The organism is Thalassotalea fonticola, assembly GCF_032911225.1.
Classification (GTDB): Bacteria; Pseudomonadota; Gammaproteobacteria; order Enterobacterales; family Alteromonadaceae; genus Thalassotalea_A; species Thalassotalea_A fonticola.
On record NZ_CP136600.1, the window covers coordinates 1,384,115 to 1,614,800 of the forward strand.

Sequence of the window (230,686 nt, forward strand, 5' to 3'; positions counted from 1 at the left end):
AGTTTGTGGACCATCAAGAGCTGGCTTGATTTCCGGAGTGCATCAGCAAAAATTTGGATTTTACGGCAATGGTGAAAACACCCATATACCAACTTCACAACCGACTATTTTCGAAAGAGTTAAAGCTCATGGCTATACCACAGGAGCTGTAGGAAAGTGGCATATTGGCGATGATGAAGGACACCCTTTGAAACGAGGCACAGATTTTTATTATGGTTTTTTAAACGGTGCTCACGATTACTATAAATCAAGTAATGAGCCACAAGCCAAAAAAAGTCTGGCTCCCATTTATCGCAACTATGAAAAAGAGCCGCCGATCCAAGAATCGAATGGCTACTTAACTGAAATGTTTACCAATGAAGCAGTTAGCTTTATTGACCGCTCTGCCGATAAACCGTTTTTGCTTTATTTAGCCTATAACGCAGTCCACCATCCATGGGATGTTCCACAAAAATACTTAGAACGTTTAAAGCATCTAAAAACAGATAAAGAACGAAAATTATTTGCCGGCATGCTACTAGCGATGGATGATGGTGTAGGCGCTGTTTTGCAATCATTAAAACGCAATGGTGTAGATGAAAATACCTTGGTATTTTTTATGAGTGACAACGGTAGCCCTAGAGGACAAGGTTTAGTACCTCCAAAGAAGAAAAAACGTGGCCAAACAGTGATGTCTAGCCCAGGTCCATTTAATGGCTTCAAAGGTGATACCTATGAAGGTGGCATAAGAGTACCATTTGTCATGAGATGGCCAAACAAAATACCTGAAAACCAAACGTATGCACAACCTGTGTTGAATTTAGATATCGTCAAAACAACATTGGCAGCTATTGGCATGAAGGAATCTAAAAAAGGATTACCCCTTGATGGCATCGATTTACTGCCGTATATCACAAATAAAAACAAAGCGGATCTGACTCGTGTAATGTATTGGCGAAGAGATGAAGATTATGCAATCCGTGACGGAAAATGGAAATTAACATTCAATGACGAAAGCGGCCCGAAAACGATACAATTATTTGATTTGGAAAACGATATAGAAGAGTTTCATGATCTAAGTCGTCAATTCCCAAAAATCGCCCAACAACTACAAAACAAGTTTGATCAATGGGACAGCAGCTTACCCGATAATGCTTTTGGTAAAACCGCCAATAACCGAAATAGCGGGTACCCAGAAGGAAACATTAAAAACGTTATAAAATTTAATGACATTCAAAGTAAACAGCCTGCTGTAGAGCCAAAAAATAAGAAAAAGAAAAAGAAAAGGAAAAAGAAAAAGAAAAAGAAAAAGAAAAATACCAGCTAGTGAATTAGGCTCAATATGTATGCAGCCTCTTATGAGACTCTCATTTATGATACGAGAGTCTCATGATATCCTCTAGCCTTACATCTAGCCTGTGATAACTGTAAACGCCTGTCTAGCAGCTTATTCAGCATTTAAGTCGCATAGCTATTACCATTTATTTATTGATAAAATTCTCGTTTATTTGTTAGATCAGAACGACCTATTTGGCAGTTGCAATTGGGTCAGGCCAAAGGTATTTCTTTCCTAAATCATCGTAAAGTCATGAACATTATCAGTACGGATTATTTTTAGTCCGTATGGAAGTTTGTCGACTACATCATCAATAAAGTCTAAAGCACATGCCTAGTTAAGCTTTTCAAAGCGCTTTACCAACTTAACTTTGTGAGTACATGATTCGTAAAAGCCGATAAGCTCTATCTCTGCAGTGCTTGTCATAAACGTCAGAGTTTAAGTATGTTAGGCCGAGCTATAACTTAAAATTGTGACTGTATATGGTCTAGTCGAAATGATGAATTTTGAGGGAGAGAAAGGATTTATTTTCTAAGGACTTGTTATTTTTCAATTCATAAAAACCTTAACTAACATTCTGTAATATATACAAAGTGTCAGCTAAGGCTTAACGATATACTTATTTATTGTTGCGCATTCCACTCACTAACGGAACGTCTATAACCATTTGAATATTCATAATTTCGATTGCTTGGGTTCGTATTGGCGCCATTTAGATTGTCAGGCAGAGCACTATCCCAGGCATCAAACATATTCTGCATAGTCTGGGCTTGTTCTGGGTGGGCATCGCTGAGGTCTTGCCACTCTCCAGGATCGTCAGCTAAATTAAATAGCATGATTCGTTGTGAGCCACTTTGATCATTATAAGTCAGCTTCCAATCATCCTGACGTAAGGCATAATCTTCCCCTCTTCGCCAGTGCATAACTTCATGAGGTCGTCCAGATTCCTCCCCGGTAATAAAAGGGAATAAATCTACACCATCAAAGTTTAACCCTGCATATGGTTCAGTCACTCCCATTCTTGCCATGATTGTCGGTACTATGTCGAGATTAATCACAGGGTCACTGTATTCAGCAACAGGTACTTTTCCAGGCCAAGACACTAAGAAAGGAATGCGAATTCCGCCTTCGTAAGAGTCGCCTTTGAAACCATTCAATGGCCCAGGGCTCGACATGGTAGTTGTACCTCGAGATTTCTCTTTCGGTTTTTCGAACCCGTGTTTTCTCGGAGTTCCGTTATCAGATAAGAAAAATACTAGCGTATTGTCGGTAGCATCTTTTCTTTCTACGGCATCCATTACCTCGCCAATACCATCATCAAGGGCCAATATCATGCCTGCAAAAAACTTACGCTCATCTTCTACTTGTAGATCCGCTAAGCGATCAAGATATTCTTGGGGCACTTGCCAAGGGGCGTGCACAGCATTATAAGCAACATAGACGAAAAATGGCTCTGTCGTATTCGCATTATCAATAAAGTTAGCCGCTTCATGACTAAACATTTCGGTAAGATAACCTTTACTATCCTGAATAGGAGGCTCAACATTACCATTTCGATAAATAGGAGCTTGACTTGTTTTTCCTCCCTCAACGAGATCTGAAACGTGATAATCGTGTGAACCATTATGGAAGCCATAGAAAAAATCAACACCACGACTATTCGGTAAACCCGCTTCTTCACCTAAATGCCACTTACCAACAACGGCAGTTTGATAGTCATGCTTTTTTAATTGTTCGAAAATCATAGGTTGAGACGGCGGCACGTGAGAAACGCCGCCATTGCCATAATAACCAAAGCGCTGTTGATGAACACCAGTTACTAATCCGGCACGTGAAGGGCCACAAACAGATGCCGCCACATAACCTTGGTTAAAAGTGGTGCCACTTGCCGCTAACTCATCAATATTTGGGGTGCGAATATCATCATAACCATGATAACCGACATCCCCCCAGCCCATATCATCAGCATAAAAAACAATTACATTGGGCCGTTCATCAGTGATCACTGCCACTACGGTAATAGATATACTTGCCTGGGTGGTGTCTTTACCATCGCTGACTTCAATCACTACGCTACTGAGACCAACATCATCTGCAGTAGGCGTTCCCAGTAAATTACCGCCGTCAACAGATAACCAGTTAGGGCCACTTATTTTTGTGAAAGATAAACTGTCATTATCGGCGTCTGTTGCCGATAAAGAAGCTCTGAATAGCTCACCCTGTGTCGCTCTATTCATTGCAATGTTAGGAGCCGAAGGGACATTGTTCGGTGTTAATTTGGGCTCTGCTTCCCCAGAAGAACCACCATTACAGGCAGATAACAGGAAAATTAAAAGATAAATAGCAAAGTGCTTTGTTCGATTTAATAAATTATTGTTTAACATTGTAGCTAGGATGCCTCTTTACGGTTCGACAGGAGTACAGAAAAGCGATAGTTTAAGAATCATCTTCGCTTTACCCCCTTGATTACTAATCTCTTTGATAAGAAAATATTCCCTTATCATATATAAAGAGTGCCTAGGCACCAAAATCCGTATTTTTTTTGCTTTTTATTTACCTAAAGAATAACACATCGACACTTCCTAGATGATTTATAGCTCTTGATTATTTTTTGCGGATTTCATCTAAGCAAAACTCTTTATCTAAGAAAGCACCAGTGTTTCAATAATGATCAACACCTTATCGCAGGTTTCAGACTAGCTGTAAACCCGTGTATTAAGTAATTTAACCGATGTAAATGATTGAATAAGGAGGGAATTCATGCGGATATTCTCACAATCGAAATTTAGACAGCCATATATCAAGTTGCGCCTAGTACCTGTTGCGTTAATTTTACTTGCTTGTAATGTAGGTGTCGCAAAAGATACAGATCATGCCACTTTTTTAAATCACGCACCGAGCCTCCCCTGTGTAATGACAACCAAAGGCGTAGAAGGAGATCAATTTATCACGGCCTTAACCGCAACAGATGTAGATGGTGATAGTTTAAAATTTATGAAAACAGATGGTGTCGATTGGCTAACAATTTCAGAAAACGTTCTCAAAGGTCAACCTGGCGCTGAACATATTGGTAGCAATGAAATAACGATTAGTGTCAGTGACGGGGTAGATACTGTGGCAGCTACCTTTAACATCAGTATTGTTGCCGCGTTGAATAGCACGCTTTAAGCTCAATAATATTTTTCTAGATCAGTGCCCACTTTTTATTGGGCACTGTTTAGAGTCTCACCAGCAAAAACACAGCAGTTTTTTAATGCGCATTAATGTTAACTGGCTTTGACACTACACGGTTATCAGGAAAGTTAGCGGCCTTATCGCCATCACGCTTTTGGTAACGCAAGTTACGAAATTCTCCGCCCGGCTTATTCATTGGAATGTCCATACCGCCAGCATCATTTAACATTTCATAGAGCTTGTTTTCCATCGTTGTTATAACTTGCGCATATTTTTCATCGGCAATTAAATTGATCGTTTCATTTGGATCATTTTGCAAATCATATAATTCATCGGTATCCCATAAACCATAGTAAGTAATGAATTTAAAGCGCTCACCACGCAAGGCAAATACAGTAGGTGACTGGGGGAAATTTTTCTCCCAGTAGTACACATATAAGAAATAGTCTCGCCATGGAATCTCTTGTTTTTGCGCTAAGGCAATAAAGCTTTTGCCATCCATATGCTCAGGAGTTTTAATGCCTGCCGCTTCTAAAATAGTTGGACCAATATCAATATTGGCGACTACTTGCTCTAGCGTTTGTCCGCCCTCAAAGAGTTCCGGACATTGCATTACCATTGGCACTCGAATTGACGTTTCGTAAGCCACACGCTTGTCAATTAAGCCATGCTCGCCAAACATAAAACCGTTATCGCCCATGTAAATGATTAAGGTTTCCTCATATATACCCATTTTCTTTAATTGCGCTTTCACCCGACCAATACTGTCGTCAACGCCAGCAAAGGCTTCGGTATAATTTTGGTAATATTTTTTGATATCGACTTCGCTGTGATATGGAAAGTCTACTCCGTGCCAACTGTTGCGCTGATCACGCAGCCAACGCGGGGTATTCTCATTGTAATCTGCAATTTTATGGGTAACCGGTAAATTCACCTGGCCATCGTACATGCCTTTGTGACGCTCTGCTGGGGTAAAGTCAGCATGTACCGCCTTATGGGAAAGGTACATCATAAAAGGTTTATCGCTGTTACTTTGCAGCTCCATCCAGTCTATGGCATAGTCCGTAAGCTCATCGGTAATATACCCCTGTTGCTTAACCCGTTTACCATTCACATTAAGGGTATAGTATGGGTTTGGTGGCAGGTAATGTCCTTGGCCAGGAAAACTCACCCAGTGATCAAAGCCCTGACGTTTTTCATCACTGTGTTTGCCCATATGCCATTTGCCGAAAAAACTGGTGTTGTAACCTTGCTGTTGTAAATATTGCGGGAAGTAAACGGTATCCGGTTGTTCCAACCTATTATTATCAATCACCCGATGTTTATGGGTATAAAGTCCGGTAAGGATAGATGCCCGACTCGGTGAACAAAGCGAGGTGGTCACAAAAGCATTCTTTAAATGAATGCCTTCCTTGGCGATCGAATCAAGATGTGGGGTTTTCATAAATGGGTGACCAGTAAAGCCCATGGCATCATACCTATGGTCATCGGTTAAGATAAACACAATGTTTCTTTTTTTTGCGCCTGCTATTGCTTCCGCTTCAATATCTTTGGGAAAAACAGAAGCACTTACCTTAGTTAACATTAAGATATTAATCACACAGAGTAGTGCTATTTTTGAAATTGACATAATGAGTCCTGATACTGTTGATAATAAAAAGCAGCTAGAAGCTTAAATAACATTTAAGGTTTTCACTGCTTTAAAGGTCTAATTAACTGGTTTCAATTTATTAGTTTTAGCTGTTTTTATTGTTTTTTTCTTTTTCTTACCACCCTTTTTCCAACGATTACCTCGTTTGAGCACAGCATCTTTCCATTCCGAGTAATCCGGTTCATCGTATTGAACCATAAGCTTGCTTAACTCAGTTTTCATCCGAGCGATCTCGGCTTTATATTCCACCTTGTCGATGGCATTATTCATTTCACTGGGATCTTTTTCTAAATCATAGAATTCCCATTGATCGACATCATTGTAGAAATGGATCAATTTATAACGCTGATCTCTGACGCCAAAATGGCGTTTCACCGAATGAAATCCTGGGTATTCGTAATAATGGTAATACAGTGACTGGCGCCAATTCTCTACTGGTTCGCCAGAAGTGATTGCTGTTAATGATTCGCCCTGAATATCTGCTGGAATGTCCACACCAGCGTAGTCTAAAAAGGTTGGCGCAAAATCGATATTTTGCACTAACTCGTTCGACACCGAACCGGCGGGTATTTTGCCAGGAAATTGCATCAACAGTGGTGCACGCATTGACTCTTCATACATAAAGCGTTTATCAAACCAGCCATGTTCACCTAAGTAAAACCCTTGATCGGAAGTGTAAACCACTAAGGTGTTTTCCGATAAACCGTTCGCTTCTAAATAATCCAGTACTTCACCAATGCTTTCATCCACGGCGGAAATGGTCGCAAGGTAATCTTGCATATAACGTTGATACTTCCATAACGCCATATCTTTATCATCGAAATTGGCATTGTTCATATCATCATTACGTTTTTTATAGGCCGCATTCCAAGTGGCACGTTGCTCTTTGGTTAAACGGGCAAAATGATCAGGCCAGCGGTCGTAACGTAATTCATTGCTGCCTGCTGCTTTGGTCATTTTTAAATCGTGACCTTCGTACATATCACGGTAGATGTTTAACTTTTGCTCTGCCGCGGCGGTGCGGCCTTGGTAATCATCGAAGTAAGTTTCCGGTACCGGAAACTTAGTATTTTCATATTGCTGTAAATGACGCAAGGCTGGCATCCAGTTACGATGCGGCGCTTTATGATGCATTAACAGCGCAAACGGTTTACTTTTATCTCGTTGTTTATCTAACCACTGCAGGCTGAAATCAGTGACTAAATCGGTGGCGTAGCCTTCCACCCGTTCAACGCCATCTTTGGTGATAATATCGGGATTATAATATTCCCCCTGATCGTTCAATATTTTCCAGAAATCAAATTCCAGGCCTTCCGGTTTTTTGCCAATGTGCCATTTGCCAATCACCGCAGTTTGATAACCTGCGTGTTTCAACATCTTCGGCCAGGTCGGCTGGCTGCCGTCAAATTTTTGACCGTTATAGGAAAAGCCATTTTTATGGCCAAATTTGCCGGTTAACATTGCTGCCCGGCTTGGGCCACATAATGAGTTGGTGACAAAACCTTTATCAAAACGCATCCCATTTTTAGCAATACGATCAAGGTTCGGCGTAGGTGCCAGTTTTGACACCGGATGACCATAAGCACTCAATGCTTGCACCGCATGATCATCTGACATGATAAACAGTATATTCGGCCGTTGCTCTGCTGCATTTTCTTTAGCATTGCTTACAGCTGCTGCTGTAGCATGGTGAGCTGTACTGACCACACACAAAGCAAGCAAAGTTTTTAAGATATTTTTTTTCATTAGATTAACCTTTATTGATAATTTTCTTGGCTTTGTTGACGTTATAATTTCCACCGAATCGAGCTTGCCAACTCCATTGTGGTTGCATCATACGGGCTGACCAAGTGTTAAACTGCTGCTCTAAGCGTTTAACAATTTGCGGAAATTGTTTGGCAACGTTATGTTGCTCGGAAATATCTTTAGATAAATGGTAAAGCTCTGGCTGTTTAACGCCCTTTAACTTCACCAGCTTCCAGTCGTTATCACGAACGGCCCACTGATATAAAAAACGCCAATATAAATTTCGTCCAGCTGGTGCTTTGAGTTCCTCGGTTAAATAAGGCAGCAAGTTGATGCCATCAAGCTTATTGCCAGGCTTAACATCATCACCCGTAGCAGCAAGTACGGTAGGAAAAACATCGATGGCCGCAACAGGGAAATCAACCCGGTTATTGGCGGCAATACGTTTTGGCCAATGCATTAAAAACGGCACACGAATGCCGCCCTCAAGTAAGCTACCTTTCTGTCCTTTTAATGGTGTATTCAACGAAGCATTACCTGAATGTCCTTTAATCGGTTTACCGCCATTGTCGCTGTAAAAAACGATCAGAGTATTATCAACTAAGTTCAGCTGCTCTAAAGTGTTATAAACCAAGCCGATACTTCTATCCATGGCATGATGCATCGCTAACATAGTGCGACGGGCTTTATTTTGAACATGCGAAAATTTTGCTAAATCTTCCGGCTTTGCCTCTAATGGGCCATGAACCGCATTAAAAGGTAAATAGAGAAAGAACGGATTTTTTGCATTTTCTTTGATAAAGGAAACCGCTTCTCGGCCAAAGGCATCAGTGAGATATTCGCCTTCTACCAATGGCTGTTTATCACGTTGTAATTTCTGTTTCTTACTCGTGCTGGTGTAATAAGTACTGGCACCATCAATAAAACCAAAAAAACGTTCGAAACCTCGGTTATTCGGATGAAAGTCTTCATCTTTACCTTGATGATCCTTACCGATCCAGGCAGTGGCATAACCGAGACTTTGTAGTTGCTCACCTAGGTTTACTTCAGATTTAGGTATGCCGGGTTTGACCTTAGAGTTTTGTCGAAATGGCCCACCAGGATTATCTTCAAAACCAAAACGGTTTTGATAGCGACCGGTTAATAAACCGGCTCTCGATGGACCACAAACGGGTGCCATGGCATAACCGGCACTAAAATAGCTACCGTTTTTTGCTAACCTGTCGATATTTGGGCTACTGACATCATTTGACTGATGGTAGCCAACATCAGCATAGCCAAGATCATCGGCTAAAATGACAATAATATTGGGTTTAGCGGCTGCAACTGCACTTGCCGGAATCACGGCAAATACAGTTACGGCGATGATAAAAATAATTTTTACCATGGATTATTTCTCGACCAAAGAAAACGATTTAGATTGAGTATTATCCGATGCAGTACCAATAAATAACTTGAATTCACCCGCCTCTGCACCAAAGCTCATATCTTGGCGATAAAAAGCTAGGTCTTGTTCAGTAATGGTGAAGGTAATGACTTTACTTTCGCCTTTTTTAAACATCGACTTGTCAAAACCTTTTAGCTCTTTCACCGGACGGGTTGCTGAGCCGACTAAATCTTGAATATAGAGTTGCACCACCTCTTCACCATCGTATTGACCGGTATTAGTGACCTTAACCGAGGCTTCAATGCTGCCGCCCATGGTCATGGTATCGCTTGAAAGTTTAATTTCGCCATAGTCAAAACTGCTATAACTCAAGCCATGACCAAACGCGTACAACGGAGTATTCTCCAAGTTTTCATAACGCGAGGTATAATTTTGCTTTTTCAACGGGATGCTAGGGTTAAAAGGTCGACCAGTACTTTTCATGCTGTGATAGACCGGGATCTGGCCAACATTACGCGGAAAAGAAACCGGCAGTTTGCCTGACGGGTTATAATCTCCTAACAACACATCGGCAATGGCATGGCCGCCCATGGTGCCACTAAACCAGGTTTCTAAGATGGCATCAACATTATCATTAGCCCAATTAAGACTTAATGGCCGGCCATTCATTAACACCAAGACGATAGGCTTGTTAAGTTTTTTCAGCTCTTTAAGTAGTGCTAATTGATTACCTGGCAAGGTCAATGATGTGCGGCTTGAGGCTTCGCCAGTCATTTTTTGACTCTCCCCCATAACAACAACAATGACCTCAGATTTTTTCGCCGCTACCATGGCAGCACCAAAGCCTTTATTGCTATTACTTTGATAGTTATAGCTTGCACCCTTGGCGAAATTGATTTTTACGTCCTTGCCAAGTTTCGCCTTTAACCCTTCCAATACGGTAACCGGTTGCGTCTTTCTATCTCCGGCGCCAGCCCATGAACCAATGATGTCAGCTTTACTGTTGGCCAAAGGACCAATTAATGCAATAGAGTTTAGCGTGTGCGACAGCGGTAAAGTTTGTTTGTCATTTTTCAATAACACCATAGATTTTCGCGCGACATCTTGTGCGGCAAGTAAGTTTTCTTGACTCAGCACTACTTTTTTCTCACGCGAAAGATCAGAGTAACGATATGGGTCTTCGAATAACCCTAAACGGTATTTCATTTCTAAAATACGGCGAACAGATTTATCTATGGTAGCAATATTAACCTTGTTTTCTGTAACTGAGGCTTCAAGGTGCTTAAAATAATTTTGTCCAACCATATCCATATCTGCGCCGGCATTGAATGCCAATTCAGCAGCGTGCTTACTGTCCTTGGCAAAACCATGCTTTACCAGCTCTTCAACCGCGGTATAGTCGGTAACAACAAAGCCTTCAAAGCCCCATTCCTTGCGTAAGATTTCATCCAGTAAATATTTATTGGCGGTAGCTGGTACACCATTTAAGTCATTAAAAGCGGTCATGAACGTTGCCACGCCGGCATCAACTAGGGCTTTAAACGGCGGTAAATGTATACTGCGTAAAGTACGCTCAGAAACATCAGTCGAGTTATAATCACGTCCACCTTCAGCAGCGCCGTAAACGGCATAATGCTTCGCTGTTGCCATAATGGTATCCGTCTTCGACAAGTCATCCCCCTGGAAGCCTTTTACTCGGGCAAGGGCCACTTGCGTGCCTAAATAAACATCTTCGCCGGCACCTTCAGAAATACGTCCCCAACGTGGATCACGCGAAACATCGACCATAGGGGCAAAGGTCCAATGCAAGCCTTCGGCAGAAGCTTCTTCGGCTGATACTCGTGCACTTTTCTGGATCGCCTGTAAATCCCAAGATGCAGCTTCACCGAGGGAAATTGGAAAAATAGTGCGATGACCATGAATAACGTCGTAGCCAAATATTAATGGAATACCTAAGCGAGTTTCTTCAACAGCAATTTTTTGTAATGCGCGAGTCCTATTCGCTCCTAAAGTATTAAAAACAGCGCCAACATGACCAGCTTTAATCTGCTTAACGTAATCTTTATTGCGATAAGAACCTGTAAGAACACCATTACCGGCCTGTAAATCTAACTGACCAATTTTTTCCTTCAAGGTCATTTTAGCCATTAAATCACTGATGAAGGCATCCATGACTTTACTGTCATCTTGCCAAATTGTTTCTGCTACCGATATTGGTGCGCTGCTTTGATTTGGAAGAGATTGTGCGTGGGCTGATGAGCCAACCAATGCACAAGAGATAATAAGGGGGAGTAGTTTTGTTTTCATTTTCACCGATTCTTTTTTAATACATATTAATAAAGAGCGGTTAACAGCAAAAATCCGTAATCAAACTGTAAAATTTAATTAATTTAAAAAAACGACTAGTCATGAATATGACTAGCCGTTTTATAGTAGGCAATTGAGTTAAGTAAATAAACCTAGCTAACTTCCTTGCCCAAAAAAGACTCGCTAAAAATATTTATAAACGGGCGGTTATCGATAATGAAATAGTACGCCCTGAATCAGAAACATTTTTTATTGATCCACTTTCATTATAATCGATGATCGCTTCATCGGTAATATTAGAAATACCTAAACCAATATTGACGTACCTAACTGGTTTATAATTAACGCTGGCATTAAAGGTACTCGATGGACGTCGGTAATGGTCAGGGGTATCGGCAATGCCAAGTTTACGAGATCTTTCACTGCGATAGACATGACTTAAACGCGCATCAAATTTAGTACCATCGTAGTATAAGGTAGTAGCAGCATTATCTTTAGATACATTCTTCAACAAATCCGGACGAGAATTGTCAATATAGGTATAGTTAACTTTGATGCCGGTATTGGATAAAAATGAAGGCAAATAACTAAACGGCTGTTCAAAACCGATGGTAGTCCCTTGAATGATTGCCCCGGTATCGTTTATTTTCTCATCGTAGTTTATATCTGTGTTGTACACTTGCTCGGTTTCAAGGTGATACACAGGTGTGCTTTTAACGCTGGTAAGCTGACCAGTTAAAGTGTCAATATCTTTATAGAACCAAGCAAAGGTTAGCGCCGAGGATTCATCGAAGTACCACTCTACACTTAAATCAACATTTTCTGAAACAAAGGCATCTAATTCAGGATCAGGCGAAGTCAGTGTGTTACTGCCCTTATTGTATTTATCTAGCAACTTCAAATCTTCGCGTAGTGGTCTCGTCATAGTGCTGCTCCACGCGGTACGAATGACCCAATCATCGCCTGGCAGGTAACGCAAATTCAAACTTGGTAAATAATTATCATAACTACGTTCACTGGTAAGGTTTTCGTCTAACACTGCAGAAATTTCTGATTGATAGGTAGGATCTAACAACGGATCACCACTGGCTTCATCAATAAAGCCCGAAGTACCTCTGCCGGTGACAAACTGATCAGTATGTACGTATCTTAAGCCTAGATTACCAGTAAAATCTCCTGCTGCATTTTCAAAGTTTAAACGTACATATGCAGCTGTAATATCTTCTTTTAGATCATCATCAATACCGGGGTTATAAATTACATTGTCTGCTTCGATAGCAGCAGCTCGTAACATTTCAGAAGTCCAGTTATTGTGCTGTATAATCTTTTCCATGTCAGTAACTGGCCAGAAAAAGTCCTCCATCGGAGTATCTAATGCACCGTCGAACCAGTCTCCTCGTGAAGGTTCAACAATACGTGTTTCAATGCTTTCTGGGCTAATAGGCAAGCCGGCGAGCTTATTACCAAAATTAGCCGATGGTTTTAGTGCTAAAGATTCATCCTCAGTGTAATGTAGGCCAAACTGAATAAACGTTGGCATAATAAAGTCATTATCAAAATCAAATTCATATTCACCGTCAAAATCAAGCCCCCACGAGTTGCTTTCAAATTCTGCATCAAGTCGTTGCCCGTTTACCGTTAAGGGTTTGAATTCGAGCTCATTAGGGTAATTGACAAACTCTGTTTGCCAAACACTGTCGATGTCAGCACCATACATCTTCACATCTAACGAATTGGTTGCTAACGCACTTTTCCCTTCTACCTGGAATTGGGTGGTTTTTGATTTGGATAAGTTAGCGCCAAAGTTAAACGTCCAAGCGTCATACAAGTATTCAACATCAACAAATGCAACCGCGGTATCACTCTCACGTTCATTAAGTTGGTTAGTGACTTCCAAACCGGCATTGGTATTATGAAAAGCATTTAAATATATTCTTTCGTCTTCGCTAAAATTGTCCGACTCATAGACACTCGATTCAACAAAATCGTTATTAAGGTTGCTGGCAAATTTACCCGTTTTGGTCTTAATACGCGCTTGCGAGCGATTTTTAACTTCATCATAACCACTATAGAACACTTCGCCAAAAACCTTTAATTCAGGCGTTGGTCGCCACTCAAGGTTAACAAAGGCAGCACTTCGTTCACGGAAATTCTGATCTAATGCGTAGTTGACTGATGCTGGTAGATAAAAAGTATCATTTAGATCATTATCACCATTAAAATCTGCCCCTTGCTGCTCTTCGGTGTGTTTTTGTTTCGGATCCGCACTCAAGCTTTTTTGCGTTTCAGTATCATACTGTAAGTTATTAACACCAATGGTAAAGCCTAAACTATCGTCAAGATATAAGTCTGAAAAAACGGCTAAAACATCTGAGTTGGTATCATCAGAATTTGATGGTTTAGTCGCCGTTGCTTTAAAACGAATTGCTCTTTTGCCTATGTCAAAAGCACGGATACTTTTTAAATTGACAACACCTGCCAAACCACCTTCAACCACATCAGCGGACGAAGTTTTGTGCACTTCTACTCGGCTCATAAAAGCCGCGGGCATCACTTGGGAGTCGAAAAAACGCTCCTCAGAAAGTGATGTACTAATTACCCGGCCATTATAAAGTGTGCGGTTAAAGTAACCCGGTAAACCACGAATACTGGTACCACTAACCACGCCATCGTCACCCCGGTCTACTTGTACCCCAGCAATACGCTCTAATACATCACCGATTTCTACATCTGGTAATTTACCAATGTCTTCCGCTGAAATGACATCCATACCAATGTCTGCATGCCGCTTGTGAGAAAGCGCTTTACTTAAACTATCTTTAAAACCGGTTACCACAATAACTTCGGTTTCTTCATTGTCTTTAATGCGTTTGGCTTTTTTTTCTGCTGCAGTTGCTGCCTTAGCAACCTCAACGTCAGCATCATCTTGCGCGGCGTAAACACTACCAACATTTATACCAATAATAATAGCCAAGGCACTTAGTTTAAATTTGTTTTTTTTCATTTTAATCCCCTTTAGTATTTCCGTTTTTAATCAATAATTTTCTATCGCTATCACCAAATATTGTTCATCTTGGTTAGCTTTATATTTGAGGTTTGATTACAGTTTTTCTTGTCAGTAACTTTCGCCATTCCATTTATAAAGAGCGATAAAATTTAAATATCCACAATAAAAAGTTACAAATTATTTACATTAGGGAAAGGCACTTTATTGACTTGAAGCGAGAATAATTTCAGCGACCTTGAATCTTCATATTTGATTAAAAATGCCGTAATTTGTGCTTTTAACACAAATTACATTACGGATTTATCTTTGTAGATGCTCTTTATTAGAGAGCTGGTTACAACTTGAACTGTGTAATACAGCACAAGCTAAAAACCCAAAGCCGTTTTAATTACTATTAAAAGGCTTGTTTCACCAAACTTGCTCTGGGCATTTGTTGATATTTATGTCGGCACATGTCGCTGCAGAGTTGCATTTAACAAATTTATAAGGATAAAAAATGCCGACATTTCAAATGGGGAAAATTACACAGCATATGCTAAAAATTGGGCTAATCAGCTCTAGTTTATTACTCTCGGCTTGTGAACTTGATGACGAATCAAATAGTGCGCCGGTATTCGGTGCCGAACCGGTAACAAATAATGTTGCCACAGTGGGACAAGATTACAATGCCGCCTTATCTGCAACAGATCCAGATGGTGATGTGCTTCTGTATACTATGATCTCGGGGCCAAGTTGGTTAACAGTTAATCAAAACGGAACATTATCGGGCACTCATTCTGCTGCAGATGTTGGCATGAATGAAGTAATTGTTAGCGCCTCTGACGGTAATAAAACGGTGGAAACAACATTTACTCTTGTAGTTGAAGCGGCGCCTAACAACCTACCTACTCCCGCATCAATTGCCAATACTCTTGCCTATGAAAGCTTAGTATTTAATCAGCCGTTAACAGCAACGGATGCCGATGCCGATCCACTGACGTTTAGCATTATCAATGGTCCTGATTGGTTAACAATAATTGATGGCGTATTGCAAGGTACACCCGCAGCCGGTGATCTTGGGACAAACGATGTCGTTGTTGCCGTTACCGATGGTATTGATATTGTCAAAGTTACCTTGAGCATTACCGTAGAAAAACTACCGGTAAGTGAAGCTCCAGGCATACCAACAATAAATATTAACACAGCAACTGAAGGGCTAAACTTTAGTGCGACGTTAAGTGCTACTGATGCCGAGAATGATACATTAACTTTTACTCTGGATGAAGGCAGTGCCGACTGGTTAACCCTTAATGGTTCGATACTGTCAGGAACTCCTGGAACAACCGATGTAGGTCCAAATGAGGTTTTTGTTATTGTTAGTGACGGCATTAATACTAATCCAGCAGAAACGGTAACTATCACTGTCTCAAGCACTGCACCAACAAATTTAGATATCGCTGAGAATAATGGCGCGACGGAAGATGTACCATTTAATGCGACTTTATCTGCAACTACAGACACCAGTGATGATGTATTAACCTTCTCTATTGAGTCGGGTCCTTCATGGTTGTCAGTTGATGGAGCCTCAGGTGTGCTTTCTGGTACACCTGCATTTGCAGACATTGGCATAAATGAATATACAACTAGAGTAACAGACTTCAACGGCGCTTTTGTTGAGCTAACTTTTGATGTGCAAGTAGCAGCCAAGCCACTTTTTAATGTAGCTCCAGAGTTTAAAAGTGCAACAATTTTTAAACCAGGCGATATTGAAGGCTCAAATTATGCTGACGCTGGTCAGTCTATTGCATTAAATGCCTTTGATAACAACAATGATATATTAACATTCAGTAAGACTGCCGGCCCGGATTGGTTAGTCGTTGCCAGCGATGGTACACTTTCTGGTACATTAACCAATTTTGAAGCGGACGGTACCACACCGGCTAGCAATACTTTTACCGTTGAAGTGTCAGATGGAAGTTTGTCTGCTACAGCAACGTTAAATATTACAAAACTTTTATTCCCGCCAGAAGAATTAACAACTGCTACCCAAGCTGTTGGACGTCAATTCAGCGCTTCGATAATTGCAGATAACGGCTTTGGTACGGACGAAGGTTTAACTTTTAGTAGAGCGGAGACGGATACAAATACTTTGTTTAATGTCAGCGCAGAAGGTAATGTAACCAGTACAGGTATATTGACCGCAAGCGATACTGGTGTATATTCACTTATTATAACCGGTACGAATGGCATCATAAGCAGTGATGAAACTTCAATCATAACAATTACAGATGTATATGGACTAGGCACAAAAGATACCTTTGATAATGTTGGAGGCACTAAGGCCACTAATGACCTAACTTACACTAATGGCTGGGGAAATGAAAAATCTCGTGGAGGTATAGCTGTTGATGATATTGTCGCTCTACAATCTACTGTTGAAGCAACAGAAAAATCGGCAGGTTTAAGAGCGACAAATGGCGCCGCTGCTGTCAAACACTTCACAACGGTAGGTTACTCCGATATCGTTGTTACCTATGATAGAGCTGGGCGAGGGTTAGAGGATTCTGAAGATGTAAACCTTATTATTGACTGGTCTATTGATGGGATCACTTGGCAAACGGCTTTAGAAACTGTTCTATTGGATGTTAAAGACAATCCAATTTGGTTAAATAAATCATTTATATTACCTCCAGAAGCAGAAGGGCAAGAAATACTCAGCCTGCGCTTTAATACAACAGGTACTAAATTCGGTCACCAAGGTAGAATAGACAACATTATCGTTTCAGGGACAGCTGTACCTTAATCAGTAAATAAAACAATTAAACCACTAGTAAATAACAAAAAGCTCATCATTTGATGAGCTTTTTATTTTTAAATGACTGTGTCGTCTGTCAAGAGATAGGGTGCATGCACGTTAGTTTAAGAATCAAAAAATATTGAACACATTGTCTCAATATTGCCTGAGCAGTACTCCTCAAACTAGTAAGAATAATGTTTGTTGATAACATAAACAAATAAGAACGCTTAGATCTAAACTAGGTAGTGTCAAAGTCCTAAAGATTCGCACCTAGTTTATAATTTAGCTGTAAAGGTTAATGAGTAAACTCGACCATAATCACTAAAATTATTATTTACACCACTAGCATAATAATCACTATTAACTTCTTCGGTAATGTTATGGATGCCAAAACTGATATTTAAGTACTTGCTTGGTAAGAAGCTAACACTAGCATTGACTGTTGTAGAGGGATTGAAGTATTGCGCGGGCACCGTTGGCGTAGATATGCTTTTGACACTTTCACTGCGATAAGTATAATTTAATCTGGCATCAAAATAGTCGGTATCATAATATAGAACCACAGAGACATTTTCTTTTGAAACATTTGCTAAAAGATCTGGGCGGGAATTATCTAAGTAAGTATAATGAGCTTTAATCCCCGTATCTGCTAGAAATGAAGGTAATGACGTAAATGGCTGTTGGTACATCAAAGTTCCCCCCTGGAAAATAGCACCATCACCATTCTTTTTCTCATTCATGTTTACAACCACATCATCAAGTGTAAGACCTGTTTCTAAATGCTTTACTGGTAATGTTTTTTGGTATGCATGAACGTAAGTTAAGTTTTTAATATCTTTATAGAATAACGAAAGCATAAATGCCGATTCATCGGCAAAATACCACTCAAGGCTTAGATCAACATTTTCTGAGAAAAACGGTTTTATTTCTTGATTAGAAAAATTGATAGTATTGGTATTTCTATTATATCTATCTAGTACCTTCAAATCTCCTCGCAGCGGTCGAGTCATAGTCTCACTCCACCCCAAGCGCAAAATAGTATCATCAAATAATAGGTATTTAAGATTCATACTAGGTAAAAAAGTATGGTAACTTCTTTTTCTTGTCATGTAATTGTCTACAGGTAAAACTAACAATGAAATATAGTCTGGGTCATAGGGATTTCCACTTCCTTGATCTACGAGACCTTCTTCAATATTAGCCCCTTGACCGCTAGCAAACTGCTGAGTTTTGGCGTACCTGAGGCCGAAGTTACCGGAGAACTTTCCCTCTTCACTCTCAAAATTTAACCGAGTAAACGCAGCTGTTATATCTTCTTTAAGGTCGTCCCTGATCCCCGGTTGATATCTATTGATTGCAATTGCAGCGGATCTGACACTTTCATCTGTCCAGTTATAGATATTTATCATTGAGTCAATATCAGGTACAACCCAAGGTAAAGGAGCACCTCTCTGGCTATCCTTTCCATCAAACCATTGCCCTTTTTCTGGCTCCACCTGGCGGTAAGTTATCTCTCCCCCATTAAAGAGCTCATCGGTTCTACCAGCAAAATTAGCAGATGGTTTATTAGCCAACGATTCATCTTCACGGTAATGTAACCCCATCTGTATAGTGCTTAAAACTAATGGACTATTAGTCTGAGGAAAAACATATTCCGATTCGAAATCTACTCCCCATGAGTTACTTTCATATTCAGCACCTAATTGCAGACCATTCACCGTTAAAGCTCGATATGGAGCTTGTGAGTCGTTTAATAAGCCCCTTTGACTGTAATCAGGATCACTTGGCGGATTATGAAAATAGACCTCCCAAGGGCTATCTAAATCAGTGCCGTCTAAAATAACATCAAAATAATTATTTGCCGATAAGTTTTTAGCCTCAACAGTAAATTGCTTTGTTTTAGATTTGCTCGCGTTTATAGCTAAGTTTAACGACCAACTTTCAAAAAACCACTGTGTTTCAATAAATGCCATAATGGTATCACTGTCACGTTTATTATGTCTGTTAGATACTTCGGCAAAGATATTACTGGGGTGATAAATAGTTAAATATTGACGTTCTTCGTTGTAAAAGGGCCCTTCATAACTTGTTGTTTGTGCGCCACTCCCCTCTGAATTATCGGTCTGTGAAGGTTTAAACCTCAAGTTGTCACGGATATTGATTGTATTGTACTGACTATAAAATACTTCAGCAAACATTGTGAACCTCCCTTCAGGACGCCACTCAAAATTTGCGAACAAAGCATTACGTTCTCTTATGTTTTGACTGAGACTGTAAGCAATAGTGCTTGGCAGATAAAAGGTATCGTTATTACTAATATCACCGTCACCATTATAGTCTTTATTAACTCCCTCTTCCATTTTAAAAACAGGATTAAAAACAAGCCCTTTTTGATTTTCAGTATCCGTTTTAAGAAAACTAACACCAGAGGAAAAGCCTAGCGTTTCTTCTAAATACAGGTCAGAAAAAATAGCAGTAACGTCAGAATTATTTTCATTCGAATTTGAGGTTGTACTACCTGTGAACTTAAACCGTAACGCTTGTTCACCAACATCAAAAGCTCTTATACTTTTTAAGTTAATTTCTCCCGCTAAACCACCTTCAATTACATCAGCAACAGGCGTTTTATGCACCTCAACGCGCCTAACAAATGCTGCGGGCATTATTTGCGAATCAAAAAACCTCTCTGTAGACAAAGAGGTGCTAAGAATGTGCCCATTGTATAGTGTGCGATTAAAATAACCGGGTAAGCCACGAATACTAGTGCCATTGACCACACCATCATCACCACGGCTTACCTGCACACCGGCAATGCGCTCTAACACGTCCCCTATTTCAACATCAGGCAATTTGCCGATATCTTCAGCAGAAATCACATCGATCTGATTATTCGCCGTTCTTTTGTAAGACAATGCTTTGTTTAAACTTTGTCGAAAACCGGTTACAACAATTGATTCAATATCGCCTTTAGTATGTTTATTATTTACGTTTTCATCATCTGGCTGAAAAATTTTATTTTGATCAACATTTAATTTTGAAGTCTCATCATTAGACTTATCGTGAATAATAATCACCCCTTTAGGGGTGATCAATGCCTCAATGCTAGTTCCATCGAGAAGAACTTTTAAAGCTTCAGGTAATGTAAATGAACCACGTAAAGAATTGGTCTGTAGATTTGATAATTTTTCAGGCGGATAAAGCAGATTCGAACCGGTCTGCTTTGCGATAATTTCTAAAGCATGCTTTGCTTCTGCTGACGGAATATTAAAGTCAAACTTTCTTTCCGATGCAGCAGCTGAGTCTCTCATTGCAATTAGAGATAAGATGGTGAAAAAATGTAGAATTAACTTCAGGCTAACAGACCTTTTTGTCATATTCATTTAAATAGATTAGTTAACTGTAAAAGCAAGAAGTAACCTACCAAAAGGTTTACCATAAATCACCTCAAATTCTCTTTAAGTTTAACAGCTCTCAATTAAAAGATAAATTAACCCTGTCATTATTGACTAATGATCTTTGCTTTTTCGCTGGTTTTTGTTTTTGTTGGCTTTTTCCTGTTTCTTTTTTTGCTTCGCTAATCGCTGTTGCTCAGGGGTTAACTGCGCTTTACTGGGAAAGTCTTTCTTAAGCATAATTATCATTTTCTGCGGCTGTTCTTTCAGCTGATATAACGCCAACACGGGGTCTGAATTCTCCTTCATCCATTTTACCAGACGTTGTCGATAAGCATTTATTCTAGCCTGATACTCTGGATTATTGATCAAGTTATTGACGCTGTGCGGATCCGCTTGCAGGTCGTAAAACTCTTCAACTTCCCGTTCACGAAACATTCTCAGTCGTTCTAACTGCCCTTTGTCGCCAGAAGTTTTCCACTTTTTAGTGATCTCTCCTTCATTAGAGTTCCGGTAATTTGCACCAACGGTGCTCCATGGGTTAAAAATATAGCCAAATTCACTATCTTGTATTGAACGCATAGGTGTTGCCGGGCCACCAATTTTATAATCGATTTGAGTATACACTTCATTTCGATTTGACTGTTTTTCACCTTTCAATAGCGGCAAAATTGAACGACCATCGACTGACTCAGGAATTTTTAAATTTAGGACATCGAGTACGGTCGGGAAAAAATCAATAGAAGCAATAAAGTCGATTTCATTTACATACGATGATTTTATCTTTCCTTGTGGCCATTGTACTATCCAAGGCGTTTTAGTACTTGCTAGGTAAGCATTGGCTTTGGCAAATGGAAAGGCTGAGCCATTATCGGATAAAAATACCACCAGAGTATTATCTGCCATGCCTGATTCATTTAATGCTTGCAGCACTCGGGCAAACGTATCGTCTAAGCGACGAACAGAATTATAATAATGGCTTAGTTCTTTTCTTACCTGCGGTGTATCCGATAAATACTTAGGCACAATAACTTGTTCGGAGCTAAATAATTTTGACGGTATTGCAGCATTTTTCATTGGTTTTTCAGGATCATGAAAGCCACGATGAGGATCGTGTGAATTGATCATCATATAAAACGCTTTATTCTGTTTTTTACTGCGTTGAAAAAATTCTTTACTAAATTGGTAATACTTTTCCGGGGAACGGCCTGCGCCTAAATCGCTATAATCATGCACGTAATCCCATTGATAGGCCATGTCAGGGGTAGAATGTGAAACCTTACCGAGCACGCCGGTAATATAACCATTATCAGACAGTGTTTGCATCACCGTGGCTGAGCGCTTTTTCATGTGGAAAAAGCCCATCATGCCACTATTGATACCATATTGCCCGGTCGCGATTATCGAACGACTTGGCTGACATATTGGCGTATTCACGTGCGCATTTTTAAACTGGTAACCTTTTTTAGCAAAGGCATCAATGTTAGGGGTTAAACTCGGCAGCCCTGTATCTAAAGTTAAAGAACCCACGGCCTCGTAGCCTAAGTCATCGGCGGTAATTAATAGTACATTGGTTTTTGCATCGTTTGCCAAACTTATTTGACTAACTAAGATTAAAATACAGGTGATAAATAGCTTAAATTGCTCCACAGAGAAACCCTTTTAATTTTTATAATAATATTTTGAAGTTTGATTTTATCCTGAATCATCAAGAGTCAATTCTTGGGACCAGGAAAAAGTGACAAAACAATTATTTGTTTTGCCGCTTTCCTTTATTCATTGGAATATTTTGATAAATAAATTTGGTTATTACTCATATCAACATCGATGTCGAAAGTAATTTCAATCGCTTCTAATAGTGCTTCGGTTTCGCCAATTTGAAAGCGCCCGCTAATGGGGATATCTTTTAACTTAGGACTAAGTATCAAAATATCTGTATCCAAATAACGATTAATTTCTTTAATCACGTTTTCCAGCCTTTCCTCTTTAAAAACCAGTTGTCCATCAAGCCAAGACAATTGTTCATTAATTTGAGTTTCATTAATTTGTTTCGCTACAAATGTTGCATTTTCTACAACATATTCAGCTTGTTCACCCTGATGAAGTAACATAGGTTCTGGTTTAACAGCCACAGAGGATGATTTTTCTTCATTCGACTTGGCCATATTTTCCCGTTGTGACAATTCAACCGTACCTTCGGTTACTGTCACTAATATGTTTTCGGAAGCCAGTCGAACAACAAATTCAGTTCCTACCGCTCTTACCGCGCTTCCCGCAGCATAAACAATAAAAGGACGGTCTTTATCATGGGCGACATCAAACATGGCTTCGCCTTGCTGCAAGCGAACGATACGCTGGCCGTCTGAAAATTCAATCTCTATTCGACTATCGGTATTTAAAAGTGCTGTTGAACCATCACTTAATTGATAGCTTTGTTGCACGCCCACATTAGTCAAATAAAACGCGGTTTCTACATTACGAGCAGACCATGGCGATACGATTAATACACCAGAAAGAATCAGCAAAAACATACAGCTCATGGCAAGCATTACCGGTTTCGGGCTAAACACATTGCGCAACCAAGAGAAATATTCTGGGTTTGTAGCTTCCGCCATAAAAGATTCACCCGAATCATTCAAGACTTCGGTCATGTCATCCCACATGCTCATATGGTTTTTCAAAGCAATGGCGTGTTCTGGAGATTCATTAAGCCAGTTTTTAAGGGCAAGCTTTTCTGCTTGATCCATATTATCGCCATCCATTTTTGCCAACCAATCGGCCGACTCCCTATTAATGATTTCGGGGCTACGAAGGGTGACTATTTGAGATTGTTTATTCACTTGCTTCTCTCCTTAACGGTGGCACTGTTTTTGCCCTTACTTTCACCACCAATGTTTTGTGCTTCATATCCTTGACCAGCGAGTATATCTCCACATTGTTTGATACCTTTGGAAATATATTTTTCTACAGAACTCACTGATACACCTAACTTTTGACTAATTTCTTTATGCGATAAACCATAATATTTTCGTAATAGGATCGCCCGACGATTCTTCTCAGGCAGAGTCATTAACGCATCGTTAAACGCTTTAAATTTTCTTTGCTTATGTAATTCAATTTCGGTTTGTTTATCATCATGACCAAGCAAATAATCGTCAACGTCGGTGGCAATTTCTTTCGACTGATGTTTTAAGCCTTTATAGATCAGGTTTCGAGAAACAATAAATAAATAATCTTTTGGCGATCGTATCTGTTTCTTTTTATCTTCATTATAAACTCGTAAAAACGCTTCTTGTAAAATGTCATCAACATCTTCTTGTTTGACACTCATTTTAAGAATATATCGTGCCAAGCTGTCTCGACAGGACAAAAATGTATTGAGTATAGTATGTTGTTTTGCTTTTTCTGACACTATTAATCACCAAAGTTTGATAACATGAACGCTAAAATTTGTCTGCCATAACAATTGAAAAATTCACCTACATACTAATAAAGAGTCGACACATTCAAAAATCCACAATAAATTTTAAAATTATTTTGTAAAAAATTTAAAATAAATTCGACCCTTTACATAACTTATTGTTTATTATTAATTTATATTTAAATAAAGGAATATATTTTGGCTAATAATCTGTCATTTGTTCTAATTCAAGTCCTTTAGTTTCATGGATAAAATAAACCACGAAGAGTAAGGAAACGACTGAAAAACCCGCATATACACTATAACTAAATGCTAAACCAAAACTGGCTAACATCACCGGGAAGCTCATCGTAATAATAAAGTTGGCCACCCACTGAGCTACTCCACTAACCGCTAAACCTGAACCACGCAGTTGATTAGGAAACATTTCTCCTAACATCACCCACATCACGGGTCCCCATGACATATTAAAGAAAAACACGTATGCGTTAGCCGCAATTAATGCCAGTATACCATAGTCACCAAGTTGCAATTGACCGTTAACTCCTTGTGATGCATTAGCAAAAGCGTACACCATAATAGACAATGTAATGGCCATCCCTAAAGAACCGATAATTAAAAATGGTTTGCGGCCCAACTTATCAATATAAACAATTGTTATTAAGCAGGCAAAAATGCTGACAAAGCCACTTATGATATTGATCAATAAGGCATCACTTTCAGAAAATCCTGCAGCCTGCCAAAGTACCGAGCCGTAGTAAAATACGACATTAATACCTACTAACTGTTGTAACGTTGCTAAGCCTATGCCTAACCAAACCACCTTTTTGATCTTACCCGTTTGTTTATGTTTTAAATCGGAAAAACTTGGTTTATGGCGATCAACGGCCAGCGACTGCGCAATTTCAACTAACTTCCTCGGACTGGCTTTTTTACCATATAATCTACAAAGCACCGTTGCGGCTTGTTCCATTTTTTGACTAGCAACAAGAAAGCGTGGACTTTCAGGGATCATAAATAAACCAATAAAAAATATCGTCGCCGGCAATATTTCAATCCAGAACATCCAGCGCCAAGCATCAATTCCAAACCAAAAAGTTGCAGTTGAACCACCAGCATACTCTGCCAAAAGATAGTTACTGATAAATGCTGAAAACAACCCCAAAATTATCGCAATTTGTTGTATCGATGTTAATGTGCCGCGATAGCGAGCTGGCGCAATTTCACTGATATATGCCGGTGTCATTACCGATGCAGCACCAACGGCTAAACCGCCAATAATTCGATAAAAGACAAATTCTAACGATGACTCACTGATACCTGAGCCCCAGGCACTGACTAAAAAGAATACCGCGGAAACTAACAGAATTGTTTTTCGACCATAAATATCAGCCATCCGGCCTGCGAAAAATGCACCTACGGCACAACCTAACAGCATACTGGCCACGTTAAACCCGGTGCCAACATCATCCGCTGAAAATGCAGCTTTGAGGCCTTCAACAGTGCCGTTGATCACGCCACTATCAAAACCAAATAAAAATCCACCTATTGCTGCAATACAACTGATTAATACTATAAAAAGTTTATTTTCTTCTTGTTGGCTTTTTTCTAACACAAACGTGTCAACTTCTACTTGCTGTACGTCCAAAATATCACCCTCTTTAAAATTATTTTATCGTTAATGTCGAACCCGATAGTATGTATTTACTAAAGCAACATAAACTGTCGTCCCATAGAAGATAAAGAGCACTGAAATAATGAAATCCGTAATATCCAGTAGCACTTTTTTTCGCGTATGCGAGATAATGCGCCGCATTCGCCTTTGTATTAACACATTGGTTGCGTTAGTTGAGCCTCAGAACCATGGCTTTACGGCATTTATTCAAGGGTGTTATAACGGTTGAAAAAATCTGCTCCCAAAAAATCAGGAAGAGCTGCCAAACCAAACAACATAGTCGAAAAATCCACTCCCTGCACGGCCTTAGCTCGCCAATGCTTTTGCTTTAAACTGTAACGCCATAATACCGACACCTCTGGCGACAATTGATATATTGCTTTGTCAGGGCCAGCACGATACATGGCAACAAGATCCGCTTTAACAGATGGTTTGACGGGTGAGAATCCGCTCAAAATGTGTGGGGAAACAATTTGATAAGGATTTTCATCACGACTGCCACGATTAAAAATGCGATCGGCGTTATAGCCGGTAATGGTTGCCCCGGCTCCTGTGCCCCACTCATAAGGCTGCCATTGCTTAATATCTTGCTCTTGCCACCAGCTAAAATCGGCTTTCGCCGCATTTTTCATCGCCTGAACATATTCAGGGCTGTTAGAGAAATGATGAACCAAGTAGTAGTTAAACAAAAAGGTAAACATAGTCACATAACGCTTATTACTCACCGATAATACCGGCGTTTGTGCTTTACCAAACAAGGCCTTTTTTAGGTTTTTGGGTGTTTGGTAATGTCTGCTCCACAATTGATTGGCGGCTGAATTGTCATCTTTACTTTGTTGCTTAGCAAGCCAGGCGACAATCATGTATTCATTGAACGGAATGGTCCAGGCACCGCTTGGCTCGCCGTTGGCATTCATTGATAACGCTATTTGGCCCTTGATCGGGTCGCCAATGAATTTAGCCTGATCGACCGACGCCAAGAGCTGATCAACCAACTGGCCGATTTGTTGGTTTTTGGAGAAATAATTTTTAATGAATGTCGCGCCAAGGAGCATGATGTCGGTATCTATTGGACTAAAATCTTTGCTCATCGCCTGGCCAGTATGAACATTAAAGAAGTGCATATAACAACCTGCGGCGTTTCTTGCGGGGGTAAAGCCTGGCGTGTTCCCGGATAACGTAGTTAGCGTTTGCAGGGCCAAATTTTCCGCATTGGGTTGCCAGCCTTGAGCATGTCCAATTGCTAATGCCACTAACCCCATACCCGCGTTCGCAATAGAGCCGCGTACTGATTGCTTGTTAGATAATTGAAAACCATCGCGATAAACGCCATTAGGCTCTCTTATTTGCTGCCAAAACTGATAGCTATCACGATATAGCTTGTTAATGATCTCATCATCTGATTGCGCTTGGGTATGAAAGACAGCGGCGAATAGTAAAATAGGCAGGTATCTAATAAAGCGAACAACTGGATTCACACCAGTATTAATATTCGCCCTTGTCGTTGTGGAAGACGATGTCAATTGCAGTTTTTCCATAATAAGGTCCCAATGATAAAAGTTGCGAAGTTAGACAAACTTGCTTGTTGATGGCTTTATTAAATTGATGCCAGATAATAACTAAGAGTATGCAGTCGCTAAAATTCGTAGGTTCGACTTAACGATTGCAAACCGCGGGTAGAGTTCGATATTAGGTTTAGAATTTTATGAGTGTTAAATAAGTTTCCCCAGATAACACTCAAAAATAGACATCAAAATTTAATAAATTGGATAAGGTCGCCTTTAGAACAGCTGTTCTTTATCTAATCTAAAGTTATCAATAATTATCTCATCGGTACCAAGGGAGCCAGTGCTATTACGTTTCATGCGAAAGGTAATAACATAATGATCATCATTTGGGCGCTTACGGAAGGTAAAGGCTATTTCCCCATCTGTCGTTGGTATAATGTCGCCAACGTCGCGACGGCTAATAATTTTATTGCCTAATGCATCATAAGTGTCAATCAAAATTTCAAAATCAGAGTCTGTCATCGTGATAACTTTGGTATCAAGGCGGAATATATAACGAGTGCCTAATGGGTCATTTGCGACATCAAGTTCTTTGCTAAGTTTTTTCCAGCTTGTAACGCCTGGACCAACTGAAAATTTTAACGAAGTTGCACCTTGTAACACTTCACTTGATTCAGTCGTTAAATTAATTTGCGCAGCGGATTCATTCCAGGCTGTCATCCCATCTTCAAAATCTCCATTGGCGATAGGGGTATCAGCGCCTATACGCACTACAGATAAATCATCAAAAATATAGCGGTGATAAATCGCAGCAACTTTTTCCACCACAAATGATAAATGCATGTAGTTAGCTCCCATAGGTTTTTGAGTATTAATCAAAAACTCGACTCGTTGATTGTTGTCGTCCAACAAGTTACTGGTTTGCATAGAAATAATACCATTGCTTACATCAGCATCATTATCCCATTGCACACGTAAGAAACCGCGACCTGGTGCTCCTGTTGTGGCAAGAAAGCCGTTGGCCCGAACAATGTAACGAGTATTATCAAGATCATTAGCAACACCTAAGGTTTGACTCAGGCTAGATTCAGTATCCGTAACCGTAGGGTTTGTGCGAATTTCAGCACTAGTACCTACGATGCTTACACCGCCAATGTTTGGCTTAAAGAATTTGTAATCTCCCGTTTTGGTCCATCCTGTTAGACCGTTTTCAAAATTAGGATTTTCAAAACGTGCAACACTCGAAACAACATCATTAAGTTCAAGCAACTCACCTTCGGGATCAACTACTTTAAAGCTTGCAAAACTTTCAGCTGGAGAAAATTCAAATGGCGACAATTGAAATCCATAGGAAGTTTCATTGCCTAAGGCATCCACTCCAATAACGCGACGAGGGGTAATTTTTGAGTAATGTAGTTCTACATTTCCCGCGGAGGAAGTAGTTTCATGCACTTCGGGCCTATAAAATTCATCACGTAAAGTATTCATTACCCCCGGCTGAATGGTTTCCATTAACCCCATTGCGCCATACCAGAAGTCAGCAAGCCCTACGGAAGGCATAACGTAACTGGGATCTTGCATAGCCCAACGCGTTATCATGGCAAAATTATCACCACCAGAACCATTGAAGATCTCTTGACGCAAGCCATCACGATAAGCCTGATAACCCCCAACAACAGGAGCTGTCCAGCCCAATTGGCCTAATCCCAATACCGCAGGAAAATGAATAATATCACCGGGATGATCACTTGGGCCATCGTTATAATAGCTGCCAGTTGTTAAAAACGGGTTATTGCCTGCAGAAAAAGCCGCATAATACGGTGCGCCTAAATCATCACCAGCAGCCATAGTCACGGCATAATAGTTTTTATTCTGTTGACGCCAGTTTGGATCTTCAAAATGGTGGCGCAATATCATCGATCCACCCATAATAATAAAGGCGGAGTGTGATGGCAAAATGACCGGTTCATTAATTAACCATTCGTTATAATTCATATTGGTACGTGAATAAACGTAATGGTGATAATCTTGAGTCGCTAATGGATCTTGCGCCGCGGCCAAATCACCATATATCCAGGTTTCATTGGTCATTTTGTTATTGAGCAATATTGGGCCATGATCGTCATTTTCCCAAGTAATGCGCTGTTCTGCACGAATAGTATCGCTACCACGCTTCATCGTTTGGCGCAGGTATTCTTTATAAGCTTTGAAATTAGCATTATTCGGATATAACTCAACCGCTTTATAAACGGCGGGAATAAATTTCATGCTGATATAAACCTGTGGTTGCGGATTACTCGGATCAGGAGTGCCTGCCGCTACATAGTTACGCATAAAATGGCCATCAACGGTTTTAACACCACCTAAGCCGTCAGGGTGTAAACCGGCATGGCGTTGAATTAATAAATCTATCACTGACTCGATATCCGCATCAGGGCTTACTTGATCGGCGGCCATGAGTAAAAATAGTGCCCAACCAACATTATCTGCAATTGGCGTATCATTGACCGTTTCACCAACTCCAACAATTTTACGAGTTAAAAAGCCCTCAGGTACCAAAGAGTTAGTACCTGTGATGGTACTTGAACCCACTAAACTTTTGATCGCCCCCACATACTGATTAAGCTCATCAGCTAACCAGACATCAAAATCCATACGAATGTCACTTGTATCTGACATCATTTTTGGCGTGATCCCAGCGAGTAACATTCTGCCCTCAGCCGTTGCTGCAATATCAACAATATCTGTAGTGAAATCGGTGTAATGGTTTAATGTCACACTACCACCAGCACGTAATGCAGTAGTTTGTGCATTTAGCAGAGAGTTAAAATTAGCATCATTGGTTAACACATAAAGTCCGCCAGTAGCATCACCGCCGTAGCTGCGGGCAAAAGAAATTGCACTAATGTTCGCCGCTGTTGCAACACTTTCTAATGTAAGAGTCTGATTTAAATCGGCACGGTAGAGGGTGTTGGGCGTACTCAGGTATAAATTTTGATCTATCATATCAACAGTAAGACCGGTAATAACAGAGCTATCTGCTGGCACAAGGGCTGCGGCTATCGGTTGATCGGCGACGCCATCAGCCACCGCATTTTTACTCGCATCAAAACGATAAAGGCCGTTATCAGTACCAACCAACAATTCCCCCCTAAAGTACACCATATCGTAGTTAGTAGTTGCACTTGGCGTTTCAGTAATAGTAAGTTGATCAAAAACAGTCAAAGCTTCAGTATTGGTATTAAAGGCAAGGATCGCATCTTTATCGGTAGCACTGCCGCCAGCACATATTCCAACAAAAAGCTGACGACCACTGGGGGAAAGTGCTAGTGAACAAACGCCGTTGTCACCTGTTAAATCCGCATTCGGTAATGCAGCTTGAATATCGTCACTACTAATGCTGTGCTGTAATGTTTGGCGAATATCACGCAGCTCGATATTATTACTCTGATCAGCTACTGCATAACTACCACTAACCTGGGCTGCGGCAACAAGACTAGTTTGACCCGCGCCATTATAACCCCAGTCAGCAGTAACAACATCAGGGTTAACAACTGCAACAATGTCTTCATCACCAATAATTTCTACATCATCAACAAAAGCACGTTCGCTACGTTTGTTTGAATTCAGGTTAAAGCGTAAATGAAATTGATCTCCAGCATCGGTTGGAACAGAGAAAGATTCTGCTTCCCAATCGCTTGCCTGAGTGTTTTCTAATACCGTCCAGTTAGTCCCGTCGTAAGACCACTCTACCTGCAAATTTTCAGCGCCGGTCAAATTTTCTGTTTTTCGAACATAACGAATATCAAGCTCTGAGTATCCTGCAGTATTGATGACTTTTTCAAAATCAGCGCCGCGTTGTGATTTCACTCCGAAGGCACTGTCGTTGTATGCAGCGCTGGAAGTCACACTAACTTTGTCACCAATAACACTCCAACCACCGCTGACGAAATCACCAGACTCAAAGTCATCGTTGAATAAAATAACCTGCCCAGCTGTTGCAGTAGTAGACGCTGAAATCAGAAAAAGAGAGCAGAATATTGTCTTTAGTAGCGCTATTTTATTATTATTGGGTTGCTTTATAAAAATCTTCATCGTGCAATTAACCTCTTGTATTTATAGTTATAATTTTATTTAAAATAATTTTTTATTGTTATTTTTGTCACCATGTCATGCACTATTTTGTTGTTTTTGCAGGGAGAAAAATCAGCGCACCTTTATAAAGAGCGTTTTCCTGATCAAAATCCGTAACAAATTTCGAAAGTACGAATATTATTGAGGTTTTATTATTTTATTGACTCTTTATTTTTAGAGCTCATTTTTTGAACTCTAAATAAAACCCCATAAATATAAGAGGAAAGTATGAAAACTAAGAAAATAATCCCTAAATTAATAGGTTTAGCCTGCCTGATGGCAGGTATACCCAATACAGCACAAAGTGCCGAACCAGCAAAACCTAATGTCATCGTATTTTATGCCGATGATATGGGGTGGGGTGATGTTGGCTACCACGGCTATGATGATATTCGAACACCAAACATTGATGCATTAGCTGCTAGCGGAACTTCTTTTGAGCAAGGTTATGTAGCAGCGTCAGTATGTGGTCCTTCGCGTGCCGCGTTAGTTACAGGTGTTCATCAACAGCGCTTTGGTTATTATGGCAATGGTGGTATTTCGCATGTACCACAATCACAACCGATAATGTTTGAGCAACTTCAGCAGCAAGGTTATCAAACAGCAGCCATTGGCAAGTGGCATTTAGGCGATGAATCCGGCCAACCCAATAGTCGTGGCGTAGATTTTTTCTACGGCTTTCATAACGGTTCGCACGATTACCATTTTTCAGATATTGTTGAAGGAGGTAAGAAAAGCCAGGCACCTATCTATCGAAATGATCAAATAGAACCGGCAATTCAAGACAGCAATGGTTATCTTACCGAAATGTTTAGTCATGAAGCCGCTAACTTTATTGATAATGCGAACACGACTGAGCCATTTTTTGTCTATGTGGCATACAATGCTGTACACGCACCTTGGCAAGTGCCACAAGAATATCTTGACCGCTTAGTAGATCTGCAAGCAGAAGATGAACGTAAATTCTTTGCCGGTATGGTGTTGGCACTAGATGATGGTATTGGTGAGGTAATGGATGCCGTTGAACGTAAGAATGCTACTGATAATACTCTAGTATTCTTCCTATCTGATAACGGAACACCGCGTACTCATGGTTTTGAACAGCCCAAAGAAAAATTTCGAGGCACCACTACCATGTCAAATCCTGGCGAACTCAATGGCTTCAAAGGTGATAGCTATGAGGGGGGTATTAGAGTGCCATTTCTAGTTTCCTGGCCAGGAACTATACCTACTGGAGTCTATAAAAAACCGGTATCAAATTTAGACGTTGTACCAACCATTATGGCACGCTTAGGGGTTACGGAACCAGGTGCAGGATTAGATTTTGATGGTGTTGATATTTTCCCGTATATCACTGGCGAAAAAGGAAGTCGACCACATCGTAATATGTATTGGCGTCGAGGTGAAGATTACGCTGTTCGTAAAAACGATTGGAAATTATCGTTTAACGACCAAAGTGGTTCCCAACGGATTATGTTATTTGATTTAGCCACAGACCCTGGAGAATGGAATGATTTGAGTGACACCTATCCAACACGAGCACAGAACATGCAAGATATGTTTGATGCTTGGGACAGCGCTTTACCTGATAATCAAAATGGTGCTAATGCTAACCCAAACAACCGAAACTATGATTACCCTACAGGTGGTAGAGTATCTGTAAGTGAATGGAATAGTTCACATTAATTGATATTTAATCAAGTAAAAATGACTTTATATACAATACAATTTAAGTAAATTTTATTTCCATATTGTCCCTAAATGGCTCTGAATTATCATAAATTGATTCAGAGCTATTTTTAATTGCACCTAATATCACTGATTAAACCACTTTCCTTGCAAAATAATCAGCCTAAAATAACATATGCTATTAATGCCTAGCATAATAAATAGGATTGTTCGCTGACTCACTACTTCATATTGACGAATGAATATCCGATATTTCCGGAACAGCCAGTTTATGCCTGTTCAGTGTCAATTGTGTTCATAAACTTTCGATACTATGGTTGTCAGCTGTCTCATCAATAGCTGACAACTAAAGTTATGGTGACTCGACTTCTGCTTTGCGAAGGAACCCGTCAAATCAAACAGTGGTAAATTGCTCTAAATGGCTTGCTATGATGAAACTGGTTTATTGATCAAACTGGTCACTTTTGTCGGTAGTTAATACCAGTTTAGATGTTAACTAAGATATGGAGTAGTTAAGTTGTAGTTTATATATTCTTAAACTAATCAGCCCCTAAAATGCTATTGATTTCTTCAATATGCATTTTTATCTTGCTCAGGCAGGTGATGGTATTTTCGTCAGACATATCATTGCCTTCTAACAATACATAGCGGCCTTGATCCAAATCTGTCATGTGAGAGAAGTAGAAAGCATCCTTCCAGAACTTACATGGTGTAGGCTCGGTAATTAAGTGAGCTTTGCAAAGCTGTTGATCTTTTACATAGGGTAGGACTGCCAGTGCCTTGTGCTTGTAGACTTTGACTGAAATACCTTCAGGCCAGTGCATCAAACTAATGTCGAGATCGCATTTAATGTCAGCGTTTTCTTTTTTTAGATAAACTTTTTTAATTGAAAATGATCCTCTCCATTGAGAGAACATATCTCCAGTAAATATTTGGCTTTCTATATCATTAAATTTAATTTCAATTTGTTGAGTAATAAAGTTGATGTTATCTGACATGATGATTGTGCCCTTTACTCTGTAGGAGTTGACTATTAACTGCTTTCAATGCCGGTATGCTACTGGGACTACACGGCCATGTAAAGCCGACGCGGCGGGCTTTTTAATGAGTATTTTTTATGGCTTGATAAATATATTTGTTGTAGATGGTTGCTTTTCAACATCGCTGCCGTGTTCAGAGCATACCCGGCCTTTAGGCCGGTATTAATTTGATATTGCCCTGTTTAATTTTAATGTATGATTATCGATTTTGATGTGGGTGGTAACAAGCAGTGCAGCGCTCTATTTATACTGAAAGTAATTATCTGACCTATTTGTGTGGCAGTATATTTTCTACTCAGGGTCTTTGGATTCAACGCATGACATTGGGCTGGATGATGTGGGATCAAACTCATTCAGAAACCTGGTTAGGTATGTTGGTTTTTTTAATGTTCTTTCCAACTATATTTGTAGGTCCGTTGTTTGGCGTGATGGTAGATCGCATCAACCGTCGCCAGGCTGCTGTCGTGACCAGTGTTATACTTGCGCTGTTATCACTACTATTATCCTTATTGGTATGGCAAGAGTTAGTGAATGAGCTAATGCTGCTTATTTTTGCCTCGGGAATAGGCGTGGCCAATAGTGCCTATCAGTCGATTCGACTGTCTTTAGTGCCTGAATTGGTCAGCGTTTCGAACATGCCAAAAGCCATTGCCATCAATGCAATTTTATATAATACCTCACGTTTTATTGGGCCGGTTATAGCCGGCTTGTTGATCAAATATGAAAGTAATGCTGTTGCTTTGGCGGTGGTTTCTGCCTGCTATTTACCGTTAATTATCGTTTTATTGCTGTTAAAACTTGATAACTGCCAAAAGGCAGCTAAAACACAACAATTTACTTTTTTTATGGACATAAAGGCTGGACTGAATTACGCGCTGAATTCTGATCTGATCGTGCGTTTATTAATACTTATTACTGTATCTGCCATTTTAGGACGAGGCTTGTTAGAGATATTACCTGCAGCGGCTGATGTGCTCTACGAGCGAGGGGTGGAAGGCTTGGCCTGGTTGAACTCTGCAGCGGGGATCGGAGCTATTATTGCAGGGTTAATGTTGTCATCTTCTAGCTCAGAGCGACTGTTGATGGCCACACGTTTAGGAGTGATTACTTCCGGTTTATTGCTAATAATGTTTAGTTATACCCGTAGTTTTGAACTAGGTTTACTGATAGTGGGAGGATTAAGTTTTTGTGCCACCGTGTGCGGCGTAGGAACTCAGTCACTTATTCAATTATCAGTGGTAAGTGCTTTTAGGGGCCGGGTTATGAGTTTATGGGGTTCCATTAATATTGGTGGAGGTGCATTGGGTGGCTTGTTATTCGGCGTGCTTACCGAGTTTATGGGTTATCCCTTTACGCTCATTACTATGGGGTTAGTCAGTATTCTAATCGCCTATGTCGCTACGCGCTGTATTTTCTTGCCCGGTACACTTTCCCCAGACATATAATACCATTATGCATAAGCACTGAGTTGACTATATACTTATGCGAATTGGCATAATGATTAGCGATATTTCGAGTTGCAAATGTACGTGCTATATCCTTAAGTTAATGACACTGTAGCGGAAAAAACAGAAGTAATATTATTAATTATATTACCGCTTTATATTCAAATAAAGCAGCAACATAAATTATACAGTTACAACTTTAAAACATAGAGCTCAATATAATCAGCGATGGAAAAATGAAAAAGTAAGTACGCATCATTAGCCTTAAAAACTTGTTTGCTTCTTTTAACTCCATAAAGTGGTCAATAACCACTAACCCTTTATACATGACCGTTAATGCCACAAATGTGGTGATAAAAGCGGTTGAATCAAATCCCTCACCTAAGAGAGTATTACTGAACGTTATCGTGATTAACGCGATAAAGTAATATTCAAGTTTACCCAAACGTTTCATAAATAACTCCCTATCGCAACACGTATAACAGTGGAAAGATTAAAATCCACATTAAATCAATCATGTGCCAATAAACGGCCAATGCTTCTAATCCTGAATGCTCTTTTGCAGAATAAGCGCCACTGCGCAATCTAAAGATCACCCACAAAATGGCACAAGCGGCCCAACCTACGTGTAAAAAGTGATTGAACGTCATGTAATAATAAACGGTAAAAAATTCACTGGTTTTAGTACTGAAACCTTGCAAATCGTTCCAATAAAACTCATAGCTTTTAAATGATAGATACATACAGGCGCAGATAAAGGTATACCAAAGGTAGCGTTCACATTTTTTATAGTCGTTGCGGCGAATATTACTCATCGCTTTCGCCATAAAATAACTACTGGCCAACAAAATAACGGTGTTAATAACCCCTATTGTCGTGTTTAAGCTTAATGGTCCTGAAGCGAAGACTTCAGGGTAGTTAAATTTTGCAATAAAATAGGCGGTAAAGAAAATACCAAACTCGGTTAATTCTGAGAGTATGCCAACCCAAATAGGAATATTGCCTGGTACTCTGCCCGCTTCTTTTTCACTCCATGAACGAGGAAATATAGCCAGAGAGTTGTTTGATTCTATTGAACTCATTGTTCGTATTAACCTTTTCTAAAGATAAAATAATTCGAAGATAAACTAGTTAGTTACGTGCATTGGGCTTTGTTAAAATTGGAAAATAAAGCACCACAAAACTGCCATATGCAATCGTCCAAAGTACAACAGCGAAGTTAATAACCAAATTGTAGTTACTAAACCAATAGCTACCGAAGACCCTGATAATAACGGCTGAAATAATCGCGATAAAGGCCACAGTCATTACTTTGCTAGCAATTATTGCTCGGCCGGTATGGCCTAAGGATACTCGAGAAATCATCGATAAGATCATTGTACCCATAGCGCCAACGGTTAGGGTATGTACTGCTTGTGAATGGGTAACCGTAGCCGTTAATTCGGCCAAACCAAATAATAATAACCCTAAAGCAATGCACCAATAACTTAAATGTAGTGACCATACTAAGGGGGTTTTTAATGTTACCCATATTTTCCAACGATAAGCCCTTACAACATGCGCAGCAGCTGCGATAAAAAATATTATTGCGTTAATTAAAGCCGGTACTTTGATCAAGTTCAGGCTAATAATAAGTGCCAGCAAAGTACTAATAATGGCTATTTTTTCTAATAGTGGAATAGCGTTAACACGTGCAGTTTGAGTACCGTTTGCGGTAAACATAGGAAATACTCGCCCGCCCATAATGCACATTACTAACGTGACTAGTAATACCATGGTAGTACTGGCAGTAGTCATTAATTCTACAGAGGGCTCAATTACAGAATAATGCATAGTAATATTGGCTAATGTCATTACCAACAGGATTGGAATAAACATTAAATTACGCCAAAGCTTTACTTTAATAATGGGTCTTGCAAGTGCTACAGCTGATATTGGTAAAAACATAATATCAACAAAAGCAATAAGCCAAACAGGAACTACAGCAGGAAATAAAAATAACGCCCTACCAACCAGCCATAAACAAACTAACAAAGCCAAACTCTTGCCATGAATGCTTTGTACTCCGGTCCAATTTTGTACCGCGGTTAGTAAAAAGCCAACAATAATAGCCGCCACAAAACCAAATAACATTTCATGCGTATGCCACCAAAAAGAGCCACCATAGACGTTCAGGTTAAGATTGCCATTCAAAATAGCACTCCAAGCAAGTAAAGCTATAATGCTAAACAGTGAAGCTAATAAAAAGAATGGACGAAACGCAAGTTCGAAAAATGCCAAAGCTTGCTTTTTTGCTTTACCAGGTGAGTTATCTATATTTAATAATGTTGTCATTTTTACAGTTCCAAGAAGGATAAACTATTATAAGTTCTGTGCTTGCACTCTGTTAAGCGGCATCTATTGCTAGTATGCTTGCTAATTCAGGCTGTTTTTCAGCGCCAACTAAGTCTGCTAAAGTAAACTTGTCCAAGGTTTGATAAAAGCTTTCTTGTGCTTGTGCAAATATTTGTTTCAATTGGCAAGTTGAGGTGATCACGCACTGGTTATTTTCTCCAAAACACTCGACTAACTTGTTAGAGTGTTCAAATTCACGAACCAAAGCGCCAATATTTATTTGTTTGGCTGCAAGGTTAAGCTTAATGCCGCCATTTTTTCCTCGAGTAGCCAGCAAATATCCCCTTAGGTTTAGTTGCTGCACAATTTTCATTAAGTGATTTTTGGAAATATTATAACTTTTGGCAATGTCATTAATTGTGGCGAGTTGCTTAGAGTTAATTGCTAAATAAATTAACACTCGCAACGAATAATCTGTATATCGAGTAATATGCATTTTTAACGACCGTGAGCAAAAAATTAAAGATGCATATAGGATACACCTTTTAAGATTCATTACAAACTTAAGTTGAAATAGATAGAAGAAAGTTAATTTAGATCAAATAATTTACATCATTTAAAATGGAGGTTGGTACTTAACCCAACAAAGAAGACTTTACAGGTGTTTTTTACCACGTACAAAATCGAGCAGCATTACCCAGTCGCCAACAAAGCTATACCAGGGATATTGGAAAGTAGCAGGTTTATTTTTTTCATAAAAGAAATGCCCTACCCAAGCAAAACCGTAACCAGTAATAGGTAAAGTCCATAGAAGTAGGTATTGTTGATTGAAGATTGCATAAGCCAACATAATCAGCACCAAAACACTGCCAATGTAATGCAAATTACGACAGACAGGATTTTGATGTTGACTTAAATAAAACGGATAAAATTCCTTAAACGAATTAAATTGTTTTTGTTGCATAAGTTCTTATTTAGGTTTGTTAAGAATCTTTATAATGAACCATTAATGGGCCGGTAACATTACCCACGGTAATTTCTTTAATGGTATCGTAGTCACACTCCTTAAAGAATGCTTTGTATTTATCTGAAGTAACATAAATTGCAACACCTTCACTTTCGGTCTCATCTTCAAATACAGCATTAACCGCAGCCATTAGATAATGACCGAAACCATGGTGCTGATGTAAAGGGTGTATGGCGATAAAAGACAGTATATGAAAGCATTCCATTGGTACGGCCGCAATTATTTGCTCTTCTTTTTGGATCATTTGCTTGGTACTTACATAGCCAGCACTTAGCATCATTTTTAAGCGCCAATGCCAGAACCGGTCAGATCCAAAACCATTTGCAGGGCTGTGTAAACAAGCAACACCAACCAATGCTTCCCCAAGGTAAATACCTAATATTGGTTGTTTTGCTTGCCAGAATGCGGCTAACTCTTCACGAATAGATGCTCTGAGTTTTTGCTCATAATCACCCACACCGGAGAAAATATCGATAAACACCGGGTCATCATGATAAGCCTGATAAATAAGTGAGGCTGCAAGCTTCAGCTCTGGTGCAGTTAAATAAGCTGCTCTGATATCAACATCAGCAGCAATTTTTACATCATTCATAACTCGCCCTTTTTAACTTTTGTGTTTCAATTTTGCCAACGTATTTGTTGTTATTATTAACGCACCTTTACCACTATTTTGAGGTTTATTTTAGGTACTTTTTTTCGTTGGGAAACCACCATATCAATTAATTTGAATTTAAGTCAATTAAAGTTGTTGGTTTTTTATTCTGTTTTGTTTTACAAACAAATAATAAAGCTATACTCAAAAGACTATATAATTTAAAGAGGCTTACATATGGACTTGTCATTACATAACTTAGAGGGGCTGTTTGCCCAACTTGGCTTAGATTCAACAGAACAAGGTATTAATAATTTTATTAGTACGAATAAAGGGCTAGATGCTAATACTAGGTTAGCTGATGCAAATTTTTGGAATCAATCACAGGCGAGCTTTTTAGCTGATTCGATTCGACTAGATTCTGACTGGAGCGAGATTGTTGATGTGTTAAATGCTTTACTGCGCTAAATAAAGAATTGGCGAATATTGAAGGGAGAAATCAATAATCGCCAATAAGTACTCATTTAATTGCTATTAAATGATTTATTAAAGCTCTTTATAGGCGCTTTCACCCCAGCTAGTTAACTTTCCAGCTTTAAAGATAAGTGGTGTACATTCATCCTTGGTAGTCATACTGTCAGAGTGAACTCTATTAGTACGATAAAATAACACTTGAATTGTTTCACCACCTTTATCATAACTTTCATTAAAATCAGGAACCCCTAAATAATCTTGCGCGGCTAAATAAGCCATGCCACTTTCTAAGCGAGCAATTTTTTTACGGTTTTCATACTCTCTATCTTGATGATCAGTGACAAAGCTACCATGTTCACCATTGCCATCAGCAACAATGATACAACCGGTTAAACCTAAAGTGAGTGGAGCAATAAGCAATAATGTAGCTAAAGATTTTTTCATGACATTTTCTTCCTAAGTGTTGAAATTTATTAGTATATTAAAAGTGTTCGTTAATTTGGTTACTTGTTAAAGTTAGTAAAGCAAATACATTGCCAACTTTATAAGCCATTGTTTTATAGGAAGTTTTATTTATTACTCATATTTAGGTGATGACTTGATTAGCTAATTTCGCTACTATTTATGTAATTTAACAATATATGTACAAAAAATGAGCTCAGATCACGAAATTTACCAAATAGCCGCACAACTTGCCGCTGAAGATAAAACCCCAACCGTTGCTTTAATAAAAGCAAGACTAACTCAAAGCCTACCTCTAGCCAGAGTAATTAAAGGACTACAGGCTTGGCAGAACAACCCCAAAATTGCCGAAACGAGTAAACCTGAAGTAAAAAGGCAAAAAACAGACAATAAACGCTCTCTTACCGAGGCAGAAGTGGTGGGATTAATTAAACAGGCAATAGCTCCTCTACAAGTTGAAATAGAAGAGCTTAAAGCTAAATTAACTAAGCTCAGTTAGGGAGCAAATATAATTGGCGATTATAGCTTAGCTGTGAAATTTCAGACTATTGATGAACTCAGTTAAGCTTGGAGCAATAAACTTACTTGGCTCACAGCCCACTGGCTCTACCCAAACTTCGCCATTATTGTTTTTAATCACTAAATTGATGTCATCTTCATCAGTTACCGCAAAAAATATAGTAACTTCTTGCTTTAACTTTTGTTTCATCAAAACATGACCAATAATATTTTGCTGTAAACGCTCATAGTCATCTTTATTCCAGGCAAATAATAATTCTAAATTGCCTTCACTACAGCTTGCTGGGATTGCCTCAGAATACATTTGACTAAAGTAAGTATGAACATCTTGGTGAATACTAAAGCCAAGAGCTTGTTCAACATTTTTAAAATCTAAAGATTCATCTATTTTTACCGGCTGCCAATCAATAAAACCATTCGCATCAATAGCTCCGGTTTCACAAGGAGATGGCCAACTATCATCATGCTCAACTCTCGGTAATTTACCGGTTTGATTAATGCAATGTTGCTTGTATTGTTCAGTTAACTGACTAATAGCTAAGTCAATGCTTTGCGCTGTGGTATTCATCAGGTAAAATATGCCTTAAATTTAATTAATACTTACACATAAAATAATGCTGTTACAGCACAGTATATTATGTTGTACCTTTGAAAGTAAGCAAAAAGAGATTATGACTCACTACGACAACGCAACCGAATTAAAGTCTTTATTACTTGGAAAAAGTACTGAATACAAAAGTAATTATGCGCCAGAACTATTACAAGGCGTGCCGAGATCGTTAAATAGGGATGATTTAAACCTGCAATGCTCTTTACCCTTTTATGGGGAGGATGTTTGGTATGGTTATGAGCTTTCCTGGTTACAGCCAAATGGTAAGCCAGTAGTTGCAGTGGCCGAATTTCGCATACCTTGCACCAGTGAAAATCTAGTAGAATCAAAATCGTTCAAGTTGTATTTGAACAGTTTTAACCAAACTCACTTTGGTTCATGGCAAGATGTTGAAAATACGCTTATAAATGATTTAACTACAACGGCTAAAGCCCCAGTAAAAGTTGCATTGTTTGCTGTTGATAATTGCCCTGCTCTAGCCATTAGTAATATAGATGCGTTAAAAATAGATGACATCGACATTAGCATTGATAGCTATGACTTTGATCGTAATATTTTAGCTCAAGCTGCAGCAATGACTTCAGATAATAACGTTAGCGAATACCTTGTCAGTCACTTATTAAAATCTAATTGCTTAATAACCAATCAACCTGACTGGGGTAGCGTTTATATTACTTATACCGGTAAACAAATTAATCATTCACTTTTATTGAAATATTTAATTTCATTTCGCCAACATAATGAATTTCATGAACAGTGTGTGGAGCGTATCTACACAGATATTATGGAGTTTTGTCAACCTGAATCGCTCACGGTATTTGCTCGTTATACGCGCCGAGGTGGGCTCGACATAAACCCATTTAGAAGCAGCGAAGATATATCTGCACCGGCAAATAGAACATTAAGACAATAATATTAGAAACGAGAACAGTTATATAAGCTCATTTTTCGTTTATATAACTTCGAAAAACAAACCCGCTGTTCGTTTCTCGTTTATTGTCTCTGGTTCTTCGTTTCTCCTTATTCACCTTTTTATCTGCTTATTTATAGACTACAATCAAACTATAGACATCAAACTCCTGGGCTAAGTTATTATTTTCCTTAATAAAAATTTTAATTATCTGATGTAATTTTGAGGTAGCTTATGCAAATTGAATTAAATCCTGTAGGCAATATGTGCCTACTTTCCCCTCTTGAGGTCGATCAACTCCAGCACTCCGCTAATAGCGAACTTTATCAACTTTACCGTAATTGCTCCCTTGCGGTATTAAACGTTGGAAGTACGACTGATGATGCCGAAGCAATTTATGAAACATACAAAGACTTTAATATACAGGTATTAAAACGCGAACGAGGGGTGAAATTACGATTAATTAATCCCCCTGATCACGCCTTTGTCGATGGTAAAATAATCAAAGGTATTCAAGAACAGTTATCGGCTGTTTTACGTGATATTTTATTTATTTCAACACGATATTTAGCTACCCCACCACCCCGGTCTTCAGATCTGATAACGCACATTGTTTTTGACATTTTTCGGAATGCCGGGGCGATCAAACTTGATAGCGAGCCAGGTGTTATAACCTGCTGGGGCGGGCACTCGATAAAGCATGAAGAATATAAATACACCAAAAATACTGGCTATCAACTTGGCTTGCGTAATATAAATATATGCACAGGTTGTGGTCCTGGAGCAATGAAAGGCCCGATGAAAGGAGCAACCTTTGGTCATGCTAAACAGCGTAGCGGCATTGGCCGTTATATAGGGTTAACTGAGCCAAGTATTATTGCTGCAGAGCCGCCAAATACCATAGTAAATGAATTGGTGATCATGCCAGATATTGAAAAACGCCTAGAAGCTTTCGTACGCTTAAGCCATGGCTTAATTATTTTTCCTGGAGGGGCAGGAACCGCAGAAGAGTTGCTGTTTGTATTGGGAATTTTACTACACCCAGAAAATAAACTGCAAAAATTGCCTATAGTCCTCACCGGTCCAAAAGACGCAGAACAATACTTTAATGCGTTAGATACTTTCATTGGTGAAATTTTAGGCGCTGATGCACAGCAACTTTATACCATTATTATTGATGATAGCGAAGAAGTGGCTAAGTATTTAAAAGAGCAAATAAGTTCAGTAATAAGCTATCGTAAAGCGGTTGGCGACGCCTATCACTATAATTGGACTTTAGAAATAGAGGCTCAATTTCAACAACCGTTCGAGCCCAATCATGAAAATATGGCTCAAATAAGCCTACATAATGATTTACCTGTAAATGAACTTGCAGCCAATTTACGAAAAATATTTTCCGGAATTGTCGCTGGCAATGTAAAACCTGAATGGGTTAAAAACATCCGTAAAAATGGCCCATATGAAATATCTGGTGACAAAGAAATTATGACTCACATGGATAACCTGTTATCATCTTTTGTTAAGCAGGGACGGATGAAATTACAGGGCGAATATACGCCTTGTTATAAAATCGTTTCAGAGTGATTCATATAAACGATGCAAGTAAAATAATAAATATAAACGATGCAAGCTCACTTAGTTCTTATTGATGCCATGAACTTGATCCGCAGAATATATGCGGCTCAAGAACGGTTGTACCCGTTAAATGGCGATTTATCTGATAAAACCAAACAACAAATTATTCATAATACCAAGACGGCGGCGACTAAAGCCCTGCAAAAAATCATTCAAGAGCACGAGCCTAGCCATGCTCTAGCGGTATTTGACTGCCAAGGCTTATGTTGGCGTTATAAGGTATTTCCCGAATATAAAAAAGGTCGCAAGAAAATGCCTGAGCACTTAAAAGATAGTTTGTCTGCAATGCAAGACAGTTTTCTAGCATTAGGCGTTGATTCATTAGAATCAGAGCAAGATGAAGCCGATGACTTAATTGCAACTTTAGCGGTAAAAATGGCGCTTAAAGGCCAAAATACCACCATCATATCTACTGACAAAGGTTTTTTACCCCTACTTGGCCATCACGTACAAGTGTATGATTATTTCAAAAAACGTTATTTTGATGATGAATATGTGCAACAAAAGTTCAATGTAAAAACAACGCAGCTTATCGATTTCTGGACATTAACGGGTGATACCACCAATAAGATCCCTGGTGTTGCCGGCATTGGGCAAGTTATCGCGTCTCAGTTATTAAATACTTACGGCTCTTTAAAAGCAATACTTGCGGCTACAGACTTGAAAAAATCAATTGCCAAAAAGTTTGCTGATACGGAGTTACAATTTGAACTAAGTCAACAACTGCTTAATTTGAAAAAAGATATTCCTTTAGGATTTAACCTTAAAGATATTCGCTTACATAATGATTCAGTAAATTAAAAAATTTGTTACAATTTTTTAACCATGTATCTTATAGATACTTTATAATAAATTTTTATCATTTTTAAAATAGAACCTCGACGTTTCAAGGACTGTTATGAACACCAAAGTTGCTTCTCGTATTGCTATCGCAGTTATTATTTACGCTATTTTTGCTGCGGCGGTAATGTATTTTTATAAAGATACTCCGGTAAAAATGGAATGGGATGAGCGCGAGGGCTTCAACCGCCAGTACATAGCTAAATTAAAACTGGATAGTGCCAACCTAGATAAAATCATTCTTGATATAGGTAGCCCAGATTTAACTGAAGCTAAAAAAGTTTCCACCGGTAATTATCAAGTTATGTTTTTTCGAACTCAACATAAGCATTCTGATGGCATAACAACTCAAGATGAATGCACGCCGTTATTATTTAAAGATGATGTATTAGTTGGCATCGGTGCAAGCGCATATTCAGATTATAAAGAGCTAAAAGCGATTGAGTAACCTCCTTGCAGCGTTTGAATAAAGTAGCATAAACTTAAAACTTCGTCGAAAACACCCTATACTTTAGTCTAATTATAGCTATTATCGGTCAAAACATCGACACATGTAAGTAAAGTAACTGGCTATGAAAGCATAGCCATGATATAAAAACGCCACACCTCACTGGCGTTTTTTTATGCTCGCAGTTTATTACAAACGTTATTTTTAGCACATTTTTTAATAGGTAAACTCTATGACTCAGCAAACTATTACCGTTATTCCTGGCGATGGCATTGGCCCAAGTATTATCGATGCTTGTATTAAAGTATTAGATAAAGCTGGTTGTAACTTTAATTACGAGTATGCGGATGCAGGTTTAGCCGCTTATGAAAAGCACGGCGAACTGGTTCCACAAAAAACGTTAAACCTTATTGAAAAAAATAAGATCAGCCTTAAAGGCCCTCTTACCACACCTGTAGGTGAAGGTTTTACTTCAATCAACGTTACCCTTCGTAAAAAATTCAAATTATACGCTAATTTGCGTCCGGTGATTTCTTTCAAAGGTACTCGTGCACGTTATGAGAATATTGACATTTTAACTATTCGAGAAAACACTGAAGGTATGTATTCTGGCCTTGGCCAAACAGTATCTGCCGATGGTGAAACAGCTGAAGCATTGAGTTTGGTTACTCGTGAAGGTGCTGAACGAATCGTTGAATTTGCTTACCAAACGGCAATAAAAGAAGGCCGTAAAAAAGTTACTGCGGTGCATAAAGCCAACATATTGAAATCTACGTCAGGTTTATTTTTAAAAGTCGCTCGTGAAGTAGCTAGCCGATACCCTGAAATTGAGTCAACAGAAATGATTGTTGATAACTGCTGTATGCAATTAGTAATGAATCCCGAGCAATTTGACGTAATAGTAACAACTAACCTGTTCGGTGATATTTTGTCTGATTTGTGTGCGGGTTTAGTTGGCGGTTTAGGCATGGCCCCTGGTGCTAACATTGGCCAAGACTGTGCTATTTTTGAAGCTGTTCATGGCAGTGCACCTGATATTGCAGGTAAAAATTTAGCCAACCCAACATCTGTGATTTTAGCGGCTATTCAAATGCTTGAATACATGGGGAAGAACGATAAAGCGGCATTAATCCGCAATGCAATTACTGATGTGATAGAGTCTGGGGATAGAACAACTCGTGATTTAGGTGGCGAGCATGGAACCACAGACTTTACCGAAGCGTTGTTAGAGCGGTTATAAAACAAAGGAGCCGAAGGCTCCTTTGTTTTATCGAGAAACGAGAGCGTTTAATTCACTTCTAGAAACGAAAAGCTAATATTGTTTTAAATCATGTCTAATGACAATACTAGACCAACGTTCTTCGTTTCTCGTTTCTTGTAATCTCGTTTCTTGAACTACTTATTACCTAACACACGTAAATGCACGGTTACTTCTTCACGATCGTAATATAAATGCTTGGCATACATTTCATACCAAATGCTATTTTCAGATAACGTGTCCTTTATGATCTGCAAGTTTTTCATTACTAGCTGATAACGCCCGGCTGTTGGCGGCAGCTTTAAATTAAACATAGCTTCTTTACAATCCCCCTCTACTACCCAATCAGCCATTAATTTGGCAACTTTGGTTGGGTTTTCAATCATGTCGCACACTAACCAGTAATTATTCTTTTTGCGCGGGCGCCATTTAAAGCCATCTTGCTGATAATGCTTAACTTGCCCAGTTTGCATCAAGGCATCATCCATAGGCCCGTTATCAACAGCTTTAACCATCATGCCGCGACGAACCAATTGATAAGTCCAGCCCCCCGGAGCCGAGCCTAAATCAACAGCATTTAAACCACCCGCCAGACGTTCTTCATGTTCTTCTTTTGGAATAAAGTATAAAAATGCTTCATCAAGTTTTAATGTAGAGCGACTTGGCGATGCACCGGGAAATTTTAGTCTATGTATACCCATCACATGCTCTGAAGAGTTTGATACATAAGAATACCCTAACTGCACTTGTTGACCAGACATGAATAATGCATGTAAAATTGTTGCGCCGCGTGAGTCATTACCCTGCTCTTTAGCAGCCAGTACACCGGATTTGCGTAAACTTTGTCTAAGCGGTACCGATAATTTTCGAATGAATTTAGACAACTCTTTACCATCATTGGTATCAGGTGTTTCCATACGAATTTCTTCATAATGAAAATCTTTACCTAACACTTCACTTATTGCCTCAACCCGATTAAATGCGGGCAGTTCAACTTCGTCACCTAAGGTTACAAACCACTGGCGGGCAAAAATTAATCGAGCTAATGGCAGCTTTTGAATTAACTTGTCAGCATCTGCACTTTCATGAACATGAAAATAAACCAAGCCTTGGTTCTTACATACTTTGATGTAACCATAAACTTCATTCCATGCAGCTTTTTCTTGAATTTCAGCGCCACATTCTTTTTCAAAACCTGGTCGACAATAAAGGACTATCGCGGTCATTAATCTTTATTTCCTATTATGTTAGTTCTTGCCTTTGCTCCAGCTAAACCAAGAACTATCCAACCTAAAGCAAATGCTATCCCGCCCATTGGGGTCAGTTTGGAGAGCATTCCTATAGGTAAAAATGTTTTAAATATAATTAAGCCACAAAAGCTTAATAAACCAAAGCCAAACAAACTTGCTGCATATTGGCAGAATTTATGCTGAGTTTGATTAAATAAAAGCACAGCAATAAAAATTGCAATGCTGTGAATAAATGCAAAAAGTAATGCGGTTTCTAAATTACTTACCTGCTGTAAGGATAGCTTATCTCCGGCATGAGACAACCATGCAGACAGCAAAACGCAAGCGGCGGCTATTATGCCAGAAAATGTAGATAAAATACGCATTAACATTTAACTTTGTTCCTTTATAAAGGTTTTTATTAAATTAGCTGCGCTAATTTTATGCTGTAAGTGGGTAAAACCAGACTTTACCCTAGGTTTTAAATCATGATCGCCGTCTGCAACATAATGAACATGTATATTAGTTGGCAATGCATAATCACTTATTTCATCTTGGTTGCCTAATGCATCTCTGTCACCTTGTACAATAAGTACTTGTTTATTAGCTTGCTGGAGTGGTTCTAACCTTAACTTTTCAGGTTTTTTCTGTGGATGAAATGGATAACCAATACATACTATGCCTTTTACTTTATCTTCATTAGCCACCATGGCGGCAACTCTTGACCCCATAGATTTACCGCCAATAAATAACGGTAATTGTACAGCGTATTGTTTAATACGGTTAATGTAACTTTCTTTTAAAATATCCATTTTTCCTGGCGGACGGCGTTTACCATCAACTAGCCGTTGTTGCATATATGGAAAATTAAAACGGATCACATTTATATGTCGCTCATTTAACAACTGAGTAAATTCAGTCATAAAATCACTATCCATATTAGCTCCGGCGCCGTGAGCAAAAATTAACGTTGCTATAGCATCGTCTGCTGTATTCATTTGAATTGACAAGTCATCTACTACTGCCATTAGTTTAATTCTCCGTTGTCTATAGCATCTTCTTCATCAGCAATGGTGTTTAGTACCCATTGGCGAAATTGACTTATTCTGCCAGTATCAAGTTGCTCATCTCTACAGACGATATAAAAGGCATCTTGGTTCACTAATACCTGTGCAAATGGGGCAACTAAACGGCCTGCTTCAATATCCGGTTTTGCCAATATATTATTTACCAAAGCCACACCTTGGCCATGAATTGCCGCTTGCATCACTAATGCAGAGTGACTAAATATTGGTCCTTGATTAAGATTACTGGTTTGAGTATTAATACTTTTAAACCAGCGCTTCCAATCTTTTCTCGATGAATCGTGCAATAAAGTATGATCATTTAAATCCGATGCCTTAATGATCGGCTTTGCACTAGTCAACAAACCTGGTGAACACACTGGCGTTAAATATTCAGTTAATATTTTATCCGCAACCACATTCGGCCATGGTCCACGGCCATAATAAAATGCAATATCAACATTACTGGTAAGCGTATCATCATCGTTATCAACCGCTTTGATTCGAACATCAATATCAGGATGATGTTTATTAAAGTCAGTTAAACGGGGCACTAACCATTGAATTGCCAAGCTTGGTTGGATAGATACGGTTATCGCACCCTTCTCACTTTTAGCTAATAATTTTTGTGTGGCTTCGTGTAAGGAGACAAAAATATCTTTTATATCTAAAAAGTAAGATTGACCCTCCTCGGTGAGCAACAAGGCTCTGTTTTTACGCATAAACAGTTTTAAACCAAGATGAGACTCTAGCGATTTTATTTGATGCGAAATTGCCGCTTGAGTTACAAATAATTCAGCAGACGCTTTAGTAAAGCTTAACAGCCGAGCAGATGCTTCAAATGCTTTAAGTGCGTTTAGTGGCGGAAGTCGAGTCGACATAAATTAAATAATCTTTTTATTCATTATATTTTCTAATGCGATTATATACCCTTTATCATTCAAAGTGCAGGCTTTCAAAGGGAGCTACGTAAACCTAAAGCTATATTAGTCTTTGCATTACAAACTATTACATTAGTAAACAATCCATTACTTGTTAAATTAATGTTGCACTGGTCTAATAACACCATATTAATTACGAGGCTTAAGTCATGAAAAAGAACACAAATACTATTATCGCTATTGCAACTGCTGCTTTATTACCATTTTTTGCTTTTAATGCTGCTGCTAATGAAGACCGTGCTGTTACTCACACACAAGCACAACAAATTAGAATCGCCGCAATTAGTGTTGAAAATGATTTAGAAGCAATGCGTTTAGAAATGAACGAAGAGCAAAATTTAGAAGTTGTCGCAATGACGCAACTTAACGAAGAGCAAATTGATCTTGAAGTTGAAGAAGATCTTGAAAGCAACGAAGAATATCAAGAGTTAATTGCAGACTAATTAATCTCTGTCTGATAAATATAAGCGCCAATGTAAATTGGCGCTTTTTTTTGCCTTAATGTTTTCTCTATTAAGTATTAGCAACCCAAGCTAAAAAACATTTTTTATCGTTCAAGTTATTAAATTTCAATAACTGTGAACTATTTTTATCTGTCACCACAATATTGTGTTTATTGACAGAGATTGATTGTATCGGTGATTTAATTGAATAAACCGTACCATTATATGTATATGACATAATAAAACTCTTTTAATTTGCGCAATACCTGAAGGTATATCTGCGCATGAATAGAAAAGCTTTTTGTCGTTTGAACTTGGTAGTAATTGTTATAGCAATAATTTGCTATAAAAAACGACGGTTATAACTTTAAAAATGTATAACCAACAGTTTGTATCGATTTATATTTTCGATCGATAACTCAGACAACGATTAAGCTTTATGTTTTGCGTGATGACTGACTGTGAAAGGGAAAGGCATAACAATAATTATCGCAATAGATAATTGGTTAAATAAACAAGATGGGAATAGTTAACGGCGCTACTTTATCGGCATATGTATAAAAAGTAAACATTTATTTTTCAACCGCTATTTCCAGTACTAATTTACTGGTATATAAACTGAAATTTACCAGCTTTCAATTACTGTTTTTCCAAGGTAAAGTGAGCAATGCATTAACCACTAGAGACAATACGCATGGACGCCAGCAATAATCGCCAACCAAATTGCTTAATGAATAGCTCAGGATCGCCTTTGTTTGGTCAGTTTGATGCGCCAGTTGAACATTTAGCCGTTGAGCAATTCTGTTATTTCAACAGTATGGATAAACCGGCAAGCAAACTCAGTAAGTATTTAAGCTATAAACAATTTCAATTTGTCAGTATTAATACCGGAAAATTTATTATTGGTGCCGCCATTGCCGATATCCGTTATCTGGGTAGCGGCTTTGTCTATGTTTTTGATCGCGCAAATAACACTATGGTTGAACAAAGCTGGTTAAGGCCACCAGGCATAGGTTATAAAACCAGCGAATCACCTAGCAACGGGCAAGCATCAATAGGCTCTGCAGCAAATCATATAGCAATTACCATTGCACAAGGCCGTTGGCAGTTACGGATTAATACCGATACTATTTCAGCCAATCTATTCTTTACGTCTGCTGCTAACAGTCTGCCATTAGCTATGTGCAGTCCAACAAGTTACAGCGGCTGGACTTACACCCAAAAACACAATACTTTAACCGTAGATGGTCAGCTTAGCATTAATCAACAAGCACAAGACTTAAGCCAAGCGTTGGCCGGTTATGACTTTTCAGCAGGCTTTATGCGCAGGGAAACCAGTTGGCGTTGGGCAAGTATTAATAGCCATATTGGCAACAGCGTTTTCGGTCTTAATTTGGCGGCTGGCGTTAATGAAACTGGCAGTAGTGAAAATGTATTTTGGCTTGATGGACAACGTCATTACTTACCCATTGTTCAGTTTAAATTTACGCGCCAACGTAATAGCAAACTAAACACTCAACCTTGGCACATTACGAGTACTCCTATAAATGGTCAGCCTGCTCAGGTAGATTTAACATTTACCCCGATAAACAGCCGTGAAGAACGACTTAATCTTTGGTTATTGAAAAGTAACTTTCGTCAGTACATTGGCCACTATAACGGTTTAGTTCGTGACAGCGCAGGCAATGAAACCATTATTAACAATATATTAGGATTAAGCGAAGATCATTTCGCCCGCTGGTAGAATATAGCACTCTTTATTTTTTAAACATTAACATACTTGTTTGATATGATGTTTATACTCTTAAAATGAATGTGGCCGTTGTTGATGATATGAAAAATGATAAACAGTTTATCACGGTATTTTATGATGCCGACTGCCCTGAATGTGTAACAGATAGGCGATTTTATGAACGTCTTGCTGGTCAAGGTGGCAAACAAGTAAAATGGCTAGACATTACCGGGCAAGATGACTACCTAAAAAGCTTGGGGATAGATCCTCTCAAAGCTCTTACAGAGCTTCATGTGCAACTTGCCAATGGCAAAATCTTATCTGAACTTGATGCCTATATTATATTAATGAATCGGGTTTGGTTACTTAAATCCGTCGCTTGGTTAATATCATTAACATTTATCCGCCCTTATTTGGCTAGATGGTATCATGCAAGAGTTGAAAAACGCTTGAAAGCAACGGGTCGGCTTTAACTTTGTTTAAAGTTAAGTATATTAAGTAATGATGATTTCAGGTTTCTCTAGTATTTTCCAGAAAATTGAAACCAAAGGCGCTTTCGCGCCTTTTATACCAAGCGGATTAAACTTAAACTAGATCTAAAACTTTCTTTTATCTACCTTTACATTTGTAATAATTTATTAAACCAGTTGTTGAGCTGTCTCTGTTGTCTAGCTCAGTATTAGTTTTTAAGGCATCAAGAATGTTAATTGCTAAGCCTTTCCCTAGTTCAACGCCCCATTGATCGAAAGAACATATTTGCAATAAAATACCCTGGCTAAATATTTTATGCTCATAAAGTGCTATTAAGCTACCTAATGATTTGGCAGAAATTTGATCTAATAAAATAGCATTAGTTGGTCGATTACCTTTATGTACCTTATGCGGTGCAACTTTATCTATGTATTCTTGTGTCCTGCCCTTGGCTTTTAAATCTTCACGAACCTGTTGTTCATTTACACCACTCATTAACGCTTCCATTTGAGCAAAAAAATTAGCCATTAAAGTGTCATGATGGCCTTGCACTGATGTTATGGATTTAACCGAACCGATAAAATCTGCTGGAACCACGTTATTGCTTTGATGTAAATATTGATAGAAAGCATGTTGACCATTTATACCTATTTCACCCCAAATAGATGGGACCGTAGAATACCCAACTTCTTCACCATACCAATTTACTGATTTACCATTACTTTCCATTTCTGCTTGTTGTAAATATGCGGTTAATTTATGCAACGGTTGATCGTAAGGTAAAATAGCTTGCGATTGCGAACCTAAAAATGTGCAATTCCATAAGCTAAGCAGTGCCATTATAACCGGTGCATTTTCTTCTAAAGGTGCATTTTTAAAGTGTAGATCAATTTCGTGAGCACCTTCGAGTAGCTCAATAAATTTATCAAACCCTAAATCTAATGCAATCGGTAATCCAATCGCCGACCATAAAGAAAAGCGTCCTCCAACCCAATCCCAGATGTCGAAGATGTTTTCATTATCAATACCAAAATTACCGGCATTCTCTTTATTAGCAGAAACAGCAACAAAATGTTTGCTTACCGCCGTTTGATCAAATGCAGCAGAAACTAGCCAATTCATAGCAGTATTGGCATTAGTCATAGTTTCTGTAGTGGTAAAGGTTTTACTCGAAATAATAAACAATGTTCGTTCAGGATCTAAAGGACGTAATACATCGGCAATTTGGTTACCGTCAACATTAGATACATAATGAACGTTAACACTATTATCACTGTATTGTTTTAATGCTTCGGTAACCATCTGCGGCCCTAGATTTGAGCCTCCAACGCCGATATTTACAACATCTTTAATACGCTTACCAGAATAGCCTAACCATTGCCCCATACGCACTTTTTCAGTAAATGCTTTAATTTGGATAAGAGCTTGATTAACTTTATCAGTCAAATTTTCACCGTCCAATATAAACGGTTTGGTCGAGCGGTCACGAAGGGCAACATGCAGTACACTTCGATCTTCGGTGGTATTAATGCGCTCGCCATTGAACATTTTTTCACGCCATTGTTCCAACTGGCAATCACGAGCAAGCGTAAAAAGACCTTTCATCGTCCTTTCGGTGATTAGATTTTTTGAATAATCGAATAAAAATGCCGGTACTTTTAATGAAAAATCATTGAACCGCTCAGTATTTTCTGAAAATAAATCTTTAATATTCTGTTTTTTCATATCTTTGGCATGAATCAATAATTCTTGCCAACTTTTAAGGTTTTGTCGAAATTGCATGGTTTTCCTGGAGTTATAAGTACAAAAATTTTAAACAGTTAACATCGTATGAACTAGACCTCATCTAATCTAGGCAATGCTGAAAATGCGCCTTTTTGTTGACATGTATGTGCCCCACATTTCGCGGCGAATAACGTGGCGCTGATTATTTTATCAAGATCAAATAAGGTAGCTTGTAAAGAGTTGAATTCGCTTTGTTGGGTCAACGAATAAATAAAACCGGCAAGAAAGCTATCGCCAGCCGCAGTGGTATCAACCGCCTTGATCACGGGCACCTCGACATAACTTGAAAATGTTTGAGAGACCAGATGAACTTTATCTGCGCCGTTGGTGACAATAATAAGCTTTACCTTTAACGATAACAGGCGTTCTATATATTGCTGATAAGTTAACTTATATTGCTCAGCTAAATAGACAGCCTCTTCTTTACTCAATTTAATTAAGTCACTGTGGTTAATTAAATGCTCTACTCTCGATGGTAATTGTTCAAGGTCTGCCCACAACTGCGGCCTTAAATTTACATCAAAACTGATGATGCTGTTTTGCTCTCGGGCATTTTCAACAGCAAAAATAGTATTTTCATGCATTTCATCACTGGTTAATGTATTTGAACAAAAATGAAATATGTCAATATCTTGCCAGTTGATGCTGTCAATTTGTGTTGTTGCATACTTGGTATCAGCCGTATCATTTCGGTAAAAAGTAAAAGAACGCTCACCTTCGCTATCCAATGAAACTAACACCAATGCGGTGTTCGCTGATTCAATATTCTGCACATAATCAAGTTTAACCCCTTCCTCTTCTAATGAATGTCGAAGAAATTTGCCGAAGTTGTCTGTACTTATGCCACCTGAAAAATAACTTTCGCCCCCCAGCCTGGCATAGGCAACGGCAACATTGGCTGGAGCCCCTCCTGCCATGGGACTGTAGCTAGACAAGTCAGTATTATTTGGCAAGAAATCAACAACGACTTCGCCATAGCTCATTAATGAAAACATAAGGCCCCTTATAAAAAAAGCCCATGACCATGGGCTTGTTATTGATAAAAATGTTATTTAAAACTCATATTTAAGAGTCACACTGCTGGTTCTACCATTAATGGTTCTTGCTCTGATAATGTCATTGGCTGGAATACTGCCTTCTTCAGCCTCAGTAATACCAACTTCATCAAATACATTATTGATATTTAAAGCAACGCTGAATGTATCGGATAAGTAATATTGGGCAAAAGCATTTACTTGAGTATAGCCTTCAAATTCAAGAGCATCAGTGGCACCTTGATCACCGCCATCTTGTGCATAAGCCTCGGTTGTACCAATAAAGCTTAAGCCTATCGAACCTTGCTCAAAGTTATAACGAGTAATTAATGAATAAACTAAATCGGCTTGTCTTCTTGGGGTATTGCCCACTGAACCTGGGTTAACACCATCTTTGGTGATTTCAGCATCAGTCCAGGTAAGGTTTCCGCGAATATCAAAATCGCCGTAGTAAAACGAACTCTCTAGCTCTATTCCTTTAGCTTCATAGACACGGTCAAAAAATTTCTGACTTGTTGCTTCAAAGTTTTGCTCTTCAGTTTCAGCAAAGAAACCGGTAGCAAATACTGATAAGTTTTCCCTGCGGTATTTAACGCCTACTTCATATTGATCAACTTCATCTACAGCATCTTCATCAGCAACAGAACCATCGCTAGCAATTTTACCAAAGGCTAATCTATCAGCATTTGCTGTGCCACCATGGCTGACGCGACCGAAAAGGGCTAAATCGTTATTCAACATGTAGTTCGCACCAACAGAATACGAGGTGTAGTCCCAATCGTAATCGACTATCGAAGGATTCGCATTGTTAACCGAAGATACACTCATCTCTGCGGGTGAAATATTGCCATCTCGATTCATATCAATTTGAGATTGAACTGCGCCGGCATAAGTACCCGTTGCCTCGCCACTATCGTATCGAACACTGGCATCAAACACTAAGTCGCCAAAGTTTGATGTAATTGCGATATATGGCGCTGTAACATCATATTCCAAATCATAGTTTCGGGTACAACAATTACCCCAATATGGCACACCGTAGGCATACAATCCGTTTTCAGAAAAACTACTACCATCGGCGGCAGCAACGTTAACGAGCGCAGCATTGTCACCTTGAACCTCTAATAGGTATGAATTCCACAACCATGATTGTTCAATATTTTGGTATGATTTGTAGTACCCGAAGGTGATATTGGTATTATCAAATGATTTAGTGATTTTCAGATCATTAACGCTGAAATCTAAATTACTCATTTCTACATCAAAAGTATGAACACGCATTAAATTTTCAGCCGTATACGCAGCCCCGCTTTGTGCCCCATTTGCGTAAGTTAGAGTTGCATCTGTTCCGGCGATGCTGTCAGCAATACTTTGGCTATCGCCAACTTCAGCTGGGAAAGGAGAAGTAAAACTTCCTTTGGTGCTTGATGTTCTGAAGCGGTTTTCAATAGACCAATTATTACCTAAATCAAAAACGGCTTCAAAACCAATAGAATCAACTGTTGGGTGCATGCCATCACGCATATCTGAACGACGTAAATTGCCATCACCATCAGTAGTTAATAGCGAAGTAAAATTTGCTGAATGGGTGGTATCGGCTATCGCATCAAAGCCTGATAACGAATCACCGTTTGATTTCATCGGCATAGGTAAATAGCCTATAGTTTTATCGTCTAGGTGCTTGTAATAAACTCGAACATAACCATCATCAAACTCTTTGGTTAAATTGGCTTTTATTTGGCCACCTTTATTACCTGTATAGCCAGATTCTCTAGGGCCTTCACCCTGACGAATAAATCCTCCGAGATGAAAGTACATACTGTCACTTATTTCACCGCCAAATTCAAAGTCTGTGCGGGTAGTGTCATAATCGAGGCCGATAGTTGTTGAGATACTGCCAGAATCAGATTCGCCTGTTTTACTGATAATATTAATTATCCCACCTGGCGCATTAGTGGCTAATGTAGATGCTGACCCACCTCGAATAGATTCAATGGATGCCATAGTGCTGTCTAATCGAAGAAAGATATCCGCATTGCCAAAAGCGATATCTCCGAATTGTAAAATTGGTAAGCCATCTTCTTGAAGCTGTAAGAATTTAGCGCCACCAGCCGCAACAGGCAAGCCACGTACAGCAATATTTGCATTCCCTTCTCCCCCTGAAGACTCTGAACGTATGCCAGGGATTGATCTAAAAGCCTCTGCCGTACTTCTAGGGGTAGTCACTTCAACTTGATCCGCAGTTAAACTGCTTACCGATACACTCGACGCCATAACCGTAGTTCCTTTGGCTACACCGGTAACAATAATCCGTTCAAAGTCGATACCTTTGTCATTCTCGGCATCGGTTTGATTTTGATCGGCTTCTGCTGCGTACAAATTTGTACACACCGCCAAAGATAATGCGCTTAGTAAAAACTTTTTAAAGTTAACATCTTTCATTTTTCGCCCCATTGTTATTTATAGTATATTTCAAATCATCATTTTTTAATAATGACAAACAATCAACTTAATCGATTAAGTTAATAATTAACAAAAAATTAACAAAAAGCAAGTTTTTTATTTTTATTGATCTTAAAAATTGCTCTATTTTGTTGTAAACAAGATGATTTAATTGATGATTTTTAGTTAAAGGTTTTTATTTGAGTTGGGTCTTTTAGTAGATTATAAGCTGCGACCAAAGTTAATACCGCAGCAAAAACAGTTGCCAGGTAAAATCCAAAGGCTACATGACCAAATAAATCACTTACTAGCCCCATGAGTAATGGTGAGATTGCCGCTGAGCAGGCAGTAAAAAACAGGATCACGCCCGCGATAGCTCCATGCTTTTCTTTCGGAAAACAACTGATCCCTTTCGAATTTAAGGTTGGATAAATCATCGACATAAATAAACCTGAAAGTGGCAACAGCACTACCGCCGCATTTACCCCATATAATGCGGTTCCTAGATAACAGAGGAATACCGCAGCAGAAAAATAAAACATCACCTGTTGCCATTTAAAGCGCTCTAACATCCACACACCTAAAAAGCGCCCGCCTGCACGTAAGGCAAAGAAAACCGATAATGCATAGGTGGCAAGCCATACTAAGGAGCCTTCATAATCCATTAATAACGTTGGCATCCATACATAAATAGCAACCTCGGTTGCCACGTATAATGCGATTGCAACAGAAAACCCCATGGCGTACGGGTCAGCCATTATTTTTAATGAACTTCTTAAATTTATATGTTCCGCATGCTGGCTTTTATGAGTTACCGGGTATTTGGTTTTCGCCGCAGCAATGCACAAAAGCATGCATAATAGTCCGGCACAAAAATATAAATACTTCCACGATACCCCGGTTATCAGCAAATAACTCACTATCGCAGGCCCAACCATCGCCCCTACCCCAAAGAATCCTTCTACCATATTCATGGTGCCAGTATGCTCTTTGTTAGACTGGGAGATGTCGCCTATAAGTGCTAATGCACCCGTTTTGAACAAGCCAACAGCGGCGCCGATAAATGCTAATAAAAGCAAAAAATAGGCAAATGAACTGCCAATTAAAAATAAAAAACACGCGAATGAAAAAATAAATAAACCAATTATGATGGTGGTTTTTCTGCCCCATTTATCTGCCAGGTACCCTAAAAACAAGCCACTAAGTGCAATAAATATCATCGGTACATAATGAAAGGCACTCGCTTGGGTTAAATTTAAGTCATAGGTGGTTATTAACTCAGGAATAATGACGCCAACAGCATCGGATGTCATTGCAAACACGAAAAACATCATATAAGTCAAATACTTAATATTTGATTTAGATGATTCATCATTAATAGCTTTTACTTGCTTCATATCGCCCCCTTTGGGTAATTATATAATTCATTGATAATGAAAGAAAATTCAATTTGTATACCTGCAAAATTGTAAATAAATTAAAATAACCTTGAAAATATTTACATTCTGTATGAATATATATCTTAATCGATTAAGTTTCAACTAAGATAAATTAAAGAGAATTTTATGAAAAACAATGTTCAGCTGATAACCTACGTTGACAGATTAGCGGGTTCAAATATTACCAACCTTAATAATTTACTATCCGATAAGTTATCCGGACTATTCTCAGGGCTCCATTTATTACCGTTTTATTATCCAATAGACGGCAGTGACGCAGGCTTTGATCCCATCGATCATTCGATGGTTGATAATCGATTAGGCCACTGGCAAGACGTTAAAGAACTCGGCGAAAACTATGAAATAATGGCCGATTTAATCGTCAATCATATGTCAGCAGATTCGTCAGAATTTAAAGATGTACTAAAAAATGGTAAGCAATCCAAGTACTGGGATTTATTTTTAACAAAAGATAAGGTTTTTACAAAAGAGTTAAACAGCGAAGCGATGGCGAAAATATATCGTCCCCGACCTGGTAGTTGCTTTACCCAGTACCAAACGATTGATGCTGAGACGATTGAATTCTGGACCACGTTTACTGACAGTCAAATTGATATTGATGTTGAGTCTGATGCGGGGCAAAATTATTTGTCCAATATTTTAACAACATTTTCTCAAAACAACATTAAGGTGATCAGACTTGATGCCGCCGGCTATGCGATTAAAAGAGCGGGTAGCAGCTGTTTTATGCTTGACGATACGTTTGCTTTTATCAAAGACCTCAGCGAAAAAGCAAACAATTTGGGAATAGAAACTTTAGTGGAAATACATTCTTACTATCAGACTCAAATAGAAATCGCTAAGCGCGTTGACCTGGTGTACGACTTTGCCCTGCCACCATTGATTTTGCATAGTATCTTTAACAAAGACTTTCAGGCATTGACTAATTGGCTATCAATATCTCCGAAAAATTGTATTACCGTGCTAGATACCCATGACGGTATTGGCATTATTGACGTGGGCCCGATGCAAGAAAAACCAGGGCTATTAACTAATGCAGAAATTGACTTATTGGTTGAAAAGATCCATTTAAATAGTCGTGAAGAAAGTAAATTAGCAACAGGCGCAGCTGCGAGTAATGTTGATCTTTATCAGGTAAATTGCAGCTACTATGATGCGCTGGCGCAAAACGATCACGACTACCTAATAGCACGTGCCATACAATTTTTCGCTCCAGGTACACCACAAGTTTATTATGCTGGCCTGCTTAGTGAAACCAATGATATGGAATTATTAGCAAAAACCAATATCGGCAGAGACATTAATCGTCCTTACATCAATAATAAAAGTCTGGAAGAATCGTTAAGCAAACCGATAACAAAAGCGCTATTGCAGTTAATTAAACTACGAAATGAATGTGCTGCATTTAATGGCGAATTTAGCGTCAGTTATGAACAACAAACACTAACAATGGGCTGGCATAATGCGGATAAATCGACTGCGATCCTCAATGTTAATCTATCAAAAAGCCAGGCATGGATTAGTTTAGAAAGTGAACAAAGCAGTCACAGAGTAGATTTAATCGCATTGTTAGAAACTACTATTTAATCACTGCTGATTAATATTAGGCTATTTTAATATTAGCAAAGCTGAGCCTGCTCTCAGCTTTGTTACTTTAACTACTGTTACCTAAATCGATTTGATAAGGAATTAATACCGAATGATTGGCATTGCTAATAAATAATTCGGCCGCTTTTATGCCTTTTTCCTCACTGTTTTGGTGAACTGTGGTTAACGACGGGGAGAACCTTGAGGCTTCATCTATACCATCAAAACCGACCACACGAATTTCTTCAGGTATTTTCAACCCCATACGATTGATTTCTTGCATAGTAGCCAGTGCAATTAAATCACTCATACACAGAATGACGTTGGGCCTGGGAGTTGAAGTTAATGCCTCTTTAGCCGCTATGCTGGCAAAATATTGAGTACTTTCCGGGATGTTCCAAATTCGATCGGTTTTTAACAGCACGCCTGCCTGGTCAATGGCCCGTTTATACCCCTTTAAGCGTTGGTGAGCTATAGAGCAATGCACTTCAAAATCAGCCGAATCATATACTCGACAAGTCAAATTAGCATCCAGTAAACGCAGACCTAAAATGGCGACCTGATCACTGCTAGAATTGATTGCCAGATTTGCTATTTCATAGGCAGCTTGTTCATTATCAACATTAACAGAAGCATTGCGGTCTATATCAAAATCAATGGTAACAACTTTTTTTTCGGTATGTTTTAGTTGTTCTATCAAGCCATTATTTCTAGGACTGCCATAACAGATAAAGCCATCGACAAAATCGGATACTTCGTTGATATTTTCAGACGTGCCAGAAAATAATAAGATGCTGATCTTATTTTTTTCTAACACCGATGAAACACCTTTCATAAACTTACTGGCGACAGGATCAGACACCATGTACTCGACACTATCAGGAAGTACTAATGCAACAATATTAGATCGCCCTTTCCTTAATGACTGGGCAGCCTTGTTAGGTCCCGAATATCCGAGCTTTTTACAGGAAGCGAGTATTTCATTGCGGCGCTTTTCCGACAATTGATCGGGTCGATTAAATGCATTGGATACAGTCGCATTTGAAACGCCAAGCTCTTTGGCAATACTTTTAAGAGTCCAAGCTTTTCTACCAACCATTAAGTTATCCACGCGTTATTTATATTACTTTATTAAATTTAGTATATTCCATTGTACATCTGAATTGAATATAGATTTTGGTTAATTTTAAATAACTTAGCAGCTCATTAGAGAATCTAAAACTTCTATTATGGGCTCTGCATTTCTAAACATTACTCGGTTCTGATCTGTATGAATCAACACATCAACAAAGACGGCAATGGTGAATAAATTACAACGAATATATATTTTGTCCAACAATCTAAAAACAAAAAAGCGCCAACGGCGCTTTTATACAGTTAAAACAGAATTTAAAATTATCAGTTAAAAAGACTGCTTAACATTTAAATACAACATACGACCTCTAGGATCATGCACGGTAGCATCATACCCTATTGAATTACGCACCGTTGGCGCAGCTTCATCGAGCAAGTTTAAAGCACCAAGCGTGATACGAGGCCCAGAATCTATGCCAAATATGGGCTGCATTTGGTAGCTGTATTGCACATCAACCTTAGTCCAGCTGTCTACTTTGGCATTATCTTCATTATCATTTTCATAATCGCCTATGTAACGAAGATAAGCATTCGCAGAATGGGCTTCATTTAACCACTGCAGACCTAAGTTAGCTCGTAATTGCACAGTTGAAACACCAAAGTTTTCATCATTTACATTACCTAAACCATCAATTTTACCCAGGTTCGGATCGTCTAAGTCATAGTTAAGTATGTAGGTACCATCGATAACAGGCTTTAACTGGCCAAAATCGCCTAAGGCAAAATCACTGCTGAAGCTAAAATCTATACCATCAGTTTGTACTGAACCGGCATTGCGATAGTAGGTGGTTATTTTCACCGCTTCGCCAGCGACGTTACGTTCTATCTGTTCACTGTCAGGATCAGTATTTAATAATGCAGCAGGCGTTTCCGGGGTAATAAAATCAGTGTAATCAAAACTCCAATAATCAATACTTGCGGTAACTCCTATTGGTGAGAACCAAGTAAAACCTAAATTGAGTGCTTCCGACTCTTGTGGCTTTAATGGCTTGTCTGGATCACCGGTTAACAATGAAATAAAGGTAACCTCTTCGCCCCCCGCTAATGGATCATTTGCGGTTTGTGGGGTAATAAACTGCGAATCATTTTGAAACACCGTGGCAACTCTGAACGACGTGCCCCAACTCGCCCTTACACTCAAATCTTCACTAGGAGCCCATAGCAAGGCAATTTTAGGGTCTGTAGTACTCGCAGTATCAAAATCTTCATAGCGAACAGCAAGTTGCATATTCAAAGTATCGGTTACCGGCACCGAGAATTCAGCAAATACCGCCCAAACTTTTTGGCTGCTGTTAAAGTCGTCACCGCCACCAAAAAAGTTGAATGCCAACTCATTTGACAATTCATTAAAGTCATATTTTAATCGGTCTTCACGGTGTTGAAAACCAAAGGCTGCGCCAACAGTATCCCCTGAAGGCAGATCAAATAAATCACCGGTAATGTGGCCATCAAAAACCGTTTGCCCAGACACCGCTTCATAACCAAATTCACCAAAAATAAATTCATAAATTTCCGGGGTATTTTTGTCTTGGCTAGAAGATAACCAATGATAAAATTGGTCTTGATTTTCACCCGCTTGACCGTTTAACGCAGTTTGTAAATTAGCGGTAATAACGTCGAGGCGTGAATTGGTTGCTTCATTAACACTATTGGTAAATGCAGCTTCCCAAGACCAACTTTCAAACAGGTCACCGCGTAAACCTAACTGATACCGCCAAGATTGATACTTTTTCTCATCTTCATTTGCTGGCGAGCCTGCACCACGCGGACGAGCAAATAACACTCCGGTATTTGATGCGCTGCCGGCAAATGGATCTGCGCCGCCAACTTCAATCGCATCAGGGTGATACGCTGGTACTCTAACTTCATCAAGTTGTGGCTGACTTGGGGTTGAGTGTATGGTGGTTTTGTTACGAGCTACGGCTACCTCTGAAAATAACGTTAAGCTTGGGGAAAAGTCATAATTGGCTTGTACCATAGCTTGCGTTTGTTCTGCTTCGGCAATAATATCGCCGTAATATCCATAATTTAACTGGCAACTGCCGTCGCTAGGATGCTCACCATCAGGTTTGCGACGTACCAACCCAGGATACATTTCAAATGCTTCGCCACTGGTACAAGCCGGGTCGATTAATTTGATTGGCGGTCCAGGTGGGCCATCAAAAGCTATAACTTTACCAGGAAAGCTATAACCACTCCAAGAATCCTGATTGTCAGCATAGTCATCACGACGCTCTGAATTCGGTACCGATGAGCGAGTTAAATGATTGAAAGAAAACACCAAATTAGAGCGTTCTGTTTCTTCACCAATAATGATACCTGCAGAGACTTCATCTGAGCCATATTCATTATTTTGGTAGTTTAAGTTGTACTCTAAACCATCAAACTCATCACGAGTAATAAAGTTAACCACACCAGCGACTGCGTCAGAGCCATAAAGTGATGAAGCACCATCTTTTAACACATCGACCCGTTGCACTGCGATTGCCGGTACCAGTGAGCTTAAATCAACAAATTGATCGCCATTTTCAGTGACCGCTGGTGATAAGGTTTGCCTTCTACCGTTTAGCAAGACTAACGTTGAAGTAACCCCTAAACCACGTAAGTTAATGTTGGTCGTTCCAACTGAACGAGCCTGCTCAAAACTGTCAGAGTAAATTTGTGCGCCGGTGTTTACCGTTAAGGTGTTCACTAAGTCGGCAACACTGGTCGCACCAATATTGGCAATGTCATCTTCACTTACCGTAGTGATCGGAGACGCACTGGCACTTTGAACTTTGCCTTTAATAAATGATCCCGTGACTAAGATCCTTTCCACTTCTTCATTACCGGTATCACTCGCTTGTTCTTCTGCTAACGCTTGACCGCCGTAAAACATGGCGACAGTTAAGCATGAGAGAGAAAACTTTCTAGTAAAACCCTTGTTATTTCCTTCCATTACGCGTTCCTCTTATTATTTTTTATAAGTTAATTGAATCGTATTACTGAAGATGGCGTACCTTTTTATTATTTATTGTATACAAAGCACACAAAAACAATACACAAAGTTTATTTTGTGTGCAAATAGGTTTTATTTTAGAGTTATAAATTTCAAGTAAATTTGTCAAGAAATACAACTAACAGAGCGCTAGTTTTAAGAGAAAGAAGTGAGGAAATAATAGTAACCCTATAAACGGTGCGGGTTTCAAAAATATATGATAATGACTATAGCAATAGTGAAAGACGGTATAGCAAAATATATTAAAGGCTAGGTATTGCTATTTTATTTTCCAAAAAAAAGACCCCGATAATTGTTTAATACCATTCCTTATGCAGATTGGTATAACTATTGGGGTCTTTTTAAATTTCGTTTTTCTAAAAAATATTGTTGAACAATTTTAATCAGTAATAAGGGGCTCAAACGATTTCACTAAATCGTCCACCGCTTTCATTTGTATTAAATAATTTTCTAAGGCATGTAATGGTAATGCGCAAGGGCCATCACATAAGGCTTTATCAGGGTCTTCATGTGCTTCAATGAATAATCCAGCAATGCCTAAGGCCATGCCACTACGGGCCAATTGTGCCGCTTGTGCACGGCGTCCATCGGCAGAATCACTTCTACCACCAGGTTTTTGTAATGCATGAGTAGCATCAAAAATAACCGGTGCCATTTTGGTCATTTCATCCATAGCAAGCATATCGACAACTAAGTTGTTATAACCATAACAACTTCCACGCTCACACAAGATAATTTTTTCGTTACCTGCTTCACTGAACTTGTTAATAATATGACGCATTTCATGAGCAGCTAAAAATTGCGGCTTTTTAACATTTATCACGGCATTGGTTTTTGCCATTGCAACTACCAAGTCAGTTTGACGAGCCAAAAATGCAGGTAACTGAATAACATCTACAACTTCTGCTACCGGCTGTGCTTGGTAAGTTTCGTGCACATCAGTGATAATTGGCACATTAAAAGTAGATTTGATCTCTTCAAAAATCTTTAAACCGGCGTCCATTCCAGGGCCGCGAAAAGAGTTCACTGACGAGCGGTTTGCTTTATCAAATGAAGCTTTAAATACATAAGGAATGCCAAGCTTAGTTGTGACTTCAACATAATGCTCGGTTATCTTCATTGCCATGTCACGAGACTCAAGTACATTCATACCGCCAAACAGTACAAATGGTTTGTCGTTAGCAACACTTACATTAGCAAAATCGATTGTTTGTAAACCCATGAGAAATCCTTATTAAGAAACAACTTGTAAAATTTGACCACATAGCCAAGCCATGTATGTACCTACGGTATAGCCTAAAACTGCTAATAAAACACCTACCGGAGCTAAAGAAGGATGGAAAGCCGATGCTACAATAGGTGCAGATGCTGCGCCACCAACGTTTGCCTGACTACCTACAGCCATATAAAATAGCGGTGCTTTTATCATTTTAGCAACAATCAACATTAAGCTTGCATGGATGATCATCCAGATAGCACCAATTACGAAATAAATTGGCGCTTCAACAATCATGGTAACATCCATTTTCATCCCAATTGAAGCTATCAGAATATACAACATTACTGAGCCAACTTTACTGGCGCCTACTCCTTCAAGCTTTCGTAAGCGAGTAAACGATAAAATAATACCTACTGTGGTGGCAAATACTATCATCCAGAAAAATTTACTATGAAATGATAATTTGTCTAATTCAGGAAAGTTAGTCACCATGTAAGGTGTGATAGCATCGGCAAACATGTGGGCAAAGCCTGTTACGCCAAAACCTATCGCTAAGATAACCATTAAGTCATGAAGAGCTGGGTTGCGCGAATGTTCAGCATGGAAATTTTCTACACGCTCTTTTAAACGAGTGATAGCTGTCGTGTCAGCACCGGCTTTTTCATCAATTTGTTTGGCGTTTGAGGCCATCACTAATAAAATTGCCATCCAGATATTAGCAACAATAACATCTACGGTGATCATCGCTGAGAAAATTTTATCACCCGCACCATAAATTTCTTTCATTGCCGCTTGGTTGGCACCACCGCCAATCCAGCTACCAGCAACAGTAGTTAAACCGCGCCATACAGCTTCAGGCCCTTGTACACCTAAAACGTCAGGAGCAAAGCTTGCAACAATCATTAATGCTATAGGCCCACCTAATACGATACCAATAGTACCGGTAAAGAACATAATGACGGCTTTTTTTCCTAAGCCGGCAATTGCCTTTAAATCTACACTTAAAGTAAGTAAGACTAAACAGGTAGGTAATAGGTAACGAGATGCAACAAAATAAAGGTTCGACTCTTCACCGCTGATAACACCAAAGGTGTTTAGTAAAGATGGTAGGAAATAGCATAATAAAACTGCAGGCACGATTGTATAAAATCGTTGCCATTTAGGGTTGCTGCTATTAGCCGTATAAAAAACTAAACCAAGTAAAATGGCCAATAAACCAAGGACTGAGGCATCGTTAGTGATTAACGCTTGATTATGCATGTGTTCTCCGAAAATGAAAATTATAATTACACCCTTCTTCTGAGGGTTTGTTTTTGTTAGCAATCAAAACAACGGCTAGATCCTGAAATTAATTCAGGACAACCTCTGATCGTTTTTTAATGAATAACAGTGTCTACACTGCTGATCATATCTAATTGCATTTGTAATATTTTAGCTTGTGGATCTTTAGGACAACGTTCAACAAAATATTGATAGTCATCGAATGCAACTTTAAAGCAATCAAGTTGCTGTAATAAAAAACCTCGATCACGTCGATGATACGGGTCATTTGGATTCAAAGCCAATATTAACTCAACAGATTGTAATGCTTCAGAAAATTTTTGTTCTCTGATTAATGAATTTTTCAATGAAAGTAAATATTGGACAATTAAATTTTTATCGCTAATTGGTTCTAAAGTGACATGTTCATTTGGATTTTCATCATTGTTCAACCGTTGGTCAAGCTCATACCAATTAATTGGTGTGCCATCTAAACAATTAAATATAATTGCATAGTCTTCATCACAAACAATACGCAACATAACATCATTAGGTACATAAACCGCATCAACTTGAAAACCACAACAACGAATAACATGCAGCAGTAGTAAGTTTTTTAATGCTGGTGCCATCGAACGAAAAGCCATTCCGTGATTAAGCTGATGGGTATTAATTGGCCAATGAGGCCGAGGACGATCGACAAATAGCTGTTCAACAAAAAGCAAGTTAAGTAAACGTTCTGCACGGTCTAAGGCATCATCAATACTTTCGATCTCTACTTGAAAAAATTGTACAAATTCATTTATATCAGCTAAGTTTGTTGTAATAGCAGCGTCGTCTAAAGCAAGTAAACTTTTCTCAATTAAGTTAACAGCCTGCATTGTGTCTATGTGTTCTGAGTTTAACTCAGACAATAATAAATCTTTCATCAACTTTAAATATTACTCATATTCAGCAAGATATATGCTGTATTGTTAAGCTACGTGTTTTAAAACTCATAGCTATTAGTTTTGTCTTTTACGCCACCCAGTGGCATATATAAAAATGCACCGCAGATTTATTAAAATAAAAAGTTTTGCTTGGTCATTGCTATTCGAGCAACCAAGATCACCCACCCCATAGCACCAAGATAGCCAATGATTCGCATGGTGTTATTTCGCGCCAGTTTTAAGGTGTAATAGCCAGTAAATATATAAGCCGCTACAGCAACTAGTTTTTCAGTCATCCATTCTACCTGCCCAGGATATAGTGAATACTGAATCATCATAGTTATCCCTAATACAAATAGAAATGTATCGATAATATGTGGGCTTATTTTCAACCATTTACTCTTTAGCTTTTCAGGGTTGGTGAGCAATAGAGCAAAACGAAAAGTGAAAAGCGCTACACTAATGGCAGCAAGAAGCATATGTAGATGTTTCATTGTGTAGGTAAAACCTTTAGGGGCTAACGAGTCAAAAAAATTGGCGCTAGAATAACATATTTAGCAAACTTTGTAAGCTAATCAAAATAGACATTTTCACAGTCAGTTTGAGCGAAAAACAATCCACTATTATTTGTTTTTTATCCAATTATATTTGATGTTCATTTATCGAACAGCAATAGCTAGATCACGGTTTAATTGGGGTGAGATATTTTGTATAACGGTAATGCACAATGTTATCCACAAGCACAGTGGATAACTAGAAACGAGAAACGAGAAACGAGAAACGAGAAACGAGAAACGAGAAACGAGAAACGAAAAGTATATGCGCTTTTCGTTTCTATAGTAGTTATATTATAAATTTTTGGTAATATGATGCGAAGCAGCGGCGGTAAAAACAACATCGGTTGAACTATTCAGGGCTGTTTCAGCTGAATCTTGAATGACACCAATAATAAAACCTATAGCGACTACCTGCATTGCCACATCATTATTGATACCAAATAAACCACAAGCAAGTGGAATAAGTAACAAAGAGCCACCGGCAACACCTGATGCACCACACGCTGAAACAGAGGCAACAACACTAAGTAATAATGCGCTAGCCAAGTCTATCTCAATACCTAACGTATGAGCCGCAGCTAAGCTTAATACTGTAATTGTTATTGCAGCCCCAGCCATGTTTATTGTTGCTCCCAGAGGAATTGATACTGAGTAAGTATCTTCATGTAAATCCAGTTGCTTACACAAGCGCATGTTTACCGGGATATTAGCCGCCGAGCTACGAGTGAAAAATGCGGTAATACCTGAACCACGTAAACAAGTGAATACTAATGGATAGGGGTTTTTACGGGTAATAGCAAAAACAATTATTGGATTGACTACTAATGCCATAATTAGCATCGAGCCAATTAGTACCAAGAGTAATTGTGAATATTCGGCAAGTGCAGTAAAACCTGTAGTGGCAATAGTATTTGCCACTAAGCCAAAGATCCCTAAAGGTGCTAGTCTGATCACTACACGAACAATGGCAGAGACACCGTCAGCAACGTCATGGACCATTAACTTAGTTGAATCATTCACACCTTTCAATGCAAAACCTAAGCCTAAGCCCCAAGCTAAAATACCAATAAAGTTACCTGTTGCAATGGCATTAATAGGGTTATCTACAATTTTAAATGCCAGCGTTGTTAAAACTTCATTTAACCCTTGTGGTGGGGTAGCTGTAGCCCCAGCTAGATTTAATGTTAACGAGGTAGGAAAAATAAAGCTCATAGTAACCGCAACAAAAGCAGCACTTAACGTACCAACAAGATAAAGACCAATAATAGGTTTTAACTCAGCATCACTATCCACTTTTTGATTAGCAATTGAAGACACCACTAAAACGAACACTAGAATAGGTGCTACGGCTTTTAAACCATTAACAAACAAGCTACCTAACAAGGAAAATGATTTTGCCGTTTCAGGCGCTAAAACCGCTAATAGACAACCGAGTATTATCGCCACAATAATTTGATTGACTAAACTTACTTTTTGGATCTTTTGAAATAATGATGTGCTCACTATCAACCTTCTTTAATTTTTTTTATGCCAAGTAATACTTAAGCATTTTTGATTAGTGTTAGCGGTAAAATCTTTATCGATAAATAAAGGTAATACTGCTGCGAGTTGTTCGTTAATAAAAACTAATGGTAGTCGTTTTCTTTGCCACCTTGGTATCTGCAATTCTTGCAGCACTTTCTTTAATTCTCGACGTTGTTGCCTAAAATCAGGTAAGCACTTAGGGTTGTCATGTTTAAACACTATTTTCAGATCAGCTTGCTCATCAACGTAAGTCAGTAAAAATTGGTTTTCTTTACTATTTTCAGTCTGTTGACTTGCACTAAAGTATAGACTACCTAAATTATCAGGTAATTCGACTACTTTACCTTGTCTTAAATCAGCGATGCAAAATTGCTTTTGCCAAGCTGAAATATCAGCATAAACATCGCTAATAAACAATTTATTCTTAAAGCGACGTAAATAAAAGTCCCCTACTTTAACTTCAGGGTTTTTATCTTCCTTTGCGCTAAAGCAAGTTTTTACAACTTCCTGAAGTTGTTTTTCAGAAGGTGCTAATTTATTATTTATTTTGATAAAAAACCGTAAAACATTGAATAACCGTTGTTCACTTAATTCCTTTAATAAATCTATACTCAATGAATCTGTTGCAGTTTGGCATTGTTTTAGATCTGTCACCGCCACTTGTTCAACTAAAACTTGCGCCTGTTGGCAATGTTTAGCACTGCGGCTTGCAGTTTTTTTAATTTGTGGCCAACGTTGTTCAAGCAAAGGAATAATACTTTGTCTTAAAAAGTTACGGTCAAAGTCCTGATTATTATTCGACTCATCTTCAATCCAAGTTAACTTGAATAATTTTGCATAGTCTTCAATTTGCTTTCGGCTTATTGATAAAAATGGACGGGCGATAACTCTGTTGTCACTAAAGGAGCGAACATCTTGCATAGCAGATAACCCCTGAATGCCTGAGCCGCGCTTTAATGCAAGTAACAATGTTTCTAATTGGTCGTCCTGGTGATGCGCAGTTAATACTACGCTATTAATAGCGCTGTTTTCGGTAAGGGCCTGATAACGAGCATCACGAGCTAAAGCCTCCAGGCTTTGCCCGCTATGCTTTTGTATAACAACTTCAACTCCAACATAGCTAATGCTTAACTGCTCAGCTTGCTGCTTGGTAAATTTCTGCCAACTAGACGCATTTGTACTTAAGCCATGATTCACATGCACGGCATGTACTGATGTAATTAAAAAATCTTTTATTTGCGCTAAGCAATGCAACAGCACCTGTGAATCTACGCCGCCACTGTAGGCAATAACCACTGGCTTATTAGCAAATTCATCTTTAGATAAGAAGCTAAGTACTTGTTGGCAAAGTGGATTTAATGATGTGTCAGTCATGTAGTAACGATATCATAAATTTAGAAGACGAGAAACGCAGTTATAAAAAAAGGAAAGCATAGGCTTTCCTTTTTAGATAAATCAATTCAGTTTAACAGTAACCGAAAGTCATTAGGCGCTGATAACGATTTTCAATCAACTCGTCACCTTTTTGGCCTTCAAGGGTAACTAAATCAGCTTTGATTTTCTGTTTTAAGTTATTTGCCATCATGTCAAAGTCGCGATGTGCTCCACCTAGTGGTTCATCAATGATATCATCAATTAAGCCTAACTCTTTAATGCGTGGTGCTGTTACGCCCATAGCTTCTGCAGCAGTTGATGCTTTTTCAGCTGTTTTCCACAAAATTGATGCACAACCTTCTGGTGAAATTACTGAATATGTTGAGTATTCAAGCATGTTAACTTTATCGCCAACACCAATAGCTAATGCACCACCAGATCCACCTTCGCCAATTACAGTACAAACAATAGGAACAGTTAAACGTGCCATTACTTTAAGGTTGCGAGCAATTGCTTCTGATTGACCACGCTCTTCAGCGCCAATACCAGGGTATGCGCCTGGCGTGTCAATGAAAGTAATGATTGGCATGTTAAAGCGCTCAGCCATTTCCATAATACGCAATGCTTTACGGTAGCCTTCAGGGCGAGGCATAGCAAAGTTACGACGAACCTTTTCAGTTGTACCCCGGCCTTTTTGATGACCAATAACCACAACCGGCTTACCATCTAAGCGAGCCGTACCACAAATAAGGGCTTCATCATTTGCATAAGCTCTGTCACCGGCAAGTTCGTTAAAATCAGTAAACATAAGATCAATATAATCTTGTGTATACGGACGACCTGGATGACGGGCAATACGACAAACTTGCCATGGATCTAAGTCTGAAAAAACCTTTTTGGTTTTTTCTTCACTTTTTGTGCGAAGTTGAGCAATTTCAGCTTCTAAGTCTAAGTTTAAATCTTGACCTTGGTTAACCAATTGAAGTTCTTCAATTTTTGCTTCTAATTCTGCAATTGGTTGCTCAAAATCTAAAAAATTGAGTGACATATATAATCTACCTAATAATTGTGTTGCTGATCTTTTAGCAAGTAACAAGGCTCGAAAAACGGCAATGTTACTATATATCTTAGTTCTTATAAAGTTTTTCGGCTATTTTGCTCACCTAAACAAGCAAATAATTAAAACTCTAACGAAATATTGTCTTCGCCTAATAATACTTTTAATTCATGTATTAATGTATCGTCTGGTGATACTCGCCATTGTGTTCCTAGCTCGATTGTTGCTCTTGCTTCATCGCGCTGATAAAACATTTTAACCGGGCAGATACCTTCCTTATACGGGGTAAGTATCTTAGTAAAGTCAGCCATAAACTGTGGTGTTAACTGGCTTCTTAACACATTTAAATCTAAAGATTTAATGTTATTTTCACGAGCTTCACTAATCGTCATGATTTCCCGGGCGGTCATTGTAAGCCCTCCGGAGTAATCATCAAAGCTGACCTGTCCCTTACAGACTAAAATTTCATCTTTTTGTAGTATTTCTTCAAATCGATCATAGTCATCTGGGAATAACCTCGCATCAATACGAGCACTTTTATCATCTAAGGTTACAAGTGCCCAGCGGCGGTTCCTTTTATTTACCAAAACGCGCACACCAAGTACTAAACCTGTAGCTGTCGATATTTTATCTTTCGCTCCGGGCTGTAAATTAACTAATCGAGTAGAGCCATACTTTTTAATTTCATCCAAATACCTGTCAATAGGATGACCGGTTAAGTATAAGCCTAGAGTTTCACGCTCACCGTCAAGCCAAACCTCTTCTCTCCAAGGAGCTATATCCTTAAACGTTTGTCTGGTTTCTTCTTCTTCAACGTTTATTAAGCCAAATAAATCATCTTGCCCAATCGCTTGAGCTTTCGCATGTTGATCTGCCGCTTTAATCGCTTCTGGTAATGTTGCAAACATCGCTGCGCGATGAGGACCTAAGTTATCCATAGCTCCAGATTTGATTAATCGTTCAAGCACGCGCTTGTTGGTTTTCTTTAAATCTAAGCGCGCACAAAAATCAAACAAATCAATGAAAGGACCGCCCTCTTCTCTGGCTGCAATAATTGCTTCGACAGGGCCTTCACCAACCCCTTTTACCGCACCGATACCATAAACAATTTCATTGTTTTCATTAACGGTAAATTTATATAAACCAGAGTTAACATCAGGAGGGAGTAGCGTTAACTCCATATTGCTACACTCATCTACAAGGGTAACTATTTTATCTGTGTTATCCATATCAGCCGACATTACAGCCGCCATAAACGGTGCCGGAAAATGCGCTTTCATCCATAACGTTTGATACGAAACGAGCGCGTAGGCTGCGGAGTGAGATTTATTAAAACCATAACCGGCGAATTTCTCTACCAAATCGAAGATTTTCATCGCCAACTCACCATCAACACCGTTCTCAATTGCTCCTTTTTCAAAGGTTGAACGCTGTTTTGCCATTTCTTCAGGCTTTTTCTTACCCATGGCACGACGTAACATATCAGCGCCACCTAATGAATACCCCGCAAGTACCTGGGCAATTTGCATTACCTGCTCTTGGTATAAAATAATCCCGTAGGTAGGTTCAAGAATTTCTTTTAATGATTCATGCTGCCATTTTGCATCTGGGTATGAAACTTCTTCACGGCCATGCTTACGCTCGATAAAGTTATCAACCATGCCTGAATCAAGTGGCCCTGGTCTGAATAAGGCCACCAATGCAATTATATCTTCAAAACAATCTGGCTTTAGCTTTTCAATTAGCGATTTCATGCCCGATGATTCTAGCTGGAATACCGCAGTGGTTTTCGAAGCAAGCAACATCTTAAATGATGCTTTATCATCTAATGGGATCGCGGCAATATCAATTGCTTCTTTACCTGACTTAAGCAATTTCTCATCGGCCATTTCAATAGCCCATTGCAAAATAGTTAAGGTACGTAAACCTAAGAAGTCAAACTTAACTAAGCCTGCGTCTTCAACATCATTCTTATCGAATTGTGTAACCGGGTTATTGCCTTCATCATCACAATAAAGCGGAGCAAAATCGGTTATTGTTGTCGGCGAGATAACAACACCACCGGCATGCTTACCGGCATTTCGTGTTGTACCTTCAAGAATACGGCACATATCGATGAGATCTTTAACCTCATTATCTTGCGCGTAGACTTCGGGTAATTTAGGCTCTTCTTCGAATGCTTTAGCTAAGGTCATGCCAGGTGTTGGCGGGATCAGTTTTGAAATTCTGTCAACAAAACCATAAGGGTGTCCAAGCACACGACCAACATCACGTATAACCGCTTTCGCCGCCATCGTACCAAAGGTGATAATTTGTGAAACCGCATCTCGACCATACAACTCTGCAGTATGATCAATTACTTCATCTCGTCTATCCATACAGAAATCGACGTCAAAATCAGGCATTGAAACACGCTCTGGATTAAGAAATCGCTCAAAAAGTAAGTCATATTCCAGTGGGTCAAGATCTGTGATTTTTTGTGCATAAGCCACTAATGAGCCAGCACCTGAACCCCGTCCAGGACCAACAGGGATATTGTTATCTTTACTCCATTGAATAAATTCCATAACAATTAGGAAGTAACCTGGGAAACCCATGTTATTAATTACTTCAAGCTCAATTTTTAAACGCTCGTCATATGGCTTACGTAATTCTTCAAATTCAGGCGAATCTTTATCAAAGAGAAACTCTAAGCGCTCTTGCAAGCCTTCTTCAGACACTTTAACCAAGAAGTCTTCAATTGATAGCCCTTCAGTGGGAAAGTCAGGTAAAACATACTCACCTAATGTAACGGTAACATTGCAGCGCTTTGCTATTTCAACTGAGTTAGCCAACGCCTCTGGAATATCGCTAAACAGCTCAAGCATCTCTTGCTCACTTCGCAAGTATTGCTCAGGGCTATATTTCTTTGGACGTCTTTTATCATCTAGGGTAAATCCATCATGAATCGCAACACGGATTTCATGTGCGTCAAACAATTCTGGAGATAAGAAAACAACTTCATTAGTAGCTACAACAGGAAGTTGTTTTTGCTGTGCAAGTTCAACTGCTAAATGCAGGTATGCTTCTTCATCTTCTCGACCAGTTCGAATAAGTTCGAGATAGAATCGATCTGCAAAGTGTTGCTGATAAAAGCTCACCATTTGCTCAACAAGTTCAGCATGACCTTTTAATAGTGACTTACCTATGTCACCTTCCCGACCACCAGAGAGTAAAATAAGCCCTTCGCTATATTCTAAAAGCCACTGTTTATCCAGAACAGCGCGACCTTGAATATGGCCACGTAAATAAGCCTTAGAGATAAGTTCAGTAAGGTTTTTATAACCTTTGTTATCAGACGCTATAACAACTAAACGAAAAAGCTCATCTTCAAGTTCGTCACTTTTCACCCAAAAATCTGTACCTATAATAGGCTTCATACCGGCGCCATGAGCTGCATGGTAATATTTAACTAAACCACAGAGGTTAGTTTGGTCGGTTAGTGCAAGTGCCGGCATTTTCAGTTCTGCCGCTTTGGCAATGATAGGCTTTACTTTATTTAAACCATCACACATTGAAAAGTCACTGTGCACTCTTAAATGGATAAATTTGGGATCACTCATTATTTATCTAATTCCACGCTCAGTAATTATCTTAGCGACGGGTTTAAAACTTTTACGATAACAACTAAGCACCCCATGTTCTGTTATTTTTTCAAAATGGGCTTTCGTTGGGTAACCTTTATGACTGGCAAAACCATATTCTGGATATTGTTTATCTAATGCTAGCATTTCATCATCACGGGCAACTTTAGCAATAATTGAAGCAGCACTGATCTCTGCTACCTTTAAATCACCTTTCACCACGGCTTGACACGGCAAACCAAAATCAGGACAGCGGTTACCATCAACTAATACATAATCGGCAGAAACTTTAAGGCCAGACACTGCACGCTGCATTGCAACCATTGTTGCCTGCAAGATATTAATTTGATCAATTTCTTCGGGTTCACTGCGGCCTAAACACCAGGCAAGCGCTTTTTCTTTAATTTCGATAGCTAACGCTTGACGTTTTTTGTCTGAAAGTTTTTTTGAGTCGGTCAAGCCTGCAATTGGATTATTAGGATCTAATATAACAGCGGCAGTAACAACTGCACCTACAAGTGGCCCTCTGCCTACTTCATCGACACCGGCAATAAAATTTGCCTGAGGCCTTATAAAATCATCACTCATTCTGTTATTACTCCGGCTTTTAGCCTTTTATCATTTTTATTTTACTTTAATAATTGCATCACAGCGCTAGCTGCTTTTTCACTGGCATTTTGTTTTAATACATTATGAATAGCAACAAATTCGTCATGCAACTGACTTTGGTCCTGATAAAGTAGCGGTTCAACATGGTTAGCTAAATTTTCGGGAGTAACTTGCTCTTGTAATAACTCTGGGATCAACGTTTTATTGGCGAGTAAATTAGGCAATGAAAACCATTTTATCTTCACCATAATACGGCCAATGATTGCTGTTAACCAATTAAACTTATAGGCAACCACCATAGGTCTTTTAACTAAAGCGGCTTCTAAAGTTACGGTACCAGAAGCCGTTAATAAACAATCGGCACTTGCCATTACGGTTTGCGTATCATTAGTGATTATTTTAATGTCTAATTCAGGCGCATGCTCTTGTTGAATTTGCTTAAATTGCTGTTCTCGAATGTCATTGATCACCGGGGCAATAAGTTGCAAATCAGCATGCTGGCGTTTGATGATTTTTGCGGTGGCCAAAAAGTCGGGTAATAAAATAGATAATTCGCTCCCGCGCGAACCAGGCATTATGGCTAAATACTTTGCATCATTAGCTAAACCAAGTTTTTCTCTGGCTGCAAGTTTATCGGAGTGCATTGGTATATCATCGGCCAATGGATGGCCAACAAAGGTGCAGGCAACATTGTGCCTGTCGTAAAATTCTTTTTCAAAAGGTAATAACGACAACACCATATCGGTGGCTTTATCTATTTTAAATATGCGTTTTTCTCGCCACGCCCATACCGATGGGCTGACATAATGCACGGTTTTAATACCTTGAGTTTTTAATCGTTGTTCAACGGTTAAATTAAAATCGGGAGCGTCAATACCAATAAAAACATCAGGTTTATGTTCACTGAAATAATTAACAATAGACTTTCTGATATGCAACAGGCGTCGTAACCGGCCGAGGACTTCAACAATGCCCATAACGGCAAGCTCTTCCATAGCAAATAAGCTATCAAAGCCTTGCTTGAGCATTTTCGGGCCGCCAATGCCAACAAATTTGGCATTAGGGTAATGTTTTTTTAATTCGCTAATTAAGCCTGCCCCAAGAGTATCTCCTGAGTGCTCGCCAACTATAATTGCAAAAGTAGGTGCTTGTTTATTCAAGGGCATCCCTGACGGTATCCCTAGCGAATAATGCCACGGCTAGAGTTGTTGATAAAATCGACAAAGTCTTTAACTTCTTGGCAATTGCTAACCGACTCGGCCAAGGCCTCGGTTGCTTCCTTAATAGTTTTATTCTTGCGATATACTTCTTTATAAGCTCTTTTCACTTGCAAAATAACATCTTTATCAAAACCTCGACGCTTTAAACCTTCGCTGTTTAAACCAAAGACTGATGCAGGGTGGCCCGCAACCATCACATATGGAGGAATATCTTTAATTACAATACCTCCACCACCTACGAAACAGTGAGAGCCAACATGGCTAAATTGATGCGCACCAGACATACCACCAAAAATAACCCAATCGCCAACATGACAATGACCGGCTAAACATACTTGGTTAGCGAATATACCGTGGCTGCCAATAACGCAGTCATGGGCAACATGTGCGCCAGCCATAAACAGATTATCATCGCCAATAATAGTTACTGATTCATCTTGTATTGTACCGCGATGAATCGTGCAATTTTCACGAAAAACGTTATTGTTGCCAATCTCTAAACGAGTGGCTTCACCAGCATATTTCTTGTCTTGGCAATCTTCCCCTATAGATGAATACTGAAAGATATGATTACCAGACCCTATTTTACTAGTGCCTTTTATCACTACATGGGAATGGATAATACAATCATCACCAATTTCTACATCGTTACCGATATAGGTCCACGGACCTACTTGGACATTTTTGCCTAATTTGGCACCGGGTTCAATTATCGCTTGAGGATGGATCACGCTGTTATACACCTTTTCTCGCACACATTAAATCGGCTGTACAAACAACTTTGCCGTCGACTTCTGCACGTGCCGCAAACTTCCACATACCACGACGCTCCTTAACAAGCTCAACATGTATGTGCATAGTATCGCCTGGCGTTACAGGGCTTTTAAATCTGGCATTATCTACAGAAGCGTATAAAAACATTTCGCCATCTTTACCTTCAACGGACTTAAACCCTAAGACTCCACCTGCTTGTGCCATAGCCTCTAGGATCATAACTCCAGGGAAAATTTTAAAGTCCGGAAAATGGCCTTGAAATACAGGTTCGTTAACTGATACATTTTTTATCGCATGGATAGATTTACTGGGTACAAAATCAAGTACGCGATCAATTAATAAAAATGGATAACGATGTGGGATTAATGTTTGAATTTCTTCAACAGTGATTACGTTCTTAGTGTTGTCCAAAGCTATTTCCTTTAAATGAACGATGAGCGCATTGCGCTCATAGTTAAGTAGTCTATGTTAAATTTACACGATTACTTTTATTTATTTTTTAGATCTGTAATGGCTTTTTCAAGTTCTGCCATTTTTTTATACATGTCATCTAAATGCTTATATCTAGATGCATTTTTCCGCCATTCTTTATTTGGCAAAGATGGCATACCGGAAGAGTATATACCAGCTTCTTTAATCGACTTAGTTACCATAGTCATACCGGTTAACACACTACCATCGGCAACACTGATATGACCGTTAATAGCAACTAAACCAGCAATGGTACAGTTTTGGCCAATTGTTGTACTACCAGCAATAACGGTACAACCAGCTATTGCTGTCCCTGCGCCTAACTTGACGTTATGGGCTATTTGCACTTGGTTATCAATAATAACATTTGACTCAATAATGGTATTTTCCAAAGCGCCACGATCAATTGTAGTACATGCACCAATTTCTACATTATCGCCGATAATAACAGCGCCTAGTTGAGGAATTTTAACCCAGTTGCCTTGATCATTTGCATAACCAAAACCATCACTACCTATTACGGTATTCGCCTGAATTAAACAGTCTCGACCAATTTCAACACGATGATAAATACTGACATTTGACCATAGTTGACTGCCATTTTTTATAATTGCATCTTTACCAACAAAACAATTGGCGCCAATTATAACGTTATCACCTAGAGTTACGCCGCTTTCAATAACCGCATTGGCGCCGATACAAACACCTTCGCCTACAGTTGCATCAGCTGAGATCACCGCACTTGCAGCAATATCGTTTGCCGCTTTTGGCGTGGTATCAAGTAACTGCGCAACCAAAGCAAAGCCCAAGTAAGGGTTAGCAAGAACTAGCGCATTGGTTTGGCAATATTTAGCATTAGCCTCAGAAACAATTACAGCACTTGCTTTCGTTGTTTCTAGATATGGACGATATTTTGCATTCGCTAAAAATGCTATTTGCCCACTTTCTGCATCAGTCAATGTAGATAGAGATGAAATTTGACAATTGTCATCACCTTTTACCACACCACCTAATTTTTCAGCCAACTCACCTAATGTGATCATAATAACTATTACTTAGTTTTTGATGCTTGTTCTGCAACTTTAGTTGAAATATCATAATCTGGCTTAGAAAATGCTACTGCAGATTGTTGAATAACAAGATCATAACCTTCTTTCTCAGCAACAGAATCTACTGCATCTTTAACTAAAAGTAAGATTTTTTGTTGCTCTTCTTGTTCACGACGTTTTAGAGCTTGTTGTAAAGGTTGGGCTTTACCAGCATAGTCTTGGCGTAAAGTAGTGATTTCAGCTTCTAAAGCTTCAATTTCTTTTTTACTTAAAATTGCTTCATCACGTTGACGCTTTTCAATTTTATACTTGATGTCGCCTTCCATTTTTTTAAGGGCATCAATTTGCTCTTTAAATTCAGCAGTGATTGTTTGCTGAACAGCTGCCATTTGCGGTAATTGACCGATAACCTGTTGTACGTTTACTGTGGCAATTTTTTGATCCGCCGCTAATGAAGTACCTGCAAATAACATGCTCGCTGCTGCAGCTGTAAAAGCAACTGATTTAATTAATGTTTTCAATTTTATCTCCTAATTTAAAATCTTTATTATGAGGCGTTTATCCGCCTTTATTATTTTTGTAAAAAATAGCTCTAGAATGTTTTACCAATATTAAAACTAAAGAATTCGGTATCATCGCCATCTTCACTTTCAAGACGTTTGGCAAAGTTAAATACCATAGGCCCCATAGGTGACAGCCATTGAATAGATAAACCTGCCGAGGTACGAATACGCATCGGATCAGAGTAGTCTTCTATTTTGTCATACTCGATTGGGTTTAGTGCTGAGTAATCTGAACGACTGAACTCAGTATCCCACACATTACCGGCATCAACAAAAAAACTTGTTCGAACGCTGTTTGTATAACTTTCGTCTAAAAATGGCGTTGGTACAATTAACTCAAGACCACCAATCATAACAGCATTACCACCAACAGATCGGTCAGAAACGACAATCGCATCTTGATCTGGAGGACTTACTTCAGGGTTATCACCTGGAATGCCAGGGCTTTGACTTGGGTAGCGATAAATTGCTCGTGGACCTACGGTATTGTTTTCAAAGCCACGTAAGGTATCAGAGCCACCTGCTCTAAAGTTTTCCCAAAATGGCAATAACTGATCATTACCACGAATATCTCCGTAACCATTACCATAACCAGCTTCAAATCGAGCTAACACAGTCCATTTATGATCTCGTGATAACGGGAAGTAATACTTAGAATCATACTTAAGTTTGAAGAACTGTACGTCTGACGACTCTGGCGTTGTGATTTTGCCCGAAAGTGATTGCGATGAACCAGCAGTAGGGAAAGTACCACGGTTTAATGTAACTCTAGATAAAGTTGCATTAATGTCATAAGTTTCGAAGTTTAATTTTTTATCCGGATCGTTCGGATCTTTAAATACTTCGTAAAACGCTTTAATTTGTTCATAGGTTTGTAAATTTGAAATATCAGAATTTTTATAGCCAATACCTAAATTTAAACGAACGTATTCGTTAATTGGAAAGCCCATGTTAATACCAACACCATAGGTAGTATTATTATAGTTAACTAAGTTTGCTTTACCGGCGTCAAATTCACTGTAGAAAATATTACCGCCGAGCGAGATAGCATCGATAGTAAAATATGGATTGGTGTAAGATAAATTAGCACTTTGTGAATACTTCATTGTGTTCACTTGAAAAGCTAAACGGTTACCAGTACCTAAAAAGTTATTCTGTTGAATACCTGCATTTAAGCTTAAGCCTGAATAAGAGCCATAACCTACACCTGCAGTAAACGAGCCTGAAGGTTGCTCTTTAACAGTAAAGTCAACATCAACAAGATCTTCTTCGCCTGGCAGCTGAGTTGTTTCAAACTCTACGGTTTCAAAATATGGTAAACGTTGAACACGCATTTTAGACGCTTCTAACCAGTTATTTGATAACCAAGCACCTTCCATTTGGCGCATTTCGCGGCGTAAAACTTCTTCGGAAGTAACATCATTACCAGCAAAGTTTAAGCGATTTACATAAACACGCTTGCCCGGATCAACAGAAACAATAAGCTTAACGGTTTTGTCTTCATCGTTAATCTCAGGAATAGTTTTTACTTTCGGGTAAGCATAACCAAAGCGTCCCAAAAACTTACTAATTAAATCTTCGGTGTAAGTGACCTCTGCACCATTATAAAGCTCTTCGGTTCGAAGAGGAGAAATTGCTTCAATGGTTTTTTCATAACCGGCCATATCACCAATAAATTCAACTTCACTGACCGTGTATTGCACACCTTCAGTCACGTTCATAGTGATATATACGCCTTCTTTATTAGGCGTCATTGACACTTGTGTAGAATCAACATTATATCTTAAGTAACCACGGTCAAGATAATAGCTCTCAATCGTTTCCATATCCCCTTGCAGGGTTTGTTTTTGGTAACGATCTTGCGCCATAAAATCCCACCATGGCGAATCAAAGGTCAATTCTATTTTATCTAATAATTGCGCATCACTAAAAGTTTCATTACCTACGATATTGATCTGCTCAATAGCTGCGGCATCACCCTCTTCAAACTCAAAAGTAAGGTTAATTCGGTTACGAGGTAAGTGAGTAATTTTAGTGTTTACTTGTGCATTATATTTACCAACACCATGGTAAAAATCTTCTAAGCCTGACTCGATGCCAGTTAGAACCGAACGATCGAGTGTTTCACCAACACGGATATTACTGCCATCAAGACTTTCTTGTAACTGATCGTCTTTAATATCATCGTTACCTTCAAAGGTAATATCACTGATGGTTTCGCGCTCTTTAACACGGAAAACTATTTTATTGCCATCACGAAACACTTTGATGTTATGAAAATGACCCGATGCATATAACGACTTTATCGATTGGGAAATTCGAAAATCAGTCAATTCATCACCCACGCTAATAGGGATGTGAGTCAATGCAGCACCCAGTGCCACACGTTGAAGACCTTTTATTTGAATATCATCTACTACAAACTCATCGGCTGCTTGCGCATTGCCCCCGATGCTGCCTAATAACACTGCTAAGGCAAGTTTTTTTATTATCATGTGGTTAGTCAACTTTTCTAATATTTTTTGCAACAATCAAAAGTGTTGTTGCTTATTTTAGAGCCGGGAAAAATCGTTAATGATTGCTATGCTCATTAGCGATAATAAAATCAGTGCTCCAATTTTAAATCCAACTTCTTGTATTTTTTCTGGTACAGGCTTCCCTGTTAAAAGCTCTATAACATAATAAAGTAAGTGGCCACCATCAAGTATTGGTAGTGGTAAAAGATTAATTATGCCCAAATTAATGCTAATTAAGGCTAAAAAGCTTAAAAAGTAAACAAGCCCAATGCCTGCGCTACTTCCTGCTCCTTGAGCTATAGAAATAGGTCCGCTCAAATTATCTACACTTACATGCCCGGTAATTAACTTACCTATCATGTCAAAACTTAAGACAATTAAACTCCATGTACTGTCTACAGCTTTCCCCATGGCCGCAATTGGGCCATATGAGATTTCCAGTTTATGACTCTCTGGCCAAGGGTCAACTTTTGGTGAAACACCAATGTACCCAACATTACGACCATCAGTATGCTGACGAGTTCCCACCAACATATCAATTTTTTCAAGATCACCATTTCGAATTAGTTTAAGAGTAACCAAACTGTTCGAATTTTGTTGAATAATATCAACAAAAGCCTGCCAATTACCATACAAATCAACGTCATTTGCCGAGATAATTTCATCACCAACAATAAGGCCTGATTTTTCACCCGCTTCACCCTTAGCAAGCAAAGCCACTATTGTTGATGTTTTAGGTAAAAATGGTTCGATACCAAGACTTTGCATGGCCGATGTTTTACTGGGTTCAAATTGCCAATCAGATGTATTAAGCTTTTGATTACTAACATAAGTAGAATCTAAATCACGAGTTGAAATATTTATTTCATCGTCACCAATTCGGCCAATAAGAGCCATGTTCACAGCTTGCCAGTCTTGGGTCTTTTGGCCATTAATTGCCATTATTTGCGTACTAGCTTTAACCTCACCCTGCTCGGCAATAGAACCTTGAGTAATATCACCAATAATAGGCTTTAATGTTGTCATCCCTATTAAAAACATTAAATAAAAAGCTACGATAGCAAATAAAAAGTTAGCAATTGGTCCAGCTGCAACAATAGCAATGCGTTGTAAAACACTTTTTTGATTAAAGGCGTACTGTTTGTCATGCTCGCTTACATCATCGACTCTTTCATCAAGCATTTTGACATAGCCGCCAAGTGGTATTAAGGCAATAACATACTCTGTGCCTTGCTTATCAAATTTTCGCCATAATGTTTTACCAAAACCGATTGAGAATTTTTCAACTCGTACACCACATTTTCGTGCCACCCAAAAATGTCCATACTCATGTACTGTCACTAATAAACCTAAGGCAACGATAAATGAACCTAAGTTCCATAAAAACTCAAACATGCTAGTTATTTTCCTTAATGTTCAACACTTGTTGATCTGCAGCTTCTCGAGCTTTACTGTCTAAGTGAACGACATCATCAATTGTTTGTATATTGATATTAACAAATTTATTCATCACCGCTTTATTTACTTTAGCAATATCAATAAAAGCAATATCGGTATTTAAAAAAGCGGCAACAGCAACTTCATTGGCCGCATTTAATGCCGTGCATGCACTTTGCCCTGCTTTACATGCCGTTATTGCAAGTTCTAAATTTGGGTAACGCTCGAAGTCCGCTTGAGCAAATTCAAAGTTTTTACAATTAAAAAAATCGAACGCCTCAACACCTGATTCAATTCTTTGCGGAAATGCTAACGCATGAGCAATAGGAGTGCGCATATCTGGATTGCCCATTTGAGCAAGCACACTACCATCTTTGTACTGCACCATAGAATGAATGGTACTTTGCGGGTGTAAAACAACTTGAATATCATCGGGTTCAAGGTTGAATAACCATTTAGCTTCTATAAATTCCAAACCTTTGTTCATCATAGTGGCTGAATCAACTGATATTTTTCGACCCATATCCCAATTAGGGTGAGCACACGCCTGTTGTGGGGTAATCTCAGCAAATTCTTCAAGGGGCAGTGTTCTAAATGGTCCACCTGAACCAGTAAGTAAAATTTTACTAATGCCAGAGTCAGCAATATCGGCCATCCCCATATCGTTTTGAATATTTATTGGTAAACATTGGAAGATTGCATTGTGTTCGCTATCTATTGGCAACAACTGAGCGTTAGAGTTTTTTAAGGCATCAATGAATATCTGACCAGAGGTGACCAGAGCTTCTTTATTGGCAAGCAGAACTTTTTTGTCGGCTTTAACCGCAGCTAATGTTGGCAATAGTCCGCTAGCACCAACAATTGCAGCCATAACCACATCGATACTAGCGCTGCTGGCAAGATCAGACAGAGCATTATGACCAGTTAATACTTCAATATCATGTATATCATCTTGCAATAATCTGAGTTTTAATTGTTGGGCTGCAATTTCATCAACCATAACAACAGTTTCAGGCTTGAACTCAACAGATAACGCATACATTTCTGCAACACGAGTATTAGCGCTAAGGCTAACTACGTTATATTTATCAGGATGTCTTCGAACAACATCTAAAGTGCTAAGGCCAATTGAGCCGGTAGCGCCCAGCACACATAAGTTTTGCATGTTAATAATTGCCTACCAGCCAAATAAAACAAAACATAACGCAAATACTGGTGCAGTTGCCGTTAAACTGTCAATCCGATCTAATATTCCGCCGTGTCCAGGTAGTATAGAACCGCTGTCTTTAACCCCAGCTTGTCGCTTTAACATGCTTTCAGTTAAATCACCAACAACCGATACAATACTAATCACCAGAGCTAAGGCAATAGCCAGAATAATTTGCTGGCTAGACCAAGAATAGATAAGTCCAGTAACTACCGCGACGAGGGCCGCAGCAATGTTGCCACCAAGAACCCCTTCAATAGTTTTACCAGGACTAACATTTGGCATCAATTTGTTTTTGCCAAATCGTTTGCCGGCAAAGTAAGCACCTATATCGGCACTCCAAACAAAGGCGAATAACAATAATAATAAATAGGTGCCGTGAAATTCGTCTAGAAGGTGACCATTTGATCTGAGGATTAAGAATGCTAACCAAGTAGGGGCAAGAGTTAATATGCCAAATAAGCCGCGAATGCTGCGGTGGGAGGTCCAAAAAGAAGAATAACGTGGGTATTTAAAGATCATAAAGATGGTAACTAACCACCAAGCGGCTGAAACATACAGAACGTTAAGCGCTAGCGGATTAATACGGCCATCTAATGTCCACAATTCCTGGACAGGAATAACAGTCCATAAGCCTATAATACATAACACAACAGCACTGACAAAAGCAGTTCTACGGGCTTTAGTATCAAAGCCCATTAACGGGCCCCACTCCCAAGCGCCAATGGCTAACACCACGAGTAAGGCAGCTGCCAAGTTTGGCAATGACAAAAAGAAGATTGCGGCAATGGCTAACGGAACTAATATTAAAGCCGTTAAAATACGTTGTTTTAACAAACGTGAATCCTTTTAATCTGATAGTAATTTAAGCAAACTACTAACACTACGTTAGTAAAGAACATTGATTTAATTACTATTATTGTGCTTTTACCTGTTCACCGGTTTTTCCAAAGCGTCGTTCTCTATTTGAGAATGATGCCAGTGCGCCTTTAAACGCTTCCTTGTTAAAGTCGGGCCATAACCTATCAGTAAAGAAAAATTCGCTATAAGCCGCTTGCCAAAGCAAGAAGTTACTTATTCGATAATCTCCACCGGTTCTGATCAATAAATCAAGATCAGGTAAATGCGATAAATTTATATATTGATTAAGCATGTGCTCATCAATATCAGCTACATTGATGTCGCCCTTAACGGCGAGTTGAGCAATTTTTTGTGTTGCTTGGCTAATATCCCATCGTCCACCATAATTAGCGGCAACAGATAAAACCAGTGCATCATTATTTTTAGTTAGCTGCTCTGCATCAACTATTTTTTGTTGTAATTTTTCTGAAAAACGAGATTTATCGCCAATCATTTGAAAACGGATATTATTTTTATGCAGTTTTTTTACCTCTCGGGTTAAAACAAACATAAATAAATCCATTAATACACTAACTTCTTCTTGTGGTCTCAGCCAGTTTTCACTGCTAAAAGCAAAAAGTGTTAGTGCTTTTATACCTAATTCTCTAGCGCCACTCACGCAATCTCGTACAGATTGCACGCCGGCACGGTGCCCAGCTACCCGGCCTTTACCCTGCAGTTGAGCCCAGCGCCCGTTACCATCCATGATAATTGCCACATGCTGTGGCAAAGTCATTTGTTCACTATTATTTTTATGTTCAATAGTAGTCACATAAGATCCATTTTATAAAAAGGCCGTAATCGGTAAATATTCTTCAACAGAACAGATAAAGTTACGGCTTTAGATAATTTAATTGTTTATAAATTAAATTTCCATTAATTCTTTTTCTTTAGCAGCAGCTAAATCATCTGCTTGCTTAATATAGTCGTTAGTTATTTTTTGAATTTCATCTTCAGCTTGACGTGACTCATCATCACTGATTTCTTTCTCTTTGTTTAAAGATTTGATGTCTGAATTTGCATCACGGCGAATGTTACGAATAGCAACTTTACCACCTTCAATTTCACCACCAACTACTTTAACAAGATCACGACGACGTTCTTCAGTAAGTGGGGGCAAAGGTATACGAATTAACGTACCTTGCGATGAAGGGTTTAAGCCTAAATCAGATTTAAGAATTGCCTTTTCAACTGCGCCTATCATGGTTTTATCAAACACTGAAATAGCAATAGTACGAGCATCAGGAGTAGAAACACTGCCGACCTGACTTAATGGCGAATCAACACCATAATATTCAACTGTAATATTATCTAATAATGAAGCATGAGCACGACCTGTTCTGATTTTATTTAATTGGCCTTTTAATGCTTCAATACTTTTACCCATACGGGTTTTAGCATCTTGTTTAATTTCGTTAATCAAAATGTAGTTCCTTTTTACTTTAAGTTTTTGCTATAGCCAGCAACCAGAAATTCTGCTTCACCGTCTATAATTTTTATTATATTGCGGCTTATTTACTAAAATTTTCACTATGGTCAATCACGGTACCTTCAGTACCACCCATAATGATAGATTTTAACGCGCCTTCTTTATTCATATTAAATACACGAATTGGCATCGAGTGATCGCGAGCCAAAGTAAATGCAGCTAAGTCCATCACTTTCAATTCTTTATCCAGAATTTCATCATAGGTTAAATGAGAGTATAGTTCTGCATCAGGGTTTGTAACAGGATCAGCAGAATATATACCATCTACTTTAGTACCTTTAAATACAGCATCAGCATCAATTTCGATACCACGTAAACATGCAGCAGAATCGGTAGTAAAGAAAGGATTACCAGTTCCAGCGGAGAAAATTACCACACGACCTGATTTTAATAAGCTAATCGCTTCTGCCCAGTTATAGCTGTCACAAACACCAGTTAAATCAATTGCAGACATTAAACGTGCGTTTACAAAAGCACGGTGCAGTGCATCACGCATTGCTAGACCATTCATAACGGTGGCTAGCATGCCCATTTGGTCACCAACGACACGGTTCATCCCAGCTTCAGCAAGCCCTGCTCCACGGAATAAGTTGCCGCCACCAATAACAAGGCCAACTTGCACGCCCATTTCAATCAATTCTTTTATTTCTTGCGCCATACGGTCAAGCACTTTAGGATCAATACCAAAGCCTTCTTCCCCCATCAGGGCTTCACCACTAAGTTTTAATAAAATACGACGATATGTTGTTTTTGGGTTGACGCTCATAAAATAAACAATCCTGTGATAAATGCGGGATCAGACTAAAAAATAACCATAATTCAAATGCCTAATCGAATCGGACTATTTTAATACCAATTGAATTTTTTATCTACTGATAAAACAGAATTTAAACCGTCCTTGGTAATTCTAAGTTAACTCATCCTTGAATTAAACAGAATTTAAACCATCCTTGGTAATTCTAAGTTAACTCATCCTTGAATTAAACAGAATTTAAGCTGTCCATGGCAATTCTAAGTTAATTATTCCCTATACAAACCTAAAACCATCCATGGTGGTTTGCATTCCCTCATCCATGAAGTAAACAGAATTTAAGCCGTCCATGGCAATTCTAAGTTAATTATTCCCTGAATTAAAAAAGCCCTGTCATTTTCATGACAGGGCTTTTTAATTTTAAAGAAAGATACTTTTTAGCTTAAAGACTAGTCTTTATAGCTTAGTTAGCAGCCTTGGCAGCAGCGATTTGTGCTTCTACTTCAGCAGCAAAGTCTTCTTCTTTTTTCTCAATACCTTCACCAACTTCTAGGCGAACGAATGAAGAAACAGTAAGACCTTTTTCTTTAAGAATATCACCAACAGAACGCTTAGGTTCCATGATGAAAGGTTGGCCAGTTAAAGAAATTTCACCAGTAAATTTCTTCATACGACCAGTAACCATTTTTTCAGCGATTTCAGCAGGCTTGCCTTCATTCATCGCGATTTCGATTTGAATTACTTTTTCTTTCTCAACAACATCAGCTGGAACGTCTTCTGCTGATACATATTGAGGGTTAGAAGCAGCAACGTGCATCGCAATGTGCTTTAATGATTCAGCGTCACCTTCACCAGCAACAACTACACCAATATTTCCACCGTGAATATAAGAAGCTGCAGCACCTGCAACATACTCAACACGACGAACATTGATGTTTTCACCGATCTTAGTAACAAGAGCAATACGCTTTTCTTCGAACTGAGCTTGTAACTCTTCGATTGAAACGTTTGCGCTCGCTGCTGATTCAGCTACTTCATTAGCAAATGCTAAGAAGTTACCATCTTTAGCTACGAAGTCAGTTTGACAGTTAACTTCAACTAATGCAGCAACACCATTGTTTTCTTTAATGATGATTGCGCCTTCAGCAGCAATGTTACCAGCCTTTTTAGCAGCTTTAGCTTGACCAGACTTACGCATGTTATCAATTGCAAGCTCGATGTCGCCATCAGTTTCTTGTAAAGCTTTTTTACAATCCATCATGCCCGCGCCAGTGCGGTCACGAAGTTCTTTAACTTGTTTAGCAGTAATTGCCATGAGTTAATTCCTTAAATATCTGTAATTAATTAGAAAGAGGCTCAAATGAACCTCTTTAGAAGAAAATATTAAATCGAAAGATTTAATTATTCTGCTTCAACAAAACCGTCTTTTTCAGCAGCTACAGCGATGTTTGTTTCGCGACCTTCGATTACAGCGTTAGCAGCTGTATCTAGGTATAAGCTTACCGCACGGATAGCATCATCGTTACCAGGAACAATGTAGTCTACGCCGTCAGGGTTCGAGTTTGTATCAACAACAGAAATTACAGGGATACCTAAGTTGTTAGCTTCTTTGATAGCAATGTGTTCATGATCAGCATCGATGATGAATAATGCATCAGGAAGACCGCCCATGTTTTTGATACCACCAAGGCTTTTTTCAAGCTTTTCCATTTCACGAGTACGCATTAATGCTTCTTTCTTTGTAAGAGCATCAAAAGTACCGTCTTGGCTTTGGCTTTCTAGATCTTTAAGACGTTTGATAGATTGACGAACAGTTTTCCAGTTAGTCAACATACCACCTAACCATCTGTGGTTAACGTAGAATTGATCAGATTTAAGTGCAGCTTCTTTAACTGCATCGCTAGCAGCACGCTTAGTACCAACAAATAAAACTTTACCTTTTTTAGAAGAAACACCTTCTAAAAAGCTTAACGCTTCGTTAAACATTGGAACAGTTTGTTCTAAGTTGATGATATGAACTTTGTCACGAGCACCAAAAATGTATGATTTCATTTTTGGGTTCCAGTAACGAGTTTTGTGACCGAAGTGAACACCGGCCTTAAGCATGTCGCGCATTGATACGTTTGGCATTTTAAATTCCTCTGGGGTTAAGCGTTCATACATTCCATATTTCCGACCTATCGTTACCATCAAGCTGGTAACAGGCACCCCGGAATATGTTTGCCGAATGTATGTGAGTTTAATATTAAATTGTGCGAACAATTTCGCAGCAATATCGCTAAAAATTTAGCGTTTATCACTTAAAAGAAAAATGACTTTTTCAGTGAGCGGCGTTTTATACCACTTTTGCGGTTAAAAATAAAGGAAAAAGTGCTTTAGAGGCGAGAAAAATAGAAACGAGAAACGAAGAGCAGAGTAAGCTTAAAGTTATAATGATAGTCGCTTACTTGTATAATTAGCTTGTTGTTCGTATTAGGTAGCAAAACACGTGTTTGCTCTTCGTCTCTCGTTTCTCGTTTCTTTTGTGTTATTTGCCGTTCTAAGTTATTATTTCCGCAATTATTTACTAGTAAATAGGCGTATCTTAAACAAACGCCCTAACCTCTTTAAAGGAAAACAATGAGTATTGCCATAAAAACTCAGGATGAAATAGAAAAAATGCGCATTGCCGGAAAATTGGCCGCGCGTACTCTAGAGATGATCGAGCCATTTGTGAAGGCAGGGATCACTACCGATGAACTTGATGCTATTTGTGCGAAGTTCACCTCTGAAAACAACGCATTGGCGGCGCCATTAAATTATGGTGCAGATCAAAACGGTGAAGGCGGTTTTCCTAAATCAATTTGTACGTCAGTAAATCACGTAGTGTGTCACGGTATTCCTTCAGAGCAAACCTTAAAAGATGGCGATATCATCAATATTGATATCACTTGTAAAATTTGTCTCGATGCTGATGGCACACCTGAAGATGATAAAGAATATTTTCATGGTGATACGTCAAAAATGTTTTTAATAGGCGATGTAACACCTGAAAACCGACGTTTATGCAGAATTACCCAAGAAAGTCTTTATGCCTCTATACGTAAAGTAAAACCTGGGGCTAAATTTTCAGAAATTGGCGCCACTATTCAAAAGTACATTAAAAAATCAGGTCGATATGGCATCGTTAAAGATTTTTGTGGTCATGGCATTGGCTCTGTATTTCATGAAGAACCTCAAATATTACATTATAAAAATGCTGATAACCGTAAAATGCAAGCAGGCATGATCTTTACCATTGAACCTATGATTAACTTAGGCAAGGGTGGCACTAAGCTTGACCATGATGATGGTTGGACCGCTTACACCAGCGATGGTAAAAATTCTGCCCAATGGGAGCACACATTATTAGTTACCCAAACGGGTTGTGAAGTATTAACTCACCGTGCTGAAGAAAAAGATATCACCAGAATATTGAATAACTAGAATAAAATATGAAGGCGACCAACAACTGGTCGCCTTTTTTTGCAGAAACTAAAGTCAAAACAGTTATAAGAAGATCTACATTGTTAAATAATCCAATAATACCAACTCACTTAACAAGTAAATTAGCCCCCGCAGCAGCCATGTTAACAACGGCAGAACTTGTCGAGTTAGGGGAGCAATTTTATCAATGGCTAAAAGATGCGTTCGAATTCATTGAAGTAACCGAACTTGTACATGCACGAGCAGATTTTGTTGATCAAATTTTACAGAAAGTTTGGTGTCAACATCATTTAGATGAGCATCAAATTTCTTTAATAGCTGTAGGTGGTTATGGTCGGGGAGAGTTACACCCTCACTCTGATGTAGACATTCTAATTTTAACTCAAGAAAAAATCAGCACTGAAATCGAAGAGTTTATTGGTAAATTTATTACTGAACTTTGGGACATCCGTTTAGATATAGGGCACAGTGTACGCAGCGTTAAAGAGTGTGTGAAGCAGGCAGATGCTGATGTTACCATTGCAACAAATTTATTAGAGTCGCGTCTTATTTGTGGTAACCCGCAGCTTGAAGAACAACTAAAGCCGCACCTTCAAAAAGCTAATTTTTGGCCTTCAGACAAATTTTTTGTCGCTAAACGGGATGAACAAAAAAAGCGTCACCAACAATATAAAGGCGCCGCTTTTACTCTTGAGCCAAATTTAAAAGCTAATCCTGGTGGTTTACGCGATATACAAACCATTAGTTGGGTTGCCAAGCGCCATTTCTTAGCCGATACATTGGAAGAATTAGTTTCCCATAAATATTTATCCGATAATGAATATTCTGAATTAGACGAGTGCCAGGACTATTTATGGCGAATGCGCTTTTGTTTGCATTTAGTCGCTAATCGCAGTGAAAACAGATTGCTGTTCGATCATCAAGGTGCGGTGGCTCATATGATGGGTTTTGGTGATGATGGCAAACCCGCTGTAGAGCGAATGATGAAACGTTTCTTTAGGATCATTAACTCGGTAAACGAGTTAAACGAAATGTTATTGCAGTATTTTAAACAAGGAATACTCGGCGCTAAAGATAATGAAAACATTATAGAACTTGACGATCATTTCTCATTAATTGGTGATTTGATCAAAGTTAAAAACAAACGTAAATTCATGCGTCCTAAAACGATGATGATGTTATTTCTTATGATAGCTAGATCACCTGAAGTTAAAGGCATCCATTCTGACACCATTCGCTTATTACGTAATTCTCGCCGCCGGTTAATCGGTGGTTTAAATGATTATGCCGAATGTCGTCGTATTTTTATGGAGTTCATCAAACACCCAAATGGCTTAGGTCGCGCGTTTAATTTAATGCATCGTCATGATATTTTGGGCAGTTACTTACCCGAATGGAAAAACATCGTAGGACAAATGCAATTTGATTTATTTCATGCTTATTCTGTTGATGAACACAGTTACCGGTTAATAAAGAATTTATATCGATTTAGCTTACCTGAGCATAATCATGATTTTCCATTATGTAGCAAAATAATGCAAAAAATTCGAAAACCCGAGTTGCTTTATCTTGCCGGCATATTTCACGACATAGCAAAAGGGCGCGGTGGGCGTCATAGTGAGTTAGGTGCGGTAGATGCATTAGAGTTTGGTAAATTACATCAACTTTCTAATCATGACTCCCGCTTGGTATCCTGGTTAGTAAAGCAACACCTGCTCATGTCAGTAACAGCGCAACGAAAAGACATTTCTGATCCTGATGTTATAAAAGCATTTGCTGAAGTTGTTCGTGATGAGGCACAGCTTGATTATTTATATTGTTTAACCGTTGCCGACATGCGAGCCACAAATGAAAGTTTATGGAATAGTTGGAAAGCTAATCTTTTACAAGAGCTATATTTTGCGACTAAATCTGCATTTAGACGTGGATTAGAAAAACCAGTAGAGTTAAGAACTAAAATTCGTGAGAACCAGCATAAGGCGATAGAAATATTAACTGCCGACGAGATTAGCATAGAAGTAATAAAGCCATTGTGGAAGAGTTTCAAGCCAGATTATTTCTTACGCTATTCTCCACAACAAATTGCATGGCATACTCGATACATTATTAGCCATGATAAAAATACACCTTTAGTTCTTATCAGTGAAAAACCTTATAGGGGAGGCACTGAAGTTTTTGTCTATGCCAAAGATAAAAATAATATGTTCGCAAAAATTGTGTCTTTATTAGATTTAAAAAAACTATCAATTCATGATGCAAAAATATTAACCTCTAAAGATGGTTATACCTTAAATACTTTCGTTATTCTTGATAGCAAGGGACAGCCGATAAAAGATAGTTATTTAGCTGACAACATTAAAACATCGTTAACTCAGCACCTTACCCTGGATGAGAACGTTGAATATTGTAAAATACCATTGCCGAAAAAATTTAAGCAATTTAACTTTCCAACAAAAGTAAGCTTTATTGAACATAGCAATAAAAAAGTCACGTCATTTGAGATTGTTGCAATTGATAGACCCGGATTATTAGCAGACATAGGCCATGTTTTTCAACAATGTGAACTTAATGTTCACATGGCAAAGGTAACCACATTTGGTGAGCGAGCGGAAGATGTATTTATTGTGTCTAATAAAGATCATTTAGCTCTTTCATCAACAGAACAAAATCAGTTAGAATCTAAGCTTTGTAATACAAGCCAATAAAGCTTAGCGCAAACGATATATATAATACATTTTAGGAAGAACCATGAGTACGTTAAAAGAAGTCATTGAATTAGCATTTGAAAACCGTGCAGACATTACGCCAAGTACTGTTAGCGACGAAGTTAAAAATTCTGTTTTTGCCGCCATGCACTTATTAAATACCGGAGAAGCCCGTGTTGCTGAAAAAGTAGAAGGTGACTGGGTAGTTAATGAGTGGCTTAAAAAAGCCGTGTTATTATCTTTTAGAATTTTAGAAAATGAAGTTATTGAAGACGGTGAAGGCAACGGCAAGTTCTTTGATAAAGTGCCAATGAAATACAAAAACTATGACACAACCCGTTTTGCCAAAGAAGGCGTTCGTGTTGTTCCTGGTGCTTCTGTGCGTACTGGCAGCTATATTGGTAAAGACGTTGTAGTAATGCCATCATTTGTAAACATTGGTGCATTTATTGATGAAGGTACTATGGTTGATACATGGGCAACGGTTGGCTCATGTGCGCAAATTGGTAAAAACGTACACTTATCAGGGGGCGTTGGCATTGGTGGTGTTTTAGAGCCATTACAAGCTGGCCCAACAATTATTGGCGACAACTGTTTCATCGGTGCACGTTCTGAAGTTGTTGAAGGTGTAATTGTTGAAGATGGATGTGTTCTTTCTATGGGAGTATTCATTGGTCAATCTACTAAGATTTTTGATCGTGAAACTGGCGAAGTACACTACGGCCGTGTTCCAGCAGGTTCAGTAGTAGTTCCTGGAAACTTACCATCTAAGTGTGGTACATACAGCCTTTATGCTGCAATTATTGTTAAAAAGGTTGATGCAAAGACATTAGGTAAAACTGGTCTTAACGATTTATTACGTTCTATCGATTAGATAATCGAAGAAATTAGAACACAAAAAAGGAGCCGACGGCTCCTTTTTTATTTATAGAAACGAGAACAGAATTTAAACTCATACTTCGTTAAATTTCTTCGAGAAACGAACCGAAGTTTGCTTTTTCGACCTTGTATTATGTTTAAACTTGTTTAAACAAACCTACTCAATTTAGCTACATTAGATAAAAACTTAGCTTTTCGTTTCTCGTTTCTCGTTTCTAAAGACTAGCTGCGTAGCGACGAGCCTTGTCCAGATCTTCAGGCGTATCCACACCTTCTACAGGCAGCCTTGATTGTGCGACTTCTACGTGAATTTTTTCACCTTGCCAAAGTACGCGAAGTTGTTCAAGCGCTTCTATATTTTCTAAAGTACTCGTAGGCCATTTTACATAATCTTTAATGAATCCTGCACGGTAAGCATAAATACCGATGTGACGCAGGTAAAAGTCCCCCACGTCCTGTATATCATCATTATTTAAAAAGCGCGCTCGATCATAAGGAATGGTTGCCCGAGAGAAATACAGAGCATAACCATCCTTATCGCATAACACTTTAACCGCGTTTGGATTTAACGCTTCTGCAACTGAGTCGATATTAACGGCTAACGTCGACATGCGAGCTTTATCTTGACCTGCTAAATTGGCTGCAACTTGGGCAATATTAGCACTTGGAATAAATGGCTCATCGCCTTGTACATTAACAATAATTTCATCATCTGCAAATTGATAATGCTCGACAACTTCAGCTAAGCGCTCAGTACCTGATTGGTGGTCGCTTCTTGTTTTACATACTTCGCCAGAAAACGCTTTTACCGCGGTTTCAACTTCATCGTTGTCAGTAGCAATAATAACTCGATCAGCACCACTCGCTAATGCTTTTTCAGCAACCCATTGGATCATTGGTTTGCCATTGATATCAGCTAACACTTTCCCCGGTAATCTCGTAGATTGGAATCGGGCTGGTATTACCACGGTAAATTTCATTAGTTACGCTCTTCTTCAGACAGTTTTCGTGCTTCTGTTTCCAATAAAACAGGAATATCTTTTTCAATTGGATAGGCTAAATGGTCAAACTTACAAATTAATTCAGATTTGTCTTTATTAAGATCAAGTTTGCCTTTACAAACAGGACAGGCAAGAATGCCAATAAGGTTACTATCAAAAGCCATAGTTTTTACATCTCGTTATTATTAAATCAATTAATTGCTCACCTTGGTTTTCATCAAAGTAGGCCTCTACTGGTAAATACCAGCTATTTTGTGGCGCTATGCCTGCACACTTCACTGCATCTTTTTCTGTCATTAATAGCGCAGTATTGGCGCCAAATTGTTCAAAATCAGTTTCGCAAAAATGGTGATGATCAACAAATGCTATTTTTTGACCAAGACTGAACCCCAGCTCATGCAAGCTTATAAAAAAACGCTCCGGGTTACCAATTCCAGCCATAGCATTAACAACACTGTCTTTGCCATGTTGATCTTTAAAATCATCAACAGATACAATGCGACCATCATGCAGGTTAATCAGTTTATCGCCTTTTAAATACATGTGCTGTTCATTAACATCGGCAAGACCGCTGTTAATAATGACTTTATCAACAGTCTTCAGTCGCCATAAGCCTTCTCTTAATGGTCCCGCGGGTAATAACCAACCATTGCCAAAACGACGTTTGCCATCAACAATCACCAGCTCAACATCACGTTTTAAACGATAGTGCTGCAAGCCGTCATCACTGATTACAATGTTGCACCCCTGGTTTATTAAAAGATTTACAGACGCGACTCTGTCACCACTTACCACAACGGGCACCTGGCAACGCTTAAAAATAAGTACCGGTTCATCACCGGCTTCTTCAGCAGTCACTTCATCAGTTAATAACAGTGGTGATTTTCGTTTTACACCACCATAACCTCGGCTAATAACTCCAACCTTTAAGCCACGCTGTTTTAATTGTTCAACAAGGTAAACAACCACAGGCGTTTTTCCATTGCCGCCTACACCAATATTTCCGACGATTACAACAGGAATATCAAGATGTGGTTGCTTTAAAATACCTAAATTAAAAAGGATACGTCGCAAAGTTGAGAGCAAATAAAATAGAATATTAAATGGCAATAATAACCATTTGATTGGGTGATTTTGATACCAGCCTTGTTCAATTAAACGCACTAATTAGCCCCCTATTCACCAAACTGAAACGCATGCAGTTGAGCATAGGCACCGTTTTTATCTAACAGCTGCTGATGATTACCTTGCTCAAGTAGGCATCCTTGATCCATTACTATGATCGAATCAGCATTTTCAATGGTAGACAAACGATGTGCAATCACAACACAGGTACGGTTTTTCTGTAAAACATTTAATGCATCTTGAATATGACGTTCAGATTCAGTATCTAATGCACTGGTTGCTTCATCTAAAATTAAGAAAGGCGCATCACATAACAATGCTCGAGCAATTGCTAAACGTTGGCGTTGCCCGCCGCTTAGCATAGAGCCATTTTCACCAATATTTGTGTCTAACCCTTCAGGCAAATTCTCAACAAATTCCATTACGTGTGCGGCTTTTGCTGCAGCTATAATTTCATCGCGACTCGCTTTGGGGTTGCCATAAGCGATATTATTCGCAACAGTATCGTTAAACAGCACTACTTGTTGCGAAACAAACGCAAATTGACTTCTTAAGTCTTTAAGTTTGTAATCAGTAATGTTTTCACCATCGATTAACACTTTGCCATGATTACTATTATAAAAACGTAACAACAATGAACTAAGGGTAGATTTACCGCTGCCAGAGCGACCTACCAAAGCTAAAGTTTTACCAGGCTGCAATTTGAAACTTACATTTTTAAGTGCTGGTTTTTCGCTGCCTTGATAATTAAAGGTAACATCGTCAAACTCAATAATTCCATGTGCATGCTTAAGTTCAAGTGTGCCAGTGTCCTGCTCTACTTTTTGATCTAATACCTCAAAAATACTTTGCGCTGCTGCCATACCTCGTTGAAATTCGCTATTTACAGTTGTTAATAGCTTAAGCGGTCTTAGCATCATGATCATACTTGTGACTACGGTGGTAAATGCTCCAGGCGACAATTCACCGACCAAATCTTCTCTACTGGCAGCAAATAAAACAAAGGCAAGGGCAAATGAAGCAATTATTTGAATAACAGGAACACTGGTAGATTTGGCCGCAACCATTTTCATTCGTTGCTGACGGTTTTGGTTATTTATTTTAGCAAACCGTTCAAATTCGCGTTCTTGACCACCAAAAGACAAAACAACTTTATGAGCATTAAATGTTTGCTCAGTTGCACTGGTTACAATACCCATCATTTTTTGTATGCGCTTACTTACCGCTCTAAATCGCTTCGACACGACTACAACAATGCCAGCAACGATAGGAATTATCAGTAGAAAAATAGATGATAATTGCCAACTGTTATAAAACATTAAACCAATTAATCCAATGACAAAAGCGCCTTCACGAATTAACGTTAATAACGCTTTTGAGATAGCTTTTAACAGCTGTTCAGTATCGTAGGTAATTTTAGAAATTAAGGTACCTGTTGACTCTTTGTCATGAAATGGTACTGGCATAGCCACAATGTGTTCGAATAATTTTTGTCTTAAACGCATCACCACATGGTTGCCCATCCAGGCCAGGCAATAAGTCGCAACAAAATGAGACGTGCCACGAATTAAAAATGCAACAATAACAAAAATAGGCGCATATTTTAGAATGTTGGGATTCGCATTGGTTAAGCCATCATCAATTAATGGCTGCAACTGAGAAAAGACTAGAGTATCAATAGCAGCATAACCTAACATGCCTACAATAGCTGCAGCTAAACCAATACGTAAGCCTTTGGTGTAACTGAAAAGTCGTTTAAAATTCTGCCAAGTGCTGGCATCATTTTGCTGTTGCATATGAATCTCTTTATGAATGCAAAATCGTTGCATATTTGTTTGAGTTATTATCTTTCTATTCTAACTGATATATAAGGCTAATTCACTGATATACAACTATAATAGCTGAATATTTGGAAAAACTTATTGCCATGGCCAAAATGGTAACAAATTATCTCTATAGGTTTGGTACGTTATTCCCTGTTTAGTAAAGTTAAATTGTACCATTCCAGCTTTACTTGTATTGAGCTCAATAGCGCCCATTTGTTGGTAGCGCCCAACGACTTGAGGGACAGGCATATTCCAACGGTTTAAAAAACCACTGCTATAAACCACATATTTGGGCTGGACAAATTGCAAAAAACTGAAACTTGAAGAGCTTTTCGAGCCATGGTGCGGCGCGAGCAAAACATCTACTTTTGAAATTGATTTTGAATGTAATAATTGCAGCTCAACCTTGCTAGATATATCCCCAGGTAATAGCACTTTGTGCATGCCATCGCTTACTTCAATCACACAAGAGTCATCGTTGTGCGCCCCTACTCTATCTACCGGTGATAGCATTTTTAACGTTAAGCCTTGCCAGTGTATTAACTTACCAGCAATACAAGGGCTATTATTTTTTAAATCAGCAAAATTTACTGCAAAAGATTTTACTAAGTTATGTTTTAGTAAATAATCTAAACCGCCTGCATGGTCGTTATCACTGTGGCTTAAAATCGTTAGGTCAAATTGCTGCATTCGGTGAGTAAGCAAATACGGTTTGATCACAGCTTCAACAAAATTAAATCCGCTAGGATAAGCAGCTCCAGTATCATACAAAATGGCTTGGCCATTTTTTTCAATCAAAACGGCTAAACCATGGCCAACATCAAATATCGTCATCAGCCAAAATTTATTGCCTTTTTGCCAAGTTCGATACCCTAGTTCAACTAAAGTTAGGTTAACCAAAACAGGAAATAGTAAGATAAACAGCCATTTTGAGTTGATTAAATGCAAACTTTGCAGAAATATTGTTATTGGAATTAAGCAAATTATAATTAGTGCAACGATTGAAAATGCAACCGTAGAATACTCGAATCCAGCAAGCCAGTTAAGGTAATTCATACTAAGCTCAAGACAGTAATTGGCGATTTTAAACAACCATAACGCCAAAGAAGGCAAAAGAGGAAAAGTAAGCGTCGCAATTAAAATAATAGGAATTGCGGTGAATGACAACCAAGGCACAACGATAATATTGGCAAGCGGCGCGACAATAGAAGCAGTTTTGAACAACAGTAATGTCACAGGTAATAAAAATAAACTGATCGCAACTTGTATCAGCAATAAAGAAAATATAATTCGTTGCCACTTCGATCTATTTTTGAATAAATATCGCCAGCGCCAAAAGCTAAATAAAATAACCAATACAGCGCTAAAAGATAAGTACAGACTGGCATCAAAAATAGCAAACGGTTCAATTAAAATAATGCTGCATAAACTTAGTAACAACCATTTAGTAATCGTCACTTTCGTACAACAAATTCTTAGCCCATAAAACCATAGCAGCATAATTAAAGCTCGAATTGTTGGCATTGAAAACCCAGCCAAATAAGAATAAGTACAAGCGAAGATTAAACTCATAATCATCGGATATAGATATAAGGTACGCTGCGATAATAGTCGTTTCGGCAAAAGCCAAATTATCAATTTCATTAATGTGAAGCCAAATCCAGCGATGAGTCCCAAATGTAGGCCAGAAATGGCCATTAAGTGCTGTGTACCGGTAGTTTGTAACACTTGCCATATCGGCTTATCTATTTGAGATTTATCTCCTAATGACAAGGCTAAAATTAATGATTTTAATGAGGAGTCAATGTTTGAATTTAATTGATCGTACAATATTTGCCTAACGCTTGGGTCTTTAAATAACACCATATTCAGCGCTGATTTTTTCACATATCCTGATGCAACAAGATGATTTTTCAACAACCACTTTTGATACGAAAAACTGCCTTGGTTAGCAAAACCATGCGCTGGTTTTAATTTTACTAATAAACGTACAATATCTCCTTGCGAAAGATTGATATCAACTTTCCGATACGTAATTCGAGCTAAGAATGGCTGTTTTAATTGTTGCTCATTTATGGATAGTATTTCAATATTAAAACGAACTTCATCACTGCTACCTACGATTAAGGATTGCACTTTACCTTGAAGCAAAATATCGTTTAAATGTAAGCTACTAACATCTATATTGTTCTCATCAGCCCATGAATAATGAGTATTAGCAGCGAACAAAATATAGCCAACCCCACAAAACCAAGCGAGCAAGGGCAATAGGTTTTTATATAGACGAGAAAAAATACCGACACAAAAACAAGACAATGCCAGAAATAATAGATAATATAACGGCGGTACCTGCTCAAGCAGTAACGCGCAGCAAGCACCGATGAAAAATAACAGCAACCACCGTTCCATAGTGAATTGTCCATAATTAATGCTGTAAATTAAATTGTAATACCAAATTAATCAGTCAACTTGGTATAAATGAGTATAGTCGCTATTAACTTTCCTATACTGAAATATATAATGCTTAACAACACGCGAAAAATAAAGTTACTCTATGCCTAAGAAAATGATCAAACGATGGTTGCCTGATCATCACACCATAAAATCTAACAAGCACCTGCAAATATTTGGTGATGTGTTGCATGACGCAAATTTATGGCATCTTAATCGCCGCTCTGTGTCAAAAGCATTTGCTGTAGGGTTATTTTTTGCATTTGTACCTGTGCCTTTTCAAATGATATTAGCTGCAGGCATGGCAATATTGGTTCATTCAAACCTTCCCCTTTCAGTGGCTCTAGTGTGGTTAAGTAACCCGATAACTATTCCGCCAATTTTTTATGGCTGTTATAAATTGGGCACAGTGTTAATGGGTGTTCCGCCGCAAGACTTTGCTTTTGAATTAAGTGTAGAGTGGCTTACCACAAGCTTGTCAGCCGTTGCCGGGCCATTTTTACTTGGCTGTGCAGTTTGTGCTGTATTTTTCTCAATTGCGGGATATTTTACTATTAACAGTATTTGGCGTTTTTCAGTGGCAAGTAATTGGAGAAAGCGAAAACATAGATAAGAACTTAACCAAGACCCTGAAATAAATTCAGGGAGTGAGGTTTCTGGGACATGGGAGCTTATTGCTTTTCGTTTCTCGTTTCTAGCTCCTCCTTTATTCTTTTACCCACCTTGCCCTAACACTTGTGCTGGATCTATTTTTGTTGCTCGCCAAGCCGGATACAAGGTTGCAATTAAGCTTAAGATTAATGCTGCAACAACCGTAAAAATAACATCTCGCATATCAAGCTCAGTTGGCAAGAAATCGATAAAATAAACATCACCAGATAAAAACTTAGTACCTAACATTGATTCAATACTGCGAACAATCTCAGTCAAATTTAACGATAAATACACACCAAGCATTGTACCTATTACTGCGCCAAGTACGCCATTTACCAATCCTTGATATACAAAACTAAGCATAATGGTTTTAGGCTTAGCACCCATGGTTTTTAAAATAGCGATATCACCTTTTTTATCGTTTACCGCCATAAACAAGCTGGATACAATATTAAAGCTCGCAACGGCAATAACCATTAACATCACCACAAACATCACAGTGCGCAGTAATTGAATATCATTAAACACATGACCTTGAGTGCGTGTCCAATCATTCATATACACATAAATATCAAGTTGTTGGCCAATATCTCTGACAATCACCGGGGCTTGAAACACATCATCGACAGCAATTCTTAAACCATGAACATTTTCACCAAGACCAGCGATTTCACTACCAATATTTAACGGCATGTAGGCAAGAGTTTCATCAATAGCACCGCCAAAATCAAAAATGGCTGCTATGCTCATATTACGTTTTTTCGGCGCAGAAAATTGGTTACGGCTTTGCCCAGAATTAAGCCGAGGTAGTATCAGCTGTACCGTATCGCCTACCTGTACTTTTAGCTTTTTCGCAATACCTGCGCCAACCACTAACGACTGACCGGTTAAATTAGTCCACTCTCCGGAGCTGATGAAGTCGGTTATCTTTGATACATTAGTTTCAAGTTCAATATCTACGGCTCTAACTTCCAACGCTTTAAGCTGCTCTCCTTTTTGTAATAAGCCGCCCAGTTTAATTACCGGCGCAGCAGCAAGTACATGCTCAAAAGATTCTAAGTGAGTTACTTGCTGTTGCCAGTTTTCAATAGGTTTACCTGCCGTAATATATTCGCCATGAGGAACAACAGATAACAAACGTTTGGCTAATTCACGTTCAAAACCATTCATCGCTGACAAGACTAAAATAAGCACCATCACCCCCAAGCCAATACCTATGGTTGAAGATGCCGATATAAACGAGGCAAAACCTTTGGTTCGATTAGAACGAACGTAGCGTAAGCCGATGAAAATACTTAACGGTTTAAACATCAAGCAACTTTCCATGATCTAATTTTAATTGTCTGTCCATTCGTCCAGCCAAGGTCAAATCATGGGTAACAACAACAAAGCTGGTATTTTCAGAGCGGTTCAATTCTTGAATTAATTGAAATATTTGCTCTGCCGTATCAAAATCCAAATTACCTGTTGGCTCATCTGCTAATACGAGAGAAGGTTTGGTTACCAAAGCCCGAGCAATAGCCACACGTTGGCGTTCGCCACCAGATAATTCAGATGGGCGATGGTGAGTGCGATGACTAAGACCGACTTTAGCAAGCATGTTTTGTGCTTCTAACAATGCATCGACGGGCTTATCGCCGCGAATAAGAAGTGGCATAGCAACATTCTCTTCTGCGCTGAATTCCATCATTAAATGATGAAACTGATAAATAAAGCCTAAATGTTTATTACGAAATTCAGCTCTTTTAGCCGCCGACAAGCCATAAATATCAACATTATCAATTTCGACACTACCTGATGTGGGCGTGTCCAATGCCCCCGCTAAATGTAGGAAAGTACTTTTACCACAACCTGAACTACCAACTATTGCCAGTAGTTCACCTGATTTAACGGATAAATCTAACCCCGTTAGTACTGCTGTCGTTTGCGGCCCTTGCTGATATTCTTTTACCAGTTGCTGGCACACTAACACATTATTCATTTCGTAAAACCTCAGCGGGTTGTGTTTTAGATGCTCTATAGGCCGGATACAAGGTTGCTGTGAAGCTCATCACCAATGCCGATAGAATAATAATTACTACTTGTTGATATTGTAAGTCGATAGGTAATGTTTGCATAACAAAGCCAGACCCCATAATGTTAACGCCAAACAATGACAATACAGAATTAATATTTAGAGTAAATATTACGCCAATAATAGAGCCAAGCGTAACGCCCCATAAACCATTAACCATACCTTGAGTGATAAATATTTGCAGAACCTGTTTTGGCTGTAAGCCCAAGGTTTGCAATATACCTATTTCACCTTGCTTATCGATAACCACCATCACCAGTGCAGAAACAATATTGAATGCAGCAACGGCAACAATTAAGCTTAACATTAGCCACATCATATTTTTTTCTATACGCACTGCCGCGAATAAATTTCCCTGAGATTTATCCCAAGTAGTAAAGTTTAAGTGGCTAAACTCACTGTGTAACTTAAACTTTTCAGCCAAAGGTTGGGCATCAAAGGCGTCAGTTAGGTATAAACGAACGTTATCAACGCTGTCTTTATCTTTTCTCAATAGCCGCGCAGCATCTTGGCCGTGAATAATAACCATATGATCATCAACTTGTGAACCAATATGAAAGACGCCAATTAACGTAAATTTGCGCTGCACAGGTACTCTGCCCATAGGGGTGAAAATGGTTTTATTAGGTAATGCCAGACGAATTTTATCGCCAATACGAATACCCAATTTACGGGCTAATGAGACCCCCATGATCATTTGATATTTGCCCGCTTCTAAATCAGTTAGCTGACCAACTTGCATTTTTTCCGCTAATAAAGAGTATTTTTGTTCAAATTCGGGATAAATGCCCTGCATGAGCACACCTTGCAATTTACTCGGTGACTGAATAAATGATTCACTTTCTAAATAAGGAGTAGCCCCCTTTACTAATGGTTGAGCTTCAAGCTTGCTAATAAGCTCGCGCCAATCATTTATACTATGCTGTTTAGCCTGAACAACAACATGCGGCACTAACCCTAAAATTCGTTGTTTTAATTGCCCTTCAAAACCATTCATTACCGACGCAACAGAGATCAATGCAGCCACGCCCAATAAGATACCAGCGATTGAAAAAAAGGTAATAAAAGATACAAAACCAGAACGGCTTTGACTACGACTGTAGCGGTATCCGATAAAAAGACTAACCGGTTGAAACATTTATATTTATAATTTTTTTTGAAGATGTCTACAAATGATAAAAGCTTGCACTGTTTTGTACAAGCAGAACAGGATAATAATATGTAATTTAGTATGACAATGGCTGTATAAACGTCTAAAATCAATCGCTGAACAACATCAATCAACCAAGCCAACAACAACGATATCTAAACAATGAGCCAAACCAGTAGTATTTTTTCGCCTTTATTAGCTGTAAGTAAAGCTAATAGCAATTCAAAAGACAAAAAACAGTGGGCCAATTTGCACGGCTCTAGTGCCAGTGTTGCCATTTATTTTGCTGCCGCAAACACTGAAAGTCTGACTTTATTAATTACTGAAGATACCGCAACGGCACTTAAGCTTGAACACGAATTGCTCAGCATTAATGATCAAGATTTAGATATCTGCTTGTTCCCAGACTGGGAAACTCTGCCATACGACAGCTTTTCTCCGCATCAAGACATTATCTCGCAGAGACTGCAAACCCTATATCGCTTATCACGTATGAGTAAAGGTATTGTCATTGTTCCAGCCCATACACTAGTGCACCGCATTGCGCCTAAGCAGTATATCGAGGCAAATAGTTTACTGATTAAAACCGGTGACAAAAAAGATTTACACCAAATGCGAGCCGAGCTTGAAGCAAGTGGTTATAGGGCTGTGGAGCAAGTTCTTGAGCATGGCGAGTTTAGTGCTCGTGGTGCTATTTTAGATATTTATCCTATGGGTAATAATACGCCGTATCGGTTAGACTTTTTTGATGATGAAATAGACAGTATTCGTACCTTTGATGTTGAAGATCAACGCTCGAAAGACACCATTGCCAGTATAGAATTATTGCCTGCTCACGAATTTCCAACAGATAAAGCGGCAATAGAATTATTTAGAAGCCAATACCGTGAACTGTTAAAGGCGAACAACGATAAAGACTCTGTCTATCATCAGGTTAGTAAAAACATTTTACCAGCAGGTATCGAATACTACCTGCCGTTGTTTTTTGAGCAAACAGAGACCCTGTTCGACTATTTACCGGTTAATACGCAAGTATTAATTCATGGTGACATTGATAAAAACCTAGAGCAATTCAACCTAGATGCCCAGTACCGTTATGAAGACAGGCGATACGATCCATTAAGGCCATTACTACCACCTGATAAGTTATTCTTAACTCGAGAGCAATTGTTTGCAACGTTAAAGCTACACGATAGAGTTAATATAAAAACAGCAAGTAAAGACAGTAAAACCATTAGCCTAAGCGATAAAGCGGGTAATATTAATTTCGCCACCACAGCTTTACCTTCAGTTGCGGTTAATCATCAACTTAAACAGCCCTTACAAGCCGTTTGCCAGTTTTTACAAAGCGCAAAACAAAACCAGCAACAAGTATTGTTTATCGCCGAGAGCCAAGGCCGCAGAGAAACACTGTTAGAGTTACTTTCTCGTGAAAAAATTGCGCCGCAAAGTGTCGATGACCTGAGCACTTTTATTTCATCTGAGCACCCAATAGCGATCACCGTTAATGCGCTAAACCATGGCTTTATCATTGATCAGGCCGACAGTAAGGCTAAGTTTAACTTTGCAATTATCACTGAAGATGACTTATTTACCGATAGAGTAAAACAAGCAAGGCGCAGAACTAAACAACAGGAAACCAACAGCGAAGCGATATTTAAGAATTTAACGGAGCTGTCAATTAATCAACCTGTTGTCCATATAGAGCACGGAATTGGTCGCTATCAAGGCTTACAAACATTTGAAAACCAAGGCATTAGCACAGAGTTTTTAATGTTAAGTTATGCCAATGATGCCAAGCTTTATGTGCCTGTTGCATCTTTGCATTTAATTTCTCGCTATTCCGGCTCCAACAGCGACACGACGCCTATTCATAGGTTGGGCACTGACTCTTGGTCAAAAGCAAAGAAAAAAGCCGCAGAAAAAATTAAAGATGTAGCAGCTGATTTACTCGATATTTATGCCAAGCGTGCGCAAAGCCACGGTTATGCATTCAAACGAAATAAAGAAGATTATCTCAGTTTTTCTGAAAGTTTTGGCTTTGAAGAGACACTAGATCAACAAAATGCTATTACCAATGTTGTTGCCGACATGCTTGACCATAAAACCATGGACAGATTGGTCTGTGGTGATGTTGGTTTTGGGAAAACAGAAGTCGCCATGCGAGCAGCATTTATTGCTGCCAATGACTCTAAACAAGTGGTTGTATTAGTACCTACCACATTACTTGCCCAGCAGCATTATGAAAACTTTCGCGACCGCTTTGCTAACTGGGCAGTAAATATTGAAGTACTGTCGCGCTTTAAAACCGCAAAACAACAAAAAGAAGTTATCGCTGAAATAGCGACCGGTAAAATTGATATTTTGATCGGCACCCATAAGTTATTGTCTGATAATATTAAATTTAAAGACTTAGGCTTACTTATTGTTGATGAAGAACACCGCTTTGGCGTTAAACAAAAAGAAAAAATTAAAAAACTACGTGCCAATGTAGATATTTTAACCCTCACTGCTACCCCAATTCCAAGAACATTAAATATGGCGATGGGTGGGATGCGCGATTTATCTATAATTGCGACTCCGCCAGCAAAACGACTCGCGGTTAAAACATTTGTGCGTGAACGTGAAACGGCATTGATCAGAGAGTCAGTATTGCGTGAAGTATTACGTGGTGGTCAAGTTTACTTCTTACATAACAATGTACAAACCATTGAGAAAACGGCACAAGAAATTCAAGAGTTACTGCCGGAAGCGAAAATTACCGTTGCTCATGGTCAAATGCGCGAACGTGAACTAGAACGCATTATGAGCGACTTTTATCACCAACGTTATAATGTATTAGTGTGTACCACTATTATCGAAACAGGTATCGATATTCCAACCGCAAACACCATAATCATGGATAGGGCCGATCATTTAGGTTTAGCGCAATTACATCAATTACGAGGCCGTGTGGGTCGCTCACATCATCAGGCTTATGCTTATTTACTGACACCACATCCTAAACGTATGACTAAGGATGCGATTAAGCGTCTAGACGCCATTGCACAATTAGAAGATTTAGGTGCAGGATTTGCCTTGGCAACGCATGATCTGGAAATACGGGGTGCTGGAGAGCTTTTAGGAGAAGATCAATCAGGGCAAATGGCCAGTATTGGTTTTAGCTTATACATGGAAATGCTTGATCAAGCGGTTGCAGCATTAAAAGAAGGTAAACAACCGTCATTAGAAGATTTAACGGCGAAGCAAACTGAAATTGAATTACGCGTACCGGCATTAATCCCTGATGATTACATTTATGATGTTAGTATGCGCTTATCTTTTTATAAACGTATTGCCAGCTGTAAAGACAACCATGAGCTTGATGAAATTCAAATTGAACTTATCGACCGTTTTGGTCTACTGCCACAAGCAACCAAGCATATATTTTTCATTGCAAAATTGCGTTTAAATGCAGAAGACATAGGTATTTCTCGCATTGATGCCGGCATTAATGGTGGCTCTATAGAATTTAATAGCAGCACAAAAATTGATCCTATGCTTATAATAGGTTTGATCCAACAACAGCCTTCAATATATAAAATGGAAGGCGCTAATAAACTTAAATTTGCAATTAAAACAGAAGATAACCAAGCGCGCTTTACGTTAATCAGCAAGATGCTCGATAGTTTAAATAAAAGCGTAGCCTAAGGAATAATAACCAAAATGCAAATAAACAATGCAATAACAACAATAAAGCCAGTTAGCATTAAACAGACAAAATCTAAAATTACCAAATTAACATTTTTAGGTGCAATGTTATTTAGCTTACTTGGTGTAAACGCTATGGCACAGACAGCAATTGACATCAGCGCTGAAAAACCGGTTGAACGTTGGTTTGAAATAGAAGTAATTTTAATAGAACAATTGATCGATAAATCACCTTATAACGAAGACTTTAATCAACAAGTTGCCATGGGCAATAGTAAAAGTAGTAACAATATCCCCCTACTTAACAGTTATCTACAAAACATAATAAATTTTGAGCAACAATTAGATGACTGTAATATAGCAACTGCAGTGAGTAACAGTAGTGATGATACCACGGTAAAAAACTCGCAACCTATAGAACAAACAGACAATAAGACAACCTTAGCTGAGGTTGAGCAAGATTTGATAAACCTTTCATTAGCGTGTAAACACAATAACGTTAATATTTTTGAAAATGCAATCGAGCAGGAGTTTTATCAAATTCCAAAAATAATTTCGGCTAACGAAGATTTGTATGCCAAAGTGCCTTATTTGCTCAACAAAAAAAGTTTACAGCTCGCTCATATTAGAAAATCACTCGCTCGGTCAAAACATTTTCGCCCATTATTACACATGGGGTGGCGCCAAGCAGTATTGGATAGGCGCTCAGCTAAACCGGTTCGACTTATGGCAGGTGAAAATCAATCCTTAACTAAAGTTACAAGCGAAAAAATGATTACACTCACTGAAGACTTGCAATTAAGTGAAGAAGAAAAACAGCAGATCATTAGCAACCATTTACACCAAATAATCACAGATGTTGAGCAAAACAATACTGAACTTGCAACTTTAACTAAACAGATTAACGGTCAAAAAATTCAACCATTATTTGACAATCAAAACCTAGCGACAACAGCAGATAAAACCGAGCAACGCCAACAGAGTTGGCATATTGATGGGTTATTTAATGTACATTTAGACCACTACTTATACATTAATAGTCAATTTAATGTCATTACAGCAACAAAAAGCAATGACGATAGCGGCGAAGTAATAGTGCCTTTTAAACAAAACCGTAGAGTGATCAGCGGTGAAATTCATTACTTTGATCATCCTTATATGGGCATGATCGTGCAAATTCGTCGTCATGAAAAGCCAGAAGTGATTGATGAAGATAGTCAAGACACTGAAGAACCAGACGTTACTAGCGATAGAAGCCGACTATAGTCGTCCCCTACTCGATATGGGACCTAAGTAAACAGAACTTAATAGAAGAATTAAAATTATGTCAGTAGATAAACAAACACAAATTGAAGCCGCGGTATTTCGCCGTTTATTAGCCCATTTAGATTCACGCAAAGACGTACAAAACATTGAACTGATGAACCTTGCCGGTTTTTGCCGCAATTGTTTTTCAAAATGGACCGTCGCCGAAGCAGAAAAACTGGGTGAAACCATCGATATAGAAACTGCCAGAGAGCAGGTATATGGCATGCCTTATAGCGAATGGAAAGCAAAACATCAACTGCCAGCAACGCCAGAGCAACTTGCAAAGTTTGAACAATCATCTAAAAAGTAATAGATTAACTAACTCAATAAATAATAATAAAAAGATGTTTGTATGCTAAATAAAGAAGAAACCGTATTTGTACTCGTTGATGTACAAGGCAACCTTGCCGGTTTAGTTCATGATAAACAAACGTTATTTAGCAACATCCAAAAGCTTATTAAAAGCGTTCAGGTGCTTAATATACCAATTATTTGGGTGGAGCAAACACCAGGAGCTATTGGCGAAACTATTGTGCAGATAGCTAGTTTACTTACTGAGTTAAAACCTATAAGTAAATCTACGTTCAGTGCGGTTAAAAACGATGAGTTTTTGGCTGCACTTAAAAAGACTGATCGTAAACAAGTATTAGTAGCAGGGATAGAATCACATGTTTGTGTGTACCAAACGGCTATGGATTTGCACCAGCAAAACTATGATGTTGAGATCGTTGCTGATGCGGTTTCATCAAGAACACAGTCAAACAAACAAATAGCACTTTTAAAAATGCAGAATAAAGGCCTTACTCTCACCAGTACAGAAATGGCTTTATTTGAACTTATTGGTGATGCTCAAAGTAAAGAATTTAAACAAATAATTAAAATAATTAAATAGAGTTGAATTTGTACTACGACCGTCGCTAAAATGCCTATTATAGGCGGTTAACACCGGTAAAAAGCAGAAACAATTAACCACGTCATTGCAGGCAACCTCCCTTCGGATATAAATAGGCTTAAACAAAGGCTTATTAATTTTTTAAAGCCACTGTGCATTCAATGTGGTCCATGATATCGCTAGTGCTCTTCAGGGATGACGATGTTTTTTTCGAAGAGTGTGTCGCAGTAAAGAGCGATCCCCCCTTCTCGTACCCAATAAATCAAGTACTCGAGATAAGTAAAGTGAATTGTAATAAATAGTTATTCATATCTTTTTGAAATTTCAGGACGTTATCAAGCTTTATATACATTCCCGAAGGGTAACTCATATGTTGTATTTATGAGTCACTCAATGAACAGATCATTATGCGAACTGATATAAAAGTAAGCTTCATGGTTTTCTTTAATGAAGTAATTCGGGTTTAATACCAAACGGATTAAATATCTGACCATTTAGCGAAAATTAAAAGGTTTAAATACAAGGCATTGATTGAAGAGAATGGTTATTCCCTTGTCAAAATCAATAACGCAGTAGTTAAGCCTTTTAAATTCGCCCTTCGGGAGCCTGAAATAGACGAGATAACTGCCCTAAATTCATATAAATGTAGAATAACTATATCAATATAAATTTTGATTGTTCTCCCATCCATTTCAATGCTCTAAATGACCATATATTTAATCCGATTGGTATAATTGATATTATCCTAGCTGAATAATTTATTTGGCAAACAACCAATCCATTAGCATAAATGACCAAATATCAATTATTTATACCTTTTCCACATTAGCCTTGTATATATCCAATTGTTTTTAAAGACTTTTATTTTTGGCGCGTTACTTGCAAGCTCCACTTAAAATAATAGCAGTAATTTAAGTTAGATGACTTTATCAAGGATATAAAATGAACCAAACAACAATAACAACAACCGGCAACAATTCATTTGCCCACTCATCAAATAATAATTGGCTAAGTCACAGTGCTAAAATGTGGTTTTTAGTGACGGTATTCGGTCAATGGGTATTTGCATTCTACGTTGCCATGTTTTACGGCGGAGCTTCGTTAGAAGGTGACTTTGCCAAGTGGAACAAAGTAATGCCTCATGGCTATATAGCTGGAGACACCATAGGTAATATTGCCGTAGGTATGCATTTACTTCTTGCTCTCGTAGTATTAATTGGAGGACCATTACAGCTTATCCCTCAAATTAGAAAATTAGCGCCAAGATTCCATCGAATAAATGGTCGAATTTATATATTAACAGCGCTAGTTTTAAGTGTTGGTGGCCTATTTATGGTGTGGACCCGCGGGGTGGCAGGGGGTGATATTGGGAAATATAGCATTAGCTTAAACGCGATTTTAATCATTGTATTTGCAAGTCTAGCTGTATATTTCGCAATAAAGAGGGATATAAAAACACACCGTCGTTGGGCAATTAGACTTTTCATTGTTATGGGTGGCGTGTGGTTTTTTCGTATTGGTTTAATGCTCTGGCTAATGATTCATCAAGCACCTGTAGGATTTGACCCAAAAACATTTGAAGGCCCATTTTTAACATTCTTAGGCTTTGCCCAATACCTTATCCCATTAGCAGTTGCGCAATTATACTTTAAAGCTTCTGATAGCAATAATAACCAAAATAAGATAATCATGTCTGTTGCTCTTACCTTATTAACTTTAGCAATGGCTGGTGGTATTTTTTCTGCGTCAATGGGAATGTGGTTACCACGAATTTAGTTTATTAGAAAATACTAAGAATGTAGGCGAAATGGTTTAGATATTTCGCCTACATATAAAATATGATTCAAAATATAGTTTCTGATACGGTGTAAACCAATAACCCTGCTTCCTATAGTTGACGCAAACATTCATTCTTAACTTATTGTATTAACCTCTTCTTCCGTTAAATAGCGCCATTGCCCTAAAGAAAGCTCTTGATCGAGTTCGATATCACCTATTTGCTCTCGGTGTAAACCAATAACTCGGTTGCCAATAGCAGCGAACATTCTTTTAACTTGATGATACTTTCCTTCAGAAATGGTTAATAACGCTTCCTTTTCACCTAATACCTCAAGCAAAGCTGGTCTTGTTAGCTTAGGTTCATTTTGCAGTTGTACACCTTCTTTAAAGCGCTGTGTGGCGTTTTCTGGAATAGGTTTTGAAAGTTGTACACGATAACGTTTTTGGCATTCTTTTTTAGGTGAGGTAATTTTGTGTGACCATTGTCCATCGTCAGTGATTAAAACCAACCCCGTGGTATCGGCATCTAAACGCCCGGCAATGTGTAAATCGAAGGCTCGGTCAACTTCAACTAAATGCAATACTGAAGGATAAAGCTCATCAACGTTCGAGCAAATGCAATCAGTAGGTTTGTGCAGCATAATATAACGAGCAGCAGAAAAGCTAAGTAGGTTACCGTTAAAGGTAACAACAGACTCTGGGTAAACTTGAAAGCCAGGATCTTTGATAACTTCATCAGCTACCTTAATTGCGCCGCGTTTCAAATATTTTTTAGCGTCACTGCGAGATAACTCAGTACAACGACAAATAAATTTATCTAATCTCATGCTTACTTTTTTATTAATTATTTAGGATTGAGGAAATGAAAAAGGCAATTTTATCACATACATTATAATGTATGGATAAACTTGCCATTTATTTAGAAAAAATATTGTAATAAATCTAATATTTTAGAATTATTTTACTTTCGACAACAGTAATTTGTCAGGATTATCCTGAAAGTAAAAGTTATTAACTAAAATTCGCAATAATCGTGACTTTGGGATACTTGTTTTCATCGCTAATTCATTTAACTGATCAATTATATCTTCGCTTAAAGTAAATGTTGCATGCTTAAATGGTTTATCTGAATCAGGCCCTTTAGCTGGTCCAATTGAATCAGCGATTTTTTTGCGAAGTAATTCGGTTTGCGCTTGAATATCTGCACTAACAATTTGCGGATCGCCAATTGAATAGTTAGTCGAATCATCAATAAATTCATCCACAGTAAAACTGCGTTTAATTTTAGTTGAGGATTGCTTTTTCAGATCAGCTAAACTCATAGCTCATCTCCTGCTTAATCGACATCATTTCAGTAGCAATATTCCTGATCTCATCAGCAGCTTTACCGTTGGGTTCGGTTTCAAATACTGATGTGCCTTTTTCTTCACTATCATCGTAAATATTTCGAGCATAAGTAATTGCATCAAGCACATTAATACCAAAGGATGCACAAACTTCTTTTGCTTCCATAATGCGTGGGGCTTGGTTTGGTAATGATGGGCATTGGGTGATAACGAACGACGCTATCATTTTAGGGTTAACCATTTTACAAGTGCTTAGCATGTCTTCCATATGCGGAGCCGTTTTAATATCGCGGCGTTTTGGTCGCATTGGGATAAGTACATGATCGGCAACCGACATTGACGCTCTTAGCGCTAAATTATCTTGGCCACCACAGTCGACAATAACATAGTCGTAATGCTCATTTAAACTGAGTAAATCATTTCGAATTTTTCCGTATAATTGAATACAGTTAATTGTTACTAATTTAGGATCATTATTTCGAGCTTGGATCCAATCAGAGGTTGTCCGCTGGGGATCACAATCGGCAATTAATACACTGGCATTTTTTTCTTTGGCAAAATACACACCTATATTTTGGGCTAAACAGCTTTTACCACTACCGCCCTTTTCTCCACCTACCAATAATATCATTATATCTTTCCTTGCTTATTTTTCTTATTCAAACGTAACAGTATTTCATCACACGTTACACTTCATGCCAGTTGAAAACCTAAACTAAACTTGCCGTTTTCTAATTCAAGGCAACGGATAACTTTAGCCGGGATAAATCGGCTTTCAGGGTGATCAGCTTGAAATTTAAATTCAACAATTGTATCAATTGCGATGGCAAAATCATGCTCTATACGTAAACCACCTTTAGAAAAGTCTTCACAAGAACATTGTAATTTGTGAGCTTGACCGTCACTATCGTGCCAAGAGATATTTACCAACTCTCGCTCCATATCTATACGAAAATTCTGACGACGATCTATGTTAGCTAATTCATCTAAGTTTGTTTCATTCATTATTATTTTATTCCCTTGAAATAAGGCATGCCCCTCTATGCCAAAGACAAAATTTAGCGGGCTTACTATCAACTTGATATATTCAATATAACAACAAATATCAAAAAAATACAAATTTACAGCAAATAAAATGTTAGATTAAGCATAGTAATATAGTGATTAGGACTTTATATGCTTTACCAAATTTCAGATAAAAAACCAGTAATTAAAGGGGAACACTTCATTGCTCCAAATGCTGTTTTAATAGGCGATGTTGTAGTCGAAAACAATGCTAGCATCTGGTTTAATGTAGTGATCAGAGCTGATAATGACACCATAACTATTGGTGAAAATTCTAATATACAAGATGGCAGTATTTTGCATGTTGATAACGATGTTCCCCTTACCATTGGCCAAGGTGTTACTGTAGGGCATAAGGTTATGTTGCATGGCTGCACAATTGGCGACGGCAGTTTAATCGGTATGAATGCAGTAGTGTTGAATGGTGCTAACATTGGTAAAGAATGCCTAATTGGCGCTAACACTTTAGTGCCAGAAAATATGAAAATACCAGATGGCTCTATGGTACTCGGCAGCCCAGGAAAAATAGTAAAACAACTATCTGATGATCATAGAAAAATGATCGCCAATGGCGCTGAGCATTATGTTGAAAACGGCAAACGATACAACGAAACAGGGAAAGTTATCACACCATAAAAATTAAATACGAATTGCCATTATCAATTAGCTACCTAATCGTAACTAGGTAGCACAAACAAAGGCTAAATAGTTGCCATTATTCGCCATTACCATACGAGTGATCTCCCCTTTACAATAGCTGGAAAAATCAATAAACAATTGCCACTTCGATTCAGCGTTTAAATCATGCTGTAAAACTACTGCTTTGTCGGCAGATAATAATTGTCCATTTTGATGCCAGGCATAATACATATTCTTGGCAGGCAACACGACTGATGAATTTACAGTTTTATTTTCTGGATTATAAAGCTTTAATTGCCATTCATCACCAACAGCTTTTGTATAACTAAATAGATTATCATTCGGTAATTTACGTAGCGTTCGGCCAATATTAGTATCAACCTGCTGACTCTTTGCCGTGCTTATTTGCACTCGTTGTAATGTCATTGGCTCACCTAATACAAACAATAAAAGCTCATCGTAATTTAACCAAACATGGTAGCCAACATCAAAAATCGTTGGTATTAATGATTCACCGACCAGTTCGTTCGTTGTTCCTAAAATTTTATAAGGGTATTGCCACAATAGTTGACGGCCATCATCCCCTACTCTAATTACCGAAAAATGCTTACCGTCAGGCATTATTGTTGGAGAATATTCACTGGCAGTCGTTGAAGTTAAATTAGAGAGCTTTTCAGTCGCCAAATCATAATGAAAACTATCAGTTTGTTGGCCAACTTTACCGTCATCAGTGGTTAATTCATACATGGCAGTGAAAAGTAAGGAGCTACTGTCTGCGCTAAAATGTGGTTGATTATCATAGCCTTGGCGTTGGCTAATATTACTAACTGAAATAACTTTATTAGCTTTAATTTCAGCTAAAAACACTTCATCTTCAGCAAGTGAAACGCTACTAACAGCGCTTAACGTTAATATGGCTAAAAGGCTGTTGAGTAAATTAGGTGTGCTGGAAAAATTGTTTACTTGCATCGCTGCTCCTGAAGAAATTGTGGTTAATTTACTTTCAGTGCAAAACAAGTTTTAGTCAAGATATTTTGTTAGCGCTGACAAATTCATGATAACGAGTAAGTGATTCAGGATCGGCTAAATTACGCTGCTTTACAGAACGTCGATATTGATAAGTAAACACATCAAACCATAAATCTAGGTGCAAAGCATTATTATCATCGCCCATCAAAGTTAATACCTTAGCTGCAACTTCAGCGGTGGCTAATTCGCCTGCCTTAGCAGCTTTTCTTACTTGATAGCGTGAATTAAAATTGCCCTCAATGTTAACATTCCCTTCTTGTGCTGTTGAGGTTTGTTGAGGAATAGAGATTATTGGAAGCAGGCTTAAATATGGGCTTTTTCTAAATATTTTTTTTGCTTGGCGCCAAGTCGCATCGATTAAGATAAATAACGGTTTCTTTTTATTTTTTAAATCAATATCAACTTGCTCAGGTTTATATTCATACACAACCTGCCCCTCATTTGCATAGTCTTTTGGAAAAACTAAATAAGGTTGGTATTTATTACTACTCAGTAGAGCTAATAATTCATCATTAGGCTCAGTTCTTTGCCACAGAAAAGCGTAGGTATCTTTAACAACATCGGCAATTAACCGGCCAGTGTTACTTGGCTTAAGAACCTCATTGTCATACATCAATAATAAAAAAGCATATTGACTGTCGCCCTGTTTAACCATATTACAAATGCAATAGTTTTGGTCTAATCGGCAAACTTCACAACGTTTAACTTTCCAGCCTCGCGCCTTGAACTCAGTAGTGCTTAGGCTTTTTCGATATAAATATAATTTTTGAACGGCGTGCATTTATACTAATCTATATCCGCTAAAGGCCAAGTTACGATATGTTCTTCGTAATCTTGTAAATCTACTTCATTATCTTTAATTACTTTACCACGCACTGACATTCCAGCTTTGTGCATTGCCGACTTTTTACCTTTATGCAGAAGCGGATGCCACGCTGGCAAACCACGACCTTCTTGTAAACGGCGATAAGCACAGCTATCAGGCATGAAGAATATATCTTCAAGATTATCTTGGGTAAGTTTTACACAATCAGGTACAAGTTTGGTACGCTCAGAGTACTTGCTGCACTGACAGGTTTTATCGTTCAACAGATAACACACCACATTGGTGTATAGCATTTCTTCACCTTCACGAATAAAGTCCGTCGGTTGTTGCAGACCTTCATCAGCAAGCTCAATATCATCGTCATGCTCTTCTTCGATTATTTTATGCAAGCAGCACTTACCACAACCATCGCATAGTGACTCCCACTCACCTTCGGTCATTTCACTCAGACTTTTAGTTTGCCAAAAGGGAGTGATAACCGTCTCTGGTGACCGTTTAGCTTTACTCGTTTTTTTACTCACAAAAACCTCAAAGAAATAATACGCCAATACTAACTATTTGCTTCATTATTGATCAAACTTTATGCGGTCAGCCAAGTGGCCAACACTGGTAACAAAGTAATAAGACAAATTCCAATGCATTAGTGATTTATAGTTATCGTAAGCTAAATAGGCTCGGCCTTCTTCGCCATCTGGGAAAACGAGTGCCGCGGTGATGTCTACTTGCGGTAAGTCATTGCCATTAAATTTACGAACACCAGCTGCCTGCCAACCACTCAACTTCATTTCAGTTAAGCCCCATTGCTTCAACCATGGTTTACGGCCACCAGTATTTTGTGGGATAGCCAATTTATAATCAAAATCTTCAGGTAACTTTACTTGTCTTGCCCAAGTAATTTCACTATTCCAGCCAACTTTATTTAAGTAGTTTGCAATCGATGCAAATACATCAGAGGTGTTGTTCCAAATGTCTTTTTTGCCATCGCCATCGCCATCTGCGGCATAGGCTAGAAATGAACTTGGCATGAATTGATTATGTCCCATGGCACCGGCCCAAGAACCTTTCATATCAGCAAGGGCGATATGGCCTTGCTCGAGTATAGTTAAGGCATCAAACAATTGGCTCTTAAAGAAGCTCTCTCTACGGCCATCATAAGCCATGGTAGCTAAGGCAGAAACGACACTAAAATTACCGGTGATCTTGCCAAAATTTGACTCTAATGCCCATAAAGACACGATAAACCTTGGTTGTACGCCAAATTGCTTGCCAATTTTTGTAAGCTCGGTTTTATGCTTTTTCAGCATGTCACGGGCTTTATTAACTTTCCAGTCAGATACCCGTTTAGGTAAATATGTTTCCAGGGTTTCAACATTTTCAGGCTGATTGTTATCCGCTTTAACTGCACGTTTATGATAAACAACATTGGCAAAGCTCTGCTCTACTAGCTCCGCTGAAAAGCCTTTTGTCAGTGCTTGTTGCTTTAGTTGTTCAACATAGCTTTCGAAGCTAGTAGACTCGGGGTGTGGCTCTGCAGCTACTGGTGCTGAAGAGGATATAGAGAGAAACGTTGAACTGGCAAAAATGAAGGCGGCCAGACTGTGTTTAATTTTCATGTACTGCTCCGATTATTATAGGTCTTCTACACCATGATCAATGCGGTGTTTTTTTAATAAATCTTCTGTAGGCGGTGGTAATTGCAAATAAAAACCATGTTGGCTTAATTTAGTTTTTAATTTTTCAATATCTGCTATTGCTAATTTGTCACGATTGGCAAGGTTAATCAAGGTAACCAATTGCGGGGTGCCAAATGTGGCCATAAGCGCATCAGGTACTGCTGAAAAATCATCCCGTTTCAATACATATAAGTAAGTTTCAAGTTTTCTCGAGCTTTTATAAACCGCACACAACATAGCAATTTCACTGTAATTTTATAATATGCAAAATATACCATTAAGCCCGAGGGGCTTAAAGCAATATTCCTTGTTGTTAAGGGTTTTAACAAAGATAAATGTAGTTGCTTGCAAGAAGAAACAAAAATGCTATAAAAATTTTACACTCCAGCTTTTCGCTTCTCGTTTAACGCTCTATTTTAAAAGCCTGAATCGGCGAAATCAGTTAACGGTTGCGTAAATAACTCTCCCCGCCAACCTTTTAATAACTCGACTTTATCAAGCTGTTGCTCATTTAACTGCCAATACCAGGAGAGAAATTGGTTAATTTGTTTTTTACCGGCAACAACTTGTGCATCAAGCCCTTCAGCTTCGGCTAACTGCGCAATTTTGTTTTTAACAGCCTTGAACACTTGTTTATAGCCAGGGTAAGCATCTAAGCGAGTTATAATTTTAGGGTAAACCTCTTCAGGCTCTTTATTTGCAACGCGTAAAACATTAAGCATCGCTTTGCCTTTATGACGAACATCTAAAATTTCAATACCATCATAGCTTGCCATCGCACCAACACTTTGTGGATTGCGTTGTGCTAAAATCATCAGGGTATGATCTTTAGCAACAAAACTTAGCGGCAAATTGCGCTTTACTGCCTGATCATATCGCCATGCTAGTAGGTGTTGCAAAAACAATAACTGTTGCGGTGCTAGTTTCCACGCTTGTTTATTATCAAGGTAAAGTTTATCAACATCTATAGCGGTGAATTTTTTATCAATTTGCTGCTGTGACTCTTGCTTGGCTGCATTCAAAAAACCAGAAGCTTCAATGTCAGAGAACAATTTACTGCTTATTTCATGCAAATGTAATACATCTGCTGCCGCGTAATCTAATTGCTTGTCACTTAAAGGACGTTTCATCCAATCAGTTCTTGATTCACTTTTATCTACATCTATATCTAAATAATGCTTAATCATTGCCGCATAACCCATCGATAAACCATGACCTAAAAACGACATGATAACTTGCGAGTCAATCATATTGGCAGGTTTACAATTGCCAGCATGTAAAAATACTTCCAGGTCTTCTGAGCAGGAATGAATAATTTTTAACAAAGACTCATTTTTAAGTAATTGCCAAAAAGGCTCTAAATCATCAATCGCGACAGGATCAATTAACGCCAGTTCATTGCCATCATAGACTTGAATTAAGCCTAAATTTGGGTACAAGGTGCGGGTACGAACAAATTCGGTATCAACGGCAAGTAAATCAGCATCTTTAACCGCAGAGCAATAGTCTTGTAGGCTCTGTTGATCTTGAATATAGGTAAATTGCACGCAGACTCCGAAAAATAGGAAATAGATAAAAAGAAAATGAACAGGCAGTGTCAGCGTAAACCTTTACGCTGTCAACCTTTTGATTTACCAAGCTAGTTTAACTGATGCTCTCGTTGCATGCGCTCGACAAACACTTTTGCAAACAATGGCGCCGAATTTTCATCCATATTAAAATACAATGACGGCTCAATAAGTTCAGCTTCCATCATGGCAAACTCATTGCCATGTCTAACAAAATCAACTCTAGCGTACATTGGTGTGCTTGATAATTGCTTAATCGCATGGTCAGCTTGAGCTTTTAACTTAGCTTCAGGCTCTACAAGCTGTAAACGACTGCCAAACTCTTCCTGTACTCTAAAATCATTTTCTTTTGGTGTTTTAAGTATGCTATGGCTATATATGCCGTCGAAATAAAAACATGAAAACTCACCTTCATTGATCACACTTTCCATAAACGGTTGTGCCATAAAATCACGCTCAGAAAAAGCTAGCTCAAGCTGTTCTTTATGGGCAGACACATTCGCTTTAGTTAACCAAAAAGTATTATCAGCATTGGCGCTGACACAAGGTTTTATTACAATTTGCTCGGTATTGAATTTTGTAAAGTAACTAGCAACGTTTTTAAAGTTAAATGACTCTTGCCAAATAGTAGGCACAATAGTCACTTGCTTTTGCTGTAATTCTTGCAGGTATTTTTTATTAATGTTCCAACGTACAATCTCAATATTATTTTCTAAAATTGCCGTTGACGATTCTATATCGCTAAGGACTTGTAAAAAACGAGCCGCATCTTCTTGATAATCCCAAGGAGTTCTGATCAATACCACATCAAAATCATCCCAGTTAACATTTTCTTTTTTCCAAGACACTAACTGAGTTTTCCAGCCCAAATCATGCAATGGTTGCTCAAATAAATGATCATAAGCTTCAAAGTCGTCTAAACAATCCATAGTTAAAATAGCGCAATGTTTCAAAACTAGCTCCGATGTAATACCCAATTGGGCTCAGTAATTTTATTTAGGAGGAGTTTACAAGAATTTTAACCTAACTTCCTGCTTAAACTTGACGTAACACCATAAAAAACTTTAAATTAAACAATACCCTTACCATTTAGAGTACGGGACTGAAACCAACATCTTGAATGATAATGGATATATTTAATTAAATAGCAGATAAAAACTATGACAATAAAAAAATTGCTTCTTGCCCTTAGCTTAAGTTTTGGATTGATCACAACAGCAGTAATTGCAAAAGAAAGTAAGGAAGCACAAACGATAAGTATCGCGATCCCTATGGTGACTGATGCACAAGTTTTTTCTCAATTTAATGATAAATATCCGGCGATGGTAAATTACTTCACCAAAGACTCATTTAGTGAAATTACCAGTTTTTATAGCGAACAATTCGGATCACCTATTTCAGAACAAACGGTGTATGGTCGTTTAGAACTTAAATTTGATCATATGCAACAAAACATAAGAGTTATTGTTGCTAAACAAAAGAATCATCGCGAAGTAGATGTGATTGTTGAAGAAAAAAAGTAACGGCCTGAGGAAAAAGAATAACGCCATCAAAATCAAACTCCTCATACTGTAAATGCTAACTACAGTTTAACGGGTTTAAACTTTAACTTATCCTTAATTATTTAGAATCTACATTGAAAAATGAAGGTTATTTATATGTAACAAATACTGTTAATTTTTGTTACATATTGGGAGCATTGCAATTATTTTTTATGTGTTAACTTAGTATAGTTTATCAATTCATAAAGGAATAAGTGATGAATCACTTACAAAAAATAGGTGGAGTAGCTGCACTTTCAGAGGCCATTATTTATGTAGCGGCTTTTGTTTTTTTTGGCGCAGTTTGGGATTTTCCTGTAAATGCTGATGCGATGCAAAAGTTTGCCTTTCTAGCGGATAATCAAATCATCTTATCTATCGTCAACTTGACTATGTATGTGGTGTTTGGCATTTTTTTAGCGATATTAGTTCTCGCGCTTTATGAACGCTATAAAAACAGTGCCCCAGTTCTATCACAGATTGCTTCTATATTCGGCATAATCTGGGTTGGACTAGTCATCGCCAGTGGAATGATAGCAAATATAGGGTTAGCAGCTGTTATTGAACTCTCAATTAAGGATCCTGAACAAGCCTCAACTGTATGGTTAGCAATTAACTCAGTAGTTGAAGGCTTAGGTGGAGGAAACGAAGTTGTTGGAGGGCTTTGGGTCTTATTGTTAAGTATTGCAGCTTTAAAAGCTAATGAGTTTCCAAAGATACTTAACTACATTGGTATATTAATTGGCTTTACTGGTATTCTAACCATTTATCCTTCTGACACACTCACAGAAATTTTTGGTTTAGGGCAAATTGTATGGTTCTCTTGGCTGGGGATAATAATGTTAGTAAAACCATCAAAACTTCCCCCCTCAAACAAGAGTGTACTATCGAAAGCCGTTTAGTTTAGCGCAAAGATAAGACACAGGCATCAACGCGTTCTTTCTTGATGCCCTGCTTTAATGCCTTTCTGGTTGCTCGTAACTTACGCCCAGCCCAACTGTTGAAGACTGATGGTGTCGTTCCAAATTTTTGTCATATGCCGAATAAGATCACCTTCGAACTGTATGGCATATACATAATCCGCTTCGATAGTTTTACCTGTAGGCTCACCTGGACCACCTGGCCCGGTTTGCGTACCATGAAATACAGCATAGGCAGCGACACATTCACGTGCTTCATCTTCAGCGAAAAAACGCAAATTATAACGGCCATCTGGGATCGGGGTGAAAAGGTTCTTCATCCATTCGGTATAACCTTCAAGGCTTTCTATATCTGCGAGGGCTGTTGTTTGCGCTGAAAAAGTCGCACCTTGATGGCAGTAAGTTTTGCAAACATCCCAGCCCTTGCCTGTTTCACATGCTTCAAAAAACTGCTTGGCTTGCTCTAGATTATTACTCATATTCGGCTCTCCGTTTAACAGATAATTGATATGAATTTTAGTCTATAAATTAAAAAGCACCAGATTATACAAATAACCTAGTGCTTTGAGTTCATTACACATCAACCAATTGGCTGATTTTGACAACTGTTTTATAAATTAAATATTGCTATTTTTTTAGAGTCTCATCAACAGTACCTTGCGCTAACGGATGATAACCAGGACGAGCCTTAGCATAAACCGCTTTCACCCAATTTAACCCTGCATCAGATTCAGCAAGCTTTTTATATAGTGGCACGATGAGTTTACGACGACCAATATTTATTAAGTATTGCTCTAATTGTGGCTTAACTACGTCATAACCAGAATGTAATGCTAATAAATACCAAGCGTGGGCAATTTCGGCATTAGAACTGTTAGTTAAGTTAAATTCATTATCTAGTTCAACCATTTTGGCATTGGCTAAATCGCGTGGTAAGCCATTAACAAAATATAGCCATTCATGTACAGTCCAGTTTACCGTTGGTAAATCGGTTAATGACTTATCACCATTAAGCCAAGCTGCAGCAAGTGAAGTTACATTGGTGAAGGCATCAGACTTAGGAGCAGGAACAGTCAAAGGTAACCCTTTACCAAATACCCATTCCTGTACTTCTTCAGAACTTACAATTCCAGGATATTTACTGATTAAATTGGCGTCTAAATAGGCTAAAAAGTCTTTGGTGCCGATACTTTGAAAGCTGAAGTTATTAAAATACGACAATACGAATGGATCAAAACGTTCACGGCCAAAACGCTGTTCCAAGAACATTAGAAATAATTGTCCTTTTACATACGGAACGTCACTAAAAGCAGCATCCGGATCTCGACCTTGTAGATCTAGATATAATATTGAATCGTTTTCAGGTAAATCGGCAATATCAGTATGTAAATCAGCAACACCTAATACTTGTTCCATAACCGCACGGTCTTTACCAAATACAACTTCCATTATGCGGTTTTCAACATAAGAGGTAAAACCTTCGTTCAACCACAAATCGCGCCAGCTTTCATTGGTTACCAGATTACCTGACCAAGAATGTGCTAACTCGTGCGCAATAAGGCTGACTAAACTTTTATCACCGGCAACAACGGTCGGTGTGATAAATGATAAGCGAGGGTTTTCCATACCACCAAAAGGAAAGCTTGGTGGTAACATTAACAAGTCGTAACGGCCCCAACGGTATGAACCGTACAACGCTTCCGAAGCCGTTATCATAGCTTGTGTATCACTAAATTCTTGTGCAGACGCTTCTAGAATATATGATTCAGCGTAAACACCGGTTTGCTTGCTCATTGCTTTAAATTCTAAATCACCTACCCCAATAGCGATTAAATACGGCGGAATAGCTTGTGGCATTTCAAAAAAGTAATCGCCATCTTTTTTAGTAGTCGGCTCATTATTAGCACTCATTACCGCTAGTAAATCTGAACTGGTACGAATACGCGCAGTATAGGTTAAACGTACGGCAGGCGTGTCTTGAATAGGGATCCAACTACGAGCATGAATCGCTTGGTTTTGACTAAACATAAATGGATGTTTTTTACCGGCGGTTTGCTCTGGAGTAAGCCATTGTAGTCCTGATGCAACGCTCGTTGATTGATAATACACACGTAATTTATCTGCTTGAAAATTTGGTGTTATGCTTAGTTTTGACCCCATAACATCATCGCGCTTAGCAAGGGTAAAGTCAGTAACGAGCCAATTATTATCTGCATTTTTAGCAAGTACTTTAAATACCTTTAAATCGCGAGTATCTAAATAAATTTCAGTGGCATTTTTGTCTGACCATTTAAGCGAGATATCGACAAAACCTTTTAACGCTTTTTCGTCAAAGTCTACCGTTAAATCTAGATATACATGATTGATTCTAACTTGATCATAATTGGCATAGGTTAGGTCATCATTTACTGCAGAATTCGCGCTAACGCTACAAAGCAATAATAATGAGACTACCATTTGGCCTATTCTTTTAAACATTTGATTCTCTTTATAATAATTCAATTTTAGAGTGAAAATTTTATCAGCCCATTGTGCAATGGGCAGTTAGTGGATTAGTGTACCGAGCAAAAAATATTTAACAAGCTTATTATTTTTAATATGTGAGGATAATAGCATTGGTATCAGACTATAACCGTTACTATTCAAGATGCATGTTTCAGAGAACTTTGAATGGCAACGGGTATAAATATCTGCGATAATCGCACCATAACAATATGCTTAAAAAAGACAAACATGGCTGAAGAAAAAAAATCCTTATTTGCACAACGTTTTCGGGGTTATTTCCCGGTAGTTATTGATGTAGAAACCGCAGGCTTTAATGCTAAAACCGATGCGTTATTAGAACTAGCGGCAAGTATATTGCATATGGATGAGATCACCGGTTTGTTATCTATTAAAGAAACTTTTTGCTTTAATATTGAACCGTTTGAAGGTGCTAACCTTGAACCAGCGGCTTTAGAGTTTACTGGCATAGACCCAACCAACCCATTACGAGGGGCGGTAAGCGAAGACGAAGCAATGAAGGATATGTTCAAAAAGATCCGCAAGGCAATGAAAGCCTACGGTTGTCAAAGAGCGATAATGGTTGCCCATAATGCCGCTTTCGATTTAGGCTTTGTTAACGCTGCAACCGAACGTTGCAATATTAAACGCAGCCCATTCCACCCATTTGTAAGCTTTGACACTGCAACTTTATCAGGCCTTGCCTTAGGGCAAACTGTGCTGGCAAAAGCTTGCGCCAGTGCCAATATTGATTTTAATAACAGCGAAGCTCACTCCGCACTATACGACACTGAAAAAACAGCTGAATTATTTTGCTACATTGTGAATAAATGGCAACAATTAGGTGGCTGGCCTTTAGCTATTGAAGATCCTGAAGAAAAACAACCAGAATCTTAATAAAGTACTAACAAAGCTGATATCAACGTAATCTTTGTTTATCACCAAACTTGAGTGGATTAGCTCGTCGTGATTGTCGACGCAAAATAATATTTTTAAAGGCAATTAAACTCATTAACAATGCAGCAGCTAATGCAATGGGTTGTGGATAGTATTTTAAAATTACGATAGATGCAGCTAAAAATACGAATGGATAATATTCATAAACAACTTGTGGCAAGCGAATACGATTAACCGTTTTTCTTATACGAGTTTGTCGACGGTAATCAGAACGTTTAACCCATACCTGTGCCGAAACAATATAAAGTAATGTCGCTGATATATTCGTGGCTAACATGTCGTAGTTAAAAAACAAATATAGACCCGAAAAAAAGTATATAAAAGGGAGTTTTTCGTATAGCGGTTTGCTTAATTTCATAAATCTCAATCCGTGATTTCTTTGTTATTAGTTCCAATCCCCTTGTCTTTGCCAAGAGAACATTAACGGATTTATTATCATCTTATTTTTAGTGTAGTGCAAATTTTAAAATTTACTCATAAAAAAAGCTGCAATTAAGCAGCTTTTTTAACAAATAAATTTTTATATCATTTATAAGTTGTCTGCGTTATCCGCTAGGTAAGAAGCAACACCTTCAGTAGACGCTGTCATACCTTTGTCACCTTTGTTCCAACCTGCAGGACATACTTCACCATGATCTTGGTGGAATTGTAATGCATCGATCATACGCAACATTTCATCTACGTTACGACCTAAAGGCAGATCGTTAACAACTTGATGGCGAACATTGCCTTCTTCATCAATTAAAAATGAACCACGGAACGCAACGCCAGCACCAGGATGTTCTACATCGTATGCTTTACAAATTTCGTGTTTAACGTCAGCAACTAATGCATATTGAACTTGACCAATACCGCCATCATTTACTGGCGTGTTACGCCAAGCATTATGAGTAAATTGAGAGTCGATTGAAACGCCAATAACTTCAACACCACGGCTTTTAAAATCATCCATACGGTGATCAAAAGCAATAAGCTCTGATGGACATACGAAGGTAAAATCTAATGGGTAGAAAAATACTACTGCTTTTTTACCTTTAATTGCTGCACTTAAGTTAAAGTTATCAACAATTTCACCGCTACCTAGTACGGCAGCTGCTGTAAAGTCTGGTGCAGGGCGACCAACTAATACACTCATGGTTTTCTCCATTTATTATTTATAGTAAATATACACTTAGGGTTGAAATAAATATGGCTCTATTTTTCTCAAATACAAGTGTAATAGTAAATTTTTATTCTGCTGCAGGATATTTTTCAGCAGTTTCTTTGATCAGAGTTTGTAATTCGCCTTGTTGAAACATTTCAATGATAATGTCACAACCGCCAACCAACTCACCATCTATCCATAATTGTGGAAATGTAGGCCAATTGGCAAACTTAGGTAACTCCGCACGAATATCAGGGTTTTGTAAAATATCTACAAACGCAAACTTCTCACCACAAGACATTAATGCCTGTGAAGCTTGAGACGAAAAACCACAACTTGGTAACTTAGGAGAGCCTTTCATAAATAAAAGGATAGGGTTTTCTGAAATTTGCTGTTTAATTTTGTCAATAGTTTCCATAGGTACCTCTACATGCAATGGCTTGCAAAAATGCTTAAAATAATATCCGACCAGTTTACTTGGTTTTAATACCAAGTTCATCAAATAATTTACCATTTAGCGAGAATTAAAAGGTTTATATACAAGTTATTGGTTGCAGGGAATAGTTTACCTATTGTCAAAATCAATAATGCAGTAGAGAAGACTTTTAAACTCGCCCTTCGGGAACTTGAAATAGCCGAGATAACAGCGCCAAATTTCTTTAATATAGAATAACTATAGAAAATAAATTTGGCTTGCTCTCCCAGCTATTACAAAGTTCTAAATTGGCCAATTATTTAATGAAATTGGTATACTAGTTAAGAACAATAGATTTGTAGAGCATTTATATATTTTTTTAATCTTTCTGATAATTATAAGCCAATTCATCCCTGAAGTTACAAATCTATTGCCATGACATACATGGATTGTGTTTATGCCGTGATCGCATGGATTGTGTTTATGCCGTGATCGCATGGATATGAAAGAGTGATCTTTGGCGATTAACATTCCTTCTCCCTGAAGTAAAAAAAGAGCATGACTGAAATGTCATGCTCTTTAATTAGTTCGAATACAGATTATTTCTCAGTTATTGAACAAGTTCTTTTAAAACATCTTCTTTTAATTCAGACCAAACTTTCGCAGAAGCTAAGCCATATTCTCGAACAGCCATAAGCGATTCATTAAATTTACCTTGTTCAGCTAAGCTAATTAATGTGTGATAAAACTCAACAGTTAATGCTCGCGCTTCGTCATTCGCAAAATACATTCCACCAAGGCGTGAGTATAGGTTTTTAAAGCCATTTAACACTAACACGTAAATTGGATTACTTGAGGCAAGCGCTAAGTCATGGTGTAGTTGATAGTCATTTTCGGCAAACTCTTCAACATCAGTACTCGTTTCTATGCAGTTGCTAACTAACTCAATTACTTTTTCAGGATTAGATTTAAGTGCTGCTCGAATATAAATCGCACTAACGTTTGTACGAGCAGATAATAAGTTTTCTACTAAATCAGGAACGCCAGCTTGGTCTAGCTCGGCAAGTTTACTGAGGATATTTAAACCGCAAGTTTCCCAAAAGTTATTTACTTTTGTTGGCTTACCGTGCTGAATTGTTAGCCACCCATCACGAGATAAACGTTGTAAAACTTCTCGTAAGGTTGTTCTGGTTACACCGATTAATTCTGAAAGTTCTCTTTCTGCGGGTAAGATTGATCCGGGAGGAAATCCACCATTCCAGATAGACTCTACTATATATTGTTCAGCAAACCCTGCTGGACTTTGCGCTTTTATTATCATTATTATCCTAAAAATATGACTGAGGCGTCATAAATGCGAGCTCTCTGTTAATATAAACTGATTGTACCAGATTCTGTCAAGCTTATTTATCGCTTTATTGTTGATATTAGACAATATCATTATTAAATTTCGACAAAATGACTATTTACCCGGTTATATTAAAAGCTTAATATAGTGCCAGTCAAAATTTCATAATAATATATTAACAATTTCTAAGGGCATTTCATGCAGCAAACATACTTGCAGGCAATATACCGTAACTTTTTAGGTCAAGCGCCTCAATGGTATAAGTTAACAATAATCAGTTTTCTTATCTTAAATCCAATTATTTTCTTCTTTATTTCGCCTTACGTTGCTGGCTGGGCACTTGTGTTAGAGTTTATTTTTACTCTGGCAATGGCATTAAAATGCTACCCATTGCAACCAGGTGGCTTACTTGCCATTCAGGCAGTCGCAATCGGTATGACATCTCCAGATCAGGTGCTCCATGAAATAACCGTAAACCTAGAAGTGGTTTTACTACTAATATTCATGGTTGCCGGCATCTACTTCATGAAAAACTTATTGTTATTTTTGTTCACCAAAATAATCACTAAGGTAAAATCAAAAATCGTTGTTTCCTTATTGTTCTGTTTCGCCAGTGCATTTTTATCCGCCTTTTTAGATGCACTTACCGTAATTGCTGTAATCATTAGTGTTGCTATTGGTTTCTACTCGGTTTATCACAAAGTTGCATCGGGTAAACATACCAGTAATGCCCATGATCATACCTCAGATCATGAGTTACCAGATTATTCACGCGATGATTTACAAGAGTTTCGAGCTTATTTACGTAACCTATTAATGCACGCTGGTGTTGGTACAGCACTTGGTGGAGTTATGACTATCGTTGGAGAGCCACAAAACTTAATTATCGGTGAGCAAGCCGGATGGAGTTTTGTTGAATTTGCAATCCGCATGTCACCTGTAACTATTCCTGTATTATTCTGCGGTTTATTAACCTGTTTCTTGGTTGAGAAGTTTAAAGTATTTAATTACGGTGTTGCCCTTCCTGATAATGTTCGCAAAATATTGGTTGAATTTGATGAAGAAGAATCAAGTCAACGTTCTAAAGCTGATAAAGCTAAATTATTTGCGCAAGGCTTAATTGCTGTTTGGTTAATTGTGGGCCTTGCCTTGCATTTAGCCTCTGTCGGCTTAATTGGTTTAACTGTGATCATTTTAGCAACTGCATTTACTGGCATCACAGAAGAACATCAAATAGGCCATGCTTTTGAAGAAGCGTTACCATTTACGGCATTACTTGCGGTTTTCTTCGCTGTTGTAGCCGTTATTATTGATCAGCAATTGTTTACCCCAGTAATTACTTGGGTGCTAACCTATGAAGGTGATATGCAACTGGTCATGTTCTATCTTGCCAATGGCTTTCTTTCTATGGTGAGTGATAATGTATTTGTCGGCACCGTATATATTACAGAAGTGAAAAAAGCTTTATTGTCTGGGCAAATCACTCGCGACCAGTTTGACATGTTAGCGGTTGCAATAAATACCGGTACTAACCTGCCGTCAGTTGCTACACCGAATGGCCAGGCAGCATTTTTATTCCTGCTAACCTCGGCACTTGCTCCATTAATTCGTTTATCTTACGGGCGTATGGTTTACATGGCGCTTCCTTATACTGTTGTATTAACGGTAGTAGGGTTGCTAACCATTTACTCAGGTTCACTGGTAGAATATACCAATACATTTTATGAGATGGGTATCATTGGCCATCATGATATTTCTGATAGCGGCGGCTCACCGAGTCACTAAAGCTATTTTAAATAGTCATTTAATCAAGCGCCTTTGGGCGCTTTTTTTTACTTCAAGGAATAAGTAATGCAAACTGCCATGGATGGCTTTAACTTTGTACTTTAACGTCCGAATGAATTCGGACCAACCTCGGTAATTAGTTTCGGTTGGCGTGAACTTGGTTGGCGTGAGTTGAGATTATCATCAGAAACCTTAAACGGTTTTATTCGCGCGTTAACAATACACGTTTCTTAACAAACCATTAATAGAATTAAATTTATAAAATAGTTATCATACTTTCTTTGGAAAAATAGCAATTTAGGAATATTAATAATGCTAAAAACCTTAAATGATTTTGTTTTAAACCCGCTGTCTTGGTGGTTACTGGCCGCTTCAGCTTTGTGTCTAGAGTTTAGTGCGCTATTTTTTCAGTATGGTTTAGGCCTTGAACCATGCATTATGTGTATTTATCAACGGGTAGCAATTCTAGCGATTATGGCTGGAGGCATTATCGGAGCTATTGGCAATAACTTACTATTGTTTCGACTTATAGGACATTCATTATGGGCAGTTGGTGCAATTTGGGGCTTATTTATTGCAATAGAACACGTTGATATTCAGTCTAATGCCGGCTCATTGTTTTACACCTGTGACCTTATTCCCAATTTCCCTACTTGGATGCCGTTGCATGAATGGTTTCCTGCGATATTTGAAGCCACAGGAGATTGTGGTGAAATTTCTTGGTCATTTTTAGGCTATTCAATGCCACAATGGATGATTGTTGTATATGGCATTTATACGGCGTTATTTGCAATATTTTTTAGCGCACGTATTATTACTATTCTGAAAAAATAAAAATTAAACGTTTGCGTTAACAAAGGTTGGCATTTGCCAACCTTTTTTAAATTCAGGAAAGAATTACCTTAGAATAGCTAGGGATGGCTTAAATTCTGTTACTTCAGGTATGAAGGAATATCAATTTGCCATGGACCGCTCTTTCACATCCATGTGATCACGGCATATACAACTTCCATGTTGAAAACGGTTTGAAATTTATTCATATATTTACCCAAGTAATAAATAACACATAATGGCCACTACAGTTGCAATTAGTACACTTAAAATTGCCCCTTCGGTAACCATTTGCTTGATCTCGATTTCACCGGTGCCATAGGCTATTGCATTTGGCGCAGTTGCTACTGGCAACATAAATGCACAACTGGCGCACATAGCCGCAGGGATCATAAACATTTTCGCGTCATACCCTGAAGCCATAGCTGCAACGGCGAGAATCGGCATCAACAACGTTGCTGTTGCGGTATTACTGGTAATTTCAGTTAAATAGGTAACAACTAAACAGATAGTTAATAACATTAGAAATAACGGTAAGTTAGCCAGCGTTGTTAACCATTGACCAAGCATGTCACTTAAACCAGAAGCGACAAACCCTTTCGCTAATGCAATTCCACCAGCAAACAGTAATAGCATTCCCCAAGGTATCGTTTTAGCTGTATCCCAATCAAGCAACCGTCCTCCTTTGCCGTTAGAGATAGCAAACATTAATACCGCAGCAGTAAGTGCGACAGTACTATCACCTACCATTGGAATTTCAAATAATGAGCTCCAGCCACCAAATGGTTCCTTGCGTGTGATCCAGGCAACCGCAGTTAAACCAAATACAATTAATGTTCTGCGTTCTTCACTGCGCCATGGTCCAAGTTCAGGTAAAACAATTTTCTGCTCTAAATGTACATTGCGGGTTAACCACAATGCCATAATAGGAATGGCAACAAGTACAACTGGCACCCCTATTTTCATCCACTCAACAAAACCGAACTCACTGCCAGTTTGCTCTTCATAAATGCCCATAAATATAACATTCGGCGGCGTGCCAATTAACGTTCCTATACCGCCCACACTCGATGCATAGGCAATACCTAAAATAAGAGCAACTTTCAATTTTTGATTATCTACATGGCTTAAAATAGCCAGCGCCATTGGCAGCATGATCAATACAGTTGCGGTGTTAGAGATCCACATGCTCAACATGGCAGCTGCGATCATAAAGCCAAAAACTAATCGCCGACCACTGGAAACGCCAACAAGCTTCACCATGTAAACCGCTAAACGCTCATGAGCGTTACTTTTTTCGAGCGCCTTAGAGAGCATAAAAGCGCCCATTAACAGTAAAATTACATGAGATCCTAAAGAAGATGCGACAGTCTTATGATCAACAATATTGAACATAGGTAACAACGCAAATGGGATAATAGAAGTTGCCGGAATTGGAATTGCTTCAGTAACCCAAAACATAACTGTAAGTAAGGTGATACCACCCGTTATGGCTGCTTTAGACTCAAACCCTAAAGTGAGCAACAAAAAATAGAAAAGCAAAGCAGCAATTGGTGCAAGATAAATAAAGTGATGTCTTCTCATTAACTATTGCTCTCTTATTATTTTTTTAGCATTTAGGAATAAAATTAGCTAAACAGGTGCTGCTGACTTTTCTGCCACATAGGATCATGCTTGAGTTGTTCAAAGTTGTAATTTGATTTATTTAGCATTGATTGCACTCGGACAGTGCTGGCGCCGCGGTTTGGCAAGTTAGCTTTATCAATGGCCTCAATAGCACCAATTCGATCGTTGCAAACAAGTAACATGTCGCACCCTGCTTCATATGCAGCTTCACAACGCTCAGCATACCCTCCGGCACTGGTTGCTCCTTGCATTGATAAGTCATCACTAAAAATTACGCCTTGAAAACCTAATTGCTCTCTTAAAATAGTTTGCAGCCAATACGGTGAAAAACCGACCGGCAAGGCATCAACCGCGGGATAAATAACATGAGCAGGCATTAATGCATCGATCTTATTTTGTTGAATTAGTTTTTTAAATACCAACATATCTTGGCCAAATATGTCTTGTTTTCTCCGATCATCAATAGGCATTGCGACATGAGAATCTTCTTTAACACTGCCGTGGCCGGGAAAATGCTTACCCGTTGTTTTCATGCCAGCTGATTTCATCCCTTTCATAAATGCATTAGCTAAGATGGTTACAATTTCAGGATCTTTATGAAAGCCTCTGTCACCAATTACATCGCTGATGTCATCAATATCTAATACTGGAGCAAAACTTATATCAATACCAACGCCCTGCACTTCTGCCGCCATCAAATAACCCAGATGAAACGCGATGTTCGATGCAACTGGCTGTACATCTTCATTGTTTGAAGCATTTAAACTGGCATGTTGATAAATTTTTCCCATCGCGGGAATGTTAGAAAAGCCTTCCCTGAAGCGTTGCACTCGCCCACCTTCATGATCAACGGCAATTAATAAATTACGCTGAACTGATTTTATACTTTTATTGAGGGCAATAAGCTGTTCAATAGATTCAAAATTTCGGCTAAATAAAATTAAGCCGCCAACTTTTGGGTGGGCAATAATTTCTCTATCTTCAGCCGTTAATGCTGCGCCTTGCACATCAATCATTAAAGAAGACATAAATTACGCTTTACTTATTGGCGCGCCAACGCCTGCGGCAACGTATGGAATAATGCGACGGATAACGCCAGCAACGTCTACTTTTTCATCAAAGTCATTCTGCGCAATATCAATCAGTGCTCCCGTTGATGACATCGTAAATACTGCTGTGCCCATAGTAAAATGGAGACGCCAAAAGATATCCTCGCTAGACAACTCTGGATAAGCACGGTGCACAGCAGCAACAAAGTTATCAAGAATATCTGGATAGGTTGTAGTAATAAACCAGCGTAAAAAACCTTGGCTATCGGTATAACTGCGCCCTAATAATTGTAAGAAAATACTGGTACCGTTTTCTCTAAAATCATTAAGTGTAAGCAATGGTTCAATAAATGCGGTAAATACTTGTTCTAACGTTGGCTGTTCATTCTGTTCATTAACCTCGGTTAAAGCACTCACCAAAACAGGTGAAAGTTGATCAAGGTAGCGCTTCATTAACGCTTTAATTAATTCTTTTTTCGAGCCGAAATGATAATTAACCGCAGCTAAATTCACCTCAGCATCACTAGTTATTTCTCTTAGTGAAGTAGTTGCAAAGCCTTTTTCTGCAAAAAGCAGTTCGGCTGCATTTAATATTTTTGTTTTTGTGTTCATAAAAGGGCCGTTTCTGATTATTAATTATAGTTTTTAAACGTCCGTTTAAAATGACAGGAAGCAATAAAAGTGTCAAGTAACAACTCGCTTCTAGGGAAATAAAACACAATTTATTAAAATATTTTATAAGTGAAAAAATAACGCAAAATCAATGCAAAATTATCGTTCAATAAATGAGCTATTTTAGTATTTTCTACCATAATTAGAGTATATAACCCTTCTCCCTGGACCCATAAGTTCGATCTGTCAATTGGCTATGGGTCTCTTTTTTTGTTCTTCGCTTTAGTTTCGAATATACTCCACAGGTCTTAATACAAAATAATTAAAAAATAACAGAATTCCTATGAAAAATTTTAAACTTACCAGTGCAGCACTTTTAGTCGCTGCAGCAATCACTACCACAGGTTGTGAACAACAAACCAACACAAAAACAGTTGAGCCAGTTAACACAACATACACAGCTGCAGATGTAGACACATTTATTGCAGCTACGGCAAAAGAGCTTGTTCAATTAAATAATGAAGGTTCAAAGGTAGAATGGATCTACCAAAACTTTATTACCGACGATACCGCGGCACTTTCAGCAGCAGCCGCGCAAGAATTTTCTGAAGCGGGTGTTCGCTTCGCCCTGCAAGCAGCAAAGTTTGATGATATCGAAGTAAGCGCAGAGCAACGCCGTAAATTAAATATTTTAAAACAAGCACTAGTATTACCAGCACCACAAGATTCAGCAAAAAGCGCTGAGCTTGCTAAAATTGCTGCTGATTTAGGCGGCATGTACGGTAAAGGTTCATACACCAACAAAAAAGGTGAGAAACAAAGTTTAGGTCAATTAACTGCAGTTATGGCTGAATCACGTGACTACAACGAACTGCTCGAGGCTTGGCAAGGCTGGCGTACTATTAGCCCGGAAATGAAACCGTTATTTGTTCGTGAAGTTGAATTAGCTAACGAAGGCGCACAAGGTTTAGGTTACCCTGATTTGGGTGCTATGTGGCGCTCGAATTATGATATGCCAGCAGATGAATTTGCCAATGAGCTAGATCGCCTTTGGGAACAAGTAAAACCTTTATACGATGCTTTGCATTGTCATGTACGAGCGGAGCTTGGCGAGCATTACGGTGAAGATAAGGTGTCACAAGATGAAGCTATTCCTGCTCACTTGCTTGGTAATATGTGGGCGCAAAGTTGGGGCAATGTATACGACCTAGTTGCCCCTGAAAATGCAGATCCGGGTTATTCGGTAACAGACCAATTAATTAAGCATGAATATAGTGAGATTGATATGGTAAAAGGTGCAGAAAATTTCTTCACCTCATTGGGTTTTGATGAACTACCTGAAACATTCTGGGAGCGTTCATTATTTACTAAACCAGAAGACCGTGATGTAGTTTGTCATGCCTCGGCGTGGAACTTGGACTCACAAGACGATATTCGCATAAAAATGTGTATCCAAAAAACCGGCGAAGAGTTTTCTACTATTCATCACGAGTTAGGCCATAACTTCTATCAACGCGCTTATAAAGACCAGTCGGTGTTTTTCCAAAACAGTGCTAATGACGGTTTCCATGAAGCAATTGGTGACACCATTGCCCTATCTGTCACACCAGCTTATCTTAAAGAAATTGGCTTAATTGATACCATTCCAGATGAATCAAAAGATATTGGTTTATTGATGAAAATGGCGCTAAAAAAAATTGCCTTCATTCCATTTGGTCTATTAGTTGACCAATGGCGCTGGAAAGTGTTTAACGGTGAAATTTCCCCAGAAAACTACAATAGCGCCTGGTGGGAATTAAGAGAAAAATATCAAGGTGTTAAAGCGCCAATCGCCCGCGCGGAAACTGATTTTGACCCTGGTGCAAAATATCACGTTCCAGGAAACGTACCTTATTCACGTTACTTCTTAGCGCACATATTACAATTTGAATTCCACAAATCATTATGTGAAATTGCCGGCAATGAAGGTTCAATTAACCGCTGTTCAATTTACAACAATAAAGATGCGGGTGCTAAGCTAAACCAAGTATTAGAGATGGGTTCAAGTCAAACATGGCAAGAAGCTCATAAAGTACTAACCGGCACTGAGCAAATGGACGCAAGCGCCGTATTAGATTACTTTGCGCCACTTAAAGTTTGGCTGGATGAAAAAAACCAAGACCGCCAATGTGGCTTTTAAATTGTTAGCAATGTTTAGCTAAGCATTATTTCAGAACGAAATACAGGTTAATAAAAAGCGTACACTGTAAGGTGTACGCTTTTTTTTATTTCAGGGATGGAGGAATGATGGATGCTGAAACAAGTTCAGCAAGTAGTAGATATGTTTCAAATTTCCTACCCTACTATTCCCTGAATTTATTTCAGGGTCCATACTCTCATTTTGACTGGTTTATAGATACTGAAACAAGTTCAGTAAATGGATAGATTTGTTCAGTAAATGGATAGGTTAGTTCATTAACTTGAGGGCTAAGTCGCAAAAGGATGTGTTACAGCCAGCATTTCAATTCCTTGTACTATAATTAAAAATAACCCTGTTCCTCAATTAATGGTGACTTATGGAAGTAAGCAATTTATTAACCATGGAAAGTGCGATTGTACTCGGAATTATTAATGAACGGTTACGAATTGAATGTGACAGTTACCAACAATTACTGTCACGCTATGAACTGGAAGAAGGATCGTTGAACCATAAAATGGCTTTACTAGGCTATCAATACGATCCTTTATCAAATCAATTTAAAAATATTCCAATTTGATTCATTAACTGCAAAAACACAATGGCCATTTCTCTCACTCATATTGCCTTACACGTTAAAGACGTAGATGCCTGTGTTTGGTTTTATCAAAAGTATGCTGATTTAAAAATCGTTAGAGAACGTCGTCCCAATGGCCCCGATGGTAAACGCATTGTCTGGTTAGCAGAAGAAGGCAGAGAAGAAAGCTTTATTCTAATTATATTGCCTGGAGGACCAGGCAGAAACCAGCAAGATAATGACTTCTCGCATTTAGGCTTTGCCTTAAAAACTAAAAACGACGTTGACGTAATTGCGTTAAAAGCAATAAATGAAGGTATTCTTGCCTGGCCCTGTAAACAAGAACCTTTTCCCGTTGGCTACTATTGTGGCATTAAAGATCCCGATGGAAATTTTGTCGAATTTAGCTACGGTCAGCCGTTAGGTCCAGGGGCAGAAAACAGCAATCCAGATAATTTTCCGGTTAACACCTTATGAGATCATATCTATAAAGGGGATTAAAATTACAGAACTTGTACCCAAAAAATAGTACTAAGTTCATAGTCGCGGAATTAAAAAATTATGCTAAAGCATGATTCGTTTAAATTTCATACAAACCCAATCAACAGTGGCTACAACTAACACCTTGAAAATTAAAGATAAAAAAAATTAACTTTATTTTAAATCAATTTTTTTTGTAATTGCACTTGTAAGAATTAAATAATAGCCCCATGCTTATATTAAGGGCGCGATTCTAGTGCCCTTTCAATTGAAAATTTGGAGACATATATATGAAAATAAATATTTCAGGACATCACGTAGAAGTTACCGCAGCTATTACTGACGTTATCAATAGTAAATATGAAAAAATCGCCAACCATTTCCCAAGCTTAATGTCCCTTGACGCAATACTAACCGTAGACAAAAACGTCCACAAAATTGAAATCAATACCAACTATGAAAATCAAAAGGTTGCAGTTTCTGCTACCGATGATGATATGTATGTTGCCATTGGTAATTCTGTTAAAAAAATGGAAGCTGCCCTGCAACATCGAAAAGGTGTTTTAAAAGCAAACAAGCACAATAAATTTAATGTGCAGCAATCAGAGTTGGTGGCTAACGCTTAACCAAACAAATGTAGAATAGAAAAACTCTCCCCAGAAAGTAATTCTATTCTACTTTACCAAAACCAATAAGAGCTCGTATGAGCTCTTTGTTATTTTAAACAAAACAGAACTAATGATTAATTAGTTTTTCTCAGCCTTACGAAACTGCAACGGTGTTTGCCCTTGCCAACTTTTATACGCACGGCAAAAGTTACCATCATCTTGATAACCAAGTATTACAGCGATATCACTTATCGACTTATCTGAGTTTAATAGTAAATGGTTAGCCTTATTACTCTTATCTTCGTCAATCAGTTTGCTTAACTGTTCATGCTCTTCTGCTAACACTCGTTGTAATGTACGCAAATTTATTCGTACCGCTTTAGCAATAATTAATGCACTAGGGTTAAGGCCAAAATAGTTTTGCTTTAATAATTGTTTTAATAACAAAGTATGCTTTTTAGGTACAGCTTTGCCCTTTTTAGCAGTAACCAATTTCGATGGCCAAGCAGCAAAATTAGTAAGTAAGTGTCTTTCTATACCTATGGCTGAATATTTATGGCTGAATACATACTCACAATCTAAGGTTGATAAAAAACAAGCTGATACATCTGGTTCAGATGTTTTTAATTTTATTATTTTAGGAGCCCACTCTGCACCTAAATAACGTTTAAGTAAGTAAATCAGAAAGCGTAAAACGAATTGTTCCATCTGCCATGTGCCAACTGTAATTCCTGGTGTGCCACTACGACAAAGCCATGAATACGCTTCATCATGCTTTATCCAAAATGCCGGCATATTCGATTGTTTGTTCATTGAGCCTAAGTAATACTGCAAACCTTGATAAATGTCACTTTGATTGAAAAACCCGGAATCAATTTTAGAAAAGTAATTTTCGTTAAAGTTATTCGCTACCAATTCGCCGAAATTATCGAGGTTCAATTCTTGTGCTGATAATTCCATTAACTGCCATAATGGATATTCCAATATTATAAACTCTTCATTTAAACATTGCTCCCTCGCCAACCCTACTTTTGATAACAAAATATCGGTTGGTGCTTTCAGGCTATCTAAGGTTTCAATTAGAACTTTTAGATAAACAGCTTTCGCTGCAAATAAATTGTTGTTCATTCAATAACCTATAAACATTTAAAATTAAATAAATTTATTTTTTTATGTCGCATAATGACAATTTTAACAACAAAAAAATAATACTCTACTACAATTAGCTTGGATTTAAGAAATAATTAAAAATTTATATAAATCAGTTAGTTTAAATTTAAATACTAATTATCCCATTTGAAGTAATCAGGAAGAACTTTATTATGAAAAAAAGTATGTTGAAAATTCTTGTCACTGCTACTGCTGTTTGTACAGCTTTAAGCTGTACAGTGTTAAAAGCTGAGGAAGCAAAGCAAACTTTGTTTAAAAACGTGAACGTGTTTAATGGCACAGAAAACAAGTTATATGACAATTTAAATGTATTGGTTGAAGGAGGTTTAATTAAAACGATTAGCGCTGACATGCCTGATACCACAGGAGCAACAGTTATTGAAGGCAATGGTAAAACATTGATGCCAGGGCTAATTGATGGTCACGTGCATTTAATGATCAACAATAACTACTCAGATATCCTTCCTAATGAAGATCCATACGATTTGGGTATTCGTTCTGTACTTGCTGTTGAACACTTTTTGATGGATGGTTTTACTTCTGTTCGTGATATGGGTGGCCCAGCTTTTGCCTTGGCTCGCCAAATTAAGAAAGGAGTAATAGTAGGTCCTCGTATATACCCTTCAGGTGCTTTTGTTTCACAAACTTCTGGCCATGGTGACTTTAGAGATCGCTTCGATATGGGCTGGTCACCTAGAGCTGGTTCTGATATTGGTAACTGGGAAAAATTGGGCTTTGGTGCAGTAGCAGATGGCGTTCCGGAAGTATTAAAAGCGGTACGGATTAACTTACGTCATGGTGCTACACAAATTAAAATTATGGCTGGCGGTGGCGGTTCGTCAAAATACGATCCAATTGATACTACACAATATTCGGAAGAAGAAACCTGTGCTGCTGTGGAGGCAGCTGCCGATTGGGGTACCTATGTAGGCGCACATATCTTTACAGACCGCGCAATAAATCGTGGGTTGAAATGTGGTGTAAAAACCTTTGAGCATGCTTTTTTTGCAACTGAAGAAACCTATGCCAAAATAGGTAAAGCTGGCGGTTATGTTTTACCACAAATGTGGGGGTTATCACCGGGGTTATTAGAAAACCCGAACATGCCTAAAGATAAGTTACCTTTGGTAAAAATGCTACTTGAAAAATATAAAGATGTAGGCCGTACCATGCTAGATGCAGGCGTCAAAGTTTCATTTACCTCTGATTGGGTTGGCACTTTAGAAGACGCTCATAAAGCTCGTCGCTTCGAAATTTACTGGCGTACTCAAATGTTTGGCGGTGGTAAAAATAATTACGATGGTAATTTTGAAGTGTTAAAACAATTAACTTCTATAGCAGGTGAAATGCTGGCAATGTCAGGACCACGAAATCCAGCACCTGGTAAGTTAGGCGTAGTAGAAGTTGGCGCAACTGCCGATTTAATTCTAGTAGATGGTAATCCGCTAGAAAACATCGGTGTATTAAACAACAATGCTACAGTTTGGTATGGACAACCTGATCCACATAAAACACCTATTAAAACCATACAAATAGTTATGAAAGAAGGTGTTATCTATAAAAACACTTTATAGATTTATTTGATACTTTATACAAAGGGCTAGTTCTTAGCCCTTTTCTTTTGATTGTAGGAGTTACTTAAAACGTGTTTCAAAAAAGAAGTATGCTTTTTCTTTTATGTATTTTTTTTAGCGCAACTAATGTGATGGCAAATCAAGTCGTCGATTTACATTGGAAGCAACTATTACCAGCGAAGTCTAGCTTTGAAGATCCATTTAAACAATTAAATGCGAACCAATTAGAAACTATCGGTTATGTTGTAGGGATGCGCAATAGGATCCAAACTTTAAAAACATCAGCAGATGCTGATAAACCAGAAATGATAACGCTAATTAACAATTATACCGAGCGTTTAAATGATGCATTATCGCATTTGGAACAAGATAGTATTGATTTAGATTATTTACTTAGCCAACGTTCAGCTGTAATGAAGCATAGAGAACAACAAGCAACAGCAATAGCTCCAAGGTGGATAAATCAGTCGGTTTCAATTTCTGGGTTTGCTTTACCAGTGAGCATAAAAAATGGCTTATTAACTGAATTTTTTATGATTGAAATGAGTCCAGCATTGTCAATTGGACATGATCACAAAGCTCCAAAACCAAACCAAACTATTTTAATTAAATATCCTCAGGGCATAAAAATTAAAAATGGCGAAACAAAAATTACGGTTAGCGGACATTTAAGCCAACAATGGTTTAATAAAGAAATAGTTTTAGCCGATAACCATAAGACTGAATATGAAGCAGCATATCAATTAGTTGCTGACAAGATAACTTTTGACTGATACAGCAAATTATTAAGCTGATCATAAGGCGATATACAAAAAACTTTGTTTCTAACCTTTAAAATGTAGATGACATGTTAATAACTACAATAAATAACAACAATTTAAAATAAAACACAGGGATTTCATGAAAAATCATTTCACCACTCTCATTATAACCGCATTTTTGTCACTAAGCTTTGGCTGTTACGCGGAGGACAAACTAGACGCCGATGCTGCAGCAAAAAAATTAGCCAACCCGAATAACGTAATGGCCAGTTTAGAATTAAAAACTCAATACCGTGCGTTTTCAGGATAGAGACCAGGTGCAGATAGCAAAGAAAACTTAACCTTTGTATTTCAGCCGAAAATGCCTATCCCGTTAGATGGTGGCGATTCAATTTTATTCCGACCAGCTATTCCATTTATTGTTGACCAGCCAATGCCATTTGGCGCTACAGGTTACGCGCAAGAATCTGGACTCGGCGATATTACCTTTGATTTAGCCTATGCGCCTAAATCTGAAGATGGCATATTGGTGGCCTACGGTATTATTTCTACACTGCCAACTGGTGATGAAGATTTAGGAATGGGCGAATCAACAACATTAGGACCAGAATATTTAATTGGTAAAATAACACCTAACTATGTAATCGGTGCCTTTCCTAATCACCAATGGGATATTGCAGGTGACCGAAAAGTCAATATTACCTCTTCACAATTCTTTGGTATTTTATTACCCGGTGACGGTTGGTCATACGGAACGTCACCTACGGTTAGTTATAACTGGGAAAGTGAGCAGTGGACAGTACCAGTACAAGTTACCGCTTCAAAAACGGTAATATGGGGTGGACGTCCGTGGAAATTTGGTATGGAAGTAAACTATTATGTTGAAAAGGATGATTATTTTGCACCCGAGTGGATGATTGGCTTTAGCATTACGCCTGTGGTAGAAAATAAATTACTAGCTTGGTTTAAATCTTAATACTAAATTAGGCTTAAAAAATCCCTTGAGTTAGAAATAACTTCAAGGGATTTTTTGAATTTAAAATTATTTAATTTTATTCATCGTTATCAACATAACTGCCTGGCTTTTTACGAACCATCGGCATATCTGCAAAGACTTCATCAGTAAAGACAATTTTCTTTTTAACTTTCGGTTGAGACACTTTCTTTTTAGCTTTCTTAGCTTTCGTTTTATTGTCAGCTTTTGCTTTTGCCTTCACCTTAGGCTTTAAACCTTTAAACTTGCCTTCTAATCCTTCAACCGTTGAAAATTCAATATTTTGTTGTAATAACGCTTTAATATTTAAATAACTTTGCCAATCTTTTGGACCAATAAAAGAAATAGCATCACCTTTAGAGCCGGCTCTGCCAGTACGGCCAACACGGTGAATATACTCTTCTGCATGCTTAGGCAAGTCGAAGTTAATAACGTGCGACACATTAACTAAATCTAAACCACGAGAGGCTAAATCGGTAGTGACCAGTATTTTGTTTTGCCCTTTCGAGAATGCTTCCATTACACGGTTACGTTCACTCTGTGCTAAATCACCACTAAGAGCTACGGCGTTCAATTGCTGATCATTTAACTCTTTTGCCAACCTTTCGGTATCAGCTCTAGTTGCAGTAAAGATGATCATTTGTTGATAATCTTCATTATTAATGAAACTTTCAAGTAACGCTTGTTTATGGTCTAAGTGATCAGATAAATAAAAGCGTTGGGTAATGTCTTTATGTTCACTGGTGATGGCACCAATGGCAATTCGTTTAGGCTTTTTCAATAAACCTTTGGCAAACTCTTCTACTTGACCATGCTCTAATGTTGCAGAGAACATCAATGTTTGGCGTTTACGGTGATCAGCAGCTTCATTAATTTGCTTTAATTGCGGCGCAAAACCTAGATCAAGCATTCTATCTGCTTCATCTAAAATCAACAGCTCTAAGCCATTTAAGTAAAACAAGCCTTTTGATAGATGATCTGCTAAGCGACCAGGAGTAGCGACAATAAAGTCAGGATTTTTATCTAACACTTTAACTTGATCATTAAAATTTTCACCGCCAAGAATAAGTGCTGATTTATATTGGGTACCGGCTGAAACTGCTTTTAAATGAGCAAACACTTGTTTGGCAAGTTCACGTGTAGGTGTAAGAATTAACACTCTTGGATCTTTTTTAGATAACGCACGGCTTTTTATTAAACGCTGCATAGCAGGTAATAAAAACGCTAAGGTTTTGCCCGAACCAGTTTTTGACGATGCAATAATATCCTGCCCTGTCATTGCTGCAGGGATCGCTTGCTGTTGAATTTCGGTAGGTTGTTCAAAACCCATATGTTCAACCGCTCTTAATAAACGACTGTCTAGATTAAATGCTGCAAATGCCAAAAATGTTTCTCCAAAATATAAATAACAAAGCTACAACTAAGTGTAGCTGAATAACAAAAGATCCTGATATATATGATGACGCTGGGGGTCAATTCCGTCATTCCCGCGGAGGCGGGAATCCATAATTACCCTACCAGTTAGACGGGATAGTTCCTATTTTCTAGTTTAGCCCCTGACATCAGACCCTGAAACAAGTTCAGGGCGATACTAAAGTATCGAGTTCAGGAAGTGCTGCTTTCGGGCTCACTTCTCGTTTCTCGTTTCTCACTTCTCGTTTCTCGTTTCTCGGGCATTACCCGTTCGCAACACGCTCATCAATAAAGGCAATCGCTTTATCAATACGAACAATTACTTGGTCTTGCTCTAACAATGCTAATGTTTCATCTAATGAAGGTGAATTACCAGCACCGGTTGCGGCAACACGAAGTGGCATGCCTACTTTACCCATACCAATTTCAAGCTCTTCTGCAGTAGCATTAATCGCGTTATGGATTTCTTCAGCAGTCCAATCAGTTAACGCAGCTAATTTACTTTGTACAAGCACAAGCGGATCTTTAGCTACGCCGCGTAAATGTTTTTTCGCGGCTTTTTCATCAAACTCAGTGTACTCTTCATAGAAATAACGTGAAATTTGCGCCATTTCTTTTAACGTTTTAACTCTGTCCGCTTGTACTTTAACAATTGCGCTTAATGCTGGACCATTGTCAGTATTAATGCCCTGCTCATTCATGTGCCAAGTTAAGTGTTCTGCAACATACTCAGGGTCTAAAGATTTCATGTAATGCTGGTTTACCCAGATTAACTTATCAGTATTAAACGCCGAAGGTGCGCGGTTACAACCGGTTAAATCAAACAACTCGATCATCTCTTCACGAGAGAAGATTTCTTGATCGCCATGTGACCAACCTAAACGTACTAAGTAGTTTAATAATGCTTCAGGTAAGTAACCGTCATCGCGATACTGCATTACACCAACAGCGCCGTGACGCTTTGATAAACGCTTACCATCATCACCTAAGATCATAGGGATGTGTGCATATTCAGGTAATGGTGCACCCAAGGCAGTTAAAATATTGATTTGACGAGGTGTGTTGTTTACATGGTCGTCACCACGTACTACATGAGTTATTTTCATATCCCAGTCATCAACAACAACAGTTAAGTTATAGGTTGGTGAACCGTCTGAACGAGCAATGATTAAATCATCTAACTCACTGTTAGATATTTCTATATCGCCTTTCACTATGTCTTTAATGATCACCGAACCTTCGAGCGGGTTTCTAAAGCGAATAACGTATGGCTTATCTTCAGGGTAATCAGTACGGTCGCGCCATAAACCGTTATAACGAGGCTTTTCACCAGCAGCTTTTAGCTCTTCGCGCATTGCATCTACTTCTTCCGGTGTACAGTAACAGCGATAAGCATGGCCAGTATCAAGTAATTGCTGGATCACTTCTTTGTAACGATCAAAACAATGAGTTTGGAAAAATGGACCACGGTTCCAGTCCAGATTTAGCCAATTCATACCGTCCATAATTGCATCTACCGATTCTTGCGTTGAACGCTCTAAATCAGTGTCTTCAATACGAAGCACAAAGTCGCCGCCATTTTTCTTGGCGTATAACCAGCTATAAAGGGCTGTACGGGCACCACCTACATGAAGGTAGCCTGTTGGACTCGGCGCAAAACGGGTCGTTAAAGTCATAGTATTCTCGCTAAAAAGTGTTTGATTCTATTCGTAAAAAGAGAAAATAAAATTAAACAAATAAGTACATAAAAAATTGTCGCGTATTTTAACAGCTTAAGCCGTTAAAAACACCTGATATTTATCCCCCGGATACCAGCAACATTTAGGTTGTTTAAAGCAAAGAAAATTGTTCTGCAGCTTTTAACCAGTAATGATAATTTTAATTGCCTATAATGCCAGCATGTATATTGATAGGAGGCTTTTATGGGTCAAGTAACTTATATTGAAAACTGTGGCACAGTTCACGAAACGGACATAGCTAATGGTCAGTCTTTACTAGATGGTGCTTTATCTCTTGGGATCAGCAGTATGCCAGGAGCCTGTGGTGGCGATGCGGTTTGTGCGACTTGTCATTGTATAGTTGATGATGAATGGTCAGATAAGCTAAACGACATGAGCGAAGATGAATTTTTCATGCTGCAATCAATGGATAATCAGCAAGCTAACTCTAGACTGGCATGTCAAATTCGCATGAAAGATAATTTAGATGGCATGATTGTCGTCGTAGCCGACAATTAGTTTCTATAAGAAATAATTAGAATAATAAAAGTAAGCGCAAAATTTCAGGCATCGTTGGGGTGCCTTTTTTGTGTCCGTTTTTGCGACATTTAAGTTAATTTAAGGCACCTCATTCCAACACGAGCACTAGCTAGAAGTGGAACCTCCTTCCCCATATAATGTTTTGAAAATATGAAATTTTTAGAACCACAGTACGCTGTAGGAGGTTCCGGATATCGCTTATGCTCGACAATTTGATCCTGCATTGTTCTACCTACGTGCATCCATGCACTAGTCCTCCGGAATGACGTAAATGGATATACTAATGCCGATAGGTTCATGGATGAACGTTTTCTATCGGTGACGTTCTATTTTTCTAACTATATTGAGGTATTCACGTAGTTAGTTAATTTACACCACAGCATCCCGATAAACTTAGTGGACGATGCGATTCCGATAAAATTCATACAGCATAAAACCTGAAGCAAGTTCAGTTACATAGAATATATTTTTAATTTAAAAAGAATGGTGGACGATACTGGGCTCGAACCAATGACTCTCGCGCACTTGTATTAGCGGACGATGCTCTCCCTATTTGGGCTTGCTTGAATTACTGACACACGAAAAATTCGAATGATATCGAATTACTTTAAAAAGATAAGATGATGGTGGACGATACTGGGCTCGAACCAGTGACCCTCGCGCACTTGTATTAGCGGGCGATGCTCTCCCTATTTGGGCTTGCTTGAATTACTGACACACGAAAAATTCGAATGATATCGAATTACTTTAAAAAGATAAGATGATGGTGGACGATACTGGGCTCGAACCAGTGACCCTCGCCTTGTAAGGGCGATGCTCTCCCAACTGAGCTAATCGTCCAGGGTCTTTGAGGTTTACTTTTTACTTGATGGTGGACGATACTGGGCTCGAACCAGTGACCCTCGCCTTGTAAGGGCGATGCTCTCCCAACTGAGCTAATCGTCCAACAAGTAAAATAGATTTGAAATTGAATGGTGGACGATACTGGGCTCGAACCAGTGACCCTCGCCTTGTAAGGGCGATGCTCTCCCAACTGAGCTAATCGTCCAGACAAAATCAAATCATGCAAAATAGTGGTGGACGATACTGGGCTCGAACCAGTGACCCTCGCCTTGTAAGGGCGATGCTCTCCCAACTGAGCTAATCGTCCGCAATAATTTGCGACCTTCTTCAGGGAATTGCTTGAAGAAAGTGATGCGTATTATAGGGATCGCTAAAAAACTGTCAACACTAACTTCAATATATTTTGTGATTATTTGTTCGTATGCTGTTTTTTAATACAAATTGATTATCTTGAAGGCAAATTTACAGCGCTTTTTTCTTAATTTTGCAAAAACTTTAAAAATAATTCATGTTAAACTTCATAATACAGACATTAGGTACATTAACTGGAAACCATTTTGGAAATTGAAGTATTAGCTATAGAATTACATGAAGAGCCTATAGAGCTGTGTAAGCTACTTAAAATTGCTAACCTTGTTGGCGGCGGCGGAGAAGCTAAAATGGTGATTACAGAAGGCTACGTTTATCTTAATGGAGAAGTTGAATACCAGAAACGTAAAAAAGTATATTTTGAAGACATTGTGCAATTTAACGATGAAGCGATAATGCCTATTTTGAGTGATGAGCCAAAACCAGTAGCCGAGCCAAAACCAAACTCTGTGATGAATAAAGCTAAAAAATCGCCTAAAAACACTCCATCAAAAAAATCTAACTCTAAAACGAAAAACAGCCCTAAGAACAATAGTCAAAAGGCTGATAAAAAACCAAGTTCAAATAACTCTCGAACTGGTCGTAAATCTATTTCGTTTTAATTTTATTGAGAGGTACTAATTAAAGTACTTTTTCCCAAAACATCGCTTTGCCCATTTCAGGGTCAAGCTCATACCCTTCAAAGCCAAATTTAATATAGCTGTTTTTGGCAACGTTGTTGCCTTCCAGTACTTCTAAAGTGATCTTACAACAACCCATTTCAATAGCTTGCTTTTCAACTTCAGCCATCAATTTATGACTTAAACCCAAACCTCTAAACTGTGACACTACCCCCATATCATGAATGTTTAATAATGGTTTTGCTTTGAACGTAGAGAAACCTTCTACACAATTACAGATTGCCGCAGGCTTACCATCAACATAACAAAGTAAGCTAAATACGTTGTTACGCTTTGCTAATTCAGAGCACAAATTCATTTGTGAGTACTCGCCTAACGGTGCTCCGCCACCCATAGGATCTTCAGCATAGGAATTAAGTAAAAACATTAAATCTTTACAGTGTGATTGGTTGTTGTAATCGGCTTTTATTATTTCTATTGTCATGTTCGTTTTCTGATAAGATAAAATGATGGTTAATCATACATAACTTACCCTTTAAATAACAAATGAATTGTCTAATTAGGACTAGCTTACCATGCTAATAAATGCGGCGATTGGAGTTATGCCTTATTTAATTTCAGATACACTTCCTTCTATAACTGGCAAATCTATGAATGATGGAAATGAACTACCTTTATGAATAGTAATTTTACGTTCTATTTCATCCCAGGGTGCAGTACCACTTTTACTATCGGCACCGGCAATAGTGACACGAATTCGATTGCCTTTATCAAAGCGGTTGCCAATTGGCTTTAAGTCTAATTGAATTAAATTCGGCGCCTTGCTTAAGCTAACCCTATCCTTTTCCAAGTTCGCTAGCCAAGGTAAACCTAAATTGTTAAATGGTGCATTCTTGGTTACGGCTTTGTGTGAAGTTTTTAGGGCGTTGTCAGTAACAAACCTAGACGTGCCATCAGGTTCTACTTCTTCTAATACTACAAACAAATCAGCAACATCTGTTGAAGCTGTTAACCAAAACTGAACAACAGGGTGACCTACAATGACAATATCAGACGTCAGCTTTTCCGATGTATAAGTTAACGATTTTTGATCATAATTTAATGATAAATCTGGGTAACCAGAATGCGCATAGCATACTTCCTCGACAAATTGCTTGCCTTTACAAGTTCTATGGCTGCCGCCATTACGTTCTATATATCCACCTAAACTAATACTGTAGTCAACATCATAATCATCTTGACTGTTTTCCCGATCATTAGTTGCTGCCAGTGATGAATCATTTGTAGAGTTAATCGAACCAGATTTAGCTTTTGAAAAAAACAATTTTTGACGTTTCTCAGCGTCTAATGGCCATGATTTAGAGGTTTTCCACCCATCTTCAGGGGAGTCGCCAACAACGAAGTAACGTACAGGCTCTTCGTCCATTATATTATTTTCGATACCCTTAAGATGAAAATCAAACCATTTTATCATTTCATCAAAGACATCAATGCCAAAATGTTCGACGTGAAAGTATGGACCAATATGCAATTTTTGTGGTGTAGTTAAATTAGCATACATGATAGTTTGCCCTTTTCCGTAGGCATCCCACCAGCCAGTCCAATGATAAATGGCAATATTGGAGGCATTGATTGCCGTTAATTTATAGGCAGGGCTATTTTGTATATGCAGCGCTTCACCTGAAACTTGATCAATACTATCTCTAAAAGGCAAAGCCAACATTTGATCGCTAAATGAACGGTTCCATTGATGATAGAAGGCAGCTTTAGTTATTAACCTTCGGTCGCTATCATTGTCTACAGGCGCTACACTAAACGGTGTGGCCTGCATACTTGGAAAATCAAGCTTAGCTCTGATTAGTCGCTGCCACATCGCCCCTAAGTCCTGTCTATATATACCATTACTATAAGCAGTTTCGTAATGATCAAACTGAGCCATTGCCGGGAAAATCGCTTTTAAATATGGTGATGCTTCGGCCGCGGCTAGGTACTGAACACTACCTAAGTATGACCGCCCAAACATTGCTGTTTTTTCTGTAGTAAATGGCAGCTTAATTAGCCACTCAGTAATATCAAATGCATCTTTAGCTTGTTGCTCTCCCAACCATGTTTTACTGACGCCATGAGAGGCAGAATATCCACGAACATCTACAACAGCGACAATGTAACCACTCTCTAGCAATTTCTCTATCGCTACAGGTCCATTTATATCTCCGCCTTGAGAGGGCAATAATTCAGAATTTAATTTCCCCTTCTCATCAAGTAAAAATCGCCCATAAGGTGTAAATCGCCACGCCACAGGTAACGGTTTTTGATGTAGTTCACCATTAAATGTAGGCCGATAGTAATCAACCGCAAGCTTAACGCCATCACGTGCATCCACATAAACAGAATTACGCTGCCAACCGTCATAAAATTGCGAGTAAGCAAAAGCGATATTACAGCAAATGACACTCACGGTTACTAATGTAAATCGACATATTTTTAGGTAAAGCTTGTTATTCATTTTATTTCCTAAAAGTTTAAAAATTCCATAAAAAAAGCCACAATAAATTCATACCGTGGCCTTTATATTTATATTTTAAATATCTTCTATAAGATTAAAAACGATATGTACCTTGCACTGTTACTGTACGAGGAGCTGCTAAGTAACCAGCATGACCTGCACCGAACCCCATTAAATCTTGAGATGTAGTTAATACCGCTTCATCAGTTAAATTACTACCGATAACTCTAACAGCCCATTTGTTATCAACACTTTCAACGCCGATTTGCGCGTTAATTTTAGTGTATGAATCTTGCGTACCAACTTCACTGTTTGTGCCATCTGTAAAGTACTCGTCAGAATAAATCACTGTCGCTGCAGTTACTAAATTCAGATATTCTGTTAATGAGAACGTACCAGTTGCACCAAGGTTAGCTGATACTTCAGGCGCTTGTTGTAAGTTTTCACCCGATAAATCACAAGTACCTGGTAAGGCACCATCAGGCGTGCGACCAAAAGCACAAGCTGCTGTATCAAATTTATCATATGTTGCATCTAAGAAAGCAACAGAAGCATTAAGCATTAACCAGTCAGTTACTGCCCAACGCCCGTCAACTTCAAGACCTTGAGTTATTGCACTACCTGCATTATTGGTAATACCATCAACACCCGTGCCATCCTCATTTGGAATGAAAGCACCTACTTGTAAGTCTTCGTAATCATTATAGAACAAGGTTGCATTTAACTCTGCTGCGCCATCAGCTAATACTGAACGATAACCTACTTCAAAACCGGTTACTGATTCATCATCGTACTCATCACCACCAGTTGAGAAGCCACCAGACTTAATACTTTGAGCCACTTTACCGTATAACATGGCATCAGTAGATAGATCCCATTGCACAACCATTTCAGGCATAACTTCACTTATATCGTGTGTTCCACCAAACTCAGGTGTTGCAGCAACTACTGCGCCACCTTCTGTATAAGTGGCAACAGCGCCAGAACATAGTGAACCTGCAGAGTTTTCTGAAGGTATATGCGTTGGAGGTGTGGCAGTTACATAAAAGCCTCCATATTCACAACCGGCAACATCTTTACTTTGATCAATGTAACGAACACCAGCGATAACTCGAACATCATCGTTTAAGTTCCAAGTTCCAGATGCGAATACTGAGATTAAGTCATCCTCTGATGCGAATGCATTTGAATCGATTAAACCAGGAACTGGAGCAACAAACATTTGACCTAGGTCTGTTAATGGTACAATTCCAGGGTTTTCTTGCCAGCTCTCAGATGTCTGATAATACAAACCAGCTACCCACTCAAATGTTTCACCAGTAGGTGAGGCCCAACGAAGTTCGGCACTAGTTTGTTCATACGTTTCGAACAACGAAGTATCTAAACCGGCTAGCAAAAACTTACCTTCTGAGTTTAATAAGTCTGTTCCGAAACTATATTCAAAGTCTGAATAGCCAACAGTCGCTGTAATCGTGTGATCACCCATAAAATAATCAGCGGTTAGCACTACATTAGTATTTTCAACATACATGCCAGCGTCATCTTCAAATACTGTCCCTAATAAAGCAGGATCAGACCAAAACTCGTAATCTAGTTTATTGTCGTCCCCGTCAAGACCATTTTCACCGTATGTTTCACCAAGAGAACCGGAACGTTCCCAATCAGCAACTTCAACTTTACCGGTAAGTATTAAATTCTCACTCGCTTCAAATACTGCGCTAAGACGCATCAGGTCACTTTCTACTGCACCTAGCGTTTCGCCATTTCTGCGGTTGGTAAAATAACCGTCACCTTCGCCTTGATGTTTATATGCAACACGTAAACCAAGAGAGTCTGTAGGTGAACCACCCGCTACTACTGTAGTACCAATTTCACCGTACTCAACTTCATAATCAGCGGTCACTTCAGCAAAAGTTTCATCACCAGGATTTGTTTTCGCTGTTACAACACTAACAGAACCGGCCGTAGAGTTTAAACCAAACATAACCGCTTGTGGGCCACGTAATATTTCAACACGTTTGGTATCTAAAAATGGGGTTACATATTGACGAGAGCGTGGCATATATACGCCATCAATAAACATACCAACCGATTGTTCAAAGCTTCTATTTTCGCCAGAGCCCATACCACGCATGGTAACTTTAGTACCTGAAATACCTTCACCAACATTAAAGTTAGGAATGCCTTCAGACATGTTTTGCATATCAGTAATATTATTATCTTTTAAGAAATCACCACTAATTGCAGTAATTGACATTGGCGTTTCTTGCACACTTGTTGAACGTTTAGTAGCAGTTACTTCAATCACTTCTAATTTCGCGTCTGCACCTGCTTCAGTAGCTTCTTCAGCAACTGCCGCTGGCATATATGCACAGCTAATGCCGCATGCTAGGAATAAACCTTTTGTAACCTTATTCAATGATGGATTCATAGTTTTTATCTCTTTGGAATACTTATGTAAATTTATTTTATTATTTTTATAATTCACTACGTTTTAGTAGTTGGTCTCTTGGATGGAGAAACCGTTTTTCACTTCTTGGATAGAGAAGTAATTAAAAGTTAACTGGATAGGAAAACTCTTAAATCTGTATTTAAAATATGCAACCAAAGTGTAAATGTCAACACCTAATGAGTCTAATTCATTATCTTTTTCCAACAAATATACACAATTCAGAACAATTCCATTACAAAACAACAACTAATGAAAAACACCAAACTTATTAACTTTCATTAGAAAATTAACATCCAACTAACAATCAAGCAGTTACAATCAACAATACCGCAACAAAATAAGCAATAATGAGGTTGACTCACATTGACATTATTAAGTAAACGCACTATAAAAAGTAAATGACTTTTCGAAATGAGAGCAGAAGGGTAATATTTCACTTGTTCGGTTAACAATTGATGACATGTCTTTTTAACTTATGTACCCTAGGCTCTGTTGACCCTAGAAATAACAACAATAAGAGAATGTACTAATGCCACAAGCAGCTAAGAAAAAAAGAGTAAGACAAAAACCAGAAGAACGCTTAGCTGAGATAATTAAAATCTCGCATCAAATGTTTGTAGAAAAGGGTTATGAAGCGACTTCTATGGCTGAAGTAGCCAACGAGATTGGCATTGTTGAAGGTACAATTTATCGTTACTTCAAGACAAAAAAAGATGTGTTATTGGTGGTTTTAGAAAAGTGGTACGACAATGCCCTCGCCGACTATGAGCAAAACTTAGCTGGTATTACTGGTGTTAAAAACCGTATGCATTTTATGATCTGGCATCACTTAAAGGTATTGCAAGCCGATCCGGTTTTATGTGATCTGATTGTTCAGCATGTTCGTGCTAGCGATGACTACGAAACGACAAAAATTTTCCAACTCAACAAATCATACTCCAGCGCCGTTGATAGAATAATAAAAGAAGGCATCGCTGAAGGTATCTTTGTTGAAGATGCCCCTATAGCGCTTGTACGTGACATGGTTTATGGCGGTGTTGAATATCATTCATGGCGTTATGTATCAGGTCGAAGTAAACGCTTAGATGTTGATAAAATTGCCAACCAAATATCCCATTTTGTTTATAAAGCCTTGTTAATCGAAAATTCAGAGCCTGTTTCTAGCGATACCAGCAATGATTTAGTGTTGGCAAAATTAAACACTCTTGAGGCGAAGATAGATAAACTAAATTTGTAACAGATTTAGTAATTTACTCGTACTATGTGCAGATCTCACATTCATTTACAGTCCTTCCACTTGCCAAACTCGTTTAGCATTCCTAATACCACTTGCTGAACTTGTTTCAGCATCCCTAATCACCACTTGCTGAACTTGTTTCAGCATCTTTATTCAGCGCCTATAGACCCTGAAATAAATTCAGGGATTAGTGCAGTCATGACTTCAGGGGGTAGCACCTTGTGTTAACTTCAACTCTCTAAAGCTTGTCACCAAAAACAAAAAGGCGCAGCTAATGTTATTAACTACGCCTTTTGTACGTTAAGTCATATTCCAGGGTGTGAGAAACTTAAAAGCGAATAATTAAATTATTTCCAAGACTTTTTGTATACTCGAACTAGGTTTTCACCCATAATCTTACGAATGTCTTCGTTTGAATAGCCCATCTTCCATAGCTCATCAATTACTGGCGCTAAGTGCTTAGACATTTCAGCACAACCGGTTGAACCTCGCTTAAATGCATCAACCATGTAGCCGTTATCAGTGTACATATGAGAGTTTTCGATGGCAAAATCAGCAACTCGCGAAACGGTCATCATGTCATCTGTTCCAATACCCACGTGGTCAACACCTAATACTTTTACCGCACCGTCAACCATTTCAGCAAATTGCTTAGGCGTGATATCTTCTGGCCACACTCCATCCATCATCCACTCAGTAGCAGTGATAGAAACCATCCCCCCCATTTCTTTAACTGTTAATGCCTGCTCATCAGAAATTAGACGGTAACACGCTGCTAGACGGTGGAACAGGTCGCCTTTTTTATAACCTTTCTCCGCCATACGCTTTTCTGTTTCTGTAAGCGTTTCATGCGGCTCACAGCCGTACGTTGAAGCAAGTGGTGAGTGAGAATAAACTGCAGGTACACCTGGATGCTTCTCTTTCATGTAATCAGTAATGTCTTTGGTTGTTTGATAACCATGGTGCGACATATCTACTGTAATACCGTACTTAACCATTTCATCGATTACTTCTTTACCGTATTCTGTAAGTCCAGACTTATCACCCGCAAGCGCTGATAGTCCACCAACACCGGTTTGTTCAACTCCATTGTATACAAGTTGCATTACACGGATACCGTCATCTGCCAACTCTTTAACGCGGCTTGCGTCGCCCTCAAGCATCATGGTAGTTTGCGCGTTCCACATTACTGCGTATTCACCATTTTTCTGGGCAAGAACGAAATCTTCAGGCTTGTCAACAAAACGAATCTTTGCATTTGATTCTTGTACAGCTTCAGTCCATTTAGCAAGCTCAGCTTTGTATTTTGCCCAAGTAGGCGTTGCTGGAGATGTTAAAGTGATAGTTGCACCAGAAATGCCACGTGAGTGAGCTAAATCGATGTAATTAGTCACTTCTCGGTTATCTGCCCAGCCAGTACCAAATGGCGATGCGTAAAAATCAATTGCCATGTTATTTTGCAAGAATTGTTGTGCTTTTGGTGATGCCGTATTGTGCCAGTCTTTGGTTTCAATCGATGCTGAGGCTGTGCCAATAAACGATACTGTAACTGCAACAGCGACTAAAGATTTTAAAGTGTTACGTAATTTCATATCAAGCTCCTATAGCGTTTTCGCTAAGTGAATATATAACTTTTATGTAAGTGGTTTGTTTAACTTGAGGCTATTATGACGAATATAAATTGTGAGTTGTGTTGCCTAAGCAACAGATAGAAGTAAAAGACTGTAAAAGTTAATGGAAAGTTAAATCAATTTACTCGATTCAAGCAAATCAACATCTGCTAAATAGGATTTCAACTTTGAAAGATCATGAATATACAAGCCACATCGGAATGATTCAACAATACCTTTATCAGCAAATTCATTGATTATGCTACTAGTATTCGAGCGGTTTAAGCCGGCCAACGCCGCAATTTGCTGTTGGGTAATTTTTAACGTTAAAGACTCATTATCATTAATGCTGCCTTGCACTCTACAAATATCCAACAATGTATAGGCAACTTTCACCGATGATGGCGTTGCCAAACTCACTAAACACTTTTCAAACATGGTATCTGCGCGAACTGATTTTATAAAAAATAATAATTTAAACAACTCATCTGATTGATTCATCAGGTAATTCAGATGATAAATAGGTACTTTTAGATAATCAATATTTTGTAAAAACGTCCCTGCCATACCACTTGGAAATTTAAAGTTCATGATCGGTGCATAACACATCCAATCGCCAGGCCCGTATAATTTACTTAAACTAAACTTTTCTGTAAGCAAGGGAGCGGTCATCATTAAGCTACCCCGTAGCAATAAATAGATACCGTACTGTTCCTGATTATGTAAGTTAAACTCGCTACCGCTGATATGAGTTTTCTTAACCGCGCCCGATAAAAATTCAGATTTAAACTCTTCGCTTAACTCACACGGCCAGTTAATTTGGGTTTTATATTGTTCTATTTGTTGCAGGTTTAATGGCAAATGTGTTTCCTAGCTTGGTAAACAAAAATATTATAATCACTGTATTCTCTATTTTGGCGCAGCACAATAAGGAAGCCTTATCAAAATGATAAGGCTTTGCAACTATATAATAAGTGCTGCTCTAAAAAATTATTTAGTTTCATTGAGTGTTTCAGCTCTTAATGGTGATGTTTCAACTAAATTTTTCTTTTTCCAGGCCTCTTCAGAAATTGGTTCAAAACGCCCTTTGTCTTCAACAGGAAATCGAATTGGCTGACCTGCATAGACATCTTTTTGTACTTTAGAGTCTTTAACTACGATAGTGCCATTAACCAATACGTATGGGATCCCTGTTGATGGCAGGCCATTGCTACCAGATTTAAACGTTGCATGTTCAGTAACATTTTCGGCATCAATTAACACAATATCAGCCACCATGCCCTCTTGCATTCTGCCACGCTCTTGCATCGCTTTAAGCCCAGTGTCACCCATAAACTTCGCTGGCCAGTAGCTTAATTGACTTAAGGTGTGCATTAACGGTACACCTTCCTCTCGAGCAATTCTTAGCGTTACAGCATGCGTACCAGCCGCCCTTGGGTGGCCCGCGTAGTCCTCATAGGGATCATCCCAGTCAAGGAATTCGCCTTTACTATTCAAACCTGGCATACCATCACCAGCTACAATGAAGCCTTCAACTTTCGTCCATTCTGGTAACCACTTTTTACGTGGTGGGCTATAAGCAACTAACGTTCTACCAGGTTCATCTTTAACAAATTTTAAAAACTCTTCTTTGCTAACAAATTTATCTAATTGAGGATCATAAATGGTTTCTTCATATTTAAAGTTCATTAGCTCTTGCCAAATAGGTGGCTGAACAATGGCTGCACCATAATTTCCAGACCCCGCTATCCATGGATAATACGTTGCCCAAACATTATAACCTTGCTGACGCGCTTGGCTCAGCAACTCTTGGGTTTCCCACCAACCAAAATCATTATCGTGGTGAATTTCAAGTGGTGCATTTAACGCCATCGCATTAGCAATTATTTCTTTTGCGCCAATTGGCCCTTCAGTTGGCGGCGTTGCACTTGGATGAAAACGATGATGTACCGCAGTTACTCGTCCATATTGCCCTGCTAGTTTTTGCGTGGTGTACATTTCATAACTTACAATTGCTTTACCAGCATAACCAATAAGCGAGCCAACTCCCAAAGCACCTTGGCGTAATTCCTCATCAAGAATTGCATGTACCTGATTTATTTGCTCATAGCTGGATTTATCATTTGCCCAGCCCTCGTGGCCATCTTTGCCAGATTCGCTTCTATGCTTGCTTAACGTATATGGCATTGAAATATCAGGACCAGAAAGATCCATCTCAGAATCGTGAATGCGCATACGTGCATATTCTTGTCCGGCTACTGCGCCAAAGTTAGCTTGAGTGGTTCCCTCTCGCTTAGCATACCATTCGGGAATATTTAACACGCCAACTTCAAAGTCCATTTGAGTTGTAACGCCATCACGTAAATTAACTTTTATTCCCCAAGGATCTAAGCCATGTTGCTCGTAATCAATAAAACCAGCAGTAACGACGTGTCCGCTGGCATCAATAACTTCATCACCTGAAATGTCTCGTTCAGTAATCGCAATAATGCGACCATCTTTTATGCCTACGTTACGCACTCCATCAAAGTTAGTTTCAGGATCCATCACGCGGCCATTGTTAATTACCACATCATAGTTAATATTATCTGCATCTACAGTTGATACATCACTTTCGGTTTGGCTACAGGCTGTAATCGCGGCTAAAAAACCTAGCGTGACCAATGTGTTTTTCATTTATTTCCCTCACAATCAATACGTTATAGAGACAAAAGCATTTGTCGTCATTTTAAATATAGTTGATGAATAACGAAGTGGTACTTAAAATTATCACTTTAAAAGCATGTAATATTTTTCGCAGTTTAAAACCGAGAAATGGAAAACGGTGATATATCAAAGCGAGTCGATTTTTTAAAAATAGTATCAGCTACTAAACGTCCGCAGGCTGCAGATGTTGTCCACCCTTGCGCCCCTTGACCAGTATTAATGAATAAGCCGTCGACTTTTGTTTTTCCTAAAATAGCCATACCATCACAGCTCATAGGCCTAAAACCGGCCCAAGGATTTAATTGGTCGCGATCCATGTTTTGAGCAAAATCGGGAAAAACAGATTCAACCAAGCCAATTAAATTATCAATACGGTCTTGCGATATTTCAGGGTCAAAACCAGCAAACTCGGCTGTACCAGCAACTCTAAGTGTATTACCTAGCGGGTTAATACCCGCGTGTAAATTCATATCGGCAATGAGGTGTTTAGGTTTGTTATCCCAACCATTCATAGGTATAGATAGGGAATAGCCTTTTGCCGGTTTTACTGGCACTTTAATGCCTAACGGCGCGAATAAGCTTGAGGCTTTTGCCCCGGTTGCGACAACAACCTTATCAGCTTGCATGCTTTGTCTATTTTTATTCATTTCTACATTAAACAACGTTGCCTGTTTGGTGATACTTGATACTGGCGAATTAAATAAAAACCTAACACCACGTTGTTTTAATACGTTCGTCATTTGCTGACAAAAAATATGTGAATTACCCGCTTCATCGCCACTAAAAAGTAACGAACCAGATAATTTATCTTTAATGGGATTCAATGAAAGCTCGACATTAATTGTTGCTTGAGCATCAAGCATTTTAAAATCAGCATTCCCCATTTCTTTGAATATTTCAGATAAGTGTAAATGTTCATCCAGTGAACGCTGATCGCGGAAAATTTTTAACGTACCGTTTGACGAATGCCTATAATCAATTTTGGTATCTTGGCGAATTTGATCAAGTAGCTCTACTGAGTAATTAGCCAATTTACCCGTTTGTTTATTGGCGTTTAAATAGTCATCCATGTTGGCGTACTTTAAAAAACGCAATCCCCAAATAGTTAAATCTGGTATTGCTTTTAAACGAAATAACAAGGGAGAGTCTTTGCGGCCAAGGTATTTCAACATGACTTTTGCAATACCAGGAGCATTCCATGGATCGACAGCTGAAGGTGTAATACCACCACCGTTACCAAAACTACATTCCATAGCAGGCCCTGAAGCGGCATCAATAACGGTAACCTCAGCACCAAATTCATTTAAATAATAAGCAGTAGTGATACCTTGCACCCCTGCGCCAATAACTACTATGTGCATAAAATACTCTTGTATGGATTTTTACTTAACGATAAAGATGAATTCAAACAAAATTAAAAAGGCAGGAACGGCCTACCTTCTTAACTAGTTCTTTACATTATAGAGAACACTAAACTCTCTTACCCTGACTACCCCTCAAAGTTATAGGTGAATTGAACATTAACCGTACGACCAGGTTTAAATGTTGCAATGTTTGTGCCTAAGAATGGTTGGTAACTGCCTAAAGTAATTTCATCATTTAAGTTTTTACCGAGTATATTTACCGACCAAATATCATCGGCTGATTTAATACCAACACGTGCGTTCACTTTTTCAAAAGACTCTTGTAAACCCACTTCATCTAGTGATGACTCTGTATAGAACTCATCGCTAAACTGCACTGATGCGCCTGCAGTAAGTACTAAACTGTCAGTAATCGGCGCTTCAATATCAGCATAGACCTTGCCTGAATACTCTGGAGAAAACGGCATAGGTTGGTCAGTTTTATCTGAAGAATTACATTCACCGCCGGCATAAATAGCATCAAGGGTTTCACGTAGATTACAGCTACCATTCTTATAATCAGTATACTCTGCATCAAGATAAGCAAAAGAACCGCCTAGCATTAACCAATCATTAAGCATCCAGCGAGCTTCAATTTCAATACCTTGTGATAAGGACTCACCAGCGTTGGTAATTGTTGAAGCAGCCGTAATTGGGTCAAAGGTATTTACTTGCAAATTATCGTACTCAGTTCTAAATAGCGCAATATTTAAATCGGCATCACCATCAAGCAATGACATCTTTGAACCGAACTCAAAGCCTAATGCTTCTTCATCATCATACTCAAACTGTTCCGGAGTAATATTTACCGAAGCCGCAAAGCCACCACTTTTAGCACTTGTACCCGCTTTAGCATACATCATGATGTCATCATTCAAATCAAACTGATACATAACTTCTGGCATGAAATTTTCTGATGTTCTATCATCTTTAACTGGATTGGTTGCGGTGAATGCAACTCCGCCTCCAAGTGGCATATCAGTCCACACCACTTCACCATTACCGCTGTCGAAACCAAACTGATTGCTGACAGTGCGATTATGTTCTTTATCTTCGGTGATGTAGCGGGCACCAAAAATTAAACGAGAACTGTCGGTAATTTTCCATGTCGCATTTGCAAATACAGAGAAAGCGTCTGTTTCTTGTTCAAATGATGCTTCTACCCAGTCATATCCAGGAGGAATAATTGTAGGATCGCCTAAGTATATTGCGCTTAGTACCGGATACACTTCTGTTAAGTTAACGATGTTAGAATTTTGGTTTTCTAAATCTGATGACTGGAAATATGCGCCAACAATATAACTAAAGTCGTCATTTACTGGAGATGCTAAGCGTAACTCGAAAGAGTTCTGTTCATAGGCTTCATGTAAAATATTATCAATGCCACCAGTGTTCGGTGTAGGCGCCATGCCTAGCAATGCCGGAATGATATTATATGAATTACTATCAAGATCTAACGCATGAATAAAATCAAAGTCTGAGTAACCAATATTTGCAGTTAAGGTGTAATCATTAATATCGTAGGAAATTTCTACCGCTACATTCGTTGACTCTTGCTCTAAACCGGCAGATGAGCGTGTATCAGTCAATGTCGAGGTGTTACCAATAGCACTTGAGTCAAAAAGATCTAACATTGACGCATCATAATTTTCATCAAAACTAAATTCACCACGATCTATTACATAGCCTAAATCGTCTTTTATCGTGGTGAAGGTATTTTGCAGGTTACCATCAACCTCATATTGGGCATTTTCTATTTTAGCCGTGACGATAAAATCTTCGCTTGCATTCCAAACCCCAGAAAGGCGAACCAGTGTTTCATCTTTTTCACCAATAGTTGAACCGTCATAGGTATTTTCACCAAATCCATCTGATGTTTTTTGTTGTACAGCTAAACGTAAACCTAATGTATCGGTCACGCCACCACCAGCAGCAACGCTAACAACAGTATCTTCATACTCGGTTTCATGATCAACAGAAACACTCGCATTAAAATCATCGTCTGCAGTATTTTTCTTAGATACAACACTAATTGCACCAGCAGTTGAGTTCAAACCAAACAACACAGCTTGAGTACCGCGAAGTACCTCGACACGTTCAGTGTCTAGAAATGGCGCACGATATTGACGTGAACGAGGCATATAAATGCCATCGATAAACATACTTACCGATTGCTCTAATGAACGCTCAGTACCTGCTCCCATACCACGAATCGACACTTGCGTAGTACCTAAGGTTTCAGAAATCATTAAATTTGGAATAGACCCTGAAAGCTCGCCTAAATCTTCAATAGACTCGGCTTGTAATTGGTCACCAGAAATAGCCTGGATAGACATTGGAATATCATTAATCGATTGTGTACGTTTTGTTGAAGTAACGGTAATATGCTCTAACTTACCCTCATCAATTTGTGCAGTAGTTTCAGCTGCATTAGCCGAATAACTTAAAGCTACTGTGAATGACACAGCCCCTAAACAACGTGTAATTGCATTTAACTTAAGTTTCATTTCTCACCCTTGTGTATGGTTTAGTTATTATTATTTTTGTTTTTAATTGGACGTTCTAAAACTAAATCATTACTACACAATTCATAGTAGCATATTTAGCAGACACAACATTTTTAACTGCCACAATTGCAAAGTCATGAGCCAAACTCACAAACTTAACTAATAAAAATAAAGACACAAAGCAAAAAGAAATAGAAATAAGCACAAACTAATGAGTTAAACTTATTATCTTGATAATTGCGGAAAGTGGTTATCAATTAAATAGCTATTGGTTTAGCTTTTTATATTTATTTTCTTACTAATTTGGTAGGATTTGAATAATAAAAACATCCTTTATATATTTTGAATAGATAACTATTTACCAATGCTAAATAAAAACTTCACTACATATCATGGCAATATTATTTCTCTATTCGAGATATTAAAATCCTACAATGTTGATGTTAAACAACTCGCAAATGAATTGAATATAGATATTTCAAAACTGCGCAGTAAAAATATCCGCATGCAAGCGGAGCAATTTGATCAACTTATTTCCTTAGCACTAGAAAAAACTGACGATGCAATGTTTCCTATTAACTTTGCTAATTATGTACACCCTACCACCTATCACGCATTGGGTATGTCGCTGTTAAGTAGCAGCACTTTGCGATCCTTTTGGCTACGTCTTTCTCGTTTTTTTTCATTAATGACCACAATTAAAACTGTTGAACTGCATCTTGATGCAAAACCGGCGTTCATAGAATTTAAACCTTTAGTTGTTCATCCTTCGACAACATTACATTTTCACTCAGCGGTTACGGTTGCAGTGTTAATCAAAATGATCAGACAAATGTATCAGCCTAATTATTCACCAGTTAAAATTTCTTTAGTCGGTTCAGTTGCACTTGAGACTCTGGCACTTTATGAAAATCACTTTGGTTGTGAGGTAACTGTAGATGCACAAAGCACAATGATTTTTGTAGATAATAAAGAGTTGGACTTTAATTTACCTGCTGCCAATACAGATCTTACCCGCCAGTTAGATTTACTGGTGGTAAAGTATTTAGAAACCATAGAAAAAAACAGTTTAGCCACTAAAGTCGAAGAACTGCTGATCGCCTTATTACCTTCGGGGGAGTTCGATCGAGAAAAAATAGCACAAGAGCTGCACATGAGCCCGAGAACATTTCACGATAAGTTAAAAAAAGAACAGACCTCTTATCAACAAATTTTAGATGAGACTCGCCAGCAACTAGCCGATAAATACCTAAAGGAAATGGACATTCCATTTAGTGAATTAACTTACTTACTTGGATTTGCAGACTCCAGCAGTTTTTCTCGTGCTTTTAAGCGCTGGCATGGTGTGCCGCCTAGTCAGTATGAGGTTTAAAGAAGTAGTAACACTTACCTATCACCACTTGCTGAACTCGTTTCAGCATCTCAATGGTCTACTATAGATCCTGAAATAAATTCAGGAAATGAAAATGCTTTCCCAAAATTTATGGTAATGAATTAACAAAGTTGTGATGCTGATGAATACACAATGATGCTAAAAAGGCGAAATGGGCCAACTTTATAAACTTCCTGTTCAGTTGGCATTCCTTCATCCCTGAAGTAAAAAAGGCCCCCAAATCCAATAAGGGGGCCTTTCAATTACATAAGTATATCCAAATCGAAACAGCGAGTGCTGCTTGAGGTGAAAGCCTGGTTCCCACCAGTTATAAATAACTTTACTTGAAAACCTTACTTATGTAATTAGCAAAAATGGCAATATTCAGTTCTTTTTTTGCATATATTGCATAGACGCAAAAATTAACCGTGTTATCGGTGATTTACTTAACGGTACCTTGGTTAAACATATCGGTAATTTCAGCTTCTGGTAAACCTAACTCAAGCAAAATATCTTTACTGTTAGCACCTCTGTCGACAATGTCACCTTTGTCATTTGAAGGGGTTTGTTCAAACCTTGGCGCTGCTGAGGCTTGTAACATGCCATCTTTTTCAAAATAATAACCACGAGCTTCGTTATGGGCATGTTTTGCCGCATCTTCAGGTGATAACACTGGCGCATAACACGCATCTAAGCCATCGAACACCTGGTTCCAATGCTCTTGTGTATTGTTAGCTATTATTGCTGCCAATTTTGCTTTTTGTGAAGGCCAAAGTTTTGGTTTGTACTGCTCTTTAAAGTCTTCATCATCTTGCAACCCAAGTGCTTCAAGCATGATTTTATAAAACTTAACTTCAAGTGGGCCAAAGGTAATGGCTTTATCGTCACTGGTTTTATAGCTATCAAACCAGTGCGGGCCATCAAGTAGGCTTTGTCCGCGTGTATAGGTTGCAGACTTTGTTGCCACCATGGTTAAAATAAGGTTCATCATATTAGCAGAGCCATCGACAATATTGGCATCAACCACTTGCCCTACTCCGGTATTTTTAGCATTTAATACACCGGCTAGTAAGCCAATCACTAAATATGTGGCGCCGCCTCCAATGTCCCCAGCTAAAGTAGGAGGAGCAACCGGAGCATCGCCCGGACGCCCTGCATACCAAAGCGCACCAGATAAACCAATATAGTTTAGATCATGACCTGCAGCTTGGCTCATAGGACCGGTTTGTCCCCAGCCAGTCATGCGGCCATAAATTAAAGCAGGATTGGCTTTTAAACATACATCTGGCCCTAAGCCAAGACGCTCCATTACCCCAGGGCGCATGCCCTCAATTAATCCATCAGCTTTGGCAACAAGTTTTAAAACTAGTTCCTTGCCTTCGTTGGACTTTAAATCAACCGCGATTGAACGTTTGCCACGCTTTAAAATGTCAGTAGCGCCAAAATCAGTCGAAGCATCGGCTTTGCCCATTGCTCGTTCAACGACAATAACTTCTGCTCCCATATCCGATAACATCATACCGGCAAATGGACCAGGGCCAATGCCTTCAATTTCAATGAAAGTAAAGCCGGTTAATGGGCCAGATTTTTGATTATTGTTATTCATACCTACCTCTATAGATAAAAGCCCAGAACTAATCTGGGCTTTTAATTTTATATGTTTAGCTTATCGAATTGTTATAAATTCACAACTTTAATTTCTGCCTCAGCAGCCAAGTCACCATGCTTGAAAATATTAACAAGCTTTTCTTTTTCGCTTTCATATTTTTCAAAGTTGGCCTCTTTAACATGACCAAAACCACGTACTAAGTCTGGAAGCTCTGCAATTTCAACAGCTATTGAATAGTTATTGGCTTCAAGATTTGCTAAAACATTTTCAATCATGTCAAAGTAATCTTCAATTAGCTGACGTTCCATTTTACGCTCTGCTGTTTTACCAAAGATATCAAATGCAGTACCTCGTAACCCCTTAAATTTAGCTAGAATACCAAATGCTTTTAACATCCAGCCACCAAGGCGAATTTTCTTCGGTTTACCGGTTACTTTATCTTTAGGTGCTATCATCGGCGGAGCAAGGTTAAATTCTAACTTAAAGTCACCCTCAAATTGTGCATTTAACTTATCTAAAAAGTCAGAACTCGCGTACTGTCTTGCCACTTCATATTCATCTTTATAAGCCATTAATTTATAAGCGTATAAAGCAACAGCCTGTGTTAACGAGTTATCGGTGATATCGAGTGTTCGTTCGCTAGCACTTACTTTTTCTAGTAATGCTTTATAGCGAGCAGCATAATCGGCACTTTGATATTCGGTTAAATCTTTAACGCGAAGTTCAATTCGCTCAGCAAGAGATTTAATTTCTACATCATTATTTTCGCCACCTGCAATTAACCTTAATACCGCTGATTGGTCGTTAGCGAAAATTCTGCCCCACATAAATGCTTGTTGATTAAATTCAATAGCAACGCCATTTAATTCAATCGCTTTTAATATACTGTGTTCAGTTAAAGGGATTTTGCCATTTTGCCACGCATAGCCGACAACAAAGAAGTTAGCAGCAATAGAGTCGCCCATTAATTGTGTTGCCACTTTATTGGCTTCAATGAACTCTAAATTGTCACCTAAACTGCCTTCTAAGCGCTCTTTAACCGCGTCAATTGGATATTGCAAATCGCCATTACGGGTAAATTCACCGGTAATTGCTTGATGATTATTTACTACAGCAAAGGTTTTACCCTCTTTAACCATAGACAGGGATTCATTATCACTACCTGCCAACATGTCACAACCAAGCAATAAGTCACACTGCCCTGAAGTAATACGAACACCTTTTATGGCATCTGCATTATTACCAATTTTAACATGCGATTTAACCGGCCCACCTTTTTGAGCAAAGCCAAGTTGCTCAACAACTGAAACTCCTTTGCCATCAACATGAGCAGCCATACCAAGTATTTGGCCAACTGTGATTACTCCAGTGCCACCTACGCCAGTAATTAATACATTATAGGTTGTATCACCTTGCAACTCATATGGGGTCACATCTGGTACATGAGGTAAATCAGCAATACCTGAGGCGGCGCCTTTGCCCTTGCGAACTTTGCCGCCTAATACAGTCACAAAGCTTGGACAGAAGCCATCGTTACAACGATAATCTTTATTACAAGTAGACTGGTTTACCATACGTTTGCGACCAAACTCTGTAGATTTTGGCTCGACTGATAAACAGTTAGATTTTTGACCACAATCACCACAACCTTCACAAACTCGGTCATTGATAAACATACGTTTCGCTGGATCTGGGAACTTGCCGCGTTTACGACGACGACGTTTCTCCGAAGCACAGGTTTGGTCATAAATTAAGATGGTTACACCTGGAATTTCTCGTAATTCACATTGCACTAAATCAAGCTCATCTCGATGGTTAATCGTTGTGCCTTTAGGGAATGCACGATAGGTTTTATACTTTTCAGGTTCATCTGTCACTACCGCAATGCGCTCTATACCCTCTGCACGCATTTGGTCAGCAATACTATTAACTGAAATAGGACCATCAACCGGCTGGCCACCAGTCATAGCAACAGCATCGTTATATAATATTTTATAAGTGATGTTTACCTTGGCAGCAATAGCCGCACGAACAGCAACAGAGCCTGAATGATAATAAGTACCATCGCCTAAGTTTTGGAACATGTGTTTGGTTTTTACAAAGTTTGACAGACCAATCCAAGTACCACCTTCACCGCCCATGTGGGTATATAAATCTACGTCTCGATCCATCCAGTTCGCCATATAATGACAACCTACTCCACCAAAGCTACGACTTCCATCAGGCGTAACTGTCGACGTATTATGTGGACAACCTGAACAGAAGTAAGGCAAACGCGCCATATCTAATGAAGGTAACTGCCCTAATTTACAGCCGGAGTTTTGTAACTCAACTAAGTTGGTGGCAATTAAATCATTTGGATTGATATCTAATAAACGTTTCGCCAATACTTTGGTGATATCGTCTGTATTAATGTTGCCTGAGTTGCGTAGCAAAATATTACCACTTTGATCGTGACGGCCAAGAATTGTTGGACGCTCATTCTCAGGTAAATCATAACAAGCCTGTATAATACCTTTTTCTAATATTTCACGCTTATCTTCGATAACGATTACTTGTTCAAGACCTTGGGAAAATTCACGATAAGTTTGTAGGTCTACCGGATATGGCATCGATACTTTTAATACTTTTATGCCTAAGCTATTTAGCGCAGATTCATCTAAACCTAAATCTTTAAGCGATTGCATGGTATCGCGCCAAATTTTGCCCATAGCGACAATACCAACTTTCGGTTTGTCAGAGCAGAATGTCACCTTGTTTAAGTTATTAGCTCGTGCAAATGCTAATGCAGCAGGTAATTTATGTTCTTTAATGCGTTGTTCTTGAGCATATGGTGAATCGACTTTACGCGAATTAACCCCGCCTTCAGGAAAATCAAAATCAGGGTATTTAATTTCAAAACGATTTTCAGCAATGTTCACTCGAGCTGAGGTTTCAATGGTTTCAGGTAAAAGTTTATAACCAACCCAAGCACCACTAAATCGTGAAAGTGCCACACCCATTAATGCCAGATCTAATACTTCTTGAATATCAGCAGGGAATAAAACCGGCATTAATAAATCTTCAAACAATACCTCTGAATGATAATTATTAATGGTTGAAGCCATGTTTGGATCGTCACCGGCAAGAATTAACGCGCCGCCATGTGTTGAACTACCATGCCAGTTACCTTGACGAAGTCCATCTAGAGTCTGGTCAAGGCCGGGACCTTTTCCATACCACATAGAGAATACACCGTCATAATTTGCATCACCAAAGTAATCAATTTGTTGCGTTCCCCAAACAGAAGTCATCGCTAAGTTTTCGTTGATTCCTGGAATAAACTTAATATGATTGTCTGTTAGGCGTTTTTCTTCGCGCCATAACTGTACATCCATTGCTGTCATTGGTGAACCACGGTAACCTGAAATATATCCAGCAGTGTTTAAACCGTTCTTTTCATCTAACCAACGCTGCTCTAATAACGCCCGAACAAGCGCTTGTGAGCCTGTCATGTAGGCGTTGTCGTTATTGCGTTCGTATTTATCTTGTAATTTTATTTCTGAGATTGACATATGTAAGCTACCTAGCAATTAATGAAGTTCTAATTCAGCTTCAACTTCAACGCTAAGGTTCATCGGCAATGCAGCCATACCTACTGCGCTACGACATGCCATGCCACACTCTTTACCAAAAATTTCAATAATTGTTCGAGAGAAACCATCAATAACCGGTGTTTGACCAGTAAAGCCAGGAGCAGTATTTACCATGCCTAATACTTTTACCCATGACTTAATGCTAGATAGCTCGCCTAATTCACGTTTAAGTGTGCCAACCATAGCAAGAGCCGTTAACTTTGCCGCTTCTTGTGCTTGCTCTAAAGAAATAGTATCACCAACCTGCCCCATTAAATGAGTAGCAATAGTGCCATCAGGATTAAGAGCACCATGGCCAGAAACAATGACTCGCTTATCAATCACTTTTATCATTGAAAGTAACACTTCAAAGCCAGGAGGAAGTTGCAGCTCACCGGTAATGGTATAGCCAAGCTCTTGCATGCGTTGTTCTGGAGTTTTGTTGTCTGACATAATGTTCTCTCTTTTGCAGTAACAGCGAACGTGCTGTTAGTACTATATTTATTGTAGTTATAGTTTTGTATTTATAGGATGATTTAAAAGTAGCACGCAGCTTAGTAAAAAAATTGTCAGAATCGGCAAAGGCATTGCCAGAAGGTTTTAACTGCGGCTAAAACTGTTCTTATTAAGCAGAAGTGTTTATATTGATACAGTTTGCTGCAATTTTAATAGATCCTGAAACAAGTTCGGAAAGTCGAAATTTTTATATTCACAATACGCTTGATGAGGTCCCCGATGTCGCTTGAGCTCCTCGAGGATGACGGAGTATTTTTCTAATATAGTGTTACCGATTTTTCGGTACTCTGGTTTACTTAAACCGTAAAATATCGGAATTTATTGAATATATATCTTTTGCACCAGAAACTATCATTGCTCGCTCAATTTCAGTTTTGAGCATATTTATCACAAACTCTATCCCTGAGCTGCCAGCTGCTGATAAACCATAAACAAATGGTCTTGCTGTAGAACAAGCTGTCGCCCCCATGGCTAACGCTTTAACAACATCGGTACCACGACGAATACCACCGTCGAGGATAATTTCGGCTTTACCAGATATTGCATCAACAACTTCAGGTAACGCCGAAAACGTTGATGGAATTGCATCATAATTTCGTGCCCCCTGGTTTGACACAAACACGCCATCAGCGCCTATTTCAACGGCTTTTTTAGCATTGTCTGCTGACATAATGCCTTTTATTGCCATTGGTCCTTCCCAGTTATCACGGATCCATGCCAGAGTTTCCCATGTTACCGGGCAAACCAAATTATGAAACATCCAGTTTTGATCTTTCCCCTGGTCAAAAAAGTTCTGAAAATTGGCAAATTCAGGTTTGCTTTTCATATAGCCTAACACCCACTTAGGATGCGCTAGTAATGACAATATGCTTCTTAATGGAAATGTTGGCGGAATACCAAACCCGGTTCTGGCATCACGTTCTCGATTACCATGGACCGGATTGTCGATTGTCACAATAATCGCTTTATAGCCGCTGGCTTTAGCCCGCTCAAGCATATTTTTCATGATCGCTTTATCACGAGCAGGTTGGAGTTGAAAGAACTTCGGCGCATCAGTTGTCACTGCCGCATCTTCCATAGAGGTGGTAGCAAAATTCGACATCGAATAAATGCAACCAGTGTTAGCAGCAGCCTGAGCAGTGCCTTTTTCACCATCGGTATGCATTACCTTATGCGCGCCCCAAGGCGATAACAAAACAGGTGATGCAGATATTTGCCCTAAAATAGTGGTGGTTAAATCTGCAGATTCTAAGCCTGTGCCATAGTTAGGCATCAAGGTTACGTCATCAAAGGTACGAGTATTTTCAGCTAATGTTTTTTCATCATCGCCACCGCCATCAATGTATTCCCTAATGGCTAATGGTAATGCTTTATGAGCAGCACTTCGTACATCGTTTATATTTAAACAATGCTTTAACGCGTTAGGAACCTTTTGCTGAGAATTGCTCATTTATTTACACCTAGTTTATTATATTTATACTGAGTCTTACTTTACACATTTGTTTATAACAGCACTTATCTGTTTAGGAATTGCAATTGAAAACCTGCCAAAAAAGATAAATATACCAATTCTATTAAGTTTGTTTCCAGCTCAGAGCTATATCAGTGGTTCTCTAACAAATTAAATTTTGTTGATATAGTTGTTCTATATTAACGAAATTTTGTGCAGTTAGTGGGACACTGATATTCTCCCGAAGGGCGAGTTTTAAAGGTTTATATGCCGCGTTATTAATTTTAACAAGGGAACAACCATTCTCGGCTTTGTCTCCTGAGTCGCTCTACCTCCACCATCCTTGGTGTCGTCTGCAATCAATGCCTTGCCTATAAGCCTTTAAATTCTCGCTGAGTGGGAAAAAACTTATTAGACTTGGTATAACTTGCAAAAGTTAGCATTGAATTTGCTCAATCGGCCAATATTGATAAATAAGTCAAAACAAGCAAATAGCTTAATATCAGTTCAAATCCTCTTTGCTTACAACAGTATAGTGCTAATATGAGAAGAGTATTTAGCGACGGAGTTGATTGATGACCATTGAAGATTATAAAAAAGATGATGAGCACGGAAATTCTTGTCAAATAAATGACCATGATTCAATTTTAAATTATCCATTTCCAATACCTGAGCAATATCAAAAACAATTAATTTGTGACGATATTTATTGGTTTAGAGTACCTCTGCCGTTCAAGCTTGATCACATTAACTTGTACTTGATTAAAGATGGCAATGGCTGGTGCCTAGTTGATACCGGCATGGGTACAAACTATTCAAAACAGTTTTGGCAAACTTTGTTCCAAAGTGCACTTGAAGATAAGCCGGTTAATAAAATAATAATCACTCATAATCATCCCGATCACGTTGGGCTGGCAAGTTGGTTACAACAAAAGTATGACTGCCCGGTGCTAATCACTCAGCGTGAATATGACATGATGGCCTATCTATTTAGTATTAGTGGCAGTACGCCGCCCAAATATTACCTCGATTTTTTACTGCGCGCGGGTATGTCGCCTGAGTTTACCGAAAAAGCAGAACAAGAACGTGATGATGGTTTTGACAAGGCAGTAGAAGGTTTACCGCGCAAATGTCAGTTTATTCGCCATGGTGATGTCATTGATGTTGGCAAGCACCAATTTGAGATTATTGTTGGCAGCGGCCACTCACCTGCTCATGCAAGTTTATATTCTAAACAGCTGAATTTATTATTCTCTGGTGATCAAGTAATACCAGAAATACCATCTATGGTGACCTTGTATCCGAAAAATCCTAAATTTAAAGATCATCGCCAGCAAAACCCACTAGGACGCTGGCTTAATGCGTTAAATGGTTTAAAGCAATTGCCCAGCGATACCTTAGTTTTACCATCACATTCAAAACCATTTATTGGGTTGCATAAACGCATCGACGAAATTATAGAAAATCACTGTAAGTTATTAAATAAACTCATCGATTGTTTAGGTGATGAAAAAACCGTAAGTCAGGCAATAAAACCTATCTATAAGCGCGAAGTTAAAGGCAACATTTATGTGATGTTCGTCAGCGAATTACTCGCTCACATTCAATTTTTGGAACAACTCGGTATTGTCAAACGTGAAGAAAACGACACTGTCGATTTGTTTAAAACCGTTAAGCAAGTTGATTTGTGTAAAGAGATTGGCCGTTTTTTAACAACGCCTTGTTGTTAGAAGCTGACGAGTGCCGTAATGATGAGTTTCCAATACTATTAGCTTGCTTTAATTCAAATAAAACAAGCTAATAACCTTGCATATTATTTATTAGTTTTATCGCTTATATCAGGCTGTTTAAACATTATCACCTCGGGTAATTCACCTTGATATTTTTCAACCTCAACTAAACAACTGTGCGCACTACATCCCTGCGCTAACGTCGACGTGCCTTTATCTTTGGTCAACACATTTGGGTTACCATGAGCTTCAAGCCTTTTACCATCAACCGTTTGTGGGTCGTACCACGCGCCTGTTGGTAGCTCGATAACGCCATCACGTATATCATTTGATATTTCAATACCCACTAAACATGCACCTCGGTCATTAAACAATCGAATAATATCACCATTTTTAATGCTCCGTTTACTCGCCTCATTAGCGTTCATTCTTGCGCGTTCACGATTTTTTATTTTGTGTTCACGGCTTGTTCTTGCGTGATCAAATTGACTGTGCAAACGAGTTTTCGGTTGATTAGATACAAGATGTAACGGGTATTTTTCCGCGCGTTCGCTTCCTAACCATTCAACATGTTGATACCATTTGGCATGACCATGGCAATCATCATAATTAAAACTGGCAATTTTTTCTGAAAACAATTCAATTTTGCCTGATGGGGTCCTGAGTTTATATTTATTAGGATCTCGTCGAAACCTCTCAAGGGTGAATTCAATATCATCGAGTTGATCGCCCACATAAAACTGTTCACCTTGCCAAAAATCATTAAATTCAGGAAGTTTTACATCGATTTTCGCGGCGTTTGTACGGGTAGTATTATACAGTTGCTCAACCCACTGCATTTCAGTTTTACCACCGGTAAACTCATCTTCAAAGTCCAAGCGCTGTGCTAAGCCTGAAAAAATATCAAAATCTGAACGCGACTGCTGATAAGGCTTTACGGCTTGACGCATAGGCGAAATAAACGCATCGTAACTGCTGCCGCCGAGATCATTGCGCTCTAACATTGTGGTACATGGAAATACGATATCTGCATGTCTGGCAGTTGCCGTCCAAAATGCTTCATTAACAATAATGGTATCGGGTTTTGACCAAGCTTTAGCTAGTTCATCAAGATCTTGGTGGTGGTGAAAAGGATTACCGCCAGCCCAATATATCAATTTAATATCAGGGTAAGTTAAGTCCATGCCATTATATTGGTACTTGCCTCCCGGGTTATTCAGCATATCGGTATGGCGAGCGACGGGTATGAATTTTTTATCACCTAGCGCCGGGCGTTCTCCTATTTCCATGCCAAATGCGCCCATTTTATAGGTTGGTACTTTACGACCACCAAAGCCCATATTATGAATACAACCATAGCCATAGCCAACACCCGCGCCCACCTTACCAATATGGCCAAGCATGGCCGCAAGAGTAGTAAACATCCAATAGGTTTGCTCACCAAATTCTTGCCGCTGTAATGACCAACTGATGCTTAACACGCTTGGCGCATTACCAAGTTCTATAGCTAAATCAATAATGTCTTGTTCACTAATATCACAAATGTTTGCCGCCCAGGCAGCATCTTTAGGCAGGCCATCACTGTCACCAAGTAAATACGGTAAGAACTGTTCAAAACCAACCGTATACTTAGCGAGAAACTCAGTATCATGTAAATTGTTAATAGCTAAGGTATGCGCTAAGCCAAGCATTAATGCGACATCAGTATTAGGGCGTAATGCCATCCACTTTGCATCAATTTCTTCAATAACATCATCTCGGATGGGGCTAACATTTACCACATTAACATCTGCATTTTTCAGTTGTTTCAACTGTTCTACCGCACTATGTGCGCCTATGCCACCGGCATTAACTTGTGAGTTTTTTATCGCTGCGCCACCAAAAAGTACAAAGTTTTTCGAATGCTTAACGATTTCCTCTGGACTTGGTGCTTCGCGCACCAATAATAGAAATGGAATACCAGAGATGTGATTCATGATCACTTCAGCTGCTGCTGAAGAATACGTATTCAATGAATCTACGTAACCTCCGCACTTTGCTAAAAAACGATGAATTTGACTTTGTGCATGATGAAACCGCCCTGCACTAGCCCAGCCATAAGAGCTGCCATAAATTGCGTCATTAGAGTAATTTGTTTTTGTTTGGTCTATGGCTTTTGCCGCTAAATCTAACGCAATCTCCCAACTAACAGGCACAAACTTTTCTTTACCTCGACCAGTGCCGTCACTGCTAATACCATGCTTTAAATATCCTTCGCGAACCATAGGTTGTGGTATTCGTGCGTCGTTATCTAATGCATCATTTAGTGATTGACCTATTGGCGTAGGCTCTTTATCAACACTATAATTTTTGACAGAAAGGATATGTTCACCATCGGATTCAACCAAATAATTTCCCCAATGCGAACATGTGGGGGTTAGAGTTGATTTATTTTTCATGGTGTAATCCTAGTATTAGTCTTATGTAATTAACATACTAGGAGGTTACGTTTAAGATCTGGTTATCTTTAAGTGATAAATAGTTGAATACCAATAATTTATAGATTGCTACTAGTAATCTGGCATTAACGCATTTACATTTTCTAGCGCATCGAGGTATTGAGTTAATAATCGAGTTACAACACCACGGCACGACTCTATTTCGTTTATCTGACCAATAACCTGGCCACAAATATTTATCGCAACGTTTTGGCAATTTCCACTGCCTGCATAAGTTTCCGTTCGGCGCATTGCATCTGCAGTTACTAAACCATGCAACGGCATTGGCAGTGGATCAAGGTTTTCTTTGTTATCCCAAAAATCAGTCCATTCATTCCTTAATACACGCGCCCCCTTACCAGTCCAGGATGTGGTTCGTACAGTATCATTTACCGTGGCGTTTAATAGTGTATTTTTCTGGGCGGGTTGAGCATGCGCTTCTTCAACAGTTAGCCACAATGAACCCGTCCAAACACCAGCAGCTCCCATACTCATTGCAGCAAGCATTTGCCTACCATTACCAATACCACCTGCGGCTAACACTGGCATAGGGTGAACCGCATCAATAATTTCAGGCCATAACACCACAGAGCCAACTTCTGGAGTATGCCCTCCTCCTTCACCACCTTGGGCTACGACAAAATCTAACCCTGCATTTTTATGTTGTACTGCCTGCTTCTTCTTGCCACATAGTGCTCCAATCATTCTGCCAGATTCTTTTACCATGTTGATGACATGTTCCGGCGGCGTACCAAGTGCATTGACTATCGCTTTACAGTTTGGCCGAGTTAATGCTTCTTTAATACAAGGCATTACAGTTTGCATGGTCCAACCAAGTATTTTTGGACGCCCATCTTCAGGCCACTCTGGCACACCATGATCACGCATTAATTTTTCAGCGGCATCTAAATGAGCTTGAGGCACCATTTTCCATAGCTTATCTTCCAGCTCTTGCTCACTTAAATCAGGTTCATCCCGGCCAACATAATTTTGTGGAATAACTACATCTACAGCGTACGGCTTGCCATCAATATGCGATTCAATCCAGTCTAGCTCTTCTTTTAGTTGCTCAGCATTCATAAAACCAGCCCCTAACACACCTAAACCACCGGCTTTACTAACCGCAACCACAACATCACGACAATGACTAAAAGCAAAAATGGGAAATTCTATACCAAGGCCTTCACAAATTTTTGTATACATAACTGTTTCCTACTAATTGATTATGGCTTTATCATAATTATTTCAATTGGTATTAAAATGATTAAACAAGTATCATCCATGACAATTCGAGCAAAAATATTTGATAAAATTGATGGAAAAGCAACAAACAGCGATAGCCAGTTATGTTCAAGTTATTGCCAAAGCACTTGAACATAAAGGGGTCGATAGCAAAAAATTATTTTTTATCGCCGATATTCCATTACTGAACGCGAACAACCCAAAAGATAGAATCGCGTATCAAAAAATCTCTCATTTGTTCCGATTAGCAGTTAGCGCGACAAAGGATCCGTACTTTGGCTTATATGCGTCTAAGTTTATGTTACCTAGTCATATTCATGCATTAGGTGCGTCATTATTAGCCAGTAAAAATTTGCTAGAATTTCTCAGGCACTTTCAAACGTTTAATCGTTTTATTGCCAACACGGCAAATTTTTCAGTGAAAGAAGTTGAGCATCAGGTTATTTTTAGATGCCAGTTATTAGCACCGATATGTGATGAAACACAAGATACATTTTGGTCTTTTATCTTACGTTTTATGCGCCACCTTAATGTCGAAACGCTTAACCCAATAAAAGTAGAATTGCATCGAACGATACCAATGACATCACTATCATCTCAACCTTATGAGAAATTTTTTGCTTGTCCGGTAACTTTTAATCATAGCGATATCGTTTATTATTTTGATAAAACAGAACTAATTAAGCCGCTATCAACAGCCAGTGAAACTTTAGTAAAACTTAATGATCAAGTAATGATTAATTATTTGCAGGAACAACAAACATTACCCATTGAAGAATTGGTAAAACAAAAACTTATTCAAGGATTAGTGCAAAACTGCTTTAGTAAAGATTTTATCGCGAAATCTCTAAATATGAGCCCGCGTACATTACAGTCTAGATTGAATAAAAATGATACGAGCTTTCAGTTAATACTTGATCAGACTCGTTTTGAACTTGCAAAAAAATATATCGCTGAGGGAATGGACTTAACCAACATAGCTGTTCAACTAGGCTTTAGTGAAGCAAGTAGTTTTAGCCGTACTTTTAAGCGTTGGAGCGGTGTTTCACCGCAACACTTTAAAACACGTACTAAAAGTGAATAACAAAGCTACCTGCTAAAATAAGAGAACTTTTATAGAATCTATTTTATTTCAATAGACTCTAATACTTTATTGTGGCCAATAACGAACAATAAAATTACCGAGCGTCACCGGTTGATCATCACCTACTACGGTCCAGGTAAAATCATAATGTACGGCAATACCTTCTTTACGCTGTTCGATTTTATCGACGTTAAATTTAAGCACAATTGAATCACCAGCTTTTACCGGTTTTAAAATACGAAATCTGTCCGTCCCCAAAAACAGTGCTTTCATATTATGCAGTTCAACATGGTCAAAATAAACTGAATGCAACAATGACATGGTATACATTCCTGGCGCAACAACTGCACCGAACGGCGAAGTTTTACAGCGTTCTTCATCAAAATGAAACCAGTCCATTTGGTTCACGCTACGACAAAAATCCTGGATCATAGTAGCAGTTACATGCAATGGTTTTGAGGTAAATAATTCTTTGCCTTGATAAGGCGTAAATGAGTTAATACCGTTTAATTGAATTTTTTCTGACATATTATTTTCTTAAATTAAGATTCGTTTACGATAATAGCTGATTTACTTTTTACTAACTTATACACACCAACGGTGATTAAAGGAATAAAGAAGACAACAATAAAGCTCATAAACAAAAAGGAATAACCCGCAAGTATTAGAGCAACAATACCCATACTAGATAAAATTAAACTTAAAACAACCATAAAGCCAGCACTGGCAGAATGTTGCATTGGCGTCATAGGTTTACCTTTAGATTTTTGCATATAACTATCTAAACGCTCGACAAAACCTTGCATCATACCTACGCCTGTTTGAGTAATTAGCACAAATAAAATAACCACATAGACATCAATTAACCAAGCTGAATCCAATGTTTCCAACAGCCAGTATACTGGCACATCAGCGCCGCTAGTAATAATCTCAGGATAATGTGAAACAAATGCGTAATGTAATGCTAGTAATGGTAATACCCCCACTACAGCAGCGCTCATTGCAGCAATTAAAGATTCTTTACCGGTTTTAATTTGTCGTGCACCAAATAATAGCAATGGAAAAAATGAAATATTGACTAATGCATATTGAAAAGCAACACCAACCGGCGCAACTGAAGCTGAATCTTTGACAAAATTAGCAGCGGTTACCTCACCTAAATTAAAGAATATATGACCAACAATAATAACTAACACAACCAATAAACTCACCGAGGCTAATGCCATACTCTTTTCAATGAACTCACGCCCTTTATAGGTAAAGAAAATAACCACGGCAAGTAAAAGCACTTGCCCGACATTAATATTCAAATCAAAATGTTTGCCAATGACCGTTCCCGCGGCCGTTGAAGAAATCGCAATAACAATGACCATAGAAGTTAATATCACAATTTCATAAAGCCACCAGCCTTTACCTAAAATTATCTTACTGAACTCACGATAGTCATAGGCATTATTCTGCCTGGCTAGCTCAAAACACAAATACATGACCACTCCAACAACACTGGCAATGGTAGCAATTGCAATTAAACCACCTATAGGGCCATTAATTGTTACGTATTGAATAAGCTCTATACCTGAGCCCATAGAGCCACCAAAAAATACTGATAACCAAACCGCAGCGGGAATAAGCATGACTCTTACAAAAAAGGAATTTGACACTACAACCTCGTTTTAACTTCTTTATTGTTCATTGTATAAGCTGATTTTACTTTTGTAATTATTTTTGAATCAGCTCCCAAAACACCAACTGAGCCTAACTCACTAACAAAACTTAATCAACAAAAACCTAACTAATTGAGTTTAACCAGAATATCAAAGCAAACCCACTAACAAAACAAAACATACACTTAACAAACCTGTTACTTTAATTACTTGCATAATTTACAAAACAAGATACTATTGAGTTAAGCTCACTAATGCATTTTTACAGCAAAGGATCAAAGAGTTCAGCAAATTATGACTACCAAAACTTATATTGGCGATACTATTATCAAACAGTTACGTCTAACGATAGAAGATATTGCCGTAGGTGCAAGCGCCTTAGGCGATACTAATCCAATTCACTTCAACCATGATGAAGCAATTAAAGCAGGTTATTCGGGAATAATCGCAAGTGGCGCTCATACATCAGGGTTGTGTGGTGGTGCCCTTACGCAAAAATTTCAACATTCAGGTCCATTTATGGGGTTAGATTGCAGCTACCGTTTTCATAAGGCCGTATTACCTAATGAACAGTTAACAATCACTTGGACAACAACCCTTATCGAACATAAAACTAAATTAAAAGGTCATTTAGCATATTTAGAAGGTCAAATGACTGATAGTTCTGACAAATTATTAATTTCAGCAACAATGAAAGTATTATTGTTAGATTAAAAAGTTTCAAAATTAATACGTAAACATCATTTCATTTACCAAAACAAGATCATAGCTTTATGTTTAACTTTTCTTTTTTCCCCCAATGGCAACAGCGCTACAACATTACAATATTGTGTACGATTGCGTTATTTATTTGCTTTATCGACAGGGTCAATATTTCGGTCGCTATACTGCCAATGCAAACGGAATTTGGCTGGAGTGATACGGTTAAAGGCATGGTATTAGCCTCATTTTTTATTGGCTATATGCTAATGCAAATTGTTGGGGGAGTACTCGCCAGTAAATTTGGTGGCAAAATAGTTCTTGGTAGCGCAGTGATCTTTTGGTCGATATTCACTATGTTAACGCCGATTCTGGCAATGGCATCATTACCTATGCTAATTCTTGGACGTATACTGCTTGGATTAGGTGAAGGAGCAAGCGTACCATCGGCTTACTCTTTATTTAAGCATTGGGTACCAAAAGCAGAGCAGGCACGAACAATTAGTATCTTTTCCAGTGGTGCTCCATTAGGAACTATCATTGGGTTAATAGCCTCAGGTTGGATAATTAATCATTATGACTGGGCAATGGTGTTTTATATATTTGGTTCATTAGGGTTTATCTGGGTTGTATTTTGGCTATTATTCGCCTATTCAAAACCCAAAGACAATCCTAAAATAAGCAAAGAAGAAGTGAAATTAATTTACGCGGAGAAAGAAGAAATTAAACAACACGAGCCTGTGCCGTGGAAACAGTTCTTCAACAAAGCCCCTGTTTGGGCATTATTTTATACCGCATTTACCACACAATGGACGTTATATTTATTTCTTGCCTGGTTGCCAAGTTATTTTGCTGATGTGCACGGTTTTAGTATTACCCAAGCAGGTCTTTCGTCAGCTGCACCTTGGTTGACCATGATAATTATGATGAATGTGGCCGGGGTTGTCTCTGACAAACTTATTAAGTCAGGAAAATCTGCAGGGTTTACTCGCAAACTTGTTCAAAGTTTGGGGTTACTCGGTTCGGCACTATTTTTGTTTTTAGTTTTATTCGTCAGTGAACCAATAATGGCAGTATTATACACTTGTGGTGCGTTAGGTGCATTATCATTTTGTTATTCTGGATATACCGTTAACCCTATGGATATAGCACCTAAACACTCAGAATCATTGTTTGGTGTGGTTAATACCGCAGCGACCTTACCGGGCATATTAGCGGTAGCAATTACTGGCTGGTTAGTCGACATTACAAGTAGCTACCATTCTGCTTTTATCCTTGCTGCAGGACTTAGTATTAGCGGTGCTTTGATATTTATCATCTACGGAACGGGTAAAAAAATAATCGATTAACCTAAGTTTAAAAACCAAATGCCGGTAATAAAACCCGGCATTTAATTCAGTATCACACCCAGTTAGATTAAAGCGTTATACGAAACCTTACACTTGCGACAAACGCACTGTCATCTTCGGCGTTGGTGTGTGGATCAATAATGTACTGAAAGTTTGGTGTTATTTGTACTGTTTCAGCCAACTGAAAACGGTAAAATGTTTCAATCGTTGTGGTATATTCATTAGTGGCAAAGCCTACATCGTATAACGGCTCTATTATTTTACCGTGATTTATCGCCAAACCAAATAAGTCAGAGCGGTCTTCAAAGTACTTAATAAAGCCAACATTTACCTCTTGTTCATACAACTGTACATCATTTGCTGAATCTGCATCAGAGAAGCCTAGCTGGCTAAATATCATCCACTCCATGTTCCAAGTCCAGTTAAAGCCAAACACCACACCGTAAGAGTCAGAGTCTTCGCCTTTTACTTTACGCTCATCGACTTGCCACAACGTTACATGAAAGTTTTTAAAATACCTCTCGTCTCGCGTTGGCGACCAGCCAAATTCAGCGTATTTATATAATTCATCAGCACCTTCTTCAAAAAACTCTAAGTCATCAGTCGAAACGCCATTGGCATCATTAACACCACCTAAGGCATAATAAGAGTCATTTAGCCAACCTCCAATACCTACCCCCCAGCTCCAGTCTGGCGCGGCTATAGTCATATTGATTAGGTTATCCAGATTCGAAAATCCTGTCCAAGGCGACGCATAACCTAAAACATTATGATAATCATTTGGATCATAACGGCCAATGACCATACCTCCATTACCATCGAATAATGTTTGTGTCCATTTGACATCACCAATGATGTCTTTACTGTCATTAAATAACATAGCGGTTTGGCTTAAATAACCAAACTCACCACCGAGTGAAGCTGGTGCTGTATCACCATAGTCATGCCTATGATCAAGACTAAATACAAAAGCCCCCGGATTTTTTCCGCCTCGATCTACAAGTTCCCATTTACCAGTAAATCTTAATATGCCTGAGCCAGCGGTATTTGTATTAGTATCTGGTTCAATGGTTTCTTGCATCATGCTGGTATAAGCGATACCAAATTGAAAGCCAGTATCTTTATACAGTTGAGACTTCCATGCGCGCAGGTCTTCTGTTGCCTGATCTAAAATAGGCATGCGAATAAGTGGATATTTGTCTTTATTATCTTCTTCTAGCTGATGCCCCGACTCGCCCGGCGCACCAAAGCCTTCATCTGCGTCATAAGGCTTTTCTTTAGTAGATTCTTCTTTTGCTAACGAATATGGAGAAGCAAGTAAGGCTATTGCTACAGCACCTACTTGAAACAATTTTGAGATGTTTTTCATGAATTTCCCTTAGACAATTTCTTTTCATGGTTATACATCACCTATTAAATGGTGATTTTACAATCATTTATCTATAAGAATAGAAAAAAGTTGAGATTATTCAAATAAATACCCCAAAAAAGCAACCTTAATTTTATAAAAATTAAGGTTGCTGACATTGGCTAAATTTTACCCATTAAGTAACTTTTAATTTTGCTCTGAATTCTCGAGGCGTTTGGCCACTATGAGCCTTAAATGAGCGAGTAAAATTGCTATTCTCAGAGAAGCAAAGTTTTTCTGCCACTTCAACCAGCTTGAGATCTAAGTTTGATAAATACTCTTTTGCTAACGTCATCCGGGCATTTTCAGAAATATCGCGATAATTTAAACCAAACTGTTTTATTTTTTGGCTTAAACTGCGGGTACTCATGCCTAACTCTCTGGCAATTGCTTCTTTAGAAAACACGCCTTTTTTCATTAGTTCTAATATATTAGAATAAATGCGCGTGGGTAATTCAAAGTATTCAAAGCGCTGTTCGTATTCATCTACTAATTGTTGATTCAAAGCATAAATTTGCGGATCGAAGCCTACCTGTTCGATATCTAATTGGCCTGTAGTTAAATAAAAGCCGCTATCATCACAGTCAAACTCAACTTCGGTATCAAACACACGGTTTATTTCTTCAACGTACTTTTGTTCTGGTTTAGGGATACTTAAGCAAACCTTATGAAAAATAAATTCATTACTGACACTAAATTTCAAGTGTGCATACATATTACATACCCAGGCGAGCTGCATTTTAGACTCACTAAGTTTATGATGACGAGATCTCGCACCAACAAACCAACCATCATCCGACTCTTTTAAATACACTTCAGCGCCAGTGCTAATCATTGAGTAATGCTTGATAAGTAATTCAATATTCTCTCGAACTGTTTTGCAGGAATAACATAAAGGTCCTAGCGCATTAAAAGTCACTGGACGGTAGTTATTAACAATATTTAATACTAAGAAAGGCTTCTTTTCGTTATTTAACAACAACGCTAAAATAGGAAGAAACGAGCTGCCTTTTACTCGGCCACATTGAGCGAGTAAATCTTGGCTATCAATAATCTCCATGTATTGTCGTAAAGAATCGACACTCTCGCCAGCATCCTCCAGCGTTTGAATAAGCATGTGCAACAATGAACGGATCACTGAATGTTGATAGTCGAGTATTTCCACCTTGCCTTCCTTATAAGAGTCAGCATAAAATATTGAATCTGCTAATATTTAATTATTATTCAAAAACAATTAATTGAAAAGATATATTATATGAAACTTGAAGTTGCTGGCCATACAAAACGTTATCTTTTTATTTTAGAAGCATTTAAAAAGATTTATTCTGAACAAATAAATTTGAATGATGACATATCATCATTATTAAATAGTTATATTCATGCGGACGATTTAAGTGTTAGCGGCCGAAAATATATAAAAAATATTATTCAAAAATGGGGCGAAACAAACCTGCAATTTCCCATTCAATTAAATTTTGCCAAACCTATCAATCCAGCCTTATTCGGTATTTTTGGTTTAGCGGTAAGTTCTGCAACAACTTTACGTTGTTTTTTTGAATTTTGGGCTGAGTTTTCTCGTATTTTATTTATTTTTAACACCGCATCATTTGAAGAAACGGATGAATATGGCGTGTTAACCTTTCTCCCTGATAAAGACGTAATTGAAGATAATATTCATTATCAAACTATTCAAGGCGGCATTTCGGCAAGCTTGTCAAATTTACGCACTGTTGCCCATAAAGATTTTAGTCCTGACAAAATTATAGTGCCGGAAGGAATTGAACAAAGAACTCAGGAAAAGCTTGCCAAGCTTGCTGGTTGTGTTGTTGAAACAACCACTGAGAATAAAGGTCAAATACTGATCAACAAACAGCGCTTAACGATGCTTTTACCTGCTGGTGATAGTCATTGTAATTTGGCTTATTATCAATTGGCTTCAAAACGACTCATTGAAATAACTCCAGACAATATGGTATTAAAAGTTAGATCTTGGTTTATAGATACAGTATTAAGTAACAACATTGACAATGGTGATATCAGTAAAGATTTAGGTTTGAGTCTAGACTTTATTAATATGAAGTTAAATGAACAGAACACCGATCTAAACACCATTAAAAATAAAGTATTACCAGTATTAGCAAGGCACTTATTACAACAACCAGGAATGCAAATTAAGCAGATAGCTTTTAAACTTGGTTATACCAGCTCAAGTTCATTTAATAAGGCTTACAATCGTTGGACAGGCAACTCACCGGCTGATTATCGAAAGTCATATTTAGAGCGGATTAATAATTTAAAGTTTTAACACTACAAATCAATGCTCATCCATGAGGACTTGCATTGATTAATCCCTGGATCAAAAAACCGCTAAATTTAGCGTTTTTTATTTTTAGCTGTGATGCTTTATTTAAACCAGTTTGCCATAACGTTTTCGACCACAGGCGATACATTAAAGCTGATCATCCATTCAGGACCAAAGGCATCTGGCTTTTCAACATAATAGTTAATTTCCATACCAAGTTTCCAAGGTCTTGTACCAAACATAACAGTTTTACCAAATGAGAAGTTTAGCGGAATGGTCCACTCCTCGGCTTTATGATCATAGCTAATGGTCGGTGAACTACCGTAGTTCCAACCACCACCAGGCAGTTTTACATAAAAGAATTGTGACGAAGTTATACTGATATCAATATCGCCGGCCACATCCCATTGGTGGTTTGGAAACATACCTATAATACCGTCTTTAGATATTTGTCCCCATAAAAACTCTGGTCCCAAGGTTGTCGCTTCGCCGCCACCTACTTTTTCATCGCCAGTAGGTAATGAAGTAAATATCCCTACCGCCATTAACTCTCCAGGGTTATCTTTCGGTGGTGCAAATGCATAAGCAACATCCATAGAGATATCCCCTAAACCCGACTCTTCTTGCCATGGCGTAGAGATATGCATTGGAACTGCTGGTCGCCAAATAATTTTAGTGCCATCATCACGTGGAAAAGGTAATGAGGGTTGAAACAGTATCATTTGTCCATCTTGGTCGTCAGCGCCTGGAATATCTCCTTCATAGGTGCGATGTTGAAATTTAAAATTTAACGAAGCATAGGCTGTATTAGGGTTTGCTAACTCTTTTGCGGCTTTATCTGCAGCATTTTCTTCGGCTGATAGCGCTGAAAATGACATTGAAGCAAGTAAAGCTAGTGCAAGCTTAGGCAAACTTATGCACAGAAAAAGTTGAGACATATAATTTTCTCCTGGAACGACAATTCTTATTAGTAATTTTTATACCAACTGAAATAAATATGTTATCTACTTTTGGCTGAGGGAAAATGAATAAATACAAGGCATAAAATTAAATATCTAGTTGTTCTACATATTAATTTTATAACACAGTAGTTATTTATTTTAACCAGCCAAAATGATTAGATATTCATTTCATTTGGTATTATTACTTTATGTATAGCAGAGAAATGTAAAATGGGTAGTTCGAAGATGTGTTTTTTAAAGTATTTAATAAATAAATCAATAAGATATTGATTGTATAACTTAAGTGCTCCCTATTTTCATAACGCGCGAATAAATTCACGCCAACCAAGTTAACTCCAACCTGGTTGGTTCGATTTTAATCAGGCGTTATCCCCTACGAAACCCTGTAAATTATATCTAGTACGATTTAGGTAAACCTAAAACGTGTTCCCCTAAATAGTTTAACGTCATTTGTTGTGTTACTGGCGCTAACCTAAATAGCTGACATTCTCTAAACCAACGCTCAACGTGATATTCGCGGGCGAAACCACAACCACCTAAGGTTTGCATAGCATGGTGAGTAGCTTCTAATGCAGATTCTGCGGCAAGCCATTTCGCCATATTTGCAACATCGCCTACTTCTTTATCTGACTTACCTTCATCATATAACGTAGCAGCTTTTAACACTTGTCCCCAGGCAGCTTCAACTTTGGCATATGCAGCTGCTAATGGATGCTGTACCGCTTGATGAGCACCTATTGGTTGGCCAAATACATTACGCTCTTTGGCATACTCAATCGCGTGTTCAAGAGCTAGTTTTGCCGTACCACAGGCGCCAGAGGCAATTAAAATACGCTCAGGGTTTAAGGTGCCTAATAGCTGGTAAAAACCTTTGCCTTCTTCACCAAGCAAACAATCTTTTGAGACACGTACATTATCAAAGAATACTTGGAACGATTTATAATAATGATAACCGTGCTTATCAATTGGTGTGTAGCTAATACCATCGCATGGCAGGTCTACTAAGAATAAAGAAATACCGGCAGCTTTATTTTTCACATCTTCTTTCTTGGTTGTACGAGCAACAATAAGAACAGCATCGGTATTGTCAATATTGGTAATAAACCATTTACCGCCGCTTATGATGTAATCATCACCATCTTTTTTGGCAAATGTTTCAATGTTTAATGAGTTGGTACCTGCATTTGGCTCAGATAAAGCGAATGCACAGGTTTTCGCGCCAGCGGCAAATGCTGGTAAGTATTTTTCTTTTTGCCTGTCATTAGCATGATGGGCAACAGATAAGTTACCTAGCAAACCAAATAAATACCCCAATGCAGGGCCACCGCCACCACCGCCACGACATAACGCCTCCATAGCTAATGCAACATCGGTTAATCCAGCATCGGCACCGCCCCACTTTTCAGCAAGTGGCAAACCAAAAAAACCTAGTGAACCAATTTCTTCCATAAATTCTTGTGGATATTGTTTATTTTCATCCATTTCGCGCCAGTATTCTGGGTCATATTTTTTAGCAAGATCAGCGGCCATATCGGCGATCATTTGCTGTTCCATGGTTAAATCAAAATTCATAATATTTATCTCTTATATTTTTGTATTAGCTTTAACCTAAAAGGCGTTCAAACCAGTGATGGCACGGCCAATCATTAGCTTTTGAATTTCGTTAGTTCCTTCTGTTACTCGGAACACCTTTGCTGCACGCGCCATATATTCAACCGGGAATTCGCGAGTAACACCATTACCACCGTGAATCTTTGTGGCTTCATCAACAATTTCACAAGCCAAATCAGTACAGAACCATTTCGCCATAGCCGCATCAATATCTGAGCGTTTCTTTTGATCAATTGAGCTTAATGCTTTAAACGCCATAAGTTTACCCGCTTCTATTTGGGTAGCCATGGTTGCTAATTTTTCTTGAACAATTTGTTTTGCCGCAATAGGCTTACCAAATTGCACACGATCTAATGCGTACTGTACGGCTTCATCAAAAGCAGCTTGCGCAATACCCATTGCCATTAAGCCAACAATTGGACGAGACGATTGCAACAGTGTTAATAACATTTTCAGGCCTTGGCCTGGCGTTGCCACCATATTTTCTTTTGGCACACGGCAATTATCAAAGAATACTTGTGCCGTTGATTGACTGTTTAGAGCAGTTTTATCAATGTTAGTAGTTTCATAACCGTGCTCTTCACGATCAACTAAAAATACTGCAAGTCCGGTTTCTTCACCTTCAGTAACGTTAACCAATACATACATAAAGTCGGAGTAATCACCACTTGATATCCACATTTTTTCGCCGTTGATAATAAAGTGCTCATCACCATCTGGTTTAGCACGACAAGTAGCAGAAGAGATATCTGAGCCTGTACCAGGTTCAGAGATAGCAACCGAAGCAATCAATTCACAATTAATGAAGCCTTCAAGGTACTTACTACGAAGTGGCTCAGGTGTACCTGAAACCATTTTACCCGAGGCAAAATAAATTAATGTGGTTATCGCAATGTCTGGAGATACTTTGGCTAATTCATGCATCATTAAACCAAGCGTTACAGCGTCCATATCAAAGCCGCCAAGCTCTTCTGGTAAGAAACCATTCACTACGCCAAATGGAGCAAGCTTTGCTTGAATTTCTTTAGCTAATGGTGTTGGAATATATTTGTCGCGATATTCATCGGCGATAGGTTTAATTTCTGCTTGTAAGAATTTTTTAAAACTATCTACGGCGATAGTTTGCATCTCGTCTAATGAAAAATCCATAAGTGCCTCTATTTAGGGTCTGATTATTCTTTAACTGTTTATCAGGTTTATATCTATGCCTTTGATAATACCCCTTTAAAAACGAATAGGCTTATCATAACGAGCATAGCAATTGCGATGCTCTGTTTATACCGCTCGGTATTAGATAAGCCTTATATTGTAATCGGCTAAACTATAGCTCTATAAAGTATTTTTATGAAACTCGCCATCTTTCATAATCACTTGTATAGTTTCAATTTCATTAGTTTCAGCATCCCACCAACCATCGTCAGCGCCTACTAAAGAAATGTCATTTAAAGGGTTGCCATCAATCAATAATAAGTCGGCTAAAGCACCTTCTTCAATAACGCCAAGTTTGCCATAAGGATTACGCTTGCCAGACTGCGCGACAAATTCAGCAGAAACCGATGTTGCACGCTTTAACGTGTTAAAGTTGCCGAATAGTTCGGCGCCCCAATAAAGTTCATATCGACGTTGCTTAATATGACTTGACGGAGGGCCAAACGCATCTACAGCAAATGGAACTTTCGGTTGATATTTTTTAATTAACGGAATTAAATCGGCCATGTCTTTTTGCGCATTAACAATTTTATCAATGTTCACTTGTTGCAGGCCTGGCAATTCAGTTAAACGAGGCGATGTAGCATTAAATTGAGGAGCTAAAAATGCCCCCTTCTCAACCAACTTTTTCATGCCTCGTTCTTTGATCATTAAACCATGATCTACGCCCATCACTCCAGAATCTAGCGCACGCGAAATGGCTGCGTCGGTAAGTAAATGAGCGGTTACATAGGTACCCCAATCTTTGGCAGCATTTACCGCGGCCAATTGTTCTTCTGGTTGAAACTGTAATGAATCAAGCGGGTCAAAATCAGAGCCAGCCCCACCGCTTGCCATGATTTTTATTTGCGTAGCACCTTGGCGTAAGTTTTCGCGAACCGCGCGATAAATTTCAGCTTTACCATCAACCACTTTACCCATTTTTAATCGATGCCCTGCATCTACATGGCCTGTGCTCGCATGCGGCTCTGCCGGCGTTCGAAAATCACCATGGCCTGATGTTTGCGAGATAAACGCGCCTGATGGGTAAATTCTAGGGCCTGGAACGAGACCTTGATCTATAAGTTTTTTCAACGCAAAGGTATGGCCACCAACATCTCGAACTGTAGTAAAACCGTCATCAATAAACGTCTTCGCCGTTAACGTTGAACGAATGGCGTTTTCTTCCGGGCTGACATAGCCATGAATTTTACTTAAGGCTGTTGTGATTGCCAAATGCGCATGTACATCAATCATTCCTGGCATCAAGGTTTTATCTGTACCATCAATGATGACAGTACCGTTTTCAATGTCGAATTTGACTTTACTGATTTTTTTAATTTTATCATCAACCACTAACACATGATGCTTGTTTTTTAGTTGTTCATTTTTGCCATCGAATATGTTCACATTTTCAAATAACACTGCAGAGGCATGGCTATTAATCGATGTTATTAGCAGTAATATTGCAACGCTGGATTTAATTATTAAATTTTTCATTATTATTCTTCTTATTTTAGCTGAAGGTATTAAAAAAGCCCTGGCAAAAAAATCACCAAGGCTTTGATATTATTTTGAAGCAAGATTTGCTACAGAATTAATCGTAATCGAATGCGATTGTTTCAGGCTTGTCCCATAAATCGATTTCATCTTGCACTGAAATTGATAATGGACGACGCGCAAGAATTGCACCTTCGTTAGTAGGTACTACGTATTCCCATAACGCTGCCGACATTTCTGAACCTTCAACACGACGGCGACGATTGTTACGCTCGCTCGGGTTGATACTATCAACCAGTGCTTCAACTTTTTGCTCAGTAATATCCAGTACTTTGGCAAGTTTAGTTGTTGCTTCTTTGATAAACATTGCACGAGCATCACTCACTGATTGGCTACGAACACCAGATTCAAGTAAAGGACATTCGCTTGAAGCTTTATCTGTACCAAACCAAGCAATTGCAGCCCCTAAACGAGCTGGAAGTGCATTAATCGCTTCGTTTTTCTCTTCTTCTGTGAACAGGGTGAACCAACCATCTGAGTTTAAACGATGGAAGTAACACTCTTTACCAAATGCAGTCATCATTGAAGCAATATCTGCATGGTTACCATCTTTAAACGTCGCCATTAAGCGCCATACAGCAAGTTCAGCTAAGTAGGTTGTTAAAATATAATCACCGTAGCTTTGTGGTGGATTATCTAACATGTCCATGTTGTGAACATCTACTGCTTTACGACCAAATTCAATTTGAAAATCAGGTAAGTTATTTTCTTCTTCTAAATAACGGAAGATTGCACGGGTATGTCCCCATGTATCTTGTGACATAGCACCAAGTGCGGTTGCATCTTGTAAGTTGCGGCTATTCATCAAGCTTCTTGTGTACCAGTGACCTAGTACCCACTCCGTATCGGCGATACAAAGTAATTCTGCCATTAAGTTATTATCTATTTTCATTTCTTTCACCTTTCTATCTGCTCTGCTGTTAGCTCTATGCATGCCTCTGCAGAGCCTATATAAATTGTTTATTAGTTAATGCAACGGCCTTATTCAGGCATTTTGTGTTGCCATTTCATCCAACCGAATGTTTGCTTACAACCGTTACACTTAAATAGAATTTCTGACACTGTGCCACCAAAAGGACTGGCAACTTGAGTGTCGGTAGACTTACACCATGGACACTCAACAGTTTGATCGTATTCATCTTTGAATACTTTCTGCTCTCTATCAGTTTTAGGGTTATGTTTATTCGTCATTATGCAAAACCGATTGGTGTATCTTCTTTACCAATAATGCCCAAGATGTGATCTTGGCGAACACAGCATAACTCTACCCATGGCTTCTCTGAGTAAGTCATGTACGCTTGTGCTCTGGCTAAATCTTCGTTCAGCGCGTAAATACAACCTAAATGGCTTAATTCTTTGTCTATTTTTTCGCGACCAAATACTTCGTAAACTTTGGCATCCGCTTTATGATCAAGCTTGCTCATATTTTATATCTTCTCTCTTTTAGCCATTGCTGACTGTAATTCATTTAAATAACGTAACCGTGACGGGCTGCTCTTTCGCGAGCTTCCTCGGTGATGTGTGTACGGTCCCATTGATGGCCCCATTCAACTTTCACTTTCACTTTTTCAACGCCGTCTAAAGCGCCAACACGTTTTCTAATATCAGCCATCATTAGCTCTAATGCTGGACAGCCTATACAAGGTAAAACCAATCCAACATAAATGCCGCTATCAACCGTTGCCTCTACACGTTTGACCATCCCCATATCGAGGATATTCACGCCCATGTGAGGATCAATGACTTCTTTTAACGTGACATTAATTTGTTGTAATTGCTCGTTTACCAAAATAATTTACTCCACTCATTAGTATTTGCATCGTTTAACGTGGCGCATCTGATATCAATAAGTTGTAATTGTTGATTTACCAAAATGATGCGCCCCATTCTTCACGTTGTAGACGTTCATAAATAGCTGGACGCATGCGGCCACCTTTTTTCATGTTGCCAACAACATCAGACCATTCACATTTTTCCCAAATCCAATCGCCAGTTTCACGATCCCAAGTCATTGGGTATGGAAGATCTAATACGTATTTACCTTCATCTTCATCAAAATGTGCAGGTACTTCACAGCCAATTCGCTTAGCTAAGTTACATGCAGACTGTAACCATTTATCACGCATTTCATCGTTTGACCATTTACGCACACCGTAAATCAATTGATCCATTTTACCTTTCATGGCATCAGGTCGGCCGTACCAGAACACACCGTGTGGGAATACCCAATCAACAGCTTCTTGTACCATTGCACGTGTTTCTTCGTTGTAGTTCCAGTAGAACTCCATCCAGTAAGAGCCGTGACGCATGTGGAATGCTTCTTCAAAATTTACTTTTTTCAAGGCACGACGGTATGGGGCAAAAGAACAGTGTAATTCGATGTCCCATGTAGTGTAACGACCCGCTCTGTCTAAGAATGCTTGCGCTACAACAAAGTAGATGTAGTTTTTAATTTCGAACTCAAGTACCGGCATTGACCAGAACTTCTCAGGTGGACGCTCAAATGCTTCTTTGTGCATATCTACACCGAAACGCTCCCACAACATACCTTGCTGATGTGCATGGCCAACTTCATCTTGAATAGAGCCAGAAATTGCCATTTTCGCGCCTAAGTCAGGTGCATTTACATAACCGGTTTGTGCCCAGGTTAGTACGGTAACTTCGCCTGCTGCAGCTATCTCTAGGGTATTTTCTAATACTTTACGGTAACGAGGGGTTAACTCATCAACGTTTTCAATTAACTCACCTGACTTGATTCGGTCAAGTAACGCTTGTTCAGCAGGATCATCGGCAACCATTTCTGGTTTTGCCATTGGTCGAATAACTGTTGATTCCATCTGTTGCTCCAATTTATAAGGATATTTATTATCTTGGTTTTCGTTTAATTACTTCTAATCAAACTTCATGGCTTTAAAATTAGCAGCCATTTGTCCTTATTTCGAACACTTTTACGTTTGCTCACAATTCGGCTAACGACTTAAGATTTAGTTATTAACCTTTGTTTTTATTAGATATTATTATTTTAAAAATTTATTTTTAGGAATAAGCAAGCATTTTACACTTGTCATTTTGAGCGTAAGAGGTTTCATGATTGATAATGAAACCCTATATTTTTTGTGGATTTGTCTTATTTTTATTAATAAGCCTAATTTAAGTTTAGCCTTTTGCTGAAGAAATACACCATATCTAGAGTTCTCTGCATGCATTTTTCACCTAAACCTTTACAAATCTATTGCCATAATTTACACGAAGTAATGAATGCCGTGATCACATGGATGTGAAGGAACGGTCCTTGACGATTTGCATTGATTAGTCCCTGAATCAAAAAAAGCCTGAATATTAGCGTATATTCAGGCTTTAGTCGTAGAGCATACAAGTAGCAGGAATTAAGCGAACAAATATATTCCAGCTAAGATAAGTGCGGCAAACAGCACTGTTTCAGCAGTTATCAACACAACAGGCTTCCAACCAACTGATGCTATTTGTTTTAAAGACGTTTTAACGCCTATCGCAGCAATAGATACCACTAAACACCAGCTAGATAGGGTTTTAATGACACTGGCAAGCTCTGCAGGAATTAATCCAACATTGTTCAGCAGCGCCAACACAAAGAAACCAATCAAGAATGTTGGGATAAAAGTAGATACGCCGCCCTCCATTTTGGCATCCCGCTCTTTAAAAGCAAAAAAGATGATCATCACAATTGGCAGTAACAAAGCTACCCGCAACAGCTTAATGTAAGTAGCAATATCACCAGCTTCTGGCGAAATAGAGTAACCCGCACCAACTACTTGTGCGACATCATGAATAGAACCACCAATAAATACCCCGGCTAAATCATCAGGTAAGCCCAGATACGAGACTATTAATGGATAAACCACCATGGCAATGGTACTTAATGTGGTAACGCCAATAACCGTTAAGGCAAAGAATTTCTCTTCATATTCTTTTTTCGGCAACACCGTTGATATTGCCGCCGCAGCTGAAACACCACACACTGCAACTGAGCCAGCAGATAACACGCCAAACACTTTAGATAGCCCTAACATTCGAGCAAAAAGCACACCAAAAGCGATCATAATGGCCATAGAAACCATGACTATCATTGGTGGAGTAATGCCTAAAGAAACGATATCAGAAAAAGCAATACGTACGCCTAACAAGGCAACGGCAAAACGAAGTACAGCACGGGATGAGAAATTTATACCGGCTTGATGTTTTGGTGACTCATATAAAAAATGCAAAGCCAAACCAAGTAATAAGGCGAATAGCATTACCGGTGCATCATAACGTGTGGCTAAAGCACCGGAAGCAATCGCTATTATGACACTTATTGCAACGCCAGAATAATGAGTTTTACATGTAATTAAAAAATTGCGTAGCATGCCTGTTGGCTGCGCCTGAGTTTCGGCTGTCATTGTTTTTCCCTTGAAATACAGTCTAGTTATACCAAGTTGATAACATTGATATTAGACATTCTATTTATCATTATGCGTTAAACAGTACTTAATTTCTTGTGGTTTTGTATTATCGATAACTGCAAAACTGTTTCTTAAAACAATAAAGGGGTCAGTGATATTTAACATTATAAAAATGCTTAAATATCACTGACCCCTTTAAAAACTTAAGTTTCTAGCTAAGTAAGTCGCGAGCAATGATCACTTTTTGAATTTCACTGGTACCTTCATAAATTGAAGTAATGCGTACATCACGAGCCATACGTTCAAGTGGATATTCTTTAATGTAGCCTGCGCCGCCCATCATTTGCAAAGCGTCATAACAAGCTTTATTAGCTTTGTCTGCAGCAAACAGCTTTGCCATAGAAGCAGCGGTGCCAAACGCCCCACCCTGCTCTTTAATATGCGCGGCTTGCATCAATAATAACCTTGCTGCTTCCAATTCGGTGTAGCGCTCAGCTAACATCCATTGTAAACCTTGAAAGTTGCTTATTGGCTGATCAAACTGCTTACGCTCTTTGGTGTATTCTTTAGCATAATCTAGCGCAGCTAAACCAATACCTAAAGCAAGTGAACCAATACCAATACGGCCACCAGCTAATTCACCAACAGCAACACCGAAACCTTTGTTTTCAGTGCCCATTAATGCACTTGCTGGGACACGGCAGTTTTCAAAATGTACTTCATTGGTAGGAGAAGCTTTCTGCCCCATTTTGTCTTCGTTTTTGCTGATGTTAATACCAGGGGTATTGGCTTCAACAATAAAACAAGAAATGCCACGACCTTTTTTCGCATCAGGGTCAGTTACCGCCCAAACCACGAACACACCAGCAAAGTTGCCGCTGGTAATAAATATTTTACTACCATTTAATATGTATTCATCACCGTCTTTAACTGCGGTTGTTTTCATTGCTGCAGGATCTGAACCTGCACCTGATTCAGTCAAACAAAAGCCGCCGGCCAAGTATTCACCAGAACAAATTCGTGGTAAGTACGTTTGCTTTTGCTGTTCATTTCCAACGGCTTGAATAACTTCCGCGACCATGTTGGTTACAGACGTTGTCACTGCGGTAGAGGCACAAGCTTTAGCAATTTCGGTTACAGCTAATGAAAAAGCGACAACTCCGGCTTCAACTCCGCCGTATTCGGCTTTAATATTTAAGCCCATAAAACCTAGTTCACACAATTGTGCCAGATTGTTTTTGAAAATCTCTTGATCGCCTGTTTCATCAAGCTTGGCCGCCACTGGCGCTAATTCAGATTCAGCGAACTTCTTCGCCATATCCTGAATCATCATTTGTTCTTCAGTTAATGAAAGGTTCATAAGTATCCCACATTTAATTTATTGTTGGTAAAGAGTCATAGTTTAGCTTTATTACCTATGCTAATAGACCCTTTACCTGTTTTTGACGATTTATATAGATATATAAATTGTAAGGTATTTTTTACAAAAAAAAAGGTCATTACCGGCAAAGTAATGACCTAAAACTATTCATAGTTATGTTTTTGCACAAAATTTAGCATCTACAAAATAATACGCGCCCGTAAACCGAATATCACTTGATCTTCTTCATTACTGATCGCTCCATTGCGCACGTACTGTACGTCTGGGATTAACTGTAAATAATCAGTCACCGGTATTTTGTAGTAAACCTGACCAATGTATTGATCTTGATCAGTGCCAAAGGCTTCTTTATTTACCTTACCCCAGTTTGCTGCAACACCTAAAGTGTCACCTTCTTTCAGCAAGCCATAATAGCCGGTACCAATCGATAAAGATTGCTCCAGCATTGGCGCGCTACCTTCTGCTACACCACCACGAATAAATGGCATCCATTTACCCATAATGAAACTTGCTGAAAAGTTAACACCTTCACTATCATCACCCGAGGCGTTGTTATCATGACGTGTACCGCCATCTTGATGCCAATAAGTAACGTGCACATTATCTAGGTAGATACGGCTTTTGCCGGCACCGGTATAACCTAGTTCAATCGATTTATGATGCTTTTCATCGTTTAGAAACTTATCAACATTATCGCTCATCTCGTCCATATCAGACATACCTGACGCGTCCGCAATACCACCAAGAACGTATACATTTTCGGTGATCATATGCGCTGCAGCCATACCAAATGCGGCATCATCTGGCAGAGCCATTGTGCCGCTACCGGTTGAGAACACTAAGTTAGAAAAATCGGTCCAGGGAGATGCTTGAGCATAGGCATCAAGGTAATCGGTAATATCCATAAAACCAGCCCAAACTACGGTATTACCGTCATTAAAGTTTTGACGCCAGTAAAGGTTAGTTACACGAGCACCTTGATCATTAAATGCTGCGCCTGACAAGCTCGCCATACCGATATTATTAATACCGTACATCTTTGGCGCTTCGTCGGTGTAAGCGTGGCGATGTTCAATTTTAAAGTTTAATGAACCGTTTTCTGTGGCAGCCCATGAGCCCATAAGACGAAAAACTCCCGATGCGGCTGAATCATCAGTACCTTCCATAGTATCACCTGAGGTGGTTCCAAAGGCTATATAATCGGCAGATAAGCTTAAACCGTAATCTTCTTCAAGCCGTTCTTTTACCGATATGCGTGGCGCATGTTTGTTATCTTCAATAACATGCTCAGTAGAGTCAGGAGAACCAACCTTTTGGCCATCTTTTGCAAACGCTAACGGGCTAATTGCTAATGATATTGCTAGTGCGACAGCACTTTTCATTTTTATTGACATAATAAATTACCTAATAATCCGAACATAATATTGTTTGAACGGCTAAATGAAGAAATATTTTTCAACATAATAAATAGGGTTGTTCTAATTTCATTGTCATTTCGAGCAATAAAATACTCTGAAAACAACTTGTTACATGAGCATTACAGCTTGCTGGTATTGTTAGTCAGATCTGATAAAACCAGTTAACGTTAATTAACATTTTCGGTTGGCCAGTTTGCTTAAAATAACCAGTTAAATTTGCCTAATTAAAGTACTATCGACAGCTATTTATTAAATTAGCCGATTTGCAATAGTACTGAGTAAATCCATGGTTGTTGAGGTTGTTGTGATTTTAAAGAATTTGAAGTTTTATACATTGTCATTGTTAATGCTTAGTGTGGCGATAACTCCGTTTTCATCTTTTGCAGTTAAAGCTCCGCTTAATCTTGAGGTTAATTCTAAAAAAACTATTGCAATAAAAACCAGTGCCAATAAAACTAAAAAATCCAGAGATACAGACAATTTGTACGTGGTGATTTTAACTGAACCTTCTGTTGCTACCTTTAATGCAAGCAACAGCGCCGCGCAATTAATGGCAAATAAATCGACTAATAACAAACTCAATATTCACAGTAAAGCCATTCAAGATTATCGCAATAAGCTTATTGTACAGCAACAAAATGTAATTACTCAGCTTAATCAAAAACAAAGTAAGCAAGTAACAGCAGAGCATTCTTTTCAATTAGCGATAAACGGTTTTACCGCCCGTTTAACAAAAACAGATCTAGACGCACTGAAGTCATTTTCAAAAGTAAAAGCTGTGCAAAAAATAAAGCCACACAAGCTATCGACCAATGCTGGTCCACAGCACATTAATGCGCCACAAGTTTGGCAAGGGCAAACCGGGCATGGCGCATATAAAGGTGAAGGTGTTATTGTGGGTATTATCGATACAGGTGTTTCAGCTAATCACCCTTCTTTTGCCGCAGTAGGTGCTGATAACTATCAACATATAAACCCATTAGGTGAGGGAAAATACCTAGGAGATTGTGCTCTTGAAGAATATCAGCACTACTGCAATGACAAACTTATTGGCATTTGGAGTCACCCTGAAATTACAAACTATGCGACCTTTTCTGGTGATGACCCTATTGGCCTGGACGTGCAAGGTCATGGTAGCCACGTTGCCAGTACAGCCGCTGGTAACGTTCTTAAAAATGTGCCTGTGTATAATGTTATCGGTGATAAAAGTGAACAAAGCTTTAGTCAAATAAGCGGAGTAGCGCCACATGCGAATATTGTTTCCTATCAGGTGTGTGATCTAGATGGTTGCTGGCCAGACATCGCTGTTTTAGCGGTAGAGCATGCCATAGCCAATGGCGTTCAAGTGATCAACTATTCCATTGGTGGAGAAGCAATCAGCCCTTGGTACAGCCTAGATGCTTTGGCTATGTTAAGTGCCAGAGATGCAGGAATACATGTTGCCACATCGGCAGGTAATATGGGGCCAGAAGAAAAAACCCTTATTAGTCCGGGCAATGCACCATGGCTAACATCAGTCGCGGCAGTGAGTCATGGCAGAGCTTATTCGCAAAAATCATTGACCATTGATGACTCTAACATCGGTTTTGAAACTATTTACGGTTATGCCGCAACAAGTGGCGTAACTGCAACGATAATCGATGGTGATGAATTTAATAATGGTGACTGTTTACGTCCATTTGATGAAAACTCGTTAACCGGTAAAATTGTTATTTGTCGACGTGGCGCCATACCTAGAGTTGAAAAAGGCAGTAATGCGTTAGCTGGTAACGCTGCTGGTATGGTATTAGTTAATAAAGTTGCGGAAGGCGAACAATTAAATAGCGATTTTCATGTATTACCGACTATTCACATTGGTTACCTATCAGGACAATCTTTAATTAACTTTGTTGAAGCCAATATTGATACCATAGTGAGAATATCAGATAGCGAACAAATCCATGATAAAAGTCAAAGCAATATCATTGCTGATTTTAGCTCTCGTGGTCCAGAGCCTATTTTTAACGAATATCTAGTACCTCACGTTTCCGCGCCTGGTGTTGCCATTTATGCGGCAAATGCAGAAAAGCAGCCGTTTTATAGTAATGCTGAACAACCGCCTTACGCCTTTTTAGATGGGACTTCAATGGCAAGCCCGCACGTAGCTGGTGCGTTGGCATTAATATCAGGGTTAAAACCACATTGGTCTCCTAGTGAAGCACAGTCTGCATTGATGCTTACCGCTAATAATGCCGTTTATAAAGCAGACTCAACGCCTGCCGGCTTTTTTGATAGAGGTACCGGTAACATTCTCATTGATCGTGCTGTCAATTCTGCATTGGTGATGAATGAAACCAGCGAAAATTTTTATAACGCTGACCCAAGCTTGCAAGGTAATATCCAATCCCTTAATTTACCTGCACTTGTGGGCAATAAATGTATGATCGAATGCGTTTGGTCACGTACATTTAAAGCGACTACTGCGGCAAACTTTCAGGTAATTATCACCAATCAAAGCACTGGCGTTGAGGTTAGTGCCTCAATTAATGAATTTTCTTTAAATGCCAATGAAGAAATTAGTATCGAATTTCGTGGAAAAATTAATAGTGACTATACTGGCGAATATGTAAGTGCCGATATCATTATTGATAACAGCGAAAACTTAGCACAGGCGACACTGCCGTTAATTGCGACATTTCAAAAAGGTAAATACCCAGACAACATCATCATCAATGCTGATGCAAATATTGGCCAAGCAAATATCAACGATGTAGTAACCATTGCCGTCGATGAAGTTTACACAACGCCTTATAGCATTGGTAAAATCGACAAATACCAAATCGAGTTAAATCGTGACGATTTTGACACAACAGCTTATCCATTCAATATATACAACGACTATGATACCTTCTTCGCGATTCCACTAAACACCCATTTGGGCACACGTTACATGGAAGTCAGTATTCAATCTACCACCTCCCCCGACTTAGACTTATATATAGGTTATGACTGGAACTATAACGGCATGCCCGATACCAGCCATGAAATGACGAGTTTAGTGTGTGAAAGCGCCTCGCCGTCTGCAATGGAAATGTGCAAAATAGATAATCCTGCTAATGCGAATTATTACGTGCTTATTCACAATTATGGCGACATTATTAATCCAAGTAATGTCAGTGATACGATCGAATTTGAAGTATTCACCATTAATGAAAATGACGGTTCAATGGTTGCTTCGACAAATTCGACTATTGAAAACCTTACCGATATTGGTTTAAACATAGCCTGGAATGCCAATATGGTGAGTGGTGAGCAATACGTTAGTGCAGTTGGCCTGTCTTCAACGCTAGATAAACAAGAAGACATTGGCTTTATTCCGGTTCGAATTAATCGAACAAGCAGTACTATCGCGTTATATGCTCCTGAGCAAGTAAATGCAGCTGAGCCATTACAGTTAAAAGTATTTATTGATGCAAACAACGGTGAACAATCACTAAATCACTCGATAGAGATGCCATTACCGGATGGTGTCGAAGTGTTAAGCGTTTCAGAAAACTTTTCATTTGCCAATGGCATGCTAACGATCAATATTGAGCAAGTCGCTAGCAGCAACAATACCGAAGTCATTGTTAATTTAAACACGCAAGGCTTAGCGTTTGACCAAGCGCTAACGTTTAACCTAAAACATGCAATAAATAATCAAATACAGTCGGAAAAAAGTTTTAATGACATACATTTTCAAGGAGTACCCGTTGCCAAAATAAACGGTCAAGAAAATGTAAGTATAACGGCCAATGAGAGCGATACAATCACCTTATCAGCCATTGAAAGCACTAACCCCAGCAACATTGACACCATAGAGTATGTTTGGCAACAGCGTACTGGCCCGGCAATTTCACTTAATAGTACATCACAAAGTGAGATCACCTTCACCCTGCCAAATGTCGAACAAGATAGCAAAGCAACAGTCGAACTTATCGTTAAAGTTGGTGAGCGAGAATCTGTCGCAGCAAGCGCGACGATTAATATTGCTAAAATAAAGTCGAGCAACTCTGGTGGTAGTGTAAATTGGTTGTTACTGATATGTGTACTACTGGTGACAATAAGAAGACGGTATATTTTATAGCCTTCCCCCCTGTTGGACAGCTCTTAATTAATTTTTTAAATTAAGGGCTCAACCCTATGAAACATAGCTATTTTTACCTATAGAACATAACGACTAAGTTTCCTATTTTTACAGCTCTTTGTTTTTACATTTTTTAACAACTAGCAATGGCTCAATAACATAATCTGGATGGTGAATAATTTTTAAGAGTAAGCCTCAAAAACAACAATAACTCGCTTGCTCATTACTATCACCAACGAGAGAAACTATGAGCAAAAATTTAAATAAATCTACTTTAGCCTTGTTAATTGCTGCAACTTTAGGCTTAACTGCCTGTGGTGGCGGTGGTGGCGGAGGCTCGGATGAGCCAGATCCAGGCAATAATACAACCAACAGCGCTCCAGTGATAACAGGAGCTGCCGAAACTTCTGTCGATGAAGGCGTACTATATAGCTTTACACCAACAGCAACAGACTCAGATGGCGATACTGTTACATTTGCAGTTAGCAACAAACCACTTTGGGCGTCATTTAACTCAGACACAGGTACTCTTTCAGGCACGCCGGCACAAGGCAAATCTGGGGTTTATGAAAACATTACAATTTCAGCAACCGATGGCACCGACTCAACCGCACTAGCACCATTTACGTTAACCGTTAATGATGTATTCTCACTTTTAGGTCAGTCAACGTTAACTGTTGTCGCCGATAATGAAGTGGTATTCACTCCAACCGTAAACGATACCGAAGCAGCAAACGTTTCATACGCGGTATCGGGTGAACCTTCTTGGGCTGGTTTTAGTTTTGATGCTGCAACAGGTAGCTTTACAGCAAAACCAACAGCTGCTGATGTAGGTACATATACCATAGTCATTACCGCATCTACGACAACAACCTCACAAACGCACACAGTTACATTAAGCGTGACACCAGCCAGTGTTAACATTGTTGGTAAAGTGGTCGACGGATACATTAATGGTGCAAGCGTCTTTTTAGATTTAAACAACAACTTTACTTTAGATGAAGGTGAGCCGGTAACTGTATCTGCTGATGAAGGCGACTTTACTCTTGTGGTTTCAGGTGATTTAATTCAACAAATTAACCGCAGTACGTTAGTCGCTGATATCGGTGAAGGCGCTGATGACATTTCACGACGTGATGATGATTTTGCTTTGATGCCGGTTAAATTATACAGCTTTCCGGTGACTGATGCGGTAAACGAAGTTGGCGATTACACGGCTGTTATTTCACCATATACCCATTTAGTGCACCAGCAAATTTTAGCGTCTGTTGGAAACAATCTTGGCGTGATTAACGACAGTCTTTATGCTGATTTTAAAGCCGAGGCACTAAGTAGTGTTTCAGCAAAATATGCGGTAGAAAGTAAGTGGTTAAAGTCTGATTTCTTCGCTGAAGGTGTGCCATTAAAAACACAAAATGAGTTAGCTACCCTTGCCCAAGTATTGGTAGAAAGAGAGCAAGCAAATACCAATGACAGCGATAATGACGGTATTGTTGATGCAGACGATGATTTACCTAATAACCCTAACTTTATCAGTGATATTGATAAAGACGGCTTAGGTGATTGTGCAACTGTTGCCCCTTCGGTTTCTTCATGTGTTGATGATGATCCGGACAGCGACAACGACGGTATTTTAAATGCTGCCGATCCACAGCCGTATGAAGCACAAGGGTTAGCGGTATTTGACGCAGCACCAAATGCACAGTTTCCTGGCTATGATATGTGTTTAGGCCTAAAAACCGATGACAGTTTACTGTGTCTAAAAGACTATAAATGGTCAAAACCAACAACACTTAAAGGCTACACATTCAACTTTACTGCCGATGCAATCATTCAAAACGGCGATTCAGCTGCAGCAGTTGGTACTTGTGTGATGGTTGATGATGCTGGCACTAAAGAAATTTTCTGTTTAGATGGTCAGATCAAAATATACGCTGGTGAACAGCAATTAACGAACAACCCCACACATATGGTGATGGGTACTTATCATATGTGTTATGCCGATGATACTGGCATTAACTGTTTTGCACCTGAAGGGTCTGCAAACGTTGATGACACGCCGACGTTAACTAACGTACAAAACTTAGTTGCAACCGCTGTGGCTTCTTGTGCACTTGGCGATGAAACTATCGACACGGTAACTTCGACGGTTGTGAAATGTTGGGGTGGTGGTGATTATGATATAACCACGGTAATGCCGGAGTTTGTTAACCCGACAGAGTTATTCACATCTAGTACTTCTGCCTGTGTTATTGATGACAATGGTCTGCAATGTTGGGGCAACCCGGATTATTCACATAACAGTATAAACCATGCGTCCACCACGATCAGTAACCTGAAGATGACGAACAAGCGTGTATGTTTTATTGATGATGGTACGCCTATTTGTTACGGTCACAGCGATCAATTAAACCCAGTACCTACTGCCCCTGCGGATATTTATGACGTAAATAATGAACTAATAGTAGCCAAAGGTGACTTAGTTGCACCATTAGAGGAAACACTAACACCTTATGTTGAAGGCGTTCATCAAAATACTGTTTTATTAGATGCTGTAACATTTGCTGAAAACGCAGCAGCGAGTTCAATTTATATCGCAGACAAAAATGTTTGTACTATCAATGAAGGACAAGTAAGTTGTAACACTATTCGCTCTTGTGGCTTCTCGTTGAATGAACTCGACGAACATGTGTGGGGCTGTAGCGATAAAACATTTGAACTTGATTTAGAGTTTGATGCTAAAACACTAACATCAGGTCCTAACGGTTTATGTGCAATAGGCTCATTAGACGCACAATGTACAGGTACTGGTTTTGAAGGTGAAGTAAAACCTTAGTATTAAAAACTAAAAGCCTTTTGGCTAACGTTAAAAACCAGTTCATTTGAACTGGTTTTTTTATGTCTTATGTATCAATTAAGGTTTTATTCAAAACTAATACCATTAATTCCATTAATCATTACATAGAACTAGTTTTAGTCGTTGGTTGTACCTACTCTTCTAGAAACGATTCGCCGTCATTGGGACTAGTGCAGGCATGCACGTAGATAGAGGAATGTATGGAGCAATTACCGAGGTCGCAACCTCCATTCAGATATAACGTGCCTAAAAACAATCGTTCCCGAAATAATGAAACATAGTCAAACATGTCTTATTAGTTGTACAACTTTGTTTGGATATATTATACTTGTAGCTAATATTGAACATGTAGAGGTATACAATGAAAATTGTTTCATTTACCGAGGCTAGAAATGGTCTAAAGTCGGTTTTAGATGGTGTAATTAACGATGCTGATACCACGGTAATAACTCGTAGAGACTCAGAGGATGCTGTCGTTATGTCACTGGATTATTATAACGGTTTAATGGAGACAGTTCATTTGCTTCGTTCACCAGCGAATGCTGAACATTTAAGCAAATCTATTACCCAATATAAGGCTGGAAAAACTACTCATCGAGAGATCATAAATGAGTAAATTGCTTTTATCATGGACTGATGAAGCATGGTTTGATTACACTTACTGGCAAAGTCAGGATAAGAAAACACTAAAACGTATTAACAAACTTATCTTTGATACTAAACGCTCTCCATTTGAAGGGATTGGAAAACCCGAGCCCTTAAAAGAAAACCTATCTGGTTTTTGGTCTAGACGCATTGATGACACCAATAGGTTGGTTTATGTTGTCGATGAGAGCGCATTAACCATCATTTCCTGTAGGTATCATTACTAATACCAAGTCCACTAATTATCTGCTCATTTACGCTAGAAACGGCTATACAATATCTGAAATGATACACCGTCATCCCCCACGAGCAGAGCGAGATGAGGGACCTCCTGAAGTATGCTGTGACTTAATTTAAATGGTTGGTGGGACTTCAGTCTCACACGCGAGGTTACAGAATTTATGCCATCCATGGCGTTTTGCATTCGCTCATCCCTGAACGAAAAAATCCGCAGTAAAAAAATTTACTGCGGATTTTATTAGGTTTACTTACTTGCTAGTTATCTAGCATTACTTAATTAACTAATTTTTCGTCTTAAGCCAGTTAACGCTAACGCTGATATTGCTAACCAACCTAATGAGCCGCCTTCAGAGTCACTTTCGCGTTCAGGCTCAGTCATCAGGTTAACGGTTACTATTTTAGTACCAGACAACTGTGGGCTTGCCATTACAACGGTAAACTGCGTTTGCTCTGTCGCTTCGGTAACATTTAGCTTTTTAATGTGGATGTTTTTTTCAACTTCACCCGCAGCAAAAGTAACAGTGCCGAATCCCTCAACAAAATGAGTGCCAGCAACTGCAGTACCATCAACTGTTTTATAATGCACTTGAATTTCACCAGCTGATGCATCATCACGAGTTAAGGTAATGGTTGCTTGCGACGCGTAGTAATCTACATCAATAGTATCTGTTGCAAGTGCAACAGAGCCCGTGGCTACTTCATCATCAGCAATGATCACATCCATGGTTTTTATATCGCCTGAAACATCGGTTTCAATCATAACCTGGAATTGACTCACTTCAACGTTTTGATAATCGTTAGCCAGTAATTCAACTTCAATGGTCTGCTCTACCTCACCTTCAGCGAAATATACTTGACCATTTACCGCATTATAATGACTACCGCTTTTTGCCGTGCCATCAACAAAGGCGTAATTAATCGTTTGACCACCTTCACCACCACTACGGATAATTTTGATGCTAGCTGTTTGATCAGTTTCATTAACGTTAAGCGTCCGGGTTTTAAAACTAAATGACCCCGGTTTGGCTGAATCATTATCTTGAATAATCACTTGCGCTTTATTCGTCTTAATATTCAATCTTTTAGCAAAGAATAATTCTGCTTGAATGTCGGCATTTTCGCGATATTGATCATTATCAATAATGCGAACATCTACGCTTGTCTCACTTTCTCCTGGGGCAAACTCGGCGCGAACAAATTTTGCTTTAAAGTCAACATTTTCAAGCGCGGAAAATTCACTTTCAACCGATGTAAATGCAACTTCTACACTGGCACTTTCACTCAAATCACCATCACGAACTAATGTCACACCGGCATGTGATGTGCCTTCTAATGCTAAAAACACTGACGATTTAAAGCTTACATCGGCGCTTTGCGTAGGTATTACACCATTATTCGCCATAGACGGTAATGATTCAGTTACCGCTCTAGCATTATCGTGTCTTTCATCACCACACGATTGGCCTTTATAGCTAACATTTGGTGAAGATAATACCGGAATTGGTAAAGACTCTTGATTAAAGTTCAAGTTCATCACCGTTGCCTGACCATTACATTTACTGCCGTAGGCGTAATCACTTTTTCCGCCATAATCGGTTCTTTTATTGGCGGGTAATAATGGGTGGTTCTCATAATAAGAACGATTCACCTGGGCAAAGTTGTGAAAGAAAAAGTGACGAGCAATATGTCTGTTACGACATTGGTGACGCATTCCACCTAAGATGGTGCCATAGACAATTTCAGCACGATCTTTTTCTTCTTTATAGACAAACGTAGGCCCACCTAAATCGTCTAATTTATACTCGTTACGTCGTATGCCACAAGTAAACCCGCCACCAGGAGTGATTGCGGATACATAATCAACACCAAAGTCTTTAATATAGTCACGCAAGTTTTCGGCGCCTAACGCATCACCAAACATGTATTCGCGGCCATGCACGAGTTGCTGGTTACTAACTTCTTCTTTGTCTTTTTCACTAAGGAAACGACTATCTTGACGCTCAATAAATAATGGGTTTAAGTAATAATCGACACCACTGTTATCCAAAATATCTTGAGTTTGGTAATGCAGCCATAAAATTGATGCTCTTATCGATTTATTGCCATATATATATTCCATATATGGTGTTGTGGTATACCCAACATCGAGGTTAGTGCTGCCGTCTTTAGTCGCTGGTACAGGTAAATTACCATTAACCAAGATGTCACCAACATTAGGCACTTTATAAGCATGAATGAACCATGCAGATCCACCTAACGAGTAGGTATCTATAATACTAAATGACTCAGTACCATTACTCACATCGCCAAACCAGCCATTTTTATCACCACGGATCAAACGCAAAATATTGCCATCGGTATTCGTGCCATAAAGGTGCAATAAACCGTATTTGTATTCGATACGCGTGGTAAATTCAAAGTCAACATCATCTACAGTAAACGCCAATGTTGTTGCGCCAGATGCTACGTGTTGATTGAAAAAATCGTGGGCTAAATCAAGCAAGTCAAACTTATTACCTTCAGCTTCACCAGCTTCAACATCGCTGCCTAAAGCAATGCCCATATCTTCAGACATTTCCAGCGCACTATCGGGATAACTGGTATCGATAATCATACCAGTATCGTCTTGTGAGGTTTGATCAAACGCTTGCGCAGAATGAGTTGCTAACGCTACCGATAAAGCGATACCAGATAATTTTATTAAGTTCATATTTTTCTCCAGAATTGGGCAACACGATGCGTTGCCCAAATGCGTTAAGCGTTTATTTTGCGAAATCTGAAACCTGCAGCAATAGCAAGTAACATCAAGAAACCAAAACTACCACCGGAAGAATCACTACTTTTGCTTTCTTCTTCAACGGTGTCAGTTGACTCGTCACTGTTAGTGGTACTACAACTCTTGCCTTCGTAACCTGCCGTTGCCACAACATGAACGTTGATATCTTTTTGCGCAATATCGTTTTCATTGTGCATATCAGCCACTTTAACGGTTACCGTGGTATCACCTGTAAAGCTACATTCAGCATTTATGGTTAATAACGCACCTGAGTTGTTACCATCAAGTGACACATTTAACTTGTCACTGGTTGCAATTATGCTATTGGCGGTTAAGTTAGAATCTGCATAAAACACTGGTACTTGTATCTCATTACCTTGCTGAACAACAATGTTGTTAAAATCAGCAATAGTAATTTGACTTGGTACGCTAACAGTATATGTCTCAGCTTTGTGTACTGAGTCAACAGTGTGCTCTAGCGTTAACTCTAGGTCTTGGCCGGCACTTTGCTCATCAATACGTAACCAGAAGGTAAAGTCACTGGCACTGTAATCCGGACCATAATAGTCATAACAAATGACCAAATCATCAAACAGCACCTCTTCCAAATTATTGGAAGCAAAGAACTCTCTACGCGGTGCTTTAATCAGGCCAAAGAAGTGCACATCTGACTCAAGACCTTGTAAACCAACGGTATCATTACGATTAAAGCCATCATCTGCCGGTAGCATGTTTAAGTTATCGTAGGCATACATAATTTCAAATGTACCCGGACGGTAGCTATGCTCTAAATCAAACCATGCCTGAAAGTCCATGCTGTCGTTGTATCGAACATCAGCGTTTTGGGTAAACGCATTGTCCCACTCAACAAGCACTTTATATTCAATACCATCAGCAAACAGTGCCATAGTCATACCTTCTACCGAGTTTGTACTTTCACCGATAATAAGGTCTTTTTTCTCGACAGTTTGGTTGTATTTCACCCCTTTACGCCACATTGGCGCCATAAAGATTTCATTCTGTGGCCATAGACCTGGTCCAAAGCCCATTGGATCACGGTCCATACCTATACCGGCACTAACATAGCCCTTTGGCGACATTTTAAACTCGGTATGGCGACGAGGTCCGTCATACAAAGATACATCGTAGCCACGACTATCAAAATAGAACTGTTGTTCTAAATCAACGTAAGTGTCTTCATCTTTCATCAAACGAGCATAGAAAGGATTTAACTTAACCAAGTCTACGTAGCCACCATTACTGTGCGTACCATCAGTATAAGTACCGACGCCTGGCGTACGACATTGTGGGTTATAGTTATGACTACCATCGATTACGTACGGATGATTCGCATTGTTAGGATCATCTGGGTTAATGTTGGTGGTCATTACATAACCTTTGCCTAAACGGTGCGTGTTTGGTTGATATAAACTCAACTCAAAACCGGCCGCGTCTTCAGTTTCATTGAAGCCAGTTAAAAATCTAACATCGCCACTGATCGCATTACGAACAAAACTGACACCTTCAGGTAAATCAAGTTTTAAATCTACCCCACGATTGTAGCCCGATAAGTTTTCCGCAACATTTAAATTAACTTTCACATAACTACCAGGGCCCGCATAGATATGACCATCGTCTGTATCTAATTGTTGAGTACGGTGGAACTCTAACGATATTGGTTGCTCTTTACGATATAATCGAATTGGCACAGTGCCCATATCAGCAGCAATCGCATGTTCATTAGAATACAACTCGGCTACCGCGTAACTGGCATGATCAGATTTCATCGGTAAGCTATAGGTTAGATCCATCTGTAGAACGCCCTGCGCAGGGTTTACTTCAGTAGGCGCTTGTAACAACATGTTAGTCGACATATCTTCTGAGACAATTGATACCGCGTAATCGAAAGTATCCTTGATCCAAGTAGACTCTGTTGGCGCTAAGTCATTAACGTTTTGCATTAAGATCCAGTATTTACCCGGTTGTGGGTCAACTACATAACAGAAGTTTTCTAAGTTTTGGGCAAATGAGGCACAAGTGATTTCATGGGTACCATTTACAATTCCTGGTTCGACGATATCACGGCCAACAACCATCATTAACGTGCCCGACAAGCGTTTTATTTCCTGAGTTGTACCTGTATTACTCGACACTTTACGCAAGGTATCAATACCTAACATTTTAGTACCTTCTGGTACGTCAACCCAAATTAATTTAGCCGACTTATTGTTATGAGCATCTTTATAATCAAAGTTTAACTTAGTTTCATCTAGCGCTAATTCTACTCGGCCAATCCAGGTTTGACCTAAACCAGGTGAGGTTTGTAGTTCAATTTCACCGAAGCTCGATGTTGCTAATTCACCATTGCTATCTTGGTTAATGTAACTAACATTATCTTGATGATATATCTTAGTGATCATGCTATCCGTTGCCATTGCCGGCATGCTCAAGTCGATAGGGAATTTACCCGTATCAGCACTTGCTTCGGCGCGAACTAGTGCCGGTAAACGGTCAACATCTAATGAAACACCAACTGGCAATCTTAACTGTGGAATTGTTGCATCAGTGGCAACAAGACGTACTTCACCACCAGTGTAACCGACACCATTAATAATGCTGTCATATTGATCTTTAGCAATACTACGGTCAATTTTTGCGGTGAACATAATCGTCACTTTGTCACCAACTTCCACGTCGAAGCTATCGATTGACGCTTCAATTTGCACGGCGGATTCTAATTTATCAATTTCGACTTTCCAGCTACCGGCACGTTTTGCGGTGAAGGTGCGTAACCAGGTACAAGTTTCAGGACAACTTCCGTCGAATAAATAAGGCATATTTAATTGACGCGCATCACCACCTGCACTAGGGTTAGCAGCCTTCATATTTGCTAACGTTTCATCTAACACTAAACCAGTATTAGTCGCCGCTTTCAAATCGATAAGGCCAGTACCTACATGCCAAGAGCTAACATTTATTTTAGCTAAATACATAACAACTTCTTTCATTACTATGTTGTTATCTTCATCATAAATAAGTTCACCGTTATCATCGAGCTCAGGCTGTAACGACACTGAACGAGAATGATCTGGGTTATCTTCTTCGTACTGATCTTCATCAATATAAATGGTGCGGTAAGCGACTTCGCTCGCTGTCATAGTCAATGCAGATTCGCGCTCATGCTCAGTCCAATTTGGACGCAACTGTTTAAATACTGCCATAGTACCGGTGACAACGGGCGCCGCCATCGATGTACCATTACTAAAACCAAAGTCAGCTGAATTCCAGCCTTTATCTAATAGCGTGTTATCACTCCAGGCTGCATAAACATGCACACCAGGTGCCATAACCTGTACCGGCATTAGATCTTTAAAGTAATAATGAGGACCTTTTGAGGTGAAGTTTGCTAATACATTATCAATACGATCGTCATCTTCTTCGATACGCTCAATATCATAGTATTCGCTGTGCAGAGTGATACGTCTGTCACGTACTAAATCGGTAAGGCTGCCTGCGTCGGGGTTGCCTTTAAAGAAAGGCGCAAAGTCATTTATCCAAGTATCTGTATTAATATGGGCAAATGGAATCTTACTCGGAAAGCGATACAAACTGTTGTATAACAAATAGTCATTGTATAGCACTACAGATGCTTGATAATCGTCTTCAGCACGGTTTTTAATACGTGCAGTTTCCATAGCTGCTGCTATAACATTTTCAGATTTTGCTTTTAACGAAATATTATCGCCATTACCTCGAGCACAAAATACCACGGCATCATCAAAATCATAGGCTTCTGCGACAGGAGCTGCTGGGTTGCGCCACTCACTTAAGTTTTCACAATATTTATCACCTTCAAACACGCGCATCTCTGGTGCACGACCTACCGCATTTGCTTGTACAGTTGCAGACTGCTCTGATTGCGTTGATGCTATTAATGGCTCATCAACTTTATAATTCGTCTCAACTGGGCGCGAACTTACAACACCAAAACCTTGAACTTCTGATACTGGGCCTGTGCTATTTTCATAACGTTCGTAGTTTTCATAATCTCTATCCGCTGGCGCACGTACTCGACATTGACCAATAGTTGGTTGATCTATGGTTGAGTTTTCACCATCACCATCTCTATCTTCAGGAACACAGTTTTCTTCGTCTGAATCTTCACAGGTGTCACCATCATGGTAAATAATTGATTGTTTATTGTTCCAAATTAAACCATTAGAAAACTCAGTTTCCATGTACGTCTCAACGCCGTAGGCACAGACAATACCTTTCGAGCCGCCTAAACGGCCACGGTAATTAGGATGAGCATCATCAACGTCAATTTCTGGACAGTAAAAACGCTGTTTAGAGTATTGCTCATATGGAGAGCCTTCGTCAGTTAATGAAGGGAATACCGCATCATCATCTGTTAAACAAATAGATTCACGGGTTGTATAGTTTGTTGGTACATCACGGTTAATGTCTAAACACCCCCAGTCTTGGCCAGATGATACTTCATCTTGTGCTACCCACTCGGTACCAATTAAACAGTTGGCAGGATCGTGCTGATCGCCAATGTCAATGTCGCCAAAGCTATCACACTGTTTAGTATCGGGGTCACGAAATTCATCATTGGTACACTCTAAATAACATAAGTCATCTTCAAGTAATTCATAACCTTGTTTACACACTAAGCCTTCTGAACAGTCGTCATTAACACATGCACCCATAAATTCAGCAAGTACCGCTTTACCGTTTTCGTGTTCACCGGAAATATTGTACCAACGATTAGTCAGAGATATGTCAAATGGCACATCGTCAATACTCGCGTTGATGGCAGCATCACGGCTCATTTCTTCAGCATTAGCTGGCATTTCACGACGGTTAGTTTGCGTCGCACCAACGGTTAATATCCACGGCGCAGCATGCTTAACCGTGCCTTGATAACCTGAGTTACCAGCAGCAACCGCAATGTGCATACCTGATTCGCGGGCCGACAAGAATGCCTGACCGATAGGGTGATCCCATGAATCGTAGGGGTTACCACCTAATGACCAGTTAAGTACGTCTACGCCGTCTCTAATCGCATCTTCTAGCGCTAATACCATCACGTCGGCTAAACAACCGGCATAACCAGAATTTGAGTTAGCTGAAATACATACTTGATAAGCGATAACATTGGCGCGTGGTGCAATACCTGACACATCACCAATAGGACCTTTTGACGCTGGAAGACCTGGGCCGTTGATTTCACGGTTTAAATGCATCACATCTTTAATCGCATTACCTGCCGCTGTACCGGCAGTATGAGAGCCGTGACCGGCGTGATCTTCACCAACAGGTGGTACCGCATAGTAAGTACGATCTTGCATATACAAGTCGCTATATTCTAGTTCGTGTTGATCCATAACATGATCAATTAATGCACGTTCTTTATACTGATTGGTTAAGCGTTCATAAGAGCGCACACCAATAAGCTTGTCGTTACACATATGTTCAAAGCCATACTTCAAACAATCGCCAACGTAGTTACCATCACCCCAAGGGTTAATATGATCATATGGATCGGCCGTTTCCCAGGTAATTCCGCTGTCATCGGTGTAGAATTTGCCGCCACCAAAGTCCATAAATGAAGGGTGGTCAGTATTAATCCCAGTATCGGCAACACCAACAATAATGCCTTCACCTTTAGCACCTAGGTCCCAATAATGTTGCGTGCCGATAATGTCGTGCACACCACGAACACCGTTAACAGCATCCACTAAGGTTTGAATTTGGTGAGCGGTAACACGATGAATACTTTTTACCGTCGCTAACTTGGCAAGTTCTGCCGCATTATCTTGAGTAATCGACGTGGTAAACGCGTTAACCGCTACGCCATAATGAGTATTCGCTTGAATATTAAAGCCAAAACCATTCGCTTCTTGTAAGAAGGTTTGTTGCTTTGCGGTTAAATAACTTTCATATTTTTCGACACGATGTTGATAATCACTCGATGCTTTCAAGGTTTTTAGGTTAACCTCATTGGCTTCGTTGACGTTGATAGAGCTACCATATTGCTCGTTGGCAACGGTACGCAAGTGCGTTGCCGGTAAGCCTGGAATACCACCAGTATATTGAGCAACAGGACTGTCGTGTAATACCACGAAGTATTCCTGAATGCCTTCAATGCCCTCTTCAGGGGTAAATTTAACGATTTGGTTGAACTTTTGGTTAACGCCTTGCGTAGTAGGTAAACCGTTTACACGGTTAACCTGTGCAGACTTTGATTCTGACGTACCATTTAATTCAAACGCTTCAAACGCTGGCTGCTGCTTTAAATTTGCAGGTAAGCCAGAGTTTTGAAAATCGGGTAGATCTATAGTGTTTTCTACCGTGGGTAAGGTTACCGCTGCAGCTGCCGCACTACCCATATACAGGGTAGAGAAAGTAGCTAAAGCTAATTGCTTAATTTTCACCTTTAAAACCTCTCTTTCATGAGCTGCCAGGGGCAGCTCGTAATAAAATTTATGTAATTGATTTAACGATTTAATGAACCATTAAAAATTATGTTCAAAGCCTAAGTAAAATTCGCGACCAATAGCTGAGCCTGCATAGGCACCAATGTTGTACCAAGGCCACTCATGCGCTAAAAATGTGTCATCTTTAGGAGACTTTTCATCGAATAGGTTATTAACAGTAAAGTTGATGCGAGTGTCCCCTTCATTGAAGGCATAACCAAGAACTAAGTTCGCGGTAATGTACGGGTCTAAACGTTTTTGTGACGTTTTCTTTTCAGCATTTTCAATTGCTTCACCATCGCTATCTACCGGGTTGTCGTCTTCATCAAGTACGTAATCAATTTCTTTGCCGGTGTCTTTATCAAATAATGCATCATTACCATCGGCATTTTGCACCGGTTGTGGGCGACGTGGACCTAATGCACTCTTATAACGAACGTTCATCGATGCCGACAAACCGTCCTTATACCAACCAACACTACCGATAACGGTATCGATTGCTTCCGGGTTGCCTAACAAGTCATGTAACTCTGTTGGTGGGATGCCGTCACCTTCAATGGTATCGCGTTGGGTACTGATAATTCCGGTATGACTCAAACCGAAGTTAAAGCTGCCGAAATCGCTGCTATCAAACGAGTATTTGATTTTAGTATCGGTACCGGTTTGACGGTGCATTGCTAAGTTAAATGGTGTGGTGTTTACGCTTTCCAAACTGCTCTGCGTAAATTCAGAATCGTCAACATCTTTGCGCACGATTAACTGATTTACTTTTTCACAACCAAAAGTTACGGTATCACTAACCTGGTCTTCATAAGCACAAACAAACTCATCAAATAAAATACCGTTAAGGCTAGCTTGTTGAATTTGATCATTTATTTCAGTGTCATAGTAATCAAACTGGATAGATAAGTTTTCAATTGGCTCCCAAACAAAGCCGATACCATATGATTCACCAGTTTCATTTTCCAAGTCTGTCGCCGGTAATTTATTGGCTTTAAATGTTGAAGAAAACGAACGACAAGCCGCTTGGTAGATGCCTGCATCAGGCCCATTTGAGAACTCTTCAGGAGAAACCCCTTCAGGAGCCCATATTTGATCATAACAACCTAACCAATCGGTACCACCACTGTAGAATGAACTTTCAGTAAAAATAGCCTGTAAATCAGGTGCTCGGAAAATACCAGAATATGATGCGCGGATTAATAAATCATCCGTTGGGCGATATTCAAGGCTAATTGCCGGGGTAATATCACTATTCACCGGCCCAACAGCGTGGTATTCATCATAACGAATTGCACCGGTTAAGCTTAAGTCATCTAAAATTGGCACTTTAACTTCTAAGCCGGTTGAATAACGATCACGGTCTCCTTCACCACCAAAGCCAGCAAAATTCCACCAACCCTCACCTGGCTCAGCAAGCATTTTATCATCAGCTTTATAGTCAAAACCTTCGTGCATGTATTCAAGTACGGCAGCGAACTGAACGGTACCAGCTGGAACCTCAAATAAATCACCAGATAGTACACCGGTTAGCATGTTTGAATAGGTTTCGTTTTGCTCTTTTGCCCGACCAAAAATATCATTAATTGCCGCTTGATCAAGTGGTGAAAATACATCGTGTGATGAATTACCATCGTATACTGGATTACCAAAATAGGTTAAGTCATCACCATCTGGATTTAACACTTTTTCGCCTAAAAAGTATTGCTCAACCATTTGATGATCAGCAAGAGTTCGCTCGGTATCCATTTGATATTGGCTTTGGGTGTAGCTTACTTCCCATTCATAGTCATCAAGTACATAGCCTTTAGCACCTACAGAGAAGCTATACGCTGTTTCATCAAATTGCGTTGCAGTATTGCCAATTTCTTCCGAGCCCATTAAACGTAAATGGGTTTGCAAGTTATGCTGATAGCCGAACATATTGCCGGGTAGCAAAATACTATTGTTACCATCGCCAAATTCAAAAATTGGCGCAGATGAGTTTGGATCTTCAACGACACCTTGCACATTGATATAGCCACGATCATTTTCAGCATCAATTTGGGTAAAAATTAAATCTGCGAAAACGGTAATATCAGAATCAAGGTCAAAGTTACTTGATACCATAGCCGATATTTTTTCCTGGCCGTTTCGAATAGTACTGCGTTTACCAATATCGAAACCACAGTAGCTTCCATAAGAACCTGGGATCGAGCTATCTTCATCTTGTTCGCGATATGAGTATTCTTGCCCTAATAACGAGTCACACACGTCTTTGCCTGGGTCAACATAAGTGTCTGGTCGTAAATTCTCAGGTAAGTTATTGTAAAACGCGTCATAACCTTGTGCGGCTAAAGAGTTAACTTTGGCAGAGCCACGGCTCATTACCGGCGTACCGAATGGGTAATCCATATCTGATGGACCAGTAATAGTATCTGAATCTGAATATTCCAAAACGGTAGTAACGTTACCGTTGTCAAAGTCAAAGCCTTTTACAATGTTAAAACGATAAGAATCGCCATCAACGTTATCAGGCGTACCGAAAGTGCCGCCCATTGATAAACCATCAAAATCTTTCTTAAGGATTACGTTAATTACCGCGGCAGCGGCATCAGAACCATAAATAGCAGAGGCACCAGTTGATACGACTTCGATGCGTTCAACCGCCGACATTGGTACAGAGTTAACGTTTACTACTGTAGCATTCGAATTATAAGCAGCAGGGTAGTTAGCAATACGGCGGCCATTGATTAATACCAAGGTGTACTGCGGACCTAAACCACGAAAGTTCAGTACTTTAGCGTTAGGAGTAAAACCGTTGGAGTTTTCATCACCAGTAACCGAGCCAGTATTTTGTGACAAGTTCTGTAATGCGTCATATACGGACATGTTACCCGCTTTTAACATATCTTCAGCGCTGATCACTTCAACCGGTAAAGGACCTTCTAAGGTAGTTTGATTAATGCGTGAACCGGTGACTTGAAAAACTTCAATCTCTTCATCTTCTGCAGACTCATCTGCCAGGTTTGATTCAACCTGTTCGACTTCAACCTGCTCTTCTTGCTCATTAACGCTTTGGTCAGCTTCTGCCCTGGCAACCTGGCTCAGTAGCAGTGAGGAAGTTAACAACGACAGACTCATGGCCTTGGTTAACTTATTTAAGCTTAAATTCATAATGTTAGCCTATACAGTAATAGTTATAATATTTAACTTTTCCTCTACAGCCCCTTTGTGTACTCGCTTTAAGCATTAAAAAAGCTGCAGAAAATAAATTTACAGCATTAATCTAATGTAATTAGATGTAGAAAGATGTGAAAAAAGGTTAATGGATTAACGGTCTGGTGAGGGTCGACTTTTCAAGCAATTAATTATCAAAGTACAGGCAACATTGGCGCAACAATACCGCAACAAAAAACATAACTTAATCATATGACTTGGTTAGATTAACAACCATAAAAACGGCAATTTCACCTAAAATTCACACTACATCCCCCCCTTGTTTACCCCTTATTTACAATCAAAATTGGCGTTAACAGTTTTTAACATCTTATGGTGATTTGATGCCTTACTCTTGATACTGAGATAAATTAACAACTGGTGTGTAAAAGCAACAAAAATGCGGCTATTCATCAATAATATTCAAGTAGGAAATCTTTAACATGAGTAACAAAATGAATAAGTCATGCATCGCTCTACTTGTCGCAACTACTCTAGGTTTATCGGCCTGTGGTGGCGGTGGCGGCGGTGGAAGTGATAAACCTGATCCTAAGCCAACACCAACAAATGATGCACCGACTATTTCGGGCACTCCTGCAACTACTCTAAATGAATTACAAACATTTTCATTTACACCTAATGCAAGTGATAGTGATGCAGGTGATACTTTAACTTTTACAATCAATAAAAAACCTGACTGGGCAGTATTTGATAACGCGACAGGTATGCTTTCTGGCACACCAACTCTTTCAGATGCTGGTGCAACAACAGGTATAGTAATTAGTGTCAGTGACGGTACTGATACTAGCGACTTGGCAGCATTTGATCTTACTGTTAATAACGTTGTGCAAATTACCGGTAAAGTAATTGATGGCTATGTAAGTGGCGCGAAAGTATTTTTAGATAGCAATGACAATGGCGTACTAGAAGCTGACGAATTAATTGCAACGAGTACGACGAGTAGCTCAGAGCACGGTGTTGGCCATTTTGAAATTTTAGTTTCACCTGAAGATGTTAGTGAAAATAACAATAGCAATATTTTAGCCTACCTAGGCGAAGGTGCTGATGATGAGTCTCGCAATGATGATGACTTTGCTGCTCGTCCGGTTACTCTTTCTGCGGGAACAGTAATTTTTGACGCCAGTACAGACACTGTAAACACGGTTATTTCTCCTTATTCAACATTGAAAGCAACCGGTAATGCACAGCTGTTAACCAACATCGCGAATTATTTGAATATCAGTGAAGAAGTTTTATTGAGTGACTTTATTGCGGCTGATTTAGCCAGCAATGATTTAACGTTGGCGACTGCGCGAGCAGAAATGTTGACGAGTTACTTACAAGATATCGCGCTTACCCACAGTGCTGCTGTAGATACCGATAATGACGGCGTGATGAATAATGAAGATACAGACTCAGATGGTGATGGCGTTACAGACGATGTTGATGCCTTCCCATTAGACAAACATGCCTACATGGATGCTGATTTTGATGGTATAGCCGATTTCACCCTTACTTATTTAAACGAAGTAACATTTTCTGATGAAGAGCTACAGCAATGTGTTATTGCGGCTTACCCAGAGAATGCATTAACAACTGATGTTACTGAAATTTCTTGTAATGAGATCACAATTACAAAGTTCGAAGCGTTAAGTTCTTTTGAAAATTTAACCAAAGTAACTTTTACCGATACTTTCTTTGGCACTACAAATGATTGGTCTGTATTAAAAGAGCTTAGTCAAATAACCTCATTAAATTTATCTGGCAGCAAAAATGTTGATTTTGAGACTTTATATAGCTTTAATCACTTATTGGATCTAGACATCAGTTATCAAAATATCGATTTAATAATAGGTATTACTGGTTTAAATAAATTAGAAACCCTATCTATTGCTGGCTCAGATTTTTCAGGTTCTACATCAGTTGAAAACCCAATTGTCGATTTAAGCCCTATTTTTAACATGGCAAAACTTAGTTATATAAATGCTTGGGATGTAGGCTTTACCGTTACAGAGTATCAAACGATGCAACAAGCTGGGATTGCCTTTAAATCTGACTCTGTCCTGTTAGCGCATATTAATACTGAAAAGAAATACATTGTTGATACCGGTTTATCATCGTTCGAAACTAACTATTACGCCGATAAATCCGGTCAAATTGATGATGAAGGTATTACTGACACTACTTGGGAACTTGATGAGCAAGGCCGCTTATTGGTAACTGAATCAGGAAGTTCTGATTTAGCAACGCGCTATACCTGGATTGGTGGTACTGATTTAAGTACTGGCTCTGAATTATTGGTTGAAACGGGCAGCAGTGATTATGTTATAAGCAATATTGTATCAATGACACCTTGGTTACTTGCTGGCAATTGTAAAGTCGGTGAAGTAGAAGATAACCTTGGATTATGTATACCAAACCCTTTAATTGGTGATGGCTTTAATATCTGCGCCGCTTCTGGGATTGACGCTGAAGTGTTTTTAAGACACCCAGAATACAATTTCAAAAACTTATTTGCTTGTAAAGACATACCTGTAGGTCTTTGTGTTGATTCTCATCAGGGTAGTGAAGGCGCTTCAGATAATAAATGTTGTGCATTTGGTGCTTATCCTGAGAACGCACAAGGGACAATGTATAACGGTGATGCTATTGCTGGCTCTTGCTGTAGTACACTAAATTGTACTCTGCTAAATAACGGTTAAAGGTAGCGAGTATTCTCTATATTTCAACCTTTTGCTTCCATCATTAATGATGGGGCAAATTAATTTTAAACCAGCACAATTCGTGCTGGTTTTTTATTTCCATTTGGTGACAAATGGGTTAACTAAACATTCAAACAGTACTAAACCTAAGCCCTCTTCGTTCAAGGCATAGACTCCACAGCTATTGCCGTCTATGTTTTTCTAAATTCTATAATCTCGTATTGCCGTATGAAATATAATAGCTATGTTGATACCATAGGCTTAGTGGGCGTTATCATTTTACAATGTATATACTGCTTTTCCTTACTGTTACCGCTCGACTTAGTCTTCAGTTAGAGCTGTTAATACCTATTTAACCTCCCGAAATTCGCTAGATTTGATTTTCCAGAATGTGAATACTGGCGATAAGTGCATGCTATTCAAATAGTGATTTGAATCATTCGCTATGAATCAATGTAGATAAGATATTTGACACAAAAAAGCCCCATAAAGCGTAGCTCTATGGGGCTGTATTTTTGTATTTTAAATGATTAGAACTTCGCAGATACAGAAAACTCTACATACCTTGGTTGAGTGGTTTGAGTAACCAAGCCATAATCAGGATGCGTATTAGCAATCAAATCCGGGTTAAGCTCTTTTAATTTAGGTAACACCAAATCATTGACTTCACCTGTCTCAAAGTAACGTGTAGCGGTAATTTCATTAAACAAGTTTTGCACTTGCAGCTGCGCTGACGTTTCATAACCATAAATCTCTGTACGGTAGGTTAAGCTTAAATCCAGTACAAACGTATTAGGCGTGCGACCTTTTGAACCACGAGGACTCGGTTGCGACTCTGCTATATATTCAGGGTTTTCCGGATCGCTATCAGGGTCTATCACTTCCTCTTCACAATAAAATGAGGTCGGACCATAAATGGCTGGTACTGCACCAGGCGTTGGGTGATAACCAAAACAATTGTTTGGTCGGCCTGTTTGCCAGGTAGCATTAATACCAACAGTCCAATCATCAGTAATGGCATAAGCGCCAGTTAATTTAAAGGTATGACGACGATCATTGGGTAAATCTCCGTATGCATGATCCATTACACCTGCATAATCGAAGCTTTGCGTAGCTCCCGAATCTGATTGGCCAATATCTGAATCAACTAATCCTTCAGTATTACCCCAAGAATGCGCCCAGGTATACTTGGCAGAAAAGGTGTAATCGTCGGCCCATTTACGTTCAAACTTAAGATCCCAGGATAAGTATTTACGCTCCGCTTCTGGGTAGCCCATATATTCATTAGGAATATTAAATTTACGCGCATCCAGTGGCCCTTCCACTAAATTGCCATCGGCATCAATATAGTCATCTGTATCAACCCAAATGCTTAAATCTGAGCCAGGGTTAGTTAATACATACATTGCCGCTTGATCACCTGAACAAGCAGCACAGTCTTCGCCAAATTCTTCTTTCAGATAATCGGCAAGGCCGTGTTGTGCAGTAACATCTTCAATAGACTCTCCCAGTTCACGGTATGTACCTCTGATCCCCCAAACAAAACCTTCAATAGATTGTTCGTATGACAGCATGAACTCATCTTGATACATAGGTTCAATATCTTCATCGACCAGGCGGCGAGTATCTTTTAATGTACCGTCTGCTGCAATTAAGTCCATTTCACTTGAACCTAAAATGTCGGCAATATTTTCAAACTCAGATGCCGGAATAGCATCAAGTTGTAAATCACGAGAGATCACATAACGTTCTTCGCCGGCAAGACGAATATTAGTATTGGTTGCTACCGGTAAATAGAAACGACCATATGATGCGGTAAACTTACTCTCACCATCACCAAACACATCCCATGACACGGCTAAACGTGGCGCAATTTGCCCATCCATTTCAATAAATTCATCACCATTGATATTTTTATTGGTAAATTCGTCATATCGTAAACCAAGGTTTAATACAATATTATCAGTGATCTGCCATTCATCTTGAACGTACAAGGCAAAGTTTTCCGTCTCGTAAGTACCATTGTTATTAAAATCTACAGATTGTACTACCTTGCTGTCTTGCTGATATATAACATCGCTTGTTCCTTCAAGGAATTCAATTAAATTGTCATTACCAATGGCAAATGTATATGAACCTTGACCATAGGCATCTCTATCCTCATATGCTTCCATATTTTCAATATCAACACCGAAACGGAACGTATGATCTTGCCAATAATAGTCAAAATCAACACGGTATTGATCGCGTGTATCCCGCGAAGTACCATACGAAGAAATAGATGGACCGTATAAAATAATACCGGTATTGCTATCGACAATTCGAGTTTGCCCTTCATTGTTTAATGAACGGTTACTTGTTTGTGTTTCATTATGGCCAATCATGGCCGTCATGGTTAAATCATCAGTTAAATAACCGGTATATTTTAATGAGTAGTTTTCACCACCTTGTTTTTGCTCATAAGACGTATGATTATTACCAACAATTGGTGTTACTACTCTACCATGATTTCGATCTTCGCCATCTAAACTTGGCATAAAGTAATAACTACCAATAATTTTGTTGGTTAAATCATAAGGGTTGGTACTAATTTCATATTCTCGCTCATCATTAAAATAAGTTAAGTCTAAACGATGATCTTCACTGATATTCCAGTTGAACTTAGTTGCCCAAATAGCATCATCACTATCGGTCTCTGTGTAGCGCCACAAGCTAGCATTTTCACGAGTTTCAAATAGCGGATTATAAATTGCGTAGAAAAATAATTTATCTTTGATCACCGGGCCACTTGCCCATAAATCTAAATCTACCTTCTCATAAGTGCGACCATGGTTGATGGAAAAATATTCTGTTCCATAAAGCTCAGAGCCTATATCGGTACGCTTAACGTCAGGTCTGTTTTCACGAAGAGAGTCTGGAATGTAGCGAGCATTTACACCGCCGTGAAAATCATTGGTACCACTTTTAGTGGTGGCACTGATAATACCAACGGCACGACCATACTCCGCTGAGAAACCACCAGTTTTCACTTCAAAGCTTTCGTACATTTCCCAAGGTAGCTGGCTTTGACCTAAGCCAGTGCGTACATCAGTAATATTAATGCCATCGATGTAATACGCGTTCTCAGCAACCGACGAGCCACCAAATGAAACTAAATTACCAAACGCATCATCACCTTTGTTATTACCTGCGGCAAGTAGTGCCACTGAATTGATATCACGGGGAACCGGTAATAGCTCTAACTCATCTTTTGAAATAACTAAACCCGATTCGGTCTTGGTAGTATCTATTGTAACAATTTGCGATGCCCGAACCTCGATAGTTTCAATACCTTCTTCGTTCATGGCGATATTGATCAATGTTTTACCACCAACACCTACTGCAACATTTTCTTGCTCATTAACCATAAAGCCATCTTTCACAGCAAAAATATTGTAAGTGCCCGGAGGCAACAGTGGGAAGCGATATTTACCATCATCATCCGAGGTAATGGTTTTACTATAACCGGTATTGATGTTGATGATAGTGATCTCAACACCCTGCACCGGTTGGTCAGTATAAGAAATCGTTTGGCCGGCAATATGGCCGGTTGTTGCATCTGCCATAACTTCTGTGGCGGTTAACGCCGATACCAATGTTGCGGCAATTAAGGTGCGTTTAAATGGCACATTTTTTATTCTATTTGACATAATACTTCTCTTTATCGCTCGCAAATTAACGTTTAGTGGACACAGCACTTGTCGCACGTAAACGCGCAGCAAATGCTAATAACATCATTGACACCCAGGCAAAACTACCACCTGAAGAAACGTTTGATTTTCGAGGTTCAACGGTTACGCTAACCTCAGCTTGATTACTGTCGGTACCATCAGTAACGGTTACAGAAAATTCGAAAGACTGAGTTTCGCTAACATTTGGCGCGTTAAAGTTTAGAGTTGCGGTGCGCGCACCTTGCATACGCACTGTTTCACCACTAACTTGCTGCCATTTGTACAATAAAGCATCGTTATCGGCATCATTTGCAACAATAGTCACGTTAACAAAATCGCCTTCAGTTACCGTGATTCTTTGACCGTCCACAGTTGGCGCTATGTTTACGTCCAATAAAGTAACAACAACTTCCTGCGAGCGAGAGTTCCCTTGACTATCAGTTGCAGTCACTTCAAATAGAAGTTCTTCATTACGATTGATTATTGGTGCAACAAAACTCATTTGAGATTTATTGGCATCGATTAACTCTGCATCAGGGCCCGATAATTGCTGCCAGCGCACACTCACATCATCACCATCGTAATCAAATACATCGGCAAAGAGCGTGATCATTGATTGTGCACCATTGCTATGTTCACTGTGAGTTATGCGCTTATCAACGGTGATATATGGCATGCGATTACCACAGGCTTCGAATTGTTCACCAACGGCAAGTGAAAATGCAGGATTAACCACATTATTAAACCTAAAGTCATCAATAAACCAACCTGCCGTTGCCGCTTGTTCATCGGTGCCAATGGCAAAGCGTACTTTCACTCTTTTACCGTTTAATTGGCCTTCAGGAATGCGAATAACAACATCTTCTCCGCCAGGCATATTTCCGGTATAGCCCAGACGATGACCTAGAGGATTGTTTACCGTTGCAATTTTTTGTGCAAATGTACCATGGATAACCGCGTCATATGGATCAGACATCTGAGCATTAAATTCAAGCACATCTTGCCACGCCCCACCATCAACACTAATTTCAATGACACCGCCATCCCAATACTCTAGCGTCCATGGCGCGTCATCTGGCGCTCCTTCTAAACGGTACTCTGCCATCTCAAATTCATAAACATGGAAGAATTCAAAACTAAAATCACCGCTTTCATTAACAATGACTTCAGGAGATTCGAGTGCAGTTAGCTGTCTGGTAGGGCTCGCAGCACCCCACCACATTTGCCCTTGGCGCATACCTAAGTTATTTGAACCAAATCCGGCATCTAATACCCAAGGATATACTGCATTACCATACGCAGCTGTCGATACATCTTGGGCAATTGAAGTCCAATCAGACTCAGATGCAATGTTGTCTTCAAACCGGGTTATGCTGTGTTCATGTTTAACAATATCTGTTTGTGCGTGCGTCCAGGCCGTACCTACAGGGGGAATAATCGCGTCAGGGTTATCACTTTCAAAGCTAATATCAAAACGTACGGTGGATAAATCTTCGCCACTGTGTAGTGTTACCTCAAACGGAAACTCGATTAGTTCACCATAATTGTATTCTGAAAAAACAATTGGCATGCGGTTATCCTGCAGTTCTTCACCGTTAACCATAATAGTAACGTCTGAAATGGTATTTATTACGGCGTTAACCCCAGATAGCGGCATATTGCTTATATTTTTTAAATGCATTGATACTTGCATGGTCTCGCCAACGTCAAGTGACTCATCAATATCACAATACGCCCCAGAGTTACCGATATAGTTATAATCGGCGCTGACATTCTCAACAACAAAAGATGGATATTGTGTAGCGAAACCTTGCTGAACGTTTTCGAATAAGGCATCTGTGCGTAGCGGCGATATAGCATCTAAGCCGAAACCACGTTTGGCAAATGCCTTTAACATAATTTCAAAGTCACGCATGTCTGTTGCGGCGGTAACGGCAAGAAATGCATCGCGTGCTTCAGTAAATGTTGGCCAGTAGGGTGTTACCTTCAAACTAGCGACCAAATATTCGCGCATTCGTTTTTCAACCATATCGAATGACAAGTCACTGCGTTCATTATGCAGTGATACGTAAACATCCCATAATACAGTAGCCCAAACCTCACCGGCATTATGAACTTCATTATTAGGGATTGGATCTTGTGACTGGAACTCACTGAGCTCTGCTTTGGGCAATTCGGCACTAAACGCAATATGGCCCAACGTTAAGCCATTTACATTCATATCGGTTGAGTACGGGTAGCGTCTGATGCCTTCTGAGAAGGCAACATTACCAACTAAGTTTCGTCCCGCAAACGAGGACATCGGGAATGAGCCATTGAATAACTCATTACCGATAATGTTTCGATCGGTTTCTTTTAGCTGTAACATAAGCGCGACGAAGTCAGCCCAGCCTTCTCCCATAGCAGCCGCTTGGAATTGCATTAACCCCCAACCATTGTGAATTAACCGGTTGGTTAAATAGTGCGCCCACTCATGAGAAACAATGCCGGTGTCAAACGCGGAATGTGCTTGATCGGTTTCAACTTCGACATCAATACGAACGACTTGTTGTTGTTCAATAGATTTATAGATGGGGGCTGCGTGTTCATATGATAAGAACACACCCGATATTTTCATATCTGAATCATCATCATTTGGCCCTAAGGCCATGTTAATAGTACCGCCAACATTTCCGGCAGCGTTTACTTCGCCTTCTTTAACGTGGTTGGTCATTAAGTAACCTACCGCACCAGCGGCTTGTGCATACAATGCTTTTTGAAAGAAGTTACAAGTACCACGTCTAATAAGCGCTATTTTACCGCGAATTTCATCGGCGTTAATAACCGGCTCACACAAGTCTTGTGAATCCACGCCTTCACCATCATAGGCAATCACTAATTCGTTTTCTAAAATATCAGCCGTATCTTTGTCATCTTCTAAAGTGAACGTAGAAGGGCCAAATACACTTCGGCCAAAACGCGGCACCCAAAAAAACTGCTCGTCATTGTCATCAATAGCGTCATCTTCGCTATAAAATTCTGGCAACATACCGCGAACTTCAAAACCAAGTTCATATAAACCCCAAGGGTACATACGCATTACCGGTGGCTGACCATCTGGTGGTGTCGCCATCGAGGCATTGTTTTGCGAATTAAAATCAATTCGAGCAT

Annotated in this window: 174 protein-coding genes and 4 tRNA genes (2 of these 178 cut by a window edge); 53 read left to right on the forward strand and 125 right to left on the reverse strand. The window is 38.9% G+C overall.

All coding sequences use genetic code 11. The features are described from left to right. On the forward strand, positions 1 to 1,306 hold the 3' portion of the coding sequence (locus RI844_RS05710; RefSeq protein ID WP_348397479.1) for a sulfatase family protein. 245 nt of this gene lie to the left of the window's left edge; the window shows 1,306 of its 1,551 coding nt (coding positions 246–1,551); its start codon lies off the left edge, out of view; it ends in the stop codon at positions 1,304 to 1,306. A gap of 632 nt (positions 1,307 to 1,938) precedes the next feature. On the opposite strand, the gene RI844_RS05715 is transcribed toward RI844_RS05710, so the two are convergent. Beyond that, on the reverse strand, positions 1,939 to 3,699 hold the full coding sequence (locus RI844_RS05715) for a sulfatase-like hydrolase/transferase (RefSeq protein WP_348397480.1): 1,761 nt from the start codon (positions 3,697 to 3,699) through the stop codon (positions 1,939 to 1,941). A gap of 376 nt (positions 3,700 to 4,075) precedes the next feature. On the opposite strand from RI844_RS05715, the gene RI844_RS05720 reads away from it, so the two are divergent. Further along, the gene (locus tag RI844_RS05720; protein ID WP_348397481.1) at positions 4,076 to 4,483 is read left to right on the forward strand and encodes a hypothetical protein; all 408 of its coding nucleotides are present in this window, start codon (positions 4,076 to 4,078) and stop codon (positions 4,481 to 4,483) included. Positions 4,484 to 4,565: 82 nt separating this feature from the next. On the opposite strand, the gene RI844_RS05725 is transcribed toward RI844_RS05720, so the two are convergent. The 5 genes from RI844_RS05725 to RI844_RS05745 all read right to left on the reverse strand — a co-directional run bounded on the left by RI844_RS05725 (position 4,566) and on the right by RI844_RS05745 (position 14,584). Continuing rightward, positions 4,566 to 6,119, reverse strand: coding sequence for a sulfatase family protein (locus RI844_RS05725; protein WP_348397482.1), 1,554 nt, complete (start codon positions 6,117 to 6,119; stop codon positions 4,566 to 4,568). A gap of 78 nt (positions 6,120 to 6,197) precedes the next feature. Further along, entirely contained in the window at positions 6,198 to 7,886 is a 1,689-nt protein-coding gene (locus tag RI844_RS05730; protein ID WP_348397483.1) for a sulfatase family protein, read from the reverse strand. A 4-nt stretch (positions 7,887 to 7,890) separates the two neighbouring features. Continuing rightward, a complete protein-coding gene (locus RI844_RS05735) occupies positions 7,891 to 9,273 on the reverse strand; it encodes a sulfatase-like hydrolase/transferase (protein WP_348397484.1) in 1,383 nt (460 codons plus the stop codon). A gap of 3 nt (positions 9,274 to 9,276) precedes the next feature. Then, complete coding sequence (gene bglX, locus RI844_RS05740; RefSeq protein WP_348397485.1) at positions 9,277 to 11,580, reverse strand: beta-glucosidase BglX; 2,304 nt, start codon at positions 11,578 to 11,580, stop codon at positions 9,277 to 9,279. 193 nt (positions 11,581 to 11,773) lie between these two features. Beyond that, a complete protein-coding gene (locus RI844_RS05745; protein ID WP_348397486.1) occupies positions 11,774 to 14,584 on the reverse strand; it encodes a TonB-dependent receptor in 2,811 nt (936 codons plus the stop codon). 499 nt (positions 14,585 to 15,083) lie between these two features. On the opposite strand from RI844_RS05745, the gene RI844_RS05750 reads away from it, so the two are divergent. Continuing rightward, positions 15,084 to 17,369 carry a putative Ig domain-containing protein gene (locus tag RI844_RS05750; RefSeq protein ID WP_348397487.1) on the forward strand — a complete coding sequence of 762 codons (2,286 nt, stop codon included), beginning with the start codon at positions 15,084 to 15,086 and terminating at the stop codon, positions 17,367 to 17,369. Between the two features lie 269 nt (positions 17,370 to 17,638). On the opposite strand, the gene RI844_RS05755 is transcribed toward RI844_RS05750, so the two are convergent. The 7 genes from RI844_RS05755 to RI844_RS05785 all read right to left on the reverse strand — a co-directional run bounded on the left by RI844_RS05755 (position 17,639) and on the right by RI844_RS05785 (position 31,454). Then, positions 17,639 to 20,743: a TonB-dependent receptor gene (locus RI844_RS05755; protein ID WP_348397488.1), complete on the reverse strand. Its 3,105-nt coding sequence runs from the start codon at positions 20,741 to 20,743 to the stop codon at positions 17,639 to 17,641. A gap of 126 nt (positions 20,744 to 20,869) precedes the next feature. Beyond that, positions 20,870 to 22,405, reverse strand: coding sequence for a sulfatase family protein (locus RI844_RS05760; RefSeq protein ID WP_348397489.1), 1,536 nt, complete (start codon positions 22,403 to 22,405; stop codon positions 20,870 to 20,872). Positions 22,406 to 22,527: 122 nt separating this feature from the next. Next, positions 22,528 to 23,595: a FecR family protein gene (locus RI844_RS05765; protein ID WP_348397490.1), complete on the reverse strand. Its 1,068-nt coding sequence runs from the start codon at positions 23,593 to 23,595 to the stop codon at positions 22,528 to 22,530. Continuing rightward, entirely contained in the window at positions 23,592 to 24,167 is a 576-nt protein-coding gene (locus tag RI844_RS05770; protein WP_348397491.1) for an RNA polymerase sigma factor, read from the reverse strand. The genes RI844_RS05765 and RI844_RS05770 overlap by 4 nt, the downstream gene beginning before the upstream one ends. A 211-nt stretch (positions 24,168 to 24,378) precedes the next feature. After that, the gene (locus RI844_RS05775; protein WP_405054476.1) at positions 24,379 to 25,791 is read right to left on the reverse strand and encodes a sugar porter family MFS transporter; all 1,413 of its coding nucleotides are present in this window, start codon (positions 25,789 to 25,791) and stop codon (positions 24,379 to 24,381) included. A gap of 263 nt (positions 25,792 to 26,054) precedes the next feature. Next, on the reverse strand, positions 26,055 to 27,389 hold the full coding sequence (locus RI844_RS05780) for a hypothetical protein (protein ID WP_348397493.1): 1,335 nt from the start codon (positions 27,387 to 27,389) through the stop codon (positions 26,055 to 26,057). 243 nt (positions 27,390 to 27,632) lie between these two features. Further along, a complete protein-coding gene (locus RI844_RS05785) occupies positions 27,633 to 31,454 on the reverse strand; it encodes a hypothetical protein (protein ID WP_348397494.1) in 3,822 nt (1,273 codons plus the stop codon). A 267-nt stretch (positions 31,455 to 31,721) separates the two neighbouring features. On the opposite strand from RI844_RS05785, the gene RI844_RS05790 reads away from it, so the two are divergent. Then, positions 31,722 to 33,179, forward strand: coding sequence for a sulfatase family protein (locus RI844_RS05790; protein ID WP_348397495.1), 1,458 nt, complete (start codon positions 31,722 to 31,724; stop codon positions 33,177 to 33,179). A 542-nt stretch (positions 33,180 to 33,721) separates the two neighbouring features. Here the strand turns inward: RI844_RS05790 and RI844_RS05795 are convergent. Further along, positions 33,722 to 34,180, reverse strand: coding sequence for a hypothetical protein (locus RI844_RS05795; RefSeq protein WP_348397496.1), 459 nt, complete (start codon positions 34,178 to 34,180; stop codon positions 33,722 to 33,724). A gap of 272 nt (positions 34,181 to 34,452) precedes the next feature. Between RI844_RS05795 and RI844_RS05800 the strand changes: the two genes are divergently transcribed. Next, positions 34,453 to 35,667, forward strand: coding sequence for an MFS transporter (locus tag RI844_RS05800; RefSeq protein WP_348397497.1), 1,215 nt, complete (start codon positions 34,453 to 34,455; stop codon positions 35,665 to 35,667). 199 nt (positions 35,668 to 35,866) lie between these two features. On the opposite strand, the gene RI844_RS05805 is transcribed toward RI844_RS05800, so the two are convergent. The 6 genes from RI844_RS05805 to RI844_RS05830 all read right to left on the reverse strand — a co-directional run bounded on the left by RI844_RS05805 (position 35,867) and on the right by RI844_RS05830 (position 39,620). Continuing rightward, complete coding sequence (locus RI844_RS05805; RefSeq protein WP_348397498.1) at positions 35,867 to 36,121, reverse strand: cytochrome C oxidase subunit IV family protein; 255 nt, start codon at positions 36,119 to 36,121, stop codon at positions 35,867 to 35,869. A 10-nt stretch (positions 36,122 to 36,131) separates the two neighbouring features. Continuing rightward, a complete protein-coding gene (locus RI844_RS05810) occupies positions 36,132 to 36,749 on the reverse strand; it encodes a cytochrome c oxidase subunit 3 family protein (RefSeq protein WP_348397499.1) in 618 nt (205 codons plus the stop codon). A 49-nt stretch (positions 36,750 to 36,798) separates the two neighbouring features. Further along, positions 36,799 to 38,001, reverse strand: coding sequence for an NnrS family protein (locus RI844_RS05815; RefSeq protein ID WP_348397500.1), 1,203 nt, complete (start codon positions 37,999 to 38,001; stop codon positions 36,799 to 36,801). A gap of 52 nt (positions 38,002 to 38,053) precedes the next feature. After that, positions 38,054 to 38,497: an RrF2 family transcriptional regulator gene (locus RI844_RS05820; RefSeq protein WP_348397501.1), complete on the reverse strand. Its 444-nt coding sequence runs from the start codon at positions 38,495 to 38,497 to the stop codon at positions 38,054 to 38,056. A gap of 159 nt (positions 38,498 to 38,656) precedes the next feature. Next, a complete protein-coding gene (locus tag RI844_RS05825; protein WP_348397502.1) occupies positions 38,657 to 38,965 on the reverse strand; it encodes a DUF962 domain-containing protein in 309 nt (102 codons plus the stop codon). 19 nt (positions 38,966 to 38,984) lie between these two features. Beyond that, the gene (locus RI844_RS05830; protein ID WP_348397503.1) at positions 38,985 to 39,620 is read right to left on the reverse strand and encodes a GNAT family N-acetyltransferase; all 636 of its coding nucleotides are present in this window, start codon (positions 39,618 to 39,620) and stop codon (positions 38,985 to 38,987) included. Between the two features lie 237 nt (positions 39,621 to 39,857). Between RI844_RS05830 and RI844_RS05835 the strand changes: the two genes are divergently transcribed. Beyond that, positions 39,858 to 40,088 (forward strand): DUF2789 family protein, encoded by a 231-nt coding sequence (locus RI844_RS05835; RefSeq protein WP_348397504.1) that lies wholly within the window; start codon positions 39,858 to 39,860, stop codon positions 40,086 to 40,088. Between the two features lie 78 nt (positions 40,089 to 40,166). Here RI844_RS05835 and RI844_RS05840 read toward each other — a convergent pair whose 3' ends face one another. Next, positions 40,167 to 40,538 carry a DUF3192 domain-containing protein gene (locus RI844_RS05840; RefSeq protein ID WP_348397505.1) on the reverse strand — a complete coding sequence of 124 codons (372 nt, stop codon included), beginning with the start codon at positions 40,536 to 40,538 and terminating at the stop codon, positions 40,167 to 40,169. Positions 40,539 to 40,746: 208 nt separating this feature from the next. Between RI844_RS05840 and RI844_RS05845 the strand changes: the two genes are divergently transcribed. Continuing rightward, a complete protein-coding gene (locus RI844_RS05845) occupies positions 40,747 to 41,055 on the forward strand; it encodes a hypothetical protein (RefSeq protein WP_348397506.1) in 309 nt (102 codons plus the stop codon). A 27-nt stretch (positions 41,056 to 41,082) separates the two neighbouring features. Here the strand turns inward: RI844_RS05845 and syd are convergent, their stop codons facing one another. After that, positions 41,083 to 41,643, reverse strand: a complete 561-nt coding sequence (gene syd / locus RI844_RS05850) for a SecY-interacting protein (RefSeq protein ID WP_348397507.1) — start codon at positions 41,641 to 41,643, stop codon at positions 41,083 to 41,085. A 103-nt stretch (positions 41,644 to 41,746) separates the two neighbouring features. On the opposite strand from syd, the gene queF reads away from it, so the two are divergent. From queF to RI844_RS05875, 5 genes are all read left to right on the forward strand, one after another. Then, positions 41,747 to 42,598 carry an NADPH-dependent 7-cyano-7-deazaguanine reductase QueF gene (gene queF, locus RI844_RS05855; protein ID WP_348397508.1) on the forward strand — a complete coding sequence of 284 codons (852 nt, stop codon included), beginning with the start codon at positions 41,747 to 41,749 and terminating at the stop codon, positions 42,596 to 42,598. Positions 42,599 to 42,829: 231 nt separating this feature from the next. Next, positions 42,830 to 44,179 carry a nucleotide 5'-monophosphate nucleosidase PpnN gene (gene ppnN, locus RI844_RS05860; protein WP_348397509.1) on the forward strand — a complete coding sequence of 450 codons (1,350 nt, stop codon included), beginning with the start codon at positions 42,830 to 42,832 and terminating at the stop codon, positions 44,177 to 44,179. 39 nt (positions 44,180 to 44,218) lie between these two features. Beyond that, positions 44,219 to 45,031 (forward strand): flap endonuclease Xni, encoded by an 813-nt coding sequence (gene xni, locus RI844_RS05865; RefSeq protein WP_348397510.1) that lies wholly within the window; start codon positions 44,219 to 44,221, stop codon positions 45,029 to 45,031. Positions 45,032 to 45,128: 97 nt separating this feature from the next. Beyond that, complete coding sequence (locus tag RI844_RS05870) at positions 45,129 to 45,518, forward strand: DUF3192 domain-containing protein (protein ID WP_348397511.1); 390 nt, start codon at positions 45,129 to 45,131, stop codon at positions 45,516 to 45,518. Between the two features lie 232 nt (positions 45,519 to 45,750). Next, on the forward strand, positions 45,751 to 46,758 hold the full coding sequence (locus RI844_RS05875; protein WP_348397512.1) for an isocitrate dehydrogenase: 1,008 nt from the start codon (positions 45,751 to 45,753) through the stop codon (positions 46,756 to 46,758). 155 nt (positions 46,759 to 46,913) lie between these two features. Here RI844_RS05875 and rlmM read toward each other — a convergent pair whose 3' ends face one another. Genes rlmM through RI844_RS05895 form a run of 4 tightly spaced genes read right to left on the reverse strand, consistent with a single transcriptional unit; the run spans position 46,914 to position 49,950 of the window. Beyond that, positions 46,914 to 48,002 carry a 23S rRNA (cytidine(2498)-2'-O)-methyltransferase RlmM gene (gene rlmM, locus RI844_RS05880; RefSeq protein WP_348397513.1) on the reverse strand — a complete coding sequence of 363 codons (1,089 nt, stop codon included), beginning with the start codon at positions 48,000 to 48,002 and terminating at the stop codon, positions 46,914 to 46,916. Continuing rightward, on the reverse strand, positions 48,002 to 48,397 hold the full coding sequence (locus tag RI844_RS05885) for a DUF423 domain-containing protein (RefSeq protein ID WP_348397514.1): 396 nt from the start codon (positions 48,395 to 48,397) through the stop codon (positions 48,002 to 48,004). Before RI844_RS05885 ends, rlmM begins: the two co-directional genes overlap by 1 nt. Then, complete coding sequence (locus RI844_RS05890; RefSeq protein ID WP_348397515.1) at positions 48,398 to 49,033, reverse strand: alpha/beta family hydrolase; 636 nt, start codon at positions 49,031 to 49,033, stop codon at positions 48,398 to 48,400. After that, complete coding sequence (locus RI844_RS05895; RefSeq protein WP_348397516.1) at positions 49,033 to 49,950, reverse strand: transcriptional regulator GcvA; 918 nt, start codon at positions 49,948 to 49,950, stop codon at positions 49,033 to 49,035. The genes RI844_RS05890 and RI844_RS05895 overlap by 1 nt, the downstream gene beginning before the upstream one ends. Positions 49,951 to 50,159: 209 nt before the next feature. Here RI844_RS05895 and RI844_RS05900 point away from each other — a divergent pair, with 209 nt between their 5' ends. From RI844_RS05900 to RI844_RS05910, 3 genes are all read left to right on the forward strand, one after another. Continuing rightward, a complete protein-coding gene (locus RI844_RS05900; protein WP_348397517.1) occupies positions 50,160 to 50,453 on the forward strand; it encodes a hypothetical protein in 294 nt (97 codons plus the stop codon). A gap of 694 nt (positions 50,454 to 51,147) precedes the next feature. Continuing rightward, the gene (locus RI844_RS05905; RefSeq protein ID WP_348397518.1) at positions 51,148 to 52,197 is read left to right on the forward strand and encodes a DUF2804 domain-containing protein; all 1,050 of its coding nucleotides are present in this window, start codon (positions 51,148 to 51,150) and stop codon (positions 52,195 to 52,197) included. 89 nt (positions 52,198 to 52,286) lie between these two features. Further along, complete coding sequence (locus RI844_RS05910; protein WP_348397519.1) at positions 52,287 to 52,658, forward strand: thiol-disulfide oxidoreductase DCC family protein; 372 nt, start codon at positions 52,287 to 52,289, stop codon at positions 52,656 to 52,658. Positions 52,659 to 52,794: 136 nt separating this feature from the next. Here the strand turns inward: RI844_RS05910 and pgi are convergent, their stop codons facing one another. The 4 genes from pgi to RI844_RS05930 form a co-directional block, all read right to left on the reverse strand. Continuing rightward, on the reverse strand, positions 52,795 to 54,438 hold the full coding sequence (gene pgi, locus RI844_RS05915) for a glucose-6-phosphate isomerase (protein WP_348397520.1): 1,644 nt from the start codon (positions 54,436 to 54,438) through the stop codon (positions 52,795 to 52,797). 53 nt (positions 54,439 to 54,491) lie between these two features. Further along, complete coding sequence (locus RI844_RS05920; RefSeq protein WP_348397521.1) at positions 54,492 to 55,436, reverse strand: carbohydrate kinase family protein; 945 nt, start codon at positions 55,434 to 55,436, stop codon at positions 54,492 to 54,494. 57 nt (positions 55,437 to 55,493) lie between these two features. After that, the gene (locus RI844_RS05925; protein WP_348397522.1) at positions 55,494 to 57,917 is read right to left on the reverse strand and encodes a TonB-dependent receptor; all 2,424 of its coding nucleotides are present in this window, start codon (positions 57,915 to 57,917) and stop codon (positions 55,494 to 55,496) included. Between the two features lie 182 nt (positions 57,918 to 58,099). Continuing rightward, complete coding sequence (locus RI844_RS05930; protein ID WP_348397523.1) at positions 58,100 to 59,314, reverse strand: MFS transporter; 1,215 nt, start codon at positions 59,312 to 59,314, stop codon at positions 58,100 to 58,102. Between the two features lie 168 nt (positions 59,315 to 59,482). On the opposite strand from RI844_RS05930, the gene gtfA reads away from it, so the two are divergent. After that, positions 59,483 to 60,964: a sucrose phosphorylase gene (gene gtfA, locus RI844_RS05935; RefSeq protein WP_348397524.1), complete on the forward strand. Its 1,482-nt coding sequence runs from the start codon at positions 59,483 to 59,485 to the stop codon at positions 60,962 to 60,964. Between the two features lie 67 nt (positions 60,965 to 61,031). Here the strand turns inward: gtfA and RI844_RS05940 are convergent, their stop codons facing one another. The 25 genes from RI844_RS05940 to rpsB form a co-directional block, all read right to left on the reverse strand. Then, positions 61,032 to 62,063: a LacI family DNA-binding transcriptional regulator gene (locus RI844_RS05940; protein WP_348397525.1), complete on the reverse strand. Its 1,032-nt coding sequence runs from the start codon at positions 62,061 to 62,063 to the stop codon at positions 61,032 to 61,034. Between the two features lie 303 nt (positions 62,064 to 62,366). Beyond that, on the reverse strand, positions 62,367 to 65,036 hold the full coding sequence (locus RI844_RS05945) for a TonB-dependent receptor domain-containing protein (RefSeq protein ID WP_348397526.1): 2,670 nt from the start codon (positions 65,034 to 65,036) through the stop codon (positions 62,367 to 62,369). Positions 65,037 to 65,475: 439 nt separating this feature from the next. Further along, a complete protein-coding gene (kdsA, locus tag RI844_RS05950; protein WP_348397527.1) occupies positions 65,476 to 66,318 on the reverse strand; it encodes a 3-deoxy-8-phosphooctulonate synthase in 843 nt (280 codons plus the stop codon). Between the two features lie 12 nt (positions 66,319 to 66,330). Next, a complete protein-coding gene (locus tag RI844_RS05955) occupies positions 66,331 to 67,575 on the reverse strand; it encodes a DUF819 family protein (protein WP_348397528.1) in 1,245 nt (414 codons plus the stop codon). Positions 67,576 to 67,691: 116 nt separating this feature from the next. Further along, positions 67,692 to 68,489, reverse strand: a complete 798-nt coding sequence (locus RI844_RS05960; protein ID WP_348397529.1) for a SirB1 family protein — start codon at positions 68,487 to 68,489, stop codon at positions 67,692 to 67,694. Positions 68,490 to 68,635: 146 nt separating this feature from the next. Beyond that, positions 68,636 to 68,998 carry a SirB2 family protein gene (locus tag RI844_RS05965; protein WP_348397530.1) on the reverse strand — a complete coding sequence of 121 codons (363 nt, stop codon included), beginning with the start codon at positions 68,996 to 68,998 and terminating at the stop codon, positions 68,636 to 68,638. Between the two features lie 354 nt (positions 68,999 to 69,352). Next, complete coding sequence (gene sstT / locus RI844_RS05970; protein WP_348397531.1) at positions 69,353 to 70,570, reverse strand: serine/threonine transporter SstT; 1,218 nt, start codon at positions 70,568 to 70,570, stop codon at positions 69,353 to 69,355. 6 nt (positions 70,571 to 70,576) lie between these two features. Further along, positions 70,577 to 71,959 (reverse strand): tRNA lysidine(34) synthetase TilS, encoded by a 1,383-nt coding sequence (gene tilS / locus RI844_RS05975; protein ID WP_348397532.1) that lies wholly within the window; start codon positions 71,957 to 71,959, stop codon positions 70,577 to 70,579. 91 nt (positions 71,960 to 72,050) lie between these two features. After that, entirely contained in the window at positions 72,051 to 73,007 is a 957-nt protein-coding gene (gene accA / locus RI844_RS05980) for an acetyl-CoA carboxylase carboxyl transferase subunit alpha (RefSeq protein ID WP_348397533.1), read from the reverse strand. A gap of 131 nt (positions 73,008 to 73,138) precedes the next feature. After that, positions 73,139 to 76,618, reverse strand: a complete 3,480-nt coding sequence (gene dnaE / locus RI844_RS05985) for a DNA polymerase III subunit alpha (RefSeq protein ID WP_348397534.1) — start codon at positions 76,616 to 76,618, stop codon at positions 73,139 to 73,141. Between the two features lie 3 nt (positions 76,619 to 76,621). Then, positions 76,622 to 77,227, reverse strand: coding sequence for a ribonuclease HII (gene rnhB / locus RI844_RS05990; RefSeq protein WP_348397535.1), 606 nt, complete (start codon positions 77,225 to 77,227; stop codon positions 76,622 to 76,624). A 41-nt stretch (positions 77,228 to 77,268) separates the two neighbouring features. Further along, on the reverse strand, positions 77,269 to 78,408 hold the full coding sequence (gene lpxB / locus RI844_RS05995; RefSeq protein WP_348397536.1) for a lipid-A-disaccharide synthase: 1,140 nt from the start codon (positions 78,406 to 78,408) through the stop codon (positions 77,269 to 77,271). A gap of 20 nt (positions 78,409 to 78,428) precedes the next feature. Further along, on the reverse strand, positions 78,429 to 79,199 hold the full coding sequence (lpxA, locus tag RI844_RS06000) for an acyl-ACP--UDP-N-acetylglucosamine O-acyltransferase (protein ID WP_348397537.1): 771 nt from the start codon (positions 79,197 to 79,199) through the stop codon (positions 78,429 to 78,431). A gap of 4 nt (positions 79,200 to 79,203) precedes the next feature. Next, the gene (gene fabZ / locus RI844_RS06005; RefSeq protein ID WP_348397538.1) at positions 79,204 to 79,653 is read right to left on the reverse strand and encodes a 3-hydroxyacyl-ACP dehydratase FabZ; all 450 of its coding nucleotides are present in this window, start codon (positions 79,651 to 79,653) and stop codon (positions 79,204 to 79,206) included. A 77-nt stretch (positions 79,654 to 79,730) separates the two neighbouring features. Beyond that, positions 79,731 to 80,756 (reverse strand): UDP-3-O-(3-hydroxymyristoyl)glucosamine N-acyltransferase, encoded by a 1,026-nt coding sequence (lpxD, locus tag RI844_RS06010; protein WP_405054462.1) that lies wholly within the window; start codon positions 80,754 to 80,756, stop codon positions 79,731 to 79,733. A gap of 8 nt (positions 80,757 to 80,764) precedes the next feature. Continuing rightward, positions 80,765 to 81,283 (reverse strand): OmpH family outer membrane protein, encoded by a 519-nt coding sequence (locus tag RI844_RS06015; RefSeq protein ID WP_348397539.1) that lies wholly within the window; start codon positions 81,281 to 81,283, stop codon positions 80,765 to 80,767. Positions 81,284 to 81,354: 71 nt separating this feature from the next. Further along, the gene (gene bamA / locus RI844_RS06020; RefSeq protein ID WP_348397540.1) at positions 81,355 to 83,820 is read right to left on the reverse strand and encodes an outer membrane protein assembly factor BamA; all 2,466 of its coding nucleotides are present in this window, start codon (positions 83,818 to 83,820) and stop codon (positions 81,355 to 81,357) included. A gap of 57 nt (positions 83,821 to 83,877) precedes the next feature. Further along, positions 83,878 to 85,236, reverse strand: coding sequence for a sigma E protease regulator RseP (rseP, locus tag RI844_RS06025; protein ID WP_348397541.1), 1,359 nt, complete (start codon positions 85,234 to 85,236; stop codon positions 83,878 to 83,880). 1 nt (position 85,237) lies between these two features. Then, a complete protein-coding gene (gene ispC, locus RI844_RS06030) occupies positions 85,238 to 86,443 on the reverse strand; it encodes a 1-deoxy-D-xylulose-5-phosphate reductoisomerase (RefSeq protein ID WP_348397542.1) in 1,206 nt (401 codons plus the stop codon). A 12-nt stretch (positions 86,444 to 86,455) separates the two neighbouring features. Then, the gene (locus tag RI844_RS06035) at positions 86,456 to 87,322 is read right to left on the reverse strand and encodes a phosphatidate cytidylyltransferase (RefSeq protein ID WP_348397543.1); all 867 of its coding nucleotides are present in this window, start codon (positions 87,320 to 87,322) and stop codon (positions 86,456 to 86,458) included. Between the two features lie 79 nt (positions 87,323 to 87,401). Continuing rightward, positions 87,402 to 88,121, reverse strand: a complete 720-nt coding sequence (uppS, locus tag RI844_RS06040) for a polyprenyl diphosphate synthase (RefSeq protein WP_405054477.1) — start codon at positions 88,119 to 88,121, stop codon at positions 87,402 to 87,404. Positions 88,122 to 88,250: 129 nt separating this feature from the next. Beyond that, the gene (frr, locus tag RI844_RS06045) at positions 88,251 to 88,808 is read right to left on the reverse strand and encodes a ribosome recycling factor (RefSeq protein WP_348397545.1); all 558 of its coding nucleotides are present in this window, start codon (positions 88,806 to 88,808) and stop codon (positions 88,251 to 88,253) included. A gap of 88 nt (positions 88,809 to 88,896) precedes the next feature. After that, positions 88,897 to 89,640 (reverse strand): UMP kinase, encoded by a 744-nt coding sequence (pyrH, locus tag RI844_RS06050; protein ID WP_348397546.1) that lies wholly within the window; start codon positions 89,638 to 89,640, stop codon positions 88,897 to 88,899. A gap of 448 nt (positions 89,641 to 90,088) precedes the next feature. Then, positions 90,089 to 90,940, reverse strand: a complete 852-nt coding sequence (gene tsf, locus RI844_RS06055) for a translation elongation factor Ts (protein ID WP_348397547.1) — start codon at positions 90,938 to 90,940, stop codon at positions 90,089 to 90,091. A gap of 86 nt (positions 90,941 to 91,026) precedes the next feature. Then, positions 91,027 to 91,755, reverse strand: coding sequence for a 30S ribosomal protein S2 (rpsB, locus tag RI844_RS06060; RefSeq protein WP_348397548.1), 729 nt, complete (start codon positions 91,753 to 91,755; stop codon positions 91,027 to 91,029). A gap of 489 nt (positions 91,756 to 92,244) precedes the next feature. On the opposite strand from rpsB, the gene map reads away from it, so the two are divergent. The 3 genes from map (at position 92,245) to dapD (ending at position 96,669) form a co-directional block, all read left to right on the forward strand. Next, positions 92,245 to 93,090, forward strand: coding sequence for a type I methionyl aminopeptidase (gene map / locus RI844_RS06065; RefSeq protein ID WP_348397549.1), 846 nt, complete (start codon positions 92,245 to 92,247; stop codon positions 93,088 to 93,090). An 80-nt stretch (positions 93,091 to 93,170) separates the two neighbouring features. Continuing rightward, entirely contained in the window at positions 93,171 to 95,795 is a 2,625-nt protein-coding gene (gene glnD, locus RI844_RS06070; protein ID WP_348397550.1) for a [protein-PII] uridylyltransferase, read from the forward strand. A 43-nt stretch (positions 95,796 to 95,838) separates the two neighbouring features. Continuing rightward, positions 95,839 to 96,669 carry a 2,3,4,5-tetrahydropyridine-2,6-dicarboxylate N-succinyltransferase gene (gene dapD, locus RI844_RS06075; RefSeq protein WP_348397551.1) on the forward strand — a complete coding sequence of 277 codons (831 nt, stop codon included), beginning with the start codon at positions 95,839 to 95,841 and terminating at the stop codon, positions 96,667 to 96,669. Between the two features lie 220 nt (positions 96,670 to 96,889). Here dapD and kdsB read toward each other — a convergent pair whose 3' ends face one another. The 5 genes from kdsB to RI844_RS06100 all read right to left on the reverse strand — a co-directional run bounded on the left by kdsB (position 96,890) and on the right by RI844_RS06100 (position 103,035). Beyond that, positions 96,890 to 97,654 (reverse strand): 3-deoxy-manno-octulosonate cytidylyltransferase, encoded by a 765-nt coding sequence (kdsB, locus tag RI844_RS06080; protein ID WP_348397552.1) that lies wholly within the window; start codon positions 97,652 to 97,654, stop codon positions 96,890 to 96,892. Continuing rightward, positions 97,654 to 97,839: a Trm112 family protein gene (locus tag RI844_RS06085; protein WP_348397553.1), complete on the reverse strand. Its 186-nt coding sequence runs from the start codon at positions 97,837 to 97,839 to the stop codon at positions 97,654 to 97,656. The genes kdsB and RI844_RS06085 overlap by 1 nt, the downstream gene beginning before the upstream one ends. Further along, the gene (gene lpxK / locus RI844_RS06090; protein WP_348397554.1) at positions 97,829 to 98,839 is read right to left on the reverse strand and encodes a tetraacyldisaccharide 4'-kinase; all 1,011 of its coding nucleotides are present in this window, start codon (positions 98,837 to 98,839) and stop codon (positions 97,829 to 97,831) included. The genes RI844_RS06085 and lpxK overlap by 11 nt, the downstream gene beginning before the upstream one ends. A gap of 11 nt (positions 98,840 to 98,850) precedes the next feature. Beyond that, positions 98,851 to 100,596: a lipid A export permease/ATP-binding protein MsbA gene (gene msbA / locus RI844_RS06095; RefSeq protein WP_348397555.1), complete on the reverse strand. Its 1,746-nt coding sequence runs from the start codon at positions 100,594 to 100,596 to the stop codon at positions 98,851 to 98,853. 123 nt (positions 100,597 to 100,719) lie between these two features. Further along, a complete protein-coding gene (locus RI844_RS06100) occupies positions 100,720 to 103,035 on the reverse strand; it encodes a DNA internalization-related competence protein ComEC/Rec2 (protein WP_348397556.1) in 2,316 nt (771 codons plus the stop codon). Between the two features lie 145 nt (positions 103,036 to 103,180). Here RI844_RS06100 and RI844_RS06105 point away from each other — a divergent pair, with 145 nt between their 5' ends. Continuing rightward, positions 103,181 to 103,690 (forward strand): DUF2062 domain-containing protein, encoded by a 510-nt coding sequence (locus tag RI844_RS06105; RefSeq protein ID WP_348397557.1) that lies wholly within the window; start codon positions 103,181 to 103,183, stop codon positions 103,688 to 103,690. A 101-nt stretch (positions 103,691 to 103,791) separates the two neighbouring features. Here RI844_RS06105 and lolE read toward each other — a convergent pair whose 3' ends face one another. From lolE to RI844_RS06120, 3 genes are read right to left on the reverse strand one after another with little or no spacing between them, the layout of a single operon-like run. Next, positions 103,792 to 105,042 carry a lipoprotein-releasing ABC transporter permease subunit LolE gene (lolE, locus tag RI844_RS06110; RefSeq protein WP_348397558.1) on the reverse strand — a complete coding sequence of 417 codons (1,251 nt, stop codon included), beginning with the start codon at positions 105,040 to 105,042 and terminating at the stop codon, positions 103,792 to 103,794. Next, positions 105,035 to 105,712, reverse strand: coding sequence for a lipoprotein-releasing ABC transporter ATP-binding protein LolD (gene lolD / locus RI844_RS06115; RefSeq protein WP_348397559.1), 678 nt, complete (start codon positions 105,710 to 105,712; stop codon positions 105,035 to 105,037). The genes lolE and lolD overlap by 8 nt, the downstream gene beginning before the upstream one ends. Beyond that, on the reverse strand, positions 105,705 to 106,943 hold the full coding sequence (locus RI844_RS06120) for a lipoprotein-releasing ABC transporter permease subunit (protein WP_348397560.1): 1,239 nt from the start codon (positions 106,941 to 106,943) through the stop codon (positions 105,705 to 105,707). Before RI844_RS06120 ends, lolD begins: the two co-directional genes overlap by 8 nt. Before the next feature lie 174 nt (positions 106,944 to 107,117). On the opposite strand from RI844_RS06120, the gene mfd reads away from it, so the two are divergent. The 5 genes from mfd (at position 107,118) to RI844_RS06145 (ending at position 114,621) form a co-directional block, all read left to right on the forward strand. Beyond that, positions 107,118 to 110,645 (forward strand): transcription-repair coupling factor, encoded by a 3,528-nt coding sequence (mfd, locus tag RI844_RS06125; protein WP_348397561.1) that lies wholly within the window; start codon positions 107,118 to 107,120, stop codon positions 110,643 to 110,645. Between the two features lie 15 nt (positions 110,646 to 110,660). After that, complete coding sequence (locus RI844_RS06130) at positions 110,661 to 111,911, forward strand: CsiV family protein (RefSeq protein WP_348397562.1); 1,251 nt, start codon at positions 110,661 to 110,663, stop codon at positions 111,909 to 111,911. 58 nt (positions 111,912 to 111,969) lie between these two features. After that, the gene (locus tag RI844_RS06135; protein WP_348397563.1) at positions 111,970 to 112,263 is read left to right on the forward strand and encodes a DUF1244 domain-containing protein; all 294 of its coding nucleotides are present in this window, start codon (positions 111,970 to 111,972) and stop codon (positions 112,261 to 112,263) included. Positions 112,264 to 112,305: 42 nt separating this feature from the next. After that, complete coding sequence (locus tag RI844_RS06140) at positions 112,306 to 112,845, forward strand: isochorismatase family protein (RefSeq protein WP_348397564.1); 540 nt, start codon at positions 112,306 to 112,308, stop codon at positions 112,843 to 112,845. Between the two features lie 942 nt (positions 112,846 to 113,787). Further along, the gene (locus tag RI844_RS06145) at positions 113,788 to 114,621 is read left to right on the forward strand and encodes a DUF2306 domain-containing protein (protein ID WP_348397565.1); all 834 of its coding nucleotides are present in this window, start codon (positions 113,788 to 113,790) and stop codon (positions 114,619 to 114,621) included. Positions 114,622 to 114,758: 137 nt separating this feature from the next. Here the strand turns inward: RI844_RS06145 and rsuA are convergent, their stop codons facing one another. The 4 genes from rsuA to RI844_RS06165 form a co-directional block, all read right to left on the reverse strand. Then, on the reverse strand, positions 114,759 to 115,451 hold the full coding sequence (gene rsuA / locus RI844_RS06150; RefSeq protein WP_348397566.1) for a 16S rRNA pseudouridine(516) synthase RsuA: 693 nt from the start codon (positions 115,449 to 115,451) through the stop codon (positions 114,759 to 114,761). A gap of 129 nt (positions 115,452 to 115,580) precedes the next feature. Beyond that, positions 115,581 to 115,946 (reverse strand): ribbon-helix-helix domain-containing protein, encoded by a 366-nt coding sequence (locus RI844_RS06155; protein ID WP_348397567.1) that lies wholly within the window; start codon positions 115,944 to 115,946, stop codon positions 115,581 to 115,583. Then, entirely contained in the window at positions 115,933 to 116,601 is a 669-nt protein-coding gene (locus RI844_RS06160; RefSeq protein WP_348397568.1) for an AAA family ATPase, read from the reverse strand. Before RI844_RS06160 ends, RI844_RS06155 begins: the two co-directional genes overlap by 14 nt. Before the next feature lie 62 nt (positions 116,602 to 116,663). Continuing rightward, the gene (locus RI844_RS06165; RefSeq protein WP_348397569.1) at positions 116,664 to 116,975 is read right to left on the reverse strand and encodes a PilZ domain-containing protein; all 312 of its coding nucleotides are present in this window, start codon (positions 116,973 to 116,975) and stop codon (positions 116,664 to 116,666) included. Positions 116,976 to 117,146: 171 nt separating this feature from the next. Here RI844_RS06165 and RI844_RS06170 point away from each other — a divergent pair, with 171 nt between their 5' ends. After that, on the forward strand, positions 117,147 to 117,671 hold the full coding sequence (locus tag RI844_RS06170) for a gamma carbonic anhydrase family protein (RefSeq protein WP_348397570.1): 525 nt from the start codon (positions 117,147 to 117,149) through the stop codon (positions 117,669 to 117,671). Between the two features lie 45 nt (positions 117,672 to 117,716). Here the strand turns inward: RI844_RS06170 and RI844_RS06175 are convergent, their stop codons facing one another. From RI844_RS06175 to RI844_RS06205, 7 genes are all read right to left on the reverse strand, one after another. After that, positions 117,717 to 118,643 (reverse strand): TolB-like translocation protein, encoded by a 927-nt coding sequence (locus RI844_RS06175; RefSeq protein ID WP_348397571.1) that lies wholly within the window; start codon positions 118,641 to 118,643, stop codon positions 117,717 to 117,719. A gap of 55 nt (positions 118,644 to 118,698) precedes the next feature. Beyond that, positions 118,699 to 119,484: a tRNA-uridine aminocarboxypropyltransferase gene (locus tag RI844_RS06180; RefSeq protein WP_348397572.1), complete on the reverse strand. Its 786-nt coding sequence runs from the start codon at positions 119,482 to 119,484 to the stop codon at positions 118,699 to 118,701. A gap of 5 nt (positions 119,485 to 119,489) precedes the next feature. Further along, positions 119,490 to 120,050, reverse strand: a complete 561-nt coding sequence (locus tag RI844_RS06185; protein ID WP_348397573.1) for a YcgN family cysteine cluster protein — start codon at positions 120,048 to 120,050, stop codon at positions 119,490 to 119,492. Positions 120,051 to 120,095: 45 nt separating this feature from the next. Then, positions 120,096 to 121,142: a lytic murein transglycosylase gene (locus RI844_RS06190; RefSeq protein WP_348397574.1), complete on the reverse strand. Its 1,047-nt coding sequence runs from the start codon at positions 121,140 to 121,142 to the stop codon at positions 120,096 to 120,098. Between the two features lie 15 nt (positions 121,143 to 121,157). Continuing rightward, positions 121,158 to 121,439, reverse strand: a complete 282-nt coding sequence (locus RI844_RS06195; RefSeq protein WP_348397575.1) for a YcgL domain-containing protein — start codon at positions 121,437 to 121,439, stop codon at positions 121,158 to 121,160. Positions 121,440 to 121,618: 179 nt separating this feature from the next. Continuing rightward, the gene (gene rnd, locus RI844_RS06200) at positions 121,619 to 122,749 is read right to left on the reverse strand and encodes a ribonuclease D (protein ID WP_348397576.1); all 1,131 of its coding nucleotides are present in this window, start codon (positions 122,747 to 122,749) and stop codon (positions 121,619 to 121,621) included. A gap of 92 nt (positions 122,750 to 122,841) precedes the next feature. After that, complete coding sequence (locus RI844_RS06205; protein WP_348397577.1) at positions 122,842 to 123,723, reverse strand: ATP-grasp domain-containing protein; 882 nt, start codon at positions 123,721 to 123,723, stop codon at positions 122,842 to 122,844. A gap of 207 nt (positions 123,724 to 123,930) precedes the next feature. On the opposite strand from RI844_RS06205, the gene RI844_RS06210 reads away from it, so the two are divergent. Both RI844_RS06210 and RI844_RS06215 read left to right on the forward strand, forming a co-directional pair. Next, positions 123,931 to 124,293, forward strand: a complete 363-nt coding sequence (locus RI844_RS06210; RefSeq protein ID WP_348397578.1) for a hypothetical protein — start codon at positions 123,931 to 123,933, stop codon at positions 124,291 to 124,293. Between the two features lie 236 nt (positions 124,294 to 124,529). Then, positions 124,530 to 125,213, forward strand: a complete 684-nt coding sequence (locus RI844_RS06215; protein ID WP_348397579.1) for a DUF4386 family protein — start codon at positions 124,530 to 124,532, stop codon at positions 125,211 to 125,213. Between the two features lie 80 nt (positions 125,214 to 125,293). Here RI844_RS06215 and RI844_RS06220 read toward each other — a convergent pair whose 3' ends face one another. Beyond that, positions 125,294 to 125,710 (reverse strand): ester cyclase, encoded by a 417-nt coding sequence (locus RI844_RS06220; protein WP_348397580.1) that lies wholly within the window; start codon positions 125,708 to 125,710, stop codon positions 125,294 to 125,296. Between the two features lie 148 nt (positions 125,711 to 125,858). Then, entirely contained in the window at positions 125,859 to 127,709 is a 1,851-nt protein-coding gene (locus tag RI844_RS06225; RefSeq protein ID WP_348397581.1) for a M1 family metallopeptidase, read from the reverse strand. 255 nt (positions 127,710 to 127,964) lie between these two features. On the opposite strand from RI844_RS06225, the gene rnt reads away from it, so the two are divergent. Next, entirely contained in the window at positions 127,965 to 128,630 is a 666-nt protein-coding gene (gene rnt / locus RI844_RS06230) for a ribonuclease T (protein WP_348397582.1), read from the forward strand. 22 nt (positions 128,631 to 128,652) lie between these two features. Here the strand turns inward: rnt and RI844_RS06235 are convergent, their stop codons facing one another. The 4 genes from RI844_RS06235 to fadR form a co-directional block, all read right to left on the reverse strand. Further along, positions 128,653 to 129,048 carry a hypothetical protein gene (locus RI844_RS06235; protein ID WP_348397583.1) on the reverse strand — a complete coding sequence of 132 codons (396 nt, stop codon included), beginning with the start codon at positions 129,046 to 129,048 and terminating at the stop codon, positions 128,653 to 128,655. Positions 129,049 to 129,219: 171 nt separating this feature from the next. Further along, complete coding sequence (locus RI844_RS06240; protein WP_348397584.1) at positions 129,220 to 129,825, reverse strand: peroxiredoxin; 606 nt, start codon at positions 129,823 to 129,825, stop codon at positions 129,220 to 129,222. Positions 129,826 to 129,919: 94 nt separating this feature from the next. Beyond that, positions 129,920 to 130,252, reverse strand: coding sequence for a Grx4 family monothiol glutaredoxin (locus tag RI844_RS06245; protein WP_348397585.1), 333 nt, complete (start codon positions 130,250 to 130,252; stop codon positions 129,920 to 129,922). A gap of 607 nt (positions 130,253 to 130,859) precedes the next feature. Beyond that, positions 130,860 to 131,570 carry a fatty acid metabolism transcriptional regulator FadR gene (gene fadR, locus RI844_RS06250; RefSeq protein WP_348397586.1) on the reverse strand — a complete coding sequence of 237 codons (711 nt, stop codon included), beginning with the start codon at positions 131,568 to 131,570 and terminating at the stop codon, positions 130,860 to 130,862. A 225-nt stretch (positions 131,571 to 131,795) separates the two neighbouring features. Here fadR and nhaB point away from each other — a divergent pair, with 225 nt between their 5' ends. Further along, the gene (nhaB, locus tag RI844_RS06255) at positions 131,796 to 133,382 is read left to right on the forward strand and encodes a sodium/proton antiporter NhaB (RefSeq protein WP_348397587.1); all 1,587 of its coding nucleotides are present in this window, start codon (positions 131,796 to 131,798) and stop codon (positions 133,380 to 133,382) included. Positions 133,383 to 133,694: 312 nt separating this feature from the next. Continuing rightward, a complete protein-coding gene (gene dsbB / locus RI844_RS06260) occupies positions 133,695 to 134,216 on the forward strand; it encodes a disulfide bond formation protein DsbB (protein WP_348397588.1) in 522 nt (173 codons plus the stop codon). A 210-nt stretch (positions 134,217 to 134,426) separates the two neighbouring features. On the opposite strand, the gene RI844_RS06265 is transcribed toward dsbB, so the two are convergent. The 3 genes from RI844_RS06265 to RI844_RS06275 are packed head-to-tail and all read right to left on the reverse strand — an operon-like array spanning position 134,427 to position 137,500. Beyond that, positions 134,427 to 135,797, reverse strand: a complete 1,371-nt coding sequence (locus RI844_RS06265) for an SLC13 family permease (protein ID WP_348397589.1) — start codon at positions 135,795 to 135,797, stop codon at positions 134,427 to 134,429. A 44-nt stretch (positions 135,798 to 135,841) separates the two neighbouring features. Next, the gene (gene nagZ / locus RI844_RS06270) at positions 135,842 to 136,867 is read right to left on the reverse strand and encodes a beta-N-acetylhexosaminidase (protein ID WP_348397590.1); all 1,026 of its coding nucleotides are present in this window, start codon (positions 136,865 to 136,867) and stop codon (positions 135,842 to 135,844) included. A 3-nt stretch (positions 136,868 to 136,870) separates the two neighbouring features. Continuing rightward, positions 136,871 to 137,500 (reverse strand): TetR/AcrR family transcriptional regulator, encoded by a 630-nt coding sequence (locus RI844_RS06275; RefSeq protein ID WP_348397591.1) that lies wholly within the window; start codon positions 137,498 to 137,500, stop codon positions 136,871 to 136,873. A gap of 343 nt (positions 137,501 to 137,843) precedes the next feature. Between RI844_RS06275 and RI844_RS06280 the strand changes: the two genes are divergently transcribed. From RI844_RS06280 to hpf, 4 genes are all read left to right on the forward strand, one after another. After that, a complete protein-coding gene (locus tag RI844_RS06280; protein ID WP_348397592.1) occupies positions 137,844 to 139,679 on the forward strand; it encodes a M2 family metallopeptidase in 1,836 nt (611 codons plus the stop codon). Positions 139,680 to 140,055: 376 nt separating this feature from the next. After that, complete coding sequence (locus RI844_RS06285) at positions 140,056 to 140,256, forward strand: DUF4250 domain-containing protein (protein ID WP_348397593.1); 201 nt, start codon at positions 140,056 to 140,058, stop codon at positions 140,254 to 140,256. 21 nt (positions 140,257 to 140,277) lie between these two features. After that, complete coding sequence (locus RI844_RS06290) at positions 140,278 to 140,730, forward strand: VOC family protein (protein ID WP_348397594.1); 453 nt, start codon at positions 140,278 to 140,280, stop codon at positions 140,728 to 140,730. 293 nt (positions 140,731 to 141,023) lie between these two features. Then, complete coding sequence (gene hpf / locus RI844_RS06295) at positions 141,024 to 141,359, forward strand: ribosome hibernation-promoting factor, HPF/YfiA family (protein WP_348397595.1); 336 nt, start codon at positions 141,024 to 141,026, stop codon at positions 141,357 to 141,359. A gap of 120 nt (positions 141,360 to 141,479) precedes the next feature. Here the strand turns inward: hpf and RI844_RS06300 are convergent, their stop codons facing one another. Next, positions 141,480 to 142,469, reverse strand: coding sequence for a helix-turn-helix domain-containing protein (locus tag RI844_RS06300; RefSeq protein ID WP_348397596.1), 990 nt, complete (start codon positions 142,467 to 142,469; stop codon positions 141,480 to 141,482). Positions 142,470 to 142,663: 194 nt separating this feature from the next. Between RI844_RS06300 and RI844_RS06305 the strand changes: the two genes are divergently transcribed. The 4 genes from RI844_RS06305 (at position 142,664) to RI844_RS06320 (ending at position 145,822) form a co-directional block, all read left to right on the forward strand. Continuing rightward, positions 142,664 to 144,085 carry a metal-dependent hydrolase family protein gene (locus RI844_RS06305; RefSeq protein WP_348397597.1) on the forward strand — a complete coding sequence of 474 codons (1,422 nt, stop codon included), beginning with the start codon at positions 142,664 to 142,666 and terminating at the stop codon, positions 144,083 to 144,085. An 89-nt stretch (positions 144,086 to 144,174) separates the two neighbouring features. Further along, the gene (locus RI844_RS06310; RefSeq protein WP_348397598.1) at positions 144,175 to 144,858 is read left to right on the forward strand and encodes a DUF3299 domain-containing protein; all 684 of its coding nucleotides are present in this window, start codon (positions 144,175 to 144,177) and stop codon (positions 144,856 to 144,858) included. Positions 144,859 to 144,985: 127 nt separating this feature from the next. Continuing rightward, positions 144,986 to 145,156: a hypothetical protein gene (locus tag RI844_RS06315; protein ID WP_348397599.1), complete on the forward strand. Its 171-nt coding sequence runs from the start codon at positions 144,986 to 144,988 to the stop codon at positions 145,154 to 145,156. A gap of 51 nt (positions 145,157 to 145,207) precedes the next feature. Continuing rightward, positions 145,208 to 145,822 carry a hypothetical protein gene (locus RI844_RS06320; RefSeq protein WP_348397600.1) on the forward strand — a complete coding sequence of 205 codons (615 nt, stop codon included), beginning with the start codon at positions 145,208 to 145,210 and terminating at the stop codon, positions 145,820 to 145,822. Positions 145,823 to 145,898: 76 nt separating this feature from the next. Here RI844_RS06320 and RI844_RS06325 read toward each other — a convergent pair whose 3' ends face one another. Both RI844_RS06325 and gltX read right to left on the reverse strand, forming a co-directional pair. Next, on the reverse strand, positions 145,899 to 147,224 hold the full coding sequence (locus tag RI844_RS06325; protein WP_348397601.1) for a DEAD/DEAH box helicase: 1,326 nt from the start codon (positions 147,222 to 147,224) through the stop codon (positions 145,899 to 145,901). Between the two features lie 292 nt (positions 147,225 to 147,516). Beyond that, on the reverse strand, positions 147,517 to 148,929 hold the full coding sequence (gene gltX / locus RI844_RS06330; RefSeq protein ID WP_348397602.1) for a glutamate--tRNA ligase: 1,413 nt from the start codon (positions 148,927 to 148,929) through the stop codon (positions 147,517 to 147,519). Between the two features lie 246 nt (positions 148,930 to 149,175). Here gltX and RI844_RS06335 point away from each other — a divergent pair, with 246 nt between their 5' ends. Beyond that, positions 149,176 to 149,490 carry a 2Fe-2S iron-sulfur cluster-binding protein gene (locus tag RI844_RS06335; protein WP_348397603.1) on the forward strand — a complete coding sequence of 105 codons (315 nt, stop codon included), beginning with the start codon at positions 149,176 to 149,178 and terminating at the stop codon, positions 149,488 to 149,490. Positions 149,491 to 150,275: 785 nt separating this feature from the next. Here the strand turns inward: RI844_RS06335 and RI844_RS06340 are convergent. From RI844_RS06340 to RI844_RS06355, 4 genes are all read right to left on the reverse strand, one after another. Further along, positions 150,276 to 150,351: transfer RNA gene (locus RI844_RS06340), tRNA-Val, on the reverse strand. 29 nt (positions 150,352 to 150,380) lie between these two features. After that, positions 150,381 to 150,456 (reverse strand) — tRNA-Val (locus tag RI844_RS06345). A 27-nt stretch (positions 150,457 to 150,483) separates the two neighbouring features. Then, a tRNA-Val gene (locus tag RI844_RS06350) sits at positions 150,484 to 150,559 on the reverse strand. 26 nt (positions 150,560 to 150,585) lie between these two features. Beyond that, positions 150,586 to 150,661 (reverse strand) — tRNA-Val (locus RI844_RS06355). Positions 150,662 to 150,911: 250 nt separating this feature from the next. Between RI844_RS06355 and RI844_RS06360 the strand changes: the two genes are divergently transcribed. Beyond that, positions 150,912 to 151,325 carry an RNA-binding S4 domain-containing protein gene (locus RI844_RS06360; protein WP_348397604.1) on the forward strand — a complete coding sequence of 138 codons (414 nt, stop codon included), beginning with the start codon at positions 150,912 to 150,914 and terminating at the stop codon, positions 151,323 to 151,325. A 19-nt stretch (positions 151,326 to 151,344) separates the two neighbouring features. Here RI844_RS06360 and RI844_RS06365 read toward each other — a convergent pair whose 3' ends face one another. The 3 genes from RI844_RS06365 to RI844_RS06375 form a co-directional block, all read right to left on the reverse strand. Beyond that, the gene (locus tag RI844_RS06365) at positions 151,345 to 151,827 is read right to left on the reverse strand and encodes a GNAT family N-acetyltransferase (protein WP_348397605.1); all 483 of its coding nucleotides are present in this window, start codon (positions 151,825 to 151,827) and stop codon (positions 151,345 to 151,347) included. Positions 151,828 to 151,950: 123 nt separating this feature from the next. Further along, positions 151,951 to 153,849, reverse strand: a complete 1,899-nt coding sequence (locus RI844_RS06370) for a CocE/NonD family hydrolase (RefSeq protein WP_348397606.1) — start codon at positions 153,847 to 153,849, stop codon at positions 151,951 to 151,953. 94 nt (positions 153,850 to 153,943) lie between these two features. Continuing rightward, positions 153,944 to 156,280, reverse strand: a complete 2,337-nt coding sequence (locus RI844_RS06375) for a TonB-dependent receptor (RefSeq protein ID WP_348397607.1) — start codon at positions 156,278 to 156,280, stop codon at positions 153,944 to 153,946. Positions 156,281 to 156,830: 550 nt separating this feature from the next. On the opposite strand from RI844_RS06375, the gene RI844_RS06380 reads away from it, so the two are divergent. Continuing rightward, entirely contained in the window at positions 156,831 to 157,538 is a 708-nt protein-coding gene (locus RI844_RS06380) for a TetR/AcrR family transcriptional regulator (RefSeq protein WP_348397608.1), read from the forward strand. Between the two features lie 347 nt (positions 157,539 to 157,885). Here the strand turns inward: RI844_RS06380 and RI844_RS06385 are convergent, their stop codons facing one another. The 5 genes from RI844_RS06385 to RI844_RS06405 all read right to left on the reverse strand — a co-directional run bounded on the left by RI844_RS06385 (position 157,886) and on the right by RI844_RS06405 (position 165,764). Beyond that, on the reverse strand, positions 157,886 to 159,130 hold the full coding sequence (locus RI844_RS06385) for a dipeptidase (RefSeq protein WP_348397609.1): 1,245 nt from the start codon (positions 159,128 to 159,130) through the stop codon (positions 157,886 to 157,888). A 150-nt stretch (positions 159,131 to 159,280) separates the two neighbouring features. Beyond that, complete coding sequence (locus tag RI844_RS06390) at positions 159,281 to 160,009, reverse strand: Crp/Fnr family transcriptional regulator (protein WP_348397610.1); 729 nt, start codon at positions 160,007 to 160,009, stop codon at positions 159,281 to 159,283. Between the two features lie 129 nt (positions 160,010 to 160,138). Then, positions 160,139 to 161,824, reverse strand: a complete 1,686-nt coding sequence (locus RI844_RS06395; protein WP_348397611.1) for an amidohydrolase family protein — start codon at positions 161,822 to 161,824, stop codon at positions 160,139 to 160,141. A gap of 125 nt (positions 161,825 to 161,949) precedes the next feature. Beyond that, positions 161,950 to 163,215: an FAD-dependent oxidoreductase gene (locus RI844_RS06400; protein ID WP_348397612.1), complete on the reverse strand. Its 1,266-nt coding sequence runs from the start codon at positions 163,213 to 163,215 to the stop codon at positions 161,950 to 161,952. 128 nt (positions 163,216 to 163,343) lie between these two features. Further along, the gene (locus RI844_RS06405; protein WP_348397613.1) at positions 163,344 to 165,764 is read right to left on the reverse strand and encodes a TonB-dependent receptor; all 2,421 of its coding nucleotides are present in this window, start codon (positions 165,762 to 165,764) and stop codon (positions 163,344 to 163,346) included. Between the two features lie 364 nt (positions 165,765 to 166,128). Between RI844_RS06405 and RI844_RS06410 the strand changes: the two genes are divergently transcribed. Then, a complete protein-coding gene (locus tag RI844_RS06410) occupies positions 166,129 to 167,136 on the forward strand; it encodes a helix-turn-helix transcriptional regulator (protein WP_348397614.1) in 1,008 nt (335 codons plus the stop codon). 442 nt (positions 167,137 to 167,578) lie between these two features. On the opposite strand, the gene RI844_RS06415 is transcribed toward RI844_RS06410, so the two are convergent. From RI844_RS06415 to RI844_RS06430, 4 genes are all read right to left on the reverse strand, one after another. Beyond that, positions 167,579 to 168,742, reverse strand: a complete 1,164-nt coding sequence (locus RI844_RS06415; RefSeq protein WP_348397615.1) for a CaiB/BaiF CoA transferase family protein — start codon at positions 168,740 to 168,742, stop codon at positions 167,579 to 167,581. Positions 168,743 to 168,813: 71 nt separating this feature from the next. Next, positions 168,814 to 172,299 (reverse strand): indolepyruvate ferredoxin oxidoreductase family protein, encoded by a 3,486-nt coding sequence (locus tag RI844_RS06420; RefSeq protein WP_348397616.1) that lies wholly within the window; start codon positions 172,297 to 172,299, stop codon positions 168,814 to 168,816. Between the two features lie 18 nt (positions 172,300 to 172,317). Then, a complete protein-coding gene (locus RI844_RS06425; protein WP_348397617.1) occupies positions 172,318 to 172,812 on the reverse strand; it encodes a RidA family protein in 495 nt (164 codons plus the stop codon). A 355-nt stretch (positions 172,813 to 173,167) separates the two neighbouring features. Next, positions 173,168 to 174,325 (reverse strand): alpha-hydroxy acid oxidase, encoded by a 1,158-nt coding sequence (locus tag RI844_RS06430; RefSeq protein ID WP_348397618.1) that lies wholly within the window; start codon positions 174,323 to 174,325, stop codon positions 173,168 to 173,170. Positions 174,326 to 174,900: 575 nt separating this feature from the next. Here RI844_RS06430 and RI844_RS06435 point away from each other — a divergent pair. Beyond that, entirely contained in the window at positions 174,901 to 176,055 is a 1,155-nt protein-coding gene (locus tag RI844_RS06435; protein WP_348397619.1) for an MBL fold metallo-hydrolase, read from the forward strand. A gap of 83 nt (positions 176,056 to 176,138) precedes the next feature. Here RI844_RS06435 and RI844_RS06440 read toward each other — a convergent pair whose 3' ends face one another. Both RI844_RS06440 and RI844_RS06445 read right to left on the reverse strand, forming a co-directional pair. Further along, positions 176,139 to 178,493 carry a molybdopterin-dependent oxidoreductase gene (locus RI844_RS06440; protein ID WP_348397620.1) on the reverse strand — a complete coding sequence of 785 codons (2,355 nt, stop codon included), beginning with the start codon at positions 178,491 to 178,493 and terminating at the stop codon, positions 176,139 to 176,141. A 111-nt stretch (positions 178,494 to 178,604) separates the two neighbouring features. Continuing rightward, entirely contained in the window at positions 178,605 to 179,735 is a 1,131-nt protein-coding gene (locus tag RI844_RS06445) for a nitronate monooxygenase (protein ID WP_348397621.1), read from the reverse strand. Between the two features lie 112 nt (positions 179,736 to 179,847). On the opposite strand from RI844_RS06445, the gene RI844_RS06450 reads away from it, so the two are divergent. After that, positions 179,848 to 180,858 (forward strand): helix-turn-helix domain-containing protein, encoded by a 1,011-nt coding sequence (locus RI844_RS06450; RefSeq protein WP_348397622.1) that lies wholly within the window; start codon positions 179,848 to 179,850, stop codon positions 180,856 to 180,858. A gap of 66 nt (positions 180,859 to 180,924) precedes the next feature. Here RI844_RS06450 and RI844_RS06455 read toward each other — a convergent pair whose 3' ends face one another. Together RI844_RS06455 and RI844_RS06460 are read right to left on the reverse strand one after the other, a co-directional pair. Further along, on the reverse strand, positions 180,925 to 181,386 hold the full coding sequence (locus RI844_RS06455; RefSeq protein WP_348397623.1) for a MaoC family dehydratase: 462 nt from the start codon (positions 181,384 to 181,386) through the stop codon (positions 180,925 to 180,927). Positions 181,387 to 181,400: 14 nt separating this feature from the next. Then, on the reverse strand, positions 181,401 to 182,519 hold the full coding sequence (locus tag RI844_RS06460) for a hypothetical protein (protein ID WP_348397624.1): 1,119 nt from the start codon (positions 182,517 to 182,519) through the stop codon (positions 181,401 to 181,403). 297 nt (positions 182,520 to 182,816) lie between these two features. Between RI844_RS06460 and RI844_RS06465 the strand changes: the two genes are divergently transcribed. Beyond that, on the forward strand, positions 182,817 to 183,236 hold the full coding sequence (locus tag RI844_RS06465) for a MaoC family dehydratase (RefSeq protein WP_348397625.1): 420 nt from the start codon (positions 182,817 to 182,819) through the stop codon (positions 183,234 to 183,236). Between the two features lie 59 nt (positions 183,237 to 183,295). Further along, on the forward strand, positions 183,296 to 184,570 hold the full coding sequence (locus tag RI844_RS06470) for an MFS transporter (RefSeq protein WP_348397626.1): 1,275 nt from the start codon (positions 183,296 to 183,298) through the stop codon (positions 184,568 to 184,570). Between the two features lie 67 nt (positions 184,571 to 184,637). On the opposite strand, the gene RI844_RS06475 is transcribed toward RI844_RS06470, so the two are convergent. Both RI844_RS06475 and RI844_RS06480 read right to left on the reverse strand, forming a co-directional pair. Then, a complete protein-coding gene (locus tag RI844_RS06475; protein WP_348397627.1) occupies positions 184,638 to 185,939 on the reverse strand; it encodes a carbohydrate porin in 1,302 nt (433 codons plus the stop codon). Positions 185,940 to 186,114: 175 nt separating this feature from the next. Continuing rightward, positions 186,115 to 187,143, reverse strand: coding sequence for an AraC family transcriptional regulator (locus RI844_RS06480; protein WP_348397628.1), 1,029 nt, complete (start codon positions 187,141 to 187,143; stop codon positions 186,115 to 186,117). 90 nt (positions 187,144 to 187,233) lie between these two features. Between RI844_RS06480 and RI844_RS06485 the strand changes: the two genes are divergently transcribed. Continuing rightward, positions 187,234 to 188,283 (forward strand): helix-turn-helix domain-containing protein, encoded by a 1,050-nt coding sequence (locus RI844_RS06485; RefSeq protein WP_348397629.1) that lies wholly within the window; start codon positions 187,234 to 187,236, stop codon positions 188,281 to 188,283. 98 nt (positions 188,284 to 188,381) lie between these two features. On the opposite strand, the gene RI844_RS06490 is transcribed toward RI844_RS06485, so the two are convergent. The 12 genes from RI844_RS06490 to RI844_RS06545 form a co-directional block, all read right to left on the reverse strand. Further along, on the reverse strand, positions 188,382 to 189,218 hold the full coding sequence (locus RI844_RS06490) for a hypothetical protein (protein WP_348397630.1): 837 nt from the start codon (positions 189,216 to 189,218) through the stop codon (positions 188,382 to 188,384). A gap of 420 nt (positions 189,219 to 189,638) precedes the next feature. Then, a complete protein-coding gene (locus RI844_RS06495) occupies positions 189,639 to 190,814 on the reverse strand; it encodes an acyl-CoA dehydrogenase family protein (RefSeq protein ID WP_348397631.1) in 1,176 nt (391 codons plus the stop codon). A gap of 36 nt (positions 190,815 to 190,850) precedes the next feature. After that, positions 190,851 to 192,002, reverse strand: coding sequence for an acyl-CoA dehydrogenase family protein (locus tag RI844_RS06500; RefSeq protein ID WP_348397632.1), 1,152 nt, complete (start codon positions 192,000 to 192,002; stop codon positions 190,851 to 190,853). A 180-nt stretch (positions 192,003 to 192,182) separates the two neighbouring features. Next, on the reverse strand, positions 192,183 to 193,541 hold the full coding sequence (locus RI844_RS06505) for a metal-dependent hydrolase family protein (protein WP_348397633.1): 1,359 nt from the start codon (positions 193,539 to 193,541) through the stop codon (positions 192,183 to 192,185). Between the two features lie 97 nt (positions 193,542 to 193,638). After that, on the reverse strand, positions 193,639 to 194,493 hold the full coding sequence (locus tag RI844_RS06510; protein WP_348397634.1) for a Phenylacetic acid catabolic protein: 855 nt from the start codon (positions 194,491 to 194,493) through the stop codon (positions 193,639 to 193,641). 89 nt (positions 194,494 to 194,582) lie between these two features. Next, positions 194,583 to 194,792 carry a PaaD-like zinc ribbon domain-containing protein gene (locus tag RI844_RS06515; RefSeq protein ID WP_348386500.1) on the reverse strand — a complete coding sequence of 70 codons (210 nt, stop codon included), beginning with the start codon at positions 194,790 to 194,792 and terminating at the stop codon, positions 194,583 to 194,585. Continuing rightward, on the reverse strand, positions 194,792 to 195,025 hold the full coding sequence (locus RI844_RS06520) for a hypothetical protein (RefSeq protein WP_348386501.1): 234 nt from the start codon (positions 195,023 to 195,025) through the stop codon (positions 194,792 to 194,794). The genes RI844_RS06515 and RI844_RS06520 overlap by 1 nt, the downstream gene beginning before the upstream one ends. Positions 195,026 to 195,069: 44 nt before the next feature. Next, positions 195,070 to 195,390, reverse strand: a complete 321-nt coding sequence (locus RI844_RS06525; protein ID WP_348397635.1) for a metal-sulfur cluster assembly factor — start codon at positions 195,388 to 195,390, stop codon at positions 195,070 to 195,072. 76 nt (positions 195,391 to 195,466) lie between these two features. Next, positions 195,467 to 196,438, reverse strand: coding sequence for a 1,2-phenylacetyl-CoA epoxidase subunit PaaC (locus RI844_RS06530; protein ID WP_348386503.1), 972 nt, complete (start codon positions 196,436 to 196,438; stop codon positions 195,467 to 195,469). Positions 196,439 to 196,987: 549 nt separating this feature from the next. Then, on the reverse strand, positions 196,988 to 198,019 hold the full coding sequence (locus RI844_RS06535) for a YeiH family protein (protein ID WP_348397636.1): 1,032 nt from the start codon (positions 198,017 to 198,019) through the stop codon (positions 196,988 to 196,990). Positions 198,020 to 198,233: 214 nt separating this feature from the next. Next, complete coding sequence (locus tag RI844_RS06540; RefSeq protein ID WP_348397637.1) at positions 198,234 to 199,382, reverse strand: acyl-CoA dehydrogenase family protein; 1,149 nt, start codon at positions 199,380 to 199,382, stop codon at positions 198,234 to 198,236. Between the two features lie 200 nt (positions 199,383 to 199,582). After that, positions 199,583 to 200,797: a carbohydrate porin gene (locus RI844_RS06545; protein WP_348397638.1), complete on the reverse strand. Its 1,215-nt coding sequence runs from the start codon at positions 200,795 to 200,797 to the stop codon at positions 199,583 to 199,585. Positions 200,798 to 201,107: 310 nt separating this feature from the next. On the opposite strand from RI844_RS06545, the gene RI844_RS06550 reads away from it, so the two are divergent. The 4 genes from RI844_RS06550 to RI844_RS06565 all read left to right on the forward strand — a co-directional run bounded on the left by RI844_RS06550 (position 201,108) and on the right by RI844_RS06565 (position 208,655). Further along, on the forward strand, positions 201,108 to 204,926 hold the full coding sequence (locus RI844_RS06550) for a S8 family serine peptidase (RefSeq protein WP_348397639.1): 3,819 nt from the start codon (positions 201,108 to 201,110) through the stop codon (positions 204,924 to 204,926). A gap of 247 nt (positions 204,927 to 205,173) precedes the next feature. Then, positions 205,174 to 207,762, forward strand: a complete 2,589-nt coding sequence (locus RI844_RS06555; protein WP_348397640.1) for a putative Ig domain-containing protein — start codon at positions 205,174 to 205,176, stop codon at positions 207,760 to 207,762. A gap of 382 nt (positions 207,763 to 208,144) precedes the next feature. Next, a complete protein-coding gene (locus RI844_RS06560; RefSeq protein ID WP_348397641.1) occupies positions 208,145 to 208,399 on the forward strand; it encodes a type II toxin-antitoxin system Phd/YefM family antitoxin in 255 nt (84 codons plus the stop codon). Next, complete coding sequence (locus tag RI844_RS06565; protein WP_348397642.1) at positions 208,392 to 208,655, forward strand: Txe/YoeB family addiction module toxin; 264 nt, start codon at positions 208,392 to 208,394, stop codon at positions 208,653 to 208,655. The genes RI844_RS06560 and RI844_RS06565 overlap by 8 nt, the downstream gene beginning before the upstream one ends. A gap of 290 nt (positions 208,656 to 208,945) precedes the next feature. On the opposite strand, the gene RI844_RS06570 is transcribed toward RI844_RS06565, so the two are convergent. The 3 genes from RI844_RS06570 to RI844_RS06580 form a co-directional block, all read right to left on the reverse strand. Then, positions 208,946 to 211,378: a Calx-beta domain-containing protein gene (locus RI844_RS06570; protein ID WP_348397643.1), complete on the reverse strand. Its 2,433-nt coding sequence runs from the start codon at positions 211,376 to 211,378 to the stop codon at positions 208,946 to 208,948. 44 nt (positions 211,379 to 211,422) lie between these two features. Then, complete coding sequence (locus RI844_RS06575) at positions 211,423 to 217,884, reverse strand: S8 family serine peptidase (protein WP_348397644.1); 6,462 nt, start codon at positions 217,882 to 217,884, stop codon at positions 211,423 to 211,425. 81 nt (positions 217,885 to 217,965) lie between these two features. Then, positions 217,966 to 221,082, reverse strand: coding sequence for a TonB-dependent receptor domain-containing protein (locus tag RI844_RS06580; RefSeq protein ID WP_348397645.1), 3,117 nt, complete (start codon positions 221,080 to 221,082; stop codon positions 217,966 to 217,968). A gap of 485 nt (positions 221,083 to 221,567) precedes the next feature. On the opposite strand from RI844_RS06580, the gene RI844_RS06585 reads away from it, so the two are divergent. Beyond that, entirely contained in the window at positions 221,568 to 223,826 is a 2,259-nt protein-coding gene (locus tag RI844_RS06585) for a putative Ig domain-containing protein (RefSeq protein WP_348397646.1), read from the forward strand. A 530-nt stretch (positions 223,827 to 224,356) separates the two neighbouring features. Here the strand turns inward: RI844_RS06585 and RI844_RS06590 are convergent. Both RI844_RS06590 and RI844_RS06595 read right to left on the reverse strand, forming a co-directional pair. Continuing rightward, complete coding sequence (locus RI844_RS06590) at positions 224,357 to 227,515, reverse strand: TonB-dependent receptor (RefSeq protein ID WP_348397647.1); 3,159 nt, start codon at positions 227,513 to 227,515, stop codon at positions 224,357 to 224,359. 25 nt (positions 227,516 to 227,540) lie between these two features. Further along, positions 227,541 to 230,686 carry the 3' portion of a M36 family metallopeptidase gene (locus RI844_RS06595; protein WP_348397648.1) on the reverse strand. Its footprint extends 1,363 nt past the window's final position, so the window shows 3,146 of its 4,509 coding nt (coding positions 1,364–4,509); the start codon falls outside the window, past its right edge; the stop codon is at positions 227,541 to 227,543.

Coding starts and splice junctions, on each gene's coding strand:
- RI844_RS05715 (WP_348397480.1), bottom strand. CDS start 3,699: ATGTTAAACAATAATTTATTAAATCGAACAAAGCACTTTGCTATTTAT.
- RI844_RS05720 (WP_348397481.1), top strand. CDS start 4,076: ATGCGGATATTCTCACAATCGAAATTTAGACAGCCATATATCAAGTTG.
- RI844_RS05725 (WP_348397482.1), bottom strand. CDS start 6,119: ATGTCAATTTCAAAAATAGCACTACTCTGTGTGATTAATATCTTAATG.
- RI844_RS05730 (WP_348397483.1), bottom strand. CDS start 7,886: ATGAAAAAAAATATCTTAAAAACTTTGCTTGCTTTGTGTGTGGTCAGT.
- RI844_RS05735 (WP_348397484.1), bottom strand. CDS start 9,273: ATGGTAAAAATTATTTTTATCATCGCCGTAACTGTATTTGCCGTGATT.
- bglX (WP_348397485.1), bottom strand. CDS start 11,580: ATGAAAACAAAACTACTCCCCCTTATTATCTCTTGTGCATTGGTTGGC.
- RI844_RS05745 (WP_348397486.1), bottom strand. CDS start 14,584: ATGAAAAAAAACAAATTTAAACTAAGTGCCTTGGCTATTATTATTGGT.
- RI844_RS05750 (WP_348397487.1), top strand. CDS start 15,084: ATGCCGACATTTCAAATGGGGAAAATTACACAGCATATGCTAAAAATT.
- RI844_RS05755 (WP_348397488.1), bottom strand. CDS start 20,743: ATGAATATGACAAAAAGGTCTGTTAGCCTGAAGTTAATTCTACATTTT.
- RI844_RS05780 (WP_348397493.1), bottom strand. CDS start 27,389: ATGGAAAAACTGCAATTGACATCGTCTTCCACAACGACAAGGGCGAAT.
- RI844_RS05785 (WP_348397494.1), bottom strand. CDS start 31,454: ATGAAGATTTTTATAAAGCAACCCAATAATAATAAAATAGCGCTACTA.
- RI844_RS05790 (WP_348397495.1), top strand. CDS start 31,722: ATGAAAACTAAGAAAATAATCCCTAAATTAATAGGTTTAGCCTGCCTG.
- RI844_RS05795 (WP_348397496.1), bottom strand. CDS start 34,180: ATGTCAGATAACATCAACTTTATTACTCAACAAATTGAAATTAAATTT.
- RI844_RS05805 (WP_348397498.1), bottom strand. CDS start 36,121: ATGAAACGTTTGGGTAAACTTGAATATTACTTTATCGCGTTAATCACG.
- RI844_RS05810 (WP_348397499.1), bottom strand. CDS start 36,749: ATGAGTTCAATAGAATCAAACAACTCTCTGGCTATATTTCCTCGTTCA.
- RI844_RS05815 (WP_348397500.1), bottom strand. CDS start 38,001: ATGACAACATTATTAAATATAGATAACTCACCTGGTAAAGCAAAAAAG.
- RI844_RS05820 (WP_348397501.1), bottom strand. CDS start 38,497: ATGCATATTACTCGATATACAGATTATTCGTTGCGAGTGTTAATTTAT.
- RI844_RS05825 (WP_348397502.1), bottom strand. CDS start 38,965: ATGCAACAAAAACAATTTAATTCGTTTAAGGAATTTTATCCGTTTTAT.
- RI844_RS05830 (WP_348397503.1), bottom strand. CDS start 39,620: ATGAATGATGTAAAAATTGCTGCTGATGTTGATATCAGAGCAGCTTAT.
- RI844_RS05835 (WP_348397504.1), top strand. CDS start 39,858: ATGGACTTGTCATTACATAACTTAGAGGGGCTGTTTGCCCAACTTGGC.
- RI844_RS05840 (WP_348397505.1), bottom strand. CDS start 40,538: ATGAAAAAATCTTTAGCTACATTATTGCTTATTGCTCCACTCACTTTA.
- RI844_RS05845 (WP_348397506.1), top strand. CDS start 40,747: ATGAGCTCAGATCACGAAATTTACCAAATAGCCGCACAACTTGCCGCT.
- syd (WP_348397507.1), bottom strand. CDS start 41,643: ATGAATACCACAGCGCAAAGCATTGACTTAGCTATTAGTCAGTTAACT.
- queF (WP_348397508.1), top strand. CDS start 41,747: ATGACTCACTACGACAACGCAACCGAATTAAAGTCTTTATTACTTGGA.
- ppnN (WP_348397509.1), top strand. CDS start 42,830: ATGCAAATTGAATTAAATCCTGTAGGCAATATGTGCCTACTTTCCCCT.
- xni (WP_348397510.1), top strand. CDS start 44,219: ATGCAAGCTCACTTAGTTCTTATTGATGCCATGAACTTGATCCGCAGA.
- RI844_RS05870 (WP_348397511.1), top strand. CDS start 45,129: ATGAACACCAAAGTTGCTTCTCGTATTGCTATCGCAGTTATTATTTAC.
- RI844_RS05875 (WP_348397512.1), top strand. CDS start 45,751: ATGACTCAGCAAACTATTACCGTTATTCCTGGCGATGGCATTGGCCCA.
- rlmM (WP_348397513.1), bottom strand. CDS start 48,002: ATGACCGCGATAGTCCTTTATTGTCGACCAGGTTTTGAAAAAGAATGT.
- RI844_RS05885 (WP_348397514.1), bottom strand. CDS start 48,397: ATGTTAATGCGTATTTTATCTACATTTTCTGGCATAATAGCCGCCGCT.
- RI844_RS05890 (WP_348397515.1), bottom strand. CDS start 49,033: ATGGCAGTAGTAGATGACTTGTCAATTCAAATGAATACAGCAGACGAT.
- RI844_RS05895 (WP_348397516.1), bottom strand. CDS start 49,950: ATGTCGACTCGACTTCCGCCACTAAACGCACTTAAAGCATTTGAAGCA.
- RI844_RS05900 (WP_348397517.1), top strand. CDS start 50,160: ATGAAAAAGAACACAAATACTATTATCGCTATTGCAACTGCTGCTTTA.
- RI844_RS05905 (WP_348397518.1), top strand. CDS start 51,148: ATGGACGCCAGCAATAATCGCCAACCAAATTGCTTAATGAATAGCTCA.
- RI844_RS05910 (WP_348397519.1), top strand. CDS start 52,287: ATGAAAAATGATAAACAGTTTATCACGGTATTTTATGATGCCGACTGC.
- pgi (WP_348397520.1), bottom strand. CDS start 54,438: ATGCAATTTCGACAAAACCTTAAAAGTTGGCAAGAATTATTGATTCAT.
- RI844_RS05920 (WP_348397521.1), bottom strand. CDS start 55,436: ATGTTTTCATTAATGAGCTATGGCGAAGTCGTTGTTGATTTCTTGCCA.
- RI844_RS05925 (WP_348397522.1), bottom strand. CDS start 57,917: ATGAAAGATGTTAACTTTAAAAAGTTTTTACTAAGCGCATTATCTTTG.
- RI844_RS05930 (WP_348397523.1), bottom strand. CDS start 59,314: ATGAAGCAAGTAAAAGCTATTAATGATGAATCATCTAAATCAAATATT.
- gtfA (WP_348397524.1), top strand. CDS start 59,483: ATGAAAAACAATGTTCAGCTGATAACCTACGTTGACAGATTAGCGGGT.
- RI844_RS05940 (WP_348397525.1), bottom strand. CDS start 62,063: ATGGTTGGTAGAAAAGCTTGGACTCTTAAAAGTATTGCCAAAGAGCTT.
- RI844_RS05945 (WP_348397526.1), bottom strand. CDS start 65,036: ATGGAAGGAAATAACAAGGGTTTTACTAGAAAGTTTTCTCTCTCATGC.
- kdsA (WP_348397527.1), bottom strand. CDS start 66,318: ATGGGTTTACAAACAATCGATTTTGCTAATGTAAGTGTTGCTAACGAC.
- RI844_RS05955 (WP_348397528.1), bottom strand. CDS start 67,575: ATGCATAATCAAGCGTTAATCACTAACGATGCCTCAGTCCTTGGTTTA.
- RI844_RS05965 (WP_348397530.1), bottom strand. CDS start 68,998: ATGAAACATCTACATATGCTTCTTGCTGCCATTAGTGTAGCGCTTTTC.
- tilS (WP_348397532.1), bottom strand. CDS start 71,959: ATGACTGACACATCATTAAATCCACTTTGCCAACAAGTACTTAGCTTC.
- accA (WP_348397533.1), bottom strand. CDS start 73,007: ATGTCACTCAATTTTTTAGATTTTGAGCAACCAATTGCAGAATTAGAA.
- dnaE (WP_348397534.1), bottom strand. CDS start 76,618: ATGAGTGATCCCAAATTTATCCATTTAAGAGTGCACAGTGACTTTTCA.
- rnhB (WP_348397535.1), bottom strand. CDS start 77,227: ATGAGTGATGATTTTATAAGGCCTCAGGCAAATTTTATTGCCGGTGTC.
- lpxD (WP_405054462.1), bottom strand. CDS start 80,756: ATGATCACATTAGGTGAGTTGGCTGAAAAATTAGGTGGTGTGGTAAAA.
- bamA (WP_348397540.1), bottom strand. CDS start 83,820: ATGATAATAAAAAAACTTGCCTTAGCAGTGTTATTAGGCAGCATCGGG.
- rseP (WP_348397541.1), bottom strand. CDS start 85,236: ATGTTTGAGTTTTTATGGAACTTAGGTTCATTTATCGTTGCCTTAGGT.
- ispC (WP_348397542.1), bottom strand. CDS start 86,443: ATGCAAAACTTATGTGTGCTGGGCGCTACCGGCTCAATTGGCCTTAGC.
- uppS (WP_405054477.1), bottom strand. CDS start 88,121: ATGACTTTGCCACAGCATGTGGCAATTATCATGGATGGTAACGGGCGC.
- pyrH (WP_348397546.1), bottom strand. CDS start 89,640: ATGAGCGTCAACCCAAAAACAACATATCGTCGTATTTTATTAAAACTT.
- tsf (WP_348397547.1), bottom strand. CDS start 90,940: ATGGCAATTACTGCTAAACAAGTTAAAGAACTTCGTGACCGCACTGGC.
- rpsB (WP_348397548.1), bottom strand. CDS start 91,755: ATGCCAAACGTATCAATGCGCGACATGCTTAAGGCCGGTGTTCACTTC.
- map (WP_348397549.1), top strand. CDS start 92,245: ATGAGTATTGCCATAAAAACTCAGGATGAAATAGAAAAAATGCGCATT.
- dapD (WP_348397551.1), top strand. CDS start 95,839: ATGAGTACGTTAAAAGAAGTCATTGAATTAGCATTTGAAAACCGTGCA.
- kdsB (WP_348397552.1), bottom strand. CDS start 97,654: ATGAAATTTACCGTGGTAATACCAGCCCGATTCCAATCTACGAGATTA.
- RI844_RS06085 (WP_348397553.1), bottom strand. CDS start 97,839: ATGGCTTTTGATAGTAACCTTATTGGCATTCTTGCCTGTCCTGTTTGT.
- msbA (WP_348397555.1), bottom strand. CDS start 100,596: ATGCAACAGCAAAATGATGCCAGCACTTGGCAGAATTTTAAACGACTT.
- RI844_RS06100 (WP_348397556.1), bottom strand. CDS start 103,035: ATGGAACGGTGGTTGCTGTTATTTTTCATCGGTGCTTGCTGCGCGTTA.
- RI844_RS06105 (WP_348397557.1), top strand. CDS start 103,181: ATGCCTAAGAAAATGATCAAACGATGGTTGCCTGATCATCACACCATA.
- lolE (WP_348397558.1), bottom strand. CDS start 105,042: ATGTTTAAACCGTTAAGTATTTTCATCGGCTTACGCTACGTTCGTTCT.
- lolD (WP_348397559.1), bottom strand. CDS start 105,712: ATGAATAATGTGTTAGTGTGCCAGCAACTGGTAAAAGAATATCAGCAA.
- RI844_RS06120 (WP_348397560.1), bottom strand. CDS start 106,943: ATGTTTCAACCGGTTAGTCTTTTTATCGGATACCGCTACAGTCGTAGT.
- mfd (WP_348397561.1), top strand. CDS start 107,118: ATGAGCCAAACCAGTAGTATTTTTTCGCCTTTATTAGCTGTAAGTAAA.
- RI844_RS06130 (WP_348397562.1), top strand. CDS start 110,661: ATGCAAATAAACAATGCAATAACAACAATAAAGCCAGTTAGCATTAAA.
- RI844_RS06135 (WP_348397563.1), top strand. CDS start 111,970: ATGTCAGTAGATAAACAAACACAAATTGAAGCCGCGGTATTTCGCCGT.
- RI844_RS06140 (WP_348397564.1), top strand. CDS start 112,306: ATGCTAAATAAAGAAGAAACCGTATTTGTACTCGTTGATGTACAAGGC.
- RI844_RS06145 (WP_348397565.1), top strand. CDS start 113,788: ATGAACCAAACAACAATAACAACAACCGGCAACAATTCATTTGCCCAC.
- rsuA (WP_348397566.1), bottom strand. CDS start 115,451: ATGAGATTAGATAAATTTATTTGTCGTTGTACTGAGTTATCTCGCAGT.
- RI844_RS06155 (WP_348397567.1), bottom strand. CDS start 115,946: ATGAGTTTAGCTGATCTGAAAAAGCAATCCTCAACTAAAATTAAACGC.
- RI844_RS06160 (WP_348397568.1), bottom strand. CDS start 116,601: ATGATATTATTGGTAGGTGGAGAAAAGGGCGGTAGTGGTAAAAGCTGT.
- RI844_RS06165 (WP_348397569.1), bottom strand. CDS start 116,975: ATGAATGAAACAAACTTAGATGAATTAGCTAACATAGATCGTCGTCAG.
- RI844_RS06170 (WP_348397570.1), top strand. CDS start 117,147: ATGCTTTACCAAATTTCAGATAAAAAACCAGTAATTAAAGGGGAACAC.
- RI844_RS06175 (WP_348397571.1), bottom strand. CDS start 118,643: ATGCAAGTAAACAATTTTTCCAGCACACCTAATTTACTCAACAGCCTT.
- RI844_RS06180 (WP_348397572.1), bottom strand. CDS start 119,484: ATGCACGCCGTTCAAAAATTATATTTATATCGAAAAAGCCTAAGCACT.
- RI844_RS06190 (WP_348397574.1), bottom strand. CDS start 121,142: ATGAAAATTAAACACAGTCTGGCCGCCTTCATTTTTGCCAGTTCAACG.
- RI844_RS06195 (WP_348397575.1), bottom strand. CDS start 121,439: ATGTTGTGTGCGGTTTATAAAAGCTCGAGAAAACTTGAAACTTACTTA.
- RI844_RS06210 (WP_348397578.1), top strand. CDS start 123,931: ATGACAATAAAAAAATTGCTTCTTGCCCTTAGCTTAAGTTTTGGATTG.
- RI844_RS06215 (WP_348397579.1), top strand. CDS start 124,530: ATGAATCACTTACAAAAAATAGGTGGAGTAGCTGCACTTTCAGAGGCC.
- RI844_RS06220 (WP_348397580.1), bottom strand. CDS start 125,710: ATGAGTAATAATCTAGAGCAAGCCAAGCAGTTTTTTGAAGCATGTGAA.
- RI844_RS06225 (WP_348397581.1), bottom strand. CDS start 127,709: ATGTTTAAAAGAATAGGCCAAATGGTAGTCTCATTATTATTGCTTTGT.
- rnt (WP_348397582.1), top strand. CDS start 127,965: ATGGCTGAAGAAAAAAAATCCTTATTTGCACAACGTTTTCGGGGTTAT.
- RI844_RS06235 (WP_348397583.1), bottom strand. CDS start 129,048: ATGAAATTAAGCAAACCGCTATACGAAAAACTCCCTTTTATATACTTT.
- RI844_RS06240 (WP_348397584.1), bottom strand. CDS start 129,825: ATGAGTGTATTAGTTGGTCGCCCTGCACCAGACTTTACAGCAGCTGCC.
- RI844_RS06245 (WP_348397585.1), bottom strand. CDS start 130,252: ATGGAAACTATTGACAAAATTAAACAGCAAATTTCAGAAAACCCTATC.
- fadR (WP_348397586.1), bottom strand. CDS start 131,570: ATGATAATAAAAGCGCAAAGTCCAGCAGGGTTTGCTGAACAATATATA.
- nhaB (WP_348397587.1), top strand. CDS start 131,796: ATGCAGCAAACATACTTGCAGGCAATATACCGTAACTTTTTAGGTCAA.
- dsbB (WP_348397588.1), top strand. CDS start 133,695: ATGCTAAAAACCTTAAATGATTTTGTTTTAAACCCGCTGTCTTGGTGG.
- RI844_RS06265 (WP_348397589.1), bottom strand. CDS start 135,797: ATGAGAAGACATCACTTTATTTATCTTGCACCAATTGCTGCTTTGCTT.
- nagZ (WP_348397590.1), bottom strand. CDS start 136,867: ATGTCTTCTTTAATGATTGATGTGCAAGGCGCAGCATTAACGGCTGAA.
- RI844_RS06275 (WP_348397591.1), bottom strand. CDS start 137,500: ATGAACACAAAAACAAAAATATTAAATGCAGCCGAACTGCTTTTTGCA.
- RI844_RS06280 (WP_348397592.1), top strand. CDS start 137,844: ATGAAAAATTTTAAACTTACCAGTGCAGCACTTTTAGTCGCTGCAGCA.
- RI844_RS06285 (WP_348397593.1), top strand. CDS start 140,056: ATGGAAGTAAGCAATTTATTAACCATGGAAAGTGCGATTGTACTCGGA.
- RI844_RS06290 (WP_348397594.1), top strand. CDS start 140,278: ATGGCCATTTCTCTCACTCATATTGCCTTACACGTTAAAGACGTAGAT.
- hpf (WP_348397595.1), top strand. CDS start 141,024: ATGAAAATAAATATTTCAGGACATCACGTAGAAGTTACCGCAGCTATT.
- RI844_RS06300 (WP_348397596.1), bottom strand. CDS start 142,469: ATGAACAACAATTTATTTGCAGCGAAAGCTGTTTATCTAAAAGTTCTA.
- RI844_RS06305 (WP_348397597.1), top strand. CDS start 142,664: ATGAAAAAAAGTATGTTGAAAATTCTTGTCACTGCTACTGCTGTTTGT.
- RI844_RS06310 (WP_348397598.1), top strand. CDS start 144,175: ATGCTTTTTCTTTTATGTATTTTTTTTAGCGCAACTAATGTGATGGCA.
- RI844_RS06315 (WP_348397599.1), top strand. CDS start 144,986: ATGAAAAATCATTTCACCACTCTCATTATAACCGCATTTTTGTCACTA.
- RI844_RS06320 (WP_348397600.1), top strand. CDS start 145,208: ATGCCTATCCCGTTAGATGGTGGCGATTCAATTTTATTCCGACCAGCT.
- gltX (WP_348397602.1), bottom strand. CDS start 148,929: ATGACTTTAACGACCCGTTTTGCGCCGAGTCCAACAGGCTACCTTCAT.
- RI844_RS06335 (WP_348397603.1), top strand. CDS start 149,176: ATGGGTCAAGTAACTTATATTGAAAACTGTGGCACAGTTCACGAAACG.
- RI844_RS06365 (WP_348397605.1), bottom strand. CDS start 151,827: ATGACAATAGAAATAATAAAAGCCGATTACAACAACCAATCACACTGT.
- RI844_RS06370 (WP_348397606.1), bottom strand. CDS start 153,849: ATGAATAACAAGCTTTACCTAAAAATATGTCGATTTACATTAGTAACC.
- RI844_RS06375 (WP_348397607.1), bottom strand. CDS start 156,280: ATGAATCCATCATTGAATAAGGTTACAAAAGGTTTATTCCTAGCATGC.
- RI844_RS06380 (WP_348397608.1), top strand. CDS start 156,831: ATGCCACAAGCAGCTAAGAAAAAAAGAGTAAGACAAAAACCAGAAGAA.
- RI844_RS06385 (WP_348397609.1), bottom strand. CDS start 159,130: ATGAAATTACGTAACACTTTAAAATCTTTAGTCGCTGTTGCAGTTACA.
- RI844_RS06395 (WP_348397611.1), bottom strand. CDS start 161,824: ATGAAAAACACATTGGTCACGCTAGGTTTTTTAGCCGCGATTACAGCC.
- RI844_RS06400 (WP_348397612.1), bottom strand. CDS start 163,215: ATGCACATAGTAGTTATTGGCGCAGGGGTGCAAGGTATCACTACTGCT.
- RI844_RS06405 (WP_348397613.1), bottom strand. CDS start 165,764: ATGAAACTTAAGTTAAATGCAATTACACGTTGTTTAGGGGCTGTGTCA.
- RI844_RS06410 (WP_348397614.1), top strand. CDS start 166,129: ATGCTAAATAAAAACTTCACTACATATCATGGCAATATTATTTCTCTA.
- RI844_RS06415 (WP_348397615.1), bottom strand. CDS start 168,742: ATGAATAACAATAATCAAAAATCTGGCCCATTAACCGGCTTTACTTTC.
- RI844_RS06420 (WP_348397616.1), bottom strand. CDS start 172,299: ATGTCAATCTCAGAAATAAAATTACAAGATAAATACGAACGCAATAAC.
- RI844_RS06425 (WP_348397617.1), bottom strand. CDS start 172,812: ATGTCAGACAACAAAACTCCAGAACAACGCATGCAAGAGCTTGGCTAT.
- RI844_RS06430 (WP_348397618.1), bottom strand. CDS start 174,325: ATGAGCAATTCTCAGCAAAAGGTTCCTAACGCGTTAAAGCATTGTTTA.
- RI844_RS06435 (WP_348397619.1), top strand. CDS start 174,901: ATGACCATTGAAGATTATAAAAAAGATGATGAGCACGGAAATTCTTGT.
- RI844_RS06440 (WP_348397620.1), bottom strand. CDS start 178,493: ATGAAAAATAAATCAACTCTAACCCCCACATGTTCGCATTGGGGAAAT.
- RI844_RS06445 (WP_348397621.1), bottom strand. CDS start 179,735: ATGTATACAAAAATTTGTGAAGGCCTTGGTATAGAATTTCCCATTTTT.
- RI844_RS06450 (WP_348397622.1), top strand. CDS start 179,848: ATGGAAAAGCAACAAACAGCGATAGCCAGTTATGTTCAAGTTATTGCC.
- RI844_RS06455 (WP_348397623.1), bottom strand. CDS start 181,386: ATGTCAGAAAAAATTCAATTAAACGGTATTAACTCATTTACGCCTTAT.
- RI844_RS06465 (WP_348397625.1), top strand. CDS start 182,817: ATGACTACCAAAACTTATATTGGCGATACTATTATCAAACAGTTACGT.
- RI844_RS06470 (WP_348397626.1), top strand. CDS start 183,296: ATGTTTAACTTTTCTTTTTTCCCCCAATGGCAACAGCGCTACAACATT.
- RI844_RS06475 (WP_348397627.1), bottom strand. CDS start 185,939: ATGAAAAACATCTCAAAATTGTTTCAAGTAGGTGCTGTAGCAATAGCC.
- RI844_RS06485 (WP_348397629.1), top strand. CDS start 187,234: ATGAAACTTGAAGTTGCTGGCCATACAAAACGTTATCTTTTTATTTTA.
- RI844_RS06490 (WP_348397630.1), bottom strand. CDS start 189,218: ATGTCTCAACTTTTTCTGTGCATAAGTTTGCCTAAGCTTGCACTAGCT.
- RI844_RS06495 (WP_348397631.1), bottom strand. CDS start 190,814: ATGAATTTTGATTTAACCATGGAACAGCAAATGATCGCCGATATGGCC.
- RI844_RS06500 (WP_348397632.1), bottom strand. CDS start 192,002: ATGGATTTTTCATTAGACGAGATGCAAACTATCGCCGTAGATAGTTTT.
- RI844_RS06505 (WP_348397633.1), bottom strand. CDS start 193,541: ATGAAAAATTTAATAATTAAATCCAGCGTTGCAATATTACTGCTAATA.
- RI844_RS06510 (WP_348397634.1), bottom strand. CDS start 194,493: ATGAAAATAGATAATAACTTAATGGCAGAATTACTTTGTATCGCCGAT.
- RI844_RS06515 (WP_348386500.1), bottom strand. CDS start 194,792: ATGACGAATAAACATAACCCTAAAACTGATAGAGAGCAGAAAGTATTC.
- RI844_RS06520 (WP_348386501.1), bottom strand. CDS start 195,025: ATGAGCAAGCTTGATCATAAAGCGGATGCCAAAGTTTACGAAGTATTT.
- RI844_RS06530 (WP_348386503.1), bottom strand. CDS start 196,438: ATGGAATCAACAGTTATTCGACCAATGGCAAAACCAGAAATGGTTGCC.
- RI844_RS06535 (WP_348397636.1), bottom strand. CDS start 198,019: ATGACAGCCGAAACTCAGGCGCAGCCAACAGGCATGCTACGCAATTTT.
- RI844_RS06540 (WP_348397637.1), bottom strand. CDS start 199,382: ATGAACCTTTCATTAACTGAAGAACAAATGATGATTCAGGATATGGCG.
- RI844_RS06545 (WP_348397638.1), bottom strand. CDS start 200,797: ATGTCAATAAAAATGAAAAGTGCTGTCGCACTAGCAATATCATTAGCA.
- RI844_RS06550 (WP_348397639.1), top strand. CDS start 201,108: ATGGTTGTTGAGGTTGTTGTGATTTTAAAGAATTTGAAGTTTTATACA.
- RI844_RS06555 (WP_348397640.1), top strand. CDS start 205,174: ATGAGCAAAAATTTAAATAAATCTACTTTAGCCTTGTTAATTGCTGCA.
- RI844_RS06560 (WP_348397641.1), top strand. CDS start 208,145: ATGAAAATTGTTTCATTTACCGAGGCTAGAAATGGTCTAAAGTCGGTT.
- RI844_RS06565 (WP_348397642.1), top strand. CDS start 208,392: ATGAGTAAATTGCTTTTATCATGGACTGATGAAGCATGGTTTGATTAC.
- RI844_RS06570 (WP_348397643.1), bottom strand. CDS start 211,378: ATGAACTTAATAAAATTATCTGGTATCGCTTTATCGGTAGCGTTAGCA.
- RI844_RS06580 (WP_348397645.1), bottom strand. CDS start 221,082: ATGAATTTAAGCTTAAATAAGTTAACCAAGGCCATGAGTCTGTCGTTG.
- RI844_RS06585 (WP_348397646.1), top strand. CDS start 221,568: ATGAGTAACAAAATGAATAAGTCATGCATCGCTCTACTTGTCGCAACT.
- RI844_RS06590 (WP_348397647.1), bottom strand. CDS start 227,515: ATGTCAAATAGAATAAAAAATGTGCCATTTAAACGCACCTTAATTGCC.